This window comes from Herbaspirillum rubrisubalbicans, from assembly GCF_003719195.1.
Lineage (GTDB): Bacteria > Pseudomonadota > Gammaproteobacteria > Burkholderiales > Burkholderiaceae_D > Herbaspirillum > Herbaspirillum rubrisubalbicans.
This window is the reverse complement of sequence record NZ_CP024996.1, coordinates 689902-918709: the sequence shown is the minus strand read 5'-3', so window position 1 is coordinate 918709 and position 228808 is coordinate 689902. Positions and strand designations below refer to the sequence as shown.

The 228808-nt window shown below is 61.8% G+C and carries 215 protein-coding genes, 2 tRNA genes and 1 pseudogene (2 of these 218 running past the window's edge); 96 read left to right on the top strand and 122 right to left on the bottom strand.

The features are described 5' to 3' along the window. Nucleotides 1-1382: the 5' portion of a glycerol-3-phosphate dehydrogenase gene (glpD, locus tag RC54_RS04180; protein WP_058894327.1), read on the bottom strand. The gene continues 160 nt to the left of window position 1, outside the view; 1382 of the gene's 1542 nt are visible here — the first part of the coding sequence; its start codon is at nt 1380-1382; its stop codon lies off the left edge, out of view. A gap of 234 nt (nt 1383-1616) precedes the next feature. On the opposite strand from glpD, the gene RC54_RS04175 reads away from it, so the two are divergent. Then, nucleotides 1617-2375, top strand: a complete 759-nt coding sequence (locus tag RC54_RS04175; RefSeq protein ID WP_058894326.1) for a DeoR/GlpR family DNA-binding transcription regulator — start codon at nt 1617-1619, stop codon at nt 2373-2375. Between the two features lie 247 nt (nt 2376-2622). Further along, complete coding sequence (gene adhP, locus RC54_RS04170) at nt 2623-3648, top strand: alcohol dehydrogenase AdhP (protein ID WP_061789226.1); 1026 nt, start codon at nt 2623-2625, stop codon at nt 3646-3648. A 69-nt stretch (nt 3649-3717) separates the two neighbouring features. On the opposite strand, the gene RC54_RS04165 is transcribed toward adhP, so the two are convergent. The 11 genes from RC54_RS04165 to RC54_RS25020 form a co-directional block, all read right to left on the bottom strand. Further along, on the bottom strand, nt 3718-3966 hold the full coding sequence (locus RC54_RS04165) for a HigA family addiction module antitoxin (protein ID WP_017451343.1): 249 nt from the start codon (nt 3964-3966) through the stop codon (nt 3718-3720). A 180-nt stretch (nt 3967-4146) separates the two neighbouring features. Next, complete coding sequence (locus RC54_RS04160) at nt 4147-5652, bottom strand: DASS family sodium-coupled anion symporter (RefSeq protein ID WP_017451345.1); 1506 nt, start codon at nt 5650-5652, stop codon at nt 4147-4149. 183 nt (nt 5653-5835) lie between these two features. Next, nucleotides 5836-6591, bottom strand: a complete 756-nt coding sequence (locus RC54_RS04155) for an ABC transporter ATP-binding protein (RefSeq protein ID WP_061789227.1) — start codon at nt 6589-6591, stop codon at nt 5836-5838. Nucleotide 6592: 1 nt separating this feature from the next. Then, complete coding sequence (locus RC54_RS04150; RefSeq protein WP_061789228.1) at nt 6593-7852, bottom strand: SfnB family sulfur acquisition oxidoreductase; 1260 nt, start codon at nt 7850-7852, stop codon at nt 6593-6595. A gap of 64 nt (nt 7853-7916) precedes the next feature. Further along, nucleotides 7917-9233 carry an ABC transporter substrate-binding protein gene (locus RC54_RS04145; RefSeq protein ID WP_061789229.1) on the bottom strand — a complete coding sequence of 439 codons (1317 nt, stop codon included), beginning with the start codon at nt 9231-9233 and terminating at the stop codon, nt 7917-7919. Between the two features lie 47 nt (nt 9234-9280). Next, nucleotides 9281-10345, bottom strand: coding sequence for a branched-chain amino acid ABC transporter permease (locus RC54_RS04140; protein WP_061789230.1), 1065 nt, complete (start codon nt 10343-10345; stop codon nt 9281-9283). Nucleotide 10346: 1 nt separating this feature from the next. Beyond that, a complete protein-coding gene (locus tag RC54_RS04135; protein WP_044531244.1) occupies nt 10347-11243 on the bottom strand; it encodes a branched-chain amino acid ABC transporter permease in 897 nt (298 codons plus the stop codon). After that, nucleotides 11243-12118 carry an ABC transporter ATP-binding protein gene (locus RC54_RS04130; protein WP_061789231.1) on the bottom strand — a complete coding sequence of 292 codons (876 nt, stop codon included), beginning with the start codon at nt 12116-12118 and terminating at the stop codon, nt 11243-11245. The genes RC54_RS04135 and RC54_RS04130 overlap by 1 nt, the downstream gene beginning before the upstream one ends. After that, nucleotides 12115-13305, bottom strand: coding sequence for a dimethylsulfone monooxygenase SfnG (gene sfnG / locus RC54_RS04125; RefSeq protein ID WP_061789232.1), 1191 nt, complete (start codon nt 13303-13305; stop codon nt 12115-12117). Before sfnG ends, RC54_RS04130 begins: the two co-directional genes overlap by 4 nt. Before the next feature lie 64 nt (nt 13306-13369). Further along, nucleotides 13370-13930 (bottom strand): FMN reductase, encoded by a 561-nt coding sequence (msuE, locus tag RC54_RS04120; protein ID WP_061789233.1) that lies wholly within the window; start codon nt 13928-13930, stop codon nt 13370-13372. Between the two features lie 95 nt (nt 13931-14025). Continuing rightward, nucleotides 14026-14301 carry a hypothetical protein gene (locus RC54_RS25020; RefSeq protein ID WP_156481269.1) on the bottom strand — a complete coding sequence of 92 codons (276 nt, stop codon included), beginning with the start codon at nt 14299-14301 and terminating at the stop codon, nt 14026-14028. Nucleotides 14302-14357: 56 nt separating this feature from the next. On the opposite strand from RC54_RS25020, the gene RC54_RS04115 reads away from it, so the two are divergent. Then, nucleotides 14358-15482, top strand: coding sequence for a sigma-54 interaction domain-containing protein (locus RC54_RS04115; RefSeq protein ID WP_058894317.1), 1125 nt, complete (start codon nt 14358-14360; stop codon nt 15480-15482). Nucleotides 15483-15608: 126 nt separating this feature from the next. Further along, complete coding sequence (locus tag RC54_RS04110; protein ID WP_058894316.1) at nt 15609-17732, top strand: TonB-dependent siderophore receptor; 2124 nt, start codon at nt 15609-15611, stop codon at nt 17730-17732. A 36-nt stretch (nt 17733-17768) separates the two neighbouring features. On the opposite strand, the gene RC54_RS04105 is transcribed toward RC54_RS04110, so the two are convergent. Further along, entirely contained in the window at nt 17769-20063 is a 2295-nt protein-coding gene (locus tag RC54_RS04105; RefSeq protein ID WP_231738952.1) for a heavy metal translocating P-type ATPase, read from the bottom strand. 1057 nt (nt 20064-21120) lie between these two features. Between RC54_RS04105 and RC54_RS04100 the strand changes: the two genes are divergently transcribed. Next, complete coding sequence (locus tag RC54_RS04100; protein ID WP_244216442.1) at nt 21121-22377, top strand: cyclic di-GMP phosphodiesterase; 1257 nt, start codon at nt 21121-21123, stop codon at nt 22375-22377. Here RC54_RS04100 and RC54_RS04095 read toward each other — a convergent pair. The 3 genes from RC54_RS04095 to RC54_RS04080 all read right to left on the bottom strand — a co-directional run bounded on the left by RC54_RS04095 (nt 22326) and on the right by RC54_RS04080 (nt 25401). Then, the gene (locus tag RC54_RS04095) at nt 22326-23237 is read right to left on the bottom strand and encodes a LysR family transcriptional regulator (protein WP_058894314.1); all 912 of its coding nucleotides are present in this window, start codon (nt 23235-23237) and stop codon (nt 22326-22328) included. The genes RC54_RS04100 and RC54_RS04095 overlap by 52 nt on opposite strands. 315 nt (nt 23238-23552) lie before the next feature. Further along, nucleotides 23553-23825 carry an OmpW family outer membrane protein gene (locus tag RC54_RS04085; protein WP_244216441.1) on the bottom strand — a complete coding sequence of 91 codons (273 nt, stop codon included), beginning with the start codon at nt 23823-23825 and terminating at the stop codon, nt 23553-23555. 247 nt (nt 23826-24072) lie between these two features. Then, nucleotides 24073-25401, bottom strand: a complete 1329-nt coding sequence (locus RC54_RS04080; protein WP_058894313.1) for an aspartate aminotransferase family protein — start codon at nt 25399-25401, stop codon at nt 24073-24075. Between the two features lie 224 nt (nt 25402-25625). On the opposite strand from RC54_RS04080, the gene RC54_RS04075 reads away from it, so the two are divergent. From RC54_RS04075 to RC54_RS04060, 4 genes are all read left to right on the top strand, one after another. Then, nucleotides 25626-26627: a phosphotransferase enzyme family protein gene (locus RC54_RS04075; RefSeq protein ID WP_061789234.1), complete on the top strand. Its 1002-nt coding sequence runs from the start codon at nt 25626-25628 to the stop codon at nt 26625-26627. Between the two features lie 59 nt (nt 26628-26686). Next, on the top strand, nt 26687-27748 hold the full coding sequence (gene qhpR / locus RC54_RS04070) for an AraC-like transcriptional regulator QhpR (RefSeq protein WP_061789235.1): 1062 nt from the start codon (nt 26687-26689) through the stop codon (nt 27746-27748). A gap of 205 nt (nt 27749-27953) precedes the next feature. After that, nucleotides 27954-29267 (top strand): citrate-proton symporter, encoded by a 1314-nt coding sequence (locus RC54_RS04065; protein ID WP_061789236.1) that lies wholly within the window; start codon nt 27954-27956, stop codon nt 29265-29267. 41 nt (nt 29268-29308) lie between these two features. Then, on the top strand, nt 29309-30757 hold the full coding sequence (locus tag RC54_RS04060; protein ID WP_058897476.1) for an amidase: 1449 nt from the start codon (nt 29309-29311) through the stop codon (nt 30755-30757). 106 nt (nt 30758-30863) lie between these two features. Here the strand turns inward: RC54_RS04060 and RC54_RS04055 are convergent. Next, nucleotides 30864-30968: pseudogene (locus RC54_RS04055) on the bottom strand (transposase); the annotation flags it as partial. 214 nt (nt 30969-31182) lie between these two features. On the opposite strand from RC54_RS04055, the gene RC54_RS25680 reads away from it, so the two are divergent. After that, complete coding sequence (locus RC54_RS25680) at nt 31183-31599, top strand: hypothetical protein (protein ID WP_156481270.1); 417 nt, start codon at nt 31183-31185, stop codon at nt 31597-31599. On the opposite strand, the gene RC54_RS04045 is transcribed toward RC54_RS25680, so the two are convergent. The 36 genes from RC54_RS04045 to RC54_RS03870 form a co-directional block, all read right to left on the bottom strand. Next, nucleotides 31540-32700, bottom strand: coding sequence for a hypothetical protein (locus RC54_RS04045; RefSeq protein ID WP_156481271.1), 1161 nt, complete (start codon nt 32698-32700; stop codon nt 31540-31542). The genes RC54_RS25680 and RC54_RS04045 overlap by 60 nt on opposite strands. A 396-nt stretch (nt 32701-33096) precedes the next feature. Then, nucleotides 33097-33270 carry a hypothetical protein gene (locus tag RC54_RS04040; RefSeq protein ID WP_244216440.1) on the bottom strand — a complete coding sequence of 58 codons (174 nt, stop codon included), beginning with the start codon at nt 33268-33270 and terminating at the stop codon, nt 33097-33099. Beyond that, nucleotides 33263-33535: a hypothetical protein gene (locus tag RC54_RS04035; protein ID WP_061789239.1), complete on the bottom strand. Its 273-nt coding sequence runs from the start codon at nt 33533-33535 to the stop codon at nt 33263-33265. Before RC54_RS04035 ends, RC54_RS04040 begins: the two co-directional genes overlap by 8 nt. Beyond that, nucleotides 33532-33933 carry a DUF5675 family protein gene (locus tag RC54_RS04030; RefSeq protein WP_061789240.1) on the bottom strand — a complete coding sequence of 134 codons (402 nt, stop codon included), beginning with the start codon at nt 33931-33933 and terminating at the stop codon, nt 33532-33534. Before RC54_RS04030 ends, RC54_RS04035 begins: the two co-directional genes overlap by 4 nt. Further along, nucleotides 33911-34162 (bottom strand): DUF7940 domain-containing protein, encoded by a 252-nt coding sequence (locus RC54_RS04025; RefSeq protein WP_061789241.1) that lies wholly within the window; start codon nt 34160-34162, stop codon nt 33911-33913. Before RC54_RS04025 ends, RC54_RS04030 begins: the two co-directional genes overlap by 23 nt. Then, nucleotides 34159-34479: a hypothetical protein gene (locus RC54_RS04020; RefSeq protein ID WP_061789242.1), complete on the bottom strand. Its 321-nt coding sequence runs from the start codon at nt 34477-34479 to the stop codon at nt 34159-34161. The genes RC54_RS04025 and RC54_RS04020 overlap by 4 nt, the downstream gene beginning before the upstream one ends. Further along, the gene (locus RC54_RS04015) at nt 34476-34664 is read right to left on the bottom strand and encodes a hypothetical protein (protein ID WP_061789243.1); all 189 of its coding nucleotides are present in this window, start codon (nt 34662-34664) and stop codon (nt 34476-34478) included. The genes RC54_RS04020 and RC54_RS04015 overlap by 4 nt, the downstream gene beginning before the upstream one ends. A gap of 1 nt (nt 34665) precedes the next feature. Next, on the bottom strand, nt 34666-35586 hold the full coding sequence (locus tag RC54_RS04010) for a hyaluronate lyase N-terminal domain-containing protein (RefSeq protein ID WP_061789244.1): 921 nt from the start codon (nt 35584-35586) through the stop codon (nt 34666-34668). Next, nucleotides 35586-36296 carry a hypothetical protein gene (locus RC54_RS04005; RefSeq protein ID WP_156481272.1) on the bottom strand — a complete coding sequence of 237 codons (711 nt, stop codon included), beginning with the start codon at nt 36294-36296 and terminating at the stop codon, nt 35586-35588. Before RC54_RS04005 ends, RC54_RS04010 begins: the two co-directional genes overlap by 1 nt. 36 nt (nt 36297-36332) lie before the next feature. Further along, nucleotides 36333-37976: a phage terminase large subunit gene (terL, locus tag RC54_RS04000; protein WP_061789246.1), complete on the bottom strand. Its 1644-nt coding sequence runs from the start codon at nt 37974-37976 to the stop codon at nt 36333-36335. After that, a complete protein-coding gene (locus RC54_RS03995; RefSeq protein WP_061789247.1) occupies nt 37966-38346 on the bottom strand; it encodes a hypothetical protein in 381 nt (126 codons plus the stop codon). The genes terL and RC54_RS03995 overlap by 11 nt, the downstream gene beginning before the upstream one ends. A 286-nt stretch (nt 38347-38632) precedes the next feature. Further along, entirely contained in the window at nt 38633-41128 is a 2496-nt protein-coding gene (locus RC54_RS03985) for a hypothetical protein (protein WP_156481273.1), read from the bottom strand. Nucleotides 41129-41140: 12 nt separating this feature from the next. Continuing rightward, entirely contained in the window at nt 41141-43444 is a 2304-nt protein-coding gene (locus tag RC54_RS03980) for a transglycosylase SLT domain-containing protein (RefSeq protein WP_061789250.1), read from the bottom strand. Then, nucleotides 43441-45375 (bottom strand): hypothetical protein, encoded by a 1935-nt coding sequence (locus RC54_RS03975; RefSeq protein ID WP_156481274.1) that lies wholly within the window; start codon nt 45373-45375, stop codon nt 43441-43443. The genes RC54_RS03980 and RC54_RS03975 overlap by 4 nt, the downstream gene beginning before the upstream one ends. A gap of 72 nt (nt 45376-45447) precedes the next feature. Continuing rightward, complete coding sequence (locus tag RC54_RS03970; RefSeq protein WP_156481275.1) at nt 45448-45972, bottom strand: hypothetical protein; 525 nt, start codon at nt 45970-45972, stop codon at nt 45448-45450. Beyond that, complete coding sequence (locus RC54_RS03965) at nt 45962-46375, bottom strand: GNAT family N-acetyltransferase (RefSeq protein ID WP_341867352.1); 414 nt, start codon at nt 46373-46375, stop codon at nt 45962-45964. The genes RC54_RS03970 and RC54_RS03965 overlap by 11 nt, the downstream gene beginning before the upstream one ends. A gap of 41 nt (nt 46376-46416) precedes the next feature. Beyond that, nucleotides 46417-48591 carry a phage tail protein gene (locus tag RC54_RS03960; protein ID WP_061789254.1) on the bottom strand — a complete coding sequence of 725 codons (2175 nt, stop codon included), beginning with the start codon at nt 48589-48591 and terminating at the stop codon, nt 46417-46419. Between the two features lie 15 nt (nt 48592-48606). Beyond that, nucleotides 48607-49173: a phage connector family protein gene (locus RC54_RS03955; protein ID WP_061789255.1), complete on the bottom strand. Its 567-nt coding sequence runs from the start codon at nt 49171-49173 to the stop codon at nt 48607-48609. Nucleotides 49174-49255: 82 nt separating this feature from the next. After that, entirely contained in the window at nt 49256-49714 is a 459-nt protein-coding gene (locus RC54_RS03950) for a hypothetical protein (RefSeq protein WP_061789256.1), read from the bottom strand. A 46-nt stretch (nt 49715-49760) separates the two neighbouring features. After that, nucleotides 49761-50627 (bottom strand): phage capsid protein, encoded by an 867-nt coding sequence (locus tag RC54_RS03945; protein ID WP_061789257.1) that lies wholly within the window; start codon nt 50625-50627, stop codon nt 49761-49763. A 201-nt stretch (nt 50628-50828) separates the two neighbouring features. Then, nucleotides 50829-51722, bottom strand: a complete 894-nt coding sequence (locus tag RC54_RS25605) for a hypothetical protein (protein ID WP_156481276.1) — start codon at nt 51720-51722, stop codon at nt 50829-50831. 55 nt (nt 51723-51777) lie between these two features. Further along, nucleotides 51778-53229 (bottom strand): polysaccharide deacetylase family protein, encoded by a 1452-nt coding sequence (locus RC54_RS03935; RefSeq protein ID WP_061789259.1) that lies wholly within the window; start codon nt 53227-53229, stop codon nt 51778-51780. Then, entirely contained in the window at nt 53230-53466 is a 237-nt protein-coding gene (locus tag RC54_RS03930; RefSeq protein WP_061789260.1) for a Bbp19 family protein, read from the bottom strand. Further along, on the bottom strand, nt 53463-55067 hold the full coding sequence (locus RC54_RS03925) for a portal protein (protein WP_061789261.1): 1605 nt from the start codon (nt 55065-55067) through the stop codon (nt 53463-53465). The genes RC54_RS03930 and RC54_RS03925 overlap by 4 nt, the downstream gene beginning before the upstream one ends. A gap of 2 nt (nt 55068-55069) precedes the next feature. After that, entirely contained in the window at nt 55070-55321 is a 252-nt protein-coding gene (locus tag RC54_RS03920) for a hypothetical protein (RefSeq protein ID WP_061789262.1), read from the bottom strand. A gap of 2 nt (nt 55322-55323) precedes the next feature. Beyond that, nucleotides 55324-55773 carry a coiled-coil domain-containing protein gene (locus RC54_RS03915; protein WP_061789263.1) on the bottom strand — a complete coding sequence of 150 codons (450 nt, stop codon included), beginning with the start codon at nt 55771-55773 and terminating at the stop codon, nt 55324-55326. A 73-nt stretch (nt 55774-55846) separates the two neighbouring features. Beyond that, nucleotides 55847-56221: a hypothetical protein gene (locus RC54_RS25600; RefSeq protein WP_082803083.1), complete on the bottom strand. Its 375-nt coding sequence runs from the start codon at nt 56219-56221 to the stop codon at nt 55847-55849. Between the two features lie 73 nt (nt 56222-56294). Continuing rightward, complete coding sequence (locus RC54_RS03905) at nt 56295-56495, bottom strand: hypothetical protein (protein WP_061789264.1); 201 nt, start codon at nt 56493-56495, stop codon at nt 56295-56297. Between the two features lie 100 nt (nt 56496-56595). Further along, nucleotides 56596-56772, bottom strand: a complete 177-nt coding sequence (locus RC54_RS25010; protein WP_156481277.1) for a hypothetical protein — start codon at nt 56770-56772, stop codon at nt 56596-56598. Beyond that, on the bottom strand, nt 56769-57230 hold the full coding sequence (locus RC54_RS03900; protein ID WP_061789265.1) for a RusA family crossover junction endodeoxyribonuclease: 462 nt from the start codon (nt 57228-57230) through the stop codon (nt 56769-56771). Before RC54_RS03900 ends, RC54_RS25010 begins: the two co-directional genes overlap by 4 nt. Before the next feature lie 58 nt (nt 57231-57288). After that, a complete protein-coding gene (locus RC54_RS03895) occupies nt 57289-57639 on the bottom strand; it encodes a crAss001_48 related protein (protein WP_061789266.1) in 351 nt (116 codons plus the stop codon). Nucleotides 57640-57810: 171 nt separating this feature from the next. Then, nucleotides 57811-58743: a hypothetical protein gene (locus tag RC54_RS03890; protein ID WP_061789267.1), complete on the bottom strand. Its 933-nt coding sequence runs from the start codon at nt 58741-58743 to the stop codon at nt 57811-57813. Next, nucleotides 58740-59036, bottom strand: a complete 297-nt coding sequence (locus RC54_RS03885) for a hypothetical protein (RefSeq protein ID WP_061789268.1) — start codon at nt 59034-59036, stop codon at nt 58740-58742. Before RC54_RS03885 ends, RC54_RS03890 begins: the two co-directional genes overlap by 4 nt. 2 nt (nt 59037-59038) lie before the next feature. Next, the gene (locus RC54_RS03880; RefSeq protein WP_164471188.1) at nt 59039-59980 is read right to left on the bottom strand and encodes a DnaB-like helicase C-terminal domain-containing protein; all 942 of its coding nucleotides are present in this window, start codon (nt 59978-59980) and stop codon (nt 59039-59041) included. Beyond that, nucleotides 59977-60384 (bottom strand): hypothetical protein, encoded by a 408-nt coding sequence (locus RC54_RS03875; RefSeq protein ID WP_061789270.1) that lies wholly within the window; start codon nt 60382-60384, stop codon nt 59977-59979. The genes RC54_RS03880 and RC54_RS03875 overlap by 4 nt, the downstream gene beginning before the upstream one ends. Next, nucleotides 60381-61457, bottom strand: coding sequence for a replication protein (locus RC54_RS03870; protein ID WP_061789271.1), 1077 nt, complete (start codon nt 61455-61457; stop codon nt 60381-60383). Before RC54_RS03870 ends, RC54_RS03875 begins: the two co-directional genes overlap by 4 nt. Before the next feature lie 108 nt (nt 61458-61565). Between RC54_RS03870 and RC54_RS03865 the strand changes: the two genes are divergently transcribed. After that, nucleotides 61566-61814, top strand: a complete 249-nt coding sequence (locus tag RC54_RS03865; protein WP_061789272.1) for a hypothetical protein — start codon at nt 61566-61568, stop codon at nt 61812-61814. On the opposite strand, the gene RC54_RS25005 is transcribed toward RC54_RS03865, so the two are convergent. The 3 genes from RC54_RS25005 to RC54_RS03850 all read right to left on the bottom strand — a co-directional run bounded on the left by RC54_RS25005 (nt 61795) and on the right by RC54_RS03850 (nt 62746). Further along, a complete protein-coding gene (locus RC54_RS25005) occupies nt 61795-62088 on the bottom strand; it encodes a hypothetical protein (protein ID WP_156481278.1) in 294 nt (97 codons plus the stop codon). The two genes, RC54_RS03865 and RC54_RS25005, sit on opposite strands and share 20 nt — an antisense overlap. Then, on the bottom strand, nt 62085-62426 hold the full coding sequence (locus RC54_RS03855) for a hypothetical protein (RefSeq protein WP_156481279.1): 342 nt from the start codon (nt 62424-62426) through the stop codon (nt 62085-62087). The genes RC54_RS25005 and RC54_RS03855 overlap by 4 nt, the downstream gene beginning before the upstream one ends. Before the next feature lie 80 nt (nt 62427-62506). After that, a complete protein-coding gene (locus RC54_RS03850; RefSeq protein ID WP_061789317.1) occupies nt 62507-62746 on the bottom strand; it encodes a transcriptional regulator in 240 nt (79 codons plus the stop codon). An 84-nt stretch (nt 62747-62830) separates the two neighbouring features. Here RC54_RS03850 and RC54_RS03845 point away from each other — a divergent pair, with 84 nt between their 5' ends. The 10 genes from RC54_RS03845 to RC54_RS03805 all read left to right on the top strand — a co-directional run bounded on the left by RC54_RS03845 (nt 62831) and on the right by RC54_RS03805 (nt 67200). Next, entirely contained in the window at nt 62831-63253 is a 423-nt protein-coding gene (locus RC54_RS03845) for a helix-turn-helix domain-containing protein (RefSeq protein WP_082803086.1), read from the top strand. A 167-nt stretch (nt 63254-63420) separates the two neighbouring features. Next, the gene (locus tag RC54_RS03840) at nt 63421-63648 is read left to right on the top strand and encodes a hypothetical protein (RefSeq protein ID WP_061789276.1); all 228 of its coding nucleotides are present in this window, start codon (nt 63421-63423) and stop codon (nt 63646-63648) included. 65 nt (nt 63649-63713) lie between these two features. Beyond that, nucleotides 63714-63950: a hypothetical protein gene (locus RC54_RS03835; RefSeq protein ID WP_061789277.1), complete on the top strand. Its 237-nt coding sequence runs from the start codon at nt 63714-63716 to the stop codon at nt 63948-63950. Next, nucleotides 63947-64267: a hypothetical protein gene (locus RC54_RS03830; RefSeq protein WP_061789278.1), complete on the top strand. Its 321-nt coding sequence runs from the start codon at nt 63947-63949 to the stop codon at nt 64265-64267. Before RC54_RS03835 ends, RC54_RS03830 begins: the two co-directional genes overlap by 4 nt. Continuing rightward, on the top strand, nt 64264-64560 hold the full coding sequence (locus RC54_RS03825; RefSeq protein ID WP_061789279.1) for a hypothetical protein: 297 nt from the start codon (nt 64264-64266) through the stop codon (nt 64558-64560). The genes RC54_RS03830 and RC54_RS03825 overlap by 4 nt, the downstream gene beginning before the upstream one ends. Next, the gene (locus RC54_RS03820) at nt 64557-64973 is read left to right on the top strand and encodes a hypothetical protein (RefSeq protein WP_061789280.1); all 417 of its coding nucleotides are present in this window, start codon (nt 64557-64559) and stop codon (nt 64971-64973) included. The genes RC54_RS03825 and RC54_RS03820 overlap by 4 nt, the downstream gene beginning before the upstream one ends. After that, nucleotides 64960-65247 (top strand): hypothetical protein, encoded by a 288-nt coding sequence (locus RC54_RS03815; protein ID WP_061789281.1) that lies wholly within the window; start codon nt 64960-64962, stop codon nt 65245-65247. The genes RC54_RS03820 and RC54_RS03815 overlap by 14 nt, the downstream gene beginning before the upstream one ends. Nucleotides 65248-65425: 178 nt before the next feature. Next, complete coding sequence (locus RC54_RS03810) at nt 65426-65914, top strand: hypothetical protein (protein WP_061789282.1); 489 nt, start codon at nt 65426-65428, stop codon at nt 65912-65914. A 6-nt stretch (nt 65915-65920) separates the two neighbouring features. Continuing rightward, complete coding sequence (locus RC54_RS25675) at nt 65921-66256, top strand: hypothetical protein (protein WP_244216439.1); 336 nt, start codon at nt 65921-65923, stop codon at nt 66254-66256. Between the two features lie 71 nt (nt 66257-66327). Beyond that, nucleotides 66328-67200, top strand: coding sequence for a tyrosine-type recombinase/integrase (locus tag RC54_RS03805; RefSeq protein ID WP_244216438.1), 873 nt, complete (start codon nt 66328-66330; stop codon nt 67198-67200). Nucleotides 67201-67223: 23 nt separating this feature from the next. On the opposite strand, the gene RC54_RS03800 is transcribed toward RC54_RS03805, so the two are convergent. Both RC54_RS03800 and rpoD read right to left on the bottom strand, forming a co-directional pair. Next, nucleotides 67224-67302 (bottom strand) — tRNA-Ile (locus tag RC54_RS03800). A gap of 57 nt (nt 67303-67359) precedes the next feature. Further along, entirely contained in the window at nt 67360-69585 is a 2226-nt protein-coding gene (rpoD, locus tag RC54_RS03795) for an RNA polymerase sigma factor RpoD (RefSeq protein ID WP_244216437.1), read from the bottom strand. 115 nt (nt 69586-69700) lie between these two features. Here rpoD and RC54_RS25670 point away from each other — a divergent pair, with 115 nt between their 5' ends. Beyond that, nucleotides 69701-69931: a hypothetical protein gene (locus tag RC54_RS25670; RefSeq protein ID WP_231738940.1), complete on the top strand. Its 231-nt coding sequence runs from the start codon at nt 69701-69703 to the stop codon at nt 69929-69931. Nucleotides 69932-70424: 493 nt separating this feature from the next. Here the strand turns inward: RC54_RS25670 and dnaG are convergent, their stop codons facing one another. From dnaG to RC54_RS03755, 8 genes are all read right to left on the bottom strand, one after another. Then, a complete protein-coding gene (gene dnaG, locus RC54_RS03790; RefSeq protein WP_061789285.1) occupies nt 70425-72221 on the bottom strand; it encodes a DNA primase in 1797 nt (598 codons plus the stop codon). 37 nt (nt 72222-72258) lie between these two features. Continuing rightward, the gene (locus RC54_RS03785; RefSeq protein WP_058894307.1) at nt 72259-72705 is read right to left on the bottom strand and encodes a GatB/YqeY domain-containing protein; all 447 of its coding nucleotides are present in this window, start codon (nt 72703-72705) and stop codon (nt 72259-72261) included. A gap of 294 nt (nt 72706-72999) precedes the next feature. Further along, nucleotides 73000-73212 (bottom strand): 30S ribosomal protein S21, encoded by a 213-nt coding sequence (rpsU, locus tag RC54_RS03780; protein WP_006462949.1) that lies wholly within the window; start codon nt 73210-73212, stop codon nt 73000-73002. 191 nt (nt 73213-73403) lie between these two features. Beyond that, nucleotides 73404-74612 carry a BaiN/RdsA family NAD(P)/FAD-dependent oxidoreductase gene (locus RC54_RS03775; RefSeq protein ID WP_061789286.1) on the bottom strand — a complete coding sequence of 403 codons (1209 nt, stop codon included), beginning with the start codon at nt 74610-74612 and terminating at the stop codon, nt 73404-73406. Nucleotides 74613-74862: 250 nt separating this feature from the next. After that, nucleotides 74863-76092 (bottom strand): YbdK family carboxylate-amine ligase, encoded by a 1230-nt coding sequence (locus RC54_RS03770; protein WP_061789287.1) that lies wholly within the window; start codon nt 76090-76092, stop codon nt 74863-74865. Beyond that, nucleotides 76089-77297, bottom strand: coding sequence for a cation:proton antiporter (locus RC54_RS03765; protein ID WP_017451413.1), 1209 nt, complete (start codon nt 77295-77297; stop codon nt 76089-76091). The genes RC54_RS03770 and RC54_RS03765 overlap by 4 nt, the downstream gene beginning before the upstream one ends. 313 nt (nt 77298-77610) lie before the next feature. Then, nucleotides 77611-81084: a UvrD-helicase domain-containing protein gene (locus RC54_RS03760; RefSeq protein WP_244216436.1), complete on the bottom strand. Its 3474-nt coding sequence runs from the start codon at nt 81082-81084 to the stop codon at nt 77611-77613. Further along, a complete protein-coding gene (locus RC54_RS03755; RefSeq protein ID WP_061789289.1) occupies nt 81081-83840 on the bottom strand; it encodes a PD-(D/E)XK nuclease family protein in 2760 nt (919 codons plus the stop codon). Before RC54_RS03755 ends, RC54_RS03760 begins: the two co-directional genes overlap by 4 nt. 486 nt (nt 83841-84326) lie before the next feature. Here RC54_RS03755 and trxA point away from each other — a divergent pair, with 486 nt between their 5' ends. From trxA to RC54_RS03730, 5 genes are all read left to right on the top strand, one after another. Then, on the top strand, nt 84327-84653 hold the full coding sequence (trxA, locus tag RC54_RS03750) for a thioredoxin TrxA (RefSeq protein ID WP_006462943.1): 327 nt from the start codon (nt 84327-84329) through the stop codon (nt 84651-84653). A 130-nt stretch (nt 84654-84783) separates the two neighbouring features. Next, nucleotides 84784-86046 (top strand): transcription termination factor Rho, encoded by a 1263-nt coding sequence (gene rho / locus RC54_RS03745; RefSeq protein ID WP_008325783.1) that lies wholly within the window; start codon nt 84784-84786, stop codon nt 86044-86046. A gap of 264 nt (nt 86047-86310) precedes the next feature. Next, nucleotides 86311-86580: a type B 50S ribosomal protein L31 gene (locus RC54_RS03740; RefSeq protein WP_017451417.1), complete on the top strand. Its 270-nt coding sequence runs from the start codon at nt 86311-86313 to the stop codon at nt 86578-86580. Between the two features lie 242 nt (nt 86581-86822). Beyond that, on the top strand, nt 86823-88547 hold the full coding sequence (locus tag RC54_RS03735; protein ID WP_058894303.1) for an ArnT family glycosyltransferase: 1725 nt from the start codon (nt 86823-86825) through the stop codon (nt 88545-88547). 39 nt (nt 88548-88586) lie between these two features. Beyond that, nucleotides 88587-89978, top strand: coding sequence for an MATE family efflux transporter (locus RC54_RS03730; RefSeq protein ID WP_058894302.1), 1392 nt, complete (start codon nt 88587-88589; stop codon nt 89976-89978). On the opposite strand, the gene RC54_RS03725 is transcribed toward RC54_RS03730, so the two are convergent. Next, nucleotides 89968-92070 (bottom strand): putative bifunctional diguanylate cyclase/phosphodiesterase, encoded by a 2103-nt coding sequence (locus RC54_RS03725; protein ID WP_061789290.1) that lies wholly within the window; start codon nt 92068-92070, stop codon nt 89968-89970. The two genes, RC54_RS03730 and RC54_RS03725, sit on opposite strands and share 11 nt — an antisense overlap. 994 nt (nt 92071-93064) lie before the next feature. Between RC54_RS03725 and RC54_RS03720 the strand changes: the two genes are divergently transcribed. Then, nucleotides 93065-93520: a hypothetical protein gene (locus RC54_RS03720; RefSeq protein WP_058894300.1), complete on the top strand. Its 456-nt coding sequence runs from the start codon at nt 93065-93067 to the stop codon at nt 93518-93520. Nucleotides 93521-93777: 257 nt separating this feature from the next. Here the strand turns inward: RC54_RS03720 and ybiB are convergent, their stop codons facing one another. Beyond that, nucleotides 93778-94773: a DNA-binding protein YbiB gene (ybiB, locus tag RC54_RS03715; RefSeq protein WP_058894299.1), complete on the bottom strand. Its 996-nt coding sequence runs from the start codon at nt 94771-94773 to the stop codon at nt 93778-93780. Nucleotides 94774-94905: 132 nt separating this feature from the next. Here ybiB and tsaD point away from each other — a divergent pair, with 132 nt between their 5' ends. Continuing rightward, nucleotides 94906-95988 carry a tRNA (adenosine(37)-N6)-threonylcarbamoyltransferase complex transferase subunit TsaD gene (tsaD, locus tag RC54_RS03710; protein ID WP_058894298.1) on the top strand — a complete coding sequence of 361 codons (1083 nt, stop codon included), beginning with the start codon at nt 94906-94908 and terminating at the stop codon, nt 95986-95988. Nucleotides 95989-96044: 56 nt separating this feature from the next. Here the strand turns inward: tsaD and plsY are convergent, their stop codons facing one another. The 7 genes from plsY to RC54_RS03675 form a co-directional block, all read right to left on the bottom strand. Continuing rightward, nucleotides 96045-96662 carry a glycerol-3-phosphate 1-O-acyltransferase PlsY gene (plsY, locus tag RC54_RS03705; protein WP_058894297.1) on the bottom strand — a complete coding sequence of 206 codons (618 nt, stop codon included), beginning with the start codon at nt 96660-96662 and terminating at the stop codon, nt 96045-96047. Between the two features lie 31 nt (nt 96663-96693). After that, nucleotides 96694-97194 (bottom strand): Cys-tRNA(Pro) deacylase, encoded by a 501-nt coding sequence (gene ybaK / locus RC54_RS03700; protein ID WP_061789291.1) that lies wholly within the window; start codon nt 97192-97194, stop codon nt 96694-96696. Nucleotides 97195-97271: 77 nt separating this feature from the next. After that, on the bottom strand, nt 97272-98195 hold the full coding sequence (xerD, locus tag RC54_RS03695) for a site-specific tyrosine recombinase XerD (RefSeq protein ID WP_058894295.1): 924 nt from the start codon (nt 98193-98195) through the stop codon (nt 97272-97274). Nucleotides 98196-98200: 5 nt separating this feature from the next. Further along, nucleotides 98201-98704, bottom strand: coding sequence for a methylated-DNA--[protein]-cysteine S-methyltransferase (locus tag RC54_RS03690; RefSeq protein WP_058894294.1), 504 nt, complete (start codon nt 98702-98704; stop codon nt 98201-98203). A gap of 639 nt (nt 98705-99343) precedes the next feature. Further along, on the bottom strand, nt 99344-100624 hold the full coding sequence (locus RC54_RS03685; RefSeq protein ID WP_058894293.1) for a TRAP transporter large permease: 1281 nt from the start codon (nt 100622-100624) through the stop codon (nt 99344-99346). Continuing rightward, complete coding sequence (locus RC54_RS03680; protein ID WP_061789292.1) at nt 100621-101181, bottom strand: TRAP transporter small permease; 561 nt, start codon at nt 101179-101181, stop codon at nt 100621-100623. The genes RC54_RS03685 and RC54_RS03680 overlap by 4 nt, the downstream gene beginning before the upstream one ends. A gap of 125 nt (nt 101182-101306) precedes the next feature. Then, nucleotides 101307-102323, bottom strand: a complete 1017-nt coding sequence (locus tag RC54_RS03675; protein WP_058894291.1) for a TRAP transporter substrate-binding protein — start codon at nt 102321-102323, stop codon at nt 101307-101309. Nucleotides 102324-102526: 203 nt separating this feature from the next. Between RC54_RS03675 and RC54_RS03670 the strand changes: the two genes are divergently transcribed. From RC54_RS03670 to RC54_RS03660, 3 genes are all read left to right on the top strand, one after another. Then, on the top strand, nt 102527-104554 hold the full coding sequence (locus tag RC54_RS03670) for a PAS domain S-box protein (protein WP_058897475.1): 2028 nt from the start codon (nt 102527-102529) through the stop codon (nt 104552-104554). 75 nt (nt 104555-104629) lie between these two features. Beyond that, entirely contained in the window at nt 104630-105220 is a 591-nt protein-coding gene (locus tag RC54_RS03665) for a response regulator transcription factor (protein WP_058894290.1), read from the top strand. Nucleotide 105221: 1 nt separating this feature from the next. Then, entirely contained in the window at nt 105222-106112 is an 891-nt protein-coding gene (locus tag RC54_RS03660) for an AEC family transporter (protein WP_058894289.1), read from the top strand. Between the two features lie 16 nt (nt 106113-106128). On the opposite strand, the gene queG is transcribed toward RC54_RS03660, so the two are convergent. Continuing rightward, nucleotides 106129-107259 carry a tRNA epoxyqueuosine(34) reductase QueG gene (gene queG / locus RC54_RS03655; RefSeq protein ID WP_061789293.1) on the bottom strand — a complete coding sequence of 377 codons (1131 nt, stop codon included), beginning with the start codon at nt 107257-107259 and terminating at the stop codon, nt 106129-106131. A gap of 45 nt (nt 107260-107304) precedes the next feature. On the opposite strand from queG, the gene tsaE reads away from it, so the two are divergent. Beyond that, nucleotides 107305-107790: a tRNA (adenosine(37)-N6)-threonylcarbamoyltransferase complex ATPase subunit type 1 TsaE gene (gene tsaE / locus RC54_RS03650; protein WP_061789294.1), complete on the top strand. Its 486-nt coding sequence runs from the start codon at nt 107305-107307 to the stop codon at nt 107788-107790. Then, on the top strand, nt 107754-109115 hold the full coding sequence (locus RC54_RS03645; protein WP_061789295.1) for an N-acetylmuramoyl-L-alanine amidase: 1362 nt from the start codon (nt 107754-107756) through the stop codon (nt 109113-109115). Before tsaE ends, RC54_RS03645 begins: the two co-directional genes overlap by 37 nt. Before the next feature lie 76 nt (nt 109116-109191). Here RC54_RS03645 and RC54_RS03640 read toward each other — a convergent pair whose 3' ends face one another. After that, a complete protein-coding gene (locus RC54_RS03640; RefSeq protein WP_058894285.1) occupies nt 109192-109854 on the bottom strand; it encodes a VTT domain-containing protein in 663 nt (220 codons plus the stop codon). A gap of 483 nt (nt 109855-110337) precedes the next feature. On the opposite strand from RC54_RS03640, the gene RC54_RS03635 reads away from it, so the two are divergent. From RC54_RS03635 to RC54_RS03610, 7 genes are all read left to right on the top strand, one after another. Beyond that, the gene (locus tag RC54_RS03635; protein WP_061789296.1) at nt 110338-113343 is read left to right on the top strand and encodes a sensor domain-containing protein; all 3006 of its coding nucleotides are present in this window, start codon (nt 110338-110340) and stop codon (nt 113341-113343) included. 221 nt (nt 113344-113564) lie between these two features. Next, entirely contained in the window at nt 113565-113804 is a 240-nt protein-coding gene (locus tag RC54_RS25000; RefSeq protein ID WP_156425800.1) for a hypothetical protein, read from the top strand. Beyond that, nucleotides 113797-115770, top strand: coding sequence for a methyl-accepting chemotaxis protein (locus RC54_RS03630; RefSeq protein ID WP_058894283.1), 1974 nt, complete (start codon nt 113797-113799; stop codon nt 115768-115770). The genes RC54_RS25000 and RC54_RS03630 overlap by 8 nt, the downstream gene beginning before the upstream one ends. A gap of 138 nt (nt 115771-115908) precedes the next feature. Then, nucleotides 115909-117846 (top strand): DNA mismatch repair endonuclease MutL, encoded by a 1938-nt coding sequence (gene mutL / locus RC54_RS03625; RefSeq protein WP_174526084.1) that lies wholly within the window; start codon nt 115909-115911, stop codon nt 117844-117846. Between the two features lie 11 nt (nt 117847-117857). Beyond that, the gene (gene miaA / locus RC54_RS03620) at nt 117858-118814 is read left to right on the top strand and encodes a tRNA (adenosine(37)-N6)-dimethylallyltransferase MiaA (protein WP_061789298.1); all 957 of its coding nucleotides are present in this window, start codon (nt 117858-117860) and stop codon (nt 118812-118814) included. A 93-nt stretch (nt 118815-118907) separates the two neighbouring features. Next, nucleotides 118908-118984: transfer RNA gene (locus tag RC54_RS03615), tRNA-Met, on the top strand. Between the two features lie 460 nt (nt 118985-119444). Further along, a complete protein-coding gene (locus tag RC54_RS03610; protein ID WP_058894281.1) occupies nt 119445-120875 on the top strand; it encodes a GGDEF domain-containing protein in 1431 nt (476 codons plus the stop codon). 70 nt (nt 120876-120945) lie between these two features. On the opposite strand, the gene RC54_RS03605 is transcribed toward RC54_RS03610, so the two are convergent. The 6 genes from RC54_RS03605 to RC54_RS03580 all read right to left on the bottom strand — a co-directional run bounded on the left by RC54_RS03605 (nt 120946) and on the right by RC54_RS03580 (nt 127604). Continuing rightward, on the bottom strand, nt 120946-122136 hold the full coding sequence (locus RC54_RS03605) for an AGE family epimerase/isomerase (RefSeq protein ID WP_061789318.1): 1191 nt from the start codon (nt 122134-122136) through the stop codon (nt 120946-120948). Nucleotides 122137-122162: 26 nt separating this feature from the next. After that, nucleotides 122163-123173, bottom strand: a complete 1011-nt coding sequence (locus RC54_RS03600) for an ABC transporter permease subunit (protein ID WP_061789299.1) — start codon at nt 123171-123173, stop codon at nt 122163-122165. Nucleotides 123174-123193: 20 nt separating this feature from the next. Beyond that, nucleotides 123194-124783 carry a sugar ABC transporter ATP-binding protein gene (locus RC54_RS03595; RefSeq protein ID WP_058894279.1) on the bottom strand — a complete coding sequence of 530 codons (1590 nt, stop codon included), beginning with the start codon at nt 124781-124783 and terminating at the stop codon, nt 123194-123196. Nucleotides 124784-124896: 113 nt separating this feature from the next. Continuing rightward, nucleotides 124897-125847, bottom strand: coding sequence for an ABC transporter substrate-binding protein (locus tag RC54_RS03590; RefSeq protein ID WP_061789300.1), 951 nt, complete (start codon nt 125845-125847; stop codon nt 124897-124899). 133 nt (nt 125848-125980) lie between these two features. After that, nucleotides 125981-126598 carry a nucleoside/nucleotide kinase family protein gene (locus RC54_RS03585; protein ID WP_058894277.1) on the bottom strand — a complete coding sequence of 206 codons (618 nt, stop codon included), beginning with the start codon at nt 126596-126598 and terminating at the stop codon, nt 125981-125983. A 397-nt stretch (nt 126599-126995) separates the two neighbouring features. Then, nucleotides 126996-127604 carry a cysteine hydrolase family protein gene (locus RC54_RS03580; RefSeq protein WP_058894276.1) on the bottom strand — a complete coding sequence of 203 codons (609 nt, stop codon included), beginning with the start codon at nt 127602-127604 and terminating at the stop codon, nt 126996-126998. A gap of 101 nt (nt 127605-127705) precedes the next feature. On the opposite strand from RC54_RS03580, the gene RC54_RS03575 reads away from it, so the two are divergent. The 11 genes from RC54_RS03575 to RC54_RS03525 all read left to right on the top strand — a co-directional run bounded on the left by RC54_RS03575 (nt 127706) and on the right by RC54_RS03525 (nt 140214). Next, on the top strand, nt 127706-128605 hold the full coding sequence (locus RC54_RS03575) for a LysR family transcriptional regulator (protein WP_058894275.1): 900 nt from the start codon (nt 127706-127708) through the stop codon (nt 128603-128605). A gap of 200 nt (nt 128606-128805) precedes the next feature. Then, nucleotides 128806-130146, top strand: coding sequence for a tRNA (N6-isopentenyl adenosine(37)-C2)-methylthiotransferase MiaB (miaB, locus tag RC54_RS03570; protein WP_058894274.1), 1341 nt, complete (start codon nt 128806-128808; stop codon nt 130144-130146). A gap of 34 nt (nt 130147-130180) precedes the next feature. Then, a complete protein-coding gene (locus RC54_RS03565; protein WP_061789301.1) occupies nt 130181-131299 on the top strand; it encodes a PhoH family protein in 1119 nt (372 codons plus the stop codon). Further along, nucleotides 131286-131741, top strand: coding sequence for an rRNA maturation RNase YbeY (gene ybeY / locus RC54_RS03560; RefSeq protein WP_061789302.1), 456 nt, complete (start codon nt 131286-131288; stop codon nt 131739-131741). The genes RC54_RS03565 and ybeY overlap by 14 nt, the downstream gene beginning before the upstream one ends. A 157-nt stretch (nt 131742-131898) precedes the next feature. Continuing rightward, nucleotides 131899-132777 carry an HlyC/CorC family transporter gene (locus tag RC54_RS03555; RefSeq protein ID WP_061789303.1) on the top strand — a complete coding sequence of 293 codons (879 nt, stop codon included), beginning with the start codon at nt 131899-131901 and terminating at the stop codon, nt 132775-132777. A 27-nt stretch (nt 132778-132804) separates the two neighbouring features. Further along, entirely contained in the window at nt 132805-134430 is a 1626-nt protein-coding gene (gene lnt, locus RC54_RS03550; protein WP_061789304.1) for an apolipoprotein N-acyltransferase, read from the top strand. A 112-nt stretch (nt 134431-134542) separates the two neighbouring features. After that, a complete protein-coding gene (gene glyQ / locus RC54_RS03545; RefSeq protein ID WP_058894270.1) occupies nt 134543-135454 on the top strand; it encodes a glycine--tRNA ligase subunit alpha in 912 nt (303 codons plus the stop codon). A 79-nt stretch (nt 135455-135533) separates the two neighbouring features. Beyond that, a complete protein-coding gene (gene glyS / locus RC54_RS03540; RefSeq protein ID WP_061789305.1) occupies nt 135534-137654 on the top strand; it encodes a glycine--tRNA ligase subunit beta in 2121 nt (706 codons plus the stop codon). Nucleotides 137655-137772: 118 nt separating this feature from the next. Then, the gene (gene gmhB, locus RC54_RS03535) at nt 137773-138330 is read left to right on the top strand and encodes a D-glycero-beta-D-manno-heptose 1,7-bisphosphate 7-phosphatase (protein WP_017451462.1); all 558 of its coding nucleotides are present in this window, start codon (nt 137773-137775) and stop codon (nt 138328-138330) included. Between the two features lie 64 nt (nt 138331-138394). Further along, nucleotides 138395-139180 (top strand): lysophospholipid acyltransferase family protein, encoded by a 786-nt coding sequence (locus RC54_RS03530; protein WP_044529953.1) that lies wholly within the window; start codon nt 138395-138397, stop codon nt 139178-139180. A gap of 53 nt (nt 139181-139233) precedes the next feature. After that, nucleotides 139234-140214 (top strand): M48 family metallopeptidase, encoded by a 981-nt coding sequence (locus RC54_RS03525; RefSeq protein WP_017451464.1) that lies wholly within the window; start codon nt 139234-139236, stop codon nt 140212-140214. A 27-nt stretch (nt 140215-140241) separates the two neighbouring features. Here RC54_RS03525 and RC54_RS03520 read toward each other — a convergent pair whose 3' ends face one another. From RC54_RS03520 to RC54_RS03475, 10 genes are all read right to left on the bottom strand, one after another. Next, nucleotides 140242-142353, bottom strand: a complete 2112-nt coding sequence (locus RC54_RS03520) for a TonB-dependent receptor (RefSeq protein ID WP_061789306.1) — start codon at nt 142351-142353, stop codon at nt 140242-140244. A gap of 248 nt (nt 142354-142601) precedes the next feature. After that, nucleotides 142602-143885, bottom strand: coding sequence for a chloride channel protein (locus tag RC54_RS03515; protein WP_026051990.1), 1284 nt, complete (start codon nt 143883-143885; stop codon nt 142602-142604). Nucleotides 143886-143973: 88 nt separating this feature from the next. Then, nucleotides 143974-145092: a sterol desaturase family protein gene (locus RC54_RS03510; protein WP_061789307.1), complete on the bottom strand. Its 1119-nt coding sequence runs from the start codon at nt 145090-145092 to the stop codon at nt 143974-143976. A gap of 242 nt (nt 145093-145334) precedes the next feature. Beyond that, the gene (gene gloA, locus RC54_RS03505) at nt 145335-145739 is read right to left on the bottom strand and encodes a lactoylglutathione lyase (RefSeq protein ID WP_061789319.1); all 405 of its coding nucleotides are present in this window, start codon (nt 145737-145739) and stop codon (nt 145335-145337) included. 100 nt (nt 145740-145839) lie between these two features. Then, nucleotides 145840-147435: a sensor domain-containing phosphodiesterase gene (locus RC54_RS03500; protein WP_058894265.1), complete on the bottom strand. Its 1596-nt coding sequence runs from the start codon at nt 147433-147435 to the stop codon at nt 145840-145842. 270 nt (nt 147436-147705) lie between these two features. After that, nucleotides 147706-148080: a hypothetical protein gene (locus tag RC54_RS03495; RefSeq protein WP_017451469.1), complete on the bottom strand. Its 375-nt coding sequence runs from the start codon at nt 148078-148080 to the stop codon at nt 147706-147708. 146 nt (nt 148081-148226) lie between these two features. Next, on the bottom strand, nt 148227-149009 hold the full coding sequence (rsmA, locus tag RC54_RS03490) for a 16S rRNA (adenine(1518)-N(6)/adenine(1519)-N(6))-dimethyltransferase RsmA (RefSeq protein WP_061789308.1): 783 nt from the start codon (nt 149007-149009) through the stop codon (nt 148227-148229). 29 nt (nt 149010-149038) lie between these two features. Beyond that, nucleotides 149039-150061, bottom strand: a complete 1023-nt coding sequence (gene pdxA / locus RC54_RS03485; protein ID WP_174526083.1) for a 4-hydroxythreonine-4-phosphate dehydrogenase PdxA — start codon at nt 150059-150061, stop codon at nt 149039-149041. A 375-nt stretch (nt 150062-150436) separates the two neighbouring features. Continuing rightward, nucleotides 150437-151939 carry a peptidylprolyl isomerase gene (locus RC54_RS03480; RefSeq protein WP_061789310.1) on the bottom strand — a complete coding sequence of 501 codons (1503 nt, stop codon included), beginning with the start codon at nt 151937-151939 and terminating at the stop codon, nt 150437-150439. 25 nt (nt 151940-151964) lie between these two features. Beyond that, nucleotides 151965-154247 carry an LPS-assembly protein LptD gene (locus RC54_RS03475; protein WP_061789311.1) on the bottom strand — a complete coding sequence of 761 codons (2283 nt, stop codon included), beginning with the start codon at nt 154245-154247 and terminating at the stop codon, nt 151965-151967. Nucleotides 154248-154344: 97 nt separating this feature from the next. On the opposite strand from RC54_RS03475, the gene RC54_RS03470 reads away from it, so the two are divergent. From RC54_RS03470 to upp, 5 genes are all read left to right on the top strand, one after another. After that, the gene (locus RC54_RS03470; RefSeq protein ID WP_058894260.1) at nt 154345-155376 is read left to right on the top strand and encodes an aminoglycoside phosphotransferase family protein; all 1032 of its coding nucleotides are present in this window, start codon (nt 154345-154347) and stop codon (nt 155374-155376) included. A 10-nt stretch (nt 155377-155386) separates the two neighbouring features. Continuing rightward, nucleotides 155387-156103, top strand: a complete 717-nt coding sequence (murU, locus tag RC54_RS03465) for an N-acetylmuramate alpha-1-phosphate uridylyltransferase MurU (protein WP_058894259.1) — start codon at nt 155387-155389, stop codon at nt 156101-156103. Further along, nucleotides 156100-157446 carry a Xaa-Pro aminopeptidase gene (pepP, locus tag RC54_RS03460; protein ID WP_058894258.1) on the top strand — a complete coding sequence of 449 codons (1347 nt, stop codon included), beginning with the start codon at nt 156100-156102 and terminating at the stop codon, nt 157444-157446. Before murU ends, pepP begins: the two co-directional genes overlap by 4 nt. A gap of 108 nt (nt 157447-157554) precedes the next feature. Then, nucleotides 157555-158703 carry an FAD-dependent monooxygenase gene (locus RC54_RS03455; RefSeq protein ID WP_061789312.1) on the top strand — a complete coding sequence of 383 codons (1149 nt, stop codon included), beginning with the start codon at nt 157555-157557 and terminating at the stop codon, nt 158701-158703. A 123-nt stretch (nt 158704-158826) separates the two neighbouring features. Next, nucleotides 158827-159474 (top strand): uracil phosphoribosyltransferase, encoded by a 648-nt coding sequence (gene upp, locus RC54_RS03450; RefSeq protein ID WP_008325656.1) that lies wholly within the window; start codon nt 158827-158829, stop codon nt 159472-159474. An 82-nt stretch (nt 159475-159556) separates the two neighbouring features. On the opposite strand, the gene RC54_RS03445 is transcribed toward upp, so the two are convergent. The 4 genes from RC54_RS03445 to RC54_RS03430 all read right to left on the bottom strand — a co-directional run bounded on the left by RC54_RS03445 (nt 159557) and on the right by RC54_RS03430 (nt 162926). Continuing rightward, a complete protein-coding gene (locus RC54_RS03445) occupies nt 159557-160996 on the bottom strand; it encodes an NAD(P)(+) transhydrogenase (Re/Si-specific) subunit beta (protein WP_058894256.1) in 1440 nt (479 codons plus the stop codon). After that, complete coding sequence (locus tag RC54_RS03440) at nt 160993-161307, bottom strand: NAD(P) transhydrogenase subunit alpha part 2 (RefSeq protein ID WP_006461707.1); 315 nt, start codon at nt 161305-161307, stop codon at nt 160993-160995. Before RC54_RS03440 ends, RC54_RS03445 begins: the two co-directional genes overlap by 4 nt. 61 nt (nt 161308-161368) lie before the next feature. Further along, nucleotides 161369-161731 carry an aspartate 1-decarboxylase gene (gene panD, locus RC54_RS03435; RefSeq protein ID WP_008325650.1) on the bottom strand — a complete coding sequence of 121 codons (363 nt, stop codon included), beginning with the start codon at nt 161729-161731 and terminating at the stop codon, nt 161369-161371. Between the two features lie 79 nt (nt 161732-161810). Continuing rightward, nucleotides 161811-162926, bottom strand: coding sequence for a Re/Si-specific NAD(P)(+) transhydrogenase subunit alpha (locus RC54_RS03430; protein WP_061789313.1), 1116 nt, complete (start codon nt 162924-162926; stop codon nt 161811-161813). Nucleotides 162927-163092: 166 nt separating this feature from the next. On the opposite strand from RC54_RS03430, the gene RC54_RS03425 reads away from it, so the two are divergent. The 9 genes from RC54_RS03425 (at nt 163093) to bfr (ending at nt 168555) form a co-directional block, all read left to right on the top strand. After that, entirely contained in the window at nt 163093-163581 is a 489-nt protein-coding gene (locus RC54_RS03425) for an NUDIX hydrolase (RefSeq protein ID WP_058894254.1), read from the top strand. A 59-nt stretch (nt 163582-163640) separates the two neighbouring features. Then, nucleotides 163641-164747 (top strand): tRNA 2-thiouridine(34) synthase MnmA, encoded by a 1107-nt coding sequence (gene mnmA / locus RC54_RS03420; RefSeq protein ID WP_058894253.1) that lies wholly within the window; start codon nt 163641-163643, stop codon nt 164745-164747. A gap of 228 nt (nt 164748-164975) precedes the next feature. Next, nucleotides 164976-165164, top strand: a complete 189-nt coding sequence (hemP, locus tag RC54_RS03415; RefSeq protein WP_006461712.1) for a hemin uptake protein HemP — start codon at nt 164976-164978, stop codon at nt 165162-165164. A 98-nt stretch (nt 165165-165262) separates the two neighbouring features. After that, nucleotides 165263-165586: a hypothetical protein gene (locus RC54_RS03410; RefSeq protein ID WP_017451484.1), complete on the top strand. Its 324-nt coding sequence runs from the start codon at nt 165263-165265 to the stop codon at nt 165584-165586. A 30-nt stretch (nt 165587-165616) separates the two neighbouring features. After that, nucleotides 165617-165844, top strand: a complete 228-nt coding sequence (locus tag RC54_RS03405) for a (2Fe-2S)-binding protein (RefSeq protein ID WP_017451485.1) — start codon at nt 165617-165619, stop codon at nt 165842-165844. 9 nt (nt 165845-165853) lie between these two features. Beyond that, the gene (locus RC54_RS03400) at nt 165854-166555 is read left to right on the top strand and encodes an energy transducer TonB (RefSeq protein ID WP_058894252.1); all 702 of its coding nucleotides are present in this window, start codon (nt 165854-165856) and stop codon (nt 166553-166555) included. A 94-nt stretch (nt 166556-166649) separates the two neighbouring features. After that, complete coding sequence (locus RC54_RS03395) at nt 166650-167381, top strand: MotA/TolQ/ExbB proton channel family protein (protein WP_058894251.1); 732 nt, start codon at nt 166650-166652, stop codon at nt 167379-167381. Further along, the gene (locus RC54_RS03390) at nt 167381-167797 is read left to right on the top strand and encodes an ExbD/TolR family protein (protein WP_026051992.1); all 417 of its coding nucleotides are present in this window, start codon (nt 167381-167383) and stop codon (nt 167795-167797) included. The genes RC54_RS03395 and RC54_RS03390 overlap by 1 nt, the downstream gene beginning before the upstream one ends. A 278-nt stretch (nt 167798-168075) precedes the next feature. Continuing rightward, entirely contained in the window at nt 168076-168555 is a 480-nt protein-coding gene (gene bfr / locus RC54_RS03385; protein WP_058894250.1) for a bacterioferritin, read from the top strand. 105 nt (nt 168556-168660) lie between these two features. Here the strand turns inward: bfr and RC54_RS03380 are convergent, their stop codons facing one another. Next, nucleotides 168661-170127, bottom strand: coding sequence for an IS1182 family transposase (locus tag RC54_RS03380; RefSeq protein WP_244216356.1), 1467 nt, complete (start codon nt 170125-170127; stop codon nt 168661-168663). A gap of 101 nt (nt 170128-170228) precedes the next feature. Continuing rightward, a complete protein-coding gene (locus tag RC54_RS03375; RefSeq protein ID WP_017451490.1) occupies nt 170229-170843 on the bottom strand; it encodes a glutathione S-transferase family protein in 615 nt (204 codons plus the stop codon). Between the two features lie 232 nt (nt 170844-171075). Between RC54_RS03375 and purB the strand changes: the two genes are divergently transcribed. From purB to RC54_RS03340, 7 genes are all read left to right on the top strand, one after another. After that, complete coding sequence (gene purB, locus RC54_RS03370) at nt 171076-172443, top strand: adenylosuccinate lyase (protein WP_058897471.1); 1368 nt, start codon at nt 171076-171078, stop codon at nt 172441-172443. Between the two features lie 307 nt (nt 172444-172750). Further along, nucleotides 172751-173275 (top strand): cytochrome b, encoded by a 525-nt coding sequence (locus RC54_RS03365; protein ID WP_061790734.1) that lies wholly within the window; start codon nt 172751-172753, stop codon nt 173273-173275. 63 nt (nt 173276-173338) lie between these two features. Beyond that, complete coding sequence (locus RC54_RS03360; protein ID WP_058894248.1) at nt 173339-173902, top strand: YceI family protein; 564 nt, start codon at nt 173339-173341, stop codon at nt 173900-173902. 103 nt (nt 173903-174005) lie between these two features. Continuing rightward, on the top strand, nt 174006-174578 hold the full coding sequence (locus RC54_RS03355) for a YceI family protein (RefSeq protein WP_058894247.1): 573 nt from the start codon (nt 174006-174008) through the stop codon (nt 174576-174578). A 157-nt stretch (nt 174579-174735) separates the two neighbouring features. After that, nucleotides 174736-176202 (top strand): IS1182 family transposase, encoded by a 1467-nt coding sequence (locus RC54_RS03350; protein ID WP_244216356.1) that lies wholly within the window; start codon nt 174736-174738, stop codon nt 176200-176202. A gap of 209 nt (nt 176203-176411) precedes the next feature. Then, on the top strand, nt 176412-177047 hold the full coding sequence (gene pdxH / locus RC54_RS03345; protein ID WP_058894246.1) for a pyridoxamine 5'-phosphate oxidase: 636 nt from the start codon (nt 176412-176414) through the stop codon (nt 177045-177047). A gap of 56 nt (nt 177048-177103) precedes the next feature. Continuing rightward, a complete protein-coding gene (locus RC54_RS03340) occupies nt 177104-178312 on the top strand; it encodes an SAM-dependent methyltransferase (protein WP_044531507.1) in 1209 nt (402 codons plus the stop codon). A 91-nt stretch (nt 178313-178403) separates the two neighbouring features. Here the strand turns inward: RC54_RS03340 and msrA are convergent, their stop codons facing one another. After that, nucleotides 178404-178937: a peptide-methionine (S)-S-oxide reductase MsrA gene (gene msrA, locus RC54_RS03335; RefSeq protein WP_061789681.1), complete on the bottom strand. Its 534-nt coding sequence runs from the start codon at nt 178935-178937 to the stop codon at nt 178404-178406. A gap of 196 nt (nt 178938-179133) precedes the next feature. Between msrA and RC54_RS03330 the strand changes: the two genes are divergently transcribed. After that, a complete protein-coding gene (locus RC54_RS03330; RefSeq protein WP_058894244.1) occupies nt 179134-179643 on the top strand; it encodes a flavin reductase family protein in 510 nt (169 codons plus the stop codon). 81 nt (nt 179644-179724) lie between these two features. Here the strand turns inward: RC54_RS03330 and RC54_RS03325 are convergent, their stop codons facing one another. The 8 genes from RC54_RS03325 to RC54_RS03290 form a co-directional block, all read right to left on the bottom strand. Then, nucleotides 179725-180456 carry an OmpW/AlkL family protein gene (locus RC54_RS03325; protein WP_061789680.1) on the bottom strand — a complete coding sequence of 244 codons (732 nt, stop codon included), beginning with the start codon at nt 180454-180456 and terminating at the stop codon, nt 179725-179727. Between the two features lie 332 nt (nt 180457-180788). Beyond that, entirely contained in the window at nt 180789-181844 is a 1056-nt protein-coding gene (locus RC54_RS03320) for an L-threonylcarbamoyladenylate synthase (protein WP_061789679.1), read from the bottom strand. An 11-nt stretch (nt 181845-181855) separates the two neighbouring features. Further along, entirely contained in the window at nt 181856-183061 is a 1206-nt protein-coding gene (locus tag RC54_RS03315) for a 5-(carboxyamino)imidazole ribonucleotide synthase (RefSeq protein ID WP_058894241.1), read from the bottom strand. Continuing rightward, nucleotides 183058-183555 (bottom strand): 5-(carboxyamino)imidazole ribonucleotide mutase, encoded by a 498-nt coding sequence (gene purE, locus RC54_RS03310; RefSeq protein ID WP_044528474.1) that lies wholly within the window; start codon nt 183553-183555, stop codon nt 183058-183060. The genes RC54_RS03315 and purE overlap by 4 nt, the downstream gene beginning before the upstream one ends. A gap of 12 nt (nt 183556-183567) precedes the next feature. Then, nucleotides 183568-184464 (bottom strand): phosphoribosylaminoimidazolesuccinocarboxamide synthase, encoded by an 897-nt coding sequence (locus tag RC54_RS03305; RefSeq protein ID WP_017451503.1) that lies wholly within the window; start codon nt 184462-184464, stop codon nt 183568-183570. Nucleotides 184465-184565: 101 nt separating this feature from the next. Next, complete coding sequence (gene fba, locus RC54_RS03300; protein WP_013232709.1) at nt 184566-185630, bottom strand: class II fructose-bisphosphate aldolase; 1065 nt, start codon at nt 185628-185630, stop codon at nt 184566-184568. Nucleotides 185631-185656: 26 nt separating this feature from the next. Beyond that, on the bottom strand, nt 185657-187090 hold the full coding sequence (gene pyk / locus RC54_RS03295; RefSeq protein ID WP_058894240.1) for a pyruvate kinase: 1434 nt from the start codon (nt 187088-187090) through the stop codon (nt 185657-185659). Between the two features lie 189 nt (nt 187091-187279). Further along, the gene (locus RC54_RS03290; protein ID WP_058894239.1) at nt 187280-188470 is read right to left on the bottom strand and encodes a phosphoglycerate kinase; all 1191 of its coding nucleotides are present in this window, start codon (nt 188468-188470) and stop codon (nt 187280-187282) included. Between the two features lie 324 nt (nt 188471-188794). On the opposite strand from RC54_RS03290, the gene RC54_RS03285 reads away from it, so the two are divergent. From RC54_RS03285 to RC54_RS03265, 5 genes are all read left to right on the top strand, one after another. After that, nucleotides 188795-189715, top strand: coding sequence for a branched-chain amino acid transaminase (locus RC54_RS03285; protein WP_058894238.1), 921 nt, complete (start codon nt 188795-188797; stop codon nt 189713-189715). Between the two features lie 71 nt (nt 189716-189786). Continuing rightward, on the top strand, nt 189787-189987 hold the full coding sequence (locus tag RC54_RS03280) for a zinc-finger domain-containing protein (protein WP_017451507.1): 201 nt from the start codon (nt 189787-189789) through the stop codon (nt 189985-189987). Nucleotides 189988-190054: 67 nt separating this feature from the next. Further along, nucleotides 190055-190489, top strand: a complete 435-nt coding sequence (locus RC54_RS03275; RefSeq protein ID WP_044528471.1) for a YybH family protein — start codon at nt 190055-190057, stop codon at nt 190487-190489. Between the two features lie 38 nt (nt 190490-190527). After that, the gene (locus RC54_RS03270; protein ID WP_061789678.1) at nt 190528-191520 is read left to right on the top strand and encodes a YheT family hydrolase; all 993 of its coding nucleotides are present in this window, start codon (nt 190528-190530) and stop codon (nt 191518-191520) included. Next, on the top strand, nt 191513-192115 hold the full coding sequence (locus tag RC54_RS03265) for a DUF2946 family protein (RefSeq protein WP_061789677.1): 603 nt from the start codon (nt 191513-191515) through the stop codon (nt 192113-192115). Before RC54_RS03270 ends, RC54_RS03265 begins: the two co-directional genes overlap by 8 nt. 24 nt (nt 192116-192139) lie before the next feature. Here RC54_RS03265 and RC54_RS03260 read toward each other — a convergent pair whose 3' ends face one another. Further along, entirely contained in the window at nt 192140-193708 is a 1569-nt protein-coding gene (locus RC54_RS03260) for a M48 family metalloprotease (RefSeq protein ID WP_061789676.1), read from the bottom strand. A gap of 104 nt (nt 193709-193812) precedes the next feature. Between RC54_RS03260 and moaC the strand changes: the two genes are divergently transcribed. Beyond that, a complete protein-coding gene (gene moaC / locus RC54_RS03255) occupies nt 193813-194319 on the top strand; it encodes a cyclic pyranopterin monophosphate synthase MoaC (RefSeq protein ID WP_061789675.1) in 507 nt (168 codons plus the stop codon). A gap of 82 nt (nt 194320-194401) precedes the next feature. Here moaC and RC54_RS03250 read toward each other — a convergent pair whose 3' ends face one another. The 6 genes from RC54_RS03250 to recA form a co-directional block, all read right to left on the bottom strand. After that, nucleotides 194402-194908, bottom strand: coding sequence for a pilin (locus RC54_RS03250; protein ID WP_017451513.1), 507 nt, complete (start codon nt 194906-194908; stop codon nt 194402-194404). Between the two features lie 124 nt (nt 194909-195032). Next, on the bottom strand, nt 195033-195770 hold the full coding sequence (locus tag RC54_RS03245; protein WP_058894234.1) for a TerC family protein: 738 nt from the start codon (nt 195768-195770) through the stop codon (nt 195033-195035). Nucleotides 195771-195968: 198 nt separating this feature from the next. After that, nucleotides 195969-196850, bottom strand: coding sequence for a succinate--CoA ligase subunit alpha (gene sucD / locus RC54_RS03240; protein ID WP_013232695.1), 882 nt, complete (start codon nt 196848-196850; stop codon nt 195969-195971). Nucleotides 196851-196952: 102 nt separating this feature from the next. Further along, nucleotides 196953-198113, bottom strand: coding sequence for an ADP-forming succinate--CoA ligase subunit beta (sucC, locus tag RC54_RS03235; RefSeq protein WP_058894233.1), 1161 nt, complete (start codon nt 198111-198113; stop codon nt 196953-196955). A gap of 515 nt (nt 198114-198628) precedes the next feature. Further along, complete coding sequence (gene recX / locus RC54_RS03230; RefSeq protein WP_058894232.1) at nt 198629-199093, bottom strand: recombination regulator RecX; 465 nt, start codon at nt 199091-199093, stop codon at nt 198629-198631. 259 nt (nt 199094-199352) lie between these two features. Continuing rightward, nucleotides 199353-200405, bottom strand: a complete 1053-nt coding sequence (gene recA / locus RC54_RS03225; RefSeq protein ID WP_034313178.1) for a recombinase RecA — start codon at nt 200403-200405, stop codon at nt 199353-199355. 405 nt (nt 200406-200810) lie between these two features. On the opposite strand from recA, the gene RC54_RS03220 reads away from it, so the two are divergent. The 5 genes from RC54_RS03220 to RC54_RS24995 all read left to right on the top strand — a co-directional run bounded on the left by RC54_RS03220 (nt 200811) and on the right by RC54_RS24995 (nt 205464). After that, entirely contained in the window at nt 200811-202439 is a 1629-nt protein-coding gene (locus RC54_RS03220) for a tetratricopeptide repeat-containing response regulator (protein ID WP_058894231.1), read from the top strand. 2 nt (nt 202440-202441) lie between these two features. Next, nucleotides 202442-203047 (top strand): sensor histidine kinase, encoded by a 606-nt coding sequence (locus RC54_RS03215; RefSeq protein WP_017455216.1) that lies wholly within the window; start codon nt 202442-202444, stop codon nt 203045-203047. A 306-nt stretch (nt 203048-203353) separates the two neighbouring features. Beyond that, nucleotides 203354-204340 carry an aliphatic sulfonate ABC transporter substrate-binding protein gene (locus RC54_RS03210; protein ID WP_112068055.1) on the top strand — a complete coding sequence of 329 codons (987 nt, stop codon included), beginning with the start codon at nt 203354-203356 and terminating at the stop codon, nt 204338-204340. A gap of 4 nt (nt 204341-204344) precedes the next feature. Further along, nucleotides 204345-205220 (top strand): ABC transporter permease, encoded by an 876-nt coding sequence (locus tag RC54_RS03205; RefSeq protein ID WP_123020408.1) that lies wholly within the window; start codon nt 204345-204347, stop codon nt 205218-205220. Between the two features lie 91 nt (nt 205221-205311). After that, nucleotides 205312-205464, top strand: a complete 153-nt coding sequence (locus RC54_RS24995; RefSeq protein WP_164471187.1) for a hypothetical protein — start codon at nt 205312-205314, stop codon at nt 205462-205464. 245 nt (nt 205465-205709) lie between these two features. On the opposite strand, the gene RC54_RS03200 is transcribed toward RC54_RS24995, so the two are convergent. Continuing rightward, nucleotides 205710-206672 (bottom strand): Tim44 domain-containing protein, encoded by a 963-nt coding sequence (locus RC54_RS03200; protein ID WP_061789674.1) that lies wholly within the window; start codon nt 206670-206672, stop codon nt 205710-205712. A gap of 225 nt (nt 206673-206897) precedes the next feature. Continuing rightward, a complete protein-coding gene (locus RC54_RS03195) occupies nt 206898-207323 on the bottom strand; it encodes a hypothetical protein (protein ID WP_061789673.1) in 426 nt (141 codons plus the stop codon). 285 nt (nt 207324-207608) lie between these two features. Between RC54_RS03195 and RC54_RS03190 the strand changes: the two genes are divergently transcribed. The 4 genes from RC54_RS03190 to RC54_RS03175 are packed head-to-tail and all read left to right on the top strand — an operon-like array spanning nt 207609 to nt 212249. Continuing rightward, nucleotides 207609-208319, top strand: a complete 711-nt coding sequence (locus RC54_RS03190) for a response regulator (protein ID WP_017455224.1) — start codon at nt 207609-207611, stop codon at nt 208317-208319. Between the two features lie 28 nt (nt 208320-208347). After that, nucleotides 208348-209922 carry a sensor histidine kinase gene (locus RC54_RS03185; RefSeq protein ID WP_058894227.1) on the top strand — a complete coding sequence of 525 codons (1575 nt, stop codon included), beginning with the start codon at nt 208348-208350 and terminating at the stop codon, nt 209920-209922. Nucleotide 209923: 1 nt separating this feature from the next. Further along, nucleotides 209924-210208, top strand: coding sequence for a DUF4212 domain-containing protein (locus RC54_RS03180; RefSeq protein ID WP_058894226.1), 285 nt, complete (start codon nt 209924-209926; stop codon nt 210206-210208). Further along, complete coding sequence (locus tag RC54_RS03175; RefSeq protein ID WP_058894225.1) at nt 210198-212249, top strand: sodium:solute symporter family protein; 2052 nt, start codon at nt 210198-210200, stop codon at nt 212247-212249. Before RC54_RS03180 ends, RC54_RS03175 begins: the two co-directional genes overlap by 11 nt. A 19-nt stretch (nt 212250-212268) precedes the next feature. On the opposite strand, the gene RC54_RS03170 is transcribed toward RC54_RS03175, so the two are convergent. From RC54_RS03170 to RC54_RS03155, 4 genes are all read right to left on the bottom strand, one after another. Beyond that, the gene (locus RC54_RS03170; RefSeq protein ID WP_082803120.1) at nt 212269-213213 is read right to left on the bottom strand and encodes a transglutaminase family protein; all 945 of its coding nucleotides are present in this window, start codon (nt 213211-213213) and stop codon (nt 212269-212271) included. A 10-nt stretch (nt 213214-213223) separates the two neighbouring features. Continuing rightward, nucleotides 213224-215725 carry a circularly permuted type 2 ATP-grasp protein gene (locus RC54_RS03165; RefSeq protein ID WP_061789672.1) on the bottom strand — a complete coding sequence of 834 codons (2502 nt, stop codon included), beginning with the start codon at nt 215723-215725 and terminating at the stop codon, nt 213224-213226. Between the two features lie 102 nt (nt 215726-215827). Beyond that, nucleotides 215828-219211 (bottom strand): transglutaminase family protein, encoded by a 3384-nt coding sequence (locus tag RC54_RS03160; protein ID WP_058894223.1) that lies wholly within the window; start codon nt 219209-219211, stop codon nt 215828-215830. A 177-nt stretch (nt 219212-219388) separates the two neighbouring features. Beyond that, on the bottom strand, nt 219389-220615 hold the full coding sequence (locus RC54_RS03155) for a polyhydroxyalkanoate depolymerase (protein ID WP_061789671.1): 1227 nt from the start codon (nt 220613-220615) through the stop codon (nt 219389-219391). A 284-nt stretch (nt 220616-220899) separates the two neighbouring features. On the opposite strand from RC54_RS03155, the gene RC54_RS03150 reads away from it, so the two are divergent. The 5 genes from RC54_RS03150 (at nt 220900) to RC54_RS03130 (ending at nt 225820) form a co-directional block, all read left to right on the top strand. Next, nucleotides 220900-221556 carry a glutathione S-transferase family protein gene (locus RC54_RS03150; RefSeq protein WP_017455232.1) on the top strand — a complete coding sequence of 219 codons (657 nt, stop codon included), beginning with the start codon at nt 220900-220902 and terminating at the stop codon, nt 221554-221556. A gap of 88 nt (nt 221557-221644) precedes the next feature. Continuing rightward, nucleotides 221645-222088: a cupin domain-containing protein gene (locus RC54_RS03145; protein WP_044528577.1), complete on the top strand. Its 444-nt coding sequence runs from the start codon at nt 221645-221647 to the stop codon at nt 222086-222088. Nucleotides 222089-222346: 258 nt separating this feature from the next. Then, nucleotides 222347-223774 (top strand): circularly permuted type 2 ATP-grasp protein, encoded by a 1428-nt coding sequence (locus tag RC54_RS03140; RefSeq protein ID WP_058894221.1) that lies wholly within the window; start codon nt 222347-222349, stop codon nt 223772-223774. 2 nt (nt 223775-223776) lie between these two features. Further along, complete coding sequence (locus tag RC54_RS03135; RefSeq protein WP_017455235.1) at nt 223777-224769, top strand: alpha-E domain-containing protein; 993 nt, start codon at nt 223777-223779, stop codon at nt 224767-224769. Between the two features lie 172 nt (nt 224770-224941). Further along, nucleotides 224942-225820, top strand: a complete 879-nt coding sequence (locus RC54_RS03130) for a proteasome-type protease (protein WP_017455236.1) — start codon at nt 224942-224944, stop codon at nt 225818-225820. Nucleotides 225821-225984: 164 nt separating this feature from the next. Here the strand turns inward: RC54_RS03130 and purM are convergent, their stop codons facing one another. Beyond that, nucleotides 225985-227028, bottom strand: coding sequence for a phosphoribosylformylglycinamidine cyclo-ligase (gene purM, locus RC54_RS03125; RefSeq protein ID WP_044528566.1), 1044 nt, complete (start codon nt 227026-227028; stop codon nt 225985-225987). Between the two features lie 104 nt (nt 227029-227132). Here purM and RC54_RS03120 point away from each other — a divergent pair, with 104 nt between their 5' ends. Beyond that, nucleotides 227133-228215, top strand: coding sequence for an AI-2E family transporter (locus RC54_RS03120; RefSeq protein WP_061789670.1), 1083 nt, complete (start codon nt 227133-227135; stop codon nt 228213-228215). A 123-nt stretch (nt 228216-228338) separates the two neighbouring features. Next, nucleotides 228339-228808 carry the 5' portion of a DnaA regulatory inactivator Hda gene (hda, locus tag RC54_RS03115; protein WP_058894218.1) on the top strand. Its footprint extends 247 nt past the window's final position, so only the first 470 of its 717 coding nucleotides appear in the window; the start codon lies at nt 228339-228341; its stop codon lies beyond the right edge, outside the window.

The following is a 228808-nucleotide window of genomic DNA, read 5'->3' as shown; positions in this document are numbered from 1 at the left end:
GCTTCGTACAGGCCGGGGCTCAGTTCTTCACCCAATGCCGCCAGGCTGTCGGCCTGACCAATGAACTGCTCCACGCGCGAACCATAGCTGCGCGCATAGCGATGGGCAAGCTCAGCCGGCAGCCACGGGTGGCGTGCCTGGAACTGGCGCAACCAGCCATCGAAGTCATAACGGGCCACCATCTTGCCGGCCTGCTCCAGGTCGCCGCCCGGCAGCGGCGCACCAGCCGTCCAGGGCTGGGTCGACGCCCCCAGGTGCGGCGCCAGCATGGACAAGGCTTCCTCGGCCAGCTTGCGGTAGGTGGTGATCTTGCCGCCCCAGACGTTCAACATGGGGGCGCCGGCATCGTCGCATTCGAGCAGGTAGTCGCGGGTGATGGCCGAGGCATTCTCGGCGCTGTCGTCCAGCAGCGGACGCACGCCGGAATAGGTCCACACCACGTCGCTCTTGCTGATCTGGCGATTGAAATAACGATTGGCCATCTGGCACAGGTAATCGATCTCTTCGGCATCGATCTCGACCTGGCCGGCGTCGCCGTGGTATTCGAGGTCGGTGGTGCCGATCAGGGTGAATTCTTCCTGGTAGGGAATGGCAAAGATGATGCGCTTGTCGGGGTTCTGGAAGATATACGCATAGGGGTGGTCGAACAGGCGCTTGACCACGATGTGGCTGCCCTTGATCAGGCGCAGGCTGCGCCCGGTCTTGGCCTGCGGCACGGCCTGCGCAAAGCGGGCGGCCCAAGGACCGGCGGCATTGACGATGGCACGGGCGCGCACTTCTTCCTGCTGCACGCTGCCCGCGGCCTGGTGTTCCAGCACGGCGTGCCAGGTCTGGCCGTCGCGGCGCGCGCTGACGCACTTGGTACGGGTGAGGATGCGTGCACCATGCTCTTGCGCATCCATCGCATTCAACACCACCAGGCGCGCATCATCGACCCAGCCATCGGAATAGACGAAGCCACGACGATAGTCACCCTTCAGTGGCTGGCCGGCAGCATGACGGCCCAGGTTGACGCCTTCGGAGGCCGGCAGGATCTCGCGCTTGGCCAGGTGGTCGTACATGAACAGGCCGGCACGGATCATCCAGGCCGGGCGTTGGCTGGCATCGTGCGGCATGACGAAGCGCAGCGGCCAGATGATGTGCGGTGCCGAGCGCAACAGCACTTCGCGCTCCTGCAGCGCCTTGCGCACCAGCTTGAATTCGTAGTACTCGAGATAGCGCAAGCCACCATGGATGAGCTTGGTGCTGGAGGAAGACGTATGCTGGGCCAGGTCGTGCTGCTCGCACAGCAACACCCGCAAGCCGCGGCCAGCCGCATCGCGCGCGATGCCCGCGCCATTGATACCGCCACCTACTACCAAGAGATCATATTCGAGCGCCATTGGCCGCTTCTCCACATTCGTGCCGTGTTGGTTCGGGACGCCATCATCCCGTGCAACCACCGGAATACTGGAGTAGCCGGAAGTTGTCAGTGCCCCGTAAGATAAGCGACATCCTGAAAGTAAATCAACAATTATTTGTTGTTTTAAGTTCGTTTATGTTTTTTAATGTTCATATCGAATCAATATAGTTGATTAAATTTCAACGCGAATTTCAACAAAAATTTCAACGACAAGATGCTTAATCCCAGGCAACAGACGCTGCTGGAATGCGTCCGCAAGCACGGCACCATCTCGGTGGAAGAGCTGGCCCAGCAACTCAACGTCACCACCCAGACCGTGCGCCGTGACGTCAAGGCGATGGTCGATGCCAGCCTGCTGGCGCGCTATCACGGCGGGGTCGGCCTGCTGTCATCGACCGAGAACATCGCCTATCCGCAGCGCCAGGTGATGCACGCCGAAGCCAAGCGCCGCATCGGCCAGACCGTGGCGGCGCGGGTGCCGGACGGCTGCTCGCTGATCCTGAACCTGGGCACCACCACCGAAGAGGTGGCGCGCGCCCTGCAGCAGCACAAGCACCTGCACGTGGTCACCAACAATCTGAACGTGGCCACCTCCCTGGCCAGCAATCCCGAGCTCGAAGTCATCATCGCCGGCGGCGTGGTGCGCGCGCGCGACCGCGGCATCGTGGGCGAGGCCACCATCGATTTCATCCGCCAGTTCAAGGTCGACATCGGCATCATCGGCATTTCCAGCATCGAAATGGATGGCGTGCTGCGCGACTTCGACGCCCGCGAAGTCAAGGTCGCCCAGACCATCATCGAACAATCGCGCCAGGTCTGGCTGGTGGCCGACGCCAGCAAGTTCGGCCGGCAGGCGCTGGTGAAGATGGCGCACCTGTCGCAGATCGACGTGCTCTTCACCGACGCCCCGCCACCCCCGGAACTGGCCAAGCTGCTGGCCGAGACGGATGTGGAAGTTGTCATCGCCATATGAACAATGACGTCTGCGCAAGCCCTGGGCAGGCAAGATTGTCAAGGTCAGGTGAATAAGTTTTCTTGAAAGGCCATTCAAGTTTTCAACGATGGGCGACATGGATCAATCCATGCGCAATCATCGATTGTCGTCATTGCAGGCGCGGAGGATAGTGATCGCTGCCGGCAGGCACAACAGGCCGCAAACGCAGCAACAAGGCCGCCGCCCTGCCCGCGCATCCCGTTGATCCCCCTTGAGAGGAGTGCATATGACGCAAATGATGAAAGCGGCCGTGGTCCGCGAATTCGGCAAGCCCCTGTCCATCGAACAAGTCCCCGTCCCCACACCCGGACCGGGACAGATCCTGGTCAAGTTCGAGGCCAGCGGCGTATGCCACACCGACCTGCACGCCGCCCAAGGCGACTGGCCCGTCAAGCCCACCCCACCTTTCATTCCCGGCCACGAAGGCACTGGCTATGTGGCCGCGCTGGGGACCGGCGTGAAGCACGTCAAGGAAGGCGATCGGGTCGGCGTGCCCTGGCTGCATACGGCCTGCGGCTGCTGCTCGCCCTGCCGCACCGGCTGGGAAACCCTGTGCGCAGAACAACAGAATACCGGTTACTCGGTCAACGGCACGTTTGCCGAATATGGCCTGGCCGATCCCAACTTCGTCGGCCGCCTGCCGGCCAGCCTGGAGTTCGGCCCGGCCGCCCCGGTGCTGTGCGCAGGCGTGACCGTCTACAAGGGTTTGAAGGAAACCGAAGTACGCCCGGGCGAATGGGTGGTCATCTCCGGCATCGGCGGCCTGGGCCACATGGCCGTGCAATATGCCAAGGCCATGGGGATGCACGTGGTGGCCGCCGACATCCATGAAGACAAACTGGCCCTGGCCAAGAAACTGGGCGCCGACCTCACCGTGGATGGTCGCGACCACAATGCGGTAGCCGACGTCCAGCGCATCATCGGCGGCGCCCATGGCGCCTTGGTGACAGCGGTCTCGCCCAAGGCGATGGAACAGGCCTTCGGCTTCCTGCGCTCGCACGGCACCATGGCCCTGGTCGGCCTGCCCCCGGGCGACATCAGCCTGCCGGTATTCAACACGGTCTTGAAGCGCATCACCGTGCGCGGCTCCATCGTCGGCACCCGCCAGGACCTGGAAGAGTCCCTGGTCTTCGCCGCCGAAGGCAAGGTCGCCGCGCACTTCACCTGGGACAAGCTGGACAACATCAACGCCATCTTTGCGCGTATGGAAGAGGGCAAGATTGATGGGCGCATTGTGCTGGATCTGAAGTAAGCAAATCACTGGCATGAAAAATGGCGGCTCCTTTTGGAAGCCGCCATTTTCATTGACTGCATTTCACGTTCAGGCCGGGGTCGATTCCTTGGGTTGCCATTGCTTGATGCCCGCCAATACATCGCGCATCTTTTCCCGTGCCACCTCAGTATCATGCGCAACCTGCGCGCGCAGCCAGTAGCCATCGGATAGACCGAAGAAGCGCGCCAGCCGCAAATCGGTATCTGCCGTGATTGCGCGCTTGCCGTTGACGATCTCACTGATGCGCAACTGAGAGACGCCAATTTCCTTTGCCAGGCGGTATTGGGTGATGCCCATGGGCTTAAGAAATTCTTCTCGAAGTATCTCGCCTGGTGCAATCGAATTCAGATTTCTCATCATTGGCCTCTCGACAGCTTGATAGATAGAAGAGGAATCCTAACCGAACCGATGCACTAGTTGCGGCGAAACTGCCGAAGAGTACGACAATCTCGCTGCTCTCCGAGCTGGGAAAGCGTATTACCAATACCCCAACACCTTCCACCAAACCGTCCCCACCGTCGCAAACACCAGCAACTCCACCACAGCCATGACAAAGCCCACGCCCCACCACTTGCCCATGGACACATAACCACTGCCGAAGATGATGGGCGAAGTGCCGGTGGCATAGTGGGTCAAGGTCATCATCACACCCGAGCCGGCGGTCATCATCAGCATGAAGGGAACCACATACTGCGGCGGCAGCAACTGCGCACCGACCGTCAGGAAAGCCAGCATCATCGCGCTGATGTGGGCCGTGGTACTGGCGAAGAAGTAATGCGACAGCACGAACACCAGCAGCAGCACCGCTGCCACCGCATACCAGCCCATGCCACTGGCCACGATGGCGGCCTTCATGCCATCGGAGAACCAGGCCACCACGCCGGTCTTGTTCAACTGCTCGGCCAGCATCACCAGCGCGCCGAACCAGACCAGGGTATCCCAGGCGCTCTTTTCGGAGAGCACGTCGTCCCAGTCGATGGTGCCGGTGATGATCAACACGAACAGGCCGACGAAGGCCACCACCGTCGGGTCCAGCGTGAAGGCCGCCCCCAGCAGCATGGCCGGCACATTGGCCCACAGCAGCAGCAACAGCGCGAAGGTACCCAGCATGACCTTTTCGCTGGCGCCCAGCTTGCCCATCTTGTCCAGTTCGCTGCGCGCATAATCGACCGCGTTCGGGGTGGACTTCAGTTCCGGCGGCGAGAGCAGGTAGATCACCAGCGGCATGATCAACAGGCATACCAGGCCCGGCAGCAACATGCACAGCGCCCAGGTGGTCCAGCTCAGTTGCAGCGCATGACCGGTAGCCTTGGCCACGTAGTTGACCACCAGCGGATTGGGCGCAGTGGCGGTGAGGAACATGGCCGAGGTGATCGGGTTGGCGTGGTAGTTGACCAGCGCCAGGTAACTGCCAACCTTGTTCTGCGTGCCCTTGGCCGGGTCGGAGTCAAAGGCGTTGGCAATCGACTTCATGATGGGGTGGACGATGCCGCCGCCGCGCGCGGTATTGCTGGGCGTGAAGGGGGCCAGCACCAGTTCGCAGATGGCCAGGCCGTAGCCGATGCCGATGGTGCGCTTGCCCAGCAAGGCGATGAACATCAAGCCCACGCGCCGACCCAGACCGGTCTTCTTCAAGCCCCGGGAAATCAGGATGGCCACCACGATGAGCCAGATCAGCGGATTGGAGAAACTGGCCAGGGCGTCGGCTATGGCGCCCTTGGAAGAGGTGGAGGTAACTTGCGAAAGCGAGACGATGACGATGGCCATCATCGCCATCACGCCGATGGGCATCACCTTCAGGATGATGGCCACGATGGTGGTAAGGAAGATCGCCACCAGCGCCCAGGCCTTGGGCTCCAGGCCGGCCGGACAGGGGGTGAGCAACAGCAGGATCAGGACCGCGGTAGCGATCAGGGCAGGGACCAGCTTGAAGGGAACAGCATCGTTGAAATACTTGAAGGTGGCTTTGAGTTGGGCGAGCATCGCATCATCCTGTGAGACTATGAAAGCAAGATGGCCGCACGGCCTTGCCGTGCGGCCATCTTGCCACCGAGTATAGTCAGACTGGTGCGCCTTCCCCACTGCAAACTGGCGATGATTTGATCTGCGCTAGGGTTAAGCCAACTTTAATGCTCCTTGCGACGAACCTTCATGCCGCGCTAATGCTCAGGCCGCGATGCGACTCTCGCCAAAGTAGAACGACTGGATATCGGACCTCTGCCGCAACACCTCTGCCGGCCCATGCAGCACGCTGGCGCCATTCTCCAGCACGGTGGCGCGATGCGCGTATTGCAAGGCCACCGCCGAGTTCTGCTCGGCCACCAGCAGGGCCACGCCCTCTTCCCGGTTGAGCCGGCTCAATTGCGCAAAGATGTCGGCCACCACCAGCGGGGCCAGGCCCATAGAAGGTTCATCCAGCACCAGCAAGCGCGGCCGCGAAATCAGCGCGCGCCCGATCGCCACCATCTGTTGCTCTCCGCCCGAGCACAAGCCGGCCAGGCTGCGACGCCGATTGCGCAACAAGGGAAAGATCGCGTAGATGCGCTCCAGCGCATCGCGCAGTACGGCGCGCCGCGTGAAGCGGCCGGGCCAGCCGGTCAGCAGGTTTTCTTCCACCGACAGCGAGGCAAAGCAATGCCGCCCCTCCAGCACCTGGGCCAGCCCCTGCCGCACCAGATCGGCCGGGCTGCTGCGCGCAATATCCTGTCCATCGAAGAGGATGCGCCCACTGCGCAACTGCCCGCGTTGCGCCGCCAGCAGGTTGGAGACGGCCTTGAGCGTGGTGGACTTGCCGGCGCCATTGGCGCCCAGCAGGGCATGGATCTCGCCCGGCTGCAACGTCAGGCTGACCTCCTGCAAGGCCAGCAGCGCGCCCTGGTAGAGCACCTGGATGGCGTCGACCTGCAATAGCGGCGCGCTCATCTCAGCTCCACGCGTGGAACGGTGGCTTGACGCCGTTGAGGTAGTAGTTGCCGATGAGGGCGTATTTCCAGCGCACCGGATCATGCAAGGTATGGGTGCGCGCATTGCGCCAATGGCGGTCCAGGTTGTATTGGGCCAGGGTAGAACGCGTGCCGGCCAGTTCGAAGAGCTTGTTGGTGGCAAGGATGGCGATTTCGGTGGACAAGACCTTGGCCTCGGCCGTCAAGATCTGTGCGCGCGCCACACTCTCGGCGTCCGGTGCCGCCACCGCCGCGTCGATGGCGCGCCCGGCGCGTTCCAGCAAGGCGTCACTGGCGTGCAGGCGGATCTGCAGGTCGCCCACGGCCTGGATCGAATACGGATCTTCCCAGGCATGGTCACGCTGGCTGTCGATCCATGGACGCGACTTGGTGCGCACGAATTCCTGGGTATCGGCAATGGCGGCCCGGGCAATGCCCTCGTCGATGGCGGCCTGGATGATCTGGAAGATGGCGCCATCGGCGGAGGGTTCCTGGTAGCCCTTGTAGGCCGGGATCAGTTGGCTCTTGGGCACCTTCACCTGGTCGATGATGACGGTACCGCTCAAGGTGGTGCGCTGGCCGAAGGCGGACCAGTCGTCGATCACGGTCAGGCCCGGTGCATTGCGGTCGGCTACCACGTACCAGGTGCGGTTCTCTTCGTCATTGGCGACGATGGGCACGTAGTGCGCCAGCAAGGCGCCGGTGGAATAGAACTTCTTGCCGGTGACGATGACATGGTCGCCGGCATCGACGAAGCGGGTCTCAAAGTCAGCGGCACGCTTGGAGCCGGATTCGGAAAACGCATTGCCCCAGCGCACGCCGCGCAGGAAGTCGGCAAAGAAGCGCTGCTGTTGTTCGGCATCGGAGACGGTACGCACCGCCGCCACGAAACCCAGGTGGTTCTGCGTGATCTGCGCAAGCGACGGATCGGCGGCGGCGATGATGGCGATCACTTCGGCCAGCGTGGCATAGGAGACTTCGGCCCCACCGAAGGCACGCGGCACGTTGATGGCCCACAGGCCGCTTTGCGAATAGGCTTCGATTTCTTCCACCGGCCAGCGACGCAGACGGTCGCGTTCGGAAGCGCCTTCGGCCAGGCGCTGGGCCAGTGTATGGGCCACGGCGATGGCTTCGGCGTCGTCACGGATCACGTGCGCCGGCTGGGTGGCGCGTGGCAGGCCGGGCACCGGGCCGCTGGCGGGCGAGTATTGCTGCTGGGAGGGGGCGAGAACGGCGGACATGGTCAGGCCTTTCAAAGATAGGGGGGATGGGGGGAGAAAGCGGTCCCGCAGGACCGCCGGGAGATCAATCGTCAATGCTCTTGCGCACCTTGATGCTCTTTTCCTTGGCATAGGCCAGGGCGGATTTCTCGATGATGGGGCGCAACAGTTTCCAGTCCGGTGCGATCCAGTCGGAGACCACCTTCCACTGCTTGCCATCCCATTGCTGGAAGGCCACCAGGCCATCGCCTTCATGGTTGTCCCAGGTCACGTGGATGGAATGGAACAGGCCCTTGGCACCCAGTGCCGCAGCCCGCGCCTGGTCGATGTTGAGGTTTTCCAGGCCCCAGCGGATTTCGTCGCCGGTCAGGGTGCGCTTGCCGAACTTGGCCTGGGCGATGCGGATGGCTTCCACGTTGAGGATGCCGTTGAGCACACCCAGGTTGTGATAGACGCTGCCGATGCGCTTGGGATCCTGCAGGTTGCCCTTGCCCGCGCCATAGACGATCTTCTGGATGTCCTGCAGCACCGGATACTGCGCGCCAGCGGCCACGGTGGTGATGGCCACATAGCCCTTGGCGGCATCGCCTGCGGGAATCACGTCTTCTTCCGAATTGGACCAGACATTGCCGATGATGTGGTCAGCCGGGAAGCCCGACTTCTGCGCCGTCTTCAAGGCCACCGGGTTCATCACGCCCCAGCCGCGCAACACCACGTAATCCGGCTTGGCGCGGCGGATCGCCAGCCATTGCGCCTGCTGTTCATTGCCGGGGTGCGGTACTTCGATCTGCTGCACGGTGAAACCATATTTTTCGGCCAGCAACTGGTAGATGGGAATGGTCTCCTTGCCATAGGGCGAACCGTGGTAGAGCACCACGATCTTCTTGCCCTTGAGCTTGTCGGTCCCGCCGACCTTGGTGGCGATGTAGTTGACGATGCCCGAGGTCTCGCTATAGGGGTTGAGCAGCAGTGGGAAAATGTACTTGAAGACCCTGCCATCGGTGGTATCGGTGCGACCGTGGTTGATGGTCAGCAGCGGCACCTTGTCGGCGGTGACGCGGTCCAGCAGTGCGTAGGCAATGCCCACCGAGAGCGGATTCCAGGTGGCGATGCCAGGATGTTGCTTCAGGCGTTCATAGACTTCGACGCCGCGTTCGACTTCGTACTGGGTCTCGCCTTCTTCCCAGGTCAGCTTGACGCCACCCACGCCGCCATCGCGCAGGTTGACCAGGTTGAGGTAATCGATGAAGCCGCCGAAGAAGCCGGTACCGCCAGCGGCGTAAGGACCGACCCGGTAACTCTGCAATGGGAAGAATTGTTCATCGGCACGGGCATTTTGCAGGCCTGTAGCCAGCAAGGCGACGGCCAAGGTGAAGGTTTTTAATAATTTTGAGTGCAGCATGGTCAGAGAGCTTCTCCGTGGTGAGGTTGGAAGTGAAGGTAAAAAAATCAGGTAGAAGATGCGCGCTGATGAAGGCTGCGGCGCGCCCGCTCCCATAGCGCCGCCAGCCCCTGTGGTTCGACGATGAGGAAAAAGATGATCAGCGCCCCCAGCACGATGCGTTGGCTCATCTCCAGCACGCCCGAGTCGAACCACTGCCCCAGCAGCAAGCTGCCCAGGCGCGACAGCAGCAGTGGAAAGACCACGATCAGCGCGGCCCCCAGGAAGGCGCCGCGTATCGTCGCCAGGCCACCGATGATGACGATGAAGAGAATCTGCAAGGAGCGGTCGAGGTTGAAGCCGGCCGGCTCCACCGTGCGCAGGTAAACGAAGCCCCACAACACCCCGGCCACGCCGATGATGAAGGAAGAGATGGCAAAGGCCAGCAGCTTGGTGCGCAACACCGGAATGCCGATCACCCGTGCAGCCTGCTCGTTGTCGCGCACGGCAATGAAATGATGGCCGGTCTGGGTCAGCACCAGGCGCCAGCTCAACAGGGTCAGCACGGTGACGATGCCCAGCGCGAACAGATAGCGCCCGGCCGGGGTATCGAAGCTGATCCCGCCCACCACCAGCGCGGGAGCGTCGATGACACCGGAGGGATTGTCGTTGCTGAACCAGCTGAACTTGACCAGCACCCATTGCACGAAGAACTGCGCAGCCAGGGTCGAGACGGCCAGGTAGAAACCGCGCAGGCGCAGGCTGGGCAGGCCGAACACCAGGCCCACGGCGGTTGCGGCCAGACCGGCCAGGGCGATGGACAGCAGCAGCGGCAAGCCTTCCACGCGCAGGTTGATGTTGTAGGCAGCAAAGGCGCCCACCGCCATGAAGGCCGAGCTGCCCAGCGAGAGCTGGCCGGCATAACCGGTCAACAGGTTCAAGCCGACGGCGGCCAGCGAGAGCGCCAGGAAGGGAATCAGCAAGGCATCGATGACATAGTTGGAGGCAGCCCAGGGCAGCACGCCATAGGCCACCACCAGCAACAGCAGCCAGGGCCAAGCCCGCCGTAACTGCGCAGCAGGATGGGCCTTGGGCGCAGCAGAAGCGGCGTAGGGAGTGAAGGAAGTGGTCATTTCATGCCCTTTGCAGCGCAGCTTGTCCGAACAAGCCGCTTGGTTTGACCAGCAGGAAGGCCAGCGCGGCGACATAGGCGAACCAGCCCTCGATGCCGCTGCCCACCAGCGGCCCCAGGTAGACCTCGGCCAGTTTTTCCAGCGCACCGATCAGCAGACCGCCGACGATGGCACCCAGGATCGAATCGAAACCGCCCAGCACCAGCACCGGCAAGGCCTTCAACACCACCAGCGAGAGCGAGAATTGCACCCCGAGACGCGCCCCCCACAACAGCCCCGCGATCAAGGCAATCAGGCCGGCCGTGGCCCACACCGCGGTGAGGATGCGCGGCAGGCGCAAGCCCACGGCCAGGGCGGCATAGCTGTCATCGGCCAGGGCCCGGAATTCCAGCCCCATGCGGGTATAGCGGAAGAAGGCCGAGAGCAGCGCCACCATCAGGGCGGCCGTGATGGCGGCGAACAGGTCGAAGGAAGAAATCATCATCTGGCCTACATGCAGCGGGGTATCGTCGATGCCCAGGTCCAGCGCATGGACTTGCGTACCCCACAGCAACTGCGCCACGCCCTCGATCACATAGGACAGGCCCAGGGTCGCCATGAACAGCGTCATCGGCGACTGGTTCACCAGCGGGCGCAGCACCACCCGTTCGATCGACAGGCCCAGCAGGATCATGGCCGCCAACGTCAGCAGCAATGCCAGTGCAAACGGGATGCCATGCTCCACCAGGCTCACGAAGGTCAGCGCGGCAAACAGCAACTGCGCGCCCTGGGCGAAATTGAGTACGCCCGAGGTCTTGTAGATCAGCACGAAGCCGATGGCCACCAGCGAATACATCACGCCCGAGAGGAGACCACCGGTCAGCACTTCGGCGAAGAATACCCAATCGAAATCAGCCATCACGCGGCCTCCTGTTCGCGGTGGGCCACGCCGAGATAGGCCTCGATCACGGCTGCATCCTGGCGCACTGCGGCCGGGGTGCCATCGGCGATCTTGCGGCCATAGTTGAGCACGGCCACGCGGTCGGAGAGGTCGAAGACCAGACCGATGTCATGTTCGATGAGCAGGATGGCGGTACCGAACTGGTCACGTGCCGCCCGCACGAAACCGGCCATCTCGCTTTTTTCGATGACGGTCATGCCGGCCATGGGTTCATCCAGCAACAGCAGGTGCGGCTGCGCCACCAGCGCACGCGCCAGCTCCACACGCTTTTGCAGGCCATAGGGCAGGCCGCCGACCACGCGCTCGGCATGGGCACCCAGATCGAGGAAGGCGATCATCTGGTCGGCCAGTGCGCGCGCCTGCTGGCGTTCGCGCCGAGCTCGTCCGAGGCCGGCGATCTGTTCCAGGAAGCTGGCGCGCATGGCATTGACCCGACCCAGCACGATGTTGTCGCGCACGCTCAAGCCCTTGAACAAGGCCAGGTTCTGGAAGGTGCGCGCCACGCCGAGCCGGCCCAGGCGGGCCGTCGGCACCTGCGGCCAGTATCGGCCTGCCAGCTGGACCTGGCCTTGGGTGGGGCGATACAAGCCGCTCATGACATTGACCAGCGAACTCTTGCCCGCACCATTGGGGCCGATGACGGCCAGGATCTCGCGCGCATGGATGGCCAGGTCGATGTGGCTCAAGGCCTGCACGCCACCGAAGGAAAGGCTGACGTCGCTCAGTTGCAGCACCGGCGCGCTGGCCTGCCTGGCCAGCGGCGCGGTGGCATGAGCAGCAGCGCCAAGCTCCAGCGGCGCCAGCTGCGGCTGCAGCGTGCTGGTCATGGTCATGCCACCGCTTCCAGGGCCGCCGAGCGGCTGGCATTGCCTTGCACTGCGCCAGCGGCCTGGCGGGCCTCCAGCTCACGCACCAGCGGCAAGACCTTCTGGCCGAAGTATTCGACTTCCTCGATGAAGTGCAGGAAGCCGGTCAGCACCAGGTCCACACCGACCGCCTTCAAGGCCACGATACGCTCGGCGATCTGTTGCGGTGTACCGATCAGGTTGGTCTTGAAACCATCGTTGTATTGCACCAGGTCTTCGAAGCTGGACTTGGCCCAGTTGCCCTCGCCTTCCGGCGACGCCTTGCCGGCCTGCTTGACGGCGTCGCCAAAGGCGTGCACCGCTTCCACGTGGGCGTGCTTGATGATGTCCTCCAGCACGGCTTGCGCTTCTTCCTCGGTATCGCGGGCGATCACGAAGGCATTCACGCCGATGCGCACCTTGTGGCCGTTCTGTGCGGCCTTGGCCTGGATGTCGTCGATCTGCGCCTTCAATGCCTCGACCGTATTGCCGTTGGTGAAGTACCAGTCCGAGACGCTGGCCGCATTGTCGCGCGCCGCACGGGAGCTGCCGCCCTGGAAGATTTCCGGGTGCGGTTTCTGGACCGGCTTGGGGCTCAGGGTGTAATTGTTGAAGCGATAGAAATCGCCCTTGAAGGTGAAGTCATCCTGGGTCCAGATCCCCTTCAGTGCCTGGATGAATTCATGGGAACGACGATAGCGTTCATCATGTTCCAGCCAGGGTTCGCCGATGGCCTGGAACTCGCCCTTGAACCAGCCGCTGACCACGTTGATGGCGATACGGCCATTGGAGATGTGATCGATGGTGGCGATCTGCTTGGCCACCACGGCCGGATGCCACGGCCCTGGCAAGATCGCGGCCAGCACCTTGAGCTTGGTGGTGGCGTGCAGCAGGGCCTGGCTGAAGGACACCGATTCATGCTGGTATTCGGCACCATAACCGGCGGTGAAGCGGATCTGGCTCAGGGCATATTCGAAGCCGGCTTTTTCGGCGGCCACGGCCAGGCGCTGGTTGTACTCCAGGCTCCATTCGGTACGCTGCGGGATCTTGCTGACCACCAGGCCGCCGCTGACATTGGGCACCCAATAGGCGAACTTGACGGCATCGGTGCGGGCGGCGGAAGCGTTGTGGGAGGTGTGGGAGGTGTGGGAGGTGTGAGAGGGGGCTTGGCTCATGGAGAATCTCCTTGGGGAATTCGGGTAATCGGGGGGAGTGAAAAATAAATTCAGTGCATCGATGTCATGCGTTGCTGCGTGCGGTAGTCAGCGCCTGCAATACCGGCAGGGCACGCTGCACGGTCAGTGCGATACGCTCCTGCAAGGCGGTGCTGATGATGGTTTCGTTGTCGAATTCCTGGGCATTGGCATACACGCCCAGCGGCAACGTGAGGGTCTGGAAGAAGGCGAACAGCGGACGCAACTGGTGATCGATGGTCAATGCATGGCGATCGCTGCCACCGGTGGCCGCCAGCAGGACCGGCTTGCCGAACAGCGACTCCTGCGGCACCAGGTCGAACAGGTGTTTGAACAAACCCGAGTAGGACCCGCGATAGACGGGGCTGCCCGCCAGCAGCAGGTCGGCCGCCTCAATAGCGGCGATGTTCTGGCGTACCGGCGCGGGCAACTGGTCCAGTTCAGTGGCACCGAGCAACTGCCCGGTCAGATCCGACAGGGCCACCACTTCGGTCTGGATGCTCAGGTGCTGACCCAGTTGCGCGGCAATGGCATTGAGCAGGCCCAGGGTACGGGAGGGACGGCGGCCGCTTCCGGCGACGACGACGACTTGCAGTGGACGGCTCATGAAAGGAACGCTCCTATGCTGAAGAAGGGGGACGCGACATCGATTGCGTAGCTCTTCTTCAGCGAAGAGCGTGCCAGCCTGCAAAGCCTTGCAAATCAATGACTTGCAAAAAAACGTGTTACTGCTGCAGCAGCAATGTGCACAATGGCTGCTGCTGGAGCAGCAAGTTCCGAGAGGACCGGATGACTTATTTTTTTAAGTCTGTACATCTCGTTTGGCCTGTCGGCACCCATTGTCGCCCCATCCCGACAGATCACCGTCAGCGCCTTGTCAGACAAGCGTTTGCGGCTAATCAACCAAAACAAACCGAGCATACTTATGCTGAATTGGTCGTTAAGAAGCTTGGCGCATATTGTTAGAATTAATTTCACCTTCCCCCCGCATCGCTACCCTCGTTGGGATCACTCCCATGAGCTCGGAGCCTGACATGAACGCCAGCAATCGCTCTGCCCATCTGTATGCGCTGCCCTCCTCCACCGAGGCTGCACGCACTGCCACGCCACTGCTGACGCTCCCCCATGCGCGCAAGCTCGGCACCTCCATTCGCGCTACCGCCCAGGTCTTTCACGACCCGGTGTCGGTGGCCTTGCTGGAACGCGTGCAGATGGTGGCCCCCAGTGACGCCAACGTAGTCATCATCGGCGCCACCGGTACCGGTAAAGAATTGATTGCGCGCCACGTGCACGAGTTGAGCACGCGGCGCAATGGTCCGTTCGTGGCCGTGAACTGCGGGGCGTTTTCCGAGAACTTGGCCGAAAGCGAATTGTTCGGCCATGAAAAAGGCGCCTTCACCGGCGCCATTGCTCACAAGGCGGGATGGTTCGAAGCGGCCAATGGCGGCACGCTGTTCCTCGATGAAATCGGCGACCTGCCACTGGCGATCCAGGTCAAGCTATTGCGTGTGCTGCAGGAGCGTGAAGTGGTGCGCCTGGGTTCGCGTCGCAGTATTCCGATTGACGTGCGCATCATCGCCGCCACCAACGTGCGCTTGCAGGATGCGGTGGCAGCCGGGCATTTCCGCCAGGATCTTTACTATCGTCTGCAGGTGGTGCAGTTGACCATTCCGCGGCTGCGCGAACGGCCCGAAGACATCCTGCCGCTGGCCTATCACTTCCTCGATGAATACCGCCAACGCCTGGGCTATGGCGCCCGTGGCATCGATGCCGAGGGCGAGCGCAAGCTGCGCAGCCACGACTGGCCCGGCAATATCCGCGAGCTGGAAAATGCCATCCATCATGCCCTGCTGATCTGCCAGGATGAGCAACTGCGCGCCGAGCACTTGCACCTCTCCCACGTGGAGCGACTGGGTGCAGCGCAGCCAGTGGTGGGTAGCCATGCCGACGATCCGCTGCAAGCCCTGGAGCAAGTCTTGCAGTCGCTGTTCAACCAGTCCCAGGCCGGCTTGTTCGAAAAGATCGAAGACACCGTCTTTCGTACCGCCTTCGAATTTTGCGAACGCAATCAAGTGCAGGCCGCACGCCTGCTCGACATCAGTCGCAACGTGCTGCGTGCCCGCCTGATCCGCACGGGGCAGATCTCGGCACTGAAATAGGCCATATTGCAAAATAACAACTATTACTGACGATTTTTCACAAAAATCTTACACTTTACCAACAATTGTTAACGATTATCATTTATATTCGGCCTCCCGATTATTTGCATGGCAGGTTGAATTTCGATGACGACGCAACAAGCACTTCCCTCTACCGCCTGCTGGCTGGCCGCCAGCCTGATCACTGCAGCGCCCCTGGCCTGGGCGCAAACACCGGCCCAAGACAGTGGCAGTGCGACCGCCTTGCCGGAGGTCAGCGTCTCGGCCAGCAAGGATAAGAGCAGCTACCTTGCGCCCAGCACCAGCGGCGCCACCCGCACCGATACCCCGTTGATGGAAATCCCGCAGGCCGTGCGTGTGATGACCACCCAGCAGATCGAAGACCTGGGCGCGGTGCGCCTGGCCGATACGGTGGATTACGTCAGCGGCATCAGCCGGCTCAATGACTTCGGCGGTACCTGGGACAACTTCGCCATCCGCGGCTTCAGCAGCACCGACATGGGTTTCCTGGTCAATGGCTTCCCCGGTTCGCGCGGCTACAACCCGCGCCGCGATACGGCCACCATCGAGCGTATCGAATTCCTCAAGGGCCCGGCGGCGGCGCTCTATGGCAGCAGCGAGCCAGGCGGCACCATCAACATCGTCACCAAGAAACCGCAGTTCACCCGCAAGAACAGCGCCGAGTTGAGCGCCGGCAGCGGTGGCCTCAAGCGCGCCACCGTGGACAGCACCGGGCCGCTGAGCCAGAACCTGGCCTATCGCCTCATTGCCATGACAGAGGAAGGCGACAGCCGCTCCAGCCTGCTCAGCAATCGTCGCTCGCTGGTGGCGCCGTCGCTAGCCTGGGTGATCGACAAGGACACCCTGCTGAACTACGAAGCCGAATTCCTGCAAGCCAGTACGCCCCTGGACCGTGGACTGATCAACGTGCGCGGCGTACTGGGTGGCTTGCCGCGCGACCGCGTGCTCAACGAACCCTCGGACGGCAACATGGCCATGCGCAGCAACACCCACCAGCTCACGCTGGAACGCACCCTGTCCGAACAATGGCGTGCCAAGCTCGGCGCCAGCTACAAGGAAAGCAGCTTCGACGGTTTCTATACCGAAGCCGCTCTCAGCAATCCCCTGGCCGCCGACAACCGCACCCTGAGGCGCACCCGCACCTGGCGTCAGCTTCCCTCGCGCGATACCTCGGTGCAGGCCGAGCTGCAAGGCAACTTCAGTACCGGCACCATCGGCCACACCCTGCTACTCGGGGCGGAGAGTTCCACTTTGTGGATGAATACCGAAATCCTGCGTTCGGCCGCCCTCACCTCCATCGACATCTACAATCCGGTCTATGGCAGTAGCCCCCTGCTACCGCTGACCAATCGCACCAGCAGCTCGGACGAACACCAGCGTGTCAAGGCCGTGTTTGTCCAGGACCAGTTGAGCCTGTCGTCGCAATGGAAGCTGCTGGCCGGCTTGCGCTGGGACCAGTACAACCAGAGCATCCAGAACCGCGTCGGCGGTGTGACCAACACCTCGCAACAGCAAAGTGCGGTCTCTCCGCGCGCCGGCATCAGCTATCTGCCCAATGCCTGGAGTTCGCTCTACCTGTCGGCGGGCAAGTCCTTCCGTCCCAATAGCGGGGTGGACGTCAACGGCCGCGCCTTCGATCCGCAGCATTCGACCGCCTATGAAGCCGGCCTCAAGCTGCAGACCAGCGATGAACGCCTGGGTGCCAACTTCGCTCTCTACGACATCACCAAGACCAATGTGCTGACCGCCAGCGACGTACCCGGCTTCATGGTGGCCGCAGGCGAAGCCAAGAGCACCGGCTTCGAAGCCGATGCCTATGGTCAATTGGATGCACACTGGCGCATCTCGGCCAATTTTTCCTGGGACAACGCGCGCGTGACCAAGGACAAGACCCTGGCAGCCGGCACCCGCCTGACCAATATCCCGGCCTATAGCGCCGGCCTGCTGGCCATCCGCGAGGATGCCACCGCCAGCGGTGCGCGTTATGGCCTGGGTGGCGGTATCAACTATGTGGGCAATCGTTCGGGCAATACGGCCGACACCTACTCGCTGCCGGCTTATGCGACGGTCAAGCTGCTGAGCTACTGGCAGGTGAGCAAGCATGTGCGGCTGTCGCTGGATGTGAACAACCTCTTCAATCGCAACTACTATCCGGGCTCGTGGAACAACCTCTACGTGATGCCGGGCGCGGAGCGTACCGTGGTGGCGCGCATGAAGATCGATCTGTAAGCGATCTGCCCGTCCCGCCCTCGGGATGGACTGATCTCAGGAAGAAAGCCCATGGAAGATTTCTTCCTCCTGGGCGAAATGCAGCCGCAGGATGGCTTCCAGCGCATACAGCGCATGGCGGACTTCCTGCGAGGTGGCAGCATCGGGCGGTTGGCTGGCAGCGCAGGTATTCATATCGGCCGCCAGCCGTTCGATGGTGCGACTCAGGCGATGGATTTCGCGATGCGTGCTGCTCATGGAAGCCAGCGGATCGCGCCCGCCGATCAATCTGGCCAAACGCGGGTAGAGCCGCGCGTCATCCTCCGACTCATGCGGGAGCAGGCGGGTTGTCAACAGCCCGCTCACCGAGTGCAATTGCTCACGCAACTGCGTCACCGGCAAGACATCGCAGCGCTCGGCCAGCCATAGCAGGCGATCAATGACCGGGGCCAGGGCGGCGTGTTCCTGCTGCAAGGCCTGCAGGTCTGCCGCCGAAATCTGTCCCCTGGCCTCTTCCTTCTCCAGCGTCAGCACCCGCAGCGCATTGAGGATGACGGCCACATCGATCAACTCCTGCAACACCGCGCCCGCGACCGGCGGCAGGTAACCCAGTGCCGCCACTACCATGGCCAGCAACGACAGTCCCATGCCTGCCACCACGCTTTGCAGGGCGATACGGCGGGTCTGTTGCGCCAGGCGCACAGCAAAGGCCAGACGGTCGAGCCGGTCCACCAGCAAGACCACCTGGGCCGACTCGGCCGCCGCAGCAGCACCGCGCGCGCCCATGGCCACACCGACATCGGCCGCAGCCAGCGCCGGTGCATCGTTGACGCCATCGCCCACCATCATGGTGACGCCTTGCTGGCGCGCCTGGCGAATGGCCTCCAGCTTGGAGGCTGGCGTTTGCTCGGACAAGATGTCATCCACGCCCAGGGCATGACCGATGGTCGTGGCCACCTCACGATGATCGCCGGTCAGCATCACGATGCGTTGCGCCCCCAGTGTACGCAGCAGGCGCAATGCGCGTGGCGTTTCCAGCCGGACTTGGTCGGCCAGTTGCATCACCCCCGCCAAGTGACCATCCAGGGCCAGATACACCCCAGCCGTTCCTTCATAACCGATCCGTGCGCCCGGATGCACGGCCCAGTCGGGGAGTGCATCAAGACCGAGCACGAAGTCACGCGTCCCTACCCGCACCTGGCGCCCATCGACCTGACCAGTGAGGCCGGCACCAGGCTGCTCGCTGACCTGCTCGGGCAGCGCCAGGGGGAGGCCACGTGCGAGGGCGGCAGCCACTACCGCCTGGGCGATGGCATGGGCCGACAGTTGCTCCAGCGAAGCGGCCAGCCTGAGCAAGTCGTGCGGTTCCATTCCTGGGGCAACATCGATGGCGGTCAGGCGTGCCTTGCCGCTGGTCAGGGTACCGGTCTTGTCCAGGAACAGGGTATGCAGATGGGCTAACTTTTCCAGCGCACCACCATGCTTGATGAGCACGCCGCGCTGGGCGCAACGTGACATGGCGCAGACCAGCGCCACCGGGACGGCCAGGATCAGCGGACAGGGTGTGGCCACCACCGCCACGGCCAGTGCGCGCTCTGGCTCACCACTGAGCAGCCACGCCAGCGCGGCCAGTCCCAGCGCCACCGGGACGAACCATAAGGCGTAGCGGTCCGCCAGGCGCGCGGCCGGTGCCCGCGATTGCTGGGCCGAATGGACCAGGCGCACGATGTGGCCCAGCGTGCCCTGCTCTGCCGTACTGCTGGCCAGGAGCTCGAAGGCTTCGCCGGCATTGATACTGCCGCTGGGCAGAAACGCTCCCTGGGCACAGCTGAGCGGCAAGGATTCGCCGCTCAGAGTGGACTGGTCCACCACGGCCGCACCCAACAGCGTGCCATCGACCGGTACCGTTTCACCGGAGCGCACCAGCAAGCGGTCACCAGGGCGGATCTGCGCCAGCGCGACCTCGACGATGCGCCCATTCTCATAGCGATGCGCACGCTGCGGCACCTTGGCCAGCAGGGCCGACATATCCTGTTGCGCGCGACGCTCGGCATGGTTTTCCAGGGCACGACCCGTGACGAACATGAGCGCGATCACGGCGGCCGTCAGGTTTTCCTGCAAGGCCAATGCGCCGGCCAGGGTCACCAGCGCGATCAGGTCCAGCCCCCATTGCCGGCGCCATAGCGCCAGCAGTGTCTGGCCCAGCACGAACAGCAATACCAGGGCGGCACTGCCCTGCCATAGCCGGGCCGCCGGCAGCGGCATCTGCCAGAACTGCAACAGCACACCGCCAGCCAATGCCAGGGTGCAGCACAGTACCACCGGAAGATGGAATCGTTGGCGCCAGTTCATCGGGAAAAGGCCGCCGGAAGACGGCACGCAAGGCGGGCGGGATCGCAACTGCCATGATGCTGCCTGGCGACCTGTGCGCCAGCGCAATCTCCTGCAATGCTGACCTGCATCAAGCCAGCAAGGGAGAGATGTTTTCACCAGGACAACATAAGCGGGAATGACGGTGCTGACCGATTGCTGTGATGCACTGATACAGAAAGACGGTCCAGGCACTCATGTCGCGCCGGCAGCCAAGTACTGGCTAGAACTCATTTCATAAATAGGCGTGAGTGCGAGCGAGTCCCGTTTGGGATGAAGTGCAAGGCGCGAATTTGGGTCAAGACTGGGCGTCTTGACCCAAATTCGTAACGCAGCAATTCGCCCAAACGGGCCGCTCCCTTCGGGTTCTGCTCAGAAAGGGCGCTGGCCGCGTTGCGCTCCTTGCGTGTGGCACCGCCACACGACGCGTCGCGCGCCTTGCCAGCGCCCTTTCTGGGCAGAACGCATCTCACGCCTATTTATGAAATGAGTTCCAGCTACCGGCTGCTGGTAGTGTGGCATGCCAATGTCGATCACGATGCCGAGCGGATGCCTGACCTGTCCATTGACTGCCGTCCCGTTTGCCAGGGTCAGGGTGCATCCTGCGATCGTCGGCATCGTTCCCTTACCGTGACAGTGTGGCGTGCAGCCGCAATCCCCTCCATGGCTGCACAGCGCCGGTGCGGGCTGACGCCCGCTGTGCCCCCCGACACATCCCGGCAGGGTTCGGCCAAGCAACTGTATTACAAGCGATGCAATTTGATTAGCCATCTTTTTGCGAAAGAACTCATTAATTCTGCTTAACAATGTACGACGCCCCAGTCCATGCGCTGGTGCTGTCGGAGAATTACAGAAAATGATTTACCACACTTGTTAAAAACAGGCCCCTAATCAATCCTCGCGAAATGTAATACATTGGCGCAAGCCGCAGCTCGGCTGCGGGCAGCACCGGCTAACCACGCCGCCATGCCTCCTTCCCACTCCACACCATCCGATGACGCGCCTAAGACGAATCCCTGTCAGCCAACTCAGCATAGGCATGTATTTTTCCGGCTTCGATGGTGCGTGGATTGCCTCGCCTTTCTGGCGCGCCAGCTTCCTCATTCGCACCGAGGCCGAGGTGCGGCAAGCACAACAGGCCGGACTCGGACATTGCTGGATCGACGTGCACAAGGGCTTGGCACCGAGCACTGAGCTGCAAGCGCCGGACTCGACGTCCGATGACTCATCCATGCCGCCTGCCACACAGCAAGATGTACTCAATCCCGACCTGCTCGAAGCGCTGCGGCTCTACGAGATGGGCCAGCAGACTGCACAGGAAGTGTTTAACCAGGCACGCCTGGGCAAATCGCTGCACGTAGCCAAGTGCAAGGAACTGGTTGAGCAGATCGCCGCTTCGCTGGCACACAATGCGGATGCCCTGTTGAGCATCATCCGCCTCAAGCGCGCCGATGAATACACCTACCTGCATTCGATTGCGGTCTGTACCATGATGGTCGCACTGGCGCGCACCCTGGGTCTGGACGACACCGCCTGCCAACAGGCCGGGCTGGCCGGATTCCTGCACGACGTGGGCAAGGCCTTCATCCCGCTGGAAGTACTCAACAAACCCGGTCTGCTCACCGAGCAGGAATACAAGATCGTGCAGCGCCACCCCGTGCTGGGACACGCCTATCTGAGCGGCCTGGTGGGCGTACCTGATGAAGTGCTGGACGTGTGCCTGCATCACCACCAAAAGATGGATGGCTCAGGCTATCCGGCACGCCAGCAGGACCAGAAGATAAGCCTGTTTTCGCGTATGGCAGCGGTATGCGACGTGTACGACGCAGTCACTTCGCACCGCGTCTACAAGGGGGCCTGGGATCCGGCCGAATCGCTCTCGCGCATGGCTTCCTGGCAGGGACACTTCGACCGCACCATCTTCCTGGCCTTCGTGAAGATGCTGGGCATCTATCCACTGGGCTCCATCGTCACCTTGCGCTCGGGACGCACTGCGCTGGTGATCCAGCAGAACCGCAAGGACCTGACGCGCCCGTTAGTGAAAGCCTTCACCACCAGTGCGGCGATGGAGGTAATGGAGCACGAGATCGTCGACTTGGCCGCTGCCGGCCAGACCGATGCCATCGTCGAGCGCAGCGGACAGGACTGGCTCAGGAGCCACGAACTGGTGACCGGTTCATGGCCGGTCATGCTCAAGGAGCCAGGCACCAACGCCGCAACTTCCGAGCTGCCGGGTGGCGCCAATCAGCCAGGCTGGAAGGTATCGTCCACGCCCGGATGGCGACGCCTGAAATAAGCCTGGATCTGCGCGATGCAGACAAGGATCTTGGCCGGCACCGCATCGCGATACTTGGTGGTGATGAAGGCGCAATAACTATCCGGCGACCAATCCGGCAGCACGACCTGTAGCCGCCCCGCATCCAGGTCATCCTGAACCTTGCTCTTCAACATGCGCGCCACGCCATGCCCTTGCAAGACCAGCTTGCGCAAGGAGCGGGCATGGTTGACGGCGATGCTGGGCGTCAGTCGCAACTGCGCACAATGCCCCACGCGGTTGCGCAAGGTCAAATCCACGCCAACGGGCGTGAAAAAGAGAAAATGATGCATCAGCAGATCCTCGGGACGGCGAATCGGCGGCTGCCTTTGCAGGTAAGCAGGTGACGCACATAGCACCGCTTCCAGCCGGGCCAACGCGATATCACCGGCACCGGGCAGCTTGCCTACGCGCAAGGCGAGGTCGACGCTCTTATCCATCAGGTCGACATTATGGTCGTTCACGTCAATGTTGATCTTGAGTTGCGGATGACTGCGGATGAATTCCTCCAGTGCCGGCACCAGATATTCGGAAGCCATGAAGCTGGAGGCGGCGATGCGCAACTCGCCCACCAGTTCCTTGTGCAGGCTTTCGGTGTTTTCCCGTGCCTCGTTGGCCAGCGCCACGATGCGTGCGCAATGGGCATAGAAGCCCTGGCCGGCTTCGGTCAAGCATAGTTTGCGCGTGGTCCGGTGCAACAGCGTGGTGCCAAGGATGGCTTCCAGGGCACTGATGTGCTGGCTGACCGATGAAGAGGTCAGCCCCAGTTCGCGGGCTGCCTTGGAAAAGGCGCCCAGCTCGACCACGCGGGAAAAGATCACCATACGAGGCAGGTAATCCATGGCGTTGTTTTTCATTATTTGCGCGCAAAAAGAGGCGATCAGAAGGATCGACTATAACGCAGCTGATGGCATGGCAAGGTCAGAAGCTGGGTGGGAGAAGCAGGGCTTTTCTTCTTTGACGACAGGCAGGAAGGGCATTGCTGATTCGCAAAATAGCAAGAAGAACCGCCCTGGCTCCCCAAATACGCCTCCCGGAAGACAAGATAATTCTGCCGGTCCCGCCTGGGGGAATATGATCGCCAGCGCATCTTCAAGTGACGCGCCGAGACTGGCTAGCGCCCAAGTTTCATAGGGAAATCGTCTCTGAGACAAACATCAAAAACGATAGCTCAATGCCAGCGTACTGACCAAGGGATCAAGCCTGACATCGGCACTGGCAGCACTACCGCCAAAGGCCGGCAGCGTGGCGGTGGCGATGGTACTGGCCCAGATCTTCTTCACATCCAGCACCAGGCTCCAGTGTTCGTTGAACGGTACGTTCACACCGAGTGGCAAGACCGGGCCGAAGGCGCTCGTGGTCGCGCGGCCGGCAGTATCGGCGCAGCGGTAGCGACCTGGCGCAGATAAGCGCCCAGTACCGCGCCCCAAGCGCTGCCGCCGTCGATGCTCTGCCCGTGCCAGGCCCGGGTATCCGGCAACCAGGCATCGAGCTAGCTGATGGGGTTTTCACCACGAACACGTCGTTTTTCTGGGAGCGCAACAACTGCTCGCACGGCAGTACCTGGAACCGTTCAAATTTGCCCTCGCTGCTTGCCCCGAGTGCCACTGCTTAGGGAAGGAGGCTCCGCTCAAGGGAGCGGGCCACATACCCGACGCGCCCGGCGGAATTCTCGATTCAGCGAATCCGAAGAGTGTCGTCGATTGCGGTGACTAGTATGTCGCAGTTCTCGGAGGAGAATTGAAGTGGTGGTCGGATCTTCAGAATATTGCCTTGAGGGCCGCAGGTGCTTATCAAAACACGTCTCTTCCTCAGCTCATTGACCACATTGAGTGCCATTACGGCATCACCGTTTTTGGTACCAGGCTGCACAAACTCAACGGCGGCATAGAGACCGATGGCACGGACGTCGCCAATGCACTGATGCTGTACTTTCAGTTGCTCCAGTCCGCGTTTCAGATACGCTCCGGTTTGCTTGGCGTTGTCGATCAGGCCTTCCGATTCAATGACGTCCAGAACCGCTGATGCGGCCGCACAGCAGACCGTGTTTCCGCCGAATGTGTTGAAGTAGCCCGAGCGCTCAGTGAAGGCCTGCATGATGTCTGAGGTGGTGACGGTGGCGGCGATAGGCATACCATTTCCCATGGGCTTTCCCATCACGACGATATCCGGGTCAATTCCGTGCCGCTCGAATCCCCACATTCCTTCGCCAGTTCTTCCGAAGCCCGGCTGCACCTCGTCGGCAACGAACACGCCGCCGGCCTTTTTGACGGTGGCAACGACTTCCTTGAGGAAGCCTGGTGGGTCAACAAACAGGCCATCACTGGAACATACGGTATCGAGGATGAGGCCGGCAAACTTGATGCCGTGGCGCTCCAGGTCAGCGATAGCCGTAGCCACGTCCTGCGCGAATTTGACGCCGACCGGCGCATCCTGCCGATATCCATCGGGAGCATCCACTAGGCGCACGTTGACGCCAACAGGAACGCCAGGGCCGAATGCCGGCGTGATTTCGGCGACCGCAGTCGAATGGCCATGATAGGCGAAGCGCGTCACGATGAAGCCGGTGCCCCCCGTGTAGAGGCGCGCCAGGCGCATTGCCAGGTCTACGCTCTCGGTACCGCTGCTCGTGAAAAGCACTTTGGAAAGTGCGCGAGGGAACGTGCCGAGAAGTCGTTCCGCATAGGACGTGACGACATTGGAGAGATAGCGCGTGTGGGTGTTGAGGGTCGCGACCTGCTTGGACACTGCCGCGACGACATGGGGATGGCAATGGCCAACCGAGGGCACGTTATTGTAAGCATCGAGGTAGTCGAGGCCCTCCTGGTCACGCAACCAGACGCCGGAAGCGCTGACGAAATGTACGGGGTCGCGATAGAACAATGGAACGCCGTCGCCAAATGTGTTGCGCCTGCGTTCGATCAGGGCGCATGTCGCGGGTGAGTTGGTGCTGCCTGATTGCGGATTGAAGGCGTTCAACGCAAGCATTCCATCAGCGTGGGTCATTGTCTCTCCAGTACAAGATAATTCGGCACTTCAATGGTGCTCGCGAAGAGACAAGTCTGTCTTGACCATCGACGACATTTCCTTGATCGCAGAAGACGCTCTTGCGGGTCGCCGTATGAGGTCGCTACAGCTTGATATCCAAGGTCAACGATTTGTGTTGCGATGTCAAACGAAGTCGTCGGCGCTGGCGCGAAGATGTATGCAACGCTACTCGGAGCCTCTTCATGACCCTCACCACTCCTCAATCCCATCTTTCCTACATCGCGACGCTTCGAGAACTGGCCCGCTCTGCGCTGCCGAGATATGGATTCCCATCCAATATCGAAGTCGCCCTGCTGAGCCATTCGGAGAACACGGTATTCCGGCTGGACAATCCGAAGACCGGCTGGCGTGCGGTGATGCGCGTGCACCGGGCCAATTATCAGACTCCTGATGCGATCCAGTCAGAGTTGGACTGGATGACCGCACTCAACGAAGCGGGAATTGCTACGCCGCAGCCGCTGCGCACGCTGGACGGTGAGTCGTTGATCCAGGTCGATACCGAAGCCGCCGGCACCAGAATGGTCGCAGTATTTGCATGGGTGGAAGGGGACTTTCCCGATGAGGCAAACCTCACTCCATCACTGCAGAAATTAGGCGAATTGAGCGCGAGAATGCACCGGCAGTCGCGGCAATGGCAACGCCCAGATTATTTCGAACGCCATACCTGGAGTCTCGAAGATACCGTGGGCGAGAATGGCCGTTGGGGCCGCTGGCGGGATGCTCCCTGGCTCGGCAAGGAACAGGTGAATGTGCTTGCGCAGGCGCGAGATTTGATGAGCTTGCGGCTGGCTTCATTCGGAAAGTCTCCGGACAAGTATGGGCTGATCCACGCAGACCTGCGTATGGCGAACCTTCTGGTCAAAGGGGATTGCACCACCATCATCGATTTCGACGACTGCGGTATCGGCTGGTTCTTACACGATATGGCAACGGCGCTGAGCTTCATCGAACACCGTCCCGACCGCCGCGAGTTGATGCTGCGCTGGGCGGATGGTTATGCACGCCACGGTGCGCTGACACAAGATGATGTCGAGGAATTCCCGACCTTCCTGATGCAGCGACGCCTGCAACTGCTCGCATGGATGGCATCGCACAGTGAAACCGAGCTGGCACAAAGCCTCGGCCAGCGCTGGGTGGCAGCTACGGCAGAGTTAGCAACCGATTATCTGCGCCAAATGGGCTAATGGTCTGAAAATTGCTAGGATGGTTGGGAAATTATTTACCATGAAAATGGAGTCTGACCATGTCCAATGCGCCGCGTCTATCTCGTGCTTCCGACCACCAGTCATGCATTCTTTCAGCAGCGGCAACGGGCCTGCTTGAATTCATTCAGAGCGAAGGTGGTGACCCGGAGCGCATCCTGGGAGCGGCCGGTGCTGACTGCGATACCATCGAGCAGCCCACCGCGACCTTGAGCCTGGAAATATATTGCAACGCGATGGAGCAAGCCGCACGTCAGACGCAAAATGCGCATTTCGGCTTGCGCTTTGGCCAACAATTCATGCCCGCAGGGCTTGGCATGTTGGGCTACCTTGGTTTGACCTCACCCACAGTAGGCGAGGCCCTGTGCAACATGGGTGCCATGTTCCACCATCATCAGCAGCGTTCGCATCTGGGCGTGACCCACGCGGATGGTCTGGCCTACGTCGAATACCGCATCACCGACCCGCTCATCACTCAACGTCGCCAGGATGCCGAATTATCCATCGGGATGTTCTTCAATGTGCTCAGGCAGGCACTGGGCCAGCAATGGCGGCCCCTGGAAATTCATTTCGAACATGGTGCGTTGCACGGCGACGAGGAGCATGAGCACATTTTTGGTGCTCCGATCCATTTTTCTCAGGCGACCAATGCCATCGTGCTTCGAGGAGATGAGCTCGATGCGCCCATGCCAGGGGCTGATGTGCATCTGCACAGCCTGATGCGCAACAACCTGCGCCAGCTGGGGCTGACAGCGTCGGTCGCTGAAACCCTGGTCGACAAAGTGCGCGCCGCCATCCGGCAGCGACTCGATGACAGGGAACCCACGCTGGACGACATTGCAAGCGCACTGGGCATGGCGAACTGGACGCTGCAACGCAGATTGCGTGCGGCCGGGCTGACTTATCAAGAGGTTCTCCTGGATGTCCGCAAGAACATGGCGCTTGTGTATCTGAAGGACCCGGCGCTGCAGATTTCCGAGCTCTCCTTCCTTCTGGGCTACTCGGAAATCAGTGCATTTTCCCGGGCCTTTCAGCGTTGGCACGGTATTTCCCCAACGGAATGGCGGCGCCAGCATCTCGGCGGGCACCCGCGCGTTCAGTGAGATTACCAATCGGCAACGGTTTTGTTAGCGGCCTTTGTAGGGCCGTTTTTTATTGTCGTTGACTATCAAGAAGCTGTGTTTTGGGGTCAAACGGAAAATCAAGTTGAGGCGGCAAGATACCAAGACGATAAGGCGAAGGCTGGTTTTGTTCCGTCGCCAGTTCGTAAGTCAGCAGCTCTTGCCAACCCATTGATAGGGACCTACCGTGCAACCACAACTTAGTAAACAACGCCAAGTCATTGCCGCGATTGTCGGTAATGCCCTCGAATGGTACGACTTCATCGTGTATGGTTTTTTCTCGGCCATTATCGCTAGGCTGTTCTTCCCGGCCGACAACGAATACACCTCCTTGCTGGTAGCCCTGGCGACCTTCGGCATCGGATTTTTCATGCGCCCCGTGGGTGGCGTGCTGCTCGGCCTTTACGCCGACCGCAAAGGCCGTAAGGCGGCGATGCAGGTCATCATCGTTTTGATGACCCTGGCCATCGCCATCATTGCCTTTACGCCCACCTACGCAACCATCGGTATCGCAGCGCCGATCATGATTGTGGTCGCGCGGATGCTGCAGGGTTTCGCTACCGGTGGTGAATATTCCAGTTCGACTGCATTCCTAGTGGAGAGTGCCCCCGCCAACCAGCGTGGCCTGTACGGCTCGTGGCAGTTGGTCGGTCAGTGCCTGGCGGTCTTCTGTGGTGCAGGCATGGGCGCTCTGGTGACACGCAATCTGTCGCCGCAGGCCCTGGACAGCTGGGGCTGGCGACTGCCGTTTGTGATTGGCCTGCTCATCGGGCCGGTCGGTCTCTGGATTCGCCGCCACATGCATGAGACAGACGATTTCATGGAGAGCGCCAACAAGCCCGACGCAGCCCCCATCAAGCTGCTTGATGTGGTCAAAACCAACCTGCGTGGCGTGCTGGTATCGATGGGGCAAGTCATCAACGGTACGGTGGCCTTCTACGTTGTTCTGGTGAATATGCCCACCTTCGCCAACAAGCAACTGGGGCTTCCTCTCGATCAGGCGTTCATGGTGCAGATGATTGCCGTGGCGCTGCTCACCCTCATCATTCCGTTTGCCGGCGCACTGTCCGACCGCATCGGCCGCCGCACCGTCCTGCTCTACAGCTCGCTGGCATTCCTGTTGACGGTGTACCCTCTGTTCGTCTGGGTCGCCACAGCGCCCAGTCTGCCCCGTCTGCTGGTGATGCAAGTCCTTCTGTGCATCATGATCGGCGCAAACTACGGCCCGATGCCCACCGCCTTGTCGGAGCAATTCCCTACGCGGGTGCGCTCCACCGGCCTTGCCGTGGCCTACAATCTGGCAGCGATGCTCTTCGGTGGCTTTGCTCCGTTCATCGTGACCTGGCTCACCAAGACATCGGGTTCACCGGTCGCGCCCGCCTGGTATGTGCTGTTGGCTGCCTGTATCGGCGTTGCCGCAGCCTGGGCGATGCGTGACCAAAGCCCGGCAGCGAAGAATCGGCAGACAGAAGTCTTCGCCGGAATTGGAGAGCTCAAGTGACAGTAGGGATGGGTTCGCAGGCAATGCAAGGAGCACAAAAGATGGATCAACTGGTTACCCTCGATGCACTGGCATTGTCCGATGCTATTCGCCGCAAGAAAGTTTCTTGCCGCGAAGTCATGCAGGCGTATCTGCAGCATATCGAGAAGGTCAACCCGCATGTGAACGCCATCGTTTCGCTGCGCCCGACTGAGGCGCTACTGGACGAAGCCGAGCGTGCAGACCAATTGCTTGCGCAGGGCAGATATCTGGGATGGATGCACGGTATGCCCCAGGCACCGAAGGACCTCGCTTCGTGCAAAGGACTGCCTACCAGCAAAGGCTCTCCTCTGTCAGCCATGGAACCGGACCTGAGCGATACAACTTGCATCGCCCGTGTGCGTGAAGCGGGTGCCATTTTCATCGGAAAGACTAACGTCTCCGAATTCGGACTCGGCTCGAACAGCTACAACCCGGTATTCGGCGTAACCCGGAATGCCTATGACTTCTCGCGCATTGCTGGCGGTAGCAGTGGTGGTGCCGCTGCAGCGCTGGCGATGCGTATGCTGCCCGTGGCTGATGGTAGCGACATGATGGGCTCCTTGAGAAATCCGGCCGCGTTCAACAATGTCTATGGCTTCAGGCCGACGCAGGGCCGTGTCCCTTACGGCTCAGGCGGAGAACTCTTCCTGCAGCAATTGAGCACGGAGGGCCCCATGGGACGCACCGTGGCCGACGTCGCCCGGCTTTTCGCTACCCAGGCAGGCTATGACCGCCGTTGCCCGCTATCGAATGACACGGACGTGACTGGCGAGGTGGCGCAACTCAAGCGGGATTTCAAAGGCACGAGAATTGGTTGGCTCGGGAACTACGACGGTTACTTGCCGATAGAGAAGGAGGTCATGGTGCTGTGCGAGGCAGCGCTGTCGGACTTTACCGATATTGGCTGTACGGTAGAGCAATGCCAACCCGACTATCCGATGGAAAAGCTCTGGGAGACCTGGCTCATTCATCGGCACTGGCTAGTCGGCGCCAACTTGAACGCCTACTTCGCTAACCCGGCACAGCGCGGCTTGCTCAAGCCAGAGGCACAATGGGAAGTAGAATCGGGCCTGAATCTGAAGGGGATTGATATTTTCCGCGCGTCTGTTGCTCGCAGCGATTGGTATCGCGCAATTCATCAGCTCTTCGAGCAATATGATTACCTGCTGCTGCCCAGCGCACAGATGTTTGCGTTCGATGCGGCCACGACGTGGCCGCGCAACATAGCGGGCCGGGAAATGGATACCTACCATCGCTGGATGGAGGTGGTCATTGGCCCGACACTGGCGGGCCTACCGGCCATGAGTGTACCGGTCGGCTTCGGAACGAACGGCCTGCCTATGGGAATGCAGATCATTGGTCCATCCCGAGACGACATAGGTGTTTTGCAATTGGCACATGCACTGGAAGCCTTGCGCCCGTGGGTTTCCCAAGCACCGTTGGCAGTCGTAGATGCGTTGAACCGATAAATAGTTGTGACCTCTGGTTGAGTCGTTGGAAATCATTCTCAGCCTTTTCGGCGGCCTAAACAGCCGCCCTTTTTTAGACCAGCAAGCACTGTAGCGGTCAAGTCATCCCGGATAGCCACATCAGTTCGACATTGCGCTGCACCTCGCACTCCAGTTGCCGGCTCGACTGCAATCGATTGAGATTGCCGTAGATGTATATCTTGAGCAGCACTTAGTTGCTGCGGGCGTGATGGTCAGCCGTTGAACAAAACACTCCAGTTGCCCACAGCTTTTTTTAGAATGGGCAAAAAATCCCCCAGCAAAAGAAAAAGCGGCTTAGGACCATAAGTCGCTAAGCCGCTCTGGTACTGGTGGCCCCCCCGTGAGTCGAACACGGCACCAACGGATTATGAGACTTTCTGACTACAAATAGACAAACAAGGAAAGTGCAGTCAAATCAACGACCTGCAGCGGAAGCCATCCCATTTACCGGCTGCACTTTCCCGTCTATTTTGCCCGATTCAAGCCTAGTTTGGGCAGGTTTTGGTCATAGCGCGCAACACTTCGCTATCCGGAAAAACGCCTGGTCCTTTACTCGACCAGCTTCTGCTGTCAGGCTGGAGAAAAGTTCAAGAATTTTCTCGTGGATCAAGATGAAAAAAGCAATTTCTGTAATCGCCCTGCTCGGCCTGACCGCGTGCGCCACATGGGGCCATCCATTTTTTGCGAGCCAGCACTTCATGCAAGCAATGCTGGTCGGCCGGCATCCGATGAGTGACGCCAATTCCGCCGCGGTTAGATATTCACTGATCATTTTCTTCAGCCCGGTGCTTTGTGATTGGATCGATAGCATCCGCTATTGACAAGGCCCAGCGTGCCCATCGTTCCGACAGCTCTCTCTCTTCAGGCGTACCATCCTCGGCCGCCAGCAGCCTGGCATTAATAAATGCCCTGATCTCATGTGCTTTTTTCCAGTCCTCTACCTCCACCAGGAGGTCACCCCGCCGTTCCTCCTCGGCTTTCTTCCAGCCTTCAAGTTGCTCCTGTAGGCGTTCCTGTTTATGACGCTGAATCGTGGCCTCCAATTCAGCCCTCTTCTGCAGCAGCCGTTGAACTCTGTCAATCTCGCCGCGCCTATAGGAAAGCTCGGCAAAGATCAGGAACCCGGCGACGATTTCCCTCATCTGTGCTTGGAGCGGCCTAGACGCCGAATCGCGCCACTCTGTCTCTATCCCCCCCGTCGCCTCCCCGCGTATCACCAATTCTAGGTCCCCTGGATCGTCGCGCTCCTGATGCCTGCGCGAGATCTCGCTCGCCGGCGCACCCACCGCGCGCAGTTCGAATGCCACATTCATGTCTCCTATCCGAATGCTCCACTCGTACCCGGGCTCTTTAGTTTTAGCGGCTCCAGCTCCGCAATAAGAAAGGGCCTGAAGCAGCTGATTCAAGATCAGCAGGCGGCGGCGCCCCTGCTTAGTTGAGGAAATGACCGGGTAGAACTCTGCGTCCAAGGGATGCCCTCTCCACCTCTGTTTGTTTTCTTCATCCTTTATGAGCAGTTTGGAGATCGCGTGGTGCTTGTTGGATAGCGTCTTCCGCAATGGGGCCGCCGCTGCTAGCGCACGCGCCCTCAATTCGACTATGCTCAGGCCTTCCCGAAATTCTGGAGTCTCCAGCGGCGGCTCGTCCAGCAGCATCCGTCGCCGCACGCCGGAGCCCATTCGCGATTCGTCAACAAGGATGACATGTTCTGCCTGGCCAAGCAGCCGATCGGGCAACGGCACCCTCTTGGGCTTACCGCCGCCATTCACCATGTTCCAATATCCGCGACCTGGTCGTGGAATCCTGGCCGTTTCACAGGCAGCCCTGAGCTGCTCGGGAGACATGCCAAGGCGCTGCGCGACATCCTTTGCTGGCTGAGACCAAATCAGGTCGTGCAGTTCGGAACGAGTGATGCGTGTCATGAACATACGATCCCCTTTGAAAGCGATATGTATGGTCACATCCGTCAGGATGAAGGCCCTCTAGAAGAAGCCCGTCATCTGGCCGAAATGATCCACTGCGCCGTGCATCCCACCGGCTATACGAATGAACGGATCCAAAAGGGAATGCAAGACGTAATCGATCATGGTTTTCTCCTGGAAATGTCGGTGCGGAAGTGCGTCTGACCATGTGTGCATCTTACCGATGATCGGTTTCCGCGCTATTTCAATGCCAGACGCGATTATTTCAAACGAAACTTACAGGGGAAAAAGACCCGCATTGCTTGGGGGGATGCAATGCGGGTTAGAGGTCCAGTTCTCACTGGTGGGGATGCCGACGGAGAATGAAGCCGCCGGCGGGGCGGACTATATCAAAGATCAGTTTTTCTTGCTTGGTTGCCAGCCGCACAGCCGCTGCCCGGTCATATTGTGCGCCAGGATCTGGTCGACCGTGCCCTGGCTCAGCTTGTCGGTCTTGTCGATGAAGATGGGGCGCGTCCAGTTGCAGCCGTTGTCCACGATAGTGGGCGTCACGGCAACAGGATTATTCACGCGTCCAGTCATCTCGCAGCCGCTGCTCACGGTCAGCAGCAGGCATAGCAGCAATCTCGTTTTCCACATTTCCGCGTTCTCCTGTGGCCTGGGCTGCTTTCTGGGCGGCCGCAGTGTTTCGGTCGTCAACTTCTTGCTTGGTCTCGGCAACTTCTTGCGCTGCCTGGGCCTTGGTGGCCTTGGCCTGCTGGTGCATAAACAGGCCGGCGACGATACCGATCAGGCCGGCCAGCCAGGGGGCGATACTCAAGAGGATGTCGATCATGCTGCCCCCCGGATTTCAATGGTGATCGGCTCGGCGGTGAGGCGCAGCTTGGCAAACAGCCGGTCGAATGCCACCTTGCTCTGGCCCACCCAGTCCGGCGCCGGCGCATCGCCCACCAGGATGCAGCCGTCGGTATCCTCGGCCTTGTTGCCGGGATGGATACGGATGCCTTCGAAGCCCGGCACGTTCAGCAGCAGCGGCAGCACGCGCTTGAACCGCGGCGACTGCGTCAGGAGCACCTGATAGGTGCCAGCCGGGATAGCCGTCTGGCCGTAGACCTTCACGCCCCGGGCGCGCACGATGTCCTCAAGGGTGTAGCACTCGAAAACGCCATCGATGAAGAGCTTGCCCGCCGTACTCTTCTTGGTGCTGGGCTCACGCTGCAGGAGGAGCTTCATCGCCCTGTCCTTTCTCAGCCGGTTCCGGCTGCTTGAGGTAGGCGGCGCCACAGATGCACACCAGGATCACGCCGGCTACCACCTGCGCCACCCAGATGGGCAAGGTGCTGCCCAGGCCGGCCGAGGTGAGTGCGGCCCAGCCGGCCATGACAGCAGCGCCTACCTTGGCCAGGCGCACGCTCCAGCGGCGATGGATGAGGCCCTTGTCGTCTACCAGTTGGATTTTCATTTTGTCCACTTCCCCAGTGGAGGCGGCTTGGCGCCAACTGCCTTCTCCAGGTTCTCGATGCGGATGTCCTGGCGCGCATCGTTAAGCTTCACCTCGGCGATGGCGGTGATCTGCGCGGCCTTGAATGCTTCGTCCCGCTGGTCCCGCGCCCCCATCTGGGCCTTCATTTCCCGCTGCGTCTCCAGCAGTGTGTTGATGGTGCTGGTCTGCTGGGCGGCCATCCAGACGAGGGTGATAAGGCCCGCAACGATGGTGACGCCCAGAGGTGCCAGCCACGCCAGGGCCAGCTTTGTATCGATGACCTTGGTGTCGCTCATGGGTACGGCACCCATTCCTGCAGGTCTTCGTCGAAGCGCCAATTGCCGGGCTCCAGATCGAAGTCGATATCTTCGATCCGGTCATCCCACTCGGGATAATCACCCTCGACGAAGCCCCACCACACCAGCACTCCGGTGACTTTGTCGCGGAATGAGCGCTTCGGGATATCCTGGATTTCATCCATGTCAGATTGCTCCATTGGGGACGGTAAAGGACTGAACAGCGATGTTGCTGGCTACCGCTGTCGGCACGGTAACCGGGTAGGCCCATCCGCTGAAAACAGCTTGACTCGGAAGGTTTGGAACAATGACCGTGCGCCCATACCCTGCGTAACCAGTGCCAGCGTTTTCTGTGATCGAAGTTGCACGATCAAATGTGATGCCACTTGCAAGCTGAATGACATTTGATGCTTCGCCCGCAGTCGGCATCGTTACGCTGCCATAGCAATTCAGCACTACATCGAGCGCTAATGTCGGCACATATGCCGCGTGCGATACGGACTGCACTGCCAGTGTTGGGTTGGCCGACAACACCAGCGGCGGCGATTGGAAAATCATCCGACTACTGGCCATATACATCCGGCGCATGTTCGCGCTTCCATCCAGCACCACCGAACCGGCGTAAGCCCAGTAGGTATAGCCACTCGGGAGCGCCGGCCCCACAGATGGGCCGGCCAGGGAAGCGATCAGCGCCTCGGTGGTGCCGTTGTAGATCTTGTACAGGTTGACCTTCGCGGACGCGCCGAACGTGCCGGATTGATCGCGGCCATTCGCCACCGGGCCGGCCTGGCTGATATCCACGGTCTGTGTCGATCCGGTGTACAGCGTGAGCGTGCCACCCTCGGCATTGCGGTAGGTGGCGGTGATCGATGAAACGGTGAACTTGCTGTTTGGCGTGGTGGCATCATTGGCGCCGATCAGCCCACTGTGACCGCTGGTGCCAATTGCTGAAGAAGCCTGACGCGCCATCGGAAATCCGCCAGGCGTGACGCCATCGTGACCGACAAAAACCTTCTTGGTTGTATCGAAGGTGACTTCGCCGGGCTGACCGACGAACGATGCATGCTGTGCGGTAGTGCCGCGACGGAGCTGGAGGACGGTGGACATTATGGAACGCTCCCGAGGTCGGTATTGAAAATGTTCAGCGGATCGGCAACCGAGCCGAGGTCATAGGCGGTGCCGGCGGTGAAGCCGGTGCCGTGCTGTGCGTAATAGAGCGCCTGGGATGCGGCGACTGTGGCGGTACCGGATGCGTTCTCTGCAGCGGCCTGGCTCCCCGCTGCGGCCTGTTGGCTTGCCAAGGCGGCAGCGGCACTGGCAGCAGCATTTGCTGCCTGGTCGACGTAGTTGTCATCGGACACCGTGGGGTTGCCATTAACGTCGAAGATCAGCGCCTTCCCAGCACGGGCGGCAGCGGTAACGTTGAGCGTCTGGCCACCCTGCTCTTCAATCGGGAATTTCAGCGTGCGGTTGGAATCTGCCTGGTATTGCTGCAGTGCCAGCCAGATGGAGTCAAAATCCAGATTGACGATATCAGCCGGGAATTCGCCGTTCTGCTGGTAATCGGTATCACGCTCCAGCTTCATATCCCGCATCAGCAGAATCTTTTCTCCACCGGTCATCGGGACAACAAGCGCTACATCCCCCCCATCATTGCCAGTTCCAGAAACCGTGTAGTTCAGGCCCAACATCAGTCGAACCCCATTCACAGAGACCGACATATCCTCTGCCTTGGCGATCTTGAACTGGTACGGAAACAGCGTTGCGCCAGGGCTCGCCGTGTACGTGTTGAACGGTATTTGAGTGGTTACGGTCACAGCAGCCTCTAGTCGTGGCGCGCCTCGATAACGGCGCTACGGGTCGAGCGTCACTTCAAAAACGCCCGTTGATTGGCGCCAATCTTGACGCGTCTCCGGGGTCGGTTTCCCGACTAATTTGTTGATACGCACCGGGGCCTGCTCCACGGCGCCCGCGCCGCTGTCCAGAAAGTCGTCGGGCTGTTCTTTGACTTCCGGCTTCCAATCCTTCATCTGGTCCCACAGTGGCCCGTTGAGAGCGTCGATATGCGCCCAGAGCACGCCCGATCGGATGGGGCCTTCCAGCGCACCCAGGATTCGCTCGTTCTTGTTGCTGCTCTCCTGAATCTCGGTGACGCCCACCGCCAGCCCGCGCTGCTTCAATGCGCGCTGGAGCAGCTTGCCGGCAAAGCTGCCGACGCCATTGGTTTCCACGTAGACATGCAGAATGTTCGCTTTCGCGATGATGTCGCAGGCCTGCAGCACTTGGCCGGATTCGATGACGGTGTTGCGCGAGTCGCTGAAAACGGCGAAATCTCCCGTCAATTCCTTGCAGACGTGCCAGTAGTGATTACCCAGGCTGTCGTCATAGACCACCGAGAACGCAGACGCATCGCTCTTCTTCTTGCCCAGGGATGGGTCCCAATAGGCCCGACCGCTCACCACATGGGTTTTCCCCAGCATCATGCGTACAGCACGGTTCGCATACTCCAGCCGAGGCTGGACGTCGTAGGCTTTGATATCCGCCGGATCAAGGCGGCTTTCATTGATCGGCTTGGCTTCCAGCATATATTGGCTGTCCCAGTAGTTGATGGTCCGGGTCTTCTTGCGCCGGCGCTCCACGTCGTCGCGGGTGAATCGCTCAGGCCAGGCGCAGTGCGCATAGATATCCAGCAGCTTTCCGGGCGGCTTGGTGAAGACGACATCCTGCCCATCGATGGCGAAGTCCTCGCCCGCCACCAGCAACTTGGCATGCTTATGGATGCCAACGAAGACATATAGCCCGTCGTCACCAGGCGTGAAGGGGAAGCGGTACCGCAAGCGGGTGGCCGTGTCCTCGTAGCGGATCGAGGATTCAAACAGCGGGATTTTCAGCGAGGCAGCACCGTTCTCGATCAACTCCGGATAGATGGAATTGTGCGTGTGCGGCGTGCCGATGTAGGTCTCCTGCCCGCCAGGCACCAGAATGAAGGTGGCTTCCTGGATCTTGTCGCGCAGGTTCTCCCGGGCTTCGGCTGTCTTGATGTTCTTGGGGACTTCGATGTCGTCATAGTCGATGCTCTTCGCGCGCGCGGACGTCACGTTCTGGTCAACGCCGGTGGCGGTCATGCTGGCATTGCGCGCATCGATGGAACCCATGACCCAGAACATTTGCGCGCCGGGCTTGGTGGGCAGCATGCCGCCGCACAGTGGGTGTCGGCGCAGGATGTTGATGGTATCCCGCGTCAGCTTGGTGGCCAGCTTGCCGTCGGCAGCCCAGATCAGTGACACCCAGGTGCGGTCGCAATACAGCTGCCAGGCCTTATACACCGCGAAGATGCTGGACTTGGCCGCGCCACGGAAGACCTGCAGCACGCGCACCGGGTCATCGGTGTGCTCAAGCCAGTGGCATACGCGCACGTGCAGCGGCGGTACCTCCCATTTCATCACCTTCGCCCACAGCAGGAAGAAGGCCAGGAAGCTGATTGGCTTATTGTCCATGCACCTTCTTGCCGGATGCCTTCCTTGCGGTGCTCTGGATCTTGTCGAGCATCTTCTGCGCTTCCGCCTCTGCGGCCGCAATATCCCTGTCGAGACTTGCCTCTTCCTCGACTGGCTTCTCAGCATCCGGCGCGCCCACCTCGGCACCGCCCAGCTGGATCATGCCAAGCAGATTGGTGGTCTTCATCATCACCGTCAGCGTGGCGGCCGCGTTCTTCTTGCTCCAGTAACGGTCGCCCCGAGTCTGCTGGTCCATGGCCGCAACCTCCATGCCGGCACCAGGCCACTTGTCCGGATCGGCCTCCCTGATAAAGGCATCCGTCAGTTTCTCGGTCAGCTCCTGCAGGCGCAGGTATTGGTCTTGCCGCATTTAGATCCCCTTCCGTTTTGCCAGCCATTCACGGCGCTTTTTCAAGACGCGTTCCTTGTTTTCTTCCTGCCACTCCCGCGTGGTCTTGATGGAGTGCTCTTTGTTATCTCTGTACCATGCCAAGGATCGATCCTTACATGCGGAAAGATTGGCGGCACGATAAGCGGCTGCCTTAATAGCCTTGCAGGCCTTGCACTGACTTACAGTCCCACACGGCCTATTCGGGCGGCGGTAAAACATTGATATCGGCTTTTGCTCACCGCAAGCCATGCATTTCCGCAGTGTTTCATTTTCCAAGTGCCGCTCCTAAATCTGGTGTTCGATCCGGTGCGCCGGTGCCGGGCTTCCACCACCAATCCTGCCCCCAGTCCTTTCGCGCTCGCTGTTGCATTCGTGAAAGGTATCCCGGGGACAGGTTCTCTTGCAAGGCGTGTAGTCCAGCATGATCGAGTGCGGCCTTGGCGTACCAGAGATTGACGTATGGCAGATGAGAGCGCGCCAGGGTCAGTGCCTCGGCACCTGCATGCGTTTCCTTGCCGGCGGCGGCCTTATCGATGTTGCCCTTGATGACCTTCAGGCTCAGGTCGGCGGCCGCGCCGATGGTGGGGCCGGCCAGGCCGCTGATGGTCTTGGATGCATATTGGCCAGCTTCCTCGGTCGAGTCGGCCAGCAGGATGTCGCCCATGATCGATAGCACGCCGCCTTGGGCAATGGCCTTGACCCAGAATTTTCCGGTGGTCATGTCGGCCGGGTCTTTGCCGGCGGTGATCTGCTTGGTCTGGTAGGCGATCGCACCAAGCATGCCAAGCGATGCGAAGAGCGCGCCAGCATAGGCCACGCGATTGGCGGCGATGGGCGCGCCCTCCAGACCCTGCGGTGTGTCCATCATGCGGCGCCAGTGCCGCGAGACCATCGCGATCGGGAAGGACTTGAACTGCATGACCGACCTGGCCAGCTCACCGCGCATCGTCCCGCGCTGTTCCCCGCCGCCACTGGATAGCGTGCGCGTGGCCAGGTCAGGATTGAGAACAGCATATTCGGATTCATCGGTGATCATGCCCAGCACCTTGGCCACCACCCGGTCGGCCTCGGGGGAGCCGCTGGCCCGGATGGCTTCCGGCGTCAGGAACTCAGCTCCACGGTGCGTGGTGAGCTGGGCCTGCTGAATGACGGCCCAGTCTGCAGCATCGATGCCCTTGCTGGTCATGCGCCAGCGGTCATACTCGGTCAGCCTGCCCCAGTCCGTTTTGCTCAGCTTCGCCAGCCCATTCATCATGGTCATCGAGAAGCTGCGGCGCAGCGTGTCGGTCCAGGCGTTCATGAGGGACAGCTTCATCGTGCTGTTGGCGATGCGGCCGGACCAGTTGTTCTTGATGTTGTCGCCGCTCCAGCGGTTCAGGTCGGAAACCATCGTTTCCGCGATGATGCCGTGCATGGTCAGGAAGTCGCGGGTCTCGCCGCTGGCCTGCGCGGCGATGTTCTTGAGCGCATCCCAGTAGGAGAGCTTGTTGAAACCGGTGGTCACGAAGTGGGTGCCCAGATCGGTGATACTGGTGAGCACGGCGCCCTGCAGCTTGCCGAAGGTCTGGATATTGCGCAGGTCCTGGCCGATCTGGGCGATGTTGCCGTTATCGGCCATGCCGGTCTTGCCGCTGACCACATCCCAATACGACTGCGGGCGCAGGCCGAAAGAGCGCTTGATGCCGTTATCCGAGCGCTCGGCCAGGTCGAACTGCAGACGCATCTGCTGTTCCGGGTTCGGGCCATAGCGCTCCACCAGGCCGATATCCCGCGACATGCCGCCCACGTGGCCGAGCATCGCGTCATACATGCTGCCGCCGCCGTACTGGCTCAGGTAGGTGAGATATGCATCCGCGTCCCGGAAGTGAATCTGCCGGCTCTCTGCGCCAGCGTTTGCGCGGGCACCCCGGCCACCGCCCTTCCCCGGCTCGATTTTGTTGATGCCGCCGCTGGCCAGGGTTTCCCAGGCGCGGGAGAGCAATGCCGACACCTGGGCATCGTTCATCAGGCTGCCGTCTTCCAGCACGTACTGCCGACGATCCAGCAGGGGCAGCGTGCGCTGTACCCATTCAGCCTGCGCAGCGGTATCGCCCTTGCCGCGCACGCGCCCCTGGTCGTGCGGCTGTGGCAGGTAGCCGTAATCCAGCTTGCCGACATCGCCGCCGGCCGCATTAAACCGCTGGCGCATGCCTTCGATGGTATCGAGCCACGCCCGGGCGCCCTGCTGTGCCAGCTTGTTGCCGGTGGTGCCGGCGGCATTACCGAAGATTTCGCGGGCAAGGTCCCGGCTCATAGTGGGATTCTCAGCGTCGAACAGCAGCATGAGGCCCTGGCGCCCGAGGCCGGCGCCCTGCTTGCTGGTGGCTGCTTCCATCAGGTCGACCAGACGCGCCATGTTCTCGCGCTTGACGCCCTCGATATACAGGCTGGTCTGGTCCAGTTCATGCACCAGGGCGCGGCTGCGGCCGCTGGCATAGCTGGCCATGAGGTCGCCAACCCGGCTTTCCATGGATGCAGTGCGCAGGATCTGCAACTGCGCGCGCTGCACCTTGAGGGCAGCTGCCGCCTGGATATCCTGCATACCGGCGGCCGCTGCCTCCAGTACACGCTGGTCGGCAGACTTCGCGGCCCAGCCGGCGGGGTCCTGACGCGCCAGCCGGCGCATGTTGGCGCTCATGGCGTCGTCGATTTTCTGGATTTCGCTGTCGGTCAGCGCACGGCCGGCGGCCTGCTGCACTGCCTGTCTGCATCGTGGGTGCATGGTTTCCTCTCGTTAAGAATTGCGCAGGAAGCATTCGGCGGCCACCTGGAGCAGGCCGGCGTCCTTGGCCTCGGCGGCGGCCTCTTCCTTGACCTTGGCCAGCGCCTCGGCCAGCGGCAGCGGTGCGTCCATGCCTTCCAGCTGGATCATCATGTCGGGCGAGAGGCGGCCGATTTCAGCGGTCTGGCCGTCGAGCACGGCGGCAACGGGACTGGCCTGGCTACTCGAGTCAGCAGCAGGCTTTCCACCTTCAGCCGCTTGCGGCGTGGCTTTCGGGGATGCTGGTAAATTTTCAGGTGCTGGTGTACCACTGGATTTACCACTCTCGAGAGTGCCAGATTTGGCACTTTTCGCGGGCGGCTCGGCCAGCGCCTGCTGCACGGCCAGCGCGCCGCGCTTCGGGGTGGGCGCATCAATTGCGGCGCGCTGCTGGCGCACCTGGGCAATCTGCTGGTCGATCTGGGCAATTTGCTCATTGGCCCGGGTGGCCTCGGCATTGCGGTCGATCTGCTGCTGCAGGGAGTCGATACGCTGGTTGATTTCGGCCGCCCGCCCGTTGAGTTCCTTGGTGGCGGTGGCCAGGGCCTGCTTGTAGCTGCCGCCCTCGGCCTGGATTTCCTTGGCACGCGCCCGCAGCGCCGCGTCGTCAACAGCTGGGATGGTTTGGCGCAGCGCGGTGATTTCATCGCGCATCGAGCGAATTGCGCCCGGCTCTGCCACGTTGCCGGCATCTTCCAGCAGGGTGGCGCGCATGGCCTCCATCCGGGCGCCGAAGTCATCAAGCATGCGCGCCTGCGCCAGATTGTCCAAGTTCAGGGTATCGCTGACGGCCACCCGCTCCCCTGCGCTCAGCTGGTCCGCCGCCCGGCTGAAAGCGGCCAGGTGCTGCTCGGCGCCAGCGATGTCGGCGGGGTCCTTCAAGTTCCAGGAATTGACGGTCTCGCGAATCAGATTGACGCGGGCGGCGGCCACGGCTTCGGGGTCTGCTGCTGCGGCGCGGCCGGCCTCGGTGCCCTGGCGCTCGGCAATGAACTTGTCGGTGCGCTCCAGATAGGCGCGGGTCTCTGCTGCCGGCGGGGCCTTCCCGGCCTGCACAGCCTTGCCCGCCAGCGTGCCGCCGTTGTAGTGCGCCAGCGCGGCCCGCCAGTCGCCACCATACTGCTTGCCCAGGTCGGCCAGATAGGCAGCTCCGGCATCGATCGAGGCCACCGGGTCGCGCACGTTGCCTTTGCCGTACTGTTGCCAGGTCGCATCCATGAACTGCATGATGCCCTTGGCGCCCACCGGGGAAGTGGCGGCGCTGCTGCTGGAGCGCTCGCCGGCATTCTTCGCGGCCAGCAGCACCTCGGGCGGCACGCCTGCCCGCTGGGCGGCGGTGACCGCATAGGCGTCGAGCCGGGCGTCGTCGAAGCGCAGCGCCTGCCGCTCGTTCATGCCCATCTGCACCAGCTCGCGGGAAGCTGCTGCATCCATCGGCGCGGCCACCGGGCGGGCATTGCGCATGCCGCGCGAGGCATAGGCACCGAAGCCTGCAGGGATCAGGGTGGCGACGGCCAGGCCTACCGGGTCGAATGGGTCATACTGCTCTGCGATCTTGTCATAGCCGGCATTCTGGAGGATGGCGCGGCTGGCCGCCTGCTGCGCGATGAAGGTACCGGGGCCGCCTGCCGCCACCAGGCCCACCGTCTGGCCGACGGTCTTGCCAGCCACAGGCAGTGCCGTGGCAGCAGCAGCCGCGCCGCCAGCCGCAATCGCCGCCTTGGTCCGAGTTTCGAAGTCCACACCCTGTTCCTGCAGTCGCTGCGCCTCCACGAACGCCTCATCGGTACCGGTGAAGACTGCGCCAGGAATCGGGGTACCCAGCACGGAATAGGCCACGGCCTTGACGCCGAAGCGGCCCAGGCCGAACAGGATGTTCTCGGCCGCATTGCTGGTGGTGGCGTCCGGCATCATGGTGCGGGCAGTGGCGCGCAGGCTGGTGCCGGTCTCGCTGGTGAAGGCCGCGCCGGACTGGACATCCTCCCGGGCCTTCTGGCCTTCGGCGCCGGCGACCCGCTGCTGCATGTCGCTGTCGAACAGCATGGCTGGATCGGCCTGCACGCCATAGCCCCCTTGGACAGCACCGAAGGCGCCCAGGATGTCCGAGCCGAACGCGGCCGACTCGGTGGCACCGGTGGCCACGCCCTTGGGCAGCGCCTTGGTGGTGTTCCACAGGCTCAAACCAAACGACGGGCGCGCCGGCGGTTCTGCAACCGGGCGCGCCACGCGATCGTCCAGCACCTTGTCGGTGCCGTCTTGGAACATGTTTTCGATCATGGGGAAATCCTGATGGTGATCCGCTGGCCCTGGCTGTTCGTCACCAGCGTGCCGCCGGCCTTGACGTTGTACCGGCCCTGGCCAGCGCTGACGAGGGCGGCATTGGGGAGCTGCTTGACGAAGTCGGCAACCGGGATAGCCTGGGCACCGGCATAGACCTTATCCGTAGTCTGGGCGGCGATATCGGCAGCGGTGACCGCCTTCAGGCGCTTTTCGAAATCACCCTCTTCCATGCCGCGCGGCAGCGGTACCTTGACGCCGTTGCGCTCCACGATGCTGCCGACGGTCAGGCGCAATGCCCGGGCAGGGTCCGAGCTTCCACCATCAGCCACGATGCCAGCATTGATCAGGTATGCCGAGTCGATGACCTGCTGCCGCACCTCCTGATTAGGGAAGGCGTCCCCCACCAGGTTTGCGATGCTGCCGCGCCAGCCGGTTTCCTTGGCCGTGTCCATCATGATGGCCTTGTCCTTGATCGCCCTGTCTCCGCGCAGCAGCAGCTCGCTGCTGTAGCGGCCCTGCGTGGTGCGGTCGCCCGCCAGCATCATGGCCATGCCCAGCACGTTGTCCTTGTCGTGCATCTGCTTGGCCAGGGCGGCCAGGCGGTCGGCATCTGGAACGATGGTCCCGATGCTGGCCAGAGCGCCAGACTGCTGATCTGGGGGAAGCATGCGGATCACCCGGGCAATCTGGCTGGCTTCTTCGGGCTGGAGCGGCGACACCTTGCGCCCGGCTTTGATCTCGACCTGGCCGATAACGCTCATGCGCTGCCGTAGCACCTGCACGGCGTCATCAATGTTGTTCAGCTGGATGGTCGGTGCATCCTTGATCGCGCCACGCTCTTGCGCCGCCTGCCAAGGATTCTCGGCATAGGCCTTCTCGCTGGCGGACAGGATGCTCTTGAACTGCTCGGTAACTTTCTGTTCCAGCGGAGTCACACCGATTTTCGGATCAGAACCGGCGGCGTTCATACGCTCCACAGTGGCGCGCATCTCCGGTAGAGACATCGAGGCAAATCCGGCAATTTTGGCTTGCGACTTGACCAACTCCTGCGCCTGGCCGGCCATCTTGGTACCGGCAGTTGCTTCAGCAAGGGCATTGATGGCCTCGGTCGACAGGTAGCGGCCTTTCATTGCCATATCGTAATTGGAGTTGTAGACATCCACTGCCGCATTCTCACGGGCCTGCTGCTCCCGCTGCGCACGGTCAGCATCGCGCTGTGCCGCCGCGTCGATACCGTTGATGTAGCCGTAGGCCTTGGTAATCAGCGACGTGCGCTTGTGCGGGTCGATCATTTCGCCATCCGGCCCCTGGATTTTCGCCAGCGCGTCCTGCACCAGCGCCTTGTCGCCGGTTTGCGCGGCGCCCTCCAGGGTGGCATTGGCGAAGTTGAACGAAGCGTTTTCTGTAAAGCCCTGAATCGCTTTTGCCATCTGCAGTTCGTTCCATCCAGCCTTCGGACCCATGATGTTGACCATGTCCTTATACTGGGCGATTGCTCCCGGCATATCGCGCATGGCCTGGCGCTGCAAGGTCTCGCCAGTGTTGAGCAGATCGGCGCCGATATCGTCCTGAGTCTTCTTGATCGCCACGCCCTGCAGGTTGCGCGTCAGCGTGCCCATGGTACTGGTCAAGTGCGGATCCATGGTCTCGATCTGGTACGGCGTCAGGCCATCGGTCCGCGCCTTGCGTGCATCTGCGGCCCGGCCGTTGTAGGCATCGACGGCGTTCTCGGGCTTGATCACGCCAGCCTGCACATCGCGAGAGACCGAGTCGTAGATATCGTGCAGATCGTTGTTCAGGCTGGCCAGGGATGAAGCCGCCTGCATGCGCTGCTTCTGCTCGTCGACCTGCTGGAAAGTGACGGCCAACTGCTGGCCTGCGCGCGCCACATTGCCCAGCGCCTGCTCGGTGGCGGTGTTCGCCTGCACTGGCGCCGCACGCTCGGGCTGCGCTACGGCATTGCCGAAATTGCCAAGATTGATTTGCATTTTTCGTCCTTGTCAGCCGATCAGGGCGTTGGCCGGCGCAGTAATTCCACTGCCGAGGCTGCTGGGCGCACTGCTCGCAGGCGTTTTCCAGCCTTTTCCGATGGCGGCCCCGGTCGCCAGCACCGAGGACGCCGCGTTCAGGTAGCTGGCGCTGGCCGAATCTGCGGCAGCCTGGCCATAGGCAGAGGCCTGGCGCAGCGAAGTGCCAGCCGACCGGCTGCCGCTGAGCAGCGCTGTATATGCGTCCTGGTTGGCATTCAGGTCGATCGTGTCGTTGATCGTGACGGCAGTCCCCTCGCCCACCGCCGCACCGCTGCCGGCGAGCTGCGCGCGGGCTTGGCTCTGCTGCTGGGCCGCCGCCCGGCGGATCTTGTCGGCCTGCGCCACGGCTGCGTCCTTGTCATAGGCAGCCTGATTCACCAGCTCCTGCTGCTGGGCTTGCTGCGCGTTGGCCTGCTTCCGCCCGGCCTCCAGCGTCGAATAGGCACCAGCCGCAGTGGCGGCCAGCAAAATAATTGCCGAAGTCTCAATTCCCATCGTTCAGTACCTCCAAGCCGATTGCACAACGTGTAAAACCCAGCTTCTCGTAGAGCTGGGCCGTTCTTTCAGGATTGACGCCAGTCGACGTGCCGGCGTGGAGCCATACAGCCCCTTTCAGTTCTGCCCACTTCTTCATGCAGCAGATCAGGCGCGCCGCGGCCAAGCTGCCTCGATGCTCCGGTTTCATGAAGAAGCTGACTTCCTCTGCCACCACATCGGTGCTGCTCCAGTGGCTGGTGGCGATCGCCGCGATGCCTCCGATGATTTCGCCATCCACTTCGGCCACCAGCACCAGGCCCCAGGGCTGGGTGATCAGGCGCGCAAGCATGTCCGCCGCCTTTGCTCGGCTGTAGGTCAGGCGTGACCAGCGTGGGCTTTCCCGATGGAGGGCCTCCCCCATGAGGACGATGGCCCTCAGATCATCCAATGTCGCCGGCCGGATCATGAGTTCACCGTGAATTGACGGACGACACACAGAACATGGAACGGCAGCGGCTCGTCCTGCTCCAGGACCAGCGGCGAATCCCCACGCTCCCAGCCCAAGATGCCAATCCGATCCAGGCCGGAAAACGGCGTAATGGCCTTGTCCAACAGGTCGCTACCGAAGCGGCGCTGCGTCATCTTCTTGCCGTTGATCTTGCCGCCGATGGTTTCGTGCACCAGCACAGTGGCCTGGCTGGTGTTCATGTTGCTGCCCTGGGCGGTACCGGTCCCGGTTTGAATCTCGGGGCGAAGAGGCACAATCCGGCTCACGTAGACCATGCCGATTTCCACGGACTTGGCCGCGCGCGGGAGCGTGATCGCGCCGTCGGTCACGGTGAATTTCCCGGCATAGGTGCCATCAGCCCGCACGCCGACCTCTTTTCCCTCCAAGTGATTGAGGCCGGTCCATAACGTCTTGCCGGTAGCATCCGTGCCGAGAATTGCCGCGTCGGTCAGGAGGCTTTCGTCGAAGCGCTCAATGTAGCGGCGCACGGTGCCATCAATCGTGCGCTGCACGCTTACCCATACCTCATCGATACCGTTGTTCGGGATGACCGCCACCGATTCATAAATGCCGTCAGTAGACAGCGGTGACCAGGCTGTGACGCCCTCATCTCTATCGATGGTCAGCGCGGCGATCTTGCCGTCAGTGCGCACGCACCACAGCCGGCCATCGGGCTCGGGCTGGTACCCCATATCGATGATGCCGGGCTTGACCAGGTGCTCGGCCAGCGTGGTGATGTTGGGGGACGGGAAGCTGTTGGATGCGTAGTTGTAGGACATGGCGCGCACCTTCTTGCCCGAGCGCGTCACATAGATCAGCTCGTCACCGACCAAGATCGGCTTGACGTTGTTGCAGCCGTAGCGCGTGCGCGGCTTGAGCTGCGGATTGGTCGGCGTCAGCGGCTTCTCCACCCCACCGGTGGCCGTGTACTCGCCGCCGTAGGTCATCATGAGCAGCACGTCAGTGGACGCCATGCGCGTGATCGGGTTGATCTGGCCGGTAGATGGCAGCGTGAACGAGAAAGCGTCGGAGTCGTCGGTCCCGATGGTGTAGTCGAAGAAGACGCCCGTCTGGCTTCCCCAGATGGTTTGCGGATAGCCCCGCGATCCGCCGGTAACAAGGCGCTGCTCGTAGAACGCCCCCGTGTTCGGATAGCCATCAAACTCGTTCCACATTGCGCCGAGGAGCTTCCAGGCACCCTTGGGAGCGCCGGTCACCGAATCGAGTGCCTTGATGATATTGGCCTGGATGCTCTGCGCGTTCACAAAGCCATTGACATACAGCAGTCCGCTGTTGATTTCAATGAACCGGCCGACCATCGATGCCCGGAATGCATCCCCCGTCGAGGTAACAGAAATGGTGATGCCGACAGGATCCTTTGCGCCTGGCGTGATTGCATCCTGCGGCGAGTCCTCCAGCACCCACTCATTGGCAGGAACGCTAGTCCCCGGGAATGGAGAGGTGATCGTGCCCACCAGCTGATTGGCACTGTTGAAACCGGTGATGATCGCGCTGCCGCCCTCATACGTGATACGCCGGTCGCGGTCCCCCAGCAAGAACACTCCGGCGCCGGCCGTGAAGGTGCGGCTCCCGCCCACAGTTGGATCGTTGATCGTGAGCGCGGTATTGAAGCGCTCGCCTACCTCATCAAAGGGAACGGTGGTGAATGGCGCGGCCTCCAGGCGCCAGGACGCTGCGCCCAGCCGGCGCAGCATCTGAGTCGGGACATCGGGATGGAAAATCAACATGGTGTCTGCGCCCTGGGTGAAATCGATCTGGCGCAGCATGTCTTCGGTATAAGGCGTCGTCAGTTCCAACGGTACACCGCCCGAGATAATCTGGCCGCCGCCCTGGTTGAAGAAGCGCACGTACTGATGGCCGAACTCCAGAATGTAGGCCTGGGTGGTGCTGAAGACGAACGGGATCAGGCGGCAGATTCGTTCAGCGATCTTGGCAGCGGCCTGATATCCACTGCCGTAGCGGCGGAATGCGCCGCCGTGGATGGTCACCATGCAGTTTTCCAGGGACTCGGCGCCATTCTGGTACCGGGCGATATCGACGCGGCCGAAGCAGCGCGGGGTGATTTCGCCTGCGGTGAAATTGGTTTGGATGATGTTGACGCGCGGCATGTCAGTCCCCTTTCCTCAAGAGAACCGCGATTCGACCAGGGAGCCCTCTTCGAACTCTTCCGGCGGATCGTCCTGGCCGTCGATGGCCTTGGCCACCTTGAGCATCTGCTGCAGTTCAGCATTCATGCTGTCCCGCAGGCTGCTGGAGGCCGTCACGGCGTAGGCCATTTCTGCGGCCATGGCCTGCTCCATCACTCGAATGAAATTCGTGCTCCACGATGCCGGGTTCTCGTTCCTGAAAACATAGACCAGCGGTAGCTGGGCAGCATCCGACAGGATGTTGCGGCCCTCGCTGCGGTATGGAATCTGGTACCCCTTGCGGCCGACCTGCACGGTGCGAATCCAGTCGCCCGGCAGAGAGAACTGGTAGGCGAAGTCGAAGGCCGGGGTCTGGGTCAGCGGTGAAAGCAGCACGCGCTTGATGGCGCAATTCCAGTAGTGAGCACGCAGCATGGAATCGCGCACGGATGGGAATAGGTTGCTGGCCAGCGTGGCGTGATCGCTTCCCTCCGCAAAGGAGGCAATCGTCTTGGCGCCGAGCTTGAGCAAGGCATTGGAGCAGATGGAAACGGCACTTGGCATGGGGCACCATCAAAAAAACCGGGAGCAAGGCCCCCGGTTTGGATAAACCCGCACGGGCGGGACGAGACAGCAGCAGGATCGATCAGTCGTTGACGTACTCGATTTCGAACTTCAGCGCCTGGTTGGCTTGCAGCACTGCGCCGGTCACGGTGGCATAGACATCCACCTCTTCCGTGGTCACATACTCGGCACCGCTGGCGATCAAGGCGCCGGTATTGGCATCCTTCTGGCCGGCGGCATTGGTGTTCACGGAAGCGGCCAGGCCATCCGCATCGATGACGGTACCGGTGGCGGTCGAGCGGATGCCGATGTCGATGGTCGAGCTGGCAGTACCAGCGGCGCAGCTCACCTTGCTGTTCAGGGTGAAGCGGCTGCCGGAAGGGACACGACCGATGAAGATCGTGTCGTTGATCGCCAGCTGGGCGAAAGCCGCCGGCATCTTTGCGGCCAGGATGCGCTTGCGGCCGAAGGATTCATGCGGCAGCAGCTTGGGGGTGCGGTTCACGATCTTCGCGCCCTGGGTGGTGTTGACTTCAGCCATGACTGGCTCCTTTCAATGAGTGAATGAGGTTGATGTCAGGGCTGGGTTACACGAAGTCGATGGCCACGACGCCGTAGTCCCAGACGCGGACGGCGCCCACCGAGCCGGCGGCCGACAGCTGCAGCGTGTCCTTCTTGTCGCCACGGCGCTGCGCACGACCTTCGAAGAAGCCGGTACCGAAGTGGATCGAGGACTTGGCCCAGGCCATGGTGCGCAGCACGCCCGCAGTGTTCTGCACCTTCTCGTAGGGCACCCAGTTGAAGCCCATCCACTTGCCCGAGACATCACCGGACTGCAGCATCTTCACGGCCATGAAGTCGGCCGAGGTCAGCGTGGTATCCGACAGGATGTCTTCCAGCATGTCGGAGGTGTAGGCGATGCTCAGTTCTTCCGGCACATCTGCCTGCTCGTCGGCCTCGTTCGAACGGAAGATCTTCTTGGCGGTGATCAGCTTGGCCTTGGTGAAGCCGGTGCCACCGTTCAGGATGATCTGATTCGACGGCAAGGCGATGAGGGTGCCGTCCTTGGCCTGTGCATTGCCGATGGCAGCCGAGAAGATGATCTGGTCCTTGCGGCGGTTCCAGGCAGCGTTCAGCGAGTCCATGTAGGAGCCGCTGGGGTTGGCCAGCACCTTGGGCTCATCGGCACGGTCCACCGGCAGGGCCTGGTAGAAGTCGCGCATCAGCGCCACGCGGGTGGTGTGGTTGGCGTCCGACCAGACGGTGTCGCCGTGGCGGGTGGTGTTCTCGGGAGTGTCGGCAAGGACGTCCAGGCGGTTCGCAGTGAACGACTCGCCCACGATGTTGCCGCGATCAGTCACGCGGGGTTCGAAGCGCGCACGACGTTGCTGGGCCTGCAGTCGGATAGAGGTATCGAACTGCTGCACGAAGGCCTGGGTAATGGACTGGGGCATTTGAATCTCCAAAAGGTGATTGAGAATTCGCCTTTCAGGTTGTCCGGTCACTCCGGGCCTGCGATTCCGTCGCCTGCACGCGCCGGCTACCGCGTGTGCTGGAGGGTATTTGCAGGTTGTCCGCGCACCACCACGGGCCTGTATCTGCCCGCAATGGTCGCGCTGGGTGGGGGTCGGTTTCCCGACTAAATGGAAGGGGTGTTACGCGGCAGCTTCAGTGCCGTAGGCTTTTTCGAAGTGCGCCTTGACCTTCTGGCTGACGCGGGCGTGATCCTTGTGACCAGGATTGGTGTATGCCTCGCTGGCCATCAGGTCCTCGATGGCATCAGCGCTCATCACATCGCCGCCGTTCGGGTTCTTGTCCTCGGCCAGCTCCGGACCCAGGGCCGCCATCAGCTTCAGGAACTGGGGATTGTTCGCCAGCGGGCCGGTCATGATCTGCTGCACGTCCATCCCCGCCTTGCCGGCGAGCGCCGACGCAGCCGAGTAGGCCAGGCCGACATTGCGCTGGAAGGTGGCCGGGGTAGCCCATTCCTTCTGCAGCTCGGTGGTGCAGGCGGTGCTGTCCATGACGGCCGCGCCGGCCACCAGCTTGGGCGCCATGTCGAAATACTGGCCCATCACCAGATCGAGCTGCTTCTGGGTCATGCCCGCTTCGAAGGCCTTGGCGCGGAAGTCTTGAAACGATTGATCTTCTTCCGGCTTCCAGGATTCCTTGAATGCATCCGGTACCGTGACCGCATATTCTTCGGCTGACTTCGGCGGGACATCGCCGGAACCGAAGCGCTTTTCCAGGTTGCCGTAGGCCTCGGCCATCTTCTTGGAGGACGCGGCCAGGTCGAACTTGCCATCTTCGGACGAGACCCGGAGCTTCTCGGGGATGAAGCTGAATTCCTCGCCTTCGCCACCGGTACCAGCAGCACCTGCTGCAAGCACGCTTCCGGGTGCGGCGGCAGCGCCTCCACCTTCACCACCACCCCCTGCACCAGCGCCTGCCGCAGCTGCGCCACCAGCCTCGCCGCCACCTGCCCCACCAGCACCACCGTCACCTGCTTCTTGCATGAGGACATACCAGTTTCTCCGGATGATTTTCATGTTTGCTTCTCCTGTGAAATTTGATTGATACGAAACAGCTGCTGATGCGTCGTGATTAGCTCGGTGCCAGGTCCATCATGGTGACGTTCTTGTAGGTGCCGGGGTTGGCCACAACCGTGTCTACGATGGCCTGGAAAGCAGCGATATTGGCGTCCGTGAGCGCCTGATTGTTGTTGAATGCGTTGTCCAGTTCGCCGTGCAACGTGAAAACTACAGCGCCCTTTGACGCACCTGCCTTCGTCAGGCACCCCATGGTGTTGGCACCGACGTTGGCAGCAGAGCTGTTTCCGAAGGCATTGAAGCCGCAACTGCGTACTGCCATGGGATCACCAAATGGCCAGGTCTCGGTGACCGACAGCGGGTTGAAGTAGTAGCCGCGGATTGTGCGATATAGGCGCTGCGCGTACCGCCGCTTGGCAATCAAGGTGTCCGTGTTGCCGTTATTGAAGGGATTGGCCGCACCGCCATACCACGAACCATCTTCGCCACCTGGCCAGCCCATGCTGCGACGCATGTTCAGGTTTGCCTTCTGATATTCCAGCCAAACCTCGTTACTCATCGCGGCATTGTCGCCCTCAATGGAGTAGCGCTGCGACGCCATCTGCCAGCCGGCAGCGACAAACCGATCGATATCGGCGGTGGTCATGCGCGGGATCGTCTGCGTACCCGTGAAAGAATTGGACAGCGGGTCGGCGTACAACACACCCACCAGCCCTGCCTTGTCCATGATGCTCTTGGCAACGAGGTTGCTGGCAAGATAGCCATCATCAAAACAAAGCAGAACAGGTGCTGTGGTACTTGCATTCGGAACATAGTCGATCGCACCCAGGGCCATCTGGCCGCCGATTGACCCGGCAGCATAGGTCACGCGCAGCATCGCGAACAGGACAGCCTGCTTGTCGGTGAGGACAGCACCGCCGTTCAGGGTGTTGATTTCCGCCACCGAAATGCTGAAACAGCCGAAGCAGCCTGGCGTTGAAATCTTGGCCAGCAGCTCCGCACGGATATCGGCAGAAATGAACTTGGTGCCGGGCGATGCGGGCGTGCCGGCCGAATACAGTTCCAGCACCATCGCGGTCGGCGTGGCCGCGATCGAGGCATTGACGGACGGGATCATGCTGATGTGGATTTGCCCGTTGGTCATGTCCAGCGGGGTGGATAGCACGGCGGCCTGCGAAAACCGGAAGGTGCTGGCGGACGGGACCGTGAATACCACGCTGGTGTTACCGGTGAACGGATAGAAGCGGTCCAGGGCGACGTCGGCGCAGTTGGCGGCACTGCCACCGCCCACGTTCGCGGCTTTGTCGAAGAAGGCCAGTCGCTGCAGGCCCGGCTTCTTGTGGCGCTTCGGTACGCCGCCACCGACAGGGAAGGCAATCGGCGGGCCGCCGGCAGGATTGATCAGGCCAATGGTATTGGTCTGGGGGTCTTTTACTGCGGACAAAACGCCCGCGTTGATAGGCTGAACCACCCAGCCGTCTTGCGTGAGGGTTGCATCAATGGTCACTTAGGCCTCCTCTTCTTCGCTAACGCCATTGGCGCGGTTGATCTGGCTGACGATGTGCTCCAGCACGCGGCGGGAGCCATCGCGGTGATAGGTCTGCAGAACGGCGTCGATGCCGCCCTGCACGACGGCCGGGCGGGCAAACACCCGGGTGAGCTGTTCCAGGATGGCGGCGCCGACCTTGTGATCCTCGAAAATCAGCTTGTAATCAGACGGCGTGGGTTTGTATGGCTCGTTCATTTGCTGGCCTGTTGCATGGCAATGGGGACTGTCTTCTGGGCCAGCTCATGCTGCTGTTGCTGCTGCACAGCCTGCTGCTGGGCCTGGGCGCGCTGATCGCGCAGTTGCGCAATGTTTTCCTTCGAGCGGGTGATCGAGGCCGGCGCACCACGGCCATCGATGATCTGGCGGGCGGCCTCGTCCAGGTCCACGACGTCCCATACACTCTGGTCCTGCTTCGCCTGGGCGATCAGGCCGATGGAATTCAGCGACGACTCGATGGAACTCACCTCTTCCATCTTCTGGCTCTTGGCCATGGGGCTCTTGAATTCGACATTGAAGCTGCGATTGGCCAGGGACTGCGGCGGCTGGCCGAGGACGCCGGCGCGGAAGGCCAGGCCGAAGCAGCGCACCACCATCGGGCCATACCATTCCGGCTGCATGCGGCCGAACACCGGGCCCAGCACCTGGCGGATCTGCTGCACGCGCAACTGGAACTCGGTGGCCGTGCGCACTGGGCTATCGACAGGCGGCAACTGGTCGGCCATCAGGATCTTGCGGATGGCTGCCTGCAGTCCTTCCTTCTTGGAAAAGGACAGGTTGAAATTGGCGCCCGAGGTAAGCGGCTTCATGCTGTCCACCGAGTTGGCGACGATGATCTTGCGCGGCCCAATCTTGACGGTGCGCGGGTTGAGCACGCCGTCGTCTTCGGCAATCCACATGCCCGAGATTGCGATATCGGCGTTCATGTCCTCCAGGTAGACCAGGCGATTGAGCTGCTTCACGTCCGGCATTGCCCGGTACATCGGCCCTACCGGATAGACCGTGCCCGGCAGTTTGGACCAGCGCGGCGCCCAGAACGGGCACTCATGGAACCCGGATTCCTTGACGACGGTCTTGCTGTCGCAATCCACGTGGGTGGAGGTGAACGGCAGATTCTTGGCCAGGATGCCGGCCGCCTGGGCGCTCACGCGGGGGAAGATCGACCAGATGAATCGGAATTTCTCATCCGGGTTGCCGCCTTCCTCGCAGCACTTGCGGATCTTCTCCGAAACCGCATCCTTACCGAACTTGGTCACCGCCTGCTCAGCCGTCAGGCAATACTCATGCACCAGGATATCGGCCGGGCCATTCGGCTTGGATGCCGCGATGTAGCTGCTGGACATCGGCAACAGCTGGAAGTTGAAGCCGCCCTCGGCCAGGGAGTCGCAGAACATGACAAACCAGCCCGCCGCCACCATGTCCAGGCAGGCGTCGATACCCTCGGAATCGTAGTTCGAAGCGTGGATGTTCTGCCAGATGACCTCGGCGGCGTTGTCCAGCCAGCGGGCTTCCTCGTCGTTGTCCTGGCCGGTGGTGAGGCTCAGCCAGCGCGAATTACTTGGCGTGCCACCGGTCATGATGGAGGCGGCCAGGATCTGCCCCGCATCGGTCGCGGTCGAGTCGAACAGCCGGGCGCGCTTGGCCTGCAGTGCACCGCCGTCGCTCTTCTCCCCGTAGAAGCCGTCACCGCGCTCCGGGAACGAGTAGTCGTAGCCGTCCTTCCAGTTCTGCTCGTAGATCGAGCGGGCCGACTGCATTGCGCTCTTGCGGCGCAGGATCGCGGTTGCGCGGTTTTCCATGCTCAGGAAGCCCCCAGCTTGTCCTTGCCGGTGGCCAGGACGGATTGAACTGCACCGGTGCCGCCCAGGGCCGCACCGCCCGATGGCGAACTTGCACCGGCGCCTGAAGCCAGCACCGTCTGCCGCTGGCGCAGGCGTGTCTGCTCCGCCAGCTTGGCATTGGTGGCTTCCCTGGCCAGGTCGGTGGCGTTCTGACGTTCAGCCGCCGGATCGACCGTGGGCGCCGGGTTCTTGGCACCTCCTCCGCCGCACATGCTCAGGCCTTTTCGTTGAAGATCTTGGGAGGCACCAGCCAGCCGTCCTTGGTCTGGACGGGACGCTTCAGGGTGCCGACGTCCACCTGGTCGGCGCGCAGGTGTTTGAAGTCATTGCGGCCTGCGCCGCCCGCGCGCAGCGGCTCGGCCTTCTGCAGGGGCTGAGCGGGCGTGTTGGCCAGCTGCGCCTTGAGCGCCGCCAGTTCGTCGGCCTGGGCATCCAGACGGGCCTGCAGCTCTTCGTTTTCCTCGCGCAGCGCATCCACATTGACCACCGTGGCACCCTCGGTGCCGCCGGCATCCAGGGTCAGCGGATCGCCCGCGCCGTCGCCGGCACCGGCCGCACTGTCATTGCCTGCCATATCGGCAGCCTGGTCGCCTGCTTCGGCAGGGGTAGGGGCGGAAGCTTCGCCCGGGACTTGGACTTTCGTGACGTTGGATTTGGTGGCCATGCTGGCTCCTACAGACGTTGATCGGGGAGATAACGTCGGGGAGTATCGGACGGCTCGGGGGTCGGAATCCCGACTATCGGCGGGCCTGGTAGGCGGAGGGCATGCGGCGCTCAACGGGAAGCTGCTCCCGCTTCTGGCCGGTGACATCGGTCCAGAGCTGGATGAGGCGCTCCCCGTCGAAGTGCTTGGGCTCAGCGCCTTCCTTCCAGCCCATCAGGGTGCTCTTGGAGATATTCAACTGCTCATCGATGCGGTACATGCTCCAGCCGGCGCGCTTGAGGTCGGCGAAGACGTTGAACCAATCGATGCGCACCTCTGGCGAGGGATAGGCCGGCAGCTGCGGCCGTGGGCGGGGGATACGTTTTGGCGTAGGGAGGGCGTCACAGCTGGCGCCTGGCAGGTCCAGGTCCAGCTGCGTGATGTGCGGCGGTGGGGTGATGGCGGTCATGCCCTCCCTTCATTCGGCTGCTTCGGTGGGGTCGGTGGCCGCTGCCGGCGGCGCAGGTATCGGGTCTTGTTCTTCATGGCTTATCGGGAGGCGGTGTCCAGCCCAGCTCAATCAGCTTTTCGCGAATCTGTCGATCCCGGGTCTGTATCAGGCTTTCCATGACAGTTTGTCGGTAGCGGTTGCACTGGTACTCGATCTTTGTGTGGATGGCATCGCCTACCAATTGGATTCCTAAGTGGTAGCCGTGGAACAAGTCGTCGTCTTGTGCGGCCATCACTCGTCCTCCCAATCGAAGAAGTCCAGCACCAGGCCGCCGGCAAAGGCGAAGGCGAGCAGCAGGGCGCCCAGGGTCATGAGCAGTTCGGTAGCGTCCATCAATCGTCCCCCTCTTCGGTATCAGTGCGTGCAAAGACCTGGCCATGCCAGTCCTCGGAATCTGCCTGCAGGTGCAGATCAGCGATGCGCTGCTGTTCCTGGCTGCGGCGGTGGGCCGCAACAGCCAGGTTCTGCGCGAAGGCCACCAGCGGCGGTGGGTTGCGCAGGTCCATCATGCTGCCTCGCCAAACAGGCCGGCTTGAGGCTGCGCCACGCCTAGCGGCGTGATGGTGAGCACCACGCGTGCGCCCTTCTCATCCGGCTCCATGCGCTCGGCCACGATGCGGCGCACCCACTTGTCATCCTCGATGGCCACGCCCTTGAGGGCGTCCAGCAGCACCTTGTTGGCGTTGTCCAGGTCGATGCACATGACGGTGTCATCCCAGATAGCGCCATGGAGGCGCTGGCGCTTCTGCCAGTCCTGCGGGCGGTTGGGATACAGCCGGACATCGATCTGCACACGGCCCGGCATGGGGGTGGTGATACCGGCCTTCTTCACCAGCCAGCCGATTTCGGTGCGGAATTGCTTGGCTTCCTTGGTGGGCACGATGCTGATGTGCGTGCCGAGCTTCACGGGGCGCCAGTAGCGATTGGCGCTCAGGGGATACGGCAGGGTCAGGGTGATGGGCTTCATGTTTGCGATCCGGTGCAAGTTGGCAAACTGCCCGGCCGGAGCCGGGCGCGGTGGAGGGTTAGAACGCTGCGATACGTGCGCCCAAGGTGTTGGAATAGGCCAGCATGAAGCGCGCTTGCTCGCGCATACGACCCTGCTCCAGTTCATCCAGCCCCGCGAAAATCGGCGTGCCAATGAAGCCCGTCAGCTTGATCAGCTTGTCATCCAGCTCGGCCTTCTCGCCCACCACGCGCTGCTGGTGCGGCGGCAGATGGCCTACATGGCCGATGTCGATGTATGCGGCTTCGAAAACGTCCTTCGGGCTCCAGCTGGTGTAGCCGTCCGAATACTTCACGGCATAGCCTTCTTTGCCGTCTTTCACCTCCGGCCAGGCCAGAACGTTCTTGGTGCCGATGTAGTGCTTGGTCATGCTTTTCTCCTGTGGTTGGTGCTACAAAGTTGCGCGACAACTGACCCGACCAAATCGGTTCTGTCACGTACCGCAAACGCGCGCGCACGCGCGAGGAAATGAGGCTCTGAGCGTTGCATTCACCCGTTCTTGTGCCCCGGAAACTACATCTCTTGAAGAGATGTTCATTGCTCATCCGACCAAGTTGAGCAGGATGTCCCTTGCTTCTTTCTTGTCCATATGGTTGCCATCGTCATCGTCAAACATGAACCGCATGACTGTGGCAGCCTCATCCCGGTCTTTCGGCCGGATCGTGGCCATCAGGTGGAAGATGAAATCGCGACGCACCCATTCTTCGTGAATGGAATCGCCACAATTTGGGTCAAGCGCATGACGCAAGCGGTACAGGTCATTCCAGTAGCGCAGCTCATGAAGGCAGTCAGAGAGGGTATGCGGCAGGTAGTCCGAAACCTGCTGGAAGCAGGTTTTCACTTCATCGGTCAACTGAGGGAGGCCGAAGTCATCCTCGCCTATGAAGTCGACTTCCTTCAGCAGAGCGATAATGAATTCCTCGGCCGGCGTACTGATGAAACAGGCGTCTTCACTTCCGAACCTCGCAATCGCTTCCTGGGCTGAAGCATTGCGGCTGACGGCACGCTCAGCCTGGTCGTTCAATTTCCCGAAGCCAATCGTCGGCAGCAAGGCAAACAAGTTCCCAGGGTTCTTCCTCATCACGAAATCGCGGTAGCGCTTTTCCAGAATCGCCATCGGGGTCTTGATCTTCTTCAATGCCTCCATAGCCTTCGCGATCAAGTCCGCCTGACCAGTTGCAACCACCTGTTGCAGCCACAGAACCGCATCGATCTCCTTATCGCCGGTCACCTTCTCTTGCGGCGGCATGGTCGGCACCGCAAGTTGGCGCGATTCGCTCTCAACGATGGGCGGCAGCGCGAACAACGCGCGGTGCTTCGGGTTATCCCGAAATACGCCCGAGCGCGAGCAGATCGTCTTCACGGTTCCGAGCGGGACGCCCGTGTGCCTGGACACCTCCTGCAGGGAGCAGGTGTGGCGCAGTTCCAGGACGCGCCTACGCACGTCCTCTGGAACAGTCTGTTTCGTCCTCATGCATGTTCCTTTCGTAGGTGCAACGCCATCGCATCAAGGGCCGGCAAGTCGAAGCCAGCAGCGAACGGGTCGCCGATGCCCTGATCGGCGCACCACGCCTGCAGGCGGATGAAGCCATTCGAGGCGCATTGCTCGTATCCGGCTCGGTGGGCCGCGGCCAAGACCGTGAAGAAGTGGACCATCTCGGGGTTGTCGGTAAAAGCCGCGCGCACCTCGGACTTGTCCTCGTCGTTCCACGCGTAGCGCTGGGCCAGGTACTGCAGATCGGCAGATAGGGTGGCGGGGTAGAGCATGATCAGAACTCCACCTGGGCGGCTGTGAGACCAGGATCGATGCGGTAGACCTTGGGCCGGTCCAGCCGAGATTCGAGGTACTGCATGGAGTTCGGATCGAACCAGAGGCCGTAGGAGCCCTCGGTCTCCCCGTGCCGCTGCTTCTCCAAGTTCACGATGCAGTCCGGTGCATCCACGTTTTCGTGATTGCCCTTCCGGATCTCGTCTTCCTTGGCCTTGTTCCGCCAGACGATGAAGATGTTGTCGACCAGGTCGGCAATGGCGCCCGAGCCCTTGATATCGAACTTGCCGGGCATCCTGTGCTCGCTGTCCCCCTTCTTCACGTGCAGCACCAGGTGCACATGCACCCCGGTATCTTTCGCGATCGTACAGAGGCTATTCACGAAGGCCTTCTGGCCGTTGTAGTCGTCCTCCTGCGCGATCACCTTGGCCAGGTTGTCGACCACGAAATGCTGCACACCGAATTTCTCGACCGCATAGCGGATCACCGCGAGGATGGTGCGCGGGTCGCTGCTGCCCACGTGGTCGTAGATCCACAGGCGGTTGTCGGTCCAGCGATGGAATGCCTTCAGGAAGGGCACGGTGACGTCGAGACGGCCGCCGGCCTGCCGCGCCATGCGGGCCATTACCTTGGGCGGCGCCATCTCCAGCGAGGCGATACAGACGCGCTGGTGCTGGTCCATCAGGTCAAGGCTGACCTGTCCCACCACCTGACTCTTGCCATGGCCGTTGATGCCGGCCCACAAGCTCACCTCGGCTGGCCGGAACTCGAAATCGCCATGCGTCTTGCGCCAGCCCATCTGGATCTTGGGCGCATCGGAAGGCTTGAAAAAGTGGTCAATGACCGAGTCCAGGAGGGAGCTGGCCGGCACCACCCTGTGCTCGGCCGGCGGCTCGTCCATGTAGGCCGAAAAATCGATGTCATCGGGAATGGTGTGCATCATGGGCTCCATGCAAAATTTTCGTTATCGAAGTCGGGCCACGGCTCGAACTCCATCGCCCAGCGCCAGGCGACCCGAGGCTTTTCGATGTCGGCTGGACTCGGCAGCACGACGACGCGTACGCCCTGGAACTGGTCCACGTTCCAGACGTGGAGCTGGGATGGGGAATTCTTGCCAATGGTCAGCAGTAGGTCCCTGGCTGCCCGGCGCGTTGCTGCGTTGACCATGAGGCACAGCTGCAGGCCGATCACCCAGCGCCAGTCGTAGGCACCGTTCGGGTTCACGAACACGGTGTGATTGGCCTCGGCCACGGGCCCGATCAGCGAGACCAGGATCAGCTCGTCGGGCTTCTGGCCACGTATGCGAGCATCGATGATGGCCTGGGCGCCTTTGGGAATCGCGCTCATTTCGCCCCCGCAAACCGTGGGTCTCGGCGCCAGGATTCGCCATCAGCGTGGGCGGACGATGCCGCATGCACGGGAGCAATGCCGTCGTGGTACGTCCCCTCGAGCGTCTTGGCGAAGCCGCTGGGCGAAAACAGGAAATCGAGGCCAGCACGGAACGGCTTCTTGCCATCACGGCCAGGCACCTTGCCGGTCAGGAAGTCCGACTTTGCGCAGTACGCGAAGAACGATCGCCAGGCGTCCAGGCCAGCCGTCTTGGACTCGTAGCCGAACGGCGCAGCCTCCAACGTGGCCGCTTCACCCCATCGCGCTCGGATCGATTTTTTCCGCGCTTCGGTGACCTGCAGGACCTTGGGATTTTTCGGCAAAAGTTCGTGGTACAAATTGACCAAAGAACCGATCGGGCAGAGCCGCACGTCATCGCCAGATGACGAAGAAGATGTCTTTTGTTTAGTGTCTTTTGGAATAGTGTCTTTTGTGTGTACCGAATCGGTACCACCGACCTGTACCGAATCGGTACCAGTAGCGCACCGAATCGGTACATGTACCGAATTGGTACCAGGGTGTACCGAATCGGTACCATCAGAATCTAGTAATGGCGCGGCTTCCAGGGCAAATGAAGTGCTCTCAGAGGCGAAATTTCCATCATTTTCTCCATCATCGTGCCCCTGTACCGAATCGGTACCACCGACCTGTACCGAATCAGTACCACCCTGTACCGAATCGGTACCACTTGGCGGGGTAGTGAAAAGATCATTTCCAACCCATTTTCTGTGGTTCTTTTGGATGCCGATAACGGATCCGAAAGTGCCTGCGCTTTTGGTGATGATGTTCCGGCTGGCGAGGCTGCCCAGGGTGGCGGTGACGTGCGACCGAGCCATGTTGCACAGGCCGGCAATCTGGCTGGCCGACATGTCGTCAGCCTTCTTGTTGAAGCCATAGGTCTTGCGCATGATGGCCAGCAGCACCAGCAGCTCGCGCTGAGTGAAGCCGAAAGCCAGGATGGCCTCCAGCAGCTCATTGGCGATTCTGATGAAGCCGTCTTCGACCTGAGGACTATTCTGTGTTCGCGCCATCAGTACCACCTGCGCTCGGGGCGCACCACCGAAAAAGGGAGCGCGTTCGCAGCCGTGACACAATCAAGGCTCTCACCCCTATCAACTGTGTTCACGAAAGGAACGCGCATGGGAAATGAAGAACTGAGCGACCTCCTGCGGCTCGAATGCCAGATCGACGCTCTCAAAAAAGTTAATGAGGCAGCCTGGAAACTGCTGAGTCCAAAGCAGAAGGACACTTTGCTCAAGCAGTTGAATTCCCAGTTGCAATACGCCGCAGACATGGCTCCCGCGCAACAGGTCAGCGATGCGGTTCTGGAGGAGCGCGAGTTCCAACTCGCTGCGTTAATAGCACGGCTCATATCCACCAGTCATTGAAAAAGCCGGGGTCGACCGGTGCGGCCTGCGTCCGGTTACGCCAGGCAATCAGATGCTGTTCAGCGCGAATGCGGGTGGGCCGCTTAGCTGCCTTTTCCCGGATACGCCGCTCCCGCTCCACTTCTTGAGCGACATAGGCTTCAGCACGCTGCATCTCCTCGGGAGATCGTTGCGCAAGATATTCCTCGCGCGCCAACCGCGAGGCCCAGCGATACAAGATTTGGTTCACATAGGCTGATGCCTTGCGTGAGGGGCGGATTTTGTGGCGCTTCACTCGCCCTCCTCGGCCCCGTCGGCCAGCTCAATTTCGGAAAGGTAGTCAGTGACCGGCCGCAAAGTCTCCGGTCGCATCTGCAGCTGGCGGTCGCGCTCAATCGCGGCGGCCCTCTTCTGCTGCTCTGCATCTGCGACTTTCATGCGCGCAGCGATGGCGACCGGTGTGTCCGGCATCCAGTCGGGCAGGTAGTCAATGGCTGGTGTGAGCCCGAGCACCCTATTACGGTGCTCCTGGTCGCGCAGGATCTTGTCGGCGCGGGCCTGCTGCTCTTCATTCAGCCGCGCCGCCTCTTCCTGGGCGCGCTGCTTCGTCATGCCCGTCGATACGACAGTCATCACTGAGCACCCGGGTGTGGAATACCCGATGGCGTAGGTACCGTCTGGCATGGGGCCGATGGGCACATGGGTGAGCATGATCAGCCCACTGCGGTTGACGCGACCGACGTTTGGCGCAGGTAAGCCCAGTTGACGCGGTCATTGAGTTCCTCGCACCGCACTTCTCCCTCGGTCAATTCCTCGATCTTCGGGCAGTACTCGGCAGGAACGCGACCGGATTCGCGCCATTGCTGCACCACTTGATATCCGCTCAGATTCAACGCCCGAGCCACGCCCGAAAGGCTTTTGAAATGCGCGATGGTTTTCTCGATTCCGTTCATGAAAATCATCGTACACTAGATTTTCTAGCAATGCTAGTTTATCCTGTGGTGACACAACAAAAACTAGTGATTACGATAAACGCCATGTCAATCCACGCCCGAATCAAACAACTTCGCGAAGCTCGCGGAATGAGCATGCTGACGCTTGCCGACTTAGTCGGCGTTTCTGCATGGCAGACTGTTCAGCAATGGGAAAAAGAAGACGGGACAGCGCCAAAGCGGGAGCGCCTTGCTGCGGTAGCTGCGGCATTGCAGACCACACCTGAATATCTACTATTTGGCGACGGAGGAAGTTCGGCCTCTACACGCGAGAAAAAAAGGGTGGACTACACCGATGTTTTCGCAGCCTCGGAAGCAGGGATATCGATGACGGCATTACGAGTTGCGCAGTCATTTGACAAACTGGATAGCACTGAGAAAAAGCAAGCGATCCTTGCACAACTCAAAGCTTTTGGCTTTCCTATTGACGATAGTGAAGATGACCAGAATTTCTCTTACAAGAAATAAATAATCGCTTCAACAGCGGCCCGTAATTTCTATCCCCCCCTCATCTCTCGCGCAGCACCGCAACGCGCCAAATTACTTCATAGAACTAAATACTAGTTTTTCTTGCATTACTAGATTTACTGGTATAAATTGTATGCACCGATTCAGTCAATTTGATGTGAGGGCATATGCTGCATTCGACCGCCGAGTTACTTCAGGCTAAACAAATAGAAATTGCACGGGTCGCCAATGATCTTGAGATCACTGCGGCCACCATTGCATCGCTCGTCGAACTAGCAGAGCGAAGTCTCGCAGAAGAAACCCCAGGCATCGAAACGCTAGTCCAGGTGACGGCCCGCTATGCCGCCGATCTCACCAAAATCTCCCAGCGCTTGTTGGAAATCAACAAGCAATAAAAAAGCCGCCAAGTGCGCTAACACTTGGCGGCCTGATGAAACTCACCCTGTCAGGAGCTAATTCCATGAGCAGAAATAGTAGCACAGGCGCGTCCAGCGTCAAGGTAGTGCCGCCGACCATCGATGAAATCGAGACGGTCTGCGAGCAGCAAAAAGAGTTGATGCGGGTCTTACTGGACATGGCCTGCGAACTCAACGGCACAGGTGCTGGCCGGGTCGTCACCCTGACGTCCCTGGCCAAGAACCTCTCCGAGAGCGCCCACCGCATGGTCGTTGCATATCGTGAAGAGGTGGCCAAATGAAGACCGCCATCATCTTGACGCACGCGGCTTTCGATCGGCCCAAGGTGGTCAACCCGATCTTCCGTGGTCCGAAAAAGGGATGCCTGAACCTGGGCAAATTACGCCGGCAGCTGCGAGCCACTCAGCACTGGGAGTTCCATGGTTCGCGCCAAGGCGACCAAGCTCCGGCCAATGCGATCCGCCCGCCCTGCCCAGATCTCGAGCACCTGCAGGAGCTCTACCAAACAGCCGATGAAAAGGGCGCCGACTGGATCCTCTCCAGCGTCGAATTCGCAGTACAGGCGGAAGAAAAGCGCCGCAAAGGAGTTGCCAAATGAAGCTGGTCAACACCCCCGAGTTGCGCGCGCATCGCCGGCGCATCACCCAAGCCGAGCGGCTTTATGTGACCTTTTTCCAGGTACAAAAGGGAATGGCGCGCATCCAAGACGGCAAGCTTTGCCTGGTAGATGTGGCATTCCTCTCGCCTCCCCTTTCCAGCCGCTACAAGGCGAAGAAGCGCTTGCGCCAGATTCGCAAGACGCATCCGACGGCCAAGATCGTTTCGCATACCGCGGCCTTCGACGAGGAGGAGCTGGACGTCCGCAAGGAATTCAAGAGGTCGATCAAATGAGCCGCGCACAGACCCCTGCCACTTCGGCTGATCTGCAGTCGGCCATCTCCATGCTGTCCGCCGCCCTCAAAGGGATTGGTGCGACGTCGCCCCTGGCGCCAGCGGATGCAAAGGCGCTGGAAGAGATGCCGCCCACCATCGAAAAAGCGCTCCCTGATTACAGCCCAAACATCGTGCTGACAGGGGATCGCGCGAAACGTTTTAGTTGGTCGGTCAGCGACATTGCCGACCTCACCACCTCCTTAGAATCTTCCTCCAAGCATTTCCCTGAGCACTTTGCGTTGACGCCGGGCCAGGTCGCTCCGGTCCTGGCTGTGGAGACTTTCACCGCCGGAATCACGAAACGCCTGGAACTGCTCTACTCCATGATGAGCAATGAAGACGAGCAGGAGGCTGCCAATGGAGGCACCTAAAAATGCCCGGGTGCTCAAGCGCCTGCGCGTCGACATCTACCAGGTGCAGAAAAGCATGTTCGTCTATACCGGTGAGCAACTCATAAAGGTTGAAACGCTGGGCCTGTCGCCGCTGTTCGGCAGCCGCTTCGCCGCGGTAAAGGCGCTGCGCAAGATCCGTAAAACCCATCCCACAGCCATGCTGCTGCACAAAAAAGTCCATTTCACCTCGTCGGGAATGGGCGCGCGGACAGCGTTGCTGGCTCTGCTGATTCGCCCGGGAGAGTGTCCATGAATAACCCCCGTGAAAACAATGGCTGCGTTCATGATTGGGTCTGTGTTTGCATGGATTTCAATGATGCCCTCTATCGATGCCAACGGTGCCCCGCCTATAGTGATGGTCACGGTCACACTTGGCTTGTCGACCCAGTGACAAGAAAGCACTCGCCCATGCCGGCAGAAGGGAGCTCAGCATGAGCGACACCAATCAACTGCGCCAGGCCGTTAAGCTGATGCTTGACGTCATGCCCAACTCACCCATTTTCAGCGCTGTCCAGGTGAATGACTTGATCGTTGACATGGAGGGTGCTGCCGCCAAACCTCTCGACCTGGAATCGCCCCTCACCGGGCTCGTGGCCGGCGTGGTGCTGACCCAAGAGCAGGTCAACTCAATTCGCCGCCTGGTCGACTCTGCCGCCAATGATGACCGCCATAGGGAACGCAGCTTGGCGACGGGAGTTCTTCACTGCGCCAAGTGCAGCTTGCATGCGACCCTCGTTGGCAAAGCCTATTCCCAGGCCAAGGAAGAAGGCTGCCCAAACGGCTGCGGCCCGCTCTGGCCGCTCACCTGGGAGCAGCATACCCAGAAGCTGGAGGCGCGTGTCACGGAACTGGAATCTTCACTTAACGCAAACCCCATTGCGTTAAGCAGGCCTGACACAAATTGCCCACCGCGCGGATGAAGCGCAATGAACGACGAAATCGCACTCACGCTGCGCGAGGCAGCGAATCTCCTGAAGCTGTCCTACAGCACGGTCTTTGCCATGCGCGAGCAGATCGGATTCCGCCTGCCAGGGTCGCGTGTGTGGCGCGTCTGGCCCTCCCGCCTTGCAGAACTCAGTGAGAAACGCAACAATGTGACCCGGCTACCGCTGCGGGTTGCAGGAGAAAACAATTGCCAGTCCGCAAAAATCCCTCTTCCGGCATCTGGTGGATTGATATCCGCGCGCCAGGCGTCCCGCGAATTAGACGCTCTTCTGGCACGACGGACAAACAAGCCGCGCAAGAACTCCACGACCGAGTAAAGGCCGACCTGTGGCGATCCACCAAGCTGGGTGAGGAACCTGATCACACCTTCGACGAAGCCGCACTGGGCATGCTGAAACTAGCGGAAGGCCAGAGTGACTACGAATCAAAGGTGAGGCACGTGCAGTATTGGCGCGTCGCTCTAGGGGCTTCGACCCCGATCCGCTCTTTAACCGCCGGCAACATCCTCCAGAAGCTGCCAACGCACACCACGCACAAGCATCGCAAGGCCAAACCCGTATCTGCCGCTACGAAGAATCGATACCTGGCCACCATCAAGCGCATCCTGACGCTTGCCACAGAGTGGGGCTGGATCAGCCGGCCGCCGAAATTGAGCAAGTTCCAGGAGCCAGACAAGCGGGTACGCTTCGAATCCAAGCCAGTTATCAAGGCTCTGATCGACGCGATTTCCATTGAATGGATGCGCGACATTGCGCTTGTGGCGGTGACCACCGGCATGCGCGCGGACGAACTGCTGTCTCTGGAACCAAAGAGCGTGGATCTACCGAACCGCAATGCCTGGGTGATCGCTGAAGAGGCCAAGTCCGGATATGCCCGGGCGGTACCGCTCAATGCCGATGCATTGGCGGTGATCGAACGCCGGCTGAAGACAGCGCAGCAGTATGTTTTCGAGAGGGCGACGAAAGACGGCAAACCCGCCAAAATCAGCCAGATCGACGACAGGTGTTTCAAGCGGGCCTGCGCCTTGGTGCAGATCACGGATTTTCGGTTTCACGATCTGCGACACACCTGGGCGTCCTGGCACGTCCAGGCCGGGACGCCCCTGCTGGCGCTCAAGGAACTGGGCGGATGGGAGACGTTGGACATGGTGCAGCGCTATGCCCACCTTGCTCCCTCCCACTTGGCGCACCACGCAGAAACGGTCACGTTTTGGTCACAGCAGGAGGCAGAAACAAAAACACCACTCCGAAGAGTGGTGTAAATGCCTGATTTCTCAGTATTTTTTGGTGGCCCCCCCGTGAGTCGAACACGGCACCAACGGATTATGAGTCCGCTGCTCTAACCAAGCATGAGCTAGGGGGCCAAAAAATCAGCCGGCGATTTTAACATCTCGCCGGCCAATCCTGACTCGCCCTTAGTATCAATTCCCTTCCAGGAAGCTCTTGAGCTTGTCGGAGCGGGAAGGATGGCGCAGCTTGCGCAGTGCCTTCGCTTCGATCTGGCGGATACGCTCGCGGGTCACGTCGAACTGCTTGCCCACTTCTTCCAGCGTGTGGTCGGTGGACATCTCGATACCGAAACGCATACGCAGGACCTTGGCTTCACGCGGGGTGAGCGAGTCCAGGATGTCCTTGACCACATTGCGCATCGAAGCGTGCAAGGCCGCATCGGCCGGGGCCAGCGTGTTGTTGTCTTCGATGAAGTCGCCCAGATGCGAATCGTCGTCGTCACCGATCGGCGTTTCCATGGAGATCGGTTCCTTGGCGATCTTCATGATCTTGCGGATCTTGTCTTCCGGCATTTCCATCTTGATCGCCAGGGTCGCGGGATCCGGCTCGGCACCAGTTTCCTGCAGGATCTGACGCGAGATACGGTTCATCTTGTTGATCGTTTCGATCATGTGCACCGGAATACGGATGGTGCGCGCCTGGTCGGCAATGGAGCGGGTGATGGCCTGACGGATCCACCAGGTCGCATAGGTCGAGAACTTGTAGCCGCGACGATATTCGAACTTGTCCACTGCCTTCATCAGACCGATGTTGCCTTCCTGGATCAGGTCCAGGAACTGCAGGCCACGGTTGGTGTACTTCTTGGCAATCGAGATCACCAGACGCAGGTTAGCCTCGGTCATTTCACGCTTGGCCATGCGCGCCTTCTTCTCGCCGGCGCCCATCTTCTTGTTGATCGCGCGCAAGTCTTGCAGCGGCAGTACCACGCGTGCCTGCAGGTCGATCAGCTTCTGCTGCAGTTCCTTGATGGCCGGCACGTTGCGGCTCAGCACGGCACTGTAGTCATGGTTGGCGGCCACTTCGCCATCCACCCAGTCCAAGTTCACTTCATTGCCCGGGAACACCTTGATGAAGTGCGCGCGCGGCATGTTGCACTTGTTGACGGCCACATCCAGGATCTGGCGTTCCACGGTACGCACTTCGTCCACCTGCGCACGCAGGGTGTCGCACAGCTTCTCGACGATCTTGGCGGTGAAGCGGATGCCCAGCAACTCGTTGGAAATGATTTCCTGTGCCTTGACGTAGGGCTTGGAGTTGTAGCCTTCCTTCTCGAAGGCCTTGCGCATGTTCTCGAACTGGGTACCGATGACGGCGAACTTGCCGAGCGCGTCGCGCTTCAACTGTTCCAGCTGCTCGGCGGAGAAGCCAGCGGCACCAGAGCCACTGCTCTCGTTTTCCTCTTCTTCTTCGTCTTCTTCCTCTTCTTCCTCTTCCTCGTCGTCCTCATCGGAGTCGGAAGCGGCGGCTTCGACCTGCTGTTCGCTCTCGTTGGGATCGACCAGGCCGTCGACGATTTCGTCGACCTTGATCTCATCCTTGGAGATACGCTCAGCCGCGGCCAGGATCTCGGCGATCGTGGTCGGGCAGGCGGAGATAGCCTGGATCATGTCCTTCAAGCCATCTTCGATGCGCTTGGCGATTTCGATTTCGCCTTCGCGGGTCAGCAGTTCGACCGAACCCATTTCACGCATGTACATGCGCACCGGGTCGGTGGTACGGCCAAAGTCGGAGTCCACGGTCGACAGTGCGGCTTCGGCAGCGGCTTCGGCGTCGTCATCGCTGGCGACGTTGGCCACATTGTCCGACAGCAGCAGGGTTTCGGCGTCCGGGGCGTGCTCGTAGACCGAGATACCCATGTCGCTGAAGGTGCCGATGATGCCTTCGATGGCTTCCGGGTCGACGATGTTTTCCGGGAGGTGGTCGTTGATTTCCGAGAAGGTCAGGAAACCGCGCTCCTTGCCCAGCTTGATCAGGGTCTTCAGCTTCTGGCGACGACGTTCCAGTTCTTCTTCGCTGGCCTCGGTGTCGGAAGAGAAGGCGTCCTTCAGCAGGGCCTTTTCCTTGGCCTTGCGGTCCTTGGCCTTGGCCTTGTCGGCTGCCTTCAGCTCGGTGCGTTCGATGGTGTTCAACGCTGCGACTTCGTCGCTTTCGGGCTGGAATTCCTTGGGCTTGCGGCCACGGCGGCCCGGCACCTTGACGCTCGGCAGCACATAGCCGGACGTGTCGATGGCTGCCAGGGCAGCGGCATCAGTGGTTTGGCTTACGCTCGACGCGGCGGTCGCGCTGACATCTTTGCCTTCGACCTTTGCGGCTTTGGTGGTCTTGGCGGTCTTGGTTTCGGGTTTCTTGGTGGTCACGGAAGTCTTCGTCGCTTTCACAGAAACCGCTTGTTCGGCGGCTTGAGGTAACTTGTTGGCTGGCGTTGCAGTCGCCTTGGGCGCTGCGGCGCGTGCCGGCTTGGCGGCAGCAGTCTTGACTGCCGCCTTTTTCGGCGTCGCTGCTGCTGCAGTCTTGGCCGTGGGTTTTACGGGGGCAACGGTCTTCACCGTTGCCTTTACCGGCGATTTGGCGGCCACCGCCTTGGTGGTCTTGACCACGGCGGTGGATTTTACCGCCGTTGCCGTCTTGCTGCTCTTTGCCGACGCTGCGGGAGTTTTCGCGGGTTTCTTCATTGCATTTGCCATAGAATCAACTGCCAACTGAGAATTCACTCATTGCGCCAATCAAGTCATGCTAATGATGCAACTCCGGCAACGGTTTCCCGATAGACTCCGGCTGCACGCGCAACGTTCCTTTTACCGGCGGGCCATCGATTGCGCGCAGCAGGCAGTCGTGCCGCTTGCAATCCGGCAGGCGATACCACTGTCTGCCGTCCTCCCTCCCGATGCGCCGGGGTGAAGGCATGTCGCCGCAGGGTGGGGATGCAAGAGCCATCCGGCGGAACTAAAGCCCTATAGTATAGCACAGATGGGGCTCTTTTCTCCGGGATCAAGCCGGGATATTCGGCTATTCGCCAGCGATCCGGCTTGCAAATCACGGCAATTTGCATGGCTTTACCGTGTTTTCCATATCCTGGCGCCAGCCTCTCCTGCATACCTGCCACGCATGATGCCCATCTTGCCTGCACGGGCGGTCACGCCTGTCCATCCTCCTGCTGCTGATGCCCGCGCCTTGCTGCTGACCGGGCGGTTCATTCTCATCCCGCCACGGCAGCCCCACTGGTCTGGCGCTTGAGCCATTCCTTGCGCTGCATGAGCTCGCGGTAGCGGTTGCGCTCTTCCTCGGTGCGCAGGTTCGAGGCCACCAGCATCTGCATCTCGTCATCGAGCGCCCGGATCCTGGCCTGGCGGATGGCGCCGGCCATCTCGGCCCGCACCACGTCGAATTCGGATTCCGACTCGGCCGCGATTTCCGCGATCATTGAGTCAAACTCGGGGCCACCCTCGCGCAGGTGCTCGACCAGGGCCGCAAAGTTCGCTTGCTCGCCCATGCTTTGGGCAACTCCAACCAAGTACGTCAGCAGTTCGGCACGGTCCGGCGCGAAGCGGGCGATGGCCTCCAGCGCTCCAGCATCAAGGTCGGCTGAAAGTTGCGGATGCGCTACAAGCAGCCGCATGATCTGGCGCTCCAGCTCAACCGGGGCACTTCGCTTGCTGCGCGGCGGGGCGCTGCGTACCCGCGCCACCGGCTTTTCCAGCTCAAACAGCACTTCCAGCTCGGCCGGCGTCGTCTGCGTGGCCTGAGCCACGCTGCGCACGATCTGCAAACGCAAGCCGGAAGCCGGCAAGGCCTGCAGCAGCGGCTTGGCGGCAAACTGCGCATGGGCTCGGCCTTCAGGCGTGCGCAGGTCGTTCTCACCGATGATTCCCTTGAGCAGGAACTGCGACAGCGGCATGGCTTCGCGGATCTGCTCTTCAAAGGCCGACGCCCCCATCTCGCGCACGTAACTGTCCGGGTCATGCTCCTTGGGCAGGAACAGGAACTTGATGATCTTGTTGTCCGAGGCGTGCGGCAGGCAGGCTTCCAGCGCGCGGCGTGCGGCGCGCCGGCCGGCATTGTCGCCGTCGAAGCTGAAGATCACCTGGTCGGTCTGGCGCACCAGCTTCTGCACATGGATGGGCGTGCAAGCCGTGCCCAGCGTGGCCACGGCCTGGGGGAAGCCCAACTGAGCCAGCGCCACCACATCCATGTAGCCTTCGGTGACCAGTGCATAACCGGCTTCGCGGATCGCCTGGCGCGCCTCGAACAGGCCATACAGCTCGCTGCCTTTCTGGAACAGCGGTGTTTCAGGCGAGTTCAGGTACTTGGGCTCGCCGCCATCCATCACGCGCCCGCCAAAGCCGATCACCTGCCCCTTGGTATTGCGGATGGGGAACATGATGCGGCCACGGAAGCGGTCATAACGCTTGCGATGCCCCCCGCCCTCTTCACTCTTGTCGATCACCAGGCCCGATTCGACCAGGGCTTCATTCTCGTAATCGGGGAACACCTGGCGCAGGCTATCCCACTCGTCAGGCGAATAGCCGAGGCCGAAGCGCGCCGCGATCTCGCCGGTCAGGCCCCGCCCCTTCAGGTAGGCAATGGCCGGCTGGGCAGCCCGCAACTGATGGCGATAGAAATCATTGGCGCGCGTCATCACATCCGACAGGGCCATGCTCTTGGCCTGCTTTTCCTGACGCTGGGCCAGGGGAATGCTGTCTTCGCGCTCGGGCACCACCATGCCCACGTTCTGGGCCAGATCCTTGACCGCTTCCACGAAACCCATGCCGGAATATTCGATCAGGAAGCTGATCGCCGTGCCATGCGCGCCGCAGCCGAAGCAATGATAGAACTGCTTGGTCGGACTGACGGTGAAGCTGGGAGATTTCTCGTTGTGGAAGGGGCACAGGCCCATGTAGTTGGCGCCGCCCTTCTTCAATTGCACGTAGCGCCCCACCACGTCGACGATATCGACGCGGTTGAGCAGGTCCTGGATGAACGACTGTGGAATCACCTGGGTTTCCGGGCTACGGGCAACAAGGACAAACCGCTCAGGCCGCCAGCGCGGCCTTGACCAGGGCGGATACGGCCGTCATGTCGGCACGACCGGCCAGCTTGGGCTTCAACACACCCATGACCTTGCCCATGTCCTGGGGACCGGCGGCGCCCGTAGCGGCCACGGCGGCTTGCACTTCGGCCTTGATTTCTTCTTCCGACAGGCTGGCGGGCATGTAGGTGGTGAGCACGGCCAGCTCGGCCTTCTCGATATCGGCCAGGTCCTGGCGACCGCCGGCTTCGAATTGCGAGATAGAATCCTTGCGCTGCTTGACCATCTTGTCGATGATGGCCAGCACGTGGGTGTCGGTCAGCTCGACCCGTTCATCGACTTCCTTCTGCTTCATCGCGGCGGTCAAGAGGCGAATCGTGCCCAGCTTGCCCATGTCCTTGGCGCGCATGGCGGCCTTCATGTCTTCCGTGATCTGCTCTTTCAAACCCATGGGGTACTCCGAAGATGAGGTGGATGAGTATTCTGCGTTCTGGCGCCATCCCGCATCCAGTATTCCGGGCGGCAACAGGCAACCCGTCTTAGGATCGTAGAACATGGATGGGCTTATCGCCAGCCCGAATTGGCGCTTTCCTTCCTATTTTGGGCCATCACCATGAAAAACCAGGCCAGCCGACAAAGCAGGAAAAGGTCTGCAGAGAAATCGGGAATAAATGCGAAAACCCGCTGCGGACCAACACCGGAGCGGGTTTACACATCGGCCGCACGAATGCGCGGCGAGAAATTCTTAGTACAGCTTCTTGGGCAGCTGTTGGCTGCGGATACGCTTGTAGTGACGCTTCACGGCAGCAGCCAGCTTGCGCTTGCGCTCAGCGGTCGGCTTTTCGTAGAACTCGCGTGCGCGCAGTTCGGTCAGCAGACCGGTCTTTTCGATGGTGCGCTTGAAGCGACGCATTGCAACTTCGAACGGCTCGTTCTCTTTAACGCGAATAGTGGTCATGTAAATTCAAACCAAAAAGGTTAGGTTGGATTAGCAAAGAAAGCGATTGTAGCAGTACTAGCCTCCGATTGGAAGGCCAAACGTGGCATTTTTTCCACCCCCGTGGTAAAAAAGGGATAAGAATCAGGCACTTATCACAGTCAAGGTGAAGCTTCACCTGAAGTCAAGAGGATGTGACCAAAAAAATCCGCTCACACCGCCGAACCCGCCGCCACGCCTGAGGCCCAGGCCCACTGGAAGTTATAGCCTCCCAGCCAGCCGGTCACATCCATGGCCTCGCCGATGAAATGCAGCCCCGACACCTTGTTGGCCATCATGCTCTGCTGCGACAGTTCGCGGGTATCCAGCCCACCCAGCGTGACCTCGGCCTTGCGATACCCCTCCGACCCGCTGGGGACGATCACCCAGCGGTTCAGCGAATCGCCCAGCTTCTTGAGCGATTTGTCGGGCATATCGGCAATGCGCGCGCCGGCGTCGAAGCCATGGATCTTCAGCCAGCCCTCGGCCAGGCGATTGGGCAGCCATTGCGCCAGGATGTTGCCGAGGTTTTTCTTGATGCTGCCCTTGCCTTCGATCAGGGTCTCGGCCACGTCCAGTTGCGGCAGCAGGTTCAGCGTCAGTGGCGCGCCGGGCTTCCAGTAGCTGGAAATCTGCAGGATCGCCGGACCCGACAAGCCACGATGGGTAAACAGCAGATCCTCCAGGAAATAGCCACGCTCCTTCTTCACGCCGGTCTCCACCTCCACTTCCAGAGCGATCCCGGCCAGTTCGGTGAGCGACTGCCAGGCCTTGCCATCGAAGGTCAGCGGTACCAGGCCGGGACGCGGCTCGATCAGCTTCAACTCGAATTGCCTGGCGATGCGATAGGCGAAATCGGTGGCACCGATCTTGGGAATGGAGAGCCCACCGGTGGCAATCACCAGGCTCGCCGCCTGGATCTCGCCGGCGCTGGTGGCGATGCGGAACTGCTCGCCGCTCTTGCTCACCGCCTGCACGCTGCACGGCATCCGCCAACTGACATTGCCGACATCGCACTCAGCCTTGAGCATGGCGATGATGTCCTCGGCGGAGTCATCACAGAACAACTGCCCCTTGTGCTTTTCATGGAAACCGATGCGATGCCGCTTGACCAGCCCGATGAAATCCTGCGGCGTATAGCGCGACAGCGCACTGCGGCAGAAATGGGGGTTCTGTGAAAGATAATGCTGCGGGCCCGCGCCCACATTGGTGAAATTGCAGCGCCCGCCGCCCGAGATACGAATCTTTTCGGCAAGCTTGCCGGCATGGTCGATCAGCACCACGCGCCGGCCACGCTGGCCGGCCACGGCGGCGCACATCATGCCGGCCGCGCCGGCGCCAATGATGGCAACATCAAAATGATTGGGATGATTCTTGCTCATGCTTCCTCCGGCACGCATTTCGGTGCAGCCCGAGGCCGCTTCAAAGCCGTGATTGTCGGCGATCCCGCCCCCGGAAGACAAGGGCCATGCAACAACGCCCCAAAGACAAGGGGCCAGCATCTTGCGATACCGGCCCCTGGCCTTCTTCCTCCCATCATCCCGCGTGCTCTGCAATCACCCGGGATGCCAGGTGCCTCAACTGCACTGTCGCCCAACATAATTCATAAACAATTTATATCATTTAAATCGTTTATTGGAAATACGGCGGCGGCTCCACCCCCATCCACAATTCCGAGGATAGCCGCATCATGTCGTTAAGCGAACCGCGCTGTGCAAACATCTGGCGCAACCAACTGGCGTCGGAGAGGCGGTCATGCGCAATACGGCGCAGGCGCAGGATGGTCTGCCGCTCGGCCTCGTTGGCCACATAGGGTTCCAGCAACTGCAGTTGCTGTAACAGATGTTCATAGATGGGAAGCTTGCGCGATTGCGAGGGCGTGGCACCATGCAGCGCCAACTGCCCATTCAAGCCGAAACGGCTGGCCTCGAAGCGATTGTATTGATACAGCAGGTAGAAATCGTCACTCACCACGAAGGGCCGCTCGGTCAGGATCCAGCGCGCCAGCAATTGGGCATAAGCGCCCAGGTGCGCGGCGTGTTCGATGGTCAGGGGAGTATCGCAGACGCGGATTTCCACCGTGCCGTATTCGGGCTTGGGGCGGATGTCCCAATAGAAATCCTTCATGCTGGCGATGATGCCCATCTGATGCAATTCATCGTAGTAGGTCTCGAATTCGGCCCACTTGGTATGCACCGGCGCCGTGCCCGACAGCGGGAAGGCACGCACCACGTTGCTGCGCGAGGAATCGAACTTGGTATCGGCCCCCTGATAGAAGGGCGAGGCCGCCGACAGCGCGATGAAATGCGGCACATAGCGCGAGAAGCCATGTGTGAGATACAGCGCATCATCACCATTCTCCACGCCGATATGGATGTGCTGCCCGAAGACCGTGAAGGTCTTGGCCAGGTAGCCGTATTTCTCGTGCAGATAATGGAAGCGCTCGCTGGGCGTGATACGCTGTTCGTTCCAGTGCTGGAAGGGATGCGCGCCACCACCGGAGACATCAATGTTGAGATATTGCGCCCCCTTGTTCAAGGCCGCGCGCAAGCCCTTCAACTCTTCGATCAATTCATCGACGCGGGTATGGATGCCCGAATTGAGCTCGATCATGCCCTGCGTCATTTCCAGCTTGATCTGCTTTTGCAGATCGCGCGGCTCGATCCAGTTCAGCAGATCGACCGCATCGCTGGCCAGGTTGTAGTTGCGGCGATTGACCAGTTGCAGTTCCAGCTCGATACCCATGGTAAAGGGCGTGGAAGAACCGAACGGCAACATGCCCGCGCTCTCCTGCGAGCCGACCACATGGGCCTGACTGCTGGGGGCGTCATGTTCAGTGCGGATCAGTGTCTCGGTATTCATTCGCGTCCACTCTCTCCAGATTTGATCAAGGCAAACTGGGTTGCCACCGGCCCCAGGAATTCCAGGACCACCATGCTGCCCGCCAGCAGCGGCACGACATTGGCCGTGGTGTGCGGATACAGCGAAGAGACCGTTTGCATCAGCCCCACGCCGATCTCGGTCATGGGCAAAGTACCCAGCGTGAGCAACCCGGCCTGACGCCAGTTCATGCGCGCAAAGCGGGCAAACAGGAAGATGCCCAGCCCCATCGCCAGGAAGCGCGCCGCAATCAGGATCAGCACCGAGTAGCCCAACAGACTCAGGTCCGACAGCTTCATCGAAGCGCCCACGGTAACGAACAGCATGACCACGAACAATTCATTGGCCACGCCGAACTCCAGCTCCATCAGGTCGAACTGACGATCCAGGTTCTTGGAGAGGATGGCGAAGATCAGCATGGTCAGCATCACCGGCAAATGCAGCGCATGGGCCACGCCAATGGCCAGCGCGATCACCGAGATCACCAGCACGAACTGCGAACTGTTCTCGCGGCCCAGCAGGCGCGCCAGCGGCATCATCAGCCAGTAGGTGAGATAGGCCAGGATGGCCGAACCGACCAGCGAATAAAGGGTGTGCTGGATCAGCGTCCAGACCGGCGTCCCGGCCTCATGCGCGATCACCGGCAACAAGGCATAGGCGGCCAGAACGGCCACGAAGTTGTTGAGCGCCGTCATGGCCGCAAGGCGACGCGTGACCTGGCCTTCGGCCTTGAGGTCGCGCAGTACCACCAGCACCACGGCGGGCGCGGTGGCAATGGCCATCACACCACCCAGCAAGGCCAGCACCGAATCGGTCCCGAACCAGGTCAGGGCAATGCTGACAAAACCAAAACACAGCACGGCCGAGACGGCCACGGTGATCAGCAGCCATTTTTCGCGACGCAGCCAGCCGATATCGACGTAGCGGCCCAGTTGATAGACCACCAGCGCCACGGCGATGTCGGCGAAGATGTTGGTGACCTTGAGGACTTCACCGGAAAGCAGATTGAAGCCGCCCGCTCCCAGCAGGAAACCGACCAGCAGATAACCCGTGATGCGCGGCACCCATGGGGACTTGGAAACAACGTAGCCCGCGATCAGCCCGAACAGCAGCAAGCCGCCAAATACCAGCAAGGCATTCCATTGCAGCGTCTGTGCGAGGGTGAAAGACGGAAGAGCCCACTCCATATCTCCTCCTGTAACGATTAGGTTCTTGATACCACGCGGCCATGCAGGAGGCCGGCGTGGATCACGTGAGCGTGGGCAACTGATCGAGTTGGCGATGCATGGCTGCCCGGTGAGACCGGACCCGGCATTTCCGATAAAACTTATAAAAAACGACTGATCGAAAAAACCGGAAAACCGAAGATATCACTCTTGCTCTACGCGAGTAAGTTTTTTTATCTTACAACGGAAAATCTAAACTTCCTGATCTGATGTTTATTGAATTTGCGGAACTTATCCGAAGCGCATGGAGCTCATGAAGGTAGTTGGGGGAGCCTCAATGTTCAGTCAGCACGCCGTCAGCGGTAATCAGCGCAGACCTGATTCGCTTGTCAGAAAAGACCGACACGAGTGCGCTGCGATAGCGTGCCAGTTGCGCCGCATACTCGGCGCGCTCGCTATCGAGCAGGCGACGCTTGTAATCGAGCACCCAGACTTCTTCCTCGAACATGACCACGCGATCGAGCCGCAAGACACCAGCCGGCGTGACGATTTCCATCTCGTTGCGCGCCCAGCGATGCAGTGCCGGGTTGAAGAAGCGCTCCAGTTGCGGCTGCGCCAGCACCACGCGTGCCTGGGCATGGACCACCTGCGCCATCTCGGCCGATATGCCCAGCCAGCGCACCAGCGTGGGCGGCGCAGGCAGCGTCAGAGGCCAGGCATTAGCGTGGGTGAGGCGCTCCAGCAAGGCGTGCAAGGCCACGCCTTCATCGATGGCCTCGTTGCTGACCAGAGTGCCATCGTCGGCAATGGCTGGAGGCGTTTGCTCCTGCTCGCCATCGGCCGCACCGAAGAGCAACATCGGCTGCGGCCGGGGATCGAACAAGGACAAGCTGAAAACCTCTTCGACCGCAGCCACGTCGGCGCCCTGTACCGCCTCCTCGCCGATCTCGCGCACCGGCGCGTCGCTGGCAAACAGCCGTTGATACCAACTGCCTTCGACCACCCCGCCCTCCCCTGTGCCGCGTTTTCCGGCCACCCCGGATACCAGCAGCAACTGCTTGGCGCGGGTGACAGCGACATACAGCAGGTTCCAGTCTTCCTGCGTGCGCAACTGATCTTCTTGCTCGAACAATTCTTCACGCGCACTGCCGCGTTCGCTGCGGCGTCCAAAGGCGGAGAAGTGCGTGGGCGCATCCTGGTCCTGCGGCCAGGCGCAAAGAATGCCCAGGTTGTCTTCCACCGAATCGCTGTGATTGGCGTCCAGGATGGCCACTACCGGGGCTTCCAGTCCCTTGGCGCTGTGTACGGTGAGGATGCGCACCGCATCGGCGCTGGCGTCCACGCTAGCCTCATCGGGCGCATCACCACCCGAGGTCCGCTGCAGCACGCGCAGCGCATCGATGAACTTGGGCAGGCTGGGATAGCGCCCGGCGTCCATGTTCAGCGACAACTCGACGAAGGCGGCGATGTTGCCCAGGGTCTGGCTACGCGTGAGCGGCGAGGCATTCTGGGCATAGCGCGCCACCAGTTCGCCCTGATGCAGAATGCGATCCAGCAGGTCATGCACCGGCAGGTGTGGTGCGGCCTGCAACCAGCGTTGCAGCAGCGTGACTGCGCGCACCAGCGCGCCCGAGGCGGCGCCTTCCTGCTGCATGGCCTGCAGGTGCTGCCACCAGTGGCCGCCCTCGGCGTGCGCGGCACGGCGGGCGATCTGCACCAGGTCGTCGTCGGCGGCCCCGATGATCGGGCTCTTCAACACGTGCGCCAGTGCCCGCGTGTCGTTGGGCGTGATGAGGAAGGTCAGCAGCGCAATCAGGTCGGCGATTTCCAGCGACTCCAAGAGGCCGCCGCGCTTGTCGGAGATGAAGGGAATGCCGGCGGCGCGCAGGGCGCTTTCATACGCGGCCAGATGTGTGCGCTTGCGCACCAGCAGCATGATGTCGCCCCAACGCATGGCACGCTCGGACTTGCCGGTGATGACCGGCACCTCGCGATAGGCTTTGAGCAAGGCCTGCGCCAGCGCTTGCCCTTCCAGCAGGCGGCGCGCATCTTCTTCCTCGCCGCGCGGTGTGGTCAGCGGATTGCGCCAGGCAATGATGTCCTGCTCTCCCTCTGACGCGGCCGAGGAGGCAGCCGCAGAGGCCGATTCTGCGTCGGTTTCAGGGCGGGTGACGTTTTCTTCACCTTCCTCTTGCCGCACCAGCGGCAGCCGCCACACCTCGCCTCCAGCAAGGCCCAGCGTGGTCTGCTGGGCGAACAGCGGATTGCCGCCCCTGATAAATGAACGATTGAGGACATTGACCACGGCACTGGCATTGCGGCGCGTCTGGTTGGCGCGCAGGATGGCCGCCCCCTGGCTGCGCAGCAGTTCGCGCGCGGCCACGAAGACGCGGGGCTCGGCGCGGCGGAAGCGATAAATCGATTGCTTGGGGTCGCCCACCACGAAGACGCTGGGCTGGGCCGCGTCGCCGCCATAGGCATCGAGCCAGCAGCGCACGATGCACCATTGCAGCGGGTTGGTGTCCTGGAATTCGTCCAGCAGGATGTGCTTGTAGCGCGCATCCAGGCGGGTCTGCAGATAGGCGGCGCTGGCGTCGTCCTTGAGCAGGCGATAGGCTTGCCATTCGAGGTCGGCGAAGTCCAGCACGCGCTGTTCGGACTTCACTTCCTGGTAGCAGTCCAGATAGGCGCGACCGGCAGCAAAGAGCGCACGGTTCAGTTGCAGCACCAGCTTTTCCTTGCTGCGTCCCTGCAGCTTGCGCAGGGCCTCGCCGATGGCATTGAATTCGTCCTCGAAGGCGGCCAGCGCGGCTTCGTCACTGGCGGCGAAATGCTGGGTCAATGCCGCCAACAGGGACTTGACCTTGCCGTTCTTGCGCGGCTTGTCCTTGTCGTCGAAGAACTGGCTGTAGAGCGCATCGAAATGTTCCAGTGCCGGGCCGGCCGTGAGCGCCGATTCGATGGCCACGGCGCGGTTCTTGTTGAGACTGCCGCCCTGCCCCAGCAGCACGGCGACCTGGCTGGCGCGTGCGACCAAGGGGGCATCGTCCCACAGCGCCAGGCGGGCATCGCGCCGGGCGTCGTCGCCGCACAGTGCTTCCAGCCAGCACAGGGGTGAAGGTTCGGCCTCCTCGCCATCGTCCTGCGTGGCAGCCCACCATTCGGCGCGCTTGTCGATGAAGGCGTCCAGCAACTGGCGCGTGTTGAAGTCGCCGACCAATTCATACAGTTCGAGCAGCGCGGCCTTGACGATTGCCCCCTCGGGTTCGCGCAGCGTCTGCATGAAGCGGCGATAGGCTTCCTCCAGCAATTCGCCATTCTTCTCGGTCAGGGTATAGCCATGCGGTACACCCGACGCCAGCGGTGCGATCTGTAGCAGGCGTGCAAACCAGCTATGGAAGGTGTCGATGGACAGGCTCTGTTCGGACGACAGGATGCGTTCATACAGCCCGCGTGCCAGCGGCAGCAAGCGCGGCAGATCCGCCTCGGCCACGCCGCGTTCGCGCAGCAGGCTGGCCGCGTGGTGCTCATCGGCCAACGCCAGCTCATGCAACAGTTCAAGCAGACGTTCGCGCATTTCCTGCGCGGCCTTGCGGGTGAAGGTGATGGCCAGCAGTTCCGGGGCCTGGGCGCCGGAGAGCAGCAAGCGCAACATGCGCGCCACCAGCAGCCAGGTCTTGCCACTGCCGGCGCAGGCTTCGACCACCACCGAGTGGCGCGGGTCGCAGGCCTCACGCGTGAAGACCTCTGCCGCGACCGGTTTGCCATTGACCTCGTAGGCGGCCGGCTGCTGCTCGGCGGCGCTCACAGCCAGGCTCCCTTGCGGCACAGGCCGCGCATCTCGCAATACTGGCAGACCGATTCGATGCCGTTGGCCGGCAGCGCCGCGCCGTGGGCCACGGCTTGCATGGTGGTGGTGATCTGTTGCTGGAGCATCTTCTGTTTGCGTGCGAAATCGGGTGCGGCGGCGTCGCCGGTCTTCTTGTCGGGGCCCAGTTCGAGGGCAACGTAATGGGCGTGTTGCACATCGCCGCCGGCCAACAGACCATAGAAGGCCAGTTGATGGTCGTCTTCTTCCTTGACCTTTTGTCTGAGGTTGGCGGCAGTGCGGGTCTTGTAGTCGAGCAGGGCGCGCTCGCCATGGTCGTTGTGATCGACCCGATCCAGTCGGCCGTAGAGCTCGATGCCACCATCTTCCCAGCGCAAGGCCTGCGACTGCGCCTGTTCACCGAAGGCGAAACGCCAGCCCTCGGCCTCGCGTTCGTTGGCCCACAGCAGGTAGGCCGGCATCACCTTCTGCCAGCGCGCATGAAAGGCCAGCGCGGCGGGATGACGCTGCATCTCGCGCTGGAAGACTTCTTCCGAGAGTTGCGCCAATAGCGGCGCGCGCGCCGGCAAGGGGGTGTCCTGATCGCGCAGGTGCGCGTGATAGCGGTACAGGATTTCATGCAGCCAACTGCCGTAGTCGCGCTTCTCGGGCGTGTCCGACAATTCATCCATGACCGCCACACGCAACATGCGCTGGGCAAAGAATTGATAGGGGCAAGCCAGAAAACTGCCGAAGCCGCTGGCCGACAGCGACGCCGGCAACAAATCAGGAGCGGCAGGCGCAGGCATGGACGAGGGCTGCGCCCGCAGTTGCTTGACCGGTGGCGGCAGGACCACGCGGCGCAGCGGTGCTGCCCCCTGCTGCGCCAGCTTCAGTTCCAGGCGCTCTATCCAGGGGCTGACCGGATTGGGTTCGCCATCCTGGTGGGTCTGCCAGCACAGCACCACTTCCGGGTTCACGCACAGCAATTCGGTCAGGTCGCGCAATTGCTGGCGCTGACGTACCGCGCGCGTGGTCAGGTTCAGTTCGCGCCGCACGGCATTGGAGAAGAACAGCGTTTCCTGCGGCGGCGAGGGCAGGTGTGCCGCATCGGCGCCGATCACCAGCACCGCGTCGAAACGACGCAGGCGCGCGCCGTTCAGAGGTAGCATTACCACTCGCCTATCCTTGATGGGCGGCATGTAGGAAGTGGCATCAAGACGCAGGTTCAGCAATGCGCGCCACTCGGCGAAGGAAAAGGTGTCCGACAATCCCCCCTGCTCGGCAGCGATGTCATCCAACATCAACAGGCATTGCTCACCCGCGCCATCGGCACGCAGCGCAGCTTCCATGCCCAGTGCGCGGCACAGGCCGCGCTGCGTTTCACACCATTGCGCCAGGGTCTTGCGGCCGGTAAAGCGCGCCGCCTGCTTGGCCAGCATGATGATGCAGGCCAGCTCATCGGCCTGCCCAGCCTCGGCAAATGCCGATTGCAGGGCTTGCCAGTCGCCGGCGATGTTGGTGCGGCGCAGACGGGTTTCGATGCGCATGACACGTTCGCTGCGCGCATGGTCATCGGGAAAGACGAAGGGCGACTTCAGCAGATCCAGCAGCGCATTGGTTTCACCACGGGCCGAGACCAGGTCGTTCCAGGCGGCCAGCGCGGCGGCGGCGCGGGTGGTGGAGAGTTTCCAACCAGTCTCATCGGCCACGGCCACTTCGGCGCGCTCCAGCAATGCGCGCAGGCGACGGGCGGTGACGCGGTCCTGGGCCACGATGGCGATGTCGTTCTTGCCTTCGCCCAGCCAGCGCAGCACGATCTGCGCGCTCTGTACGGCGGCGTTTTCCAGGTCATCGGCCGGGCACAGCAAGGGCAGCGTGACGTCGGTGGTGACGGTGCGGACGTTGTCGGCATCCGCCGCAGCAATGCCCTCATCGTCGCGCACCAGTTCTTCCCATGCCGACAGATAGATGGGGTGCAAGGGTGCGATCGCAGGACGGCTCCAGTCCAGCGTGACGATGCGCACCGGCTGGCGTTGGGCATAGGCCGCCAGGAAGGCGGCCTCCAGCGGCTCCGGCTCGGTGGGGCTGACCCAGACCAGCGGCAGGCTGGCCTGCTCGGCCAGGGCCAGCATGGCGTCGAAACGTTGCACGATGCGGTCGTTGGCATCCAACTGGGTCTTCCAGACCTGCCATACCAAGGCCGCTTCGTCGGACAACATGCCGTGCGCCGAAGGTGCCAACGGTTCCAGCAATTGCGCCAGTGCCTGTGCCCAGCGACCCACGGCAGCCTCTTGCCCGCTTGCGCTGGCGCGGATCTCGGGCAGCAGCGCCAGCGTCAACTCATCTGACAGGGCCAGCAGGGTATGCGCCAGCGGCAGCAGGTCGGCATTGCGACGTGCGGAAAACATTTTCTTCAACCAGCCATGTTCGCGCAGTTGCGCGTAGAGCTGCATGAGCCGTTCGCTCTCCGAGGGCGGGGCAGTCTCGCCGGGTGCCTGCATGGCCAACAGGCCCGAGAGCGTATTGATGCGCGGCGCGATGTAGGGGCGGCGCAACTGGCGCGCCAGTGCGGCCTTGAAGTTCTGCGCGTGGGAAAACGCCGGCACCATCAATTGCACTCCCGAGAAATCCAGCGCAGCCTCACCCTGCCCCTGCAAGGCCTGGCCCAGCGGTTGGCCTTCGCGCAACAGGACCCGCACGGCTTGCTGCCAGAAATCGGGGGTGGGCGGGATCGGTACGGTGGCAAGCTGCATACGTTCTCAGGGTTCCATGACGACGGTAGAGGATAGCGGAGATGGGCGGCGAGGGTGGCCACAAAGGCCGGCCAGACACTGTCCTGATTGTATTTTTCTCTTGCCTCAACAGATTTTTTCAATCGGGCAGCCACGCCAATTGCTGCGCATTGTATGCCAGCAGGGGCTCGCCGGAGTGTATTTCGCTGCGCCGCGCCAGCCACGAAGCCGCGCCAGGCCTCGCTTGCAAGCCCATCGACTGCGATGAGGACGGCAGACAACAACGCTCCGAGCGCGTGTCTACACTTTCCCCAAAAATGGGTTATGATTGCCCCTGTATCCCGCCGCCTACCTCTGCCGCGCTTCAAAACAACTTGAATCGGCGCGCAACGACTCCACGTAGACCTAGCAACTCCGGAAGCGTTGATGGCTCACGCCAGGCATGATGGTATGTGTCCACCGGCGCTGATTGACTAATTACACCACTGCCTCACACCGAGGAAAGCCATGAGCGAACATATCAAACATATTACCGACGCCTCCTTCGAAGCCGATGTGCTCAAGTCCGACAAGCCCGTGCTGGTCGATTTCTGGGCCGAATGGTGCGGTCCCTGCAAGGCCATCGCCCCGATCCTGGAAGAAGTCGCCAAGGAATACGACGGCAAGCTGCAGATCGCCAAGCTGGACGTGGACTCCAACCAGGCCATCCCGGCCAAGTTCGGCATCCGCGGTATCCCGACCCTGATCCTGTTCAAGAACGGCGCTGCCGCCGCCCAAAAGGTTGGCGCACTGGCCAAGGGCCAATTGGTCTCGTTCATCGACAGCAACATCTGATTCTGATGTAACATCCGACGGCGGCGCGCTCGCGCTGCCGTCCGCCCGGCACACGATGCCCGGCTGTATCCAGATCCACACCACGCAACTCCCTCCCCCACCTTTACTTATCCCGTCCCGGGACACTCATATGCACTTATCAGAACTAAAAGCGATGCACGTCTCTGCCTTGCTGGAAATGGCAATCAGCCTGGACATCGAGAATGCTGCGCGCCTGCGCAAACAGGAGCTGATGTTTGCCATCCTGAAGAAGCGCGCAAAATCAGGAGAACAGATTTTTGGCGATGGCGCCCTCGAAGTGTTGCCTGACGGCTTCGGCTTCCTGCGCTCGCCCGACGCCAGCTACATGGCGTCCACCGACGACATCTACATCTCGCCTTCGCAGATCCGCCGTTTCAACCTGCATACCGGCGACTCCATCGAAGGTGAAGTGCGCACGCCCAAGGATGGCGAGCGCTATTTCGCCCTGGTCAAGGTCGACAAGGTCAACGGCGAACCGCCGGAAGCCTCCAAGCACCGCATCCTGTTTGAAAACCTCACGCCGCTGCACCCCAACAAGCTATTGCAGCTGGAGCGCGACATGCGCGGCGAGGAAAACATCACCGGCCGCATCATCGACCTGATCGCCCCGGTCGGCCGCGGCCAGCGCGGCCTGCTGGTGGCCTCGCCCAAGTCGGGCAAGTCGGTGATGCTGCAACACATCGCCCACGCCATCACCACCAATCATCCAGACACCGTGATGATCGTGCTGCTCATCGACGAACGTCCGGAAGAAGTGACCGAAATGCAGCGCTCGGTGCGCGGCGAAGTGGTCGCCTCCACCTTCGACGAACCGGCCACCCGTCACGTGCAGGTCGCCGAGATGGTGCTGGAAAAGGCCAAGCGCCTGGTTGAAATGAAGAAGGACGTGGTCATCCTGCTGGACTCGATCACCCGTCTGGCGCGCGCCTACAACACCGTGATCCCGGCCTCCGGCAAGGTGTTGACCGGTGGTGTGGACGCCAACGCGCTGCAACGCCCGAAGCGTTTCTTCGGTGCCGCCCGTAACGTCGAAGAAGGCGGCTCGCTGACCATCATCGCCACCGCCCTGATCGAAACCGGTTCGCGCATGGATGACGTGATCTACGAAGAATTCAAGGGCACCGGCAACATGGAAGTGCACCTGGAACGCCGCCTGGCCGAAAAGCGTGTGTACCCCGCCATCAACCTCTCCAAGTCCGGCACCCGCCGTGAAGAGCTGCTGATCAAGCCAGACCAGTTGCAGAAGATCTGGGTGCTGCGCAAGCTGATGTACGACATGGATGAAATCGAGGCGATGGAATTCATCCTCGACAAGATGAAGTCCACCAAGAACAACGCCGAGTTCTTCGACATGATGCGTCGCGGTAACTAAGCATCGCTGCTGGCAAGATCAGGAAACGGCATGTCCTTCACCGGACATGCCGTTTTTTATTGATCTGACAGCAACAATAGCGACGTATTTTCAACTGAAAAACCACGTCGACGGCCTGCGGCCAGTGGTCCGCCTTGACCCAAGCCCCTGATTCCACTGTATAATTTCGGACTTTTCCAAACCGGCAAGTGATCATCAATCGGGTCAAGAAGCAAGGCGACCGACGAAGTGGCGATTGGCTACCAAACTACTCTTGAGGCAATCATGAAAGAAGGCATCCACCCGGATTACCGCGAAGTCCTGTTCCACGACATGTCGAACGACTTCAAGTTCGTCACCCGCTCGACCATCGGCACCCGCGAAACTGCTGAATTCGAAGGCAAGCAATATCCCCTGGTGAAGATCGAAGTGTCCTCCGAATCGCACCCGTTCTACACCGGCAAGCACAAGATCGTCGACACCGCTGGCCGCGTCGAGAAGTTCCGCCAGAAGTTCGGTTCCGTTGGTTCGAAGACCGCTGTCTCGAAGGCGTAATCTGTACTTCCCTCAAAAAAGGCAGCTCAGGCTGCCTTTTTTGTTTTGGTCGTCCGTGGTGGATCGGCACGGCGTGCACCACCATGTAGCAGACAGAAACAACTATTTACTGCGATTTCCTGCACAATAGGGCCTGCAAAAAAATACTAGTCACCGAATCCCACGGCGACAGCGCAGCCAAGACCCGTCCGGCCAGCGCACCACCCAACCTCGCAGTACAGAACAAGAGCAACAACATCTTGATGAAGCCAGTCCGTCTTCCAGCCGCAGCCACCAATGCGCTTCCGCGCATGGCCCTGCTCGCGCTCGCCCTCCTGTATATCCTGCCGGGTCTGATCGGCCGCGATCCCTGGAAGAACGAGGATGCCACCAGCTTCGGCATCATGTGGACCATGGCCCACGGCACCCTGGCCGACTGGCTCACGCCCAACGTGGCAGGTTTGCCGCTGCCGGCCGAAAGCCCGCTGGCCTACTGGTTCGGGGCGATCTGCATCCGACTCTTGGGCTGGCTGCTGGGCGATCCGCTGGCCGCACGCGTGTCCACCATCGGTTGCTTCCTGGTGGGCTCGCTGTCGATCTGGTACACCACCTATTTGCTGGGCCGCCGCCCTGAAGCACAGCCGCTCAAGCTGGCCTTCGGCGGCCAGCCCGAACCCAAGGACTTCGGCCGCACGCTGGCCGATGGCGCCTTCCTGATCTATCTCGGTTTCCTGGGCCTACTCTTGCACAGCCACGAGACCAGCCCCAAGACGCTGCAGATCGCCCTGGTGGCCTATGCCATGTTTGGCGCGGTGCGCGTCTTCGATGCCGGCAAGCTGCGCCATGGCATCTGGCTGGGCCTGGCACTGGGCATGTTGGTGCTGACCTATGGCTGGCTGCTGCCCGCCGGCGTGCTGATCGCCTTGCTGGTATTGGCGGCCTTGCGCAAGGACTTGCGGGCACTGGGCCTGTTACTGCTGCTGGCGCTGCCATTGAGCTTGTTCATCAGCGCTGCCTGGATACTGGCGCTACACCAATGGGCGCCGAGCGAGGCGGCCAGCCAGTTCGACCTGTGGATGAGCTGGAACATCTACCAGTTGAACCGCCCCACGCTATCCACCCTGGCCTTCCTGGGCAAGTATGGTGTCTGGTTCGCCTGGCCTGCGTGGCCCTTCGCCGGCTGGGCGCTGTATGCCTGGCGGCGCCAGTTGGGTTCGCTGCATATCGCGCTGCCGCTGGCCTTCCTCATTCCCATTACCTTGCTGGTGCTCATCAACGTCCATCGCGAAGAAGGCATGTTGCTGCCACTGCTGCCGGCGCTGGCCATCCTGGCCGCCTTCGGTCTGCCGACCATGAAACGCGGCGCCATCAATGCAGTGGACTGGTTCTCGGTGATGACCCTGACGACCTCGGCCGCCTTCATCTGGATCGGCTGGATCGCCAAGGAAACCGGCTGGCCGACAAAGATAGCGCGCAATGCCTACAAGCTTGCGCCCGGCTTCAAACCCGGCTTCGAGTGGATATCGCTAGCCATCGCCGTGGCCGCCACCGTCGCCTGGATCGTGGTGGTGCACTGGCGCATCTCGCGCCGGCCCTCGGTGCTGTGGCGCGCCGTGGTGCTGTCGTCAGGCGGCGTGATCCTGTGCTGGGTGTTGCTGATGACGCTGTGGCTACCCTGGGTCAACTACGGCAAGAGCTATGCGGGCGTGGCCGAACAGATCGAATCCAAGCTGGGCTCGGTCAAGCAATGCGTGCAGACCAATGTGGGCCCGGCCCAGCGCGCCTCCTTCGCCTACTTCGGCAACGTGCGCTTTGCCGATGAGCACGAGCAAGGCTGCGACTACCTGCTGCTGCAAGATGACATCAGCAATCAGGACGCTTCCCTCATGCTGCGCCAATACCCTGGCAACTGGCGCATGGTGTGGGAAGGCCGCCGCCCCTCGGACCGCGACGAACGCTTCCGCCTCTATCGCCGTGCCGGTCGTTGATGACGCACCGGCCTCCTCGTTGAAAGCCTCTCTTCCTGCGTGACAAAAGAACTGCCCGCCCTCTCCTCCCGCCACCACGTCGGCCGCATAGCGCGGCTGGCCTGGCCGCTGTTGATCGGCCAACTGGCCATCATCGCCAATGGCGTCATCGATACCGTGATGGTCTCGCGCTTCTCGGCGCTGGACCTGGGGGCGCTAGCGTTGGGCGTGTCGATCTACATCAGCGTCTTCGTGGGATTGTCGGGCGTGCTGCAGGCATTGCAGCCGACCATCGGTCAACTGTTCGGCGCCGGACGCCTGGATGAGATTGGCAACGAGGTCAAGCAGGGCATGTGGCTGGCCGTGCTGCTGTCCATCGTCGGGTCGCTGGTGCTGATGTTCGCCCCGCTTTTGCTCGCCTTTGCCAAGGCCTCGCCGGAACTGGTGGGCAAGGCCACGCTGTATCTGCGCATCGAAGCACTGGCCCTGCCGGCGACGCTATTGTTCCGCGTCTATTCATCGCTCAATACAGCCATGGCGCGCCCCAAGATGGTCATGGCGCTGCAGGTTGGCGGATTGGCACTCAAGCTGCCCCTGAATGCCCTGCTGATCTTTGGTGGCCTGGGCTTGCCTGCCTTCGGCGGTCCTGGCTGCGCCATTGCCACCACCGTCATCGCCTGGCTGATGATGCTGGCCGCCTGGCTACTGGTGGCACGCCTGCCGCTGTATCGTCCGCTCAAGCTGTTCGGCACCGGTTTCGTGGCTCCCTCGTGGAAGATCCAGCGCAACCTGTTGCTGCTGGGCATTCCGATTGGCATGTCCTACTTCATCGAGGTCACCGCCTTCACGCTCATGGCCGTCTTTATCGCTCGCCTGGGTGCGGTACCGGTGGCCGGGCACCAGATTGCCGGCAATGTCGGTACCGTGCTCTACATGCTGCCGCTGTCCATCGCCAGCGCTACCAGCACCCTGGTGGCGCAAGCCATTGGCGGGGCCAACATGGCCGAAGCCAGGAAGATCGGCCGCGCCGGAATCCGGCTGGCGGTGTCGCTGTCGGCGGTGATGGGCGTGATCGTGTGGTTCATGCGCGTACACATCATTCATGCCTACACGCCCGATCCAGTCATTCTCGGTGCCGCACTGCCGCTGTTCCTCTACATCGCCTTCTACCAGCTCTTCGATTCGATGCAGGTGACCACCGCCTTCGTGCTGCGTGCCTACAAGGTCGCGGTGGTGCCCACCGTGATCTACGCAGTCACGTTGTGGGGTGTGGGGCTGGGTGGCGGCTATGTGCTTGGTCTGGATCCGCTGGGCATGGCACCGGCCGCCCTGCACGGCCCGGTCGGATTCTGGGCAGCCAATAGCGTCAGCCTCGGGCTGGTGGCGGTGGGCCTGCTGGCCTATCTGCGCGTGATCCAGCAACGTGCAGCGCGCGGCGAACTCAACGTTTGAGCTGGCCGCCGGCAGCGAACAGATCGTCGTTGCTGGCATCGATCAGGCCGGGGACCGTCGGTGCTTCGGCCGGTCGCCCCAACAGGAACCCCTGGACCTGGTCACAGTGCAGCAACTGCAATTCGCGCAGTTGCCCTTCGGTTTCCACCCCCTCGGCCACCACTTCCATCTGCAAGGCATGGGCCAGTGCAATGATGGCGGCCACGATGGCGCGCCCCGAATGATCTTCCTGGTCCAGCCGCGAGGTGAAGAAACGATCGATCTTGACCTGCCGACAGTGGAATTGCGCCAGATAAGCCAGGCTGGAATAGCCGGTACCGAAGTCATCAATGGCAATGTCGAAGCCCAGCGATTGCAGCTCGCGCACCACCTGCGTGGTACGTTCCACATCCTTCATCGCCGCCGTCTCGGTGATCTCGAACATCAGCCGCTGTGGCGCGATGCCCGTCGCCCCCACCATCTTGAGAATACTCTCCACCAGATCCGTGCGCATCTGTAGCGGCGACAGGTTCAAGGCTACTTTTACCGGCTTCATCCCAGCCGCATCCCAGCGGGCGATCTGCGTACATACCGCGTGCAACACCCAATCACCGATGGGCAGGATCTGGCCAGAGCGTTCGGCAATGGGAATGAATTCGGACGGGGTCATCTCGCCCAGATCTGGATGACGCCAGCGCAGCAAGGCTTCCACGCCGGTCAGCTCCTTGCTGGCGCCGTGATACTTGGGCTGGAAGTGCAAGCGGAACTGCTGCTCCGCGATGGCCTGCTGCAAGGCCTGCCGCACCTGCAGATGACGCATGGCGCTGGCGTGCATGGCCGGCTCGAAGAAACGATAGGTATTACGCCCGCTCTGCTTGGCTTCGTACATGGCGGCGTCGGCATTCTTCATCAACATATCGACCGTCTCGCCGCTATTGGGATAGACCGCGATGCCGATGCTGGAGGTCACGCACAGGGTGGCGTCGTCCACCTGGAAATCCTGGCGCAACGCCATCAGGATGTTTTCCGACAATTGTTCCACCACCACAGGGGTGGAAAGATTGCCCATCACCACCACGAATTCATCGCCGCCGATGCGCGCCACCATGTCCTCGCCGCGCACGCAGGCACGGATACGCTGCGCCACCGCCACCAACAGACCGTCCCCCACGGCATGACCGAGCGAGTCATTGATCGCCTTGAAGCCATCCAGGTCCATGAACAGCACCGCAAAAGGCTTGCCATTGCGACGCGCCACTTCGATGGCGTGCTGGATGCGGTCGGTCAGCAGGACGCGGTTGGGTAGGCCGGTCAACACATCATGGGTGGCAAAATGCAACAGCTTGTCATTGGTCCGGCCGACGATCTTCTTGAGTACCTGGTTGCGCTGCGCGCCGCTGACCACCAGCGCCAGGGCCATCGCCAGAAACGCCAGGAACACCAGGCCATTGACCAGGTGCTCGCGTGTAATGCCCCCCGACATCCCGCTGTGCGCCTGCGGATCGATGAGCAGCGCGCGCAGGCCGGCCACCGCGGATGACACCAGGCCGGCGCCCACCAGCAGTGCCGCCAGCACGCGCCGCGCCTGCTGCGAATTGAGCGAGCCGGTCATGGGCTTGCGCCCGTTGCTGGCCGAAAAGAGCGTGACGATGAACACGGCCACTATCTCGGTGACCACCAGCGCCACCAGCAGCAGGGGAACCTGATAGACCAGCGGCGGGTCCAGCAGCATGGACTTGAGGACGATATGGAAGGCGGCATTGAAGGCGGCACCGATGCTTAGTCCGCCGATGAGCAAGTGCAGCGGGAGCGGGCGCCGTATCCCGGTCAGGTGCATCAGGTAGAAGGCGCTGCCCAAACACAGCAGCAGTGCCAGCATCACCAGCCGGGCATCGAAGGCGAGGGCCGTAGTCAAATCCAGCGCCGCCACCGTCAACAGCATGGCACCCCACACGCCCACCCCGAACACGGCCGCACCGATGGCTAACCAAAGCCGCCGATGCTGGCTGTCCTGCAGCACGATGCGCTCGGACACCTCCAGCGCCGCATAAGCCGACAGACTGGCTACCAGCAAAGCAAAGGCCAACAGCAGGAAATGAAAGGAAGCTGACATGGTCGAACCTGGGCTCGGATGCGCACAATCCATGCGGGCGATCGCTGGGAGCCCGCAGGACATCACGCCTGCTCGGTATCGCGGCCGTTCCGTCCTGGCTGGAAAGACGCCACACCTGGCGCAGCATTCAGCAAGACGTCAGTCGATCTTCCGTTGCCTCTCAACGGGTCGCCGCGTTCCATCCTGGAACGTACCTTGATGGTGCCAGCACAAGGCCAATACTGTGCCGTGCGATCAGGACCACTTAGCCACTCCAGGAAAATAAAAAGTTACGTAACCAAAACGTACCACAGGGATGCTGCTGACTTCGTGATTTATTTGATTTGTTTCTACCAGCGTGCTGCTTTGTCTTCCCGCCCGAAAAGCCCGGGTTGAGTGCCATTCCCCCATGGGATGAGAGGCGAATTTTCTAACTAAATTTTGTCCCCATAGAATGGGAAATATATTGGCGTCTTATTCACCATATTGATGCGCCCCCTTCGGGGTCCCGCTATTCTAGCGCGCTTCCAGCCCAAAATACCGCACTGCGCCACACATGGAGCACGCCGTCTCGTTGTCTCTCGATGGAGACAAGTTCTAAATAAAATTCCCCCCACCCACGCACGTTGGTCTCATCTGGACCGACAATGCAAGGGCGGCAATCATCGGCGTTTTACCCTCCTCTCTACTGGCCAGCGATGCAGCACCAAGTGCATCCGGACATCCCACCAAGACCTGCCCGAAGTGGCCTGATGACCTGACATCCACGTGCGTTCACGCACGCCATGAGCGCCTGCACACTTGATCAACCATCGCTCCGGAGCGCCTGAACATGCACATTTTCCCATCTGCCGAAAATGCGAGTCCGTATTGTCCTGCGGGTATGTTTCAATGGCCCCGGCGCGACCGATGGCGCAACTCTCCGAACCAGTGAGCATAAATCACGTTTGCTGCGTAACTCACCCCAAATGCAAACGTACCCCGGAAAGCGTTACGTCAAAGTACCTTCGAAAACATGGAAACCGCCAATCAAAAATTCGCAAAGCGCCTACGCGCTGCGATGGAAAAATCTGGATACGAACCCAAGCCCGCCGTTCTGGAGAGGGAATTCAATTTGCGCTACTGGGGCAAGCCGATGACCCTGCATGGCGTGCGCCGCTGGCTGCTGGGCGAGTCCATGCCCAAGCAAGACAAGCTGGAGACGCTGGCCGAATGGCTCATCGTCACCCCTCAGCATCTGCGCTTCGGCGAAGAGATCGGCAAGCGTATCGACAAGCGTCGCGCACGCTGGGAAGAAGCCATCGGCTACCGCGAGCGCGAAGCCTTCGAGGCCTTCATCAACCTGCCGGCCCCGCAGCGCAAGATCGTCAAGGAAGTCATCTTCGCCTTCGCCCAGGTCGCCACCCAGGTCCCCGAGAAGAGTAGTCCCGCCGCCAAGGCCAGTACCACGCGACGCCGTGCGCGCAACTGACGACAAGCACCCGATACGCTATCCTCGGCGTTGAGCCAGTTACCTGTCCCTCAGAAACACGATCCCGCGCCCCAGGGATCTTCGTTCCGAAATTACCCGCGCGACCGCCCTGTCGCTTCATCCCGACTTTCCCCAAGGATTGACTGACCATCGCTGACCTTCGATGCGACATCGCTGCGCCCGGAACTTACTGTCAATTCGTCAGCTTCCCGCAGCACAGGAGATGCTGTGGCAAAACATCCACTCTGCAGGCAAATTTATTTGCCGATGCGAGCCGCTACGTCCACGCAATGCTCGATTTGCTCGGCGATGGCCTCGGGCACCGGACGGCGCCCCTCCAGCACTTCGCGAATCCACTGCGCAGTAGTAGCCGCATCACGTCCCTCGGGCAGGTCCGGCAAGTCCTCGGCCACACTCTGCTTTTCCACCAACACGGTGCGTTGACCATGACTGAACCAATCGATGCGTTGCGCGCGCCGCGCATTAGCCACGGTCTCCCCTTCGGTGCCACGCATCAGGAAGACATCGCCGCGCTCATGCGGGGCGGAGTGACTGAAGTAGTCGGTCAACATCTCCAGGTATTCTGGATGGGTATATGAAGTCAAGCGCAGTGCCGGCTGCGCAAACGGTTGCATGATCTTTACCAAGGTGTGGGTAGAATTGCGCACGCCCAGTCGGGCGCGCATGTCGAGCAGGCGGGCGATAGCCGGGGCCAACGCGGCAATCGGGATAAAGGCAGGTTGCCCCGCTGCCATCAAAGCTTCTGCCTCGGACGCGTTTGTAGCATGGCGCACATCCAGTGCACTGAATATCTCGGCGCTGGTCACGCGCTGTGGATCGCGGGTCACCCCGTGCATGAGTACCGGCACGCCACGGCGCACCAGCAACATGCACAACAGCGGCGTGAGGTTGGCCATCTTGCGCGAACCGTTATAGCTGGGCAGCACGACCGGCGCGTATGGCCCGCTGGGTGCGCGCAGCGGCACGAAGGATGCTTCGGCGGCAGCCAGGAATCCGGCGATCTCTTCTACCGATTCGCCCTTGATGCGCATGGCCAGGAGAATGGCGCCCAGCTCAAGGTCGCTGACGCGGCCATCGAGCATGGCCTGGTACATCAATTGCGCATCTTCGCGCGAGAGACTGCGGGCACCATCCTTGCCGCGTCCGATTTCCTTGATGAAACGGGCGGCAGCAAAGTCGGTGGCGGGCTCGACGGCGATGGCCGGAGCAGCATTGGGGGCATGGTTTGGCATGGCCGAAGGGTACACCAAAATCGTCCTTTGTCGCAGCCAGGCGTCTGCGCGCCGGGCTTTCCATTACAATAGCGCCTTTGCCGCGCCGCCCCACCTGGGTGCCGGTGCCGGCCGCTTCATTGAGTCCATCCCATGTTAGTTCTCGGCGTCGAATCCTCCTGTGACGAAACCGGCCTTGCTCTGTACGACACCGAGCGCGGCCTGCTGGCCCATGCCCTGCATTCGCAGATTGCCATGCACCAACAATACGGTGGCGTGGTCCCCGAACTGGCCTCGCGCGACCACATCCGCCGCGCCATTCCCCTGCTCAAGCAAACCCTGTCCGATGCCCGGGTGGCGGCCCAGGAGATCGACGCCATCGCCTACACCCAAGGCCCGGGCCTGGCCGGGGCGCTACTGGTGGGTGCGTCGGTAGCCTGCGGGCTGGGGCTGGCGCTGGACAAGCCGGTGCTGGGCATCCATCACCTGGAGGGTCATCTGCTCTCGCCGCTATTGGCCAGCAAGCCGCCGCGCTTTCCCTTCATCGCCCTGCTGGTCTCGGGCGGGCATACGCAGTTGATGCGGGTCGATGGCGTGGGCCGCTACGAACTGCTGGGCGAAACACTGGATGACGCCGCCGGCGAAGCCTTCGACAAATCGGCCAAGCTGCTCGGCCTGGGTTATCCCGGTGGGCCGGCCATTTCGCGCCTGGCCGAGTTCGGTGATCCGAACGCTTACCAATTGCCACGGCCCATGTTGCATTCCAAGAACCTGGATTTCAGTTTCTCCGGGCTCAAGACTGCCGTGCTGACCGTGGTCAAGCAACACGGCAGCAACGGCAGCAACATCTGCGAACAGGACAAGGCCAACATCGCGCGCGGCTTCGTGGACGCCATCGTGGAGGTGCTGGTAGCCAAGTGCATGACCGCCTTGAAACAGACCAATCTGAAGCGTTTGGTCATTGCCGGAGGCGTCGGTGCCAATGCACAGCTGCGCGCAGCCTTGAATGCCGCGGCCGCCAAGCGCAGATATGAAGTTTTCTACCCGGAATTGCAGTTCTGCACCGACAACGGTGCCATGATCGCCTTTGCCGGCGCCATGCGTCTGCGCGAGGAGCCGAGCGTGGCGCGCAAGGAATATGGCTTCGGCGTGCGACCACGCTGGCCGCTGGATGAGTTGCGACCGCCGCAGGCCGGCAACACATCGACCGCTCCGTCAATCATCCCAACGATATAAACAAGAAGGGCCGCAATGCAGATTGCGGCCCTTCTTTTTCGCTCAAGACGGCAGGCTTACTTGGCCGCCTTCTTCTTGTCGCCAATCCGGCTTTCCTTACCCGCCAGCAGGTTGCCGATGTTCTTGCGGTGGCGATAGATCAGCAGCGCCGCCATGGCCACCACCGCCAGCAGGATGCCGTCAGTGGTGCCGAACAGCAGGCCATAGTAGAACGGCGCGAACAACGCCGCCACCAGGGCTGCCAGGGACGAATAGCGGAAGGCGAACGCCACCACCAGCCAGGTGGCCAGCGTGGCCAGGCCTAGCCACACATTCAGCGCCAGCAGGATGCCCAGGGCGGTAGCCACACCCTTGCCGCCGACGAAGCGGAAGAACACCGGCCACAAGTGCCCCAGGAACACGGCCAGCGTCACCAGGGCGATGCCGGTATCGTCCACGCCATAGTGCGGGCCGAACTTCTGCGCCAGCCACACTGCCAACCAGCCCTTGAAACCATCCCCCAGCAGGGTCAGCGCGGCCGCTTTCTTATTGCCGCTGCGCAGGACGTTGGTTGCGCCAGGATTCTTGGAACCATAGGTGCGCGGGTCGGACAGGCCGAACAGCTTGGACACCAGCACCGCAAAGGAGAGCGAACCAATCAGGTAGGCCGCGATGGCAAACAGGATGTTGAACATGAATAGATGCTTTCTCTTGTCTCGGAATGGGTCAGGCGGCGTCGGCCAGGGCGCACTGCACCGGCTTGGCCGGCAACACCTTGAGGATGACCGCCGGGTCGATGCCCACCAGGAAGCCGCGTCGCCCGCCATTGATGTAGATCTTGTCGAGCTCCAGAATGCTGGCTTCGACGTAGACCGGCATGGTCTTGCGCGTGCCGAAGGGCGAGGTGCCGCCGATCAGGTAGCCGGAGTGACGGTTGGCCACTTCCGGCTTGCAGGGCTCCACCGACTTGCAGCCGATCTGGCGCGCCAGGTTCTTGGTGGAGACCTTGCAATCGCCGTGCATGAGCACCAACAGCGGCTTGGACGCTTCGTCCTGCATCACCAGGGTCTTGATGACCACGTGCTCATCCACGCCCAGCTCGCGCGCCGACACCGCCGTGCCGCCATGCTCCTCGTAGGCATAGGGATATTCACTGAAGGCCACGCCCTGCTTGCGCAGGAATTGGGTGGCGGGAGTTTCGGAGATGTGTTCTTTCTTGGCGCTCATCGGTGTTCTTCCTGACGGCAGACTGACCGGCTCCAGAGGCCGACCGGTCCGTCATGGGCGCACATTATGCCGCAAGATCAGCCACGGGGGTGATGTGCGGCGTGCAGTTGCTTCAAGCGCTCGCGCGCCACGTGGGTATAGATCTGGGTGGTGGAGATGTCTGCATGACCCAGCAGCAGTTGCACCACGCGCAGGTCGGCGCCGTGGTTGAGCAGATGGGTGGCAAAGGCGTGGCGCAGCGTGTGCGGCGACAGGCGCACGGTGATGCCGGCTTGCAGCGCGTATTTCTTGATCAGTGTCCAGAACATCTGGCGTGTCATGGCAGCGCCGCGTGCGGTCACGAAGAGCGCATCATCGATCTGGCCCTGCAGGATCTGGCCGCGCGCCTCGGCCAGGTAACGTGCAATCCAGCTACCGGCCTCTTCACCGAAAGGGACCAGGCGCGTCTTGCTGCCCTTGCCGGTCACCCGCAGCACGCCCTCGTTCATGCCCACCTCGATGGTCTTCAACAACACCAGTTCGGACACCCGCAAGCCGCTGGCATACATCAGTTCGATCATGGCACGGTCGCGCAGGCCCAGCGGGGTGGACACATCGGGCGCGGCCAGCAGGGCCTCGACCTGGCCTTCGGAGAGGGTCTTGGGCAGGCGCTGCGGCTGGCGCGCCGTGCGCATCTTCAGGCAGGGATCGGCCGCCACCCGATTCTGGCGCAAGGCCAGTTGAAAAAACCGCCGCAATACTGCCAGCCGGCGATTGGAGGAACTGGGCTTGGTCTCATCATGACGGGCCGCGAAGTAGGCATACAAATCCTCGGCTTGGGTCTCATAGAGCGGCTTGGCGCGTTCCTGGTGCAGCCAGTGGGCATACAGGGTCATGTCGCGCCGGTAGGCTTCCAGCGTGTTGCTGGACAGGCCATCTTCCAGCCACAGGCTGTCGCAGAATTCATCGATGGCCTCGCGGCTGGCCTCGGGGGCGACGATCTTCGGTGTGGTGCGTCCCATGGCCGTCAGTATCCGTTCACGCCTTCGTGGCGCAACAGCCAGCGCTTGACCTCGAGGTGGAAGCCATCTTCATCATCATGATGCGAAAAACCGCCCAGCCCGCCTGCGGCGGTGACGCGATGGCAAGGCACTACCAGGGGATACCAGTTGGCGCCGCACGCCTGGCCCACCGCACGGGGCGCGGACTGGATGCGCTTGGCCACTTGTCCGTAGGTCTGTACCTGGCCACAGGGAATGGCGGCAATGGCTTGCCAGACGCGCTGCTGGAAGACACTCCCCACCGGCAGCAGCGGCAAGCGGAAGCGAAAACCGGGATCAGCCAGGTAACGGCCAATCTGCTGCACAGCCTGGGCTGCGACAGCGTCGGTGGCCTCCTTTTCGGCATAGTGCCGGGGCAGGTACACCATCTCCACCAGTGCGCCGGCCTGACTGCGAATGCCCATGCCACCGAAGGGCGTGTGCACCACGGCGGAAAATAGTGCGGTCAATGGTGAGTCAGCTTGGGTCATCAAGAAATGAGCAAACGCGGTAAGGGCCTATTTTAAGCAATTCACGCGCAGAAATCGGAGGGCGATGCACGTATGATCTTGCTGGAAGGAAAACAGGCTGGTTTGCGCGCCGTGGTATCCACGCCACAGCAAGTGCGGGGCTGGGCGTGATCAACGCGACCGAGCGCATAAGAACGCAAACGATATAAACCGTATAAACGATATACGACCCGCCCGACTACCGCACAAAGAAAAAAGGCGCATCCGCAGATGCGCCTTCAAAAACTCCTGATGCATCCCCGACCGCTTGAGCGGTTTCAATCGAATGCACGTCTCCTCAGTTTCCCGGTATCGATACCGTTTGTTATGCACCACCCGCTTCGTATTCGGTGCCGCCTCGTAGTGCCCGCTCCGATGTGTCGAAAGGGTCGCCGATGAGGCAAGTACATCAACAACTCACTAGAAAAACATCACTGCCAAATTCGATTGCTGGGACGGCATTGCTATTGTGCCGATTCAGCGAAGCCCGCACTTTAGCAGCACTCAGCGCGGTTTCAAAGCACTTTTTCAGGGCAAAACCAACATACTTTTAAGCAACTTGACAGACATCTGATGATATCGGCACCGTGCTGGTGCGCGGCGCCGATTGCGCGTCTGGTGTCAGTTGTAAATCAGGTTCGGCAGCCACAGCGACAGGGTCGGCCAGTAAGTCACCAGCATCAGGAACCCGAGCATGGTCAACAGCCACGGCATGACCGCAATGGTCAGTTCGGTGATGCCCATCTTGGTGATGCCCGAGGCCACATACAGGTTCAGGCCCACCGGCGGATGGCACATGCCAACTTCCATGTTGACCACGATGAGGATGCCGAAGTGCACCGGGTCGATCCCCAGCTTCATGGCCACCGGGAACAGGATCGGTGCCAGGATCAGCACGATGGAAGACGGCTCCATGACATTGCCGGCCAACAGCAGCAGGATGTTGACCACCAGCAGGAAGGTGATCGGCCCCAGTCCCGAATCGGTAATCCACGCCGCCATCGCCTGTGGGATGTTTTCGCTGGTGACCAGGAACGAGAACAGCACTGCGTTGGTGATGATGTAGAGCAGCATGGCCGACATCGAGGCCGAGTCCAGCAGCACCTTGGGCACCTGGCTCAGGCGCAGGTCCTTGTAGACGAACACCGAGATGAAGAAGGCATACACCGCCGCCATCGCCGCAGCTTCGGTGGGTGTGAACACGCCGGTGTAAATGCCGCCCATGACGATGACGATCAGGAACAGGCCCCAGCCGCTCTTGCGGAAGGCTGCGAAGCGTTCGGCCCAGGTGGCTTTCCTCAGGCGCGGATAATTGTTCTTGCGCGCCAGGTACCAGGTGGTCAGCCCCAGCAGGAAGGCCAGCAGCAGCCCCGGCACCACCCCGGCCATGAACAGTTTGCCCACCGAGGTATTGGTGGAGACCGAGTACATCACCATCACGATGGAAGGCGGGATCAGGATGCCCAGCGCACCGGAGGTGGTGATCACGCCCGCGCCGAAGCGGTTGGGGAAGCCCTGCTTGACCATCGCCGGCAAGATGATGGAACCGATGGCCACCACGGTAGCCGGCGACGATCCCGAGACCGCAGCAAACAGCGCGCAGGCCAGCACCCCAGCCAGCGCCAGGCCGCCATACCAGTGCCCGACCATGGAGGTGGCGAAGTTGATCATGCGCCGCGCCACACCGCCATGGGTCAGGAAGTTGCCGGCCAGGATGAAGAAGGGGATCGCCATGATCTCGAACTTCTCGATACCCGTGAACAGCTTCAACGCCACCGACTGGATCGGCACGTCGGTCATGGTGAAGAGGAAAGTCAAGACGGTCAGGCCGAGCGAAATCGAGATCGGCATCCCGGTCAGCATCAACCCGAACAGCAGGACGAAAATGATCAGTGCATTCATGCTTTACCTCCGCTGGTTTCTTCGTCCAGACCTTCCACATGGGAATGGTCATGCTTGGGCAGGTCGCCGGTGCGATAGAAATTCCACGCGACCTGGAGGAAACGGAAGCACATCAGGTAGGAACCCAGCGGCACGGCCAGGTAGACGATCCACATCGGTATTTCCATCACCTCGGAGGTGCTGTCGTGCTGGGCGATGTCATAGACGAACTCGGCACCGAAAGTGCCGACGATGCCGGTAAAGAGCGCACCGGCAAACAGCCCAAAGAGCACGAACTTGTTGCGCCAGGGGGTATTCAAACGATTGATCAGCACATCGACGCCCACGTGGATACCGGTACGCACCCCGTAGGCGGCGCCGAACTTGGCCATCCACACGAACATGAAGATGCACAGTTCCTGGGCCCAGCTCATGTTGATCTGGATGAGTTGGTCTTGCAGCCAGGGGATGTCCAGGCCGGAGGCGTAGCGGTGCACCACCGCCACGAAGATGATGAAGGTGGCCGCGGCCATGAGGAACGCGATCAGCCACTCTTCCAGGTGGTCGAGTAACTTCATGAAGTCTCCTTGCGTCAGCAGGCCGATACCGTGGTGGTATCAGCCTGTGACCTTGCTTGTTCGGATTGTTCTTGGTGGAAAGGCGCGCCTCACGTCGCAGGCGCGCGTCTGCTCACGCCTGGCGCTTACTTCTGGCCCAGCGCCGCCGCTTCCTTGTTGACGGCGTCGATCAGATCCTTGCCGATGCGGCTGGCCATCTGCTGCTGCACCGGCAGCAGCGCCTTGCGCCATTCGGCCTTCTCGGCGTCGGTCAGGCGATAGACGGTGGTCTTGCCGGTCTTCTCGACAGCGGCCAGGGCGGCGTCATTTTCCTGCTGGGCAATGGCGTTGGCGTACTTGGTCGCATCCTTCATGGCGCCTTCGAGCTCGGTGCGGATGTCCGAGGGCAGGCCGTCCCAGAACTTCTTGTTGACGATCACCGCATAGCCCAGGTAACCGTGATTGGAGACGGTCACGTACTTCTGCACTTCATGCATCTTCTGGGTGTAGAGGTTCGAGGGCGGGTTCTCGGTGCCATCGACCACCCCCGTCTGCAGCGCCTGGTACACCTCGGAGAAGGCCAGCACCTGCGGGTTGGCGCCCAGCGCGCGCATTTGCGCGTCAAGCACCTTGGAGGACTGGATACGCATCTTAAGACCACGGAAATCATTCGGATGACGCAGCGGCTTGTTGGCCGACATCACCTTGAAGCCGTTATCCCAATAAGCCAGGCCGGTGATGCCCTTGGGCTCCAGCTTCTTGAACAGTTCACGCCCGATCGGACCTTCGGTGACGCGGTACAGCACTTCCTTGCTGGGGAAGATGTAGGGCAGATCGAAGACCTCGAATTCCTTCACGCCCAATGGGCCGAACTTGGCCAGCGAAGGCGCCAGCATCTGCACCGCACCCAGTTGCAGGGCTTCCAGTTCTTCCTTGTCCTTGTACAGCGTGCTGTTGGGATAGACCTCGACCTTCACGCGGCCCTTGGTGGCTTTCTCGGCCAGCTCCTTGAAGCGCTCGGCAGCCTTGCCCTTGGGCGTATCGTTGGCTACCACGTGGCTGAACTTGATGATGATGGGTTGCTGGGCCAAGGCGCTCGCCGCCAGGCCGACATTGACCACGGCAGCCGTGGCCATGGCAAATACGATGGACTTCAGTTTCATGCTTGTCTCCCCAGTGAGGTGTAAAACGTTTATTTATACTTTTAAATGTGGCTGGCCTTGGCGCGGACCAGTTTGTGCCTGCGAATTCTGCGCGGCCAAACCAAATCGGGGCAACTGTGGATAACCACAATGTTCCCAGCATCAACTTCCCGATGCATGGGATGCTGGCGCAAGGCCTGGGTGGCCGCTACACTGGCGGCGTCATGAAATCCGTCCCGCCACCGCCGATTGCTCCTCAGCCCAATGCCGCCTCGCAGTTGCAGGCGTCCGGTCGCAAGACCACCATGCGCTGGCTGATCCCCTTCCTGCTGGTGTGCCTGTTCCTGGTCACGCTGATCTGGTTGCCGCGCCAGGCGCAACAGATGGAAGCCAGCGAGCGGCTGGAACAGTTGATTGCCGATTCGCTGTGGGTGGAACAGGCAATCCGGTTTCAATTAAGCCGGGATGATGAAAGTATGCGCATCATCGGCCGCGAGATCAGCAATGGCCGCTTGCATCAGGACCATTTCCGCAGCCGTTTGAACGCCCTGCTGCGCAACAACCGCGAGTTCTACCGCGTCACCTGGTTCAATGCCGATGGCCAGGCGATCGCCTCCACCGACGATCTGCCGATCAGTCGCCACGATCTCTCGCAATCCTCGCTGATGACCGCCGAACGCGCCCGCAAGATGCGCCGACCGCTCTACAGTCCACCGGCCGTACCACCCGGCATCGCCGAACCGATGCTCATGGATTACCATGTGCCGCTGTTCCACGACAACCACTACATCGGCAGCCTGGTGGCCAGTTACGCAGTGGCGCGTATCTTGAACGAGATGGTGCCTTGGTGGTTCGCCCAGGACAATGAAATCTCCCTGACCGACACGGACGACAACGTGGTGGCGCGCCGCACCTCGGGCGGCCCGGGCCTCAATGTCTATACCCATCGGCGCGAACTGGAGCTGCCCGGCCTGACCCTGGTACTGCATACCAATAGCACCAAGAGCGCGCCCAAGCTCTTGCCCAACCTGCTGGTGGGCTCGGTGATCGTGCTCTCGCTGGGCTTGCTGTGGAGCCTGTGGGCGCTGTGGCGTGACATCAATCGCCGCACCAAGGCCGAGAAAGCCTTGTTGAACGAAGCCGTGTTTCGCGCCGCCATGGAAAACTCGCTGGTCACCGGGATGCGCGCACGCGACCTGGAAGGGCGCATCACCTACGTCAATCCAGCCTTCTGCAAGATGGTCGGTTTCCAGGCTGAGGAACTGGTAGGCAAGGTCCCACCCATGCCCTATTGGGCGCCGGAAGCCATGGATGAATACCAGGAGCGGTTTTCCAACGTGCTGGCCGGGCGCGTGACACCGCAATTTGAGACCATCTTCCAACGCCGGGATGGCGAACGTTTCCCGGTGCTGATCTTCGAGTCACCGCTGGTGGACCAGGATGGCAAGCAGACCGGCTGGATGGGCTCCATCCTCGACATCTCCGAACGCAAGCGCGCCGAAGACCTCAACCGCACCCAGGAAGAGAAGCTGCAAGCCAGCGCACGCCTGGCCAGCATGGGCGAGATCGCCTCGACCCTGGCACACGAACTGAACCAGCCGCTGGCGGCCATCTCCAGTTACACCACCGGGGCGCTGAACATGATGCAACAAGGCCAGGCCGAACCCCGTGCGCTGCAGCCCGCACTGGAAAAGATCCACGCCCAGGCCCAGCGCGCCGGCCACGTCATCCGTAGCGTGCACCAGTTCGTCAAGAAGCGCGAACCGGCGCGCCAGCGCCTGCAGATACGGCAACTGGTGGACAACGTGGCCCCCTTGATCGAATTGCAGGCGCAACAGTTTTTCGTCGTGCTGCAATGGCAGGTGCCCAAGTCCCTGCCCGCCGTGCTGGGCGACCAGGTCTTGCTGGAACAGGTGCTCCTGAACCTGACCCGCAACGGCATCCAAGCCATGGCCGCAGTACCCTCGGCGCGCCGCATCCTGCGTGTGAGCGCCGAACTCACGCGCAACGACGATGGTGCAGAATCGGTCACGGTCTCGGTGATCGACCAGGGCCACGGCATCACCGAGGACGTGGCCGCTCGCCTGTTCTCGCCCTTCTTCTCGACCAAGGCTGAGGGCATGGGCATGGGCTTGAACATCTGCCGCACCACCATCGAATTCCACGGCGGCACCCTCACTTACACCGATAATCCGGCAGGCGGTACAATCTTCAGGTTTTCGCTGCCGGCCCAGGGTGCGCAAGACGCATAAGAAGACGCACAACAAGACCGCCGCTTAACCACCCCCGCTACCTGGACCTCTGGACCTGAACCCACTCGCACACCGATGCTGCATATAGTCGACGACGAAGAAATCATCCGCGATTCACTGACCTGGCTGGCGCGCTCGCGCAATATCGCCGCCACCGGCTACGACAGTGGTATGGCGCTCATGAGCGCCCTGTCGGCGGCCAGCGGTATCGATGCCGAGGGCGAATGCCTGCTGCTGGACGTGCGTATGCCCGGCAACAGCGGCGTGGCACTGTTCAACGAATTGAAGAACCGTGGCCTGCTGCATCGACGCCCGGTGATCTTCCTCACCGGCCATGGCGACGTGCCTATGGCGGTGGATATGCTCAAGAATGGCGCCTTCGATTTTTTCGAAAAACCCTTCAACGACAACCAGTTGATGGACCGTGTGCTGCAAGCGCTGGAAAGTTCGCGCGCCGGCAGCGCCGAAGATGCCGTGCAAGGCCGCCTGGCCGCGCTCTCGGCACGCGAACGCGAGGTGCTGGACCTGATCCTGGCCGGCAAGATGAACAAGGTCATCGCCGATGAGCTGGGCATCAGTATGCGCACGGTGGAAGTGCACCGCGCCCACATCTTCGACAAGATGAACGTCAAGACCGCCGTGGAGCTGGCGCGTCTGCTCAAGTAAGATGGAAGTCCTCAATCTCCTGCTGCCGGACTTCAGCCTGATCGCGCTCGGGGTGCTGATCTATCGCATCAGCAACTGGGGCGATGATTTCTGGGCCGGCATGGAAAAGCTGGTCTATTTCCTGCTGTTCCCGGCCTTGCTGTTCTATTCCACGGCACGCCTGAAGGTCGATCTCTCGGTCACCGGCGGCATGGTGCAGACCGGCGTGGGCGCACTCATAGTGGGGATCGCCCTGACCTGGCTGGGCAAACCCCTGCTGCGCGCCACGCCCATGACCTATGCATCAGGGATGCAGTGCGCCTACCGCTTCAATTCCTATATCGCCCTGGCGTTGGCCACCCGCATGGCCGGCGAAGAAGGGGCCGGGCTGATGGCCATCCTGCTGGGCTTTGGCGTACCCCTTTGCAATATCGCCGCGGTGCACGCGTTGGCACCGAAGAACGGCAATCTGCTGCGCGAACTGGCCAAGAATCCCTTGCTGGTGGCGACGGCCGGAGGCCTGACGTTTTCTGCACTGGGGCTGCACCTGCCGGAAGTGGCCAGCGTGGTGCTCTCGCGCCTGGGGGCAGCCTCCATTGCGCTGGGCCTGCTGATGGTGGGCGCCGGTCTGCGCCTGTCGGGCCTGAAGGAAAGCAAGCTGGTGGTAGGCTGGTTCATCCTCATCAAACTCGTTGCTGTGCCACTGGTGGCCTATGCCATTGGCAACTGGCTGCACCTGCCCCCGCTGCAATTGCGCATCGTGGTGTTGTTCTGCAGCCTGCCTACCGCCTCCAGCGCCTATATCCTGGCCGCACGCATGGGCGGCAATGGACCGTTCACGGCTTTCCTGATTTCCTTTGGCACGCTGCTCTCGGCGCTGACCATCCCGGTCTGGCTGACGCTGGTGCATTGAAGCTTGGCCGCGGGCGCTAGGCGATACCGTGCCGCGCCAGTGCCCATCGCACATGCTCGACCACCAGCGATGAGGGATGATCCAGCCGCGCACGCAAGGCTGCCACGATGGCCACATCGCCCCGGTAATCGGAGGCATCGGCGGCATTGCCCAAGCCCACGGCCAGATTGCGCAGCCAGCGTTCATGACCGATGCGGCGAATCGCACTGCCCTCGGTATTTTTCAGGAACTGGTCTTCACTCCAGTCGAACAACTCGACCAGGCTGGCACTGTCGAGTCCGTGGCGCGGGTCGAAGTCGGGCAGGCTGGCGCGCTGGGCGAACTTGTTCCATGGGCAGTAGAGCTGGCAGTCGTCGCAACCATAGATACGGTTGCCAATCAGGGGCCGTAGGTCTTGCGGGATGCTGCCCTTGAGTTCGATGGTCAGGTAGGAGATGCAACGCCGCGCATCCAGTTCATAAGGTGCAACGATGGCGCCAGTCGGGCAAGCCGTGATGCAGGCGCTGCATTGGCCACAATGTGAACTCACGGGAGCATCGACCGGCAACGGCAAGTCGGTCAGCATCTCCCCCAGGAAGAACATGGAGCCAGCTTCCCGGTGCAGCAGCAGCGTGTGCTTGCCGCGCCAGCCCAGCCCGGCCTTCTCGGCCAGGGCCACTTCCATGACCGGGGCCGAATCGGTGAAGACACGATAGCCGAAGGTACCGATGCGACCTTCGATGCGGGTGGCCAGTTGCTGCAGGCGGGCGCGCAAGACCTTGTGGTAGTCGCGTCCGCGAGCATAGATCGAAACCTGGGCGGCAGCCGGGTCGGCGCTGCGGGCTTCTTCCCGGCTGCGCCAGTCAGGCGCGTCGGCCTGGCTGGCCGCCGGCAGGTAGGGCATCCGCACGCTGACCACGCGTACCGTGCCAGGTACCAGTTCGGCCGGGCGTACACGTTTCAGGCCGTGGCTTGCCATATAATCCATCTCGCCGTGGTAGCCCTTGTCCAGCCAGGCCTGGAAGCCCGCTTCACGATGCGCCAGGTCGACATCGGCGATGCGCACCTCGGCAAACCCCAGCTCCCGGCCCCAGGCCTTGATGGTGGCAGCCAGTGCCGCCAGGAAGGCGGGATCGGCCAGATCGACAGGGACGGTATGAGCGGACATGAAGCGTTGAATGTTGAACCAGTGATTCAGAATGACCTAAAAAGTATGCCGCGACTCCATCTCCATCTGCCCGACGAAGCCGCCACCGCGCGCCTGGGCGCCGACCTGGCCCAGGCGCTGGCACCGGGTCTGGCGATCTACCTGCACGGCGACCTCGGGGCCGGCAAGACCGCCCTCACCCGCGCCCTGCTCCATGCGGCGGGCTACCAGGGACGGGTCAAGAGCCCGACCTACACGCTGGCGGAGCCTTATGAAGTATTGTTCGCAGGGCGCATGGTAACAGTCATCCACTTCGATCTGTACCGCATGTCCAGCCCGGAGGAATTCCTCGATGCCGGTTTTCGTGAACATTTCAACGAAAACACCGTCTGTATCGTCGAATGGCCCGAAAAGGGCGATCCGGTGTTGCCGCCACCGGACATACACGTCAACCTGACGCTTGCAGGTGACGGTCGTGATGTAGAATTGCGTGCGTTGTCCGACAAGGGTCATCAATGTCTCGCTCGCCTGAAATTCGCCCCCAACCTGTGAAGTCCAAAACCCGCCGCACCATCTTGAAAGCCGGCGGCGCGTTGTTCGTCTCCGTCATCACGCCGCTGCCCGCCATGGCCTCGCAGATCCTGGCCGTGCGCGTCTGGCCGTCGGAGGACTACACCCGCGTCACGCTGGAAAACGACAGCGACCTCAAGGTCACGCACTTCGTGGTCAAGAACCCGGATCGCCTGGTGGTGGACATCGAGGGCATCGATCTCAACTCCACCCTGAAGGACCTGGTGGCCAAGATCCAGCCCAACGATCCCTACATCAAGCAGGTGCGCGTGGGCCAGAACCGGCCCAGCGTGGTGCGCCTGGTGTTCGACCTGAAGGATGAAATCAAGCCACAGGTGTTCACCCTGGCCCCGGTGGGCGAGTACAAGTACCGTTTCGTCATCGACCTGTACCCGGCTACACCGCCAGACCCGATCGCCGCCCTGATCCAGAAGGGCGAGTGGAACAAGGACACGCCGGCGGCCCCGCCGCTGGCGCAGGGACCGACCCCGCCATCCAAGCCCGATCCGGCGCCGCTGGCTGAACTCAAGCCGCAGCCGGACGACAAGAACGAGCGCAACCCCAAGGTAGTGCCGGATGAGCAGCGGATGCAGCTGACCCGCATGATCACCATCGCCCTGGACCCCGGCCACGGCGGCGAAGACCCCGGGGCCACTGGCGCACGCGGCAACCACGAGAAGGATGTGGTGCTGTCCATCGCCAAGCGCTTGAAACGCAAGATCGAGCAACACCCCAACATGCGCGTCATGCTCACCCGTGACGCCGACTTCTTCGTACCGCTCGGCCAGCGCGTGGTCAAAGCGCGCAAGGTGCAGGCCGACCTGTTCGTGTCGATCCATGCGGATGCCTTCGTGCAACCGACCGCACGCGGTTCGTCGGTGTTCGCCCTGTCGGAAAAGGGCGCCAGTTCCACCGCTGCGCGCTGGCTGGCCAACAAGGAGAATTCGGCCGACCTGATCGGGGGGGTCAACATCAAGACCCATGACCGCCAGTTGGCCAGCGTACTGCTGGACCTATCGACCACGGCACAGATCAATGACAGCCTGCGCGTGGGCAATGCGGTGTTAAAGGAAATCGGTGGCATCAACAAGCTGCACAAGGGCTCGGTGGAACAGGCCGGCTTTGCGGTCCTGAAGGCGCCGGACATCCCCAGCATCCTGATCGAGACCGCCTTCATCTCCAACCCGGAAGAAGAAGCCAAGCTCACCGACGACCACTACCAGGACCAGATGGCCGATGCCATCCTCACCGGTATTCGCAACTACTTCGCCAAGAATCCGCCGCTGGCCAAGAACCGCATGACCTGACACGGCTCCCTGAGCCCAGGAGATAAAAAACCCGGCGCTGGCAACAGGCCGGTTTTTTCTTCGTGATGCGCCAAACTCAGGCGTTGCTGACCTTGCGCTTGCCGCGCAGCTTGCGCCACAACTGCCACAACACTCCCAGCACGATGGGAATGACCGCACCGATCAAGCCCACCAGGACCAGCGTATTGAGGTTCTGCTGCACCACCGGGATATTACCGAACAAATAACCCAGCACCACCAGGCCCACCACCCACAGGAAGGCACCCAGCACGTTGAACAACTGGAAGCGGCCGAAACTCATGGCCGACACACCCGCGATGAAGGGTGCGAAGGTGCGCACGATGGGAGTGAAACGGGCGATCACGATGGTCTTGCCACCGTGTTTTTCGTAGAAGGCATGGGTCTTGCGGATGGCTTCTGGATTGAGCCAGCGGTAGTTGTGGGTATAGACACGATGCCCGACCCAGCCACCGATCCAGTAGTTGAGGGTATTGCCGGCGACCGCTGCAGCCACCAGCAGGCTCATCAGCAACCAGATATCCATGGCTCCCATGGCACAGAAGGTACCAGCGATAAATAGCAAGGAGTCGCCCGGCAGGAAAGGCAACACCACCAGCCCGGTCTCGCAGAACACGATCAGGAACAACACTGCATAAATGAGCGCGCCATACTGTTCGATCAGGACACCCAGGTATTTGTCCACGTGCACCAGCACGTCCAGCAACTGCAGATAATCCATAAAACCCAATCGTTGGTGATTCATCGATGCCGTGGCTCCCCATTGCCGCGCGGCCGGATATTCTCACCGACAAGGAAAGCCGGGAAGATATCGCGCAGGCGCAGCCATGTACGCCTGCGCAGGCATCATACAACACTCCCCCCGGCCCGACTCAAGAACGCCGGCTGGCGGTCGATAAAAAGAGAGATGAAAGCGGCGGAACACAAAGCTCACAAAAGCTCGCGCACCCGTTACCCAGCGCCATACAGAGCGCTAGAAGAGCGCGCACAACGTGAGCGATTTGGCATATGATCAAGTCAGCTTTCTTCGGTTTCCAAACAAAATATATGCATTGCGATGCATGTTTTACCGTCATGGTCCGCTAGCCACCGGGATAGGCAACGGACAATGCGGGCCCGTGTGGGACGCTAAGGCGATGGCCACTGCGCACTGCATGAGGCAAGACGCGCGGCAAGCGTCATGACTGGCCACAGGGGGCGCGGTATGGGGAGTCAGGAATCATTCGCAGGCCAATTCGATCAGCAGCCTGATGTGCTGCGTGATCGTCCCAGCCTGCATGAAGAAGAACGCGAAGCCTTGTTGGGGGCCTTGTGGCGTTGCATGGCCATTCTCGAATTGGCCGCCGATGGCACGGTACTGGAAGCCAATGACAATTTACTGGCCATGCTGGGCTACCAGCGTCACGAACTGGTCGGCCAGCACCACCGGATGCTATGCGATCCCGCCTACGTCGGCACCGACGACTACCAGCAATTCTGGCAGCACCTGCGCCAGGGCGAAGTGATCGCTGGCACTCTGCAACGACGTCGCGTCGATGGTACTACGGTCTGGCTGGAAGCCTTGTGCAGCCCCATCCTGGACCACTGCGGCCAATTGCAGAAGGTCATCTCGGTAGCCGCCGACATCAGTTCCCACATCGACGACTCGCGCCACAGCAACAACGTGTTGAGTGCCCTGAACCGTTCGCTGGGCGTGATCGAACTCTCGCCCGAAGGGCGCATTCTGGCCGTCAACCGCAATTACCTCAAGACCATGGAATACCTGGCCGAGGACTTGCTGGGCCAGCCCCACAGCGTGTTGTGCGATCCCGACTATGCCGGCAGCGAGCAATACGCTGCCTTCTGGCGCGATGTCTGCAATGGCCGCTTCTTCTCCGGTCGCTTCCCGCGGCGCACCCGTAGCGGGCGCATCATCTGGTGGGAGGCCACCTATTCGCCGCTGCTGGATGTGCATGGCAAGGCCGAACGCGTCATCTGCATCGGCAACGATGTTACCTATCGCGTCACCCGCGAAAAAAGCGACCGCGAGCACCTGCACCTGCTCTCGCTGGGCATCAACGAAACCGACAATGCAGTACTCATCACCGATGAAAAGAACCGCATCGTCTTCCACAACACCGGCTTCACCCGCATGTTGGGCTTCCAGAGCCAGCAAGTGATCGGCAAGCTGCCACGCGAGCTGTTCGCCAACCACCCCAGCTTCGTCAAATCCATTGAGCGCTGCCACGGAGAACTGCTGCAAGGGCACAGCTTCCATACCGAAGAACTGATCCACGACTTCCACGACCAGCCGGTGTGGATCTCGGCGGTGACCAATCCCATCCTTGACACAGCGGGGCGGCTCATCAATGCAGTCTGCGTGATGACCGACATCACCAATACCAAGGTGCATGAAGTCTTGCAGTACCGCGTACTCAACGCCATGGCGCGCGACGCTTCCCTGCCAGAACAAATGAGCCTGCTGTGCGAGGAAGTGGAACGGGTGGCGCCCGAGGTGATTGCCTCGGTACTGCGGGTCGATGAACAGGGTCGCCTGCACACGCTGGCCGCCCCCAGTCTGCCGGACATCTATACGCGCGCCATCGAAGGCCTGCAGATCGGCCCGCTGGTAGGCGCTTGTGGCAGCGCTGCCTTTACGGGTGAAGCAGTCATCTCGGAGGACATCGCCAGCGACCCGCGCTGGAGCGAATTCAAGGAACTGGCCCTGGACCACGGCCTGCACGCCTGCTGGTCGACCCCGATCAAGTCGGCTGACGGCAAGGTCATCGGCACCTTCGGTTTCTATTTCCGCCAGCCGCGCCAGCCCAGCGCCTTTCATCACCTGCTGGTGGATGCCGGCCTGCACCTGTGCGCGCTGGCTATCGAGCGCGAAGCCTCGCGCGCGCGCATCCATCAGTTGGCTTTCTACGATTCGCTGACCGGCCTGCCCAACCGCAGCCTGCTGCTGGTCCAAGCCGGCCAGGCGATCGCCACCGCCGAGCGCGACCACAACACGGTGGCGGTGATGTTCATCGACCTGGACCGCTTCAAGCAGGTCAACGATTCGCTGGGCCATCAGGCCGGTGATGAATTGCTGCGCACGGTGGCCACGCGCCTGCAATCGCAGGCCCGACGCTCGGATATCGTCGGCCGCCTCTCAGGCGACGAATTCGTGGTGGTGCTGACCCAATATGAACCCGAGCATCTGGCCGACGTGGTCAAGCGCGTCCAGGAACGCCTGGCCATGCCCTGCCACATCAACGGCACGCCGCTGAACCCTTCGGCCAGCATCGGTGTGGCCTTGTTCCCCACTAACGGCCACGACATCGAAACCTTGCTGCACCGCGCCGACATCGCCATGTACCAGGCCAAAGCGGTCAATCGGGGGCGTTTCAGCTTCTTCAGCGAAGAAATGAACAGTCTGGCCCAGGAGCGTCTGGCACTGGAAAGTGCACTGCGCGATGCCCTGCGCAGCGGGGATCTGGAATTGCATTTTCAGCCCCAGATCAACCTGCATGACCGCAGCCTGTACGGGGTGGAAGCCCTGGCACGCTGGCATGATGCGCAATTGGGCCAGATTTCCCCGGGCCGCTTCATTCCGATTGCCGAGCAATGCGGCCTGATCGGCGAACTGGGCAAGTGGGCGCTGGAAGAGGCCTGCTTCCAGCTCTCCGACTGGCGTCGCCGCGGCATTCAGATCCCGACCATCTCGGTGAACCTGTCGGCCACCAATTTCCACGACCTGGAATTGCCGCAATTCGTCACCGGCCTGCTACGCCGCTATAACCTGGTGAGCACCGACCTGACCCTGGAGATCACCGAAACCGTCCTGATGGACACCAACCCCAGCACCAGCCAGACCATCTCGGCCGTACACGCGCTGGGTATCCCGCTGGCCATGGACGATTTCGGCACCGGTTATTCCAGCCTGGGCTACCTGCGCAAACTGCCGGTCTCGGAACTGAAGCTGGACCAGAGCTTCGTGCGCGACATGGCCAAGGATGAAGCCGTGAGCGCCTTGACCAATGCCGTCATCCGCATCGGCGAAAGTCTCAAGCTCACCGTAGTGGCCGAAGGCGTGGAAGATGCCGACCAGTACCGGCTGCTGGTCAGCCAGGGCTGCGACGTGGCCCAGGGCTATTACTTTTCGCGACCGATGTCGGCCCATCAGCTGGAAGGCTGGGTGCGGGAATATCGTTGCGATGCCAACAACCCGAAACCCGGAAATTAAAAGGCCGCAGCGAAGCAAATGGCACTGGCGTGAAGGCCGATAATTTCATGCCGAAAATGCACTTTCCCGGTGGAAAAACAACAGCACAGTTGAATGTGGGCGCAAACATTCGAAGTAATTTGATTTAACGCAAAAACCTGACGATATACTGACGTCCTTCCTCGCAAGTACCGCGATTTCCAGCATCAGCGTCAGACCTCCATAAAGGAGTCTGGCATATCGTGACCGCCCTTCATTGCCGATTCGGCAATCCGATTTCATCAGGCCGCTCCTCAGGCCAGGTTGCTATCGGTTCGCTGGTCCGTGTTGCAGGACTTTCCGACGACGGCAACCCAGGAGGGTCCATCGGAAGCGTATTGAGCAAACCCATGCAGCAAGCGCAGCCGATCCTTCAAGAGTTTTCCGTTCGGCATTTGCTTTCCACATCACGTTTATTCAAGAACAACAACATCCATGGCTAATCCTCTGTCTGGTGCGCCCCGCGCATCCCTTTTCCACCGCTCGGTAGGTGCAAAACTGACTGCCATGACGGTCGCCCTGGTGGGTATCGTCTTCGTGATCGCGCTGATGCTGATCACTTACTCCGCCTCGCGCATGGTGGAACGCAGTTCGGTCGAACAAATGAACCACGACGCGCGCGGTGTGGCCGACATGGTCGGCCTCTTCGACCGCTCCGTGAACAGCCAGGTGGACCGCTTCTCGACCATGTTCGATAAAGAATTCGGCAAGCTGAACCTGGATGAAAGTCGTACCGTGCAGATCGGCGATCGCGCCACCCCGGTATTGAGCAATGATGGGCGCGAACTGAACCTGGACTTTTCCCTTCCCGACCGCTTCACCGCCCGCACTGGAGTGACGGCCACCATCTTTGCCAAGACCGGTGAAGATTTCGTGCGTGTATCGACCTCGGTGAAGAAGGAAAACGGCGAACGTGCCATCGGTACCCTGCTTGACCGCAACCATCCTGGCTACGCCGCCCTCAAGTCCGACAAGGCCTATAGCGGCCTGGCCACGCTGTTCGGCAAGCAATACATCACCAAATACGTACCGATCAAGAACGACGCCGGCCAGATCATCGCCGCACTCTACGTGGGCATCGACATCTCGGCCGATGTGAAGGCCTTGAAGGATCAGATCAAGTCGCTCAAGATCGGTGCCACCGGCAACTTCTTCGCCTTGAACGGCCGCGAAGGCAAGGACCAGGGCGTGATGATCGCCGGCGCTGCGCGGGAAGGCAAGGAAGAAGGTGGCAACCTGCTGGAGGCCAAGGACGCCAGCGGCGACACCTATATCAAGACACTGGTGCAACAAAAGCAGGGCGAGCTGCGCTACACCGCTGCCGATGGCCGCAAGAAAATCGCAGTGTTCACCCACTATGCGCCGTGGAACTGGGTCATCGTGGGCGAAGCGGCAGTCGATGAGATCACCAGCGAAGTCAATGACATGCGCAATCTCTACGTCGGCCTGGGCTTGTTGTTCCTGGCCGTGCTGGCAGTGATCCTGACGGTGATGATCAACCGCATGGTGACCCGTCCGCTGGATGCCGTCTGCCAGGCCGCCGACCGCATTGCCGGGGGGGACCTCACCACCCGCCTGCACGTCCACAGCAGCGACGAGATCGGCCGCCTGATGGGCGCCTTCAACGGCATCAGCATGGGCTTGTCGGAAGTGGTCTCGAGCGTGCGCGCCGGTACCGAGGAAATCAACACCGCTGCTAGCGAGATCGCCGCCGGCAACCTCAACCTTTCCGCGCGTACCGAACAGCAAGCCGGCGCCCTGGAAGAAACCGCCTCGGCCATGGAAGAACTGACCTCCACCGTCAAGCAAAATGCCGCCAATGCCATCCAGGCCGATGAGCTGGCCGGTTCCGCCTCGGAAGTAGCCAGCCATGGCGGAGAGGTCGTGGGCCAGGTGGTGCAGACCATGGACGCCATCAACAGCTCCTCGCAACGCATTGTCGACATCATCAGCGTGATCGACGGTATCGCCTTCCAGACCAATATCCTGGCGCTCAATGCGGCAGTGGAAGCCGCGCGTGCGGGAGAACAGGGGCGCGGCTTTGCCGTGGTCGCCACCGAAGTGCGCACGTTGGCCCAGCGCAGCGCTGCAGCCGCCAAGGAAATCAAGGAACTGATCGATGCGTCGGTACAGACCGTGGCCGGTGGCGGCCAGCTGGTGACCCAGGCCGGCAACACCATGAACGATGTGGTCTCCAGCGTGCAGCGCGTCTCCACCGTCATCAGCGAAATCACCACGGCCAGCCGCGAGCAGAGCGAAGGCATCGACCAGATCAACCGCGCCATCGCGCAGATGGATGAGAGCACCCAGCAGAATGCCGCACTGGTGGAGCAGGCCGCAGCGGCCGCACAATCGCTGCAGCAGCAAGCCGAGCGATTGGCAGCAGCGGTCAGCACCTTCCGCGTATAAGGAAACGATTTATATCGTTTCCAAAAATGACAGAGATGGTTTTTCCAACTGGAAAACTTGATCTTCCAGCATCACATGAAGCCGCCTGCGGGCGGCTTCTTCACATCGAGCCAGCACCACCAGCGGTATAATCCGGCCATGAACGCACCGCATTCCCCTACTGTTTCCGAGTCTTCCCTTTCCTATCGCCCCATCCAGGCGCTGCCCGATCAACTGATCTCGCAGATCGCTGCCGGCGAGGTGATCGAACGCCCCTCTGCGGTGGTCAAGGAATTGCTGGAAAATGCACTCGATGCTGGCTCTACCCAGATCACCGTGCGCCTGGAACAAGGCGGAGTCAAGCGCATCGCCATCACTGACAATGGCCGAGGGATCCCGCCGGACCAGTTGCCGCTGGCGCTGGCGCGCCACGCGACCTCCAAGATCGCCTCGCTGACCGACCTGGAAAATGTCTCGACCCTGGGCTTTCGCGGCGAAGCGCTGGCCTCGATTGCTTCCGTGGCGCAACTGACCGTCACCAGCCGCACCGCCGATGCCCCGCACGCTTGGGAAATCACCGGCTCCCAATTTGGTACCGTGGCCCCGGCCTCGGGTGCGCAGGGGACCACCATCGACGTGCAGGACCTGTACTTCAACACTCCCGCGCGTCGCAAATTCCTCAAGTCCGAACAGACCGAATACGGCCACTGCGCCGAGGTCGTGCGTCGCATCGCGCTGGCACGCCCGGATGTGAGCTTCTCGCTGTCGCACAATGGCAAGACGGTCGACCACTGGAACGTGGGCGAATTTGCCAAGCGCAGCGCCCACATCCTCGGCGACGAATTCGCCAACGCCCGCCTGCCGCTTGATGAGAGCGCCGGCCCCCTGCGCCTGCATGGCTTCGTCGGCCTGCCCACGGCCTCCAAGGCGCGCGCTGACGGCCAGTACTTCTACGTCAATGGCCGCTTCGTGCGCGACAAACTGCTCACCCATGCAGTGCGCGCAGCCTACCAGGACGTGCTGCATGGCGACCGTTATCCGTCCTATGCACTTTCGCTCACGCTGGACCCGGCGCTGGTGGACGTGAACGTCCACCCCTCCAAGATCGAAGTGCGTTTTCGTGACAGCCGCGCGGTGCACCAGTTCGTGTTCCATGCGGTCTCGCGCACGCTGGCACAGACTTCCGCCGTCTCCTTCGGCAACCTGCCGCAACAGCCTGGTGAAGCATCCGAAGAGCTCGCCGTCCAACCTGCTGCAACCGGGCCGAACGCCCCCCTGCCCTGGATGCGCGAGCAGAAACAGCAGAGCTTCTCCGCCCAGTTCGCCGAACAGCCACGCCCGTTCTCCTTCGGCGGCAACAGCGGCTTTGGCATCCGTCAGGACCGGGCGGCCTACGGCAAAATGTTCCGCAGCGAACCGACCTCCGATGCGGATGGCGGCGCAGCCACCCGCGGTACGGCAGACCAATTCAGCAGCGCCCCCGCACCGGTCGCCGCCCCGCTGCCCGAGGGCGATTTCCCGTTGGGCTTCGCACTGGCACAATTGCACGGCATCTACGTGCTGGCGCAAAACCAGGCCGGCCTGGTGGTGGTGGACATGCACGCCGCCCACGAACGCATCCTGTATGAACAATTGAAGACGGCGCTCGACGGCAACGAGATGTTCGTGCAGCCACTGCTGATCCCGGTGACCTTCTACGCCGACCCGGTCGAAGTGGGCACGGTGGAAGAGCACCAGGAAACCCTGTCTGCGCTGGGCTTCGACATCGCCGTGATGTCGCCCACCACACTGGCCGTGCGTGCCGTACCGGCGCTGCTCAAGAATGCCGACGCCCAGACCCTGGCGCGCGACGTACTGCGCGATGTGCGCGAATACGGCGGCTCACGCGTGCTGCTGGAGCGCCGCAACGAACTGCTCGGCACCCTGGCCTGCCATACCGCCGTGCGCGCCAACCGCAGCCTGACCCTGCCCGAGATGAACGCCCTGTTGCGCCAGATGGAAGCCACCGAGCGCTCTGACCAATGCAACCATGGTCGCCCGACCTGGACCCAGATGGGCTTGTCGGACCTGGACAAGCTCTTCCTGCGCGGCCAGTGAGGGGAGGCAGGATGAACATGCGCCTGCCCCTGGCGATAGCCATCATGGGCCCCACCGCCTCCGGCAAGACGGCCGCCGCGCTGGAGATTGCCCGCCATCTGCCCTGCGAAATCATTTCCGTCGATTCCGCGCTGGTCTATCGCGGCATGGATATCGGCACGGCCAAACCCAGCGCCGAAGAGCTGGCGGCCGTGCCGCACCACCTCATCGACATCATCGATCCCACCGCTGCCTACTCGGCCATGCAATTCCGCCAGGATGCGCTACGCCTGACGCGGGAGATTGCCGCACGCGGCAAGCTGCCCTTGCTGGTGGGCGGCACCATGCTCTACTTCAAGGTCTTGCGCGATGGCCTCGATGAGCTGCCGCAAGCCGATCCTGCCCTGCGCGCGCAACTGGACCAACAAGCGGCCGAATTCGGAATGCCGGCCATGCACGCCAGGTTGGCTGCATTGGACCCAGTGACTGCGGCCCGCCTGAAGCCCACCGACAGTCAACGCATCCAGCGGGCGCTGGAAATCACGCTGCTGACCGGGCAACCGATGTCGTCGCTGTTGTCGCAAAAGCCGGCCGAACCACTGCCGTTCGAATTGCTGCCGCTGGCGCTGGAACCCAGCGAACGCGCTGTCCTGCATGAGCGCATCGCGCTGCGCTTCGACCTGATGCTGCGCGACGGCGCCCTGCAACGCGAAGTGGCCGCCCTGCGCGAGCGCGGCGATCTGCACCTGGGCCTGCCCTCGATGCGCTGCGTCGGTTACCGGCAGATGTGGGAATACCTGGACGGCAGCATCGATGTCGCCACGCTGCGCGAAAAAGGCATCGCCGCCACCCGCCAGTTGGCCAAGCGGCAGTTGACCTGGCTGCGCTCCATGCCGGAGCGCATCAGCATCGACTGCAACCGCCCGGACGCCACCGCTGAGGTACTCATGCAGGTACGACAGGCAGTGGCCGAACACCGCACCGCATGAGCCTGAAACGGCTGTGGATACATTGAATAGGAAAACACGGAAAAAGTATTGACAAAAGCCGCCCAGACGACTATAGTCTCGGGCTTGCCTCCTGGTGATATAGCTCAGCTGGTTAGAGCACAGCACTCATAATGCTGGGGTCGGTGGTTCAAGTCCACCTATCACCACCAGATACCCGTCGCTGCATGTGCAATCATGCGTATGCGGCGCCGTCCGAAAAACCCGCCTCTTCGAAAGAAGGGCGGGTTTTTTGTTGTTGGCGCAATGTCCCCCATTTCGCAACCCTCATCAATCCTCGCAGCACGGCGACAGCGGTCGTTCAATAAACCACACGTCGACACACATCGCGCCATTTCCACAAAACCGAACTGTTAAAATTTACCCCGCTTATAACAAGGCCAGCACAAGGCCCATCAATACCTTAGCGGGAGGAAATTCCATGAGGCAGTCTCATGCCTTACCAATACCCAGCATCCTGCCCGATGCGGCAGTACAGTGCCTGGTGCCTTGCCCTTATGCGCAACACACAGGCGCTGCTGCCCATCCTGCGGCAACGATGTCCGCCTGCTGCACCCCTACTGCATCCCGCGGCACCAACCATTCCTGAGCAAAGCATCCCCCCGCAAGAACATGAATTTGCTCTCCAAAAATTCTCTGGCAGTCCACCTGCTGCGCATCATTTTCGGAAGTTACTTTTTAGTGACGCTCATCGTCACCTGCCTCCAGTTGGGTGCCGAGTATGAACATACACAATCGGGCGTGGACAATGAATTGCGCGCCATGGAGCAGACCTTCGGCGCCAGCCTGGCCAGCTCCACCTGGCGCTTCCAGGGCGATGTGCAAAAAGCCACCCTGCGCGGCATCAGCAACCTGCCAGTGGTCACCGGAGTGAAGATCGAAGATCCACAAGGGCGGTTGGTAATGGCACTGGGCAACATCATCGAGCAGGATGGCAGTCACATCCATGTCGATAGCGACGGTGCCCGCAGCGCGCTGCAGCCGGGCTTCTTCGATGCCGCCACCAGTCATCGCTTTCCCATCCTCTATCGCGATGAACATGGGGTTACTCACGACATCGGCGCATGGACCGTGTATTCCAGCCGGCATGTCGTCATCAAAAAAGTGGCCTACGGTTTCACGCTGATCCTGATCAACTCGATCATCAAGACATTGGTGCTGTGGTTCATCTTCCTCTACGTGTTCAATCGCTGGCTGGGGCAGCCGATCGCGCAACTGGCCGACTTCGTGAGCGGACAGAACCTGAGCCAGCCCGATGCATCCCAGCATCCGCAATCGCCCCAAAGCATCTACCTGCCGGGCAAGCAGCGTCATGAGCTGCACTTCCTGGCAGAAGCCATCAACGCCATGCTGTCCAACCTGCGCAAACGAGCCGCGCAGAACCGCGCACTCTATGCGCAACTGGAACAGGAAAAGGAATCGCTGCGCCTGCTCAACAAATCGCTGGAGTTGCGCATCGCCGAGCGCACGCATGACCTGGCCCAGGCCAATGAACGCTTGCGTTCCCTCAGTCTCACCGATGGCCTCACCGGGATCGCCAATCGGCGCAGCTTCGATGAAACGCTGGACCAGGAATGGCGACGCAGCGTGCGTCATGCCAGACCGCTGACGGTGGCCTTCATCGATGTGGACTGGTTCAAGCCCTATAACGACCACTACGGCCACGTGGCCGGGGACGCCGTGCTGCGCCAAGTGGCGCAGACCCTGCAAGAGACCATCGGCCGCGCCGGCGAAACCGTGGCGCGCTACGGCGGCGAAGAATTCGCGGTGATTGTGAGCGATACCGATGGCCAGCACGGGTTGCAGATCGTACAGCGCATGTGCGATGCCATCTATGCGCTCGATCTGCCGCACGCCGGATCACTCCTCGGACGCCTTACCATCAGCTGCGGGGTCGCCTCCTGCATCCCGGCACATCCCGAGGCGCGCCTGGAAACCTTGATGCAGGCCGCCGATGCCGCGCTCTACCAGGCCAAAACGGCAGGTCGCAATCGGGTGCTGATGGCGCCACCGGTGTCGCCACCGCCCGCTCCGTCCGAATAAATCTGTACATGCACTCCAAGCTTGTCCGTATTCCCATCGCTGCGTTGAAGACCCGCTGCATTACCGACAGCTAGTCGTCCAGTCCGCCTGCTTCCATCACATCCCAGCAGGCCCCCATGGTGTGGTAGTCGACCTTGCCCGCAGGTGATTTGGTATCTTCCAGTTTGCTTCCATCGGCCGCCAGGATGCGGAACCACGCGCCGTATTGATGATCGACCAGATGCGCCCAGCTCCACGCCCAGATCGCGTGATACTGGGCCCGGAAGCGCTCCTCGCCAGTGACCCGCCACAAGCGCCAGGCGCTGGCGAAGGATTCGGCCTGGACCCAGAAATACTTGTCGCTGTCATAGGGCTGCAGCGCGGGATCGAAGCCGTAGATCAGGCCACCATGTTGCGCATCCCAGCCATGCTCCCAGGCTGCCGTCTGCAACTCGGCCGCGCGCGCAATGTATTCTGGGCGTGGCTCGTGGCCGTGTGCAATCAATAGCAGCTTGGCCCACTCGGTCTGATGGCCGGTCTGGAACCCCCATGGCTTGAAGATGTTGTCGCGATTGCCGCGGTTGTAGTCGTGGTCCAGCGACCAGTCGGCGCGGTAATGTTCCCAGACCATGTCCTGCGATTGCCGCGCCAGGTCAAAGACGAAACGCTCGATCAGCAACTGTGCCCGCTCAAGGTAGAGCGCACGGCCAGTGGCGGCATAGGCGGCCAGGCAGGCTTCACACATGTGCATGTTGGCGTTCTGGCCGCGATAGGCGATCAATTCTCCGGCTGCGGTGATCTCATCGGCATAGGCCGCATGGGCGGGTTCGAAGAAGGCGCCTTCCATGCGAGCAAAAGCCTGCGCCACCTGCTCGGCATCACACAGACCGATGCGATGCGCATGAGCCTGGGCCAGCAGCACGAATGCCTGGCCATAGGCCATCACGGTGCCATCCTTGATGCGGTCATCGCGCAAGGTCCAGGCATACAGCCCGGCCAGCGGCCCCTGTCGATGACGGAACCGCTCCAGGTGTGCCAGCGCATGGCGCGCCTGTTGCAGGTAACGGGGCTGGCCGGTGTGGGTGTAGGCCATGGCTTGCGTGAAGACCAAGCGCGTGGCGCTGACCAGGTGCCGGTGGCTGTGCTCATAGACGCTGCCATCGTCCTTCAGGTAGTGGAAGAAGCCGCCTTGCGGATCGATGGCGTGGCGATCATAGAAGGCCAGCGTATCGGCCACGTGCGCCTGCAGGAAACGGCGGCTTGCGAAGTCGGGATGGGACATGAGGTCTCCGATGTCGGTTGCGGGCTTCATTGGGTCGCATCCTTCTGGCGCCACTTGTCCAGGATCACCGCCAGCACGATCACCGCGCCCTTGGCCACGTATTGCCAGAAAGACGACAAGCCCAGGATGGTCAATCCATTGTTCATCACGCCAATGATGAGCGCCCCCACCACCGTCCCCCAGATGGTGCCGACGCCCCCCATCAGACTGGTGCCGCCCAGCACCACCGCAGCAATCGCATCGAGCTCGTAGCCGCTGCCCCAATTACCGTTGGCACCATACAGGCGACTGGTCGACATGGCGCCGGCCAGTCCTGAGAACAGGCCGCTGATCGAATAGACGAACAGCAAGACCAACCCCACGCGAATGCCGGTCAGGCGCGCTGCCTGCAGGTTGCCGCCGATGGCGTAGATATGCATCCCCAGCACCGTCTTGCGCAGGATCACCCAGGACAGCAACACCACTGCCACGGCGACCCAGATCAGCCAGGGCACGCGCAGGAAGTCACCATTGCCGATCCATTCGAAACTGGGAATGTCGCTGTTCAAGACCGTGGTGCCATCGGCCAGCAGATAGGCCGCGCCTCGGAAGGCCGTCATCGTGCCCAGCGTGACCACGAAGGCATTGATGTTGAGGAAAGCCACCATGGCGCCATTGACCATGCCCATCACCAGCCCTGACACGATGAACATGGGTATGGACCAGCCGGGTGCGGCACTCAAGGAGACCTGCATTCCCAGCACCGCCGAAACCGCCAGCACCGAACCTACCGACAGGTCGATGCCGGCGGTGAGGATGACGAAGGTCATGCCCGCCGCCAGCACCAGATTGATGGCCACCTGGCGCAGGATGTTCATGGTGTTTTCGGTGGTGGCGAAGTTGGAGCCGCCATCGCCACTCAGGTAGATCGTCAGCGCATAGAACAGCAGGTACAGCACTACCAGCACCGGCAACATGCCCAGCCGGTGCAGCAGCCATTGCGAGACCGAGGAAGAAGAGCGCGCTGCAACCGCCGCGCCGGCATCGTTTTTATGCATAGGAATGAGGTCAGCCATGACTAAAAGGAATGGGAAGAACGAGAAGAATCTGGGCTCTCCGAACGCTGCGAGGCCATGGCGCCATGATTCTGCGCCGCGCTCAGACCAGCCGTGTCGGTGGCCAGGTGCATGATGCTTTCCTGGGTAATGGCCGCACCGGACAATTCGCCCGTGATGCTCCCCTCACGCATGACCAGCACGCGGTCGCAGATGCCGATGATTTCCGGCAATTCGCTGGAGATGACCACGACCGCCACGCCCTGCTCGGCCAGCTTGTGGATAAGTTGATAGATCTCGCTCTTGGCATAGATATCCACACCCCGCGTGGGCTCATCCAGGATCAAGACCTTGGGGGCGATCTCCAGCCAGCGCGCCAGCAAGACCTTTTGCTGATTGCCACCGGAGAGCTTGCCCACGGCGACATCGGGATGGGCGACCTTGACGTTGAGGCGTCGTATCGATGCCTGCGCCACGCCTCGCAGCGCCCGACTGCGTACCAGTCCCAACCGGGCATGACGACCAGCTACGTTCATGGTGGCATTGGTGCCCACGGCCATCTGCAGGAACAGCCCCTGGCCCTTGCGATCTTCCGGCACATAGGCGATGCCGGCACGCATGGCCGCGCGCGGCTCATCGATCTGCAAGGCCTGGTCGCCGAGCAGGATCTGACCGCCACTCCTGGCGTCAGCGCCGAAGAGCAGCCGCGCCAGCTCGGTGCGCCCAGCCCCGACCAGTCCGGCAAAACCGAGCACCTCGCCGGCCCGTACTGTGAAGGAAGCCGGCTTGACCCTGCCACCGGCCAGGTCCTGCACCTGCAAGACGGTAGGCAGCGCGGCGGCCTGCTCTGGCGCCATGCGCTGATGCTGGTAGAACTCACCCAGCGAGCGGCCCACCATCATCTGCACGATGCGCTCGGAATCGATTTGCTCACGCGTCAGTTCGCCCACGAAGCTGCCATCGCGCAGCACCGTCACGCGGTCGGCCAAGGCATACACCTCGGCCATGCGGTGGCTGATGTAGATGATGGCCAGACCTTCGTCGCGCAGGCGGCGCACCACGCCAAACAGATGTTCGGTCTCCCGTTCGGAGAGCGCCGCAGTCGGCTCATCCATGATGACGATGCGGCTGCGATGCACCAGGGCACGGGCGATTTCGACCTGCTGTTGTTCGGCAATGGAAAGTCGCCCGGCGCGGTCCGAGGCGCGGAAGGCTGCGCCCAGTTGGGACAGGACGGCATCGGTGCGCTTGCGCATGGCAGCGTGATCGATCAGGCCCCAGCGCGTGCGCAATTCGCTGCCCATGAAGACATTGGCGGCCACGCTGATGTTGGGTGCGACGGCCAGTTCCTGATAGATGAGGTTGATGCCGGCTGCACGACTGGCACCGGGGTCGCGCAGCGCGACCGGCTTGCCGTCGAGCAGGATGTCACCGCGGTCGGGCGCGTGTACCCCGGAAAGCACTTTCATCAGCGTGCTCTTGCCGGCACCGTTCTCACCCATGAGGGCATGGATCTCGCCGGGGCGGATGGTCAGATGCATCTCCGACAACGCACGCGTGGCCCCGAAGGACTTGCTGATGCCGGTCATCTGCAGGATGGGAGTGGAAGTCATGGCGAAAAGAGGAAGACGGCAACATCGTCCGTGCACAGCCGCTTACGGCGACCCGGCATGGACACCGGCGCCGGCTTGCCCGCAATGTGCGGCAAGCCGGCGTGCGTACGGCCTCAGTTAGCCGGTACCCAGCCCTTGTAATCGGCTACGTTCTCGCGCGTGATCAGCTTGACCGGCAAGAGCTTGATGCTATTGGATGGCGGATGGCCATTCATCACCTGGTAACCGATGGCCACGCTTTCGGCGGCCATGCCATACGGATCCTGGGCCGGCGAGGCGGCGAACAGCGACTTGCTGTCCTTCAGAGCGCGCTCGGCATCGGGCGCACCATCCACGCCGGTGATGACCTTGATATCGCTACGCTTGGCCTGACGGATCGCCAGTTCCGCACCGATGGCGGTGGGATCGTTGATGGCGAAGACGCCATCGATCTTGGCGTGCGCTGCCAGCAGGTTGGACATGGTGGTCATGCCGCCATCGCGGCTGCCACCGGCGTTCTGGTTGTCGGAGAGGATCTTGATGCCGGGCGACTTCTTGAATTCGCTCTTGCAGCCGGTGACTCGATCCATCACGGCAGACACCGGCGGACCATTGACGATGACCACGTTGCCCTTGCCCTGCAGCTTGTCGGCGATGAACTTGCAGGATTGGGCGCCCGCCATGGTGTTGTCCGACATCACGGTCACGTCGGCTCCTTCAGCGGCCACATCCACCGCCACCACCACGATGCCAGCCTTCCTGGCTTTCTTCACGGCCGGGCCGACGCCCTTGGAGTCGGCTGCATTGAGCACGATCATGTCGACCTTGTTGGCGATGAAGTTCTCGATCTGGCCGACCTGGGTGTTGAGGTCGTACTTGGAAGAAACCACGGTCACCTTGGCCTCGGGATTGATCTTGTGCGCGCCACTTTCAGCGCCCTTGGCGATGGCCACGAAGAAGGGATTGGCCAGATCACCGAGGGTGACGCCGACCGACTTCAACGGTTTGTCGGCGGCTTGCGAAGAGGATGCGATGGCCGCCAGCGACAGGGTGGCACAGGCGATGGCGAGGGTGTTCTTGATCATGCTGGTCTCCGTTCTTTTTAGAGGGGGGATGGCTTGCTGCTTGTATCGTTACTTATCGCTACTTATCGGTGCTTATCGGTGCTTATCGGTGCTTATCGGTACTGCTTGCTGCTGACATTGACGCCAGGATTTTTCAGTCCCAGCGAAAAATCCGGTCGGCGTGGCCGCGAGTGGTCTCGATCAGGGCTGCATTGACTTCATCGCTGCCCAACACCCAGGCTTCGGCCTGGGCGCGGCTGCGGCCGAACTGTACGTGCCGCGCGATCAGGCGTTCCAGACGCAACGCGGGATCGACATCGACGTACCAGACCTCATCCAGCAAGGCTCGCACCTGCGACCAGTGGCCACGGTCCAGCAACAGGTAATTGCCTTCGGTGATGATGAGGCGGGTAGCCGGTGCAATCCCGATGCTGCCGGCAATGGCTTCCTCGATCTCGCGCAGGAACTGCGGGGCATAGACGGTTTCGTCCGGGGCTTGCCGGCGCAGGCGCGAGAGCAGATGGACATAGCCGGCACTGTCAAAGGTATCTTCGGCCCCCTTGCGCGCAGCCCGCCCCAGACGGGCCAGCTCGGCATTGGCCAGGTGATAGCCATCCATGGGCAGCACCACGGCCTGGTCTGGTACCAGTTCGAGCAGGGCCTGGGCCAGCGTGGACTTGCCGCTGCCGGGCGGGCCGGCAATGCCCAGGAGGGTGCGCTGACCACTGGCCAGCAAGGCCGCCAGCCGGTCGCGAAAAACTGCCGGAATCATGTTCGACTCATCCTTTTTCTAAGGACTGCCACCAGAGCAGCCCAGACGCGTCTAGCGCGTTCTCTAATGAAATACAACACAACTCGGTGGCGCTGTGTCGTGATCGCTTCGCTCGCCCGGCCCGCTACAAAAGGCAGTGCAGCCGTTGAGCCGGTGCTTGGGGAGAATTTCGGGAAGCCGACAAACTAAGCGATTCTGTCTCCTGAATTTCAATGTGGCTGAATTTATTACTGTTATTTCTAATTATTGCTAGTTCCGCGTCATCAACGCGATGAAATTTTGTGAGGTTTTTTTAGATATCGATCCGCTTATGGATAAGTCAGATAAAAAAACGCTGCCGATGAGGCAGCGTTCAAGGCATCCATCCCTATGCGGACGTATGCGATCGTGTCACGTCTCAGACCGAGGCCAAGGCGGCGGCATCGGCCACCACCGTCGCATAGCGGTCAGCCAGCTCGGCCAGGGCCACGCGCTGGATATCGGCGGCGGCGATGGCCGGGCCGCCCAGCGCATCGGGCAGGTCGCGCGTGGCGCAGGCGGCGGCCACCACGGTCGAGGCATAGCCGTGGTCCAGCGCCGAGCGCACCGTGGCACTGACGCACATGTGAGTGGCGAAACCGGCCACGATCAGGGACTTGCGCCCGGTCTTGCGGATCGCTTCATCCAGGCTGGTACCGGCAAAGGAATTGGGCAGGCTCTTGGAGAGGACCAATTCGCCGGTCACCGGCTGCACGCCATCGATGATGGCCACGTGCGGCCCCTGCGGGTCGAACATCGCGCCGCCGGGCTTGCCGTGGTGGACCACATGGATCACCGGAGCGCCGGCTGCGCGCGCCTGTCTCAGCAGTTCGGCCACCTGGCCGATGGCAGCGTCGATGCCGGTCATTGGTGCGCGGCCGGTGGTGTATTCGGTCTGGTGATCGATGATGAGCAAGACCGCTTCCTGCCAGGTAGCGGTACGCGCAGTGCCGCCGGCGATCTGGACCAAGGTCTGGGGATAGGACATAGGAAATTCCTTTTCGGTGAAAAATGAAGAATGCCCAAGCATCTTAGTCCGATAAAATTCGCACCACCATTCACCGAAATCGCCACCCACCTGTGAAAAAATTGACAGCCCATCCGCAGCATCCAGGCAGCTTGTCCGCACTATCCATCCTGCAGGCCGACTGGGAAAGCCTGCGCAGCTTCGCTGCCTTCATCGATGCCGGCAGCTTCTCCGGCGCCGCCCGTGCGCTGGGCGTGACCCACGCCACCATCGGCCGCCGCCTGCAGCAACTGGAAACGGCCTTGCAGGCGCCACTGTTCATACGTCGCGCCGATGAAGTCGAACTGACGCGCCTGGGTGAAAGCGTGCTCAACGCTGCGCACGCCATGCAGGAGCAGACCCGACAACTGGCACGTACCCTGGCCGGTGAAGACCTGCGGCTGGAAGGCAAACTGCGCCTGGCTTGCACCGACGCCATCGGTACCCTGTTCCTGGCGCCGCGGCTACCGGCGCTGTTGGAGCAATGGCCGGCGCTGGACGTGGAGTTTGCGCTGGCACACCAGACCGTCAGCCTGGCCCGGCGCGAGGCCGACCTGGCGCTGCGCTTCGGCAAGCCGCAGGATGGTGAGCTGATCGCGCGCGCGCTGGGCGCAGTGCGCTTCTACCTGTGCGGCACCTCGGCCAACGTGGCGGCCTGGCGCCGTTCGCGCAAGTCGGCGCCTTTCGTGGCCTACGACGATGGTGTACCGGACATTCCCGAGACACGCTGGATTGCCACCCATGCGGCCGGCAACCCAGTGCGCTTTCGCAGCACCAGCCTGGTGGCACAGTGCATGGCCGCGCGCGCCGGGGTGGGGCTGGCCTTGCTGCCGAGCTATCTGCTGGCGCCGGAATTGCAGACTGTGGAGTCCACGCCACAGCTGGAGCGTGAGCTATGGGCGGTGTTCCATCGCGACCTGAAGGCCCTGCCCCGGCTGCGTGCCGTGCTGGGCTGGTTGCAGGACTGTTGCGCCGAACTCTGAGACTTGCCATCAATCAAGACAGCCTGCAAGCGCCCTGCCAGCCGGCCCGGCGGGGCGTGCGGTGCTATAATCGCGAACCTTCGGGGATGGGCTCCTCCACCGCTACCGCAGCAGATTCCAGCGGCCCGCCGCCCTCCTCCTTGCCGGCGCGCGCATGTCCCCCATGCGTCCTTCCTGCGCTCTTCGCCTGATAAAGATTTATGCAGAAAAAAGTATTCATCAAAACCTTCGGCTGCCAGATGAACGAGTACGACTCGGACAAGATGGCCGACGTGCTCAATGTGGCCGAGGGCCTCATCAAGACCGATCGTCCGGAAGAGGCCGACGTGATCCTGCTGAACACCTGCTCCATTCGCGAAAAGGCGCAGGAGAAGGTGTTTTCCGATCTGGGCCGACTGCGCGCGTTGAAGAAGGACAAGCCGGACCTGCTCATCGGCGTAGGTGGTTGCGTGGCGTCGCAGGAAGGCGAGGCCATCATCAAGCGCGCGCCCTTCGTGGACATGGTGTTCGGCCCGCAGACCTTGCATCGCCTGCCGCAGATGATTTCCGAACGCCGCTACAGCGGCCGTCCACAGGTGGACATCAGCTTTCCTGAGATCGAGAAATTCGACCATCTGCCACCGGCGCGGGTAGAAGGTGCCACGGCGTATGTGTCCATCATGGAAGGTTGCAGCAAGTATTGCAGCTACTGCGTGGTGCCCTATACGCGCGGCGAGGAAGTCTCGCGCCGCTTCGAGGATGTGCTCACCGAAGTGGCCGGACTGGCCGACCAGGGCGTCAAGGAAATCATGCTGCTGGGCCAGAACGTGAACGCCTATCGCGGCACGATGGAAGATGGCGAAATCGCTGACTTTGCGCTCTTGATCGAATACATCGCCGAGTTACCGGGCATCGAACGCATCCGTTTCGTGACCAGCCACCCCAAGGAATTCTCGCAGCGCCTCATCGATACCTATGCCAAGGTGCCCAAGCTGTGCAACCACCTCTACCTGCCGGCGCAGCATGGTTCGGATCGCACCCTGGCCGCCATGAAGCGCGGCTATACCGCGCTGGAATACAAATCGGTGATTCGGCGGATGCGCAAGGTCCGCCCCGACATCACGGTGCAGTCGGACTTCATCGTCGGCTTCCCCGGCGAGACCGAGGAAGATTTCGAGGCGCTCATGAAGCTGGTGGCCGATGTAGGCTTCGACAACAGTTTTTCCTTCATCTTCAGCCCACGCCCTGGCACGCCGGCGGCCAACCTGCAGGACGATACACCGGCTGAAGTCAAGCTGGCCCGCCTGCAACGCCTGCAGGCCGCGCTCAACGACAACGCCGCGAAAATCAGCGCAGCCCAGGTCGGCACGGTGCAGCGCGTACTGGTGGAAGGCGTCTCCAAGCGGCGCGAGCATGAGCTACAGGGCCGCACGGAGAGCAACCGCGTGGTCAACTTCGATGGCGGCCCGAACGGCCAGCGCCTGATCGGCCAGATCATCGAGGTCAGCATCACCGAAGCCTTCCCCTTCTCGCTGCGCGGCCAGATCGTGACCCAGCATTGAATGCAGCACAACGCACCCTAACCGGAACCGAGCATTGAAAAAAATTCCCAACCAGCCCCATCACTTCACGCCCCAGCCGCTGGACAACAAGCGCCTGGCCAACCTGTGTGGCGCCCTCGATGAAAACCTGCGCCAGATCTCTGCGGCACTGGACGTGACCATCTTCCGCCGCGGTGACCGCTTCGTGGTCACCGGCACCAATGCCGAGCGTGCGGTGGAAGTGCTGGAGCGCTTCTATGAAAAGGCCGACCGCCCGGTGGCGGTGGACGATATTCAGCTAGCGTTGGTCGAGCAGCGCGCCAACGCGGCCGCCGATGAAGAAGCCGGCCTGCCGCCCTTGCCGGCGCGCCGTGGCAAAGCCGCTGTGGCGGCTGCCGAGGAAGAAAAGGACAGCCAGGATCCGCTGCCCGAGAGCCCCATCCTGAAGACCCGCAAACACGACCTGCGCGGACGCACGCCGCACCAGAGCCAGTACCTCAACGCCATCCTGGAACACGACATCACCTTCGGCGTCGGTCCGGCCGGCACCGGCAAGACCTACCTGGCCGTGGCTTGCGCGGTCGACGCATTGGAGCGCGACGCCGTGCAGCGCATCGTGCTCACGCGCCCCGCAGTGGAAGCCGGTGAGCGCCTGGGCTTTTTGCCGGGCGACCTGGCGCAGAAGGTCGATCCCTACCTGCGTCCGCTGTATGACGCGCTGTACGACCTGCTGGGCTTCGACCGCACGCAGAAGCTGTTCGAAAAGCAGGCCATCGAAATCGCCCCGCTGGCCTACATGCGCGGACGCACGCTGAACCATGCCTTCATCATCCTGGACGAAGCACAGAACACAACGCCGGAACAGATGAAGATGTTCCTCACCCGCATCGGTTTCGGCAGCAAGGCCGTCATCACCGGCGACGTCACCCAGGTCGACCTGCACCACGGCCAGAAGAGCGGCCTGGTTGATGCGCTGTCGGTACTGCACGATGTGCGCGGCATCGCCTTCTCGCGCTTCACCAGCGCCGACGTGGTACGCCATCCGCTGGTGGCGCGCATCGTCGATGCCTATGACGCCGCCGGCAACGTCCGCCCCGATACGACGCGCGCCACGGCCCGCACCGCCACCAATCTCCTGACCAAATCCGCCAAGCCGCGCCATGCCAAAGCCTAAACTCACCCTGTCGGTGCAATATGCCGACGACCGCCTCAAAGACACCATCACCCGCCCCCTGCTGCGCCGCTGGGTGCAAGCGGCCCTGTTCGCACCGGCCGAGCTGACCCTGCGTTTCGTCGGTACCGAAGAGGGGCGCGACCTCAATCGCGACTATCGCGGCAAGGACTACGCCACCAACGTGCTGACCTTCGCCTACACCGAGGATGAAGACAGCGAAGTGACCGAAGCTGACATCATCTTTTGCACTGATGTGCTGGAGAAGGAAGCCGCCGAACAAAAGAAGAGCGTGGAAGAACATACCGCGCATCTGGTGGTGCATGGCGTGCTTCATGCTCAGGGCTATGACCACGAGGACGATGCAGAGGCCACCGAGATGGAAGCCCTGGAAACCGAGATCCTGGCCGGTCTGGGTTATGACAATCCCTATGCTTCACGCTGAGCGTTGAGACGGCCTTGTCCGCACGACTTTCCGGCGGGCAAGGCCGTGCAGGAAAAGCCGCTGGAAGCAGGCCGTCACAGGGCTCTTTAGTGGACTTGTCACATAATTGTTGTATCCTATGGCTCTTCGAAACTACGTCGGGCTCGCGCCTAACGCCATGCAAGATCACCCTAGTAGCGTCAAATCTGACGCTAAACCCCATCGTTCGCTGTTTGAACGACTCACCGCACTGATTTCCCCCGAGCCCGAGAACCGGGCAGAACTGCTCGAAGTGTTGCACGATGCACACGAGCGCAATCTCATCGATGCCGATGCGCTGTCGATGATCGAAGGCGTGTTCCAGGTGTCCGACCTGGCCGTGCGCGACATCATGGTCCCGCGCTCGCAGATGGACACCATCGATATTTCCAAGCCCATCGAAACCTGGATGCCCGAAGTGCTGGCGACGTCGCACTCGCGCTTCCCGGCCATCGATGGCGAGCGCGACAAGGTGATCGGCATCCTGCTGGCCAAGGACTTGCTGCGCTACTACGCCGAAGAATCCTTCGACGTGCGCGACATGCTGCGCCCGGCCATCTTCATCCCCGAATCCAAGCGTCTGAACGTCTTGCTGCGCGACTTCCGCGCCAACCGCAACCACATGGCCGTGGTGGTGGACGAATACGGCGGCGTGGCCGGCCTCATCACCATCGAAGATGTGCTGGAACAGATCGTCGGCGACATCGAGGATGAATACGATTTCGACGAAGCCGAAGACAATGTGCTGGCCCTGAAAGACGGTCCAAACGGCGCGCGCTGGCGCGTCAAGGCCCTGACCGAGATCGAGCAGTTCAACGAAGAAGTGGGCAGCCGCTTCTCGGACGAAGATGCCGATACCATCGGCGGCTTGGTCGCCAATCACGTGGGCCGGGTACCGCGCAAGGGTGACGAATTCGATATCGATGGCCTGCATTTCGAAGTGCTGCGCGCCGATGCGCGCCAGGTACACGTGCTGCTGGTATCGCAGTTGCCGCCCACGCCCGTGGCCGACGAATAAGTCCCCGCTCTTGCTGCCGGCCCTCCCGTGAACTCCCCTGCTCCACACGACCTGCCCCTCCCCCACGGGCAGGCTGCCGCACGTGGCGGCCTCGCGACGGCTGCCGGCCTGCTGCTGCCGATCGCCATCGGCGCCTTGAACGTATTCGCCTTTGCTCCCTTCAAGCTGTGGCCCTTGCAGATCCTCGCGCTGGCCTGGCTGTTCCATGGCGTGCTGGCGCAACCGCAGGCCAGCTGGCGGCGCCGCTTCCTGCGCGGTTGGCTGTATGGCTTCGGCTGGGCTGCCGCCGGCGTGCACTGGCTCTACATCAGTATGCATGACTACGGCGGGATGCCGGGCTGGATGGCGGCGCTAGCCGTGGCCCTGCTGGCGCTCTACCTGGGCCTGTATGCAGGGGCGGCCACCGCGCTTGCGGGCTGGCTGCGCAAGCGCTGGTCGTCCTCCCCGCTGGTGCTGGCGCTGTTCATGCTGCCGGCGCTGTGGGCCTTGTCGGAATGGACCAGGGGCTGGGTCTTTACCGGCTTTCCCTGGCTGGTCTCGGGTTATGCGCATACGGTAGGCCCACTGGCTGCATTCGCGCCCATCGGGGGCGTCTATTTCGTCGGCTGGGTCGCGTCGCTGATCGCCGGCAGTCTGGCCTTGCTGTGGATGGGCCTGTGCCGCAAGGGTGTGGCCGGGACCGGCCAGCGCATCATCCTGCCACTGTGCATCGCCGCCCTGCTGTGCGCCGCAGGTGTTGCGCTGCGGATGGTGAAGTGGACCGCGCCGCAAGGCCGTCCGATCACGGTGCGGCTGCTGCAGGGGAATATCCCGCAGGAAATGAAGTTTTCTAACGATGCCTTGGTATCCACTCTGAGCATGTATGAACAAATGATCAGCGCCGCCCCGGCCGACCTGATCGCCACCCCGGAAACCGCCATCCCGCTGCTGCCGCAGCAATTGCCGCCGGATTACCTGGAACGCATCGCACGCTTTGTGCAGAATAGCGGCAGCCACCTGGCGCTGGGTATTCCGCTCTCCGATGGCCCGCAACTGTATGCCAATTCGGTCCTGGGCTTCGGCCCGGGCGTGGGCTCGGCACTGCAGCCTTATCGCTACGACAAGCACCACCTGGTGCCCTTCGGTGAATTCATCCCGCCCGGTTTCCGCTGGTTCGTGGACCTGATGCATATCCCGCTGGGCGACATGACGCGCGGCGCGCCGGTGCAATCGCCCTTCGGCGTGAAAGACCAATGGGTCTTGCCCAACATCTGCTATGAAGATTTGTTCGGCGAGGAAATCGCCGGCCAGTTGCGGGATGCCTACCGGGCCGCGCAGCCGCAAGCCAGCGTCTTGCTGAACCTGTCCAACATCGCCTGGTTCGGCAACTCCATCGCGCTGCCGCAGCACCTGCAGATTTCGACCATGCGCACCCTGGAAACCGGCCGTCCCATGCTGCGCGCCACCAATACCGGGGCCACCGCCGTGATCCTGCCGGGTGGCGCTACCAGTGAACTGGCACCTTATACGCGCGGCGTGCTGGCCGGCCAGGTGCAGGGCTATGGTGGCCAGACGCCCTATATTCTGCTGGGCAACAAACTCATCGTCGGCGCCGCCTTGCTCATGCTGCTGCTGGCCTGGGCGCGCAACAAGGCCGCCCGTATCCGCCATTGAAGACCACGGGCGCGGCGGCGCGCCCGGCCAAAACCGGGTCAAACGCCCCAAAAGGCGCTAAAATTCAAGGTTTTCGCAATTGCTCCGCCGGTTCGCCAGGCAACCATACACGATGCTGACATTTCAACAAATCATCCTCAAGTTGCAAGAATATTGGGACGCCCAGGGCTGTGCACTGCTGCAACCCTACGACATGGAAGTCGGCGCAGGCACCTCGCACACCGCGACCTTCCTGCGCGCCATCGGTCCCGAACCCTGGCGCGCCGCCTACGTGCAGCCCTCGCGCCGTCCCAAGGATGGCCGCTATGGCGAAAACCCCAACCGGATGCAGCACTACTACCAGTACCAGGTGGTCTTGAAACCGGCCCCGGAAAACATCCTGGACCTGTATCTGGGTTCGCTGGAAGCGCTGGGCCTGGACCTGAAGCAAAATGACGTGCGCTTCGTCGAGGATGACTGGGAAAACCCCACCCTGGGCGCCTGGGGCCTGGGTTGGGAAGTATGGTTGAACGGCATGGAAGTGACGCAATTCACCTATTTCCAGCAAGTCGGCGGCCTCGACTGCAAGCCGGTGCTGGGCGAGATCACCTACGGCATCGAACGCCTGGCGATGTACCTGCAGGGCGTGGAAAACGTCTATGACCTGGTCTGGACCGAATGGACCGAGAACGGCGCCAAGAAGCACCTGACCTATGGCGACGTGTTCCACCAGAATGAAGTGGAACAATCCACCTTCAACTTCGAGTACTCCAACACCGAGTTCCTGTTCTCGCTGTTCACCAACTACGAAGCCGAAGCCAAGCGCCTCATGGAAGTGCCGCTGGCCCTGCCGGCCTACGAGCAGGTGCTCAAAGCCGCCCACACTTTCAACATGCTCGACGCCCGTGGCGCCATCTCGGTCACCGAGCGCGCCGCCTACATCGGCCGCATCCGCAATCTCTCGCGGGCGGTGGCGCAGGCCTACTTCGAATCGCGCGAGCGCCTCGGCTTCCCGATGCTGGGTACCAGCAAGGCCGCGGCCTGATCGCACACCGCCATGACATGATGCGGCGCCCACACCAGACCCTGGCCGGCGTCCCGAGCAAGACAGCAAGACAGACAACATGAACCAGACACTCCTCGTAGAACTCGTCACCGAAGAACTGCCCCCGAAGGCCCTGGCCAAACTGGGTGATGCCTTCGCCAATGGCATTTTCAATGGCCTGCAAAGCCGCGGCTATCTCGAAGCCGACGCGGTGGCCACCGCCTATGCGACCCCGCGCCGCCTGGCCGTGTCCATCAGCAAGGTGCGCGCCGCCTCGCCGGACAAATCGATCCGTGAAAAGGTGCTGCCGGTCAGCGTGGCCCTGGACGCCGAAGGCCGTCCCTCGGCGCCGCTGGTCAAGAAGCTGGCCGCCCTGGCCGCCTCCACCGGCGCCACCGTGATCACCCCGGACCAGTTGGAACGCGCCCAGGATGGCAAGGCCGAAAGCTTCTTCTACACCTATACCGCCAAGGGGTCGGCGCTGGCCGTGGGCCTGCAGGCAGCGCTCGATGAGAGCCTCTCCAAGCTACCCATCCCCAAGGTCATGAGCTACCAGCGCCAGTTCGGCCGTGCGGCCGGCGAGACGGTGCACTTCGTGCGGCCGGCGCACTACCTGGTGGCGCTGTTCGGTAACGACGTGGTCCCCATCAACACGCTGGGCCTGGATGCCGGTCGCACTACGCTGGGCCATCGCTTCCTGTCTTCCGGCGCCTTGCAGATCGCCTCACCCGACGCCTACGTCGAGGCCCTGGCCACGCAAGGCAAGGTCATCGCCAGCTTCACCGAACGCCGCGAAAAGATTCGCGCCGCGCTGCTGGCCAAGGCCGGTGCCGACCAGGTGCTGATGCCCGAATCGCTGCTGGACGAAGTCACCGCGCTGGTGGAATGGCCAGTGGTCTACGAATGCAAGTTCGAGGATGAATTCCTGGCCGTGCCGCAGGAATGCCTGATCCTGACCATGCAGACCAACCAGAAGTATTTCGCGCTGACCGACGCCAATGGCAAGCTGCGTTCGCGCTTCCTGATCGTCTCCAACCTGGAGACCGATCGTCCCGAACACATCATCGGCGGCAACGAACGCGTGGTGCGTCCGCGCCTGTCGGATGCCAAGTTCTTCTTCGAGCAGGACAAGAAGAAGACCCTGGCCGAGCGCGTGCCGCAACTGGCCAACGTGGTCTACCACAACAAGCTGGGCAACCAGTTGCAGCGCACCGAGCGCGTGCAGGCGCTGGCCGGCAAGATCGCCGCCCTCCTGGGGGGTGACGTCACGCAAGCCGAACGCGGCGCCCTGTTGGCCAAGGCCGACCTGTTGACCGACATGGTGGGCGAGTTCCCGGAGCTGCAAGGCATCATGGGCACTTACTATGCGCGTCATGACGGCGAGCCCGACGAAGTCGCGCTGGCCGCCAGCGAACACTACCAGCCGCGCTTTGCCGGTGACGCCCTACCCGGCACCGCCACCGGTACCGCCGTGGCGCTGGCCGACAAGCTGGAAACCCTGGTCGGCATCTGGGGCATCGGCCTGCAGCCGACCGGCGACAAGGACCCGTTCGCCCTGCGCCGCCATGCCCTGGGCGTGCTGCGCATGTTGGTGGAAAAGCGTCTGCCGCTGTCGTTGAATGCGCTGCTGGAAGCCGCCGTGGCGCTGTTTGCCGGCAACCCCAACTTCAAGGATCCGCGTGCCGAAGTGCAAGCCTTCATCCATGACCGCCTGCGCGGCCTGCTGCGCGAGCGCGGCTTTGCGCAGAACGAAGTGGAAGCGGTGGTGGCGCAGCAGCCCGATGTACTGGACAACGTGGTGGAACGCCTGCAAGCGGTGCAAGCCTTTGCCGCCCTGCCCGAAGCCGAAGCTCTGGCTGCGGCCAACAAGCGTATCACCAATATCCTGAAGAAGATCGAAGGCGTGGCCATTGATGCCCACGGCGCGGTACAACAAAACCTGCTCAAGGAAGCCGCCGAGCAAGGTCTGTTCGCAGCCATGCAGACCACCCGACCGCAGGTCGAGGCAGCCTATGCCCAGGGCGATTTTGCCGGCGCCTTGAAGGCACTGGCGCAACTGCGCCAGAATGTGGATGCCTTCTTCAATGACGTGATGGTCAACGCCGAGGACGAACAACTGCGCAAGAACCGCCAGGCCTTGCTGGCCGCGCTGCACGGTATGCTCAACCAGGTGGCCGACATCTCCAAGCTGGCCGCGTAAGCACCTGGGGCCAGCGGCTGCAATGCAGATGTAGTCATATAGTCATGTAGTCCTGCAGTACCGATCCGCCGCGCACGGGCTTGTCCTGGCGCGGCGGTGTTCATCAAGGAAAGCCCGCATGAAACTGATCATCCTTGATCGCGATGGCGTCATCAATCAGGATTCCGATGCCTTCATCAAGTCGCCCGACGAGTGGATCCCCATCAAGGGTTCGCTGGAAGCGATTGCGCGCCTGAACCAGGCCGGCTATCGCGTGGTGGTCGCCACCAACCAGTCAGGCGTGGCGCGCGGCCTGTTCGACATCAAGACCCTCAACGCCATCCACCAGAAGATGCACAACGCGGCCCAGCAGGCCGGTGCCGATATCGATGCTGTATTCTTCTGCCCGCACTCGGCCGATGACAATTGCGATTGCCGCAAGCCCAAGCCGGGCATGTTTCACGAGATCGCCAAGCGCTTCAACATCAGCCTGCGCGGCGGCGTAGCCACCGTGGGCGATTCGCTGCGCGACCTGCAGGCCGGTTATGTGGCCGGTTGCGCGCCCTACCTGGTGCTCACCGGCAAGGGCGAGAAGACCCAGGCCAAGGGCGGCTTGCCGCCGGGCACGCTGGTCTTCCCGGATTTATCGGCGGTAGTTGATTTCATCCTCAAGTCACCGGTCGGGGTTTCGGTATAGTGCGGGCAGGCTGCCGTCGCGCAGCCCGCACCCCCACCCATTTACAACATCAACATGCCTAGGCATGGGAGAAACGATTTTGCGCCTTGTCCTGATCCTGCGTTCGCTGGTCTTCATGGTCCTCATGTCGGTCGCCACCGTCATCTGGTCCTTCGCCTGCCTGCTGTCGGCCCCCTTCCCTTATCCCCAACGCTATTGGTGGACCTCGCGCTGGAACGTCTTCGTGATCTGGACCGCGCGCGTGATCTGCGGCATCCGTTATGAGATCCGCGGCGCCGAGAACCTGCCTGATGCACCGGTGATCCTGCTCTCCAAGCATCAGTCGGCCTGGGAAACCATCTTCTACGTCATCAACATGCCGCGTCCGCTGGTGTTCGTGTTCAAGAAGGAACTGACCTATATTCCCTTCTTCGGCTGGGGCATTGCGTTGTTGCGCATGATCCCGATCGACCGCAAGAAAGGTCGCGACGCTTTCTCGCAAGTGCTGGAACATGGCCGGCGCCGCCTGCGTGATGGTCAGTGGATCGTGATGTTCCCGGAAGGCACGCGCACCGCCGTGGGCTCGCAGGGCAAGTACAAAGCGGGTGGCCCGCGCCTGGCGGTGGAGACCAACACGCTGGTGGTCCCCATTGCGATGAACTCCGGTCAATGCTGGCCCAAGGGCAGTTTCATCAAGCAGCCGGGGGTCATTACGGTGTCCATCGGCAAGCCGATGTCGCCGGAAGGCCTGACGGCCCAGGAGTTGAACGAGCGCGTCGAAAATTGGATAGAATCCGAGATGCGCGTGATTTCGCCGGACGTCTACAAAAACAGCGCGCCCCGGCCGGCCGCCCAAGCTGCATCCCAGTAATGCAGCGCGGCCGCACTCCTTAGCCACCCGCACCACAGGACGCCGCGACCGCCTTGATACTGCTACGCAAACCCAAGACCCATCCCGACCAGCTCGCGCTGCAACTGGATTTGTTTGGCACGCCTGAACCTGCCGTGGCACCGGCACCGGTCGACCCCGGCCCGGCCCTGCCCTCGCCGACGCTGCAGCCGCCCCTGATCGTTACGCCCCAGCCGGTGGTCCATGCAGCCCCGCTGCCCACGCCCCTGATCCCGGCTCCACCTGCCCCGGCCAATCCGCTGCTGGCACCGCCCAGCGCCCGACCGGCCGATGGCAAGCGGCGCATCGAACTGGGCGAGCACACCATCGACTTTGCTCTGCTGCGCTCCAAGCGCCGCACCATCGGTTTTTTGGTCAGCGACGAAGGCTTGCGGGTGACCGCCCCCAAATGGGTGACGCTGGCCGAAATCGACCATGCCATCCGCGAAAAGCAGCGCTGGATCCTGACCAAGCTCAACGAACGCCGCGAGCGCTCGGCGCGCCGTCTGCAACCGCAAATGCAATGGCGCGACGGCGCCACCCTGCCCTACCTGGGCCAGGACATCACCTTGCGCATCCGCACCGGACAACGTCAGGCGGTGCTACTTGATGAACTCACGCGTGAGCTCAACATCAGCCTGCCCGCCGACGCCGGCGAGCAGCAATTGAAGGATCGCGTGCAAGGCTGGCTGCAGGCGCGCGCCGAGGAACTGTTCGGCAAGCGGCTCATCATCTATGCCGACAAGCTGGGCGTTAGCTATCGCTCCTATGCGCTGTCCTCGGCCACCACGCAATGGGGTTCCTGCACTTCGGATGCGCGCATCCGTCTGAACTGGCGGCTGATCCATTTCGCCCTGCCGCTGATCGACTACGTGATCGCGCACGAACTGGCCCACCTGCGCGAAATGAACCATAGCCCACGCTTCTGGGCCACGGTGCAATCGATCTTCCCCGAATTCGAATCGGCCAAGAAAGCCTTGCGCGACAGCGCCGCGGAGACCTTGCCGATCTTCTGAGCGGTGCGCTATCCTGCCCCTCTTCGATCAGAAGCTCACGTTTACTCCCACATCCAGCGAACGACCATAGCCCGGCAAGGCTTGCAGGCTACCGCTCCTGCTGCTGGCCAAGCCCGACAGATAGACCCCGCCCAGCGGCTCGGCATAATTGCGATTGAACAGATTGCTGATGCCCGCCGTCACGCTGATGGCGGCATTGAAGCGATAGCTGCTCCTGAGGTTGAAGACGGTGTAGCTGGCCGTCACCGGCTCGACCCGATTGCTATCCACCTGGCTCTTGCGCGCCACATAGTTCATTTCAGCACGCTGGGTCCAGGGGCCTTGCTTGTGCTCCAGTGCCGCTAGTACATGAAAAGGCATCATGTGGTACAGGTTGCCGCCGTCGACCCGCTTGCCACGGGTGATACCGGCCTTGCCGGTGAAGGAAACTTCACCCAGCCCGCTAGCCACCGACAGTGGCCACTTCCAGGAGGCATTGATGCCATAGAGGCGGGCATCGTGGTTGGCAAACTGCAGCAGCCTGGCGGAGGCCGTGCTGACGCTATAGGGATTGAAGCGACCAATCACATCCGCATCGATGTAGTTCTCGACATAGCTGAAATAAGGCGTCATCTTGAAGAACCAACGGTGCTGGCCGCCCTCGCTGTCTTGGCTATGCCAATCGGCGCTGCCGGAGAAGGTATGCGCCACCTCTCGCTTGAGATCGATATTGCCGACGTAACCGTTGCCGTCACCGAACCAGTTGGTCATGGTCATGGCCATGGTCCCGCGGCCCCAGGTGTAGCGCTCGTAGAGATTGGGTGAACGAGTCTTGCGGGCGTAGCCGAATTCGTAGGTCTTTCCGGCATCAGGCGTCCATCGCGCCAGTGCAGTCAGGTCAATGTTGTTATCGGTCTTGGCGTGGCCGCGTGCATTGAAGGCATTGGCCGCCCTCAGATCGGGCTGGTTCATCATGTTGGTGCCGTAGGACTGCACATTGCCGGCATCACTCTTGACCAGTTCATCGCGCACGCCCACCAGCGTGCTCCAGCGTGCATCAAGCTGCTGCTCCCATTCGGCGAAGAGCGCCAAACGGTCGCGCTTGCCATCGTTGATGTTCAGGTAGGGGCGCGGGCCCATCATCATCGAGCCCGGCACCGGCGGCCAGACATCGTCGAGGTGGAAGCTGTGGTATTCATGCCCCACACGCAGCACGCTGCGGCCTTCCGGGGCCAAGTCGATATCGGCGCGCAGCGTATAGCCGAGGTCGCGGCCTTGCGTTTGCATGGGCATGGTGCCGCTGCGCTCGCCACTGAAGAAACCCATCTCGTGCTCGGTACGCTGCCAGTACAGCCGGCCGAACAGTTTGCCCCAGTCGAAACGACGCTCATAGCCCAGGTTGGCAAAGGTGGAACGATTGCCCGTCATGTCCATGTATTCGTTAGGGAAGCCCTGGTAAGGAATGTATTGCTGCCCCACCTTCAAGACCAGTTGCTGGCCCTCACCGCGTGCGGCCACGGTGAGCGCATGGTTGTTGCTCTGATAGAGACTGGAGAGCACCTTGTCGCCATTGCCGTTGACGTAACTCTCGGCCCGCGACTGGCTGGCCACGTAGGCCACGGAGAGGCTGTCGCTGGCCACCGTGGCATTGAGCGAGGCCGATACTTCCGCATTGACGCTACGCGCCGAGACCGCGAAGCCACCCTTGGTCAGCAACTGACCGGGGGCAGAGGCAAACTGGGGCGCCGGCGAGCTCAATTCGATGCTGCCGCCGATGCTGTCGCCGCCCACGCTGACCGGAGTGATGCCGGCGATCACGCGCGTCATGCCGACCTGGGCGGGCGGCATGTAAGACATCGGCGCATTCATCTGGTTGCCGCAAGCGGCCGTGACTTCCATGCCATCCAGGCGGATCTTGAGGCGATCAGCGGCAAAGCCATTCAAGACCGGCAAGGCTGATACGCCACCACCGGCTGCCGTGGCATAGCCGGGCTGGTCGTTGAGCAGCGCAGCGCTGTCGGCACTGGGCGGCAGCGCTGATGGCTTGTCGCTGCTCACCGTGATAGCAGGCAGTGGTGTCTCATCGTCAGTGCGTGCCAGCACATCGCTGCACACGGTAAACGCCAGCGCAATGGCGCAGGCGCAAGGTGTCATTTGCATGGAAATCCCCTGTGGTTGTCTTTATCGATGCCCTCTGCATGCACCGCCGCAAGGCGTGCAACGGGACAGGCGCGATTATGGACAGGCACCCCGATGGGGAGATGCGACATATTGTCGCGTTAAGCAGCGCAGGATGAGGAAATGGCGGCAGAGGCGCGCCACAGGCGGGTTGCGGACGCTGCGTCAAATTGACGCAGCGTTCAAAGCGATATCAGTAGCGTAAAAACAGATAAACCTGGCAGTCGATATCAGGATTTCAGATAGCGCTCGGCCAGGGTTTCATACAGGGGCGGTGCAAATACCTTGGACACCGCCGAGGCGATCAGGGCGGTGGCCATCAGCGAGATCACCAGCGCATGGCCATCGACCATTTCCATCACGATCACGAAGGCCGTGATGGGTGACTGGGTCACTGCGGCCAGGTAGCCGACCATGGCCAACGCCACCAGCATGGGCAGCGAGGTGCCACCGAAGAGCAGGTGCAGCAGGTTGCCGAAACCCGCGCCGATGGACAGCGAAGGCGCAAAGATACCGCCCGGCAGACCCGGCAGGTAAGAGCCGATCATGGAAGCGAACTTGAGGAAGGGATAGAACACCGACAGACCCTGCCCATCGTTGAGCAAGCCATGCGCTTGCTCATAGCCGCTGCCGAAGGTAGCGCCGCCGGCGGCCACGCCGATGACCGCGACGATGAAACCACACAAGGCGGCAAAGGCCACCGGGCGCTCTGCGCGCAGAGTGACGATCGGTGCCGGGATCCAGCGCGTGGGGTTGAGGATGAGCCAGCAGAACAAGCCGCCGGCCACCCCCATCAGCACGGCCGTGACCACCACGGCCAGGATCAGGCGACTACTGGTTTCGCCGGGAAACGTGATGGAGCCGAAGTAGGTGTAGTTGCCATTGATGGACAAGGCCACCAGACCAGCGAAGATGATGGTGGTGATCACCACGCCGCTGGCACGCTGCTCGAAGCTGCGCGAGAGCTCTTCGATGGCGAACACGATCCCCGCCAGCGGCGTATTGAAGGCTGCGGCCAGGCCTGCGGCGGCACCGGCCAGGATCAGGCGCCGCTCCATATGCTCGTATCCGCTCGGATACAGGCGACGCAGGTTGTACATGATGGCCGCCCCGATCTGCACGGTCGGTCCTTCGCGACCGATGGTCATGCCACCAGCGATGGCCACGATCGACAGCACGATCTTGCCCACCATCACTCGGATCGACAGCAGTGCGCTACCGCGTTCGTCAGTGTCGCCATGCAGGGTAGCGATGGCTTGCGGAATGCCGCTGCCTTCGGAGCCGGCAAAGTAACGGCGCGTGAGCCACACGCAGGCGGCACAGACGGCCGGCGTGAGCAGCAAGGGCAGCCAGGGCTGCTTGTGTTCGATGCTGCGGAAGACTCCGAAGCCGATTTCGATGGCCTGTGCATACAGCACCGCGACCAAGCCGACGATGATGGCACCGCTCCAGAGGATGCCGTATTCGACCCACAGACGGTGCAGGTGGCTTTTGGATAGTTGATAGAGACTCAATTGGCGTTCCTACTGTCGTTCGGTTGTTCTGATGCGGAAGAATTCAAGGTTAACGCGGTCAAGCATGTGCCAGCGCAAGCGCGCCGCGTCACATCAATGCATACGCCGCCACGACCGCGGCAGCGACGTCGATGAGCAGCATCATCGCACCGCTCAGGCGACGTTCCATGAAGGCCCCCAGCGCCCAGAAGCCGGCCAGCAAAGCGGCGCTGATCAGCAGAAGGCGCAGGTAGGGCTGTTCATCGGCCACCCACAGCAGAGCCGCAGCCGCGGCCAGCAAGGCCACGAACTGCAGGCCCGAGAACCACTGCGCCAGGCGCGGCAGCTGCGTATCATAGCGCTTGCGTGCCGCCTCCAGGTCAAACTGCGGTGACGGCGCCATGCCGGCCGGGCGCCAGCCTGGTGCCTTGAAAAAGATTTTCAGCTTGTCCTGCCAGCGTGGCATCTGCGCGGCGCTTTGCAGCAACTGCGCGTAGCCGGAACAAATCGCCCATAGCGGATCCCAGCTGTTGAGGGGCGTGCGCGTACCATAGACCACCGGCTCCTTTTCCTCAGCAAAGGTACCGAACATGCGATCCCAGATCACCAGCATCCCGCCGTAGTTCTTGTCCAGGTACTGGTCATTCACAGCGTGGTGCACCCGGTGGTTGGAGGGTGAGGAAAACACACGATCGAACCAGCCCAGCTTGCCGACGTGCTCGGTGTGGATCCAGAATTGGTAGACAAGCACGACCAGACCGGCCAAGGCAAACTGCTCGGGCTCCACGCCCAGAATCGCCATGGGTAAGTAGAACACCCAGCCCAGCAGCACCACCGTGCTTTCCTGGCGTAGCGCAGTGGAGAGGTTGAAGTCCTGGCTCTGGTGGTGTACAGCGTGCGCCGCCCAGCCCAGCGCATTTTCGTGGCCGAAGCGATGTAGCCAGTAATCGAAAAAATCGAACAGCAGGATGGCCGACGCCCAGCCCAGTACACCATGCCAGAAACGCGCCGCCGGGAAGATGGCGAACACGCGGTAGACCAAGGTGTAAAGCCCGATTTGGAACAGTTGGGTGATCAGCGCCACGAGTTGACTGATCACGCCCTGCGACAAGCTGGCCAGGGCATCGGCCAGGCGGTAGGTGTTGCGCCGACGCAGGTAACCATAGCCGAACTCCACCGCAATCAACAATAGAAAGACGGGGATGACGTAGACGATGATCTTTTCCATAGCGGTGGAATAGGAGCCCCCGGGGGGGCGAAGTTGGGCGAAGGCGTGGTCACGCTGCCAGGCAGCAGTAGCAAGTGATGGGCAGCGGAATACGGATGACCAGTGGAGGACCGTCAGATGTGTTCGATGACATCGCCATGTCCCACCACCCGAAACGCCGCCACTCCTGGAGTGGCAAGCCTTCTCCGGTACAGTACGAGCAGCGGTACTTCAACAAGCGGCGATTCGATCTGCCGGTTTTTTTAATCAGCAGAACTGAAGTTTTCTTTCTTCTGGATAAATTCAATTTTGTAGCCGTCAGGGTCCTGTACAAAGGCAATGACGGTCTTGCCGTGTTTCATGGGGCCGGCTTCTCGTGTCACGATGCCCCCCTTGGCTTTCACCGCCTCACAGGCCTGATAGGCGTCTTCAACTTCGATCGCGATATGGCCGTAACCGGAGCCGAGATCATAGGATGGCGTATCCCAATTGTGCGTCAGCTCCAGGACCGTGTGATCGCTCTCTTCTCCATAGCCGACGAAGGCCAGCGTGAATTTACCCTCGGGATAGTCATTCCTGCGCAGCAGTTTCATGCCCAGCACCTGGGTATAGAAATCAATGGATCGGTCCAGATTTCCCACGCGCAGCATCGTGTGCAACATTCTCACTTGGCGACTCCTTTTCATGGCTAACGTGAAGCAAGCCGCCATTATCTCTGATTTGTCGCCACCTCGCCGAAGGGCTGCGCCTCTGTGGGCCAGGTGCAGGTCAGGTGTCGCCACTTGCGCGCGATGGCTGGAGCTGTTGCTCCAGCAGCGCGATGCGTTGCTGCAAGGCGCGCTCGACACTGATATCGACAATAAGGCCATACCAGCGCAGAATGCGGCCCTCGGCATCGGCATGGGGCGAGGCCCGGCTGCGCATCCAGCGCCACTGACCATCGGGCCAAAGCACGCGGAATTCGGTGCTGAAGGGACGGCCGCTGGGCAAGTTATCGAGCCATTCCTGGCGGACCCGCTGGCGATCGTCCTCGGGGATGCACGCCACCCATTGCCGGTGGCGCTGCACGATATTGAGTTCAGGCTGCCATTCGAAGGTGGGACCGATGTAGTCGACCACACCCTGTTCATCGGCAGCCCAGGGAATGTTGGGACTCAGATCAATGGCTCGATGGAAGTGTTCTTCACTGTCACGCACGGTACGTTCGGCGGCCACCCGGGCAGTGATGTCGACGGCGGAACCGGAGATGCCCAGCAATTCGCCAAGGTCGCTGCGCACCAGTTGGAAAGCCAGCAGCGAAGTGCGCCCGGTACGCGAATTGAAGAATTCCATCGGTGCCGCAGACGCACCATCCACCACCTGCGCCAGCATCTGCAACAACGGCCGATGTTCGCTGCGGTCCAGCAGTCGGATCACGGGAGAACCCTCCAGCTCGCTGTCGGCATTGCCACCGAGCAGGTCGATCATCATGGCATTGGCGCTGACCACGCGCAGCAGCGGATCGAGGAAGCACAAGCCGACCGGGGCACTACGGTAGAGCGAATCGAGCTGATGCCAGCGCTGGAAGGGGGAAGTATCAATGCCGGCGCTGTGACGCTGCCATACGCCTTGCTGCTCGATCAAGCGCGCGGCCTCGGCCAAGGGGGCCGGACGGCCGAGGTGAAAACCCTGGCCGAATTCACAGCCCATGCGCTTCAACAGGTGGGCATGATGGGAAGTCTCGACGCCTTCGGCCACCACGTGCATCTTCAGGCTCTGGCCCAAGCCGGCCACCGCCAGTACGATGCGAAAACTGTCCGGATCCTGGTCCATGGTGCGCACGAAGCTGGCGTCAATCTTGATTTCATCGAAGGGATAGGACTGCAGGCGGGTCAGGCTGGAGTAGCCGGTACCGAAGTCATCCAGCGACAGGCTGGCACCGGCCTGTCGCGCGGCCCGGATAGTCTGCAGGGTGCGCTCGTGGTCCTGGACCAGCGAGCTTTCGGTGATCTCCAACTGCAGGCGCGACAGTGGCAGGCCATGCGCGTGCATCACCGTGGAGAGCCGCTCCAGGAGGCTGGTGTCGAGGAACTGGCGCGGAGAGAGATTGATGGCCAGACGCAGGTCGGCAGGCCAGTGGCGCAGGCTGTCGGCCACGGTGTCGAGCAGCTGGAGCAGCAGGGTATCGAGCAAGCCCGCATCCTCGGCCACGGTAATGAAATCGACCGGGGAGACCACGCCGCGCTGAGGACAGCTCCAGCGCGCCAGCATCTCGAAGCCGGCAATACGTCCCGTGCGCAGATGGATCAAGGGCTGCAGCGCCGGCCACAGATGGCCGGCGTCCAAGGCAGTCCTGATATCGTCTGCGGCGATGGGGGCTCTCACCTGCGCGCTCCGTCGGGTTGTTCATGGGAAGGTACCGGACATATGACATGATGTCGCGCCGATACGGCATATTATGCTGACAAAATACCAATACCGTCTTCATTATGTCGTGCTTTCTTGACAAATTCATGGTGCTAACCCGCGTGCTCGTCAAAACATGCAAAAAAAACGGGCAACCTGGTGGTTGCCCGCTTTTCCTCAAGATGGCTTGCGCCGTGGATGTCCTGCCTGGATAAGGCCGGGCCGGCAGGATGGCCCGCTAGCCGATGCTCAACGGCCGTAGTAGTAATAATCCGGACGGTCGTCGTAGCGATAGGTACGTACTTCGGTGCGTTCCACGTAGCGCACCGGACGCGGCGGCGGCGGGGCGTAGTAGCGTGGTTGCTCGTAGATCACCTGTTGCGGTGGCTGGTAGTACACCGGCTGCGGCGCCTGGTAGTAGACCTGTTGCGGCGGGGCTTGGTAGACCGGTGCAGGATTGGCGTTGGCAATGAGCGAACCGATCGCGACGGCACCGATGATGCCGGCGGCGATGGCGACCCCGTCACCGCCCCGGTCATGTGCCATGGCAGGCGTGCTGACCACGGCGGCCGAAGCGAGAAGAGTGGTGGCGATCAATACCGTTGCGATTTTTTTGCTGGCCATGATTGGCTCCTGTCAAATAAGTCCGCGATCTGTCGCGGCACGATTCCAATATAAGACAGGTTCAGCTTAAAACTACGGAATATGAAACTTCGTTACAGTTCTTACGGCTGCCGGCGCGCCTGTAATAGTCTGCAACAGCGTGGCGTTCAGGCCGCGCGCGCAGCCAGCAACTGGGCCAGGGCGACGAACTGTTGCACCGGCAGCGTTTCGGGACGGGCTTGGGGATCCACGCCGGCCTGGCGCAGTTCCTCCTCGGAAAACAGGCCGGCCAGGCAATTGCGAATCACCTTGCGGCGCTGGGAGAAGGCCTGGGTTACCACCTTTTCCAGCAGCGCCTGCTCGCAGGCCATGGGCTGGGCCAGCGGGATCATGCGCACGATGGCCGAATCGACCTTGGGCGGCGGATCGAAGGCAGTGGGCGGCACCACGAACAGCAATTCCATGTCATAGCGCCATTGCAGCATCACCGACAGGCGACCATAGACCTTGCTGCCCGGCTCGGCCACCATGCGCTCCACCACTTCCTTTTGCAGCATGAAATGCTGATCCTGCACCTGCGGGGCGATCTCGGCCAGATGGAACAACAAGGGGCTGGAAATATTGTAGGGCAGGTTGCCGACCACCCGCAGCTTGCGCCCTGCCGGCACCGGGATGCTGGCAAAGTCGAACTTGAGGGCATCGGCCGAATGCACGGTCAGGCGAGTGGGATCGAAGCGCTTCTTGAGGCGCTCCACCAGGTCGCGGTCCAGTTCCACCACGTGCAGGTGGCGCGCCTGTTCCAGCAGCAGTTCGGTCATCGCTGCCAGGCCAGGGCCGATCTCGACCATGGCGTCGTCGGCCGCAGGGGCGATGGAGCTGATGATGTCATGCAGCACCACGTCGTCGGTGAGGAAGTTCTGGCCGAAGCGCTTGCGGGGGATGTGTTTCATGGGAATTCCAGTGGGTTCTTGCGGAGCGTTCAGGTGCCGGCCTGGCGGCGCGCCATGTCGGTGGCAGCGCGGATGGCCGCCACCATGCTGCCGTGGTCAGCCTGCCCCAGACCGGCGGCAGCCAGGTCGAGCGCCGTGCCGTGGTCGACCGAGGTGCGGATGATGGGCAGGCCCAGGGTGATGTTGATGCCGTGGCCGAAGCTGGCGAACTTGAGCACCGGCAAGCCCTGGTCGTGGTACATGGCCAGTACGCAATCGGCTTGCTCCAGATACTTGGGCTGGAACAGGGTATCGGCCGGGTACGGTCCGCGCGCATCAATACCGCGCGCGCGCGCCGCTTCCAGGGCGGGCGTGATGACCTCGATTTCCTCACGGCCGAGATAGCCATTTTCCCCGGCATGGGGATTGAGGCCGGTGACCAGGATGCGCGGGCGGGCAATGCCGAACTTGCCGCGCAGGTCGGCCTGCAGAATGTCCAGCGTGCGGGCCAGACTGTCGGCGGTGATGGCCGCCGGCACGTCCTTCAAGGCCAGGTGGGTGGTGGCCAGGGCCACCCGCAGGTAGGGCGCATCACCACCGGCCAGCATCATCACCACTTGCGGAGTGCGGGTCGCTTCGGCCAGGTATTCGGTATGGCCGGTGAAGGCCACGCCGGCGTCGTTGATCGTGCTCTTTTGCAGAGGCGCGGTGACGATGGCGGCAAAGGCGCCGTCCAGCGCCCCTTGCACGGCCACATCCAGGGTCTGCAGCACGGCGCGGCCGTTGCGGGAATCCAGCACGCCCGGGCGCACCGGTTCTGCCACCGGGCAATCGATGACGGTCAGGCAGTCCAGCGGGAAATGCGGCAGGCCGCTGTTGCGCCAGGCCTGGAGCGAAAGCGCCGCCACCCGCATCTGGGCATCGATATCGTAGGCGGTCTGCGCCAGCAGTGCGGCGTCGCCCAGCAGGATGCAACGCGCTTCGTGACGCAGCGCCCAGGCCGCACGCAGGGAGATTTCCGGGCCGATGCCTGCCGGTTCGCCGCAGGTCAGGGCGAGGATGGGTCGGTTCATGGCGTTTTCATTCATGACGATGGCGGGCCTCAAAAATGCAAGAGCCGGCGACTAGGGCCTGTTCCCATTCAATCTGCGAGTGCGAGAGGTCGCCAAGCGTTGACTGCCTAGGCGCAGCGACGCGTCGTAGCGGTGCTACGGCAAGGAGCTGCAACAACGGCAGGCGACGCTTGGCGGCCTCTCCCGGAGGGTTGCCCCCAGAAGGCGCGCTGGCCGCGTTGCACGTCAGGGCTGGTGGAACCACCACCAGCCCTGACGCGCGCCTTGCCACCACGCCTTCTGGGGGCAACGCATCTCGCAGATTGAATGGGAACAGGCCCTAGGCCGGCCTCTTGCGCGGGAGGGGGAGGAACTGCGGCCTCCCCTGCCGGTACATCAATAATCGTCGTTGCGGTACTCGACGTAGGCACGGTCGCGGATCTGGCGCAGCCAGTCCTCGGTGGCCTCCTCGATCTTGCGATCGCGGATGGCCTGGCGCGCAGCCTGGCGGGCACGTTCCTTGGAGGCATCATCGGTCTTGCGCTCGATCACTTGGATCAGGTGGTAACCGAACGGGGTTTCGATGGGCTGGCTGACTTCGCCCGGCTTCAACTGGTCCATGGCGCGCTCGAACTCGGGGACGGTGTCGCCCGGGTAGATCCAGCCGAGGTCGCCGCCCTTGGAGGCCGACAGGTCATTGGAATACAGCTTGGCCAGTTCCTCGAAGGTGGCCGAACCATGGTCCAGGCGCTCCTTGAGCTCAAGCAGCTTGCGCTTGGCTTCGGCAGCGGTGACCACCTGGTTGACCTTGATGAGGATATGGCGCACGTGCGTCTGCTGCACGGCCGGCGCGGCTGCCTGGCTGCCGTCTGCGGTACGGCGGCCCACCAGCTTGAGGATGTGGAAGCCATTGCCGCTCTTCAACAGGCCGCTGACCTGGCCATCCTGCAGCTTGGCCACGCCATCCACGAACAGTTGCGGCAGGCGGTCGACCGGACGCCAGCCGAGGTCGCCACCGGTGAGGGCGTCGCTGGAATCGGAGTAGGCGGCGGCGGTCTTGGTGAAATCGGCACCGGTCTTCAACTGGCGCAGGACATCTTCGGCGCGCTCACGGCGCGCAGCCAGTTGCTCAGGGGTGGCATTTTCGGGCACGCGGATCAGGATCTGGGCGATGTCCAGTTCCTGGCGCTGGCCACCGGCATTGGCCTGGGCGGCCAGATAGTTGTCGATCTCGGATTCGGTGACCACCACCTTGTTGTCCACCTCACGCTCGCGCAGGCGCTGGCTGAGGATTTCGCGGCGGATCTCTTCGCGGAAGCTGGCGTAGTTCATGCCCTCGGCTTCCAGGCGAGAACGGAATTCGGGCAGCGACAGCTTGTTCTGCTCGGCGATGCGCTGCATGGCACGGTCCAGCATGGCGTCGTCGACCACGATGCCGTTTTCCTTGGCCATCTGCGCCTGGGCGCGCTCGACGATCATGCGCTCGACCAGCTGGTGGACCAGTTGCGACCGCGGCGGCAATTGCACGTTCTGCGCGGCCATGCGCTTTTCCACGCTGGCCAGGCGTTCGGCCACTTCCTGGCGGGTGATCACTTCGTTGTTGACCACCACCATGATGGAATCGACCGGACGCGGCTCGACCCGGGTACTGGCCGCGGTGGCCGCAGGCGTAGCCGGGGTGGTCGCCACCGGTGAAGCCGGCTTGCTGGCCGCCGGCCTGGTTGCCTTGGCTGCCCCCTTGGCAGGTGCAGATTGTGTGCTGCCGGCGGTCTCCGGCGGGGTCACCGGGATGATGGTGGTGGCGAACTGCGCATACGCATTGCTGATCAAGCCCAGCGTGCACAGCAGCGCGGTCACTGTTTTGGTTGTGGCGAGGAGTGGTGTACGCATATTACGCATGGACTAATCGTTGGTTCGAAAAAGGTTAGAAGTTGTCACCGGGCATAGAATCCGGCAGGTTCACGTTCTGGTAACCGGGCACGCTGCTCTTGATCGCCTCCAGGGGATTGGAACCGATCTTGGAGAAGCCGTTGAGTTCAAGCTGGATGAAGAAGCCCGTGGATGCCTTGGTGGAAGACGTGGGAATACGTTGCGCCACTACCCGGAACACCCAGCAATCCGCCTTGTATTCAAAACCGGCCAGGCCTTCGGCCACGGTGCGGTCCGGAATCGAGTAGTTCATGCGGCCCACGGCGTAGATACGCTGGGTGATCGGCCATTGACCCGAGACGTCGACCTGCCTGAGCGGATCGAGCAAGCCGGTGTAGGGATTGATGTAGGTACGGTCCAGACGGTATTGCAGGTTCAGCACGCGCTTGGGCGCCGGCTGCCAGCGGATGCCGAAGGTGGAACGCACCATCTGGCGCAGCGTCTCGCTGTACTGCACCGTATTGTCGGTGGAGAACTCCCTGGTGATCTGCCCGCCCAAGGACAGCAGCAGGTCGGACTTGCTGCCCAGGTCGGTGCTGGTGGTGCCGGCAATGCTGACTTGCGGATCGGAGAAATAGTAACGCTGACCGATGGCCGCACGCAGGCGCTCCAGGCCGTTTTCCTCGATCAGACGTGAAGTCACGGCAGCGGTGAGCTGGTTGGCGTCGCTGATGCGATCGTGACCGACGAAACGGTTTTCGGTGAAGATCTGCGCAAAATTGAAGTCAGCCAGGCCCGAATCGAACACCGGGAACTGCGACTGGTCGCGGAACGGCGTGCGCACGTAGAACAGGCGCGGCTCCAGCGTCTGCGTCATGCTGCGGCCAAGCAGGGTGGATTCGCGTTCGAAGATCAGGCCTGAATCCAGCGAGAAGGTCGGCACCGTGCGCGTGAGATTGGTGGGCTGGCCCACCGCGACGTTGTTGAGGTTGTAGCTGGTGGCATCCAGGATCACCTTGGGCGTGATGAAGTAACCCGGGCGCACGATAGGATAGGAGACCGTCTGGGTCACATAGGCGCGATCGCCGCTGATCAGGCTGCCATTGGCAAAACGGGTGAAGTCAGCCACCGTGTTGAAATCGAAGCCACCGATATCATAGCGGGTGCCAGTAAAGGTGATCTCCGGGACACGGTCATAAGGTTTGCTGATGGGCGCATTGACGTCCTGCAGAAGCTGGTACTTGGAAACTATACCGACCACACTCCAATAGGTACTGCCGTAGGACAATGTCACATTGCGCGGAAGCAGGCGCTGTGTACTGGCAGTGATGGAATGCGAGAAGTCGGACGGATAGTCGTTGTCGGAAGCCTTGTTCAAGTTCCACGCCAGCTGCAAGCCCGGTGCCAGGGTCTGGTTGTGGATCGAGGACAACGAATAGCGCCCGGTACCAGTCACACGGTCCTGGATGCCTTCCACATTGGTCACGCCGCTGTAGCCGTCGCCCATGTAGCGCGTCTCGGCGCCCAGTTGCAGGCCCCGACGGGCAATGTACTTGGGCACCAGCGTCAGATCATAGTTGGGCGCCAGGTTGAAATAATACGGGACGGCCACCTCGCCCCCCCCAGTGGAGGTCATGCCGATGGTGGGCGGCAGCACGCCCGACTTGCGCTCGCCCGACAGCGGGAAGGACATCCAGGGCGAGCCCAGGATGGGCACGTCCTTGAAATACAGCAGGCCGCCGTGCATGGTGCCGACATCGCGGCCGCTGTCCAGGTCCATCGTATTGGAGCGCAGATACCAGTCCGGGTCCGGTGCCTCACAGGTACTGTAAGTACCTTGAGTCACCTTGGCTTGGTCATCGGAGAGGAAATCGATGCGCTTGGCATGGCCGCGGCCACCGCTCTTGCCCAGCAAGTAGGTCGGGTTGGTCACGTAGCCGGCACCGGTCCCCATGTTCATCTCGGCGAAGTCGCCGGTGTACTGGTCTTGCAGGCGCTGCATCCAGACGTGGCCGGTAGCCTCCACTTCATCCTGGATGATGCGGTATTGGGCCTTATCGGACTTGATGGTGGTGGCGCCCTTGACCAATTCCACGTCGCGATCCAGATCGACCTGGCGGTCAGGACGGCCGGTCATCTGCTCGGCACTGACGTTGACGGGGGCATCCTGGTCCTGTGCGGGCACAGGCGCAGGCGCCGCAGCAGGCAAGGTCATCTGCGCGTGCACCGACAGCGGCAACAGGGCCGAGGCCGAGGCCACCACCATTGCCGAAGAGAACAGACGCGCCAGCCGCCAGTTGACAGTACGTTCAGTTAAAGACTTGGAAAACCGGATCATGAAAAGAGAGGCTAGATACCGTGCAGGCGGATTTTTTGGGTTGAATCCCTTATTATATGGGAACTCAACCACGTCCAACGATTTCCTCAGATAGTTCATGTCTTCACCTGGTTCCACCCCCGATCTCCGCCTGTCCGAACTGCAAGCCTGGCTGACCACCCTGGCCGCTACCCCGGTGCTGTCCTCCACCCTGCGTCCAGCCTCGGCCGACGCCAGCTTCCGCCGCTATTTCCGGGTAGATACACCCGATGGCGGCAGCGCCATCGTGATGGACGCGCCGCCCCCGCAGGAGGACGTGCGCCCCTTCGTGAAGGTAGCCGGCCTCTTCGGCGAGACCGGGGTGACCGTGCCGAAGGTGCTGGCGCAGGACACCGAGCGCGGCTTCCTGCTGCTCTCCGACCTGGGTTCGACCACCTACCTGTCGCAACTATCGGCCGACAGCGCGCACGCACTATACATGGATGCGATTGAAGCCCTGGTACTTTTACAAGCGCAAAGCAAGCCCGCAGCCCTGCCCGAATACGACCGCGCCCTGCTGCTGCGCGAGCTGGAGCTGTTCCGCGAGTGGTATATCGGCAAGCACCTGGGCGTGACCCTGACCGCCGAGCAGAACGCGGTGCTGGACAAGACCTTCGATGCCATCCTGGCCAACAACCTGGCCCAGCCGCAGGTCTACGTGCACCGCGACTACCATTCGCGCAACCTGATGGTGCTGCCCAAGGGCAACCCCGGCATTCTCGACTTCCAGGATGCGGTCTACGGCCCCATCACCTACGACCTGGTCTCGCTGCTGCGCGACGCCTACATCCAGTGGGATGAGGAAATGGTGCTGGACTGGGCCATCCGCTACTGGGAAAAGGCGCGCCGCGCCGGCCTGCCGGTCACGCCCGACATCGACAGCTTCTACCGCGACTTCGAATGGATGGGCCTGCAGCGCCACCTCAAGGTGCTGGGCATCTTCGCCCGCCTGTGGCACCGCGACGGCAAGGATGGCTACCTCAAGGACATCCCGCTGGTGATGGAATACACCCTCAAGACCGCGCGCCGCTACGTGGCCTTCACGCCTCTGGTGCGCCTGATCGAAAAGCTGGAGCAGGAACACGCACCCAAGTTCGGCTATACCTTCTGAGGCGCCGACCATGAAAGCCATGATCTTCGCCGCCGGACGCGGCCAGCGTATGCGCCCCCTTACCGATACCTGCCCCAAGCCGCTGTTGAAAGTCCGGGGCCGCGCGCTGATCGTCTGGCAGATCCTGTCCTTGGTGCGCGCCGGCATCACCGAGATCGTCATCAATCACGCCCACCTGGGCCAGATGATCGAAGAGACCCTCGGTGACGGCAGCCGCTTCGGCGCCAGGCTCTTTTATTCACCTGAAACCACGGCCCTGGAAACGGCAGGCGGTATCGCCCAGGCGCGCCACCTGCTGGGTGAAGAACCTTTCATAGCGGTCTCAGGCGACATCTGGTGCCCGCATTTCGACTACAGCGAACTGCTGACCGTGCTGGAAGACGAAGACCCCTGGGGCAATCCGCTGCCGCAAGAACAACGCGACATGGCCTGGCTGTACCTGGTCAAGAATCCACCCTTTCATCCCGAGGGTGACTTCGCGCTCAACAACTTTGCCATTGCCAACGAAGGCCAGCCCAAGCTGACCTTTGCCAACATCGGCGTGTATCGCCCGCAGATGTTCGACGGCATCGCCCCTGGCACCCATGCCAAGCTGGGACCGCTGCTGCGCCAGTATGCCGACCAGGGCCGCATCGGCGGCGACGTCTACCGGGGCCAATGGCACAACGTCGGCACCATCGAACAACTGGAAGCACTGAACCTGCCACCGCAAGGAAACCAACCATGAGCTTCGACGCCACTCCCTTCGCCGCCCGCCGCGCCCGCCTGTTGGCCAGCCTGCAACAAGCCGGGGGCGGCGTGGCCATCATCCCGACCGCGCCCGAAGTGATGCGCAACCGCGATGCCGATTATCCGTATCGCCATGACAGCTACTTCTACTACCTGACCGGCTTCACCGAACCCGAAGCGGTGCTGGTGCTGGTGGCTGGCAAGGAAAACCGCAGCATCCTGTTCTGCCGTGACAAGAACCTGGAACGCGAGATCTGGGACGGCTACCGCCACGGTCCGCAAGCCGCGCAGCAACTGTTCGCGCTGGATGCGGCCCATCCCATCGAGGAACTGGACAAGAACATGCCCGCCCTGCTCTCCGACGCCCGCGCCGTCTATTACGCGCTGGGCCAGGATGAGAAGCGCGACGCGCAGTTGCAGCGCTGGCTGCAAGGCGTGCGCGCCTTAGCGCGCAGCGGCGTGTCAGCACCCGGCGCGGTGGTCGATGTGAGCGTGCTGCTGGACGATATGCGCCTGTTCAAGGACGCCTTTGAGATAGATGTGATGAAACGCGCCGGCATCATCTCTGCCGAAGCGCATTGCCGCGCCATGCGCATCTGCCGCCCCGGCCTGCGCGAATATCACCTGGAAGCCGAACTGCTGCACGAATTCCGCCGCAACGGTTCGCAATATCCGGCCTATGGCTCCATCGTCGCCACCGGTGCCAACAGCTGCGTGCTGCACTATCGCGCGGGCGATGCCGAGATCAAGGACGGCGATCTGGTCCTGATCGACGCCGGTTGTGAACTGGACAGCTACGCCTCCGACATCACCCGCACCTTCCCGGCCAATGGCAAGTTCAGCGGCCCGCAGAAGGCGCTCTACGAGATCGTGCTGGCCGCGCAAGTGGCCGCCATCGCCGAGACCGCCCCCGGCAAGCGCTTCATGGATGGCCACGACGCCGCCGTGCGCGTGCTGGCGCAGGGGATGCTCGATACCGGTCTGCTGGACAAGTCCAAGGTCGGTTCGCTGGACGATGTGATCGAAAAAGGCGACTTCCGCCAGTTCTACATGCACCGCACCGGCCACTGGCTGGGCATGGACGTGCATGACGTGGGCGACTACCGCGACCCGGCCACGGCCGATGGCAACAAACCCTGGCGTACGCTGCAGCCGGGCATGGTGCTGACCATCGAACCGGGCATCTACGTGCGTCCGGGCGAAGGCGTGCCGGAACAGTTCTGGAACATCGGTATCCGCATCGAGGATGACGCCCACGTCACGCCATCGGGCTGCGAACTCTTGACCACGGACGTGCCCAGCAAGGTCGAGGACATCGAAGCGCTGATGCGCCAGGGCTGAACACGACTCAACCGCAGCCCTCACCCATGCGCCGGATCAAGCCCGGCGCACGCGGCTCCGCTACAATGATGCCTTCCGATTTTTCTGCATAAGGCATCTCCCGGCATCATGGAATCCGTCGATTTCGACCTGATCATCTGCGGCGGCGGCCCGGTCGGCCAGAGCGTGGCCGGCCTGCTGGCGCGGCGCCAATTGCCGGCCGAGCGCCTCGCCCTGGTCGACATGAAGTCGCCCGAGCAAGCCGCCGTCGACCCGCGTACCATCGCCCTGTCCTACGGCAGCCGCCAGATCCTCGATGAGCTGGGCGCCTGGGACGCCATCGGCCGTAGCGCCACTTCAATCGAACAAATCCACGTCTCGCGTCGCGGCCACTTCGGCCGCACCCTGCTGGACCGCAAGGATTACCAGTTGCCGGCGCTGGGCTACGTGGCGCGCTATGGCGAGGTCAACCGCGCCCTGGCCTCAGCCATCGCGCCGCTGGGACTGAAACTGATGCGCCCTGCCCAAGCACAGGAGATTGTCGAGGAAGACGATCACGTCGCCGTCACCCTGAAGGATGGCCGGGTGCTGCGTGCGCAACTGCTGATCCAGGCCGAGGGTGGCGTCTTCGGCGAGCAGCAGCAAAAGACCCTGCAGCGCGACTACCAGCAACTGGGCCTGATCGGCCACGTCCATGTCGACCAGCCGATAGCGCATCGCGCCTTCGAACGCTTCACCGACGAAGGCCCGCTGGCCCTGCTGCCGCAGGACGATGGCTATGCACTGGTCTGGTGCGTGCGCCCGGCCACGGGCGAAAGCTTGCTGGCGCTGGACGATGCCGCCTTCCTGGCCGCCTTGCAGCATACCTTCGGCCAGCGACTCGGCCGCTTTATCCGCATCAGCCAGCGCCATGCCTTCCCCCTGGGTCTGAACGCCCGTCCCGGCCAGAGCCGGCGTGTGGTGGCCATCGGCAATGCTGCGCAAACCCTGCATCCGGTGGCGGGACAAGGCTTGAACCTGGGTCTGCGCGATGCCCGCGTGCTGGCCGATGTGCTGGCGCGCGAGATCTCTCCTCAGGCCTTGCAGGCGTTCGAGCGCGAGCGCGGCCAGGATCGCGGTCTGACCATCCGTCTGACCGACCTGATGGCACGCATCTTCGCCGGCTCGCCCCAGGGCTCGCCACTGCAGGCGGCACTGGGCCTGTCGCTGGGCGCCATCGACCTGCTCCCCGGCGCACGCGGCTTGCTGGCCGAACAGATGATGTTCGGTCGCCGTTGATATGAACAAAGCTTCCAGGATGCGATGCTCCGGCGTCGCGCACGCGGTCAGGAAATGCGACAATGGCCGCCTGCGGCGCCCGCCGCTCCACCCAGCACTCCACCCAGCAGATACGCATTTGCCATGAAACAAGACCCGCGCTTCAAGAATCTCTTCATCCTCGACCACCCGCTGATCCAGCACAAGCTCTCGCACATGCGCGACAAGCGCACCTCCACCCGCACCTTCCGCGATCTGCTGCGCGAGATCACGCTGCTGATGGGCTATGAAATCACGCGCGACCTGCCGCTGACCACCGAGACCATCGAAACCCCGCTGGTGACCTATGAAGCCCCGGTGATCGCCGGCAAGAAGCTGGCGGTGGTGCCGGTGCTGCGTGCGGGCGTGGGCATGAGCGATGGCCTCTTGGAACTGATTCCCTCGGCGCGCGTGGGCCATATTGGCGTCTACCGCGATGAGAACCACAAGCCGGTGGAATACCTGGTGCGCCTGCCGGACCTGCAGGACCGCATCATGATCCTGTGCGACCCCATGGTGGCGACCGGCAACTCGGCCGTGTATGCCGTGGATGCGCTCAAGAAGCGTGGCGTGCCGGCCTCGCACATCGTCTTCGTGGCGCTGGTGGCGGCCCCGGAAGGCGTGCAGGTGTTTGCCGATGCGCATCCAGATGTGAAGCTCTATGTCGCTTCGCTGGATTCGCATCTGGATGAAGATGCCTATATCGTGCCGGGCCTGGGCGACGCCGGGGATCGTATCTTCGGCACCAAGTAAGCGGGTTCACCGATCCCCAAAAAAAACGGGCTGCGCAGCGATGCGCAGCCCGTTTTTGATTTTCGGCCGAGGCAGACGCAATTCAGTCCACCGCCTTGACCATGTCCTCGATCACCTTCTTGGCGTCACCAAAGACCATCATGGTCTTGTCCATGTAGAACAGTTCATTGTCCAGGCCGGCGTAACCGGCCGCCATGGAGCGCTTGTTCACGATCACGGTCTTGGCCTTGTAGGCTTCCAGGATGGGCATCCCGGCAATGGGCGACTTGGGATCCTTGGCAGCGGGGTTGACCACGTCATTGGCGCCCAGCACCAGCACCACGTCAGCCTGGGCGAATTCGCTGTTGATGTCTTCCATCTCGAACACCTGGTCATAGGGCACTTCGGCTTCGGCCAGCAGCACGTTCATGTGACCTGGCATCCGGCCAGCGACCGGGTGGATCGCGTATTTCACGGTCACGCCATTGTGGGTCAGCTTTTCGGTCAATTCCTTCAGTGCGTGCTGGGCGCGTGCGACTGCGAGGCCGTAACCGGGCACGATGATGACGGTTTCTGCATTTCCCATCAGGAACGCCGCATCATCGGCCGATCCCGACTTGACGCTGCGCTGCTGCTGGGCGGCGCCACCGACGGCTGCCGCCTCGCCACCGAAACCGCCCAGGATCACGTTGAAGAAGGAACGGTTCATCGCCTTGCACATGATGTAGGAGAGAATCGCGCCGGAAGAACCGACCAGCGAACCGGCGATGATCAACATGGAGTTGTTCAGCGAGAAGCCGATGCCCGCCGCCGCCCAGCCGGAATAGCTGTTCAACATCGACACCACCACCGGCATGTCGGCACCGCCGATGGGGATGATGATGAGCACACCCAGCGCAAAGGCAATGGCGGCCATGATGATGAAGGGCAGCCAGTTTTGGGTCAGCACGAAGATGATGCCAAAGCCGATCATGGCCAGCGCCAACAACAGGTTCAGGAAATGCTGGCCGGCGAAGTTGACCGGCGCGCCCTGGAACAGGCGGAACTTGTACTTGCCCGAGAGCTTGCCGAAGGCGATCACCGACCCGGAGAAGGTGATGGCGCCCACGAAGGTGCCGATGAACAGTTCCACCCGGTTGCCCACCGGGATCAATTGTCCATGCGCCGAAATGCCCAGCGCCCACGGCTCGGCCACGGCAGCCACCGCAATGCAGACGGCGGCCAAACCGATGAGCGAGTGCATCGCCGCCACCAGTTCGGGCATCTTGGTCATCTCGACGCTGCGCGCCAGATAGGCGCCGATGCCGCCGCCCACAATCACGCCAGCGGCCACCAGCAGGTAGCCGATGTCGCCGGAAGGATTGCCGCCCTCGCCCTTGATCTTCACGATCAGCGCCAGCGTAGTCAGCACCGCGATCACCATGCCGGCGATGCCGAAGCTGTTGCCGCGCCGCGCCGTGGCCGGATGCGACAGGCCCTTCAAGGCCTGGATGAAGCAGATCGATGCGATCAGGTACAACAGGGTCACCAGGTTCATGCTCATGCTTGTTCTCCCGACTTGGCCTTGGGCTCTTTCTTCTTGAACATTTCCAACATGCGCTGGGTCACCATGAAGCCACCAAAGACGTTGACCGCCGCCAGCGCCACGGCCAAGGTGCCGGCGATGCGGCCCACCGTGCCTTCCGTGAGGCCAGCTGCCAGCATGGCGCCGATGATGATGATGGCCGAGATGGCATTGGTCACCGCCATCAGCGGCGTGTGCAAGGCAGGGGTCACGGTCCAGACTACGTGGTAGCCGACGTAGATGGCCAGCACGAAGATGATCAGGTTGATGATGGTGTGGCTGACTTCCATGTTGTTCCTCCTTGTGGCACGGCCCGCTGGTGCAGACGGGCCATGCGGTTCTTGGTGAGGGTCAGATCGCTTTCAAGCTGGTGATGCGGTTCTTGTCGTCCACGAAGACGACCTTGGGCTTGTAGCTAGCCACTTCTTCATCGCTCATCGGCGCATAGGTACAGATGATGAGCAAATCGCCCAGGTGCGCCAGGCGGGCGGCGGCGCCGTTCAAAGAAATCTCGCCGCTGCCGCGTTTGCCGCGGATGGCATAGGTGGAGAAACGTTCACCATTGTTGACGTTGTAGAGTTCGATCTTCTCGAACTCCCGTATGTCGGCGGCTTCCAGCAGGTCTTCGTCGATGCCGCAGGAACCTTCATAATTCAGGTCGCACTGGGTGACCGAGGCGCGATGGATCTTCGCGCGCAGCATGATGCGTTGCATGTACTTCTTCCTTCTTGTTTCCATGGATGAGGGGCTAGCAGCGCCCGGGATTTCTGTCGGTGCCAGGGCACCGGCAGATTCATTTGCGCAGGATCTCGCCGCCCTGGCAGAGCAGCGTGGCCGCGACGATATCGTCTTCCTGGTTGATGACCAGCTTGCCCTCGGCATCGATGATCAGCTTGAGGAAGTCCAGCACGTTGCGCGCATACAGCGCCGAGGCGTCAGCCGCCACCAGGGCCGCCAGGTTGCCTTCACCGATGATGTGCACGCCGTGCTTGATGACGGTCTTGCCGGGTTCCGACAAGGGACAGTTGCCGCCCTGATCGACCGCCATGTCCAGGATCACTGAACCGGGCTTCATGGCCTTGACCGTTTCTTCGCTGATCAACACCGGCGCCTTGCGGCCGGGGATCAGGGCGGTAGTGATGATGATGTCGGCCTGTTTGGCGCGTTCGTGGACCAGTTCGGCCTGGCGCTTCATCCAGTCAGGGGGCATGGGACGGGCATAACCGCCCACGCCCTGGGCGATTTCCTTTTCTTCGTCGGTCAGGAAAGGCACGTCCAGGAACTTGGCGCCGAGCGACTCGATCTGCTCCTTGACGGCGGGGCGCACGTCGGAAGCCTCGATCACCGCCCCCAGGCGCTTGGCCGTGGCAATGGCCTGCAGGCCGGCCACACCAGCCCCCATGATCAACATGCGCGCCGCCTTGACGGTGCCGGCGGCGGTCATCAGCATGGGCATGAAGCGCTGGTAGGTATTGGCAGCCATCAGCACGGCCTTGTAGCCGGCGATGTTGGCCTGCGAGGAGAGCACGTCCAGCGATTGTGCGCGGGTGGTGCGCGGTGCGGCTTCCAGGGCGAAGGCGGTCAGGCCGGCAGCAGCCATGGCGGCGGTGTTATCGGCGTCGAACGGGTTCAACATGCCGATGACCACGGTGCCGGCCTGGATGCGGGCGCGCTCGGCCGCGTTGGGCGCGCGTACCTTGAGCAGGATCTCGGCGCTGTAGACCGCCTCGGCGTGGCCGATGCTGGCGCCCACGGCGACATAGGCCTCATCAGGAATGCTGGACTTGATCCCGGCCCCGGACTCCACCATCACTTCATGCCGGGCAGCCACCAGTTTCTTGACGGTTTCGGGGGTGGCGGCCACACGGGTTTCGCCGTCGCGGCTTTCGACGGGGATCGCTATCCTCATTCCTGACTCCTTTTATTGTGGATTCTTACCCCAATCTTACACGACTGGCCTTGTTCAACCAGAAATTTACCGGCGGCCAGGAAAGGCCGAAGATCCCTGTTGCAGCGGGCTTGAGGCTGAAGAGTCGGGCGCGACAGGGTAGAATGACGGATTCACGAGGTCATCAATGTCTGAAGTCTGGAAACCCTCTGTCACCGTGGCCGCCATCATCGAGCGCGATGGCCGCTTTTTGATGGTGGAAGAGCATAGCGCTGGCGGTTTGCGCATCAACCAACCGGCCGGTCACCTGGAGCCGGGCGAGTCACTCATCGAGGCGGCCGTGCGCGAGGCGCTGGAAGAATCGGCGCATGTCTTCACGCCCACGGCCTTGGTCGGTACTTATCTTTCACGCAACGTCTCATCCTCGCGCGGCGGGATGTCGGTCACCTACCTGCGCTTCGCCTTTGCCGGCACGGTCGGCGTGGCACTGCAACGGCCACTGGACGCAGGCATCGTACGTGCCCTCTGGATGAGCCGCGCGGAACTGGCGGCCTGCGCCGAACGCCATCGCAGCCCACTGGTCTTGCGCTGCGTGGACGACTACCTGCGCGGCCAGCGGGCGCCGCTGGAGCTGGTGCATACCGATCCCAGCGCACTGGGCGCATTGCCTGGCTGAGGCTAAGGGATCATTTTGGCGGGATATCGGCACGGATGACCGCATCGAACGGATACAACATGAGCAAGAAAAGAGTAGTCATCGGCATGTCGGGCGGCGTGGATTCGTCGGTGTCGGCATGGCTGTTGAAGCAACAAGGCTATGAGGTCATCGGCCTGTTTATGAAGAATTGGGAAGATGACGACGATTCGGAATACTGCTCCACCCGCGAAGACTGGATCGACGCGGTCAGCGTGGCCGATGTGGTCGGGGTGGATATCGAGGCAGTGAATTTTGCTTCCGAGTACAAGGACCGCGTCTTTGCCGAATTCCTGCGCGAATACCAAGCCGGCCGCACCCCCAACCCGGACGTACTGTGCAATGCCGAGATCAAGTTCAAGGCCTTCCTCGACCATGCGATGAAGCTGGGCGCCGACTTGATCGCCACCGGCCACTACGCGCGCGTGCGCCAAGGGCCGCAGGGCGATTTCCAGTTGCTCAAGGCGCTGGACGCCAGCAAGGACCAGAGCTACTTCCTGCATCGCCTGAACCAGGAACAGCTTTCGCGCACCATCTTCCCCCTGGGAGAAATCCACAAGACCGAAGTGCGCAAGATCGCCGAGCAGTTGCAGTTGCCCAATGCGAAGAAAAAAGACTCGACCGGCATCTGCTTCATCGGCGAGCGGCCCTTCCGTGAATTCCTGAACCGTTATCTGTCCTACAAGCCTGGCCCGATCAAGACCGCCGATGGCCAGACCGTGGGCGAGCATGTGGGCTTGTCCTTCTATACCCTGGGCCAGCGCAAGGGCATCGGCATCGGTGGCTTGAAGGCACACCAGAATGCCGATGGTCATGGCGATGCCTGGTACGTGGCGCGCAAGGATGTGGATAACAATACCCTCTACATCGTGCAGGGCCATGACCACCCCTGGCTGCTCTCGCCCACCCTCTCGGCCGGCCAGGTCAGCTGGGTGGCCGGCCACGCACCGCAACGGCCGGCGCTGTCGGCCAAGACCCGCTACCGCCAAGCCGACGTCCCCTGCGGTTTCGCCGACGCCGGCAGCACCTTCTCGCTGGCCTTCGACACCCCGCAATGGGCGGTCACCCCCGGCCAGTCGGCTGTGCTGTATGACGGCGAGGTCTGCCTGGGTGGCGGCATCATCGAGACCGGCGCCCTGCCCGACTGATCTTTCATCCAGGCAATTTCCGGCAATTCCAGCACGCCCCGCACGCGATTTTCGCGGCGGGGCGTTTCTTTTTAGCAAGCTTGATAGGCTTGATAGGCTGGAACTATGTCCAGCTTTCCTCCAGATGATAAAAATTATCAATCACACTGATAAAAGGACTTGCAATCCCGCCGCAAATGGCAAATAATCTAAATAAGAATTGTTCGCATTTAATAGGAGGTGATTGTAATGAGCCAACTGAACGACAACAGCATGGAACGTCGCAACAAACCCGGCACCACGGCCAACGGAACTCCGATCACCCGCATCAAGAGCACGGACCTGTTCCGTCAGATGCGAGAACTGGAGATCGATCACGGTGGTCGCATCTACAAGCTGCGTCTGACGCAGTTGAACAAGCTGATCCTGACGGCGTAAGCCGTCAGCATCGATACAAGGTGGATCCATAAACAGGCCAGCCAGCGTCGTTCGTCATGACGCCCCGCCAGCCAAGCTAGCCCAGCGAGGAGAGTTTGATGGTCAACGAGAACATGACGTCCACATTCGTGGAACCCAACAACGCACCGGCCCAACCTGAACTTCTGGTCTCCGCCGTGCTGCATCTGATGTCGCACTACACCGCCAACAACAGCCAGGAAACGCAAAGCTGCGTAAAGCTGGCCTCGGTGATCGAAAGACACTTGAAGGCCCTGGCCGAATTGCCCAACCTGGCGCCGGTGCTGCGGGCTACCTGCCAGCAGTTGTCGGAACAGTGGGCGCATGTGGTGGAACGGACGATGCCGCCGCCGGAAAAATTCAACTTCTTCTCGCGCATGGTCGCAGGAGCGAGATCTGTTTAGTGCCTGATAAAGCAGGCAGCAAGGCGTACAATGATCGTATGTGTTTGTAACAACATCTCCGAAGGCAAGATCCATCAGGCGGTCAACGCAGGCATGACATCCATGGCCGAGTTGCGCAAGCAACTTGGCGTGGGTACCTGCTGCGGCAAGTGCCATTCCTGCGCCAAGAACGTCCTGCGCGAGTGCCTGGGCAATCCTCGACAAACACAGCAAGGCACGCGGCCAGTGGTGTTCCATCCCTCGCTGGCAGCGGCCTGAACCAGATCAATGAACGCCATTTCACCGTCTCTCATGAGTCTCACCCCACCCAGCGCATTGATGCGCCAGGCACGCAAGATCGGCCCGCTGGCCCTGATCATCCTGTTGCACATCGGCTTTTTCTGGGCCCTGCAAAGCGGCCTGGTCAAGCAGGTCAGCACCGCCGTCGTTCCCAAGGAAGTGATCGCCACCTTCATCGTGCCGGAGAAGGCCCCTGAGCCTGCGCCTCCCAAGGCCGAACCGGCCCCGCCCAAGCAGGTGAAGATCGTCAAGAAGGTAGTCGCCCCGCCCAAGCCCATTCCGGTGACCGAAACCCCGGCGCCGACGGCCATCACCGCCCCGCCCCAGCCGCCGCAACCGGCCACTCCGGCACCGCAGGTGGCCGCCGAACCGACGCCGGCGCCGGCAGCCCCTCCCGGCCCGGTGCTGCCCAAGCAGATCACCTCCGGCATCGAATACATCGAAAAACCCAATCCGACCTACCCCAGCGTCTCGCGCCGCATGGGTGAAGAAGGCGTGGTGGAATTCCGCGTGACCGTCAACACCAGCGGCCGTGCCGAAAAGGTCGAGATCACCAAGTCCTCCGGTTATGCGCGCCTGGACGATGCTGCCCGCAGCGCAGTGATGCGGGCCGTCTTCAAGCCCTATATCGAAAACGGCCGTGCCATCATGGTCAGCACGGTGGGCAGCCTGGCGTTCCGCCTGAACTGAGCCAAGAATCTTGAATGGCCGGGCCCAGCCCGGCCATGCAGACATTTCGTTTCATCATTCCCTTATCAGATAGACCAAAATAGAAGGAAACATCATGGAAGTTAGTCCCTACGGATTGGAAAGCCTCTGGGCCCAAGGCGATTTCGTTACCAAGGGCGTGGCCGTCCTGTTGCTGGCCATGTCGATCGCGTCGTGGTACGTGATCATCACCAAGGCCTTCCAACTGCTGCAGTTCCGCAAGGCCTCAGCCGCCGCCGGCCATCAGTTCTGGGATACCACCAGCCTGCCTGACGGCGTGGCCACACTGGGCCAGGACAACCCCTTTGCCGACGTGGCCCGTGCCGGCGTGACCGCCATGAGCCACCACACCGCCCACAAGGGGCACCTGCATGACCAGCTGTCGGTGAGCGACTGGGTCACCCTGTCGCTGCGCCAGGCCATCGACGAAGCCTCCGGCAAGCTGCAGACCGGCATGGCGGTGCTGGCCTCAGTCGGCTCCACCGCCCCCTTCGTGGGCCTGTTCGGCACCGTCTGGGGCATCTACCACGCGCTGGTGTCCATCGGTACCACCGGCCAGGCCAGCATCGACAAGGTCGCCGGTCCAGTCGGTGAAGCCCTGATCATGACCGCCCTGGGTCTGGCCGTGGCCATTCCCGCCACCTTCGGCTACAACGCCCTGGTGCGCGGCAACAAGACCACCATCGCCAAGCTCAACAAGTTCGGCTTCGACCTGCACGCCCTGTTCGTCACCGGTGCCCGCGCGGCCGGTGAAGATGGCCAGCCCAATGGCGGCAAGGCCAAGCTGACCGCCGTCGGGAGGGCATGATGGCAATGGGTTCCCTGTCCGATTCGGACGACGACTTCAATCCCGAGATCAACACCACCCCGCTGGTGGACGTGATGCTGGTCTTGCTGATCATCTTCATCATCACCATCCCGGTGATGAACCATGCGGTCAAGATCGACCTGCCCAAGGCCAGCAGCCAGCCTGACCAGGTCAAGCCGGAAAGCATCAACCTGTCCATCGATGCGGCCGGCAACGTGTTCTGGAATGAAGAAAAGATCGACAGCAGCGAATTGAACGCCCGCATTGCCGCCGCCGCCCAGAAGCAGCCGCAACCCGAGCTGCACCTGCGCGCCGAACGCACCACTCAGTATGAAAAGGTGGCGCAGGTAATGTCGGCGGCGCAATCCGGTGGTCTCGCCAAGATCGGTTTCGTGACCGATCCTGAAAAGAAATAGATCACTGCGCGGCCTTCAACTGCCGCACCAGACATCCTCAAATCCGCCGCAAACACCCGCCCCTCAAGGCGGCAACAGAAAACCTCCCGCGCCTGGCAACGGAGGTTTTTTGTTTTTTTGACAATAAACACAACCAAGTTAAGAATGATTACTGCTAATTAATGATGAACTATGAAAACATCTGGTCTATGATCCGTCCGTCCGCGGTCAGGCAGCTACCCGTCACCCATAACTAACGCGGTTTCCTTCTCCCATCATTTTTTTAAAGGTAATCCCCAATGAAAGGCGATCCCGCAGTCATCAAGTTGCTCAATGCTCAATTGACCAATGAGCTCACCGCCATCAACCAGTATTTCCTCCATGCCCGCATGTACAAGCACTGGGGCCTGGACAAGATCGGCGCCAAAGAATACGCCGAATCGATTGGCGAAATGAAGCACGCCGACAAGCTAATCGACCGCATCCTGATGCTGGATGGCCTGCCCAACCTGCAAGCGCTGCACAAGCTGATGATCGGCGAGAACACGCAAGAGATGCTGCAATGCGACCTGAAGCTGGAACAGGGCGCGCAGAAGACCGTCAAGGAAGGCATCGCCACCTGCGAACAGCATGGCGACTACGTCTCCCGCGAACTGTTCCAGATGATCCTGGACGACACCGAAGAACACATCGACTGGTTGGAAACCCAACTGGACCTGATCGACAAGGTCGGCATCCAGAATTACCTGCAAAGCCAGATGTCCCCGGCCAGCGAGTAATCTTCACGCCACGGCAACCTGCTACAGGCAAACAAAAAGCGCGCTTCGAAAAGCGCGCTCAGGTTGATGACGAACCCCGTGTTTTCGAACACGGGGTTTTGTTTTTCAGGCGCAGGTAATTTGCAGATGGTCGATGGCGCAGAAGCCAAGCAAGGCGCGCATTTTTCGCTGTAGCCACTTTTGTACGCTGGCAGAGGCGCTCAAACCGTGTAAAAGCGCGCGCAAGCGCGCCACCAACAGGGCAATCTTCTTCATGTTCTGGGCCGCCGCCGCCAACAAGCACTGCTCGGCGACCTTGCGCAATCCCCGCATACGGGCATAACGATGTCCGTGCAATTGCTTGGCGTCGGCGAAGCTGCGTTCTACCGTTTCCTTGCGTCGGGCATAGATGCGCTTGCCCCATTCGGTACGACGCCGATCATCCACCTTCTCCTTGGAACGCTCCCACACATGGCGCGTCACCACCTTGACCGCATTGGCGCTATTGGTGCATTGCTCGCGTACCTTGCAGCCTCGGCATTGCTCAGGGTTGGATTTGTATTCCCGATACCCGAGTCGATTGGTCGTGCTGTAGCGCAAGGGTTGACCCTGCGGGCAGATGTATTCGTCACGGTAGGCATCGTACTCATACGCCCGTTTAAAGAATGTCCCCGGCTTGTGGTTGGGTGTGCGGTAGCCCATCACGCCGCTGATCTCGCGATTCTCCAGTCCCTGGCAGACGGCCGGTGTGAAGTAGCCCGCATCCAGGCCAACGGCCTGTACATCAAATCCGAACGTCTGGCGCTGACGATCCAGGCGTGCCAGATAAGGCTGACTGTCATGGACTGAGGCGGGCGTGACATGGGTATCGGTAATGATGGAATGCTTGGCATCGACGGTGCGGTGATCCAGGTAGAAGAAGCCCTTGGGCTTGTCGTCGCGCACCATGTAGCCGCTCTCGGGATCGGTGCGACTGACCTTGATCTCTTTGGTGGGCGGCTCATCATCGTCGTCACGCTTGAGCGGTTTCTTGCCATGCTCGGCACGGTCGATATCCACAGCGGCATCCAGTTCGGCCAGATAGGCCGAGGGGGTCTGGGTAACTTGAACGTAGTCGAACTTGTTCTTGTTGGCGTTGGCCTTGAGGTGGGTGCTGTCGCTGTAGAGCACACGGCCATCGACCATGCCGCGTCCAATGGCCTGGCGCACGATCTCGTCGAAGATCTCTTGATAGACGGTGGTATCAATGAAGCGGCGGCGCCGGTTCTGGGAGAAGGTGGATGAGTCCGGTACCTTGTCGGTCAGACGGAATCCGGCAAACCAGCGATAGGCCACATTGACCTGGACCTCGCGGATGAGCTGGCGCTCGCTGCGGATACCGAAGAGGTAACCGATGAACAAGAGCTTGAAGAGTACCACCGGGTCCAGTGCCGGGCGGCCATTGTCGGCGCAATACAGATGCGCCACCTTCTCTCGGATGAACTCGAAATCCACCGCCGCGTCGATCTTGCGCAGCAGGTGGTCCTTGGGCACGAGCATCTCGATGGTCACCATCTCTAACTCGTGCTGGGCGGCTGTCGGTTTTTTGAGCATGACCGATTAAACAACAAAGCCTTGGCTCTCGCCAAGGCTTTGTCATCAATCTGAGCGCGCTTCGAAAAGCGCGCTTTTTTGTTGTCGATGGCCTTCCCCGCTCAGATGTGCGGCACCGTCTCCTTGAAGCTGACGCGTTCGGACACCTTGTCGAACAAACGCGCCAGTTGCGGATAATCCTCGCGCCAGGCCAGATCCGGGAAGCGGAAGGCCAGCCAGCCCAGCGCACAGCACACGGCCACATCGGCCAGGGTGTAGTGATTACCCACGCAGAAGGGCTTCTCGCCCAGACCGTCGGCCATCGCCTTGAGCGAAGCCTCGACCTTGCTCCACTGGCGCTTGATCCATTCCGGGCTCTGCTGCTTGGTGGGACGCAGGGTCTTTTCCAGGCGCACCAGCACGGCCGCATCCAGCGTACCGTCGGCCAGGGCTTCCCAGCACTTGATCTCGGCGCGCTCGCGGCCATTGGGCGGCAACAGCTTGCCGACCGGCGTCAAGGTATCGAGGTATTCGACGATCACCCGGGAGTCGAACATGGCGCCACCATCATCCATCAAGAGGCAGGGCACCTTGCCCAGCGGATTGCTTTCTTGGATGGTGGTCGATGCGCTCCAGACATCTTCCAGGATGAATTCATAATCGATCTTTTTTTCGGCCATCACGACGCGCACCTTGCGCACGAACGGGCTGGCATTGGAGCCGATGAGTTTTAGCATAGCGTGTGGAGTATTTATCTTGATTGATTATAACATTCGCATTTCCTGACAAATTTGTGAAGACATATGCCAAAAATGGAATGCAACGGTCGGGCACATCTTGACCGGACCGGAAAACTGGGCCGAGCAACCTGCCGATGGTAAAATGGCAGGCTCGGGCGATTCGGGTTTTGGGGCAAATGCTTGCCAAAACTCGCCAATCTTCAGTCAACGCATCTCATCCGTTTCCATCATGTCCCTCTCTGCTCTCTCGGCCCTGTCCCCGCTGGACGGCCGCTACGCCTCCAAGACCGATAAACTGCGTCCGCTGCTCTCCGAAGCGGGCTTCATGCACCATCGCGTGAAGGTCGAGATTGCCTGGCTGCAAGCCCTGTCCGAAGCTGGCTTTGCCGAGATCAAGCCGTTCTCGGCCAGCGCCCGCGCGCTGCTGGAGCAGCTGGCTGCCGACTTCACCGAAGCCGACGCCGCCCGCATCAAGGAAATCGAAGCCGTCACCAACCATGACGTGAAGGCGGTCGAATACTGGCTCAAGGAAAAAGTGAAGGATGTGCCCGAACTGGTGGCCGCCTCCGAATTCATCCACTTCGCCTGCACCTCCGAAGACATCAACAACACCTCGCACGGCATGATGTTGAAGGCCGCGCGCGACACCGTGCTGCTGCCCTCGCTGCAAGCCGTCATCGCCAAGCTGACCGAACTGGCCCATGAACACGCCGCCGTGCCGATGCTCTCGCGCACCCACGGCCAGCCGGCCAGCCCGACCACCCTGGGCAAGGAAGTGGCCAACGTCGTGGCGCGCCTGCAACGCGCGGCCAAGCGTATCGCCGCCGTTGAGATCCTGGGCAAGATGAATGGCGCCGTGGGCAATTACAACGCCCACCTGTCGGCCTATCCGCAGACCGACTGGGCCGCCTTCTCCAAGCAAGTCGTGGAACAGCGCCTGGGCCTGGTCTTCAACCCCTACACCATCCAGATCGAGCCGCATGACTACATGGCCGAGCTGTTCGATGCCGTGGCCCGCACCAACACTATCCTCTTGGACCTGAACCGCGACATCTGGGGCTACATCTCCCTGGGTTACTTCAAGCAACGCACCAAGGCTGGCGAAATCGGTTCCTCGACCATGCCGCACAAGGTCAACCCGATCGACTTCGAAAACTCCGAAGGCAACCTGGGCATGGCCAATGCCGTGCTGAAGCACCTCTCGGAAAAGCTGCCAGTCTCGCGCTGGCAGCGCGACCTGACCGACTCCACCGTGCTGCGCAACATCGGCGTGGGCTTCGGCTACACCCTGCTGGCCTATGACAGCTGCCTGCGCGGCCTGAACAAGCTGGAAGTGAACCCGCAACGCCTGGCCGACGACCTGGACGCCACCTGGGAAGTGCTGGCCGAGCCGGTGCAGACCGTCATGCGCCGCTATGGCATCGAGAATCCGTATGAGCAACTGAAGGAACTGACCCGCGGCAAGGGCATCTCCAAAGATGCCCTGCGCGACTTCATCAATGGCCTGGCCATCCCGCAAGAAGCCAAGGACCACTTGCTGGCCATGACCCCGGCCAACTACATCGGCACCGCCGTGGAACTGGCCAAGCAAATCTGATTCTTCATATAAGCTCTTAAAAAGATGAATAAATGGCGCGCAGCGATGTGCGCCATTTTTCATTTGTGCAACCAAGATAGTGAAGCTTCGTAAGGATTGCTCGCAAAAGCGGACGGCTGAAGTACGATTTCGGCGAGTAATGCGAGCAGCCAAAGCTCTTTATACTCAGTAGGTCAAAAAGAGTGGCATCATCGCTTGCCGCCCGGAATCTTTCAGGAATCCGCGACGCCAGCCCGGCCTGCCCGCCCTGCAGAACCATTGCAGAGCCAGCCGCTCCAAACGCCACCTACGCTCGCCCCAACATCCTATGGAACGCTATACCAAACCCGCCGTGCTGCTGCACTGGCTGATTGCCCTGTTGATCATCTCCGCCTTCGGACTGGGCCTGACCATGGTCGATATTCCCGGCCTGACCCCGACCAAGCTGAAGTATTTTTCCTGGCACAAGTGGCTGGGCGTGACCGTGCTGGCCCTGGCCTGCGTGCGCCTGCTGTGGCGTCTCACGCACAAGGCGCCGGCCTATCCGGCCAACATGCCAGGCTGGCAACAAGCGGCCGCGCATGGCCTGCACCTGGGCCTGTACGCCCTGATGTTCGCCATTCCGGTGTCGGGCTATTTCTATAGTCTGTCTGCCGGCGTGCCGGTGGTCTATCTCGGCGTGCTGCCGCTGCCGGTGCTGATGGCCCCCGATCCCGCGCTCAAGCCGCTGCTCAAAGAGATCCACTACTGGCTCAACATGACCCTGCTGGCCGCCTTCGCCCTGCATGTACTGGCCGCGCTCAAGCACCAGTTCATCGATCGTGACAACATCTTCAAGCGTATGCTGCCCTGAGCCCCTGCAAAGCAGGTACTACGCAAGATTATTCATATTGCTCGTTTTTTTACGGAATCCGACATGACTTTCTCCCGCTTCTTCCAACCCTCCCTCCTGGCCCTGGCCGCTGCTTCCTTTGCGCTGTCCGCCCAAGCCGCACCGCTCAAGGTGGATGCCGCCAAGAGCACCGTGGTCGCCACCTTCAAGCAACTGAACGTGCCGGTCGATGCCAAGTTCAACAAGATCAGCGCCGCCATCGACTTCGACGCCGCCAAGCCGGAACAAGGCAAGGCGACGGTCGACATCGACGTGGCCAGCTTCGACCTGGGGGACGCCGAATACAACAAGGAAGTGCAGAAGAAGGAGTGGTTCAACGCCGCCCAATTCCCCAAGGCCAGCTTCGTGACCAGCAGTATCAAGGCCGCTGGCGCCGGCAAGTTCACCGTGGCCGGCAAGCTGACCATCAAGGGCAAGAGCAGTGACGTGTCCTTCCCGCTGACACTCAAGAAGGAGGGCGCCGCCCAGATCTTCGACGGCGTGCTACCCATCAAGCGCCTGACCTACAACATCGGCGAAGGTGAATGGAAAGACACCAGCATGGTGGCCGATGAAGTGACCATCAAGTTCCACATCGTGGCCCAGTAATTCGTACCAACAACACCAACAAGAAGTCGTTCCGCGCCATGACGCACCGCCTCACGGCGGGCTTCCCCCTGCGGTTTTTTCTCACATCAAGGAAATAAAACACATGAAACTGAACCACCTCCTGCTCGCCCTGGTTGCCGCCGGCGCCGCTGTCTCCGCCAACGCTGCCGATACCTACAGCATCGATCCCAGCCACACCTATCCCAGCTTCGAAGCTGACCACATGGGCGTGTCCATCTGGCGCGGCAAGTTCGACAAGACCAGCGGCACCGTGACCCTGGATCGCGCAGCCAAGACCGGCACCGTCGATATCGTGGTCGATACCGCCTCGATCGACTTCGGCATGGCCAAGATGAACGACCACGCCAAGAGCGCCGACATGTTCGACGTTGCCAAGTACCCCACCGCCGAATACAAGGGCACGATCAAGTTCAACGGCGACAAGCCGGCCTCGGTCGAAGGCAACCTGACCCTGCACGGCGTGACCAAGCCGGTCACCCTGACCCTGAACAAGTTCAACTGCATCATGAATCCGATGCTCAAGCGTGAAGTCTGCGGCGGCGATGCTTCGGCCACCTTCAACCGTGCCGACTTCGGTATCGACTACGGCGTCAAGTACGGCTTCTCGATGGAAACCAAGCTGGCCATCCAGGTCGAAGCCGTCAAGACCAACTGAGACTGATCAGCTACGCTGACTGGCCGTTGCGGCACTGCCAGATGGCAGGGTCGCAAAGGACGGATGCGAAAGCCGATAAGAGCCGATGCGATAATGCATCGGCTCAGATTGATGACAAAGCCTTGGCGAAAGCCAAGGCTTTGTTGTTTAATCGGTCATGCTCAAAAAACCGACAGCCGCCCAGCACGAGTTAGAGATGGTGACCATCGAGATGCTCGTGCCCAAGGACCACCTGCTGCGCAAGATCGACGCGGCGGTGGATTTCGAGTTCATCCGAGAGAAGGTGGCGCATCTGTATTGCGCCGACAATGGCCGCCCGGCACTGGACCCGGTGGTACTCTTCAAGCTCTTGTTCATCGGTTACCTCTTCGGTATCCGCAGCGAGCGCCAGCTCATCCGCGAGGTCCAGGTCAATGTGGCCTATCGCTGGTTTGCCGGATTCCGTCTGACCGACAAGGTACCGGACTCATCCACCTTCTCCCAGAACCGGCGCCGCCGCTTCATTGATACCACCGTCTATCAAGAGATCTTCGACGAGATCGTGCGCCAGGCCATTGGACGCGGCATGGTCGATGGCCGTGTGCTCTACAGCGACAGCACCCACCTCAAGGCCAACGCCAACAAGAACAAGTTCGACTACGTTCAAGTTACCCAGACCCCCTCGGCCTATCTGGCCGAACTGGATGCCGCTGTGGATATCGACCGTGCCGAGCATGGCAAGAAACCGCTCAAGCGTGACGACGATGATGAGCCGCCCACCAAAGAGATCAAGGTCAGTCGCACCGATCCCGAGAGCGGCTACATGGTGCGCGACGACAAGCCCAAGGGCTTCTTCTACCTGGATCACCGCACCGTCGATGCCAAGCATTCCATCATTACCGATACCCATGTCACGCCCGCCTCAGTCCATGACAGTCAGCCTTATCTGGCACGCCTGGATCGTCAGCGCCAGACGTTCGGATTTGATGTACAGGCCGTTGGCCTGGATGCGGGCTACTTCACACCGGCCGTCTGCCAGGGACTGGAGAATCGCGAGATCAGCGGCGTGATGGGCTACCGCACACCCAACCACAAGCCGGGGACATTCTTTAAACGGGCGTATGAGTACGATGCCTACCGTGACGAATACATCTGCCCGCAGGGTCAACCCTTGCGCTACAGCACGACCAATCGACTCGGGTATCGGGAATACAAATCCAACCCTGAGCAATGCCGAGGCTGCAAGGTACGCGAGCAATGCACCAATAGCGCCAATGCGGTCAAGGTGGTGACGCGCCATGTGTGGGAGCGTTCCAAGGAGAAGGTGGATGATCGGCGTCGTACCGAATGGGGCAAGCGCATCTATGCCCGACGCAAGGAAACGGTAGAACGCAGCTTCGCCGACGCCAAGCAATTGCACGGACATCGTTATGCCCGTATGCGGGGATTGCGCAAGGTCGCCGAGCAGTGCTTGTTGGCGGCGGCGGCCCAGAACATGAAGAAGATTGCCCTGTTGGTGGCGCGCTTGCGCGCGCTTTTACACGGTTTGAGCGCCTCTGCCAGCGTACAAAAGTGGCTACAGCGAAAAATGCGCGCCTTGCTTGGCTTCTGCGCCATCGACCATCTGCAAATTACCTGCGCCTGAAAAACAAAACCCCGTGTTCGAAAACACGGGGTTCGTCATCAACCTGAGCCGATGCGATAATGCATCGGCTTTTTTATTGGCGCGCCTTGTTTGCGATCATGGAGTGATCGGCCGCCAAACCGCACAATGGCTCGCATTCGCCGTTTTGCTGCTCTGCAAAACATTTTAAAACGCGCTAATCTAAGCGCCTCCCTCAAGGAGCAAGAAGCATGTCGTTAGCTGACCTACGCAAAGACTACAGCCGCGCCAGCCTGTCCGAACTCGACACGGCCGCCGATCCCATCGACCAGTTTGCCATCTGGTTCGATGAGGCCAGCCGCGCCCAGATTCCCGAGCCCAACGCCATGAGCGTGGCCACGGTCGGGGCCGATGGTCGGCCCTCCTCGCGCATCATCCTCATCAAGCAGTTCGACCAGCAGGGCTTTACCTGGTTTACCAATTACGACAGCCGCAAGGGCCTCGATGTGATCCACAATCCCTATGTGGCGCTCCTGTTCCACTGGGTCGAACTAGAACGCCAGGTCCGCGTCGAAGGAAAGATCGAGCGTGTGAGCAAGGAAGAAAGCGACGCCTACTTCTACAGTCGCCCGCTGGCCAGCCAGCTGGGTGCAATCGCTTCACAGCAGAGCCGTACCGTAGCCAGCCGCGAGACGCTGGAACAGCAATACGAAACAACCAAGCAGCAATTCGGGGAACATCCTACCCGCCCGGAACACTGGGGCGGCTATCGTGTCATTCCCGATCGCATCGAATTCTGGCAAGGCCGCCCCTCCCGTATGCACGACCGCGTACTCTACACGCGTTCGCCCGATGGCCAGTGGCAACGGCAGCGCCTGCAGCCCTGAAGACATCTTGATGCCAGGCAGGGCGCAAAGCATTTATCACTGACGCGGAGGACATCGTGTTTTGGGAAAAGAAGCTTGACGCCTGGGTAGACAATATTCGCAACGTATCGGCCCTGCCCCTGCGGCTGGTGCTGTGGAATGGACAGCAGTACGACTTCAGTAGCGGCACGCCGGAAGTCACGCTGAAGGTTCCGCACGCATCAGCCATCACCTCACTGCTCACCCCCTCGCTGGCCAACCTGGGCGAAGCCTACGTCGAAGGCAAGATCGAAGTCGAAGGCAAGGTCAAGAGCATCATCCAGGTCGCCAACGGCCTGGCGTCCAACACCCTCAAGGCTGAAGGCCGGCTGGGCCGCATGGTGCGCAGCGTGACCCACACCAAGAAGCGCGATGCCGAGGCCATCCAGTACCACTACGACGTCTCCAACGACTTCTACAAGCTGTTCCTGGATGAGAACATGGTCTATTCCTGCGCCTACTTCGAAAATGGTGATGAGGATCTGGCCACGGCCCAGTTGAAGAAGATCGACCACATCCTGGAGAAGATCCGCTTGCAGCCCGGCCAGACCCTGCTCGACATCGGCTGCGGCTGGGGGGCGCTGGTGCTGCGGGCGGCGCAGAAGTACGGCGCGCGCTGCGTGGGCATCACGTTGTCCAAGAACCAGTACGCGCTGGCACGCGAGCGGGTAGAAGCAGCCGGGCTGGCCGATCGCATCGAGATCCGCCTGCAGGACTATCGCGACCTCACCGGCAGCTTCGACCGCATCACCTCGGTGGGCATGTTCGAGCACGTGGGCATCAAGAACCTGCCGGCCTATTTTGCCCAGATCAGGAAACTGCTGGCCGATGGCGGCATGGCCATGAACCACGGCATCACCAGTACCGACATCCAGAACGGCGAGTCGCCCTACGGCGCCGGCGAATTCATCGACAAGTACGTGTTCCCGGCCGGTGAACTGCCGCACATCAGCACCGTGCTGCAGACCATGCAGGAAGGTGGCCTGGAAGCCTTCGACGTGGAAAACCTGCGGCGCCACTATGCCCGCACCTGCGGCATCTGGGCTGACAATTTCGAAGCCAATACCGAGGCCATCCACCAGGTCACCGATGAAAAGCATTACCGCATCTGGCGCGTCTACCTGGCCGGCAGCGCCTATGGCTTCGAACGGGACTGGATCTCGCTGTACCAGGTCATCTGCACCAAGGCTGGCCGCAGCGCACAGACGCTGCCGTGGTCGCGCAAGTACATCTACCAACAACAATAACGCCCTCGTCTACCCCCTACTCCCTATCCAATGAATGCAACGGGCGCACCAAGGTGCGCCCGTTGTGCTTGGCAAGCAGCCGCGCAGAGATCTATTGCTGCTTGCTCTTCTCGGCAAAGACCTCGCGCAGCTTGGCCACCTTGGGCGCCACCACGAAGGCGCAGTAACCCTGGAAGGGATGTTGCACGAAGTAGTTCTGGTGATAGTCCTCGGCCCGGTAGTAAGGCTGGGGCGGCGAGAGTTCGGTCACGATGGGCGCATCCCATACCAGCGCCATCTCGGCAATGATGTGCCGGGCCGTATCATGCTGGGTTTCGTCCTGATAGTAGATTACTGAACGATATTGCGTACCGACGTCATTTCCCTGGCGGTTCAAGGTGGTCGGATCGTGGATGGTGAAGAAAATTTCCAGGATCTCACGGAAGCTGATCTGCTGCGGATCGAAGACCAGCTTGACCACTTCCGCATGACCGGTCTGGCCGCCGCACACCTGTTCATAGCTGGGATCGACCACGCTGCCGCCGGTATAGCCGGACTCCACCGACTGCACGCCCTTGACCTGCTGATAGACCGCTTCCAGGCACCAGAAGCAGCCGCCGCCCAGTACTGCGATTTGCGTGGCCATGATGTTCTCCCGTTGAGTTGCTTATGATAAAACTTTACTCCAAATCAGCATCAGAAGTAGGGCCGATATGAAGGTTTGTCAAGTGAGGCGGCTGCGGCAAGACCGGGCAGTATCCGCTATCATGTGCAGACCTGCGCTACGCCGGGCCGGCCATGACGCCACCGCCCGGACGCGTCTACTCCACTCCAAGCCCCCGATGCACACACGTTTCCCTCGCGCCGAAGCGCGTCAGTTCGACGCGGCACATTTTCGCCAGGCCCTGTCGCAATTCGCCACGGGCGTCACCGTCATTACCACCCGGCTGGCCGATGGCACACTGCTGGGCTTGACGGCCAGCTCCTTCAATTCGGTCTCGCTGGACCCGCCGCTGGTGCTGTGGAGTCTGGGTACGCGGGCCAACAGCCTGCCGGTGTTTTCCGGTAACTCGCATTACGTCATCAACATCCTCAGCGCCGAACAGGCGCACCTGGCGCAACAGTTCGCCAGCAAGATGGAGAACCGCTTCGAGGGCGTTTCCTATTCCCTCTCGCGCACTGGCCAGCCGGTGCTCGATGGGGTCTCGGCCTGGTTCGAATGCCATAACCGCAGCCAGTATCCAGAGGGCGATCACGTCATCTTCGTAGGCGAGGTCGAACATTGCGAAGTCGATCCGCAAGCCGCGCTGGTGTTTCACAACGGACGCTTCGTCCAGACCGGGACCTTCTGAAACTTCCCACCTGCAAGCGCAAGAAAACAAAAAGCGCCGGTAGCGATACCGGCGCTTTTTGCTTGAGGCAGCCTTACTGTCTTAGAACTTGTAGCCCACCGACAGGAAGGTCACGATCGGGTTGATCTTCAGGCTGGTGGTCGAATGCACCTGGGTACCGGTGGGCAAGGTGGTGGTGATGTCGGCATCGGTCTTCAACGGGATGTACGACACCGAGAAGCCCAGCGACCAGTTCTTGTCGAAGTTGTAGTTGGCGCCCAGGCTCACCACCGGTGCCCACGAGGAGCTCAGGGCCGCCGTCGAGGGCGAAGCAGCCGAGCGGTTGCCGGTGTAACGCATCGAAATGGCTTGCTGGAAGGTGTTGCTCAGTTGGATGCTGTCATACCAGACATAGCTCACACCGGCGCCGACGAAGGGACGGAACTGGCTGTTGGCGTCGCCGAAGAACCACTTGGCCACCACGGCCGGGCTCCATTGCTTGGCCTTGCCGATCTCACCCACGCCCGACAGCGAACCGGTGCCATTCAGATGGAAGGTCGGCGGGATGCCCAGGTCGGTGGTCAGCGCAAAGTTGTCGGTGAAGAAGTGGGTGAAAGCCAGACCCACGGTGTCAGCGGTGCTCACCGAAGCCCCCGAACCCGGCAGCGGGCCGGCCGGGGTGGTCAGCGGATCGCTGGAATCCTGCGGCGCCAGGTGGAACCAGCCGACGTTGACTACGTTACTGCCTGCGCTTTGCGCCATGGCGGGAGCAGCAAAGGCTGCCATCACGGACAAGGCGGCGAGTTTGGGCAAGAAGGAAAATTGTTTTTGCATTGCTGTCTCCAAGAGTTACGGGCGTGGCCCGGATTTTTATTCCCGACGGCTGGCCTCTGACGGGATGTTGATTACGGCTGGTCACCGTTTTTCTTTATTCAGCGTAAAGCGCGTAACTGGTGGTCACTCGATATTTACGCTGGCGAAACAAAAAGAACGCGCGTGCTATTCCTTGGAGATACTATGCCAGCTTTGTCACTTTTTGTATAGAAGATGTGAAGAGCGCGGGCGTGCTTGTCTACTTTTGACAACCGCGTACTGACCGCTGAGTCAGTACGCAGGCGGGCGAGCGCCCAATAGACACGCACCGGCTTACCGCGGCCAACGCCGCATCAGCCCCCGAACAAGCGCGCCAGCAAGCCTTGCGAATCGAAGGCGGCACGGCGCAGACGGTCATTGACGCCCTGCCAATCGGCACTGGCGGGCAGGGACTCGACCACGATCAGATCGGCAGCGGCGTGGTCCATCTCGCGCAGGGCGGCATAGAGGTCGTGGGCATAGGCGTCGGCGCTGACCGGCATGGCACGGGTGACCTCGACACAGGCCGGCACGCTGCCCTGGAATTGGCGGCGGATCAGGGCCACCTTCTGGCCGATCTCGGCCAGCTTGGGCAACACGGTAGGCAATTCTTCGAGGCAGACCTGCACCACCGGGGTATGCGGCGCATAGTGCGCATCGAGGGTGCCCGAGGCCCGCGGCGCAGTGGCATCGGGCGTGGCCAGCGGCACACCCAGCACAGCGGCGATGCGGTCCGCGCTGATCTGGCCGGGACGCAGCAATACCGGACCGTGGCTATCGATACGGGAGAGATCAACGATGGTCGATTCGATACCCACTTCGCTTTGGCCGCCATCGAGCACGTCATCCAGCGGGCTGTTCTCATCGCTGCCGAATTCCTCGCGCACGTGCGCGGCCGTGGTCGGGCTGACATGGCCGAACTTGTTGGCCGAAGGCGCGGCAATGCCGCCCTTGCCGCCACGGAATTCACGCAGTAGTGCCTGCGCTACCGGATGTGAAGGACAACGCAGACCCACCGAATCTTGGCCACCGGCCACGGCATCGGGAATGTGCGCAGCGCGCTTCAAGATCAGCGTCAGCGGGCCCGGCCAGAACGAGGCGATCAGGCGACGCGCTTCCACCGGCACCGACGCCGCCCAGTAGCCGATATCAGCTTCCGGCGAGACGTGCACGATCACCGGATGATTGGCCGGCCGCCCCTTGGCCGCATAGATGGCAGCAATGGCAGCCGGGTTCTCGGCGTCGCCACCGAGGCCGTAGACAGTCTCGGTCGGAAAGGCCACCAGCCCGCCCTGCTCCAGCTTGCGTGCCGCGTGCATGATGGCGGCCGCATCGATCGGCGGTGTGGCGGGGCTGCTCTTGTCGTTCATGGCCGGTCCTCTTACAGCGCGATGCCGAGGATGGCGCAGGCCGCTGCCAACTGGCGCTGGGCATCGGCCAGTGTGGCGCCGGTGAAGGTGACGTGGCCCATCTTGCGACCACGGCGGGCTTCAGCCTTGCCGTACAAGTGCAGGTGCGCACCGGGCAGCGCCAGCACCTGGTCCCAGGCCGGTTCGCGCTGGGCATCCGTGTCATCCTCGTACCAGACATCACCCAGGATATTCAACATCACCGTGGGCGAATGCTGGCGCGTATCGCCCAGCGGCAGGCGCGCCATGGCGCGGACCTGTTGTTCGAACTGGCTGGTGACGCAGGCATCGATAGTGTAGTGGCCGCTGTTGTGCGGACGCGGGGCCATCTCGTTGACCACCAGCGCGCCATCTTCCAGCACGAAGAATTCGATGCACAGCACACCCACGTACTGCATCGCGCCGATGATCTGCAAGGCCGCCTGCTGGGCGCGCTCGGCAGCATCGGCCTTGATGTTGGGACCAGGCACGGTGGTGGTGAAGAGGATGCCATCGCGATGCACGTTCTCGGCAATCGGATAGACCACCGCCTGGCCATCATGACCACGCGCCACCAGCACCGAGACTTCATAGGCCAGCGGCAGCATCTTTTCCAGCACGCAGGTCACGCCCTTCATGGCGGCAAAAGCGTTGCGCACCTCTTCCACCGAGCGCACGCGCACCTGGCCCTTGCCGTCGTAACCCATGCGGGCGGTCTTGAGGATGCCCGGCAGCAGATTGGCATCGAGTCCGTCGATGTCGGCCTCGCTGTTGATCACCAGATGCGGCGCCGGCAGCACGCCGGACTGCGATCCGCATTCTGTGAAGAAGGCCTTCTCGGCCGTGCGGTCCTGGGCAATCGACACCCCCGAGGCAGCCGGTGCAACAAAGGTCTGCAGTGCCAACGTAGCCAGGCTCTTGGCCGAGACGTTCTCGAACTCGGTGGTGACCGCTGCGCACAGCGCACCCAGTTCGGCCAGCGCCGCGCCATCGTCATAGGCGGCATTGATCAGGCGATCCGCCACCTGCCCGGCCGGGCAATCGGCGTCGGCTTCCAGCACGGCGACCTTGAAGCCCATGCTCTGCGCCGCATGGGCGAACATGCGACCGAGCTGGCCGCCCCCCATCACACCCAGCCAGGTGGCTGGCGTGGTCGAGGGAACGGCGGGACGAAGGGTGGAGGCGGACTGCTGGGTCATACAGGCAACTTCATATCGAGAGCGACTTGCGTCTGGGTCTTGCGGAAGGCTTCCAGCTTTTCAGCCAAAGCCGCGTCGGTGGTGGCCAGCATGGCGATGGCCGAGAGCGCCGCATTGGCGGCGCCGGCTTCACCGATGGCATAGGTGGCCACTGGAATGCCCTTGGGCATCTGCACGATGGACAGCAACGAATCCTCGCCGCGCAGGTACTTGGAAGGCACCGGCACGCCCAGCACCGGCACGATGGTCTTGGCCGCGATCATGCCCGGCAGGTGGGCCGCACCACCGGCACCAGCGATGATGGCGCGCAAGCCGCGCGCGCGGGCGCTCTCGGCGTAGGCGAACATCTGGTCCGGCATCCGGTGCGCGGAAATCACCTGCGCTTCGAAGGGCACGCCGAAGTCCTTCAAGATGGCGACCGCGTTCTGCATCACCTCCCAGTCCGAGGACGACCCCATGACCACGCCCACCACGGGCTTGACGGTATCGTTCATATCCAGTCCTCTTCAGTCCTTGAGCTTGTTGCCGGTCAGGCGTTCCAGCGCCTCCCGGTACTTGGCGCCGGTCTTTTCGATCACATCGGCCGGAAGCGCCGGTGCCGGCGGGGTCTTCTGCCAGCCCTCGACGGTTTCCAGGTAGTCGCGCACGAACTGCTTGTCGAAGGACGGCGGCGAGATGCCCACTTGATAGCTGTCAGCCGGCCAGAAGCGCGAGGAGTCGGCGGTCAGCACTTCATCCATCAGGTGCAGCACGCCATTGTCATCCAGGCCGAATTCGAACTTGGTGTCGGCGATGATGATGCCACGGGTGGCAGCGTAATCCGCAGCTTCCTTGTAGAGCTGGATGGCCACATCACGGATCTTGTGGGCCAATTCGGTGCCGATGCGCTTTTCGGTTTCTTCGAAGCTGATGTTTTCGTCGTGTTCGCCCAGGTCGGCCTTGGCAGCCGGGGTGAAGATCGGCTGTTCCAGCTTGGAAGCCTGCTGCAGACCGGCCGGCAGCTGGATGCCGCAGATCGCGCCAGTGGCCTGGTAATCCTTCCAGCCGGAACCGATGATGTAGCCGCGCACCACGGCTTCCACCAGGATCGGCTTCAAGCGCTTGGCCACCACGGCGCGTCCGCGCACCTGCTCCACTTCGGCCGGGCTTACCACGGACTCGGGATCGATACCGGTCAGGTGGTTGGGCACGATGTGGCCGAGTTTGTCGAACCAGAAATCGCTCATCTGGTTCAAGACCTTGCCCTTGCCGGGAATCGGTTCATTCATGATGACGTCGAAGGCCGACAGGCGGTCGGTGGTCACGATCAACAGCTTGTCGTCACCGACGGCATAGTTTTCGCGGACCTTGCCGGTGCCCAGCAGGGGCAGGGAAGTGATCGAGGATTTGTAGAGACTGCTCATGGTGGTCTTCTCGTAAAGTCAAAAACCGGAATCGCCATTTTCAGGGCGATTCCGGTCGGTGGGGCCTTGCGTGCGGCGTAGGCCGTGGAACGCTTGAGCGCTTACTGGACGATCTGTGCCAGTTCGCCGCTCTTGTACTTCTCGGCGATCTTTTCCAGCGAGATCGGCTTGATCTTGCCAGCCTGGCCTTCGCAACCGAAGGACAGGAAACGTGCCTTGCAGACCAGCTTGGCGGCTTCGCGGGCGGGCTTGAGGTAGTCGCGCGGGTCGAACTTGGACGGGTTCTCGAACAGGTAGCGACGGATCGCACCGGTCATGGCCAGGCGGATGTCGGTATCGATGTTGATCTTGCGCACGCCGTGCTTGATGCCTTCCTGGATCTCTTCGACCGGCACGCCGTAAGTTTCCTTCATATCGCCGCCGAACTCGCGGATCTCGGCCAGCAGTTCCTGCGGCACCGAGGAAGAACCGTGCATCACCAGGTGGGTATTGGGGATACGGGCGTGGATTTCCTTGATGCGGTCGATGGCCAGGATGTCGCCGGTGGGCTTGCGGGAGAACTTGTAGGCGCCGTGCGAGGTACCGATGGCGATGGCCAGCGCGTCGCACTGGGTGGCCTTGACGAAGTCGGCGGCCTGGTTCACATCGGTGAGCAGTTGTTCACGGGTCATGGTGCCGTCGGCGCCGTGGCCGTCTTCCTTGTCACCCTTCATGGTTTCCAGGGAACCCAGCACGCCCAGTTCGGCTTCGACGGTCACGCCGATGGCGTGCGAGAACTCCACCACCTTGCGCGAGACTTCGACGTTGTACTCGTAGCTGGCCACGGTCTTGCCGTCGGCTTCCAGCGAGCCATCCATCATCACGGAGGAGAAGCCGGACTTGATGGCGGCCATGCACACGGCCGGCGATTGGCCGTGATCCTGGTGCATCACCACCGGGATGTGCGGATAGGCTTCCACAGCCGCCGAGATCAGGTGGCGCAGGAAGGCTTCACCGGCATATTTGCGGGCACCGGCGGAGGCTTGCATGATCACGGGCGCGCCGACTTCGTTGGCAGCTTCCATGATGGCGGTGACCTGCTCCAGGTTGTTGACGTTGAAAGCCGGCAAGCCATAACCGTTTTCGGCGGCGTGGTCCAGCAATTGACGCATGGATACGAGAGGCATGATGAAACTCCAGAACGATGAAAAAATCAGTACTCGCCAACGCGCAGGATCTTCAGCGCATTGGTGCCGCCGACCTGGCCGATGGGCTCGCCCCAGGTCACGACGATCAGGTCACCCTTCTGCACCACGCCTTGCGCCAGCAGCAGATCCTGGGCACCCTTCAGCATGGCTTCGGTGTCGGGCGCCTGGGCCAGTTCCAGCGTATGCACGTTGCGGAACAGCGAAGCCTTGCGGCGCGTGGCGACATTGGGGGTGATCGCAAAGATCGGGATATCGATGTTGTGACGGCTCATCCACAGCGCCGTCGAACCGGATTCGGTGAGCGCGGCAATGGCCTTCACACGCAGGTGGTGCGCGGTAAACAGTGCGCCATAGGCGATGGACTGGTCCACGCGGGTAAAGCGCAGGTTCAGGAAGTCGGCGTCCAGTTGCACATTGTCGGAACGCTCGGCTTCCAGGCAGATGGCCGACATGGCTTCCACGGTTTCCACTGGATACTTGCCGGAGGCGGTCTCGGCCGAAGTCATGACCGCATCGGTGCCATCCAGCACGGCGTTGGCGACATCGGAGACTTCGGCGCGGGTCGGCACGGCATTGACGATCATGGACTCCATCATCTGGGTTGCAGTGATGGTCAGCTTGTTGGAAGCACGCGCCATCTTGATCATGCGCTTTTGCAAACCCGGCACGGCGGCGTTGCCTACTTCAACAGCCAGGTCGCCACGGGCCACCATGATGCCGTCGGAGGCGTCCAGGATTTCCTGCAACAGGGGAATCGCTTCGGCGCGCTCGATCTTGGCGATCATCATCGGCTTGTGGCCGAAGGGTTCGCCGGCCACGTTGGAGAGCTGGCGCGCCATTTCCATGTCGGTGGCGTTCTTGGGGAAGGACACGGCCACATAGTCGGCCTGGAAGCTCATGGCGGTCTTGATGTCGTCCATGTCCTTGGCCGTCAGCGCCGGTGCCGACAGGCCGCCGCCCTGGCGGTTGATGCCCTTGTTGTTGGACAGTTCGCCACCGATCTTGACCACGGTGTGAATTTCATTGCCCATCACGCGCTCGACCTTGAGCACGATCAGGCCATCGTTCAACAGCAGGATGTCGTTGCCCTTGAGGTCACGCGGCAGCGCCTTGTAGTCCAGGCCCACCCGTTCCTGATTGCCCATCTGGCAATCAGCGTCGAGGATGAACTTGTCGCCATTGGCCAGCATGATCTTGCCATTCTCGAACTTGCCCACGCGGATCTTGGGGCCTTGCAGGTCGGCCATGATGGCGACCTTCTTGCCGCATTCGTCGGCCACTTCACGCACCAGGGTGGCGCGGTCGATGTGGTCCTGCGGCTTGCCGTGCGAGAAGTTCAGGCGCACGACGTCAACGCCAGCGCGGATCATGCGGGTCAGGGTTTCACGGTCGCTGGAAGCGGGACCGATGGTGGCGACGATTTTTGTTGCTCTGGACATGAATACCTTCTGGTTGCGACTTGGTCATGGAAGCCCGCTGCCCGGCCCGATGCAGGGCCGATCGGCGGATCGCTTCCGCCCCGAACGCGCGTCTCGGACGCGTTCATCATTGGTGGTAAGACAGACTCAGAATTCGGATGGAACAGCCAGACGCCGCGCCCGGCAACAGGGGCGCAGCGCCAGTCGCGCTTACTGCGCGCGTTGCAGCAGAATCTCGACAGCCGGCAGGGTCTTGCCTTCCAGGAATTCCAGGAAAGCGCCACCACCGGTGGAGATGTAGCCGACCTTGTCGGCGATGTCGTACTTGGCAATGGCGGCCAGGGTGTCGCCACCACCGGCAATGGAGAAGCCCGGCGAGGCGGCGATGGCGCGCGCCAGGGTCTCGGTGCCAGCACCGAACTGGTCGAACTCGAACACGCCCACTGGACCATTCCAGACGATGGTGCCGGCGCGGCCCAACTGCTCAGCCAGGACGGCAGCGGTCTGGGGACCGATGTCAAAGATCATGTCGTCGTCGGCCACATCAGCAGCCGCCTTCACGGTTGCTGCAGCGGTCGGCGAGAATTCCTTGCCCACCACCACGTCGGTCGGAATGGGTACCGAAGCGCCGCGCTTGGCCATCAGCTCGATGATGGCCTTGGCATCCTCCACCAGGTCCGGCTCGGCCAGCGACTTGCCGATCTTCAGGCCGGCGGCCAGCATGAAGGTATTGGCGATGCCGCCACCGACGATGAGGTTGTCGACCTTCTCGGCCAGGGTCTTCAAGATGGTCAGCTTGGTGGACACCTTGGAACCGGCCACGATGGCCACCAGCGGACGGGCCGGCTGGTTCAGGGCTTTACCCAGGGCATCCAGCTCGGCCGCCAGCAGCGGGCCGGCACAGGCGATGGGGGCAAACTTGGCCACGCCATAGGTGGTGGCTTCGGCGCGGTGCGCGGTACCGAAGGCGTCGTTGACGTAGATATCGCAGAGCTTGGCGATCTTTTGCGCCAGCTCATCGCTGTTCTTCTTTTCACCCTTGTTCAGACGGCAATTTTCCAGCAGCACGACCTGGCCGGGTTGCACCTCCACACCGTCCACCCAGTTGGCCACCAGCTTGACTTCGCTGCCCAGCAGCTCGGACAGGCGCTTGGCCACCGGCGCCAGCGAATCCTCGGGCTTGAACTCGCCTTCGGTGGGGCGGCCCAGGTGGGAAGTCACCATCACTGCAGCGCCTGCCTGCTGGGCATCGCGAATGGCCGGCACCGAGGCGCGGATGCGGGTATCTTCGGTGATATTGCCGGCATCATCCTGCGGCACGTTCAGATCGGCACGGATGAAGACGCGTTTGCCTTGCAATTGCTTGGCAGAAATCAGATCGCTCAGTCGGTTGAATTTCATAGCTAGGAATTCGAAGAAGGGGGCGAAAAACGCCGTATTTTACTCCAGCCTGACCTGCTCCTGACGCCTTTTTGGCTGCTTCAACAACATCCAGGCGCGGCCGGCAGCTCTGCAATAAGGTTCACAACACAGCGTGCCACGCTGTAAAGAGTGACATTCTTGCCACATTAGTTCCCCACAAGTTGCAGTGGCAGGAAAGTTCTTGCTCTCGTGAATCCGCTAAAATGGAGCTCTTTGCCCAGTTCGCTCATCGTTATCTTAGCGACAACTGGGCTGCCCCACCGGGCATTCCACATTCTGCAATCACTGCACAGGGAGACCACCATGTCCATGGCTGACCGCGACGGCAAGATCTGGAAGGACGGCGCGTTGATCGACTGGCGCGACGCCACCGTCCACGTACTGACCCACACCCTGCACTACGGCATGGGCGTCTTCGAGGGCGTGCGCGCCTATAAGACGCCGGAAGGCACGGCCATCTTCCGCCTGAAGGAACATACCCAGCGCCTGTTCAACTCGGCCAAGATCTTCCAGATGGTAGTGCCGTTCGACCAGGCCACCCTGGCCGAGGCGCAGCGCCAGGTGGTGCGCGAAAACAACCTGGAATCCTGCTACATCCGCCCGCTGATCTGGATCGGCTCGGAAAAGCTGGGCGTGTCCGCCAAGGGCAACCAGATCCACGTGGCCATCGCCGCCTGGCCGTGGGGCGCCTACCTGGGCGAGGATGGCATCAACAAGGGCATCCGAGTGAAGACTTCTTCCTTCACCCGGCACCACGTCAATGTGTCGCTGGTGCGTGCCAAGGCCTGCGGCTACTACATCAATTCCATCCTGGCCAACCAGGAAGCGCTGGCCGATGGCTACGATGAAGCCCTGCTGCTGGACACCGAAGGCTATGTCTCGGAAGGTTCGGGGGAAAATGTCTTCATCGTCAAGAACGGCAAGATCTATACTCCCGACCTGGCCTCCTGCCTGGATGGCATCACCCGCGACGCCGTGCTGACCATGGCGCGCGACCTGGGCATCGAGGTCATCGAAAAGCGTATCACCCGCGATGAAATGTATTGCGCCGATGAAGCTTTCTTCACCGGCACCGCGGCCGAGGTCACCCCGATCCGCGAACTGGATCGCCGCGTCATCGGCAATGGCGCTCGCGGCCCCATCACCGAGAAGCTGCAGAGCCTGTTCTTCGACGTGGTCTCGGGCCGGGCGCCGCAGTACCGGCACTGGCTCACGCTGGTGTAAGGCCTAGCCCCTTCAGTCATTCAATGAGTCAGTCTTTAGTCGTTAGTCAATTGCAAGCAACGGAGAACAAGATGAGCCAAGCTCAAGCATCGCAGGGTGTGATCCTGCTCGAAGGCAAGGATTTGCCGGCCCACTGCCCCAACCCCAGCATGACCGCCTGGAACTCGCACCCGCGCGTGTTTCTGGAACTGGATGCCCATGGCGCAGCCAAATGTCCTTACTGCGGCACCCAGTACCAGTTGAAACCCGGTACCGTGGTCAAGGGCCACTGAATCCAGGTTTCGCACCAGACACGAGAGGGCCCACAAGGCCCTCTTTTCATCTGATCCGGAGATTGTCATGCCTCGCAACAAACTGATCCATGGCTCGCCTGATGAAATCGAAGCCGCCTACTACGACGCCCTGGCCCGCGCCGACCTGGAAGCCTTGATGGACCTGTGGGCCGATGATGAAGAAGTGGTCTGCATCCATCCCGGCGCCCAACGCCTGGTCGGCCATGCCGAGATCCGCGCCGTGTGGGAAGACATCCTCTCCAACGGCGGCCTACACATCCGCCCGCGCCAGTTGCATGTGACGCAGAACATGATGACCGCCGTGCATAGCGTGGTCGAAGAAATCGAACACGGCAGCCAGGACCAACCGGAGGTGCACGTCATCGCCACCAACGTCTATCTCAAGACCACCCTGGGCTGGCGCATGGTGATGCACCATGCCTCGGTGGCGCCCGGTGCGGCGCCGGCAGAGGCGGTGATCAGCGGGGCCATGCTGCATTGATGGCAGGCTTTTGATTTATCCACAGGCTAGGCTGCACCATGCTTTACATCCCGCCCCGCTGGCTTCCCGGGGGCCATCTCCAGACCATCTACCCATCCACCTGCCTGCCCAAGCCGGAGCTCGCCTATCGCCGCGAACGCTGGGAGGCGCCCGATGGCGACTTCATCGATATCGACTTCGTCGATGGCCAGCCGGGACGGCCGCTGCTGGTGCTGTTCCACGGCCTGGAAGGTTCTTCCGACAGCCACTACAGCCGTGCGCTCATGGCCGAGGTGCAGCGGCGGGGCTGGCATGGGGCGATACCACATTTCCGGGGCTGCTCGGGCGAGATCAACCTGGCCCCGCGCTTCTATCATTCGGGCGACAGCGCCGAGCTGGACTGGATCATCCGTCGCCTCAAACTGCGCCAGCAAGACCTGGCAGCCACCCACCTGTATGCCTGCGGCGTCTCGCTGGGCGCCAATGCACTGCTGCGCTGGCTGGGCGAATCGCAGCATGAGGCCGAGATCGTGGACGCCGCCTGCGCGGTCTCGGCGCCGCTGGACCTGGCCGGCGGCGGCACAGCGCTGGCGTCGGGTTTCAACCGGCTCTATACCTGGGTGTTCTTGCGCACCCTGCGCCCCAAGTGCCTGGCCAAGCTGGAGCAGTTTCCGGGCCTGTTCGACCGCGACGCGCTGCTGGCGGCGCGCGACCTGTACGCCTTCGATAACGTGGTCACCGCGCCCCTGCACGGCTATCGCAATACCGACGACTACTGGGACCGCGCCAGCGCCAAGCACATCCTGCACGACATCAGCGTGCCCACGCTGGTCTTGAATGCCCAGAACGACCCCTTCCTGCCGGCACGCCACCTGCCGCGCTCGGCGGCCCCCGAGGTGGTGCTGGAGTATCCCGCACAAGGCGGTCACGTGGGCTTTGCCGCCGGCGGCCCACCGGGCAGCCTGGAGTGGCTGCCGCGCCGCCTGCTGCACTTCCTGGAAGGGCGCACCGAAAGTAGCTTCGTGACGCAAACGGAGTTGGCCCATGGATGAGATCGTGCGCCAGGCCATGACCCGATGGCCCAACGTGCCGCACTGCTTCGGCTGGCTGCGCCTGGATGCGCGTGGCCTGTGGCGGATGCGCGATGAACGCGCCCAGCAACTTGAACTCCCGGGCGATCCGATCCGCCACCCCGCCCTGCGGGCCTTCATCGACCGCAACTACGGCTGTGATGAAGCCGGTCGCTGGTATTTCCAGAACGGGCCGCAACGGGTGTATGTGGACCTGGAATGGATGCCGCACATCCTGCGCACCCAACCGGATGGGCAAGGCGGGCTGGCGCTGGTGCTGCATACCGGTGCCACGCTGGAGACCGTCGAAGCGGCCTGGATGGATGAGGCAGGCCGGCTCTACTTGCGCGCCGGCGGGGTCACCGCTGGCGTGGATGACCGCGACCTGGCGCATCTGCTGCCCTGCCTGCAGACCGCTGGGGCGGCCGATGAAGAAGCACTGCTGCGCTGGCTGGAAGGGGCCGGCAATGTTGCACCAAACTTCACCTATGCCGGCCGGGCATTGCCGCTCAAGCGCATCGCTGCGGCAGAGCTGGAAAAAATCTTCACTTTCGTCGCCAATCCACGCGAGCCGTGAAGGATAGGCATCGGGGGCCGCGGATCAGCTGCGGTCCTTGCCGTCCTTCTGCTCATCCTTCCAGCGCGCCTTCCACTCGCGCTCGCGCGCATCGATCTGCGACTGGTCGTAGAAGGTGGCGTCGGGCGCCTTGCGGGCAATCCCCAACTGATCGATGGCGGCCAACAGGCTGCCGTTCAAGGCATAGGATTCGGCCAGCGCCATGTGCTGCAACGCCTGCTTGCCCTGGGCCGCATAAGCCTTGGCCAGCAATTGCTGCACCTGGGCGTCGGCGCGGTAGAGCTGGGCCTGGTCGCGCAGGTAGGCCACCGCTTCATCGAGCCGGTTGGCGGCCATCAAGGCATCGGCATACTGACGCGCGATGGTGCGCGAGATGGGGAATTGCTGGCGCAGCGTCGTGGCCAGTTGCAGCGCCTGCTGGGACTGCTTGCGGGCGATACGGATGTCGATGTCAAGACTGCCGAACAGGATCCCGGTCTTCATCGGGATAGCCGCTTCCTGGGCTTCCTTCAGGGCCGTTTCGGCCTGCTCGAACTTGTTCTGGCGATAGTAGGTGTAAGCCAGCCCATACTTGGCGGCGGCCGTCATGAGCTTGGTATTCTGGCGTGCCTGGTCGATGAACTTGGCGGCACTGTCGCGCAATCCTTGCACGCTGTCGTTCTGCAAGACCTGGGTGCGCGCGCGCACCAGCTGGAATTCGGGATTGTCCACCCGCTGCTTGTAGCGCTGGTCGCGGATGCGCGCCTGGATGTCGGCGATGCGCTCGGTGGTCAGCGGGTGCGTCATCAGGTAAGGCGGCACGGCATCGCTGTAGTTGCGCGAGGCCGCTTGCAGGCGACCAAAGAAGGTCACCATGCCGGACGGGTCGAAACCGCCATCGCTCATGATCTGGAAACCGATGCGGTCGGCCTCGCGCTCGGCATCGCGGCTGAAGTTGAGCTGGCGCTGCACGGCCAGGCCGGTACCGCCCATCATGGTGGCCATGGCGGCGTCGCCACCGGCCTTGGAAATCCCGGCCAGCGCGCCCAGCACGATGGCCGCCAGCTGGATCATCGAATTCTGCTTTTGCTGGCCCAACATGCGCGCGATGTGACGCTGGGCCACGTGCCCGATTTCGTGCGACATCACCCCGGCCAGTTCGGACTCCGACTGCGCCGCCAGCACCAGCCCGCTATTGACGCCGATGAAGCCGCCCGGCAAGGCAAAGGCGTTGAGCATGGGGTCGCGCACCATGAAGAACTGAAAATCGAAGCCAGCCTCGCCGCGCACTTCGGGATGCAGCGAGACCAGGTGCTGGCCAAAATTGTTGAGGTATTCCGAGACTGGACCATCATCGACATAGTCGCGGTCAGAGCGGATGTCGCGCATGATTTCCTCGCCCAGCTTGCGCTCCATCAGCGGCGAGAGACCCTCGCGCTCGGTATCGCCCAGCGTCGGCAAGCCCTGCGCTACGCCGGGATGCGGCAGCAGCGTCAGCGGTGCGGCCGGCAAGAGCAGCAAGGCGGCTCCCAGAGTGCGCGCCAGCAGCTGGCGTAGCGGCAGGAAGACACGACGAGAGACAGCAAAAAAGACAGCAGAAACGATTCGTGGCATGGACCGGTTCGGTAATGGCAGGCAAGACAGTGAAGCAGCGAAGGCTGCGGGCTGCCTGCTATGATACCCGCTCCTTTCCCTTCATTTCACGAGCAGCGCAGACCATGACGACATCCGGCGACCACGCGCCCAACGGCGGCCTCACCCATTTCGACCAGGGCGGACAGGCACACATGGTCGACGTCGGCGGCAAGAACGAAACCCAACGCGTGGCCCTGGCTACAGGCGTGATCCGAATGCAGCCGGCTACGCTGGCCATCATCGAATCCGGCACCGCCAAGAAGGGCGACGTCCTGGGCATCGCCCGCATCGCCGCCATCATGGCGGCCAAGCGCACGGGCGAGCTGATCCCCTTGTGCCATCCGTTGGCCTTGACGCACGTTTCGGTGGAGTTCGAGACCGATGCCGCCAGTGCTTGCGTGCGCTGTACCGCACGGGTGGAAACCTACGGCAAGACCGGGGTGGAGATGGAAGCGCTGACCGCTGTGCAGGTGGGCTTGCTGACGGTCTATGACATGTGCAAGGCGGTCGACAAGCGCATGGTCATGACGGATATCTGCGTGACCGAAAAGCGCGGCGGCAAGAGCGATATCAGCATGGCGCGGCCTTAGGTCAGATGCGTCCGACCAGGGGTCATGAAAAACGCGCCCGCGGGCGCGTTTCGTTTTTCTTCATCTACGCTATGCCAGCGATTCAGCCACGGCAATTGGCCGGCGCAAACTTGGCCGGCAGCGTGCCGGCGACGAAGCCGGTGTTGGGCGTAGCGCCTTCGGGCGTGGCAGCCTGCTTCACATCCTTGGCCGCGCATTGCCACTGGATGGTGCCGGAGGCGATGGTAGGGGTCAGCGTCAAGCTGCCGCCGTCACCCACGCGCGGGCCGTAAGTGATGGTGATGACGCCACCGACGCCACGCTTTTCCATCGGCGAGACTTCGATCTTGCTGACGTTGTCGGTCGGCGTGAAAGCCGGCAGGCCGAGTTGCGCCACGGTGAAGACGCCATTGTTGGAGCTGATCTGCTCGGTCACGGCCAGCTTGTAGGGCTCGGCCAGGTTGAAGCCTTCCGAGACGCGCGCCCGGACGATGTAGTCCTGGTACTGCGAAGCGCCCAGCATGGCCAGGATGCCGATGACGGCCAGCGTGACCATCAGTTCGAGCAGGGTGAAGCCTTGTTGGGCGCGGCGGGAGACGACTGCTTTCATGGAATCCTCGTAAAAAATAAAAGGGCGTTGCCAGTATCGGCAGCGCCGGCAATGCGTACCAGCGAATAAATTGCAAAGCTAGCAGGTTTGTTGGGCCGTGGCGCTGATATGCCTCAACCACCGGCTAGGACAGCGGCGTGTGCTGCTGCTCGGCTTTCCTGCGCTTGAGCGTGAGGCCAGTCAACACCACCCCCAGCGCACCGACCAGGCCGGGCAGGCTCAGGTGGACGGCGGCGCCGGGCAGGATGAATTCGGTCTCGGCGATGACATCCCGCAACCAGGCCTGCATGGCCGCATCGCTGAAGATCATGCCACCGGCGATGTAGCCCAGCAAGGCCGCACCCAAGGTGACGATGACCGGGAATTTCTCCATCAACTTCAATACCAGCGTGCTGCCCCAGACGATGATGGGGATGCTGACCACGATGCCGAACACCACCAGCAGCAGCTGATGCTCACCCGCGGCTTGCTCGGCCGCGCTGGCGATGGCAATCACGTTGTCCAGGCTCATCACCAGGTCGGCCACGATCACGGTCTTGACGGCGCCCCACAGACGGTCGCTGCCATTGATGTCGGTGTGTTCATCCTCTTCATTGAGCAGCTTGATGCCGATCCACAGCAGCAGGATGCCGCCCACCAGCTTCAGGTAGGGCAATTGCAGCATGGTCACGGCAAAGGCGATCAAGGCAATGCGGATGGCAATGGCCCCCACGGTGCCCCAGACGATGCCCTTCATGCGCAGCTTGTCGGGCAGGTTGCGACAGGCCAGCGCGATGACGATGGCATTGTCGCCGCCGAGCAGGATGTCGATCAGGATGATCTGCGCCACCGCCACCCAGTTCAGGTTGGTCAGCAATTCCATTCATGTCCTCCAGGAAAACAGCGCCTCTGGTCGGGCGCATGGCTGGATGACCGCGTCGTGCGCGATTAGTGCCTTGCCCATCAAGGCAGGCCACCCTAAAAGACATGGGGAGCCGAAGCTCCCCATGCTGGTGCTACCTGGTATTGCGTGTACGGCAGGTCCGGCTGGGCTTGCCTTGCGGGCAAGCCATCGGCGCTCTTACAGTACCGACTTCAGCAGGCGACCCATTTCGGACGGGTTGCGGGTGACCTTGATGCCGCACTCTTCCATGATGGCCAGCTTGGCTTCGGCAGTGTCGGCACCGCCGGAGATCAGGGCACCTGCGTGGCCCATGCGCTTGCCCGGGGGCGCGGTCACGCCGGCGATGAAACCAACCACCGGCTTCTTCATGTTGTCCTTGATCCAACGGGCGGCGTTGGCTTCGTCAGGACCACCGATTTCACCGATCATGATGACGGCATCGGTGTCCGGATCGTCGTTAAAGGCCTTCATGACGTCGATGTGCTTCAGACCGTTGATCGGGTCGCCACCGATACCGACGGCGGAGGACTGGCCCAGGCCCAGGGCGGTCAGTTGGCCCACGGCTTCATAGGTCAGGGTGCCCGAGCGGGAGACCACGCCGATGCGGCCCTTCTTGTGGATGTGGCCGGGCATGATGCCGATCTTGATTTCGTCCGGGGTGATCAGGCCGGGGCAGTTCGGGCCCAGCAGCAGGGTCTTGGAACCGGCCTTGGCCATGCGGTCCTTCAGGGCCAGCATGTCACGCACGGGGATGCCTTCGGTGATGCAGATGGCCAGGTCCAGCTCGGCTTCAACGGCTTCCCAGATGGCAGCAGCAGCGCCGGCGGGCGGCACGTAGATCACGGAAACGGTGGCGCCGGTGGCGTTCTTGGCTTCGGTGACGTTGGCATAGATGGGGATGCCTTCGAAGTCTTCACCGGCCTTCTTCGGGTTCACGCCGGCGACGAAGGCATTTTTGCCGTTCGCGTAGTCGCGGCACATGCGGGTGTGGAACTGACCGGTCTTGCCGGTGATACCTTGGGTGATGACCTTGGTGTCTTTGTTGATGAGGATCGACATTTCTCTTCCTTGACTGTGATGCCTGCGCCGCGGGCGGCGCCTGGGACTGCAATCGCTTGCAGCCGGCGGCTCATGCCGCGCAGGCTTGCGTATTGGGTTGACTTACTTGGCGGCTGCCACGACCTTCTGGGCGGCTTCTTCCATGGAATCGGCCGAGATGATCGGCAGACCGGAATCGGCCAACAGCTTCTTGCCCAGGTCTTCGTTGGTGCCCTTCATACGGACCACCAGGGGCACCTTCAGGGAAACCGCCTTGGAAGCAGCGATCACGCCTTCGGCGATCACGTCACAGCGCATGATGCCGCCGAAGATGTTGACCAGGATGGCCTTCAGTTCGGGGTTCTTCAGCATGATCTTGAAGGCTTCGGTGACCTTCTCGGTGGTGGCACCGCCGCCCACGTCCAGGAAGTTGGCCGGCTCGCCGCCGAACAGCTTGATGGTGTCCATGGTGGCCATGGCCAAGCCGGCGCCGTTGACCAGGCAGCCGATGTTGCCGTCCAGGGAGATGTAGGCCAGGTCGAACTTGGACGCTTCGACTTCAGCCGGATCTTCTTCGTCCAGGTCGCGGTAGGCGACGATTTCCGGGTGACGGAACAGGGCGTTGGAGTCGAAGTTGAACTTGGCGTCCAGGGCGATGACCTTGCCGTCGCCGGTCAGGATCAGGGGGTTGATTTCAGCCAGGGAAGCGTCGGTTTCCCAATACGCCTTGTACAGGCCTTGCAGGTTCTGGCGGGCAGCCGGGATGGACTCTGCGGGCACGCCGATCTTGGCGGCCACGTCATCGGCTTGGGCGTCGGTCAGGCCATCGATCGGATCGATGATGACGTTGTGGATCTTTTCGGGGTGGCTGTGGGCCACTTCTTCGATATCCATGCCGCCTTCGCTGGAGGCCATCAGCACGACCTTTTGCGAGACGCGGTCGGTCACCAGGGAAACGTACAGTTCCTTCTTGATGTCGGCGCCTTCTTCGATCAGCAGGCGGCGCACCTTCTGGCCTTCAGGACCGGTCTGGTGGGTCACCAGTTGCATACCCATGATCTGGTTGGCGTACTCCTTGACCTGTTCGATGGACTTGGCCACCTTCACGCCACCGCCCTTGCCACGACCACCAGCATGGATCTGAGCCTTGACGACCCACACCGGGCCGCCGAGTTTCTGGGCAGCCGCTTCGACTTCGTCGACCGACATGCAAGGAATGCCGCGCGGCACGGTTACGCCGAACTGGCGCAGGATTTCTTTACCCTGATACTCATGGATTTTCATGGGAGCTTCCCTTTAGACACTGAATGAATAAGACTTGCCGGATTGAAATTCGGTAGCCGGCGTCATGCCGGCCGTCGAGAAAGCAGACTGCAACCCGCAGGCGGGTATCGCATCCGTTGCCGGATGGAAGCGAACGCAGGCGTGAGCTGCGCGGGTTGCGAGTGAATTCGTAGAATTGGGCATGTTCATGCCGTCTGCTTTAGTTGGTCTGATATTCGAAACGCGCCGGCTTGCACCGAAGCGTCCGCATTATCCATTCCTGCTCCTGACGTGGGCCTTGCACCGTTGCGCCGTTTTAACGAACCGGCAACACGCGGTATCTCCTCAGGCTTGCGCGCCGCAGCAAAAACTTCCGAATTCTAGCACAGGCAGGCTCGCCTGTTCGCCGGTAGCGCTAACAGGCAATGCAAAGAGCCGAGATTACCGCATGATGGGACTGAAAGAAGTGACACACCCATCCACTGGGAAATGAATAGATGAGGCGGCGAGCCTGGGGCTGATTCAACAGACTGATGTCAGGAAGCGTCTTCGTCTTCTGCCCAGGCCATCTGGAAGGCTTCGCGGATGCTGCGATGGGAAAAACCGCGTTGCTGCAGGAAGCGCATCTGCTTGGCCCGCGTCTCGGCGTCAGCCGGGGGGGCGCTGAACTTGCGGCGCAGCACCTGGGCGGCACGCTCGCCTTCGCCTGCGGCCAGGTCGGCCTTGAGGTCGGCAATGGCTTCACCTTCGATGCCATGACCGTGAAGTTCCGAGAAGATGCGCTGGTTACCGTAGCGCGCCGAACGGCGATGTACCAACGACTCGGAAAAGCGTTCTTCGGAAAGAAAACGGGATTGTTCGAGCCACTGCAGCAGCGCCTCGATGTCGTCACCCTCTTGCGCGTAAGGGGCAAGCTTACGCGCAAGTTCCAGGCGACTATGCTCACGTGAAGAGAGATATTTGAGCGCCCGTGCTTTCAGGCTGATCGGCGGTCTTGGCATGACGTTCGACTACACGGACGATGGAACGGAAGAAACGGGTGCAACGAAAGAAGCAGGTGACACCATGGTAGTGAAACAATAAAGCGATAAAGCGATGAAGCGATGAAGCAATAATGCCGTGTTGCTATACAGCGGTACTGCATGTTTGCCCTCCCGCTCATGCCACCGGAGCGGCGCGGCACAGGTGGGAGGGACAGGTCCCACCCTGACATCAAGGGCTCAGGCAAACCCTGGTGTCACGGTAGCGCCTGGATGAGGATCAGGAAGCCTGTGCTTCTGCTTCGCCACCAGCGGCCAGCTCCGGCACGCCCAGGGCGACGCGGACCTTGTTTTCGATCTCGCGGGCCAGTTCCGGGTGTTCCTTCAGATAGTTGCGGGCATTGTCCTTGCCCTGGCCGATGCGTTCGCCGTTGTAGCTGTACCAGGCGCCGGATTTCTCGACCACCTTGTGCTCGGAACCCAGGTCCAGGATCTCGCCTTCGCGGGACGTGCCTTCGCCATACAGGATGTCGAAGTGGGCTTCGCGGAACGGCGGCGCAACCTTGTTCTTGACGACCTTGACCTTGGTTTCGCTGCCGATGACTTCATCACCCGACTTGATCGAACCGGTGCGGCGGATGTCCAGGCGCACGGAGGCGTAGAACTTCAGCGCGTTACCACCGGTGGTGGTTTCCGGGTTACCGAACATGACACCGATCTTCATACGGATCTGGTTGATGAAGATGACGGTGGTGTTGGTGCGGTTGATGCTGCCGGTGAGCTTGCGCAGCGCCTGCGACATCAGGCGGGCTTGCAGGCCGGGCAGGGAGTCGCCCATGTCGCCTTCGATTTCAGCCTTGGGCGTCAGCGCGGCCACCGAGTCGACCACGATCAGATCCACCGCACCCGAGCGCACCAGGGCGTCGCAGATTTCCAGGGCCTGTTCGCCGGTGTCGGGCTGCGAGATCAGCAGGTCGTTCAGGTTCACGCCCAGCTTCTGAGCATAGGTGACGTCCAGTGCGTGCTCGGCGTCGATGAAGGCGCAGGTGCCGCCCAGCTTTTGCATCTCGGCAATCGATTGCAGGGTCAGGGTGGTCTTGCCGGAGGATTCCGGGCCGTAGATCTCGATGACGCGACCGCGCGGCAGGCCGCCGATGCCCAAGGCGATGTCCAGGCCCAGCGAGCCGGTGGAGACAGCCTGGATTTCCTCGGCGATGACGCCGTCTTCCATGCGCATCACCGAGCCCTTGCCAAACTGCTTTTCAATCTGTGCCAACGCGGCGGCCAGCGCCTTGCTCTTTTCAGAGTTGTTCGCAGCTTTTTTGTCGTCCATAAATCTCTCTCGGCAAAATGTCGTGAAGAAGGGGTGTCAGGGGAGGTATTGCGGATATTGCAGATATTGCCCGGGGGCAGTGGATGACCGCCCCCGATAGAGCGATACTGTATAAAAAAACAGTGCTCCATGCAAGCGTTTTTGTCGGCCCCGGTTCATTCGTGGGCGAAAACCACAATTATACGAGAGCGGGGGCACCCAAAAACTTCATAAATCGTAGAGTAATGATGCATGGAAGGAAAAAAAGCGGCACACTCGCGAGTTGGTAGGAATAATTCGTCAGCTCTGCGTCAATGAGCGCCCAATGTACGTCATCTCACGACATATTGCATTGCGGCAATTTTCCATGCTCCACGCCTTCAGCAACCCCGAACAGACAGATAGATCGTTTGATAGACCGTTCTCATGAGTTTAGTGCCCTTTAGCCACATCAGCGCCCTCCGCTGCCTGGTCATCGACGACATGCCGACGATGCGGCAGAACATCCGTATGCACCTTGGCCAGCTCGGCGTCACCAAGGTCGACCAGGCGGCCACGCCCGATGAAGCTATCCGCTTCGTGCAATCCAGCACGTATGACCTGATCATCTGCGACTACAACCTCAACAAGGAAAGCAACGGCCAGCAGTTGCTGGAGTTCTTCCGCACCCAGAACATGCTCTCGCCGACCTGCATGTTCATCATGGTCACCGCCGAGAGCGGCTACAACCTGGTGGCCAGCGCTGCCGAGTTCCAGCCCGATGCCTACATGTTGAAGCCGCTGACGGCCAGCCGTATCGCCGAGCGCGTGGACCGCCTGCTGGAAAAGCAGCACGCCATGCTGCCGGTGACCGAGAAGATGAAGCGCAAAGACATGGCCGGCGCCATCATCGAATGCGACAACGTCCTCAAGGCCGCACCCAAGTGGATCGTCGAAATCATGAAGACCAAGGGCACGCTGTTGATCGAGCAGCGTCGCATCGATGAAGCGCGCGAGGTCTACAAGCAGGCCCTGGCCATGCGCGACGACCTGGTCTGGGCCAAGATCGGCCTGGCCCGCTGCAACATCGTGGCCGGTCAGATGGATGATGCGCGCACCATCGTGCAGGACGTGCTGGCGCAGAACAAGCAGTTCATCGCCGCCTACGACCTGCTGGCGCAGATTGATGAAGCCCAGGGCAACCAGGAAGGTGCGCTGGAGGCGCTGACCAAGTCGTCCGAAATCATTCCCTCGGCTCGCCGCAGCCGCCTGGTGGGCGACGTGGCCTACCGCAGCGGCCACCTGGACCAGGCGCGCGAAGCCTACGACAAGGTCTTGAAGCACACCAAGGGCTCGCTCACCGCACAACCCACCGACCTGCTCTCGCTGGCCCAGGTCCACATCGACAGCGGCGACCCCGATGCCGCGCTGCGCCTGCTGGAAAGTGCACCGCGCCGCTACGAGGAATCCAACATCTTCGTCTCGGCGCAAGCCGCCGTGCAAGCCCAGGCCTATGTGCAACTGGGTGACACCATCTCGGCCCAGCAAGCCTTCGAGACCGCGCGCCAGGCCGCTGCCAAGGAAAGCTCCGACACCACTTCGCTGGCCCTGGCCAAGGCTGCCTTCTCGATGGGCAAGGATGAGGAAGGCGCGCAACTGATCGCCGAAGCCATCAAGTCCGATCACGAAAATAAGACCCTGCAGATGCTGGCACGCAAGGTGCTTGCCGATACTGGCCGGGCCAACCTGGCCGAGGAATTGATCGACGGTGCCGTCAAGCAATGCATGAGCATCATCGCCGAAGCCAATGCCTTGATGCGCAGCGCCAAGCCCGACGAATCGCTGGCCAAGCTGGAAGAAGCGCTGGCCAGTATGCCCGAGAACACCGGCGTGCTGCTGGCCTCGGCCCAGCTGCATCTGCTGTGGATGAGCCAGCGCGGCTGGAACGAAGAATACGTCAAGCGCGTGCGCCGCTACCTGGCCACCCTGGACCGCCTGATTCCCGGCAACGATAGAGTCGCCAAGATGCATAAATTCCTGCGTGACACCCTGAGCAAAGTAGCCCCGAAGAGCTGACCATGGATCCCAAGCTTGCCGCGATCATCATTCACGACATCAAAAACTCCCTGGGCGTGCTGGAGGGGGAATTGCGCCGCCTGTCCGACGACGTGCCGCGCGCCCAGCAAGCCCACGTCACCTGCCTGGCCCTGCAGGAAAAGCTGATCGCCTTCCTGACCCTGTACAAAGCGGACTCCCAGGGCCTGCGCGCCCAGGTCGAGGCGGTCTCGCCGCTGGACTTCCTGGACGCACTGGTGCGCGAGCAGTCGGTGAGCCGCAGCAGCGACATTGCACTCACGGTGGACGAAACCGAGATGCCGGTGATCGGCTTCTTCGACGAACACCTGGTGGCGCTGGCGCTGGAAGCCGCATTGCAGAACGCCAGCCGTTTCGCCCGCACGCAGATCGCCGTGGGTTGCCGCAAGCATCCCGAAGGGGGCGTGATCTTCACCGTGCGCGACGATGGCCCCGGCATCGGCACCCAGGAAAAGAAGCCCTCCACCGGTCTGGGCATGGACCTGTGCAATGCGATTGCCACCGCCCACAACAAGGAAACGCAGCATGGCGAAGCACGCCTGTCCAACCATCCCGAGGGTGGTGCGCTGTTCGAGCTGTGCCTGCCTTGATCTGAGCCGATGCGAGAGGGCCGCAGCCTGCGCTGCGGTACGCTTCCTGTGCAAGACTACAGGTCGCCAGGAATACTCCAGCGCACGAGCACTCATCTAGATGAGCACATGAGCATCCGCACGGCGAGCCCGACGCCCCTCCTCTTCCCCGCCAGCATCCCCTCACATGCGCAAAGCGCATAACCAAGCGTGAAAATAGTCGTTCTGCCGCCTGCCCTTCGTCCTTAGAGTAATGGTCTGTCCGGCCTGTGCCGCCCGTGCTGCGGCACTTGGCGCCGGCCTCTCCATCACACAGGGAACGCCTCCATGCAACGCAGACACTTCCTCCGCCTGGCGCCGGCCGCGCTCGGCGCCACCCTGCTGGGCAGCACGCCACTGATCGCAGGCGCCGCCCAACCACCCAAGACCTTGCGCCTGGACTACGCGTATTACTCGCCGCCCAGCCTGGTACTGCGCAAGTTCGGCTGGCTGGAGGAAGATCTCAAGGCGCAAGGTACCGAAGTCAAGTGGGTACTGAGCCAGGGCAGCAATCGCGCCCTCGAATATCTCAACAGCGACAGTATCGACTTCGGCAGCACTGCTGGACTGGCGGCCTTGCTGGCGCGCGCCAATGGCAATCCGGTCAAGGCGGTATATATCTATTCACGCCCGGAATGGACGGCGCTGGCGGTGGGCAAGGATTCGCCAGTGCGCTCCATCAGCGAGTTGAAGGGCAAGAAGATCGCCGCTACCAAGGGCACCGATCCCTACCTGTTCCTGCTGCGCGCCTTGCATGAAAACGGCCTCAAGAAGAGCGACGTCGAGATCGTCCACCTGCAGCACGCCGATGGCCGCGCCGCCTTGGAACAAGGGCGCGTGGCCGCCTGGGCCGGGCTCGATCCGCACCTGGCGGCCAGCGAACTGGAGGCCGGTTCGCGCCTGATCTACCGCAACGTCAATTTCAATACCTACGGTTTTCTCAACGTCAGCGACAGCTTCGCCGCGCGCTACCCGGACCAGGTCAAGCGCGTCCTGGCCGCCTACGAACGGGCACGCCACTGGATCATCGCCCATCCCGATGAGACCGTGGCACTGCTCTCGGAAGAGTCCAAGCTGTCGGCGCCGGTGGCCCGACTGCAACTCAAGCGCAACGATTTCTCGCACCCGCAGATCGGCCGCGAACACATCGAAGCCCTGCGTGCCGCCGCCCCCATCCTGCTGGAAGAAGACCTGGTCAAGAGCAGCACCGATCTGCCGCGCACCATCAATGCGCTGATCGATCCTTCCTATGCGCAGGACGTGGTGAAGGCCTGAGCTCATGCGCGCACCAGTCACCCTGAACGGCGCGAGCACGGATGAGGCAATCCGGTCACGCCCCCTCCCCCGCCGTCGCCGCGGTTGGCCGCATGACGATGGCTATCGGCCCGGCCGTTTCACCGGCTGGATCCTACCGCTGGCCTTCCTGTTGCTGGTGGAAGCCGGTGCCCGGCTGGAGCTGATTCCCTCGCGCCTGTTGCCACCACCCAGCGAACTGGCGCACACCCTGTGGTCGCTGGCGGCCCGTGGCGAGTTGCTGCCGCACATCGTCGCCAGTGTCACGCGCGTGGCAGCCGGCTTTGCCATCGGCAGCGTGCTGGCAGTGGCACTGGGCCTGCTGGTGGGCATCAGCCGTCGCGCCGAAGCGCTACTGGAGCCGAGCTTCCAGGCCCTGCGTGCCATCCCCAGCCTGGCCTGGATTCCCTTGCTGCTGCTCTGGCTGGGCATTGATGAGACACCCAAGGTGGTGCTCATCGCCATCGGCGCTTTCTTTCCGGTCTACCTGAACCTGGTGGCCGGCATCCGCGACATCGACCACAGGCTCATCGAAGTGGGCAGCAGTTCGGGGCTGGACACGACCGAACTGATCCGTCACATCCTGCTGCCGGCCTCGCTGCCTTATCTCTTTGCCGGTTTGCGCGGCGGACTCAGCCTGGCCTGGATGTTCCTGGTGGCCGCTGAACTGATTGCCGCCACCCGCGGCGTTGGCTACCTGCTCTCGGACGGCCGTGAAAGCAGCCGGCCCGACCTGGTGCTGGCGGCCATCCTGATCCTGGCCGTGCTGGGCAAGTGCAGCGATAGCCTGCTGCGCGCCGTCGAGCAAAAGAGCCTGGGTTGGCGTGAAGCACGGTGGCAATCCAGCCAGAAGATTTCCTGATTCCTTGGAGAGCATCTGCCATGTCCAGGCATTGCTCAGACTTCATCGGCGGCCGCACCTCATCCCGCACCTGGGTCGGAAGGCGCCGATAATGGATGAACTAGATCAGGTCACGCTGCTCTTGCTGCTCATCTTGGTGGTGGTGGCGATACTCTTCCCATTGACGGAGGGGCGCAGATCGTCGCGCGAGCAGCGCGATCAGGAGCGAGAGGACAGACCGGACCATGCAAACAAGCGCCGCTGATGCGGTGCTTTTTTTTCGCCTCGCAGCGGGAGAGTCAAGACATCGAAAAGACGGCGCCGCGGTGGCAGGCCAGAGGGTGGCTAGAGGCCCGTATGAAGGGAAAAGACAGTCGAGGAACGCGCATAAAAAAAACCGCCGGCAAAAGCCGGCGGTAAAACGGATTGGCGACGCTCATCCACTAACCGCCGCCTTCCGCGCCAAACTGATACGTACTACATGAACTTTCTTACCGAACTCGTGCAGGCTTATGCCTGCACCGGATCGAGTTGCTGGATACCTGCCAGCACCCAGCCACCCTGGCCGGTCGCCGGCTTGGACAGGTTCCAGATCTCGGCGAACTGGGCCGGCGAGGCGCTCGGGTCTTCCTTGATGAAGCCGAAGAACTTCACGCTGGCAAGGTAATCATTGCCCACGGTTTCCACGCCCAGCACTTCCGCATCCAGCGAGACCACGTCGGTCTGGTTGGAGGCCGTGCCACGTTCCTGGATCTGCAGGCGCAGCTCGGCAAACATCTCGGGGGTGGTGAATTCGCGGATATCGTTGATGTCGGCCTTGTCCCATGCCGCTTGCAGGCGGATGAAATAGGTCTTGGCATTGCGCACGAAGCCCACGGTGTCGAAACCAGCCGGAATGCCATAAGCAGGTGCTGCCTCGGCATTGCCGAAACCACCACCGAAACCGCCTTGGGTGGTCGCGGCAGCGGACTGGTCGGTCTTCAGCAGGGAGCCGATCTGGGGCGTGCCCGAGGCGTTATCCGCAGCTTGCGGTGCGGCCGAAGCCCAGGCCGGCGCCGGTTGCGAGGCTTGTGCGCCTTCCGACTTGCGACGGACCAAACGGATCACGAACATGATCACCAGCGCGATCAGGGCCACGGTCAGGATGGTGCTGATCATGCTGGCCAGGGCGCCACCCAGGCCGAAATGCGACAACAGTGCGCCCAGGCCCAGACCCAGCAGCGCGCCACCCAGCAAGCCCTTCCACATGCTCGGCTTGGCCGCAGCAGCCGCAGGTGCGGCGGCAGGGGCAGCCGGCTTGGCTGCGGCAGCCTGGTTCTGTTGCATCGGGGCCGGGCTCTGCGCCTGACGGCTGGCGCTGGAAGACTGTTTGCCGATCGAACCGCCACCGCCAAGACGCTTGGCTTCGACGGCCGACATGCCAACAGACAGCGTCATGACCGCCACTATCAGCGCGACAAATGCTTTTTTCATACTTTCTCCTAGAGATTCTGATGATGTGATGCGGTCACATCGGCCGTGATTTTCGAAAAGGGTTCGAGTTGCTCGTTGCCCTGGCGAAATCCGCATCAGCCTTGGCGCAGGCAGGCCAGGGCTGGCCGCGCACGAGCAGGAGCCTGCTGTCGCACGGCGCGAAGCCTCAGGAAATCAGGGGCAGTTCAGCGGGCGCAGCAAGACCTGTCGCGCGGGGCGACGGACTCAGGCCCGGGGAGGACGTCCTGCGCGCGGCAGGAACGGGGGTTGCAGGGCGGCATCGCTACGCAGAGCGGGCGCCAGGCGGGAGGTTTGCGGCGCGAAGGCCAGCGAATGGATCAGCACGGGTTCGTCGCCGATACCGGCGTGCGAGGAGAAATCTTCACCATTGTCGGCATAGCCGGCACTGTCGTCATCGCTGCTGCCAGCATCAGAGGCCACGGCGTGCGACTGGTCGCCGCTCACGACATGGACATGATGATCGGACAGGGAAGCGGGCTTGGCCGCCAGGTGCTGCACCGCCACAGTGGCGTGCACAGAAGCCGGGGCAGAGAAATCGGTGGCGGCCATCGAGCTGGCGTAAGTCAGCACCGCTGCAAAGACTTGCACCGGTAACAGACAGATCAGCAGGAGTACCCACACACGTTTCATCAGATTTTCCAGCAATGGATGCGAGAAATTATATCAACAAAGATTGCGCCGACAGCAAGTAAATCTTGCTGATGCCCCTACTATAAGGCCTAAGCTTCAGACTTCAATGACCAAGTCTGAATTGTTACACTTCGGGCCGGTCCCTGATCCACGACAAAAAAACAGCACATCAGGATATGCCTGATTTGCATTGGTCTTTGAATTAGGGGAATATGAATGAAAAGTACCACAATAATTCAATCATCCGAGACAAATCAGCCGAGCCCGTCTCGCTGATCTATTTCTATGCGCATCCTCCTTGCTGAAGACGACAGCGTACTGGCCGACGGACTGACCCGGTCCCTGCGCCATTCCGGCTATGCCGCCGATTGCGTCAAGAACGGGGTGGAAGCCGATTCGGCCCTGTCCACCCAGGACTTCGACCTGCTGATCCTGGACCTGGGCCTGCCCAAGATGTCAGGGCTGGAGGTGCTGCGCCGCTTGCGCGCCCGCAATTCGCGCCTGCCGGTGCTGATCCTGACCGCGGCTGACTCGGTCGAGCAGCGCGTGCAAGGCCTGGACCTGGGTGCGGACGACTACATGGCCAAGCCCTTCGCCCTGTCCGAACTGGAGGCGCGGGTGCGGGCGCTGACCCGGCGCGGTGCCGGCGGCGGCCCTACCGTCATCAAGCACGGCCCCCTGTCGTTCGACCAGGTCGGTCGCATCGCCTACATCGGCGAGCAGATGCTGGAATTGTCGGCGCGGGAACTGGGCCTTCTGGAAGTATTATTGCAACGCACGGGCCGCCTGGTCTCCAAGGAACAACTGGTGGACCACCTGTGCGAATGGGGAGAGGAAGTCAGCAACAATGCCATCGAAGTCTATGTCCATCGTCTGCGCAAGAAAATCGAGGTCGGCGGCGTGCGCATCGCCACCGTGCGCGGGCTGGGCTATTGCCTGGAAAAGCTGCCCGAAGCAGGCGCTGCACCGCTGGCCGCCTCCAACAACGCAGCCTGAACCGGTAGCGCGCTCGCGCTGATCGCCCATGACCGCGCGCGACCCCGCCCCGGCTTCTCCCGACCCGGCCCCGCCAGCGCCGGCCGCGCCGCCGCGCAAGAAGCGTCGCGCCGCCCTGGCCACCCAACCGGTGGAGCGCATCCAGCGCTCACTCTTCGGCGAAATCCTGGACTGGATGCTGGCCCCGCTGCTGCTGCTGTGGCCGATGAGCATCGCCATCACCTACCTGATCGCGCAATCGATCGCCAACCAGCCCTTCGACCGCGCCCTGGAAGACAGCGTCACCGTGCTGGCGCAACAGGTGTCCGAAGTCAACGGCAAGGTGGTGGCGCGCTTGCCGGTCTCGGCGCGCGACCTGCTGCGGGCCGACGACATCGACAATATCTACTACAGGGTCACCGGCCCCAACGGCGAATACGTCGAAGGCGATGTCGACATGCCCCAGCCGCCCGCCGACGATGACCGCGCCACCCTGGGCACGGTGCAGTTCCGCAATGACATCCTGCACGGCAGCGACGTGCGCATCGCCACCCTGCAAGTCGACCTGCGCCGCAGCGCCGCCCAGCGCGCGGCCCAGCACGAGCCGCGCCTGGCCACGGTGCAGGTGGGCGAGACACTGGAAAAACGCGCCCAACTGGCCAATGAAATCATCAAGGGCGTGATCCTGCCGCAGTTCGTGATCCTGCCGGTGGCGCTAGCGCTGGTCTGGTTCGCACTCTCGCGCGGGCTCTCGCCGCTGTCGGAATTGCAGCAGCGCATCCGTGCTCGTCGCCCTGACGATCTCTCCCCCATCGACTCCGGCCAGGTGCCCGAAGAAATCTCGCCGCTGGTGCGCTCACTCAACGACATGCTGGCGCGCCTGTCGCAGACCATCGCGATCCAGAAACGCTTCATCGCCGACGCCGCGCACCAGATGAAAACCCCGCTGGCCGGAATGCGGATGCAATCCGAACTGGCGCTGCGCCAGGGCGACCAGGACGATGTGCGGCGCTCGCTGGAACAACTGGCCAAGAGTTCGGAAACCGCCACGCGCCTGGTCAACCAGCTACTCTCGCTGGCCCGCGCCGAGAACCAGCAATCGCAGTCCGGCGGCATGGTCGCGGTGGAACTGAACGAACTGGCCCGCAGCGTGGTGCAGGACTGGGTGCCGATGTCATTTACCCAGCGCATCGATCTCGGATTCGAGCAGCCCGACCATCCCATCCTCATCACCGGCAACCCGGTGATGCTGCGCGAATTATTGTCCAACCTGCTGGATAATGCCCTTCATTACACACCACACGATGGCAATGGCCGCGTCACCGTGCGCGCCCGTACCGATGAAGGCGGCGGGCTGGCCATCCTGGAAGTGGAAGACAATGGCCCCGGCATTCCGGTAGCCGAGCGGGCCAACGTGTTCGAACGTTTCTATCGCATCCTCGGCACGCCCAGCACCGGCAGCGGCCTGGGCTTAGCCATCGTGCGCGAGATCGCGCAACAGCACGACGCCGTGCTGGAGATCACCCACAATCCGCGCTGCACCGATGCACGCTATCCGGGCTGCGTGTTTCGCGTGAGCTTTCGCATGATGCCGCGCACGCCCTTCTTCGACGACCTCACCTGACATGGACCAAGCGCCTCAGCCCATCGACCCCGGCAACCAATGGCAGCGCACCCGCCGCATGACGGCCTGGCTGCTGGCGCTGTGGTTCGCAGCCACGTTCTGCTTCATCTACTTCGCCCGCGAACTGGACCGGGTGCACCTATTCGGCTGGCCGGTCTCGTTCTACATGGCCGCGCAAGGCATGATGCTGATCTACCTGGCCATCGTAGTCATCTACGTGCGCCGGATGCGCCGCATCGAACAACTGGTCAGGCGCGAACAAGGCGAGAGCGGACATGGAGAGTAACCAGAATTTCTTCCGGCGCCTGTGCCGCTACTACGGGTTCTACACCCTCGGCTTCATCGCCTTCCTGTGCGTGCTGGCGCTGCTCGAACGCGAGGGGATGCCGCGCTCGTGGATCGGCTATCTGTTCCTGTTCGTCACCATCGGCCTGTATGCCGGCATCGGCGTGGTCTGCCGCACCTCCGACGTGCCCGAATACTATGTCGCCGGACGCCGCGTGCCGCCGCTGTTCAACGGCATGGCCACGGCGGCCGACTGGATCTCGGCGGCCACCTTCATCAGCCTGGCCGGGGGTCTCTACCTGCAGGGCTTCGACGGCCTGGCCTACATCCTCGGCTGGACCGGGGGGTATTGCCTGGTGGCGCTGCTGATCGCGCCCTATCTGCGCAAGTTCGGCCAATACACGGTGGCCGATTTCCTGGCGGCGCGCTATCCGGGCCGGCCCGGCAGCTACGGCGCCAACCTGATCCGCATCCTGGCGGTGGCCGCCACCATCCTCATTTCCTTCACCTACGTGGTGGCGCAGATCTATGGCGTGGGGCTGATCACCTCGCGCTTCACCGGCATCGATTTTTCCATCGGCATCTTCCTCGGCCTGGCCAGCATCCTGGTGTGCTCCTTCCTGGGCGGGATGCGCGCCATCACCTGGACCCAGGTGGCGCAATACATCATCATCCTGCTGGCCTATCTGATCCCGGTGATCTGGCTCTCGGCCAAGCACGCCAGCGTCCCCTTCCCACCGGTGGCCTATGGCGCGGTGCTACCCAAGCTCTCCGCACTGGAACACAAGCTGGAAGACGACCCCAAGGAAAAGGAAGTGCGCCGGATCTTCCAGACCCGGGCCGACGACTATGCACAACGCTTGAAGAACCTGCCGCAATCCTGGGCCGACGGCCGGGTGGAAGCGCAGAACCAGGCCGACCAGATCCGCCGCGACACCCACGCCTCGCTGGCCGAGATCAAAGCGGCCAGCCGCGCCCTGGCGGCCTATCCCAAATCACCCGAAGAGGCCCAGCGCAAATGGAGCGAAGCGCGCGCGGCCAACCTGGCGCGGGCCCAGCCACCGGTATCGCAGACCGACCCCTTCCCCGGGCGCGACAAGTCCAGCTCGGACATCAAGCGCAATAATTTCCTGGCCCTGGTGTTTTGCCTGATGCTGGGCACGGCCGCGCTGCCGCACATCCTGATGCGCTACTACACCACGCCCACCGTGGCCGGTGCGCGCAGCTCGGTGTTCTGGACGCTGTTCTTCATCATGCTGATCTACCTCACCGTGCCAGCCCTGGCGGTACTGGTGAAATACGACATCTATACCTCGCTGGTGGGCAGCAGCTACAGCCACCTGCCGGACTGGGTGTATTACTGGGCCAACATGGACAAGCTCAATCCCCTGGTCTCGATCAATGACTTGAACCGCGATGGTGTGGTGCAACTGGGCGAGGTTTCCATGGATGGCGACATCATCGTGCTGGCCATGCCGGAGATCGCCGGCCTGCCCTATTTCGTCTCGGGCCTGGTGGCCGCAGGCGGACTGGCCGCAGCCCTGTCCACCGCCGATGGTCTCTTGCTGACCATCTCCAACGCACTCTCGCACGACATCTACTACAAGGTGGTGGACCCCAGCGCCTCGACGCAAAAGCGCGTGACCATTTCCAAGTTGCTGCTGCTGGTGGTGGCGTTGCTGGCGGCCTATGCGGCCTCGCTCAAACCAGGCGACATTCTCTCGATGGTCGGCGCGGCCTTTTCGTTGGCGGCCTCCACGCTCTTCCCGGCGCTGGTGCTGGGTGTGTTCTGGAAGCGCGCCAACCAGCCCGGTGCGGTGGCCGGCATCGTCTGCGGATTCCTGATGTGCGTGTATTACATGCTGCACACCAACCCTGCCTTCGGCGGCAGCGCGGCAGGACAGTGGTTCCACATCGCGCCGATCTCGGCGGGCATCTTCGGCGTGCCGGTGGGCATGGCCGCGATGGTCATCGTCAGCCTGCTGACGCCGCCACCGGATGAGGCCACCGTCGCGCTGATCGACCACATCCGCACCCCCTGACAGGCGCGCGGCGCAAGCTTCAGATCGACAATTGCAAGCCCCGCGCCTCTTCGCCCGGCAACACCGTCACAGCCACCTGCATACTCTGCTGGCCGCCACCGATCAAGACCCCGCGCAAGGGCGAGATGTCGAGGAAATCGCGCCCCCAGCCCAGCGTGATATGGCTGGTATCGGGGAAGATGCCATTGGTGGGATCGGCATCGATCCAGCTCCCCTGCGTGCCATCGATGCCGGGGCAATACACCGACACCCAGGCGTGCGAGGCATCGGCCCCGATCAGACGTTCCTGTCCCGGTGGCGGTTCAGTCAGCAGATAGCCACTGACGTAGCGCGCCGCCAGACCAATGGAGCGCAGGCAAGACAGCATCAGGTGCGCAAAGTCCTGGCACACGCCACGGCGATTGACGAACACCTCGGTCACCGGCGTAGAAACCGTGGTCGCCGCAGGATCGAAAGTGAATTCCTCATGGATGCGCAACATCAAGGCACGCACCCCTTCCACCACCGACATGCCGGGTCCGAAGCATTCGGCCGCGTAACGGATGAATTCGCGCTTGATGCGCACGTGCGAAGATTCGAACAGGAAATTGGATGCTTCCAGCATTCCCGGCGCCATCAGTTGGCCGCCGCGATAAGCCATCAGCGTGACCGCCTCATCCCAGCGCATGACTTCCTGCGGCTGACCGCGCGGGGTGAGCGCGACCCAGGAGTCGGCCTGCACGTCCAGGCTGGTGTGGTCGGTATCCAGCGAAAAGGTCTTGATGACGTTGCCGAAATTGTCTTCGTAGCTGCGCACCAGGTGCGGCGCGGGCAGCACATCCACGGTGTGCGACAGGCAATGCTGCCAGGGCAGCTCGCGCGGCGTCAGGTGCAATACCTGGTGCGACAGCCGCACCGGCAGTGAATACTGGTAGGTGGTCTGGTGGTGGATGCGATAGACGTGGCGCTCGCTCATCTCGTGCATCGGGCTCATCTCACACCCCTTGGCTGACCGGTGCGGTCAGCGGCGTGAAGTAGTGGCGTGACAGGTCGTCGGAAAGCATATAGCCACCGCTGACCGCATCGCGCATCAATTGCGTCAGGCGGGCATTGGCCTGTTCCACGTTGGGATGATCGTGGGCGAACTCGTTGAGGTTCATCGCCTCCAGCTGGCTCGACAGGTGAGTAGGAATGCTCATGCTGAGCAAACCCAGTTGCTGCGCGATCTCATTGATGTACTGCTGCAACATGCGGAACTGGTAAGCCATGCCATGCGGATTGCTCACATCGAACACCAGCAGGTGCAACACTGGCAGCCACTCCGGCGTGCGCCGGTAGCGCACGCGATAGGTGACGATGCTGCTGGCCGCCTCCAGCAGCCAGGACAGCGCAGCCGTCTGGCGCTGCGGCGGCAGACGCAAGAAGTTGTCCAACAGCGTGGCCATATTGGCCATGCGCTCGATATGACGTCCCACCATCAGGAACTGCCAGCCGGCATCGCGCGTCATGTCGTCCAGCGCATGACCGGCCAAGCCCGAGCAGGCATCGATCACATTGCCCAGCACCTGTTGCGCGGCCGCCGGCGTGTTGATGCGTTCCTGCACCATGGCCGGCATCTTGGTCAGGGCGTGCCAGTTGTCCAGCGACAGGTGTTCGCGCACCTGGTAGGCGGCATTGGCGAGTTGGCGCAATTGCGTGGCCACGCTCACCGGCGCCGAGGGATCGACCACCGCCGCCTGCAAGCTCTGCTGCAAGCCGGTGATGGTGGGCCGCGGTTCGGACTTGGGCATCTGCACCCCCAACTGACTACAGATCCACGACACGCTGCCCAACATGCCGCGACTCTCGCTCTGGCCATCCATGGTGTATTGCAAGGTGGTGCGCAGCAAGCGGGAAAGATTCTTCACCCGTTCCGAATAACGTCCCATCCAGAACAGATTCTCGCCCGAGTGGGAAGAGACATCGACGGTGCCCTTGATGAGGGTGACGTTTCTTTCATTTTGCCCCTCCTCAGCGCCAACCCAGTCGGGGCGCTCTTCTTCGCGCAGCACCCAGACATCCTTGCTGGTGCCGCCCTGCTGCATCGACACCACGTCGCGCCGCTGACGCGGCGCCACGCGCGTGAGTCCGCCCGGCATGACCTGATAACCACCTTCGCCATCGGCCACCGCAAACACGCGCAGGCTGATGGTGCGATTCATCAAGCGATAGTCGCCACTGCGCGACATCACCGGCGCCTGCGACAGGCGCACCCATTCCTGCGCAGCATAGGCGTGCGGTTGCAATTGCAGGCTTTCGATCAGGCGTCGGCGCGCCGCGCCGGTGAGCGTATGACCGAATACCGGCTGCATCCGCATCGAAGAAAACGCCGGCACGATCACCAGTTCATCGATGTGCGCCAGGGTGTAGTCGAGCGCCGGTTTTTCCCCACACCACCAGGAGGCCACCGAAGGCAACAGCAGTGATTGACCATACAGCCGTTCATTGATGGCCGGCAGGAAGCCATGCAGCGCCGTCGATTCCAGCACGCCGCTACCCAGCGAATTGGCGATGACCACATTGCCCAGGCGCGCGGCCTGGGTCAGACCCGGCACGCCCAGCGCTGAATCGGCGCGCAACTCCAGCGGATCGCAATAATCGTCGTCCATGCGGCGCAGAATAGCGTGGACCCGACGCAGGCCATTCAAGGTCTTCAGGAATACCTGGTCGCTGCGCACCGTCAGGTCCACCCCTTCCACCAGCGGGAAGCCCAGCGTATGGGCCAGGAAGGCGTGTTCGGAATAGGTTTCGTTATAGGGGCCGGGCGTGAGCAGCACGATCAGCGGCACCTCGCCCTGGGCCGGCGCCAGGCGCGTCAGCATCGCGCGCAGGGTATGGAAGTAGCGGTGCGGGGACTCCACGTGCATGTCGCGCAAGGCCTCGGGCATGGCGCGCGCCATGATCTGGCGGTTCTGCAGCGCATAGCCGGTGCCGGACGGACCTTGCGTGCGGTCCGACACCACCCACCAGGTGCCATCGGCCGAACGCGCCAGGTCGATCGCATAGGCGTGCAGGTGTACCCCACCCGGTGGCTGCCAGCCATGACAGGGCATCAGGTAACCATGCTGGCCGAACACCAGCGCAGGCGGCAGCAGGCCTTCGGCGATCAGGCTCTGGGGCCCGTAGATATCGGCCAGGAGGCCATTCATCAAGCGCGCCCGCTGGGCCACGGCGCGCTCCAGGAAATCCCATTCCTCCGAGGACACCAGATGCGGCAACAGATCCAGTTCCCACGGCCGGTTGGCACCCTTGGGGTCGGCATAGACGTTGTAGGTCACGCCATCCGAAGCGATGGCGTCGCGCACCTCGGTGGCGCGCCGGCGCAGCATCTCCGGCGAGAGGTTTTCAAGCTGGTCGATCAGCGTTCGCCAGTGCGGGCGCAGGCGGCCGTCGGCCGCCAGCATTTCGTCGTAACGATCGCTGGCTACCGGATAGCTTTCCAGTAGACGCTGGGACATAAGTGTTTGGCGACCGGGCTGCGTGTGCGCAGGGGAGATTTCCCATGCGGCGCGACACGCAAGCGGCTGCGCGTCGCGCCGGGGACGGCGCCCGGCTCAGTTTTAGAAGTAGCGTAAGTCTAACGTAAAAGGAAACTCGATAGACGCACGCGCCGGGCTGACCTGCAATTTTCCCGGGGTATGGTTCATACGGAAATAACGCGCCAGGCGGCGGCTCTCGGCCTCGAAGGCATTGACCGGGAAGGTCTCGTAGTTGCGACCGCCCGGATGCACCACGTGATACTGGCAACCACCGAGGCTGCGGCCATTCCAGGTATCGACCAGGTCGAAGGTCAGCGGTGAATCCACGGTAATGGTGGGATGCAGCGCCGACGGCGGTTGCCAGGCGCGGTAACGCACGCCCGAGACGAACTGGCCGACCGTGCCGATGGGTTGCAGCGGTACCGGCACGCCATTGCAGGTCAGCACGTAGCGGTCCGAGGCCATGCCGGTGATCTTGACCTGCAGCCGCTCCAGCGAGGAATCCACATAGCGCGCGGTGCCGCCACCGGTATTTTCTTCGCCCAGCACATGCCAAGGTTCGAGCGCCGTGCGCAATTCGATCTGCATCCCCTTGACCGCATAGTCGCCGATCTTGGGGCAGCGGAATTCCATGTGCGGCGCAAACCACTCGGCGCGCATGGGATAGCCGGCCTCGTTCATGTCGGCCATCACATCGGCGAAGTCCTGCTCAATGAAATGCGGCAGCAGGAAGCGGTCATGCAGCTCCGTGCCCCAGCGCACCAGGCGCGCCGGCTTGTAGGGCTCTTTCCAGAAGCGCGCCACCAGGCCGCGCAACAGCAGTTGCTGGGTCAGGCTCATGCGTGCGTGCGGTGGCATCTCAAAGGCGCGCAGTTCCAGCAGACCGAGACGACCGGTGGCGCTGTCGGGCGAATACATCTTGTCGATGCAGAACTCGGCGCGGTGGGTGTTGCCGGTCACGTCGATCAAGAGGTTGCGCAACAGGCGATCCACCAGCCAGGGCGGGCAATCGCCACGGGCCACCTGCTTGTCCATTTCGGTGAAGGCCAGTTCGATTTCCACCGTCGAATCGTTGCGCGCTTCATCGATGCGCGGCGCCTGCGAGGTCGGGCCAATGAACATGCCCGAGAACAGGTAGGACAGCGAAGGATGATTGTGCCAGTAGGAGATCAGACTACGCAGCAGATCAGGACGGCGCAGGAAAGGTGAATCATTGGTCGTGATGCCGCCCAGGACCATGTGATTACCGCCCCCGGTGCCGGAGTGGTGACCATCAAGCATGAACTTTTCTGTAGTCAGGCGCGAGGCGCGCGCGGCGTCGTACAGGTGGGTGGTCTGCTCGACCAGTTCGCTCCAGTTGTTGGCCGGCTGGATGTTGACCTCGATCACGCCAGGGTCGGGCGTGACGCTGAACTTGCGCAGGCGCGGATCGTGCGGCGGCTCGTAGCCTTCCAGCAGCACCGGCTGCTTCAGCTCCTCGGCCACCGATTCGATGGCGGCCACCAGTTCCAGATAATGTTCCAGTTGCGACAGCGGCGGCATGAACAGGTAGAACACGCCATTGCGCACCTCGGCGCACAGCGCAGTGCGGGTGATCCAGTTGGCCGATTCGAAGGCGGCCGGTGCAGTGTCGGCTGCGCTGGCGACACTGGTGACACTGGCGGCCTCGCCCTTGCCCTTGCCGGCGCCAGCGATGGACGCAGCCATGCTGGCCGAGGCGTCCTGCCGTCGCGCCGGCTCCTGCGGACTGCCCAACTGGCGACGGATCTCGGCGCTGCTGGGCAACGGCCGGAACGCCTGGGTCGGATCGGCCGGATAGGTGGCCGGATACTCGCCCTGTTTGACCCACGGCAGCGAATCCAGCGGCAGACGATAGCCCAGCGGCGAGTCACCCGGATACAGATAGCAGCGCTCGCTGCGCAGGAACCAGGCCCCACTCTGCCAGCCACGGCCATCATCGCGGCGTGCCAGCGGCAGCACGTGACCGACCGCGCTTTGCAGGCCCTGGGTGAAGACGCGCATGAGGCGTTCGCGTTCCTGTTTGTCGTCCACCCGCGAATCGAAGGGATCGACATTGCCCGGCAGGCGGCGCTCGCGCCACATGTAGTAGAACACATCTTCATAGGCCGGGAAGACGTTCTTGCCATCGACCTGCAGGCGCTGTGCCACGCGATGCAGGAAATGGCTGGTGACGATCTTGTCCGCCACATTGGGCTTGGTTTCGTCACCGATCAAGGCCGGGTTCAGCCAGATCGGTTCGCCATCGCGGCGCCAGTAGCAATTGAGCGCCCAGCGCGGCAACTGCTCGCCCGGATACCACTTGCCCTGACCGAAGTGTGGCAGACCCTGGGCCGCATACTTGTTGCGCATACGGTGATAGAGCTCCGCAGCCAGGGGCTTCTTGGTCGGGCCCATGGCGGCGGTGTTCCATTCCGGTTCATCGGGATGGTCCAGCGAGACGAAGGTAGGCTCGCCGCCCATGGTCAGGCGCACGTCATTGGCGGCCAGGTCGGCATCGATGGCGTGCCCCAGTTGTTCGATCTCGGCCCATTGTTCTTCGGTATAGGGCTTGGTCACGCGCGGCGCTTCCCAGATGCGCTTGACCGACATCAGGTGCTCGAACTCCACCTCGCAAGGATCGACCAGGCCGCTGACCGGCGCGGCCGAGGCGGGCTCAGGGGTACAGGACAGCGGAATATGACCTTCACCGGCAAACAGGCCCGACGTCGGGTCCAGCCCGACCCAGCCGGCGCCGGGCAGATAGACCTCGCACCAGGCGTGCAGGTCGGTGAAGTCAGCCTCGGGACCGGAGGGACCGTCGAGCGACTTCTGGTCGGCCGTCAACTGGATCAGATAGCCGGAGACGAAACGCGCGGCCAGACCCAGGTGACGCAGCAACTGCACCAGCAACCAGGACGAATCGCGGCAGGAACCGGACTTCAGTTCCAGGGTTTCTTCCGGTGTCTGCACACCCGGTTCCATGCGGATGGTATAGCCGATGTGCTCAGCCAGCTTCTGGTTCAACGCCACCAGGAAGTTGGCGCTGCCGACCTTCGCGCGCGGGATGCTGTCGAGGAATTCCTTGAACAAGGGCGACAAGGGCAGCTTCTGCCGATAGGGCATCAGTTCGTTCTGCAAGTCCTCGGCGTACTCGAAGGGGAATTGCTCGGCATACGGTTCGAGGAAGAAATCGAAGGGGTTGATGACCGACATCTCGGCCACCAGGTCCACCTCGATCTTGAACTCGGTGGTCTTTTCGGGGAACACCAGACGGGCCAGGTAGTTCGATTCCGGGTCTTGCTGCCAGTTGATGAAATGCGGCTGGGGCGAGACGCGCAGCGAATAGCTCAGGATACGGGTACGACTATGCGGGGCGGGACGCAAGCGGATGACTTGCGGACCCAGGTTGATGGCACGGTCGTAGCTGTAAGAAGTGACATGGTTCAGGGCCACGTGGATCGACATGGAATTCCTTTACGACAAGCAAATGATCAAGCGCGGGGCTTGGTTGTTGGCGACATGCAGACAGCAATGTCATGCATACCTTGTTTTTCTTACCGCCTTATTACCTTCCTGGTGAAAACTTAATCTTGCGATCCGGAAAACTAAGTTTTCCTCCCTCATGATCCCCCTGCCAGGGTCTCACCGATGATGCATATTAATGAAATCCCGTAGGCGCGGATAGATTTCATTTTCCCAGCGCCGCCCGTTGAAGACGCCGTAATGCCCCACGGCCGTCTGAACATGGTGCATCCGCATGTAGGGCCGGATGTTGCTGCACATTTCCTGTGCGGCCACGGTCTGGCCGACGGCGCAGATGTCGTCCTTCTCGCCTTCGATGGTAAAGAGCGCGGTGCGGCGGATGGCGCGCGGGTTCACCAGGTGCTGGCCATAGCTCAACTTGCCCAGCGGCAGCGCATGTTCCTGGAACACCAGGCGCACCGTTTCCAGGTAGAACTCGGCCGGCAGGTCGGACATGGCGAAATACTCTTCGTAGAAATCCTTGATCTGCGCCGCCTGCGCCTCTTCGCCCTCGACCAGGTGATGGTAGAGCTTGCGAAAGGCCTCGATGTGGCGGTTCAGGTTCATGTTCATGAAGGCGCTCAACTGCACGAAGCCCGGATAGACGCGCCGCCCGCCCCCGGCATGACGGGCCGGCACGGTGCTGATCATGTTCTTCTCGAACCAGGCCATGGGCTTACTCTTGGCCAGGGCATTGACGGCGGTCGGATTGACCCGGGTATCGAGCGGCCCGGCCATGAGCGTCATGGTGCGCGGTTGCGCCGGATGATCGGCCTCGGCCATCACGGCAGCGGCGGTCAGGGCGGCCACCGTAGGCTGGCATACCGCCAGCAGATGCGCACCCGGCCCCAGTACATCGAGAAAATCGATGACGTGGGAAACGTATTCATCCAGGCCGAAGCGACCATGCGCCAGGGCAATGTCACGCGCATTGCGCCAGTCGGTGATGTAGACGTCATGGTCGCGCAGGAGCGTCTTGACGGTGCCGCGCAAGAGCGTGGCGAAGTGGCCTGACATGGGCGCCACCACCAAGACCTTGGGTTGGTTGACGGCATTTTCCTTGCGGAAATGCAGCAGGCCACAGAAGGGCGTGCCGCTGATCTCCTCTTCATGCACCGTAATTGTGCGCTCGCCATCGACCATCTCGCCTAGCCCGAAGGGTGGCCGCACATGGGTCAGTTGGGTGCGGGCAAACACCTCGCAGGCCGAGGCCATCTTGCGCAGGTAGGGATTGACCGGCACGCCGGGCCAGGTGGTTCCCAGCAGGGGCGCCATCAGGCGGGCACAGGCCCGCAGCGGATCGGTGGCGTCGGCGTAGTTCTGATAGAGCTGATAGGTATTGATCATGAAAAGGCCGCCCTCGGGAGTGTCTCTTTATTGGGTTCCTAGACTGCCGCTCGCCTGGTCATCGATGCAATTGTCATGCCACTGATGGGTTGTCGCGCCCCGCTGTGGTTCCCGCGAGCTGGCACAAGCTTTGCAAGCAAAATGCTGACATGCCGGTTCAACGGCTGTGCCCGCCCTGATGCGCAGACAGGGTGAAGCAAGATGATGAAATGATGAACAAGACACCGCCGCTCACGCGGTAGCGTGCCCAAAGTCAACCTGCACAAAACAGATAAAGGACTGACATGCCTAAGACGACTTTGCGCATCACCAGCAAGAACTACTCCTCGTGGTCCCTGCGCGGCTGGCTCATGGCCAAGTTCGCCGGACTCTCCTTCGAAGAAGACATCGTGCCGCCGGACGACCCGTCGGCACGGGCAGAGATCCTGCTGCTGTCTTCCTCCATCCTGGTACCGAGCCTGCACCATGGCAACGTACTGGTGTGGGATACGCTGGCCATTGCCGAATATCTCAATGAAATCCGCCCCGGCGCCAAGCTGCTGCCGGCCGACCTGGCCGCCCGTGCGCATTGCCGCTCGGTGTGCGGCGAAATGCATTCGGGCTTCTCGGCCCTGCGCGCGGCGCTGCCGATGAATCTCAAGGGTCACTTCCCCAACTTCAAGGTGTGGTCGCGCGCCGAAGCCGACATCGTGCGCATCACCACCATCTGGAAGGAATGCCTGGCCAAGTATGGCGGGCCCTTCCTGTTCGGCGAACAGCGCACCATGGCTGATGCCATGTATGCCCCGGTGGTGACGCGCTTCATGACCTATGACGTCAAGCTGGACCCCATCTGCACCGCCTATGCCAAGCGCATCATGGCCATGCCGGAAATGCAGCAGTGGATCATGGCGGCGAAGAAGGAACCGGAGGATATCGACGAACTGGACGTGGAATTCTAGGGCGCAGCCACGCTAACAGCAGCAAGAAAAAATCGCGCCCGTTTTTGTCGCAGGCCCATGGCGGGAGACCGCAGAAAGGATGGATGTGATGAATACCGTAGCCGATGCAAGCGTACTGGCGCAAAACACCTTCTCGCATGTCAGCGAGGGCGACACTCCCTATGAAACCGGGGGGCTGCGCGACTTCTTCCTGTACCGCGACCTGGGCATCGCCGCTGCCACCGGCGGTCAGGTGGTGGCGCAACTGGTCAAGGCCAACATGGCGCCGGAGAATGGCACCGGCTGGCATCGGCACGAGGCCAACTTCCATATCGTCATCATGTTGAAAGGTTGGGCGCGCTTCATGTACGAGACCGAAGTCACGCTGGTCAAGGCTGGCGATTGCGTGCACCAGCGACCGGGCATCGTGCACTTCCTGTTCGACTATTCGCCCGACATGGAATACCTGGAAATCGTTAGTCCGGCCGACTTCAAGACCATCGAGATGCCGGCCCCCTGCGCGGTGCCGCCCGCCACACCGTGGACCACCTGAAACCGGTGCGGGCCGGCTTTGCGTGGCAGCAGGCCCGCGCATGTGAGGAGCAAAACCATGCAATTTTCCACTGTCAAAAATTTCATGCCTCTGTTAGTCTTTCTTCATGCACGCAGGCTCTGGCGTGCCGCCGCAGTCCCTTAGAGCCATCGCTTCACGCTGCACCCACGCTGTAGTTTTGCCGTACCCACCGCCTCTGTTTTCGTTACAACCTACTTAGAAAGATTCCCGCTCCCCACGGGAACACGAAGCAAATCTATGGCACATTTTTTTGATGAGATGTATTCAGCAGGCGCAAGCAGCGAAGCAGGTCAAGTGCGTCAGCACTATGCAGAATTCGCCAGCTGGCTTTCGGCGCAATCGCCCGAAGTGATCGCCCGCAAACGTGCCGAATCCGACCTGATCTTCCGTCGCGTCGGCATTACCTTCGCCGTCTATGGCAACGATGCCGGCACCGAGCGCCTGATCCCCTTCGACATCATCCCGCGCATCATCCACAAGGCCGAATGGGCCAAGCTGGAAGCGGGACTGGTCCAGCGTGTCAGAACGCTCAACATGTTCATCCATGACATCTATCACGAGCAGAAGATCGTCAAGGCCGGCATCATCCCGCCCGAGCAGATCTTCCAGAACGCGCAGTACCGGCGCGAGATGCAGGATGTGAACGTAGTCAACGACATCTACGCCCACATCGCGGGTGTCGATATCGTGCGCGCAGGCGAAGGTGAATTTTACGTCCTGGAAGACAACCTGCGCGTACCGTCCGGGGTGTCCTACATGCTGGAGAACCGCAAGATGATGATGCGGCTCTTCCCCGACCTCTTCAAGCGCCACAAGATCGCGCCGGTCGATCACTATCCCGACCTGCTGCTGGACAATCTGCGTTCAGTGGCACCGGCTGGCGTGACCGATCCGACGGTGGTGGTGATGACCCCGGGCATGTACAACTCGGCCTACTTCGAACATGCTTTCCTGGCCCAGCAGATGGGTGTGGAGCTGGTCGAGGGCCAGGACCTGTTCGTCAAGGACAACGTGGTCTACATGCGCACCACGCGCGGCCCCAAGCGGGTCGATGTGATCTATCGCCGCATCGATGACGACTTCCTCGATCCGCTGGCTTTCCGTCCCGATTCTGCGCTGGGTGTGCCGGGCCTGCTGCAGGCCTATCGCGCCGGCAAGGTGACGCTGACCAATGCGATCGGCACGGGTGTGGCCGACGACAAGTCGATCTATCCGTATGTGCCGGACATGGTGCGCTTCTATCTGTCCGAAGAACCCATCCTCAACAACGTGCCCACCTACCAGTGCCGCAAGAAGGAGGATCTGTCCTACACCCTGGCCAACCTGGAACAGCTGGTGGTCAAGGAAGTGCACGGCGCCGGCGGCTACGGGATGCTAGTCGGCCCGGCCTCGACCAAGCAGGAAATCGAGGACTTCCGCGCACGCATCATCGCCAAGCCCGATGGCTACATCGCCCAGCCCACGCTGGCCCTGTCCGTGTGCCCGACCTATGTGGAGTCCGGCATCGCGCCGCGCCACCTGGATCTACGCCCGTTCGTCTTGTCGGGCAAGCAGATCACCATGGTCAAGGGCGGCTTGACGCGCGTGGCCTTGAAGGAAGGCTCGCTGGTGGTGAATTCGTCGCAGGGCGGCGGCACCAAGGACACCTGGATTCTGGAGAAATAACGATGCTGAGCCGTACCGCCGATCACCTCTTCTGGATGGCCCGCTACACCGAGCGCGCCGAGAACACCGCACGGATGCTGGACGTGCATGTGCAGACCGCATTGCTGCCGCAATCCACCGACGACGCCGAACAGGGCTGGCGCGCCGTGCTGGGCATCTCGGAACTGCTCTATGGCTACAACCAGAAATACGACAAGCTCACGCAAAAGGATGTCATCGACTTCATGGTGCGTGACCCCAACAATCCCTCGTCGATCGCTTCCTGCCTGCGTCAGGCGCGCGAGAATGCACGTGCCGTGCGGGGTGCGCTGACCACCGAAGCCTGGGAAATCCAGAACGCCACCTGGATCAAGATGCAGTCCTACCTGCAGACCAATGCGCTGGAGCAGAACCCGAGCGATTTCTTCGAATGGGTCAAGCATCGCTCGCATCTGTCGCGGGGCGTGACCATCGGCACCATGTTGGAAGATGAGGCGTTCCACTTCATCCGCCTGGGCACCTTCCTGGAGCGGGCCGACAACACGGCGCGCATCATCGACGTCAAGTTCCACGGCGCCAAGGAAACGCAAAAGCACAACGGTCATGGCCAAGTGCAATCGCAAAGCCAGGCGGCACGCGATGAAGCCGGGCAACTGGACTTCTATTACTGGGCTGCCATCCTGCGTTCGGTGTCGGGCTTCGAGATCTACCGCAAGGTCTATCGCGATGTCATCACGCCCGAGCGCGTGGCTGAGTTGCTGATCCTGCGTGCGGACATGCCGCGCTCACTGCTGGCGTGCATGGGCAATGTGATTTCCAACCTGCACCACGTGCGCAACGATGTCTCGGCCGATACCGAGCGCTTTGCCGGCAAGCTGCACGCCGACCTGAAGTTCGCCCGCATCGAGGAAATCCTGGAGGCTGGTCTGCACGATACGCTGACCGAATTCCTGGAGCGCATCTTCGAGCTGGGCAATCGCATCAGCCGCGATTTTCTTGTTCCTTTGGCAGCGTAAATGATGTCTGGCTGTGCTTGGATGGCAATAAAGAAGCACAGCCACTGTCATCTTTTCCGGAAACAGGCCGTTACTGTAGGTACGTCACGACAGATGCCCCCGGCGCACGCGCTTTGGCGCCGGGCCTTACGGTAAAATCCGGCTTTCCGTTTCCACGTTTCAAGATTCCATCATGACCTACTGCGTAGCCATGCGCCTCAACAGCGGCCTGGTGTTCCTGTCCGATTCGCGCACCAATGCGGGAGTCGATCACATCGGCACCTTCCGCAAGATGAGTGTTTACGAGAATCCGGGCGACCGCGTCATGGTCATGATGACCGCCGGCAACCTGTCGATTTCACAATCCATCCGTCAGATGTTGACCGAGCGCACCAATGCCGAAGGCCGCAGCATCTGGACCGCCACCACCATGTACGAGGCCGCGCAGATCCTGGGCGACGCCATCCGCGCCGTGCATGACCGCGAGGCCGCCGAGCTGAGCAAGTTTGGTATCGATTTCAATGTCAGCATCATCTTCGGCGGGCAGATCCGTGGCGAACGTTGCCGCCTGTTCCAGATGTATTCGGCTGGCAACTTCATCGAATCGCACGATGAGAATACCTATTTCCAGATCGGCGAATCCAAGTACGGCAAGCCCATCATCGACCGCGTGGTCACGCCGCAGACCACCCTCGATGAAGGCGCCAAGTGTGCGCTGATCTCGATGGACTCGACCCTGAAGTCCAATATCTCGGTGGGCCTGCCGCTGGACCTGCTGGTCTACCAGAGCGAAGACCTGGCCGTGACCCGCTTCGTCACCATCGATGAGCAGAACCAGTATTTCCAGATGATCCGGCGTAGCTGGGGTTCGCAGTTGAAGCGCGTCTTCGAGGCCATCGACGATCCGGTCTGGGATGCACCGCCGGAAGATACCCTCAACGTGCTCTCCTCGGTCACCGATCTCAGTGAGCCGGTGCGCGTGCCGCCGCCCAATGGCGTGGCGCGCGGTCTGCAAGCGGTGCCGCGGCAGATCCTGGCGCAACAGGATGGGGATGTGGGACAGGCGAGCTGAAAGACTTAGTTTTTTCTTGGGGGAAACTTAGTTTTCTTTTTGCCAAAACTAAGTTTTCATCAAACGGGAAATCTGCCAGGAAATATCTCGGAGGAAATAAAAAAGGCTGCATTCCATGAATGCAGCCTTTTTACTTGATCAATCTTTAAAACGATTTATATCGATCAACGCACGATGGTCTGGGCTTCACCTTCGGCACGGGCGCGGATGGTACCGATACGGTAGACGGTCTCGCCGGCAGCCTTCAGATGGGCTTCGGCAGCATCGGCATCTTCCTTGGAGACAATCACGGTCATGCCGATGCCGCAGTTGAAGACGCGGTGCATCTCGGCGTCGGCCACGCCACCGTGCTGCTGCAGCCAGGTGAACAGCGGTGGCATGGTCCAGGACTTGGCGTCCAGCTCGGCGGTCAGGTGATCCTGCAGCACGCGCGGGATGTTCTCGACCAGGCCGCCACCGGTGATGTGGACCATGCCCTTGACTTCCAGCTTTTCCATCAGCGCCAGTAGCGGCTTGACGTAGATGCGAGTCGGGGCCATCAGCACATCGGCCAGCTTGCGGCCGTGGAAATCGGCTTCCAGGTCGGGCTTGGCCACCTCCAGGATCTTGCGCACCAGCGAATAGCCGTTGGAGTGCGCGCCCGACGAAGCCAGGCCCAGCACCACGTCGCCCGGGGCGATCTTGGTACCGTCGATGATCTTGGACTTTTCCACCGCGCCCACGGCAAAGCCGGCCAGGTCGTATTCGCCATCGGGGTACATGCTGGGCATTTCCGCGGTTTCACCGCCGATCAGGGCGCAGCCGGCCTGTTCGCAACCGGCGGCGATGCCTTTGATCACATCGGTGGCCGAAGGCACGTCCAGCTTGCCGCAGGCAAAGTAATCCAGGAAGAACAGCGGCTCGGCGCCCTGCACCAGGATGTCGTTGACGCTCATGGCCACCAGGTCGATACCGACCGTATCGTGACGGTTCAGGTGGAAGGCCAGCTTCAACTTGGTGCCCACGCCATCGGTACCGGACACCAGCACCGGCTCCTTGAACTTCTTGCTGATCTCGAACAGGGCGCCGAAACCGCCAATGCCGCCCAGCACGCCTTCGCGGGTGGTGCGCTTGGCGAACGGCTTGATCGCTTCGACCAGGGCGTCACCGGCATCGATATCGACGCCAGCGTCACGGTAGGAGAGGGAGACATTGGAAGGTGAAGTCATGATGAAAAATTGCCAGTGAAGACGGTAAAATAGGGGATTCAGGGTGGAAGTCGCCCTGCCAAAGCGTGATTTTAACAAAACCGACACAGCCGAACTCCGAATCCATGCCTTTTTCTTTATCCGAAGAGCAAAAACAGAACCTGGCGTGGCTGATTGTCGGCATTTTGCTATTGTCCCTGCTGGTGGCGCTGGGTCCGATGCTCTCGCCCTTCGTGGCGGCTGGCATCATCGGTTATGCGCTCAACCCCGGCGTGGACTGGATCGCCAACCGCCGCATCGGCCCGGTGCGCATCCCGCGCTTCGTGGGCGTAACGGTGATGGTGCTGCTGCTGATCCTGGCCGCTCTGGCGCTGGTGTTGATCGTGGTGCCGCTGGTGCTGCGCCAGATCCCGCTGCTGCAGGCCCAGGTGCCACCGCTGCTGGACAAGTTGAATGCCTTCCTCTCGCCGCGCCTGCACCAGCTGGGCATCGACGTGCGACTGGACCTGGCCGGCATCAAGGCCTTGCTGACGCAACAGATCAGCACCAGTGGCGATGAACTGTGGAGTTCGCTGCTGGCCTCGGCCAAGGTGGGCGGCACGGCGCTGTTGGCCTGGCTGGCCAACCTGCTGTTCGTGCCGATGGTGTTGTTCTACCTGTTGCAGGACTGGCACCCCTTCCTCAAGCGGATGCAGATCCTGATCCCGCGCCGCTGGGCCGCCCGCGTCAATACCATGGCCACCGAGGTCGATGGCCTGCTGGGGCAGTATTTGCGCGGACAATTGCTGGTGATGCTGGTGCTGGCGGTCTATTATTCGGTTGCACTGACCGTGGCCGGCTTCGATAGCGCCCTGCCGGTGGGTGTCTTGACCGGCCTGCTGGTGTTCATCCCCTATGTCGGCTTTGGCCTGGGGCTGGTGCTGGCGGTCCTGGCGGCGATCCTGCAATTCGATGGCGCCGTGGGCCTGTTGTGGGTGGCCCTGATTTATGGTGTGGGGCAAGTGCTGGAAAGCTTCATCCTCACACCCAAGCTGGTAGGCGAGCGTATCGGCTTGCATCCGCTGGTAGTGATTTTCGCCCTGCTGGCCTTTGGCCAGTTGTTTGGCTTTGTCGGCGTGCTGCTGGCGCTGCCGGCTTCGGCCATCGTCTCGGTGATCGCCCTGCATGTGCGGCGCGAGTATCTGGCCAGCAATTTTTACAACCGTTGAAGAATTTATGATCGATCACAGCTTCCCTGCCCTTGCAGGACGCTGCGCAGGCTCGGGCGCTGGGCGCCGTCCTGCATTAACTGGCCGCAAGCAGCTTGCGGCCTTCGTAGCTGATACACGCCGATGAAACAGATTCCGCTCGATTTGAGCGCGGACCAGCCGCAAAGCTTCGACAGCTTCGTGACCGGCCGCAACGCAGAACTGCTGGAGCGCTTGAAGCTGCTGGCCTGCGCCGGCGTGGACCAATCCATCCAGACCGGCAGTGCCAGCACCGACCGCTTCATCTACCTCTGGGCCGAAGCCGGTGCCGGCAAGACCCACCTGCTGCACGCCCTGGCCACCCGCGCCGCCCAGCAAGGCACCGGTGTGCGCCTGATCGGCACCGACTCGCCCGACGCCGCCTTCGAATACAGCCCCCAGACCAGTCACTACCTGCTCGATGACGTCGATCAACTGTTCGAGGAACAACAGATCGCTGCCTTCAATCTATTCAACCAGATCCGCGAACAGGGCGGCTGCATGGTCTGCACCGGCACCCTGCCGCCCACCCGGCTGGAGCTGCGCGAAGACCTGCGCACCCGGTTGGGCTGGGG

Excerpts from the sequence above, each read along its gene's own strand:
- RC54_RS04175 (WP_058894326.1), top strand. The coding sequence starts at position 1,617 with ATGCTTAATCCCAGGCAACAGACGCTGCTGGAATGCGTCCGCAAGCAC.
- adhP (WP_061789226.1), top strand. The coding sequence starts at position 2,623 with ATGACGCAAATGATGAAAGCGGCCGTGGTCCGCGAATTCGGCAAGCCC.
- RC54_RS04165 (WP_017451343.1), bottom strand. The coding sequence starts at position 3,966 with ATGGGCATCACCCAATACCGCCTGGCAAAGGAAATTGGCGTCTCTCAG.
- RC54_RS04160 (WP_017451345.1), bottom strand. The coding sequence starts at position 5,652 with ATGCTCGCCCAACTCAAAGCCACCTTCAAGTATTTCAACGATGCTGTT.
- RC54_RS04155 (WP_061789227.1), bottom strand. The coding sequence starts at position 6,591 with ATGAGCGCGCCGCTATTGCAGGTCGACGCCATCCAGGTGCTCTACCAG.
- RC54_RS04150 (WP_061789228.1), bottom strand. The coding sequence starts at position 7,852 with ATGTCCGCCGTTCTCGCCCCCTCCCAGCAGCAATACTCGCCCGCCAGC.
- RC54_RS04145 (WP_061789229.1), bottom strand. The coding sequence starts at position 9,233 with ATGCTGCACTCAAAATTATTAAAAACCTTCACCTTGGCCGTCGCCTTG.
- RC54_RS04140 (WP_061789230.1), bottom strand. The coding sequence starts at position 10,345 with ATGACCACTTCCTTCACTCCCTACGCCGCTTCTGCTGCGCCCAAGGCC.
- RC54_RS04135 (WP_044531244.1), bottom strand. The coding sequence starts at position 11,243 with ATGGCTGATTTCGATTGGGTATTCTTCGCCGAAGTGCTGACCGGTGGT.
- RC54_RS04130 (WP_061789231.1), bottom strand. The coding sequence starts at position 12,118 with ATGACCATGACCAGCACGCTGCAGCCGCAGCTGGCGCCGCTGGAGCTT.
- sfnG (WP_061789232.1), bottom strand. The coding sequence starts at position 13,305 with ATGAGCCAAGCCCCCTCTCACACCTCCCACACCTCCCACACCTCCCAC.
- msuE (WP_061789233.1), bottom strand. The coding sequence starts at position 13,930 with ATGAGCCGTCCACTGCAAGTCGTCGTCGTCGCCGGAAGCGGCCGCCGT.
- RC54_RS04115 (WP_058894317.1), top strand. The coding sequence starts at position 14,358 with ATGAACGCCAGCAATCGCTCTGCCCATCTGTATGCGCTGCCCTCCTCC.
- RC54_RS04110 (WP_058894316.1), top strand. The coding sequence starts at position 15,609 with ATGACGACGCAACAAGCACTTCCCTCTACCGCCTGCTGGCTGGCCGCC.
- RC54_RS04105 (WP_231738952.1), bottom strand. The coding sequence starts at position 20,063 with ATGAACTGGCGCCAACGATTCCATCTTCCGGTGGTACTGTGCTGCACC.
- RC54_RS04100 (WP_244216442.1), top strand. The coding sequence starts at position 21,121 with ATGTATTTTTCCGGCTTCGATGGTGCGTGGATTGCCTCGCCTTTCTGG.
- RC54_RS04095 (WP_058894314.1), bottom strand. The coding sequence starts at position 23,237 with ATGGATTACCTGCCTCGTATGGTGATCTTTTCCCGCGTGGTCGAGCTG.
- RC54_RS04080 (WP_058894313.1), bottom strand. The coding sequence starts at position 25,401 with ATGACCCACGCTGATGGAATGCTTGCGTTGAACGCCTTCAATCCGCAA.
- RC54_RS04075 (WP_061789234.1), top strand. The coding sequence starts at position 25,626 with ATGACCCTCACCACTCCTCAATCCCATCTTTCCTACATCGCGACGCTT.
- qhpR (WP_061789235.1), top strand. The coding sequence starts at position 26,687 with ATGTCCAATGCGCCGCGTCTATCTCGTGCTTCCGACCACCAGTCATGC.
- RC54_RS04060 (WP_058897476.1), top strand. The coding sequence starts at position 29,309 with ATGGATCAACTGGTTACCCTCGATGCACTGGCATTGTCCGATGCTATT.
- RC54_RS04045 (WP_156481271.1), bottom strand. The coding sequence starts at position 32,700 with ATGACACGCATCACTCGTTCCGAACTGCACGACCTGATTTGGTCTCAG.
- RC54_RS04035 (WP_061789239.1), bottom strand. The coding sequence starts at position 33,535 with ATGATCGACATCCTCTTGAGTATCGCCCCCTGGCTGGCCGGCCTGATC.
- RC54_RS04030 (WP_061789240.1), bottom strand. The coding sequence starts at position 33,933 with ATGAAGCTCCTCCTGCAGCGTGAGCCCAGCACCAAGAAGAGTACGGCG.
- RC54_RS04025 (WP_061789241.1), bottom strand. The coding sequence starts at position 34,162 with ATGAAAATCCAACTGGTAGACGACAAGGGCCTCATCCATCGCCGCTGG.
- RC54_RS04020 (WP_061789242.1), bottom strand. The coding sequence starts at position 34,479 with ATGAGCGACACCAAGGTCATCGATACAAAGCTGGCCCTGGCGTGGCTG.
- RC54_RS04015 (WP_061789243.1), bottom strand. The coding sequence starts at position 34,664 with ATGGATGAAATCCAGGATATCCCGAAGCGCTCATTCCGCGACAAAGTC.
- RC54_RS04010 (WP_061789244.1), bottom strand. The coding sequence starts at position 35,586 with ATGTCCACCGTCCTCCAGCTCCGTCGCGGCACTACCGCACAGCATGCA.
- terL (WP_061789246.1), bottom strand. The coding sequence starts at position 37,976 with ATGGACAATAAGCCAATCAGCTTCCTGGCCTTCTTCCTGCTGTGGGCG.
- RC54_RS03995 (WP_061789247.1), bottom strand. The coding sequence starts at position 38,346 with ATGCGGCAAGACCAATACCTGCGCCTGCAGGAGCTGACCGAGAAACTG.
- RC54_RS03985 (WP_156481273.1), bottom strand. The coding sequence starts at position 41,128 with ATGCACCCACGATGCAGACAGGCAGTGCAGCAGGCCGCCGGCCGTGCG.
- RC54_RS03980 (WP_061789250.1), bottom strand. The coding sequence starts at position 43,444 with ATGATCGAAAACATGTTCCAAGACGGCACCGACAAGGTGCTGGACGAT.
- RC54_RS03970 (WP_156481275.1), bottom strand. The coding sequence starts at position 45,972 with ATGGGAATTGAGACTTCGGCAATTATTTTGCTGGCCGCCACTGCGGCT.
- RC54_RS03965 (WP_341867352.1), bottom strand. The coding sequence starts at position 46,375 with ATGGGGGAGGCCCTCCATCGGGAAAGCCCACGCTGGTCACGCCTGACC.
- RC54_RS03960 (WP_061789254.1), bottom strand. The coding sequence starts at position 48,591 with ATGCCGCGCGTCAACATCATCCAAACCAATTTCACCGCAGGCGAAATC.
- RC54_RS03955 (WP_061789255.1), bottom strand. The coding sequence starts at position 49,173 with ATGCCAAGTGCCGTTTCCATCTGCTCCAATGCCTTGCTCAAGCTCGGC.
- RC54_RS03950 (WP_061789256.1), bottom strand. The coding sequence starts at position 49,714 with ATGGCTGAAGTCAACACCACCCAGGGCGCGAAGATCGTGAACCGCACC.
- RC54_RS03945 (WP_061789257.1), bottom strand. The coding sequence starts at position 50,627 with ATGCCCCAGTCCATTACCCAGGCCTTCGTGCAGCAGTTCGATACCTCT.
- RC54_RS25605 (WP_156481276.1), bottom strand. The coding sequence starts at position 51,722 with ATGAAAATCATCCGGAGAAACTGGTATGTCCTCATGCAAGAAGCAGGT.
- RC54_RS03930 (WP_061789260.1), bottom strand. The coding sequence starts at position 53,466 with ATGAACGAGCCATACAAACCCACGCCGTCTGATTACAAGCTGATTTTC.
- RC54_RS03925 (WP_061789261.1), bottom strand. The coding sequence starts at position 55,067 with ATGGAAAACCGCGCAACCGCGATCCTGCGCCGCAAGAGCGCAATGCAG.
- RC54_RS03920 (WP_061789262.1), bottom strand. The coding sequence starts at position 55,321 with ATGTGCGGCGGAGGAGGTGCCAAGAACCCGGCGCCCACGGTCGATCCG.
- RC54_RS03915 (WP_061789263.1), bottom strand. The coding sequence starts at position 55,773 with ATGGCCACCAAATCCAACGTCACGAAAGTCCAAGTCCCGGGCGAAGCT.
- RC54_RS25600 (WP_082803083.1), bottom strand. The coding sequence starts at position 56,221 with ATGACCGCCATCACCCCACCGCCGCACATCACGCAGCTGGACCTGGAC.
- RC54_RS03905 (WP_061789264.1), bottom strand. The coding sequence starts at position 56,495 with ATGGCCGCACAAGACGACGACTTGTTCCACGGCTACCACTTAGGAATC.
- RC54_RS25010 (WP_156481277.1), bottom strand. The coding sequence starts at position 56,772 with ATGATGGACCTGCGCAACCCACCGCCGCTGGTGGCCTTCGCGCAGAAC.
- RC54_RS03900 (WP_061789265.1), bottom strand. The coding sequence starts at position 57,230 with ATGAAGCCCATCACCCTGACCCTGCCGTATCCCCTGAGCGCCAATCGC.
- RC54_RS03895 (WP_061789266.1), bottom strand. The coding sequence starts at position 57,639 with ATGACCAAGCACTACATCGGCACCAAGAACGTTCTGGCCTGGCCGGAG.
- RC54_RS03890 (WP_061789267.1), bottom strand. The coding sequence starts at position 58,743 with ATGAGGACGAAACAGACTGTTCCAGAGGACGTGCGTAGGCGCGTCCTG.
- RC54_RS03885 (WP_061789268.1), bottom strand. The coding sequence starts at position 59,036 with ATGCTCTACCCCGCCACCCTATCTGCCGATCTGCAGTACCTGGCCCAG.
- RC54_RS03880 (WP_164471188.1), bottom strand. The coding sequence starts at position 59,980 with ATGATGCACACCATTCCCGATGACATCGATTTTTCGGCCTACATGGAC.
- RC54_RS03875 (WP_061789270.1), bottom strand. The coding sequence starts at position 60,384 with ATGAGCGCGATTCCCAAAGGCGCCCAGGCCATCATCGATGCTCGCATA.
- RC54_RS03870 (WP_061789271.1), bottom strand. The coding sequence starts at position 61,457 with ATGGCGCGAACACAGAATAGTCCTCAGGTCGAAGACGGCTTCATCAGA.
- RC54_RS03865 (WP_061789272.1), top strand. The coding sequence starts at position 61,566 with ATGGGAAATGAAGAACTGAGCGACCTCCTGCGGCTCGAATGCCAGATC.
- RC54_RS03855 (WP_156481279.1), bottom strand. The coding sequence starts at position 62,426 with ATGACTGTCGTATCGACGGGCATGACGAAGCAGCGCGCCCAGGAAGAG.
- RC54_RS03850 (WP_061789317.1), bottom strand. The coding sequence starts at position 62,746 with ATGAACGGAATCGAGAAAACCATCGCGCATTTCAAAAGCCTTTCGGGC.
- RC54_RS03845 (WP_082803086.1), top strand. The coding sequence starts at position 62,831 with ATGTCAATCCACGCCCGAATCAAACAACTTCGCGAAGCTCGCGGAATG.
- RC54_RS03840 (WP_061789276.1), top strand. The coding sequence starts at position 63,421 with ATGCTGCATTCGACCGCCGAGTTACTTCAGGCTAAACAAATAGAAATT.
- RC54_RS03835 (WP_061789277.1), top strand. The coding sequence starts at position 63,714 with ATGAGCAGAAATAGTAGCACAGGCGCGTCCAGCGTCAAGGTAGTGCCG.
- RC54_RS03830 (WP_061789278.1), top strand. The coding sequence starts at position 63,947 with ATGAAGACCGCCATCATCTTGACGCACGCGGCTTTCGATCGGCCCAAG.
- RC54_RS03825 (WP_061789279.1), top strand. The coding sequence starts at position 64,264 with ATGAAGCTGGTCAACACCCCCGAGTTGCGCGCGCATCGCCGGCGCATC.
- RC54_RS03820 (WP_061789280.1), top strand. The coding sequence starts at position 64,557 with ATGAGCCGCGCACAGACCCCTGCCACTTCGGCTGATCTGCAGTCGGCC.
- RC54_RS03815 (WP_061789281.1), top strand. The coding sequence starts at position 64,960 with ATGGAGGCACCTAAAAATGCCCGGGTGCTCAAGCGCCTGCGCGTCGAC.
- RC54_RS03810 (WP_061789282.1), top strand. The coding sequence starts at position 65,426 with ATGAGCGACACCAATCAACTGCGCCAGGCCGTTAAGCTGATGCTTGAC.
- RC54_RS25675 (WP_244216439.1), top strand. The coding sequence starts at position 65,921 with ATGAACGACGAAATCGCACTCACGCTGCGCGAGGCAGCGAATCTCCTG.
- RC54_RS03805 (WP_244216438.1), top strand. The coding sequence starts at position 66,328 with ATGCTGAAACTAGCGGAAGGCCAGAGTGACTACGAATCAAAGGTGAGG.
- RC54_RS03785 (WP_058894307.1), bottom strand. The coding sequence starts at position 72,705 with ATGGGTTTGAAAGAGCAGATCACGGAAGACATGAAGGCCGCCATGCGC.
- rpsU (WP_006462949.1), bottom strand. The coding sequence starts at position 73,212 with ATGACCACTATTCGCGTTAAAGAGAACGAGCCGTTCGAAGTTGCAATG.
- RC54_RS03775 (WP_061789286.1), bottom strand. The coding sequence starts at position 74,612 with ATGAGCAAGAATCATCCCAATCATTTTGATGTTGCCATCATTGGCGCC.
- RC54_RS03770 (WP_061789287.1), bottom strand. The coding sequence starts at position 76,092 with ATGAATACCGAGACACTGATCCGCACTGAACATGACGCCCCCAGCAGT.
- RC54_RS03765 (WP_017451413.1), bottom strand. The coding sequence starts at position 77,297 with ATGGAGTGGGCTCTTCCGTCTTTCACCCTCGCACAGACGCTGCAATGG.
- RC54_RS03755 (WP_061789289.1), bottom strand. The coding sequence starts at position 83,840 with ATGCAGCTTGCCACCGTACCGATCCCGCCCACCCCCGATTTCTGGCAG.
- trxA (WP_006462943.1), top strand. The coding sequence starts at position 84,327 with ATGAGCGAACATATCAAACATATTACCGACGCCTCCTTCGAAGCCGAT.
- rho (WP_008325783.1), top strand. The coding sequence starts at position 84,784 with ATGCACTTATCAGAACTAAAAGCGATGCACGTCTCTGCCTTGCTGGAA.
- RC54_RS03740 (WP_017451417.1), top strand. The coding sequence starts at position 86,311 with ATGAAAGAAGGCATCCACCCGGATTACCGCGAAGTCCTGTTCCACGAC.
- RC54_RS03735 (WP_058894303.1), top strand. The coding sequence starts at position 86,823 with ATGAAGCCAGTCCGTCTTCCAGCCGCAGCCACCAATGCGCTTCCGCGC.
- RC54_RS03725 (WP_061789290.1), bottom strand. The coding sequence starts at position 92,070 with ATGTCAGCTTCCTTTCATTTCCTGCTGTTGGCCTTTGCTTTGCTGGTA.
- RC54_RS03720 (WP_058894300.1), top strand. The coding sequence starts at position 93,065 with ATGGAAACCGCCAATCAAAAATTCGCAAAGCGCCTACGCGCTGCGATG.
- ybiB (WP_058894299.1), bottom strand. The coding sequence starts at position 94,773 with ATGCCAAACCATGCCCCCAATGCTGCTCCGGCCATCGCCGTCGAGCCC.
- tsaD (WP_058894298.1), top strand. The coding sequence starts at position 94,906 with ATGTTAGTTCTCGGCGTCGAATCCTCCTGTGACGAAACCGGCCTTGCT.
- plsY (WP_058894297.1), bottom strand. The coding sequence starts at position 96,662 with ATGTTCAACATCCTGTTTGCCATCGCGGCCTACCTGATTGGTTCGCTC.
- ybaK (WP_061789291.1), bottom strand. The coding sequence starts at position 97,194 with ATGAGCGCCAAGAAAGAACACATCTCCGAAACTCCCGCCACCCAATTC.
- xerD (WP_058894295.1), bottom strand. The coding sequence starts at position 98,195 with ATGGGACGCACCACACCGAAGATCGTCGCCCCCGAGGCCAGCCGCGAG.
- RC54_RS03690 (WP_058894294.1), bottom strand. The coding sequence starts at position 98,704 with ATGACCCAAGCTGACTCACCATTGACCGCACTATTTTCCGCCGTGGTG.
- RC54_RS03685 (WP_058894293.1), bottom strand. The coding sequence starts at position 100,624 with ATGAATGCACTGATCATTTTCGTCCTGCTGTTCGGGTTGATGCTGACC.
- RC54_RS03680 (WP_061789292.1), bottom strand. The coding sequence starts at position 101,181 with ATGAAGTTACTCGACCACCTGGAAGAGTGGCTGATCGCGTTCCTCATG.
- RC54_RS03675 (WP_058894291.1), bottom strand. The coding sequence starts at position 102,323 with ATGAAACTGAAGTCCATCGTATTTGCCATGGCCACGGCTGCCGTGGTC.
- RC54_RS03670 (WP_058897475.1), top strand. The coding sequence starts at position 102,527 with ATGAAATCCGTCCCGCCACCGCCGATTGCTCCTCAGCCCAATGCCGCC.
- RC54_RS03665 (WP_058894290.1), top strand. The coding sequence starts at position 104,630 with ATGCTGCATATAGTCGACGACGAAGAAATCATCCGCGATTCACTGACC.
- RC54_RS03660 (WP_058894289.1), top strand. The coding sequence starts at position 105,222 with ATGGAAGTCCTCAATCTCCTGCTGCCGGACTTCAGCCTGATCGCGCTC.
- queG (WP_061789293.1), bottom strand. The coding sequence starts at position 107,259 with ATGTCCGCTCATACCGTCCCTGTCGATCTGGCCGATCCCGCCTTCCTG.
- tsaE (WP_061789294.1), top strand. The coding sequence starts at position 107,305 with ATGCCGCGACTCCATCTCCATCTGCCCGACGAAGCCGCCACCGCGCGC.
- RC54_RS03645 (WP_061789295.1), top strand. The coding sequence starts at position 107,754 with ATGTCTCGCTCGCCTGAAATTCGCCCCCAACCTGTGAAGTCCAAAACC.
- RC54_RS03640 (WP_058894285.1), bottom strand. The coding sequence starts at position 109,854 with ATGGATTATCTGCAGTTGCTGGACGTGCTGGTGCACGTGGACAAATAC.
- RC54_RS03635 (WP_061789296.1), top strand. The coding sequence starts at position 110,338 with ATGGGGAGTCAGGAATCATTCGCAGGCCAATTCGATCAGCAGCCTGAT.
- RC54_RS03630 (WP_058894283.1), top strand. The coding sequence starts at position 113,797 with ATGGCTAATCCTCTGTCTGGTGCGCCCCGCGCATCCCTTTTCCACCGC.
- mutL (WP_174526084.1), top strand. The coding sequence starts at position 115,909 with ATGAACGCACCGCATTCCCCTACTGTTTCCGAGTCTTCCCTTTCCTAT.
- miaA (WP_061789298.1), top strand. The coding sequence starts at position 117,858 with ATGAACATGCGCCTGCCCCTGGCGATAGCCATCATGGGCCCCACCGCC.
- RC54_RS03610 (WP_058894281.1), top strand. The coding sequence starts at position 119,445 with ATGAATTTGCTCTCCAAAAATTCTCTGGCAGTCCACCTGCTGCGCATC.
- RC54_RS03605 (WP_061789318.1), bottom strand. The coding sequence starts at position 122,136 with ATGTCCCATCCCGACTTCGCAAGCCGCCGTTTCCTGCAGGCGCACGTG.
- RC54_RS03600 (WP_061789299.1), bottom strand. The coding sequence starts at position 123,173 with ATGCATAAAAACGATGCCGGCGCGGCGGTTGCAGCGCGCTCTTCTTCC.
- RC54_RS03595 (WP_058894279.1), bottom strand. The coding sequence starts at position 124,783 with ATGACTTCCACTCCCATCCTGCAGATGACCGGCATCAGCAAGTCCTTC.
- RC54_RS03590 (WP_061789300.1), bottom strand. The coding sequence starts at position 125,847 with ATGATCAAGAACACCCTCGCCATCGCCTGTGCCACCCTGTCGCTGGCG.
- RC54_RS03585 (WP_058894277.1), bottom strand. The coding sequence starts at position 126,598 with ATGATTCCGGCAGTTTTTCGCGACCGGCTGGCGGCCTTGCTGGCCAGT.
- RC54_RS03580 (WP_058894276.1), bottom strand. The coding sequence starts at position 127,604 with ATGTCCTATCCCCAGACCTTGGTCCAGATCGCCGGCGGCACTGCGCGT.
- miaB (WP_058894274.1), top strand. The coding sequence starts at position 128,806 with ATGCAGAAAAAAGTATTCATCAAAACCTTCGGCTGCCAGATGAACGAG.
- ybeY (WP_061789302.1), top strand. The coding sequence starts at position 131,286 with ATGCCAAAGCCTAAACTCACCCTGTCGGTGCAATATGCCGACGACCGC.
- RC54_RS03555 (WP_061789303.1), top strand. The coding sequence starts at position 131,899 with ATGCAAGATCACCCTAGTAGCGTCAAATCTGACGCTAAACCCCATCGT.
- glyQ (WP_058894270.1), top strand. The coding sequence starts at position 134,543 with ATGCTGACATTTCAACAAATCATCCTCAAGTTGCAAGAATATTGGGAC.
- glyS (WP_061789305.1), top strand. The coding sequence starts at position 135,534 with ATGAACCAGACACTCCTCGTAGAACTCGTCACCGAAGAACTGCCCCCG.
- gmhB (WP_017451462.1), top strand. The coding sequence starts at position 137,773 with ATGAAACTGATCATCCTTGATCGCGATGGCGTCATCAATCAGGATTCC.
- RC54_RS03530 (WP_044529953.1), top strand. The coding sequence starts at position 138,395 with ATGGGAGAAACGATTTTGCGCCTTGTCCTGATCCTGCGTTCGCTGGTC.
- RC54_RS03520 (WP_061789306.1), bottom strand. The coding sequence starts at position 142,353 with ATGCAAATGACACCTTGCGCCTGCGCCATTGCGCTGGCGTTTACCGTG.
- RC54_RS03510 (WP_061789307.1), bottom strand. The coding sequence starts at position 145,092 with ATGGAAAAGATCATCGTCTACGTCATCCCCGTCTTTCTATTGTTGATT.
- RC54_RS03495 (WP_017451469.1), bottom strand. The coding sequence starts at position 148,080 with ATGGCCAGCAAAAAAATCGCAACGGTATTGATCGCCACCACTCTTCTC.
- rsmA (WP_061789308.1), bottom strand. The coding sequence starts at position 149,009 with ATGAAACACATCCCCCGCAAGCGCTTCGGCCAGAACTTCCTCACCGAC.
- pdxA (WP_174526083.1), bottom strand. The coding sequence starts at position 150,061 with ATGAACCGACCCATCCTCGCCCTGACCTGCGGCGAACCGGCAGGCATC.
- RC54_RS03480 (WP_061789310.1), bottom strand. The coding sequence starts at position 151,939 with ATGCGTAATATGCGTACACCACTCCTCGCCACAACCAAAACAGTGACC.
- RC54_RS03475 (WP_061789311.1), bottom strand. The coding sequence starts at position 154,247 with ATGATCCGGTTTTCCAAGTCTTTAACTGAACGTACTGTCAACTGGCGG.
- RC54_RS03470 (WP_058894260.1), top strand. The coding sequence starts at position 154,345 with ATGTCTTCACCTGGTTCCACCCCCGATCTCCGCCTGTCCGAACTGCAA.
- murU (WP_058894259.1), top strand. The coding sequence starts at position 155,387 with ATGAAAGCCATGATCTTCGCCGCCGGACGCGGCCAGCGTATGCGCCCC.
- pepP (WP_058894258.1), top strand. The coding sequence starts at position 156,100 with ATGAGCTTCGACGCCACTCCCTTCGCCGCCCGCCGCGCCCGCCTGTTG.
- RC54_RS03455 (WP_061789312.1), top strand. The coding sequence starts at position 157,555 with ATGGAATCCGTCGATTTCGACCTGATCATCTGCGGCGGCGGCCCGGTC.
- upp (WP_008325656.1), top strand. The coding sequence starts at position 158,827 with ATGAAACAAGACCCGCGCTTCAAGAATCTCTTCATCCTCGACCACCCG.
- RC54_RS03445 (WP_058894256.1), bottom strand. The coding sequence starts at position 160,996 with ATGAGCATGAACCTGGTGACCCTGTTGTACCTGATCGCATCGATCTGC.
- RC54_RS03440 (WP_006461707.1), bottom strand. The coding sequence starts at position 161,307 with ATGGAAGTCAGCCACACCATCATCAACCTGATCATCTTCGTGCTGGCC.
- panD (WP_008325650.1), bottom strand. The coding sequence starts at position 161,731 with ATGCAACGCATCATGCTGCGCGCGAAGATCCATCGCGCCTCGGTCACC.
- RC54_RS03430 (WP_061789313.1), bottom strand. The coding sequence starts at position 162,926 with ATGAGGATAGCGATCCCCGTCGAAAGCCGCGACGGCGAAACCCGTGTG.
- RC54_RS03425 (WP_058894254.1), top strand. The coding sequence starts at position 163,093 with ATGTCTGAAGTCTGGAAACCCTCTGTCACCGTGGCCGCCATCATCGAG.
- mnmA (WP_058894253.1), top strand. The coding sequence starts at position 163,641 with ATGAGCAAGAAAAGAGTAGTCATCGGCATGTCGGGCGGCGTGGATTCG.
- hemP (WP_006461712.1), top strand. The coding sequence starts at position 164,976 with ATGAGCCAACTGAACGACAACAGCATGGAACGTCGCAACAAACCCGGC.
- RC54_RS03410 (WP_017451484.1), top strand. The coding sequence starts at position 165,263 with ATGGTCAACGAGAACATGACGTCCACATTCGTGGAACCCAACAACGCA.
- RC54_RS03405 (WP_017451485.1), top strand. The coding sequence starts at position 165,617 with ATGATCGTATGTGTTTGTAACAACATCTCCGAAGGCAAGATCCATCAG.
- RC54_RS03400 (WP_058894252.1), top strand. The coding sequence starts at position 165,854 with ATGAACGCCATTTCACCGTCTCTCATGAGTCTCACCCCACCCAGCGCA.
- RC54_RS03395 (WP_058894251.1), top strand. The coding sequence starts at position 166,650 with ATGGAAGTTAGTCCCTACGGATTGGAAAGCCTCTGGGCCCAAGGCGAT.
- RC54_RS03390 (WP_026051992.1), top strand. The coding sequence starts at position 167,381 with ATGGCAATGGGTTCCCTGTCCGATTCGGACGACGACTTCAATCCCGAG.
- bfr (WP_058894250.1), top strand. The coding sequence starts at position 168,076 with ATGAAAGGCGATCCCGCAGTCATCAAGTTGCTCAATGCTCAATTGACC.
- RC54_RS03380 (WP_244216356.1), bottom strand. The coding sequence starts at position 170,127 with ATGCTCAAAAAACCGACAGCCGCCCAGCACGAGTTAGAGATGGTGACC.
- RC54_RS03375 (WP_017451490.1), bottom strand. The coding sequence starts at position 170,843 with ATGCTAAAACTCATCGGCTCCAATGCCAGCCCGTTCGTGCGCAAGGTG.
- purB (WP_058897471.1), top strand. The coding sequence starts at position 171,076 with ATGTCCCTCTCTGCTCTCTCGGCCCTGTCCCCGCTGGACGGCCGCTAC.
- RC54_RS03365 (WP_061790734.1), top strand. The coding sequence starts at position 172,751 with ATGGAACGCTATACCAAACCCGCCGTGCTGCTGCACTGGCTGATTGCC.
- RC54_RS03360 (WP_058894248.1), top strand. The coding sequence starts at position 173,339 with ATGACTTTCTCCCGCTTCTTCCAACCCTCCCTCCTGGCCCTGGCCGCT.
- RC54_RS03355 (WP_058894247.1), top strand. The coding sequence starts at position 174,006 with ATGAAACTGAACCACCTCCTGCTCGCCCTGGTTGCCGCCGGCGCCGCT.
- RC54_RS03350 (WP_244216356.1), top strand. The coding sequence starts at position 174,736 with ATGCTCAAAAAACCGACAGCCGCCCAGCACGAGTTAGAGATGGTGACC.
- pdxH (WP_058894246.1), top strand. The coding sequence starts at position 176,412 with ATGTCGTTAGCTGACCTACGCAAAGACTACAGCCGCGCCAGCCTGTCC.
- msrA (WP_061789681.1), bottom strand. The coding sequence starts at position 178,937 with ATGGCCACGCAAATCGCAGTACTGGGCGGCGGCTGCTTCTGGTGCCTG.
- RC54_RS03330 (WP_058894244.1), top strand. The coding sequence starts at position 179,134 with ATGCACACACGTTTCCCTCGCGCCGAAGCGCGTCAGTTCGACGCGGCA.
- RC54_RS03325 (WP_061789680.1), bottom strand. The coding sequence starts at position 180,456 with ATGCAAAAACAATTTTCCTTCTTGCCCAAACTCGCCGCCTTGTCCGTG.
- RC54_RS03320 (WP_061789679.1), bottom strand. The coding sequence starts at position 181,844 with ATGAACGACAAGAGCAGCCCCGCCACACCGCCGATCGATGCGGCCGCC.
- RC54_RS03315 (WP_058894241.1), bottom strand. The coding sequence starts at position 183,061 with ATGACCCAGCAGTCCGCCTCCACCCTTCGTCCCGCCGTTCCCTCGACC.
- purE (WP_044528474.1), bottom strand. The coding sequence starts at position 183,555 with ATGAACGATACCGTCAAGCCCGTGGTGGGCGTGGTCATGGGGTCGTCC.
- RC54_RS03305 (WP_017451503.1), bottom strand. The coding sequence starts at position 184,464 with ATGAGCAGTCTCTACAAATCCTCGATCACTTCCCTGCCCCTGCTGGGC.
- fba (WP_013232709.1), bottom strand. The coding sequence starts at position 185,630 with ATGCCTCTCGTATCCATGCGTCAATTGCTGGACCACGCCGCCGAAAAC.
- pyk (WP_058894240.1), bottom strand. The coding sequence starts at position 187,090 with ATGTCCAGAGCAACAAAAATCGTCGCCACCATCGGTCCCGCTTCCAGC.
- RC54_RS03290 (WP_058894239.1), bottom strand. The coding sequence starts at position 188,470 with ATGAAATTCAACCGACTGAGCGATCTGATTTCTGCCAAGCAATTGCAA.
- RC54_RS03285 (WP_058894238.1), top strand. The coding sequence starts at position 188,795 with ATGTCCATGGCTGACCGCGACGGCAAGATCTGGAAGGACGGCGCGTTG.
- RC54_RS03280 (WP_017451507.1), top strand. The coding sequence starts at position 189,787 with ATGAGCCAAGCTCAAGCATCGCAGGGTGTGATCCTGCTCGAAGGCAAG.
- RC54_RS03275 (WP_044528471.1), top strand. The coding sequence starts at position 190,055 with ATGCCTCGCAACAAACTGATCCATGGCTCGCCTGATGAAATCGAAGCC.
- RC54_RS03270 (WP_061789678.1), top strand. The coding sequence starts at position 190,528 with ATGCTTTACATCCCGCCCCGCTGGCTTCCCGGGGGCCATCTCCAGACC.
- RC54_RS03265 (WP_061789677.1), top strand. The coding sequence starts at position 191,513 with ATGGATGAGATCGTGCGCCAGGCCATGACCCGATGGCCCAACGTGCCG.
- RC54_RS03260 (WP_061789676.1), bottom strand. The coding sequence starts at position 193,708 with ATGCCACGAATCGTTTCTGCTGTCTTTTTTGCTGTCTCTCGTCGTGTC.
- moaC (WP_061789675.1), top strand. The coding sequence starts at position 193,813 with ATGACGACATCCGGCGACCACGCGCCCAACGGCGGCCTCACCCATTTC.
- RC54_RS03250 (WP_017451513.1), bottom strand. The coding sequence starts at position 194,908 with ATGAAAGCAGTCGTCTCCCGCCGCGCCCAACAAGGCTTCACCCTGCTC.
- RC54_RS03245 (WP_058894234.1), bottom strand. The coding sequence starts at position 195,770 with ATGGAATTGCTGACCAACCTGAACTGGGTGGCGGTGGCGCAGATCATC.
- sucD (WP_013232695.1), bottom strand. The coding sequence starts at position 196,850 with ATGTCGATCCTCATCAACAAAGACACCAAGGTCATCACCCAAGGTATC.
- sucC (WP_058894233.1), bottom strand. The coding sequence starts at position 198,113 with ATGAAAATCCATGAGTATCAGGGTAAAGAAATCCTGCGCCAGTTCGGC.
- recX (WP_058894232.1), bottom strand. The coding sequence starts at position 199,093 with ATGCCAAGACCGCCGATCAGCCTGAAAGCACGGGCGCTCAAATATCTC.
- recA (WP_034313178.1), bottom strand. The coding sequence starts at position 200,405 with ATGGACGACAAAAAAGCTGCGAACAACTCTGAAAAGAGCAAGGCGCTG.
- RC54_RS03220 (WP_058894231.1), top strand. The coding sequence starts at position 200,811 with ATGAGTTTAGTGCCCTTTAGCCACATCAGCGCCCTCCGCTGCCTGGTC.
- RC54_RS03215 (WP_017455216.1), top strand. The coding sequence starts at position 202,442 with ATGGATCCCAAGCTTGCCGCGATCATCATTCACGACATCAAAAACTCC.
- RC54_RS03210 (WP_112068055.1), top strand. The coding sequence starts at position 203,354 with ATGCAACGCAGACACTTCCTCCGCCTGGCGCCGGCCGCGCTCGGCGCC.
- RC54_RS03205 (WP_123020408.1), top strand. The coding sequence starts at position 204,345 with ATGCGCGCACCAGTCACCCTGAACGGCGCGAGCACGGATGAGGCAATC.
- RC54_RS24995 (WP_164471187.1), top strand. The coding sequence starts at position 205,312 with ATGGATGAACTAGATCAGGTCACGCTGCTCTTGCTGCTCATCTTGGTG.
- RC54_RS03200 (WP_061789674.1), bottom strand. The coding sequence starts at position 206,672 with ATGAAAAAAGCATTTGTCGCGCTGATAGTGGCGGTCATGACGCTGTCT.
- RC54_RS03195 (WP_061789673.1), bottom strand. The coding sequence starts at position 207,323 with ATGAAACGTGTGTGGGTACTCCTGCTGATCTGTCTGTTACCGGTGCAA.
- RC54_RS03190 (WP_017455224.1), top strand. The coding sequence starts at position 207,609 with ATGCGCATCCTCCTTGCTGAAGACGACAGCGTACTGGCCGACGGACTG.
- RC54_RS03185 (WP_058894227.1), top strand. The coding sequence starts at position 208,348 with ATGACCGCGCGCGACCCCGCCCCGGCTTCTCCCGACCCGGCCCCGCCA.
- RC54_RS03180 (WP_058894226.1), top strand. The coding sequence starts at position 209,924 with ATGGACCAAGCGCCTCAGCCCATCGACCCCGGCAACCAATGGCAGCGC.
- RC54_RS03175 (WP_058894225.1), top strand. The coding sequence starts at position 210,198 with ATGGAGAGTAACCAGAATTTCTTCCGGCGCCTGTGCCGCTACTACGGG.
- RC54_RS03170 (WP_082803120.1), bottom strand. The coding sequence starts at position 213,213 with ATGCACGAGATGAGCGAGCGCCACGTCTATCGCATCCACCACCAGACC.
- RC54_RS03165 (WP_061789672.1), bottom strand. The coding sequence starts at position 215,725 with ATGTCCCAGCGTCTACTGGAAAGCTATCCGGTAGCCAGCGATCGTTAC.
- RC54_RS03160 (WP_058894223.1), bottom strand. The coding sequence starts at position 219,211 with ATGTCGATCCACGTGGCCCTGAACCATGTCACTTCTTACAGCTACGAC.
- RC54_RS03155 (WP_061789671.1), bottom strand. The coding sequence starts at position 220,615 with ATGATCAATACCTATCAGCTCTATCAGAACTACGCCGACGCCACCGAT.
- RC54_RS03150 (WP_017455232.1), top strand. The coding sequence starts at position 220,900 with ATGCCTAAGACGACTTTGCGCATCACCAGCAAGAACTACTCCTCGTGG.
- RC54_RS03145 (WP_044528577.1), top strand. The coding sequence starts at position 221,645 with ATGAATACCGTAGCCGATGCAAGCGTACTGGCGCAAAACACCTTCTCG.
- RC54_RS03140 (WP_058894221.1), top strand. The coding sequence starts at position 222,347 with ATGGCACATTTTTTTGATGAGATGTATTCAGCAGGCGCAAGCAGCGAA.
- RC54_RS03135 (WP_017455235.1), top strand. The coding sequence starts at position 223,777 with ATGCTGAGCCGTACCGCCGATCACCTCTTCTGGATGGCCCGCTACACC.
- RC54_RS03130 (WP_017455236.1), top strand. The coding sequence starts at position 224,942 with ATGACCTACTGCGTAGCCATGCGCCTCAACAGCGGCCTGGTGTTCCTG.
- purM (WP_044528566.1), bottom strand. The coding sequence starts at position 227,028 with ATGACTTCACCTTCCAATGTCTCCCTCTCCTACCGTGACGCTGGCGTC.
- RC54_RS03120 (WP_061789670.1), top strand. The coding sequence starts at position 227,133 with ATGCCTTTTTCTTTATCCGAAGAGCAAAAACAGAACCTGGCGTGGCTG.